Here is a 230,686-nt window from a genome sequence, read left to right on the forward strand (position 1 = left end):
GGAAGTGTACTGATGAAGATATTGAAGAGCTAAAGGAAAATTTAATGGTGAAGGTAAAAGGGTCAGTAATTGACTGGCAGGGAACTCTTCAACTTAGAATAGATAAAATAAGAAAGACTAACACAAGTGACAATGTTGATATTGGAGACTTTGTACCATCTGCACCTTATAAAAAGGAGGAGATGTATGAAGTTTTAATTCAGTACATAGGAAAAGTTAAAAATAAAGAGATTAAAGAACTTTTATCATATATGATTGATGAAAAAAAAGAAAAGCTTTTAGTTCATCCTGCAGCGATGAAAAATCATCACTCAATAAGATCAGGGCTTCTATACCATACAACCACTATGCTTAGAGCAGGAGAAAAAATTTGCGAGATCTATGATTTTTTAGACAGTGATTTAGTTTATGCAGGTGTTATTCTTCATGATCTTTTGAAAATAGATGAGATGGAAGCATCTTCTTTAGGAATAGTTTCAGATTATACTCTTGAAGGGCAACTTTTAGGGCATATTATTCAAGGAGTTAAAGCTATTGAAGTAGTTGGAGAAATGATGGGAGCCGATAAAGAAATAATCTCGGTTCTGCAACATTTGGTGCTTTGTCATCATTATGAGCCAGAGTATGGTAGTCCTAAAAAACCTATGTTACCAGAAGGGGAAGTATTACATTTCCTAGATGACTTAGATGCAAAACTTTTTGATATGAAAAAAGCATTAGCTTCAACAGAAAAGGGAACATTTAGTGAAAGTATTTGGTCCTTAGATAAACGAAGAGTATACAAAAAGAAATTCTAAAAAGCAGCCTACTAACAAAGATTAAAATTAATTAATGTTTTGTTAGTAGGTTTATTTATATATAAATTTCAAAAATGCTTCTACATTAAACCGATATATAGATAATAAAGTAACCTGTTGTGCTAGCAGATAAGTTTTCATTAAAAGGATATTTATACCATGATTTTAGGCAGTCCTATCCTATTGTCTCATATACTGTTTTTGGAAATTATTATCCGAATACTAATTCTTTAATCTTTGATATTTCTATACCTATATTAAAAAATTTATTTATAAAATAGCAAAGATTATGAGCTAATATTTTATTTGATATTCTTGTGGCAAATCCCCAAGTTGATTTTGTAAGAACCCTCTGCATATTTAATTGCTCGGAGAGCTGAGAAAAAGTAGTTTCTACTCTACGACGAGCCTTGAATATCAACTGCCTAAAAGGTTTTAAAAGTTTAGTTTTACTATTGTTACGATTTATTGTTAAAAGACGAATGTACCTTGTTTCTTTTAATTGCGAAGCAACTTTTTGACCTATATATCCTTTATCACCTATTAGTATATCAATCTCTGAATTAGCTGTGAGTTCCCAGACGACATCTCTGTCATCAATATTTGCTGCTGTTACAGTAAAATCTGTGATATAGCCATCGAGGGCTACTAAAGCATGTAATTTGAATCCATAATATGTTTCTTTTTTCGAAGCGCATCGCCCGTAGGCAGCCTCCGGCTTAAAAGCTTTATGGAAATGAGCTCTCCCAAACTTACACACAGGAATTGGCATACTATCTGCAATTCTCATTCGGTCATATTGATAGTTAAGAAATTTCGTTAACTCTTTACGAATTTCATCAATGACTCGAAATAATGACTTTCTAACTCTATGAAACCTCGGCCTACTACAAAAGTTGGGAAATAAGTCTCGTAGGTTTTTAGAGCAAAATCCAAACCATGCTTTTTCAGAGTCAATGGTTAAGAGTTCACCTACTAAAGAAATCGTAATTATTTCGCTATCAGTCATTACTGATTTAGCGATGTTACGACGATTTTTAATAAATGTTGGAGTTACTTTTTGGTAAAAGTCATCAATTATAACATAAGTGACAACAATAAAATCTTTTAAGTCATTTATTGTTATGGTAGAATCTTTATTAAACTCTGGCATATAGGTTAGCCTCCTATCATTAGATTAGTGGTGTTTTTTAATGATAGGTTAGCAAATATGCTGGAGTTTTTCTATTTGTAAGTATTGCCAGCGTATTTAACTAGCACAACGGGTTAAAGTAATTTAGATTTTTAATCAGAATATAGAGAGTATAAAAAATAATGTATATAAATAAAATAATTAGAGGATAATTATTATTAGTAAATAATTCTTCTGAATAAGTATTTACAATATGTAGTTAATGATGGTATAATTTATATACAAAGTATACATTCTTGGTGCTATTTATATAGTAAATTAAACCCTAAAACGTAAAAATGTCTTTATTTAGACATGCAGTTTGTGTTATAATAGTTTTGCCTAGTATGTTAATTATTTAACATATACTTTATTTAATAAAAAGTACCAAGGATTTAAAAGGAGGAAATTAAATTGTTTGAACAATGGAATGGATTTAAAGAAGGTTTATGGTGTGAAGAAATTAATGTAAGAAACTTCATACAAAAGAACTATGTAGCTTATGAAGGTAATGAAGATTTCTTAGCTCCAATAAGCCCAAAAACAAAAAGCGTATGGGAAAAAGCTGAAGCATTAATAATAGAAGAAATCAAAAAAGGAATTATCGATGTTGATACTGAAAAAGTCTCAGGAATAGACAGCTTTGGTGCTGGTTACATTGATAAAGACAATGAAGTAATAGTTGGATACCAAACAGATGCTCCATTAAAGAGAATGATGAATCCTTTTGGTGGATTAAGAATGGTTGAACAATCATTAGAAGCTTATGGATACGAAATGGATGCAAATGTAAACAAATACTTCCGTATGTTTAGAAAAACTCATAATGATGGAGTATTCGATGCTTACACAGACGAAATGAGAACTGCTAGAAGTGTTGGTTTAATGACTGGTCTTCCAGATGCTTATGGTAGAGGAAGAATCATAGGTGACTACAGAAGAATAGCTCTATATGGTATAGACTATTTAGTTGCACAAAAGAAGGCTGATCTTAAAGCATTAACAGGCCATGCTTCAGATGAAACAATCAGACACAGAGAAGAAGTAAGCATGCAAATCAGAGCTTTAGATGCTATTAAGAGAATGGCTGCTAGCTACGGATATGATATATCAAAACCAGCAACAAATGCTAAAGAAGCTGTACAATTCTTATACTTCGGATATTTAGCTGCTGTTAAAGAAAATAATGGTGCTGCAATGTCTCTAGGAAGAAACACTGCTTTCCTTGATATCTATATAGAAAGAGATTTAAACAACGGTGTTATCACTGAATTAGAAGCTCAAGAAATCATTGACCAATTCGTAATCAAATTAAGAATGGTTAGACATTTAAGAACTCCTGAATACAATGACTTATTTGGTGGAGATCCAAACTGGGTAACTGAATCAATTGGTGGTATGTCAATCAATGGTAAAACGTTAGTTACAAAGACTGCTTATAGATTCCTTCATACATTAACAAACTTAGGACCAGCTCCAGAACCAAATATGACAGTACTTTGGAGCCAAAGTTTACCAGAAGATTTCAAAAAATATTGTGCTAAAATGTCAATAGCTACGGACGCTATCCAATATGAAAATGATGACTTAATGAGAGACATTTATGGCGATGACTATGCTATAGCATGTTGTGTATCTGCTATGGAAGTTGGTAAGAGAATGCAATTCTTCGGAGCTAGAGTTAACATAGCTAAGTCTCTATTAATGGCATTAAACGGTGGTTTAGATGAAAAGAGAGGCGTTAAAGTTGTTGATGGCGTTCCAGCTATGACTGATGAAGTTTTAGACTACGCTAAAGTTAAAAAAGCATACTTTGATGTACTTGAAAAAGTTGCAGCATTATATGTTAACACAATGAACACTATCCACTACATGCACGATAAATATGCTTATGAAGCTGGACAACTTGCTCTTCATGATACAGATGTAAAATACTTCATGGCATTTGGTGTTGCGGGTGTGTCTGTTGTTGCTGACTCATTAAGCGCTATTAAATATGCTAAGGTTACTCCAATCAGAAATGAAGCTGGAATAACAGTTGACTTCAAAATCGAAGGAGACTTCCCTAAATACGGTAATGACGACGATAGAGTTGACGATTTAGCTGTAGAAGTTGTTACTAAGTTCTCTAATGAGCTTAAGAAACACCCAGCATACAAGAATGCTGAACACACTTTATCAGTATTAACTATAACTTCAAACGTTGTTTATGGTAAGAAAACAGGAGCTACTCCAGACGGAAGAGTTGCAGGAGAAGCATTTGCTCCAGGAGCTAACCCAATGCACGGAAGAGATGCTAACGGTGCTTTAGCTTCATTAAACTCAGTTGCTAAAATCCCTTACAGAAACGTTTGTCAAGACGGTGTATCAAACACATTCTCAATCATACCAAATGCCCTTGGTAAGGATGAAGAAAGCAAGAAAGCTAACTTAGCATCATTAATGGATGGATATTTTGCTCAAGGAGCATTCCACTTAAATGTTAATGTATTAAACAGAGATACATTAATAGATGCTATGGAAAATCCAGAAAAATACCCAACATTAACAATCAGAGTATCTGGTTACGCAGTTCACTTTAACAGACTTTCAAAAGAGCAACAATTAGAAGTTATCAAGAGAACATTCCACGAAAGCATGTAATATGACCGTAGGAAGAGTTCATTCCTTTGAAAGTATGGGACTTCTTGATGGACCTGGTATTAGGAACATTGTTTTTCTGCAAGGGTGTAATTTAAGATGTCTTTATTGTCACAACCCAGATACTTGGGCGTGCAATGGTGGTACAGAATATACACCAGAGCAGTTACTAAAGAAGATAGTAAGATTTAAACCATACTTTGAAAAATCAGGCGGAGGGGTTACCTTTTCAGGAGGGGAACCTCTCCTTCAATATAATTTCTTAATTGAAGCACTAAAGCTCTGTAAAGAAAATGGGATTCACACTGCGATAGATACAGCTGGTGTTGGTATGGGCAATTATGAAGAAGTTCTAAAATATACAGATTTAGTTCTTCTTGATATAAAACACTATGATGAGATAAAATACAAAGAGATTACTGGTAGAGATAATAGTGAATTTAAAAAGTTTTTAGAGGCATTAAAAAACTCAAACTCAAAAGTTTGGATTCGCCATGTAGTAGTACCAGGAATCAATGATACAAAAGAAGATGTTTTAGCACTTTGTGAGTATATCAAGGATATTCCTAGAATTGAGAAAGTAGATTTATTACCATATCATGTTCTTGGAGTGAATAAATATGACGTAATGGGTATAGAATATAGATTGAAAGATCTACAACCTATGAGCAAAGAAAAAGCAGAAGAACTTAAGGCTTTCCTTAAGGAAAACTGGAAGTCAGAGTAATTGATAAGAATTACAATAGCTTTTCAACTTTCTTTAAGTAGAGATTAAGAAATTTTAATTAATATGAATTAGAAATGCTAGATTTTTTATGAAGTTATCTTTGTATCAAAATCTAGTTTTTCAATATACTTTAATATATTATTGATTATTTATGGAGGTGTATTATGGAAAGGAATCAAGGATACGCTAAAAGTGATGTAAATACTTACCTAACTAAAGTCTATGGCTTTATGACTATAGCTCTTATAATAACTAGCTTAGTCGCTTATGCAGTTTCCACTAGTAACACTTTGATGTATGCTATATATGGCAATAGATTTAATATTATAATTTTATTTGTATGCCAAATTGCATTAGTTATTGCAATAAGTAGATTAGGAACAAGGATTAGTACTTTGGCTTCAACTTCAGCCTTTATACTATATTCTATTATCAATGGTCTAACAATTTCATATATTTTTATAGTATATGCTAGCACAACTATTTTTTCTGCCTTCTTCGTAACTGCAGGAACCTTTGCTGCAATGAGTCTATATGGATATGTAACGAAAAAAGATCTTACGACTATTGGTAGACTTGGTTTTATGGCGTTGATTGGGATAATATTAGCATCTTTAGTTAATGGATTTTTAATTAAAAGTTCAGGCTTTGATATTGTTATTTCAATAGTGTCAGTTATTGTGTTTATAGGGCTTATAGCCTATGATACACAAAAGCTTAAACAGTTGTATTACCAGGGTTATGGAACAACTAATATAGCGTTAATTGGAGCTTTGACTCTTTACTTAGACTTTATTAATTTATTTCTTAATATCCTTAGACTATTTGGTGGGTCATCACGAGACTAAAGCAATTAAAAAACATCTGACATTATTGTGTTGGATGTTTTTTAATAACTTGTTTTTAGACTTAAATTGATATAGGTTTATATTTGGAATATAATATTACTGTGTTTATTATGTAGATACCTACAGTAAGTTCTTAAGCTATAGAAAAATTCTAAGTATATTTCAATGTTATAAGACGATTAAATTTGTGAATGCCTTAATCTTTATATGTGAGATTTATAGATATATAAAAATTAAGATGTATATATGCTTCAACAATAATAATTGATTGTACAATGGTAAAAAATGAAGATTAGGAGAAGTGTTATGAAACCCTTAGCAGATAGATTACGACCACAAGTTATAGAGGAGGTCGTGGGACAAAGCCATTTAATAGGACAAAACAAAATTTTAACCAAAATAATTGAATCTCAGCATATTCCTAATATGATTTTTTATGGCCCACCTGGGTGCGGTAAAACTACTGTAGCGAATATTATTGCAAAAGCAACTAATAAGAGATTCTTTAAACTCAATGCTACTAATGCTTCTACTAAAGATATTAAAGAGATAATACTTGAACTTGATACTTTTATGGGGGCAAAGGGAGTCTTATTATATCTAGATGAAATTCAAAATTTTAATAAAAAGCAGCAACAGTCTCTTTTAGAATTTATCGAGAATGGTTCTATTACGTTAATAGCAAGTACTACGGAAAATCCTTATTTTTATGTGTATAATGCTATTTTAAGTAGAAGTAATGTCTTTGAGTTTAAAATGGTGAGTAGTGATGACATAGAAAAAGCATTAATGAGAGCAGTTGAAGTTCTCCAGAATGATTTTAAAAGCTCGAAGATTCTTTTAGAAGATGAAGCATTAAAATATATCTCAGCTATTGCTGGGGGTGATGTGAGAAAAGCTCTTAATGCATTAGAGCTTGCAGTATTTTCTTCAAAAGCTAAGGACAATATAATCAAGATTGATATAAATGCAGCTTATGATGCAACTCAAAGAAAAATAATGAATTTTGATAAAGATGGAGACGGTCATTATGATGTATTAAGTGCTTTCCAAAAATCTATAAGAGGAAGCGATGCAGATGCTGCTGTTCATTATTTGGCTAGACTTATAAGAGGGGGAGATCTTTTATCTATTTGTAGAAGGCTTATGGTAATAGCTTGCGAGGATATAGGACTTGCATTTCCATCGGCGATATCTATAGTGAAAAGTTGTGTTGATTCAGCACTTCAATTAGGTTTCCCAGAAGCAAGAATACCTTTAGCAGAAGCTACTATACTGCTAGCAACTTCCCCGAAATCTAATAGTGCAATTGTAGCTATCGATAGTGCTTTAGCGGATATTGATAACAAAGATATTGGAGATATTCCGTATCATTTAAAGGATTCACATTATAAAGGTGCTGATACGTTAGGACATGGAGTTGGATATTTATATCCTCATAGCTTTGAAAATAACTATGTCAAGCAACAGTATTTGCCGGACAACATAAAGAATGCTATTTATTATAAAGCAGGGAACAATAAATTTGAGAATAATATAAAAATGTATCTCAATAAGCTTATTAATGGATCTGATAAATAAAAGTTAATAGAGATCCTTAATATAAAGAATTCCAGCTTCAAGCTTTGATTTATCATCTATAATGATTTGGAAAGATGAATTTATAAAGTAATTAAAATATCGATATTATCAAAAATCTAAATCATTTTGAAGAAAGGCAATATTTCAGTTGGAAAACCTATATAGGTAACTTTACATATGAAAAAAAGGAAGAGGGTGCAAAAGATTGTTAAAAGAATTTAAAGAATTTGCTATGAAGGGTAATGTAGTAGATTTAGCAGTAGGTGTAATTATAGGAGGAGCTTTTGGAAAAATAGTATCATCCCTAGTGAATGATGTGATAATGCCTTTGTTTGGGATTATTCTTGGAGGGATAAATTTTACATCTCTCACTCTAAATATAAGAGGAACAGTTGTTAACTATGGAACCTTTATACAAAATATTGTGGACTTTATAATAATATCCTTTACAATATTTGTAGTGATAAAAGTTATAAATAAACTAAATAAGGATAGGCAAAAAAAAGAAGAGGTAAAAGAGGCAAAGAAATCAGAAGATATTGTTTTACTTGAGGAGATTAGAAACCTTTTAAAGGAAAATAGAAGAGTCTAGGATTTATTTTGGAAAAAGGAGTTACCCGTTAATCAATTAATGGGTAACTCCTTTTGTGCTTTATAAATTTAAAATGATGTCTATAAAATTTCGATTACTTCAACGTCATAACTTCCGTCTGGTGAAGTAACAGATACTTTTTTACCAACTTCTAATCTATGTAATGCCATACCTAATGGAGAATCTATGCTTATTTTCATATTCTTAGCATCAGCTTCTACAGAACTAACTAATGTAACAACTTCTATTTCATCGAAATCATAAAATTTTACTTTAGCGCTCTTATTTACATCAAAAACATTGGCATCAGTAGAAGCTTCGATTATCTCAGCATATTTAAGAATTGATTCTATTTCAGCAATTCTTGTTTCTGTTATACTTTGGTCATCCTTTGCTGCACTATAATCAGCATTTTCGCTTAAATCACCTTGAGCTCTAGCTACCTTAAGGGCCTCTTTTATTTCTACTCTTTTTACAGATTTAAGGTAATTTAATTCATCCTCTAATTTCTGTTTACCTGCTTCTGTAAGTTGTATTTTACTCATGTTACACCTCTCAAATTTCAATATGAATATAAACTAATTATAGTACTCTTTGAAGACTATAACAATCTATTTATTTTTAAATGTGTACTCAAACTTTATTTTTTGCAGTATAATAGACTAAGATGAAATGATGAGGTGATAATATGTGTAGAGTTTACCTTGGCACCGGTATGAAGAGAGAAGACTTTGAAAAATATTTTGAAGTCCATATTTTAAAAAATTTTTCATCAAAAGAAAAAGTAAGGATAATTTGGGATTATGATGCGACAACTTTAAACTTTAGAGGGTTTAAAGCAACAGTACTTAGAAGAAACTTTATGAACATAAGAAAATTAGAACTTGCTACCATAGATGTCAATGCAGATGTCGTTTTCATTAGTGAGTTTTATAAAATACCGTTTAAATCACAAGAAAAGATTTTAAAAAATATAAACGACAATAAATTTAAAAAGGTATTTATTATTTTAGACAAAAAAGAAAACGTTGACAAATATAATGAAGATTTTTTGGATGAATTCATTCATTATAATGTCAAGGCTGCGAATATATGAAATATATATAGTAATTAAAATTGTATATGAGTGAAAAAAGTAGTATAAGTTTATATATTACTTTTTTTATTTATGTATTTTAATTAAAATATGCATTGATTTTATCTTTTTAAAAGAAAATTTTAACGTGAATTTAAATATTTTATACGATAGTCACTTGGATAAACACCAACATTAGATTTGAACACGCGACTAAAATAAAAAGCATCCTTGTATCCAACTAATTCTCCGACTTTTTTTACTTCTAAATCAGGTTGATTTATTAAGAGATTTTTTGCCTCGTTAATACGAATTTTAGTAATATATTTAAGGGGAGTTTCACCAGTGTACTTTTTAAATATTTTACTTAAATATTCATTTGTAAATCCAAATTTATCAGCTATGCTATTTAGTGAAGTAATAGAAGCGTAGTTACTTAGAAAAAATTTTTCCATTAGTCCGCTTAAGCTTTCAGGTTTTAAGCTATGAGGATCAATTGAAAAATAGGCCCTATCTCTATTTTCAGAATCAAGTATTACAAGAATATTTTGCAAAGTACAATTAAGTTCTTCAAGCTTAATTGGTTTTAGTAGAAAATCCTTTGCTCCATATTTTAAAGCAGCTTGAGCATATTTAAAGTCATTATATCCACTAAGTATAATAGTTTTTATATGAGGATGATTTTGATTAACGTATTTTATTAGTTCTATACCATCAGATTGAGGCATTTTTATATCAGTAATAACTAGCGAGGGAGATAGCTCTTCAATAAGTGACTTAGCAACTTCTCCATTACTAGCTTCTCCAACTAATTCAAGAGGAATGGATAAAGAATTAATTTTTTTTATAATATTTTGCCTTATTAGGTGCTCATCTTCTACCACAATATATTTATATTTGTGTGTATTGCTCATAAAATTTCTCCTTGTCTAAATAAATTGGACCACCAATTATAAAAATAGTCTTACCTTGTTTAGAATTATCGATTTTAAAAATTAAATTATCATTATATAGAAGTTGTAATCTTAGATATATATTTTTTAGGCCCATTCCACCGATTTTGAGAGTTTTTAATTCTTCATTTTTATTTAAATTATTAAAACTGTATAAGAGATTCTCTTTTACTAAATCACTAAGACAACCACCATTATCTTCGATATGGATAAACCAGTTTCCATCTTTGGTACTAGAACAAATTTTTAAATTCCATGGAGGAGATGAACTAAATCCATGTTTAAAGGCATTTTCTACAATAGGCTGAAGTATTAATTTAGGTATTAAAATTTTCTTTGTTTCTTCTTCTATGTCAGATTCATATATAAAATCATTTCCATATCTCATCTTCATACATTCAATATACTTTTCTGTATAGAATATTTCTAAATCTAATGGAACTGCACTTTCATCAGAAACTGTAATATAACGAAAATAATCACATAAAGCATTACACATTTGAATTATTTCTATGTTCATATTTTCTTCAGCCATAATATTTATATTAGTTAAACTATTATAAAGAAAATGGGGATTAACTAAAGATTGAGTTGCTTGCAATTTTGCTCTAGTTTCGGCTGATTTTAATAATAAAATTTCATGTGAAGAGTCTTTTAATTTTTCGTACATTTCAGAAAAAGAATTATATAACTCGGAAATTTCAATAATATTACTATTAACTGGTGGTAATATTATGTCACTTCCATTCAGAACCCTATCAATAGTTACTTTTTTTGTTGCATTTGTAAGTTTGCTCAAAGGATAAGTTAAACGATATGATATAAAAAAACAAATTAATAATGTAAATATAATTGAAAAAGCGATGATCACCATAAATACTTGTTTAAAGGAATACAAAGATTTAAATACAACTTCTGTTGGTTCACTTGTAACGATTGTCCAATCATAGGAATCAATTTTTTGGTATGTCATTACAACATTTTCTTTATTGGCTATATTAACGAAATATCCAATAGAAGGATTTAAATCATTATTATTAATAAAATCCATATAGTTTATATTTTCATTGGAGTTATATGGATAAACCAATTCGTTATTTTGATTATATACGTAGAATGAAGTTGAAGGATTTTTAGACTTTAACTCTGATACTAATGAAAATACTACATTAGTATTTTGTAATACTTCAACAATACCTTCCGGTTCATTACTACCATTAAAAAAAAGCCTAGTTAATGATAGATATTTATCATTACTATTTTTATTCATTGCAGGATAATTGGGTAAATTTGAGATAGTTGTAATGACTTTAGATCCCTTTTTTTCAATAGTTGAGTTGTACCAAGGTAAAAGAGACAAGTTAACATTTGTAATACCTTGAAAATATCCTGAGCCAATGCATGTTCCATTTGAGGTATAAAGATTTACTTGAGTTGCAGATTGAAATGGTCCAATAATTGCTGTGATAATATCATATATAGCTAAAACGTTTTCTCTTGATTGAGAAAAATTTTTAAGTTCAATTTTATCAATATTATTTTTATCAATATTATTCTTTGCGAAGCTTGTAAAATTCTTTTTTATAGCATTTGAATATACTATGTTCATTGACAAAGTTGATATATTTTTTAGTTCCGTCGATATAGAATTATGAACAGATGCACAAAGAGTTTCTGACTTTACTTTTGCATCTGCATATATCTTTTTACTATAAAAAGTATAAAAAGATATAAAAAATAAAGATAACAGTATGATGACTAGAAGTCCATAAATCAAAAATAAATATATTTTCTGTGAGTAGTAAAATTTTCTGTTCATTATGATACTCCTTTCTCAAAGTATTATATATTAATGTTCAAAAAAGTGCAAAATAAAGTTCTCTTTTGTCTATGTATATTATTTTTTAACAATGCTAAGATGAAGATGTAGTCAATGTAAAGCATATCATTCAGTAGATAATATAAATAATACAATAAAATAGTGTAACACAAAGAATTAAGATTTTTATTATCTAGGGCAATGAGACTTATGCAATACTATAAAAGTGGGAGGTTTAATCTTATGAGAAAACGTTTAATTAAATTATTAACTGCTATCTGTGTTACAACAATAGCAATAGGGGGACTTGCAGGATGCGGAACAAAATCGGATAGTGATGCAAGTGGTTCAAAATCTTCTGGTAACGGTGAAAAGGTTACATTAACTTTTGGTTCACACCAATCTGGTCTTCCAACTTCTGGGGTGGTACAAGAGTTAGCAAAAACCTTTGAAGCAGAAACTGGAATAAAAGTTGATTTTCAAATTTCACCTGATGCACAATGGCGTGATTTATTGAAAGTGAAGTTAGATTCTGGTGAAGCACCAGACATTTTCTGTGCAGATGCAGATCCTTTAAATTTAGTAACAAGGGTTAATCCAGAAAAATATGTTGAGGATGTAACAAATGAGGAATGGGTTAAGAGAATGGACCCAAATGTTATTCCTTCAATTTCATATAATGATAAAGTTTACGGTATTACTTTTCCTGGTAAGAAAATGTATTTTTATATATACAATAAGGAAGTATTCCAAAACTTAGGCTTAAAAGTTCCTACAAATTATCAAGAATTTAAAAATGTATGTGAAAAGATAAAGGATTCTGGTGTTATTCCAATTTATGAAGGAACTCAAAATGGATGGCATCAAGTTCTACCATTATTTGAAACTGGAGCAATGTATCAACAAAAACATCCAGATTTATATAACAAACTTAATAAAAATGAAATCGATTTAGATTCAGTTTCTGAATTACAAACTATTATTGGGCAATTGAAAGAATTCGCTGAGTTAGGATTTTATGGAGAAAACTATTTGAGTAATTCTGTTGAAAATGCAAAAGAAGCAATAGCTAAGGGTAAAGCAGCAATGTTTATAGCTGAATCAGCATGGAGAAATGAAGTAAAAGCTGACTTCCCAGATTTTGATATCAATAAATTAGGTATCTTTGTAATGCCTTGGGGAGATAATCAAGCCATTGGTGTAAATCCGGCAAGTAATGCATACTTTATAAACAAAAAAGGAAAACATGTGGAAGAAGCAAAGAAATTCTTTGACTTTTTAGCCAAACCTGAAAATTTACAAAAACGTCTAGATGGACAACCAGGATTATCAGAATTATGTTGGCCTGAAATTAAATCTAAATATACAAAAGAAGACCAAGCTTATATAGATTCTTTAAAAAAGGGAATGGTTATGCAAGCAGGTGTTAAATATATCGACAGTCAATGGATGGATGTTGGTAAGGATTTGGAAGCTATGTATACTGGTTCTTTAACTCCAAAACAAGTTTTAGAAACAATTATGAATCGTCGTACAGAACAAGCTGAATTACAAAAAGATCCAGATTGGAACAAATAAGTAGTTGTAGTTATAGTAGTTGTAGCTATATAAATAAGGTTTCTCTTGGAAGAAACCTTATTTATCAAAATGGAGGGATTAGAATGGACAAGAAAAAGTTATATCCATGGTATTTCACAAGTGGAGCTTTAGTTATTTTCTTTTTACTTTGCTTTTTGCCTGGAATAATTGGTATATTATATTCTTTCACTGATTGGAACAATTTTACTGATGAAATAAATTTTATAGGGTTAAAGAATTATATAGAGATATTTAAAGGAAAACCAGAGTATCGTATGTATTTATGGAATACAGTGGTGTTTACAACAATCACAACAATAATGAAAACTGTAGTGGGATTAGCTCTAGCACTATTATTAACGCAAAAAATTATTAAATTCAAAAACTTTCACAGAATGGTAATTTTCTCTCCTCAAGTAATGTCTTACTTAGTAGTAGGACTTGTCTTTAAAAGTATACTACATCCAGATACAGGTTTTTTGAATAATTTTCTTAAATCTGCAGGATTAGATTTTTTAGCAATGAATTGGTTAACGGATTTAAAAGTAGTATTTGCAACTGTTATGTCAGTAGATACTTGGAAAGGCATGGGATACATAATGGTTGTTGTTATCGCAGGATTAATGTCTATTTCTCCTGATTATTATGAAGCTGCAAATATTGATGGTGCTAATTTTTGGCAAAAGTTTCGTTCAATAACATTGCCATTATTAAAACCAATTATTATAAATGTAACTATATTAAATGTAACATACGGATTTAGAGTATTCGACATGATTTATTCATTAACAAATGGTGGTCCAGGAAATGCGACAGGAGTAATTAATACAGCAGTATATAAGGAATTTTCGAAGGGCAATTATGCTATGGGAACTACCTTATCTAGTATATTGTTCTTTGCATTGATGTTCTTTGTATATTTCATTATAAAATCTATGGAGAAACAGGAGGTAGAAGTGTAATGGGTAGATTAAGGAAACTAATTGGAAGTATAATAGGAAATTCAATAACTATTTTTATCAGCTTATTAGTGTTAATTCCAATGATAGTTTTACTTCTTAATTCCTTTAAAACACAAGGAGAATCAAATAAAATGTCTCTTGCGTTACCTAAGGAGTGGGTATTTGCTAATTATAAAACAGTAATTGACCAAGGTAAACTAGTATCATCTTTTTTTAATAGTCTTCTATATGCTACCGGTAGTGTCTTAATTATTGTAATTGTAGTTGCCGCTGCAGCATTTGTCATAGCGAGAAATCGTAAAGGAATTAATAATTTTATATACTATTTTATTCTTTCTGGTATAGCTATACCAATAAATAACGTTGCGTTAATGAAAGTATTGCAAGCGTTAGATCTTGTAAATACAAGAATAGGTATCATACTTGTTTATGCTGCCATTAATATTCCACTTAGTTTATTTTTATCATATGGTTTTATTTCAACGATCCCTAGAGAAATAGATGAAGCGGCTGTTATTGATGGGTGTGGGCCGATAAAATTATTTGTAAAAATAATTTTACCATTATTAAAGCCTATTATTTCAACTTTATTTGTTTTAAACTTTATGGCTATTTGGAATGACTTTACAATGCCTCTTTATTATTTAAATAACTCTAAACAGTGGCCAATGACTTTAGCAGTATATAATTTTTTTGGAACATTTGAAAATTCATGGAACTTAGTTAGTGCAGATATTGTACTTACTTTACTGCCAGTATTAATTGTATTTATATTAGGACAAAAGTATATTGTTGGTGGGGTTTCAGCAGGAGCAGTAAAAGGGTAATAAATTTAAAATAAAAATACAAACTAGGAGTGTTTTTACTTCCTAGTTTGTATTTCGTTACAATAAACTTGAAGTTAATAAGACCTAAAAATTTTCAAATAAAATTTAATTAATAATATAAATTAGATATTAGTTTTAAAGTTCTATTGCACATAAAGAAAATTCTATTAATGACTCTTCTGTGTAGCTATTATTCCCCATAAGCTTAAATATTACTTCAGAAGTCTTATAGCCCTCTTTATATCGTTTCAAAGAGTTTAATATACGTTTCATATGGTTAGGATTTATATCTAGAAGTAAACTTAACTTATCCAGTGTATAAAATTCTAAAGGGAGTAATTCATAAAGCTTTTCTTGCATTTCTATTCTATAAATTAAATTGATTTTTTCATTTTTATGAGGACCTATTCTCCCACGATGGTGTTCGGGGCATAGATATTTAAAATTAAGAGGAAAGTCTTGTCCACCTTCGCTTTTAAAAATTATATGGTGTTTATCTGCAGGTTTTTTGCAAATTTCACAGTAATACAAATAGTTCCCTCCCATTTCAAGATAGATTTCAATAACCTCTAAATTTATTTCTTTTTTAATATAATTATAGAGTATGGTTTTTTCGTTTTCAATAAGATATTATAGGTAAAAGTCAAAAGCTAAGCTATAAGAGTTATAAAATTGGATATACTATTTTTGTGGAAAGGAGTGAAAGGATATGGGAACTAATATAAAAGGTAAGCATGAAAAAGCTATGGAACTTGCTAGAGATCTTTTAAATCAAAATGTTGGGATGACTGAAATTATTTCACGAACTGGTTTAACTCAAGATGATGTGCAAAAGGAACAAAGAAAAATGAGGAATCAAAAAAAATAATAATGAATTTCAGGCTGCTTTATGATGATTAGAAATCACTTAAGCAGTCATTTTTGTTATATATTTTCATGTAAAATGTGCAATAGAGAAACAGTTATAAAGATATTTATTTCATACAATTGCAAAAGAAAATGTATATTAAAAGTTGGAATTGCTAAGTTTTATATTTTGATAAAATAAGATGTATATCAATAAAAATTATCAAATTATTATATTTTATTTGGATTATTACATGAATCTTTTTAAAAGTATATGTAATATTATAATAATGTTAAGAAATATAGTTGACAACTTTACTCGGATTTGATATTATTGTAACAAATTCATAGTAAAACACTCAACATTAAGAGGTGATAAAATGAAGTTGTCTACTAAAGGACGCTATGGAGTCAAAGCTATGTTTGATTTAGCTGTTCATTATGGTAGTGAACCGATTTCTATAAAGAGTATTTCAGATAGACAAGGTATATCTGAAAATTATTTAGAACAGTTATTTTCTACACTTAGAAAGGCTGAACTTATAAAAAGTATTAGAGGCGCACAAGGCGGTTATATGTTAAATAAATTACCGGCGGAGATAACTGTTGCAGACATTTTCGATGTTCTTGAGGGACCTATAGAAGTGTCTGATTGTATAGATGAAAATTGCTGTTCCAAAATAGGTTCTTGTGGTACTAGAGGGTTGTGGATAAAGATTAAAAACAGCTTTGATGAAGTGACTCAATCAGTAACATTACAAGACATGGTTGATGATTATAATAAGAATAAGATAGAGGAGTGAGGAATATGAAGAAAGATATAATTTATATGGATTATGCAGCTACTACACCAACGAGATCAGAAGTTGTAGAAGCAATGCTTCCTTATTTTACTGAAGGTTTTGGAAATCCTTCCTCTTGGTATTCATTGGGTAGAGAGAGCAAAAGGGCTATTGATGAAGCAAGAGAAAAAGTTGCAAAGGCAATTAATGCAGATGCAAACGAAATATATTTTACTGCTGGTGGTTCAGAAGCGGATAACTGGGCAATTAAAGGAATAGCTTATGCTAATAAGAATAAAGGAAATCATATAATAACTTCAGCTATAGAGCATCATGCAGTGTTATATACTTGTAAGTACTTAGAAAAACAAGGATTTAGAGTTACATATCTCCCTGTAAATAGTGAAGGTATTGTTAATGTAGAGGATTTAAAAAAGGCTATAACTGATGAAACCATTTTAGTAACTATAATGTTTGCTAATAATGAAGTTGGTGCTATACAACCAATTAAGAAAATTGGTGAGATATGTAGAGAAAATAAAATTTATTTCCATACAGATGCGGTTCAAGCAGTAGGACATGTTCCTGTGGATGTAAAGGCTATGAATATAGATATGCTATCTTTAGCAGGACATAAATTTTACGGACCTAAAGGGATAGGAGCACTTTATATAAGGAAAGGTGTAAAAATAGATAACCTGATTCACGGAGGAGCTCAAGAGAGAAATAAAAGAGCTAGTACTGAAAATATACCTGGAATAATTGGTATTGGTGCTGCTGTTGAGCTTGCTGTTCAGGAATTAGAAGCAGAAAATGAGAGAATAATCGTCTTAAGAGATAAACTTCTAAAGGGACTTTTAGAAAAAATTCCTCATACAAAGATAAATGGACCAATTGGAGAGGATAGACTTCCTAATAATATAAATTTAAGTTTTATTGGGATTGAGGGAGAAGCAATGCTTTTATTGTTAGATGCCCAAAAGATTTGTGCATCAACAGGTAGTGCATGTGCTTCAGGTTCATTAGATCCATCGCACGTACTTCTTGCCATGGGACTTGAACATGGGGTAGCTCATGGATCTATAAGACTCACATTAGGAAAAAAATCAACAGAAGAAGATGTCGATTTTGTTATAGAAAAGCTAAGTGAAATAGTAAAAAGATTAAGAGATATGTCTCCTTATTGGGAAGACTATATGAAGAAGGGAGTATTATAGGATTATGGAATATAGCGAAAAGGTAATGGAACATTTTACAAACCCTAGAAATGTTGGAGAAATAGAAAGTGCTGATGGAATAGGCGAAGTTGGAAATCCAAAGTGTGGCGATATAATGAAAATTTATCTTAAGGTTGAAAATGACATAATAGTCGATGTTAAATTTAAAACCTTTGGATGTGGATCTGCAATAGCTTCTTCTAGTATGGCAACAGAACTTATTAAAGGTAAAACTTTAGATGAAGCATGGCAACTATCAAACAAAGCTGTAGCAGAAGCACTTGATGGTCTTCCACCAGTTAAAATGCATTGTTCAGTTTTAGCGGAAGAAGCAATACACAAGGCGATCAATGATTATAGAGTAAAAAATGGATTAGAACCAATTGCTACAGAACATCATTCAGATCATATTCATGAAGAAGTGCATGGTCACTAAAATTTAAAAGTTAGGTAAGTATGCAAAGAGTATAATTTTTTATATCTCTTTGCATTTTTTGTGTGGAAAAAGCACAAAATAGTAAAAGGTGATACTATGTACAGATTAAAAAGTGTTTTAGCTAAAAAAGTAAAAGATTTAGATGGAAAAAAACTTGGTGATGTAGCTGATATATTAGTTGATTTCGAGAAAAAAATTGTTGTTGGTTTTAAGTTGTCAAGATTATCCGTTTCTAAAAAAAAGAAATATATCTTAATTAGTGATGTTATAGCTTTCGGACAAGAAATAATAGCTAGGAATTCGATATGTGGTGAGTATTTGTCATTTAGTGAAATAAAGTACTTAGATATAATCGATGTAGAAGGTTCTATTTTAGGGGTCTTAGAGGATTTAATTATAGAAGAGGAAACAATGGAGATTAAGGGATTAATAGTATCATCAGGGTTCATTAATAGTTTATTATATGGGAAAAAAATATTATCTCCTCACAAGGTGATAATTGGAAATGAATACATACTGTTAACTGAAAGTATGGGATCAACTAAATTTATTTCTAAAGCTCATTTATTAAAGGGAGAAAATCAAAATGATAAACATAAAGGTTAATGATAAGCTTAAGAATAGTTTTAAGCCGATGATAACTATATTTACAATTATATTACTCTTCTACTTTAAGTTTACGAGAGATGTTATATTTGTATTCTTTATGGCTTTTATTCTTTCATATTTTTTGAAACCAATTCATTTGAGTATTTCCCGAAATGGCAAATATAAGCGTTTATGCGCTGGAGTTTTAGTTTTAACTTTTTTTTCAGCAATCATTTTTGTAATAATGTTTCTATTACCGCTAATTGTAAGAGAAAGTAATAATATTGTAGGAACCTTGGCTGTGATGGAAAAATATATACAACAAATAAATTCAAAGATGGAATCGATGAGAGGAAATAAGTTGGTTCAATCTGTAATTATAAATATATCTTCAAATTCCGAGAATTACATAAAAACTCAAGGAGAAAAAATAGTTAACTTACTGATTAAATTAGGGCATAGTTCATTGGAATATTCGATAGTTCCTATAGTAGTATATTATATTTTAGCGGATTCTGAATTGATATTTAAGAGATTAACAATGATGATATCACCTAATTATAGAAAGGTATATAAAGAGATATTTTCTGATATTGATAGGATATTAAGCAAGTACATAATTTGTCAGTTCATTTTATGCTCAATAATAGCAATTCTTACATTTATCGTTTTAGCTATTTTTCATATTAAATATCCTTTCTTATTAGCATTAATTAATGGCTTTTTTAATATAATTCCTTACTTTGGGCCAATAATTGGGGCTATACCAGCAATTCTTGTGGCAGCGCTTCAATCTCATAATAAAGTTATTTATGTAGCTATATTTTTATATTTAATTCAACAAATAGAGGGAGATTTGATCTCGCCTAAAATTACTGGAGAATTTGTGGATTTACATCCCATGGTAGTACTTCTTTTAATTATTATTGGAGGGAAGGTTGGAGGATTTATTGGAATGGTTTTAGCAGTTCCTGCAGGTGTGATTTTGAAGATTTTGTATGAAGACATAAATTATTATTTGTTCTAAAATATTGACATAATTAGTACATTCAAATATAATTTAGTCATCAAGTTATTCAAAATTTTTTAATATGTATTCGTTTAGCGAGATTTTGGATATCTTAATTATTGAAGACTAGAATATTTTTAAGTGTTCTAATTGTGTCGGATATTATAAATAAATTTTTATTTAGTGCAATAAATTTATATAGGGTGACATAGAAAAGGATGAGTAAATCTATCAAATCGTTTAGAGAAAAAGTGGTTGGTGAAAACTTTTCGATAAGAGGATTGAAGCTACCTTAGAGTCGTACATATTAATAAGAGACACTTTGTGTAATTAGGGTGGTACCACGGAAATGCTTTTCGTCCCTTTAGGGATCGGAGGCTTTTTTTGTTTTTAAAAAGACTTTATTATTTATTGCTTTAAGGCTCTAAATTAATGTTATATATGTTTTAAGTGAATATAATTTAATGAATTTAATTATTCATTGTTTATATTAACTTTGTAGTGATAGCACATAATTTAAGATGTAGCTTCCTCTTTGAAACTTATATTTTAGAAGATTATGAAGGAGCTTCAATGGGAAATATACGAATATTCAATGTACTTAAGGAGGAAATGAACAATGGAATTTATGGGATTAAATGAATTAAGGGAAGCGTATTTGAAATTTTTTGAAAGCAAAGAGCATTTAAGATTGCCAAGTTACTCCTTGGTTCCTAAGAATGACAAAAGTTTACTTTTGATAAATGCAGGGATGGCACCTCTTAAACCATATTTTACAGGACTTAGCAAACCAGAACGAAATAGAATAACAACATGCCAAAAATGTGTTAGAACTGGTGATATAGAGAATGTAGGAATAACATCTAGACATGCTACTTTTTTTGAAATGCTTGGTAATTTTTCTTTTGGAGATTATTTTAAAAATGAAGTAATTCCTTGGGCGTGGGAGTTTGTTACTGAAGTATTAAAAATGCCAAAAGACAAATTATTCGTGACTATTTATCTTGAGGATGATGAAGCTTATGAAATTTGGACGACTAAAACCGATGTTGATAAGTCTCATATTTTTAGATTAGGTAAAAAAGATAACTTCTGGGAGCATGGTGCAGGTCCTTGTGGTCCATGTACAGAAATACATTTTAACAGAGGAAATGCAGTGGTTACTACTGCAGAAGAATTTGAAGCTGCTGCTGATGAAGATAAGATAATTGAGTTTTGGAATTTAGTATTTACTCAATTTGATGGTGATGGTGAAGGAAATTATGAAAAACTAAAGAGTACTAATATAGATACTGGAGCAGGACTTGAAAGATTAGCTGCTATCATGCAAGGAAAAGAATCTATTTTTGAAGTAGATACAATGAATAATATTTTAACTGAGGTTACAAAGGTAGCTGGTATTAAATACGGTGATAATGCTAAAAATGATATTTCTATAAGAATAATCACAGACCATGTAAGAAGTGTAACTTTCTTAATTAGTGATGGGGTTATGCCTTCAAATGAAGGAAGAGGTTATGTACTTAGAAGGCTTTTAAGAAGAGCAGCTCGTCACGGAAAACAGTTAGGTATAAAAGAAGCTTTCTTATGTAATATTTGTGATGTTGTAATAAGAGATAGCAAAGAAGCTTACCCTGAACTAGACGAGAAAGCTGATTATATTAAAAAGGTTATACGTCTTGAGGAAGATAGATTTAGAGAAACTATAGATTCTGGCATGGAAATATTAATGAGCTATGTTGAAGAGATGAAACAAGAGAATTCTGATACTTTAGCTGGTGAAAAAGCATTTAAACTCTATGATACTTATGGGTTTCCAATTGAATTAACACAAGAAATTTTAGAAGAGATGAACTACAAAATCGATAAAGATGGCTTTACAAAAGAAATGAATGATCAAAGAGAAAGAGCAAGAAGTGCCAGAGAAACAAGCAACTATATGGGAACAGATATAAAGGTATTGGACACAATTTCTCAAGATATAAAAACCGAATTTGATGGTTATGGTAAGACTAAATTAACTTCTAAGGTTGTAATGATTATTGAAAATGACGAATTTGTCAATACTATTGAAGAGGGCCAAAAGGGGATAATCCTTGCTGAAGTGACACCTTTTTATGCAGAAATGGGTGGACAGATTGGCGATACTGGAGAAATATATAATGAAAATTTCAAAGCAATTGTTATAGATACAAAAAAGAATATATCTGGCAAAATTGCACATTATGTTGAAATAAAAGAAGGAAAATTGACATTAGATGAAGAAATAATATTACAGGTAGATGAGAAGAGAAGGGATGAAATCAGAAAAAATCACACAGCTACACATATGATTAATAAGGCATTAAGCTTAGTTTTAGGTAGTCATGTCCACCAAGCTGGTTCTTTAGTAACAGCAGAAAGATTAAGATTTGATTTTTCACATTTTACTGCAATGACTGAAGAAGAAATTTTTAAAGTTGAAAAGCTTGTAAATGATGAAATTGAGAAGCTTACTGAGGTAAATACAGAAGAGATGAGCCTTGCTGTGGCTAAAGAAAAGGGAGCTGTAGGAATATTTGATGACAAATACTCTGATGTAGTTAGAGTTGTTAATGTAGGTGATTTTAGCTCTGAACTTTGCGGTGGAATACACATCGACAATATAGGGAAAATTGGTTTAGTTAAAATAACGTCTGAAACAGGAATTGCGGCAGGTACAAGAAGAATTGAGGCAGTTGTTGGAGCAAATGCTATTCAATACATGGAAGAGAAGGCTCAGTTGTTAAAAGAAGCCTCAGCACTTCTAAAGACTATGCCTAATGAAATAGTTCAAAGGATACAACTTCTTCTTTCAGATGTTAAAGATAAAGAAAAAGAAATTGAAAAACTAAAGAGTAAACTTGCTAGTGGTGAAGAAGAAAATATTTTAGCTTCTGTAAAAGAAGTAAAAGGAATAAAAGTTGCAGCTTATGCACTTAAAGGTATAGATGCTAATGGTTTAAGAGAGCTTGCTGATAAAGTAAGGGATAAAGTGGGCGACGGATTAGTTGTACTTGGAAGTGTTATGGATGAGAAGGTTTCTTTAGTAGCAATGGCAACGAAAGAAGCAGTAAATAAAGGTATACATTGTGGCAAGATAATTAAAGAAATTTCTGCTATCGTCGGCGGCGGTGGCGGTGGAAGACCAGATATGGCACAAGCTGGAGGTAAGGACCCAGCAAAAGTAGAAAAAGCAATAGGTGAGGTTCTAAATATAGTAGATACATTAGTGAAATAGTATACATTTTTCTAATATTGATTTATAATTATATTAAGAAACTCGGCAAAAAAGTAAAGGGGTGAGCTATATGGCAAACACCAATAATGAATTCACTATTGAATTTGATGCAGTAAAAAATCAAAAGGATTTAACAAAAGCGGTATTAGATGAGGTTTATAAATCTTTAGAAGAAAAGGGCTACAATCCAATCGATCAATTAGTAGGATATCTTATATCAGGTGACCCGACATATATTACTAACTATAATGGAGCACGTTCATTAGTTAGAAAGTTAGAAAGATACGAAATACTTGAAGAGGTTCTAAAAGCTTATCTTGATTTAAAATAAAAGTGCCGTCAAGGCATTTTTATTTTTAATAATGGAATAATAAAGGAGAGAACAATGAGGGTTCTAGGACTTGATGTGGGCAACAAAACTATAGGCGTAGCAGTAAGTGATCCCTTAGGATTTACAGCGCAAGGTATTACAACCATAAATAGGAAAAATATCAAAACAGATATTGAAACTGTTGTTAATTACTGCAATGAATATACGGTGGATACGATAGTAGTAGGTTTACCGAAAAATATGAACGGAACTCTTGGACCTCAGAGTGAGAAGGTCATGGCTTTTGTCGAAAAGCTTAAGAAGAACACAGATATAAACATTAAAATGTGGGATGAACGTTTAACAACAGTAGCAGCTCATAAGGCAATGTTGGAAGCAGACTTATCTAGAGCAAAAAGAAATAAAATCGTAGATAAGGTAGCAGCTACATACATTTTACAAGGTTATTTAGATAGTATATAAGAAGAGGTGGAGTAGATGGAAGAAAAGACAGGAACTATAGTTTTAAGTGACGAAAATGGTATAGAAACTGAATTTGAAATTATAACTAGATTAGTTATAGAAGATACTAATAAAGAATATGTTGTGGTAATTCCAGTAGATGAAGATGAGGATGTAGACCCTATTGCTTTAAGAATAGAAGAAACTGAAGAAGGTGACTTTTTATTTTTACCAATAGAAGATGATGAAGAATTTGAAATGGTTTCTGAAGCTTTTGATCTAGCTAATATTGATGAAGAGTAAAGTGATATGAGTATGTTAAAAAGAAGGCAGGAAATGGAGAATATCCTCCAATACTTAAAAGAAAAAGGGTATAAGTTAACTCATCAAAGAAAAGTGGTACTTGAAGTTATAATTGATAACGTTGGCAATCACTTAACTGTTGAGGAATTATACGAACTTGTTAAAAAACAGTATCCAGATATAGGACTTGCAACAGTTTATAGAACTATTCAGTTGTTGGAAGAAATGGGATTAGTGTTAAGATTAGAACTTGACCATCATGGTATAGCAAGGTATGAACTTGTAAATGAAGCTGAGAATCATCAGCATCATCATTTAATATGCAATAGGTGCAAAAAAGTTACTGAAGTAGAAGAAGATCACCTAGAGATTCTGGAGAATGAAATAGAAAAAAAATATAATTTTAAAATAGAAAATCATAGTTTAAAGTTTTATGGTTTATGTGAAGAATGCAAAAGGAATTCTTAACAAAGGAGGGGAAACATGCGTAAAGAAAAATCAAGTGAAAAAAGTAAAATTAAAATAATACCTTTAGGTGGAATTAGTGAAATCGGCAAAAATATGACCTTGATAGAGTATAAGGATGAACTTATTATAGTAGATTGTGGGTTAAAGTTCCCAGAAGATGAGATGTTTGGTATTGACTTAGTTATACCAGATATAACTTATTTGCTTAAGAATAAGGATAGAATAAAAGGAATATTTTTAACACATGGACATGAGGATCATATAGGTGCACTTCCATATATTTTGAAACAAATTAATATACCAGTATATGGGACAAAACTCACCTTAGGTATAGTAGAAACAAAATTGAAAGAACATAATTTATTAAGTACTGTAGAACTTATTAAAGTTGCCTCAAAGGACATAGTTAAGTTAGATAAGATATCTGTAGAATTTATTGGAGTAAGTCATAGCATAGCAGATGCTTGCTCTATTGCGATTCATACGCCACTTGGAGTAATACTTCATACCGGAGACTTTAAGATTGATTTTACACCTACAAGAAAGGTATTTCCGGATTTAGCGAGGTTTGCAGAATTAGGAAGAAAAGGTGTTCTGTGTATGCTAGCAGATAGTACAAATGTTGAGAGACCGGGATATACTAAATCTGAAAGTGTTGTTGGTGAAACCTTTATGAATATTTTTTCAAAGGCAAAGGGAAGAATAATAGTTGCTACTTTTGCTTCAAATGTTCATAGGATTCAACAAATTATTAATTCGGCAGAAAGGTATGGAAAGAAAGTAGCTGTTTCAGGTAGAAGTCTTGAAAATGTTACAGGTGTAGCTTTAGAACTTGGGTATTTGACTGCAGAAGAAGACACTTTGGTAAGTGTAGATGCCATAAATAGATACAATGATGATAAGGTAGTTATTGTAACTACTGGTAGTCAAGGTGAACCAATGTCTGCCTTATCTAGAATGGCATATAATGAACATAGAAAGCTTAATATAAAGTCTGGAGATACTGTTATTTTATCTGCATCACCGATACCCGGAAATGAAAGACTTGTTTCAAGAGTAATAAACCAATTATTTAGAAAAGGTGCTGATGTTATTTACTCTGGTATTGCTGAGGTTCACGTTTCAGGGCATGCTTGCCAAGAAGAGTTGAAATTGATGCATACATTGGTTAAGCCTAAACATTTTGTACCTGCTCATGGAGAATATAGACATCTTAAGAAACATTGTGAACTTGCTGTGGAACTTGGTTTGGATCCAAATAGAACATTGATCCCAGAACTTGGTGATATAATAGAAGTTTCTAGAGATGGAATAAAACGTAATGGGACAGTGGTATGTGGTCAAGTGTTTGTAGATGGTCTTGGAGTTGGAGATGTAGGAAATATTGTTTTAAGAGATAGAAAACATCTTTCACAAGACGGTATACTAACAGTAGTAGTGACTATAGAAAAAAGTAGTGGTAGTGTTATAGCAGGACCAGATATAATATCTAGAGGTTTTGTATACGTAAGAGAATCAGAAGATTTAATGGATCGAGCAAGGGCTATTGTCAAGGAAGTTCTTCAAAAATGTGAAGAAGACAATATAACAGAATGGTCAACTATAAAAGGAAACATAAAAGAAGCTTTAAGAGTTTACTTATATGAAAAAACTAAGAGAAAACCGATGATTTTACCAATTATTATGGAAATATAGCTACTTAAATTGAAGAAAATGTTATGTGATTTAAAAAACATCACCGCTTTAATTGACATTTACATTCATTAGCATTAAAATGATATAGGAAAATATAATTGGATACTTTCAAGTATCCAATTTTTTTAAGTATATATATGTAGAAATGTGCTATAAATTGGAGGAAGATTGATGAGCCTATATACAAGAGAAGATATAAGAAACATAGCAATAATTGCACACGTTGACCATGGTAAAACTACGTTAGTAGATGCATTATTTAAGCAAAGCCACGTTTACAGAGAAAATGAAAAAATTCAAGAGAGGGTTATGGACTCAAATGATCTTGAAAAAGAAAGAGGAATAACTATTTTATCTAAGAATACAGCAGTAATGCATAATGGAGTTAAAATAAATATAGTAGACACTCCTGGTCATGCTGACTTTGGAGGAGAAGTTGAACGTGTTTTAAAAATGGTAGACAGCGTATTGCTTCTAGTAGACTCATACGAAGGACCAATGCCACAAACTAAATTCGTTCTAAAGAAAGCTTTAGAATTACATTTAAAACCAATTGTTGTTATAAATAAAATAGATAAACCTGACCAAAGGGCAGAAGAAGTTGTTGATGAAGTAATTGATTTATTTATAGAACTTGGTGCTGATGATGATCAATTAGAGTTCCCAGTTATATACGCTTCTGCAAGAGCTGGAATAGCTAAGGGTTCTATGGACGACGAAAGTGAAACTATGGAGCCATTATTCAATGCTATTTTAGAACATGTTGAACCACCAAAGGGAGAATTAGATGCTCCACTTCAAATGTTGGTAACAACTATTGATTCAAATGAATATGTTGGAAGAATTTCAGTTGGAAAAATTGAAAGAGGTTCAATTAAGAAAAATCAAAATGTTGCTCTAATAAGAAGAGACGGTTCAATTTCAAATAACAAAATCTCTGCACTTTTTGTTTATGATGGATTAAAAAGAGTAGAAACTGACCAAGCATCACTTGGTGATATAGTTGCAATTGCTGGATTAAGCGATACAAATATAGGAGAAACTATAGCTGATTCAGCAAATCCAGAAGCACTTCCATTTGTAGAAATTGATGAACCAACTATAACTATGAACTTTATGGTTAATAACTCACCTTTTGCTGGTAAAGAAGGAGATTTTGTTACATCAAGACACTTAAGAGATAGATTACTTAAAGAAACAGAAACAAATGTATCTTTGAGAGTTGAGGAAACAGATCAAGCGGAAGTTTTTAAAGTAAGTGGTAGAGGAGAATTACACTTATCAATACTTATTGAAACTATGAGAAGAGAAGGCTATGAATTCCAAGTTTCAAAACCAAGCGTTATAGTAAAAGAAGAAGATGGAGTAAAACTTGAGCCAATTGAACGTCTTACAATTGATGTTCCAGAAGAATTTATGGGTGCTGTTATAGAAAAACTAGGACCTAGAAAAGGCGAAATGGTCAATATGACTTCAGCAATCAATGGTTATACAAGAATAGAATTTGATATACCATCAAGGGGTTTACTTGGATATAGAAGTGAATTTATAACTGATACAAAGGGTAACGGAATAATGAACTCAGTACTTAAGGACTTTGAACCTTATAGAGGAGATATACCAGAAAGAAGCAGAGGGTCTCTTGTTGCTTTTGAAAACGGAACAGCAATAACTTATGGATTATTCAACGCACAAGAAAGAGGAAGATTATTCATAGGAGCTGGAGTCGATGTATATGGTGGTATGATAGTTGGTGAATGTTCAAGAGCTCAAGATATAGATGTAAATGTTTGTAAGAAAAAACACTTATCAAACACAAGATCATCAGGAGCTGATGATGCTTTAAAACTAGTACCTATTACTGAAATGACTTTAGAACAATGTATTGAATTCGTTCAATCCGATGAATTAGTTGAAATTACACCTAAAAATATTAGACTAAGAAAAAGATTATTAAATGCTGAAGAAAGAAAAAGAGCAAATAGAAGCTAATAATCTAAAAAGGCGTGAGTACTATGGGGAGAAAGTTAAAACTAATATTTTTTATATTAATAGTTTTAGTGGGATTAGTGACAGTGTCAGGTGTTGTTTACTATGAAAGAGTCAGCGAAAAACCTTTTAATGTATCTGAAGAAAAAAAGATAACTGTAGAAGAAAATTCAAATTTCAATAGCATCATAGATGAACTTACTTCAGCAAATCTTATAAAGAACAAATATATATTAAAAATATATCTAAAATTGAATGATATAAATAGCAAGGTAGTTCCGGGAACTTATGAAATAGGTGAGAATCTCTCCTTTAAGGATTTTATGACGAAAATAAATAACGGAGATATTGACGAGGAATTAATCAAAGTAACAATTCCTGAAGGTTATACTGTTGATGATATAAGCAGTTTATTAGAGAAGAGTGAAATAATTAATGCTAATGATTTTAAGGCTGCTGTTAAAGCGTATAATGTTCCAAGTTATATCAAAATATCAAAAGATAAACGATATAATCTTGAAGGTTATTTATTTCCTAACACATATCAATTTAAAAAAGGAGAAAGTGGAGAGAATATAATAAAGGAACTTCTTAAAACTTTTGAAGATACACTGAGTACTATAAAATCTCAAGCTGGTGGAAAAATAACAGATGAAAATTTAGATTCTGTAATGACTATGGCTTCAATGATAGAAAAAGAATCTAGACTAGATGAAGAAAGAGCAGTTGTTGCATCTGTTATTAATAATAGACTAAATAAGGATATGATGCTTCAAATAGACGCAACAGTACTTTATGCACTAGGGATTCATAAGGATGTTGTGACTTTTGAAGACCTAAAGGTAGGATCACCCTTTAATACGTATTTTATTAAGGGGTTACCAGTAGGTCCTATCTGTAGTCCGGGAGAAAAATCAATAATGGCAGCACTTAATCCATCACAAACTGATTATTTATATTATGTGCTTTCAGTAGATAAAACATCACATTATTTCACAAATAATTACGATGATTTTGAGAATAAATTAAAAGAATTAGGTTATTAATGGAGGTTATTAATGAACGGTATAACTTTTGACTATATGGAAGAGTATTTAAGAAATTTAATTCCTGAGAATCAGGGACTTTTAGGGGAATTAGAAGAGTATGCAAAAGAGAATAGAGTTCCTATAGCTCAAAAGGAAACAATTAACTTCTTAAGAACAATGATAGCTATTAAAAAACCCAAAAGAGTCTTAGAGTTAGGTACTGCCATTGGATACTCCGCTATTACCATTGCGCAGACCTTCCCTTGTGAAGTTACAACTGTTGAAAGAAATCCTGAGATGGTAGAACTTGCAAAAAAATATATAGAAGAAGCAAAACTTCAAGATAAGATAAAGGTTGAAGTTGGGGATTGTATGGATATTTTAGAAAAACTTCAAGAGCCTTTTGATCTGATATTTATGGATGCTGGAAAGGGTCATTACAATCACTTTCTTCCTCATTGTTTAAGACTATTAAATAGAGACGGTATTATAATTGCAGATAATGTTCTATTTAGAGGTATGGTAGCCAATGATCAACTTGTTAGTAAAAGAAAAATTACTATAGTGAAAAGAATGAGAAAGTATCTTGATATTGTTTCAAAGGATCCAAACCTTTATACATCTGTAATACCTATGGGAGATGGTATTGCAGTAACTACAAGGAGGGAATGACATGAAGAAACCAGAACTTTTAGCACCAGCTGGTAATTTAGATAAACTTAAAGCTGCTATAAACTTTGGAGCAGATGCAGTGTATTTAGGTGGAACTAGATTAAACTTAAGAGCTTTTGCTGATAATTTTACTACAGAAGAGTTAATTGAAGGTATTGAATTTGCTCATTCAAGAGGTAAAAAGCTTTATGTAACATTAAATGTAATTCCACATAATGAAGATTTGGTTGGAATTGAAGATTATTTAAAAGAATTATATGAATTAGGTGTAGATGCTATAATAGCAGCGGACCCAGGAATTATAATGATTGCTCAAGAAACTGTTCCAGGTTTGGAAATTCATTTAAGCACTCAAGCAAATAGTGTAAATCATAAGTCAGGAGTTTTCTGGCATAAAGCTGGTGTAAAGAGAATTGTTATAGCAAGAGAAATGAGTCTTAAGGATATAAAAGAACTTAGAGAAACCTTACCTGAAACTTGTGAGATTGAAGCCTTTATTCATGGCTCAATGTGCATGTCTTATTCAGGAAGATGCTTGTTATCAAATTATTTAACAGGAAGAGATTCAAATAGAGGTACATGTGCACAACCATGCAGGTTCAAGTATCATTTAGTTGAAGAAAAAAGACCTGGGGAATATTTTCAGATAACAGAAGATGAACACGGAACATACATTATGAACTCTAAAGATTTATGCATGATTGAACATATAGAGGAATTAATGGAATCAGGGATTGATTCCTTTAAAATTGAAGGAAGAATGAAGAGTGCATACTATGTTGCTTCAGTGGTTAAAGCTTATAGAGAGGCAATAGATAGTTATCTTGAAGATCCTTCAAATTATAAATTTAATCCAAAATGGAATGAATATCTTTTAAAACCTAGTCATAGACCATATACAACTGGTTTTTATTTTGGTGATGATGAAGTAAAACAGCATTATGAAAGTGCTTCTTATATTAGGGAGTTCGATATTGTAGGTGTTGTTAGAGATTTTGATAAGGATACTAAAATTGCTACAATTGAACAGAAGAACAAAGTATACAATGGTGATGTTGTAGAAGTGCTAGTTCCAAAGGGGGAAAACTTTACCATTACTTTAGCTGATATGAGAAACAAAAAAGGAGAAAGTATCGAGAGTGCTCCTTCTGCACAAATGATTTTTACAATTAAATGTGACAAGGAACTTCAAAAGGATGATATGCTTATAAAAAGTAAGGGTGATAACAAATGAAGAGACCAGTTTTAATTGGAATTACTGGTGGTACTGGTTCGGGGAAGAGTACTATTTCAAGAGAAATATGTAGTAAATTTCATGAAAATAATATAACTATGATTGAACAAGATTCTTATTATAAAGATCAAAGTTCTTTATCTTTTGAAGAAAGGATAAAGACTAATTACGATCATCCAGATGCTTTTGATACAGAATTATTCGTAGAGCATTTAAAGGATCTTATTCAAGGAAAAAGTATAGAAAAACCTCAATACGATTTTGAAAAACATAATAGAAAGCTAGAGACTGTCTTAGTTGAGCCAAAACAAATTATTATTGTTGAAGGGATTTTAGTGCTTCAAGAGAAAGCTGTTAGAGATCTTTTAGATATAAAAATATTTGTAGATACGGATTCAGATGTTAGAATAATAAGAAGACTAGTGAGAGACATAAATGAAAGAGGAAGAACATTAGATTCTGTCATAAATCAATATCTTAATTATGTAAGACCAATGCATCTGCAGTTTACAGAACCTTCCAAAAGATATGCAGACATAATAATTCCTGAAGGTGGTCAAAATCTTGTTGCCATAGAGTTATTAGTTGCAAATATAGAGCGTATAATTAATAGTATATAATATATATAAAGCGTTTGTGAAATTAACTTAAGTTTAATTCACAGATGCTTTTATATTTGAAGCAAGTTTTAGGTTGATTTTGCATATTATAACTATAAGCACTTTTAGGAGGATTGACATTGTTAACCTTCAGTTTAATGAACTTGATAGTAAATATGACCATGTTATCTGGCTATATTAGTAATGGGAATTCATTCCCTAAGCCTCTAGAAGAAGAAGAGGAGAAATATCATTTACAAAAGCTAAAGGAAGGTGACTTGCTATCTAAAAGTATTTTAGTTGAAAGGAATCTAAGATTAGTTGCACATATTGTGAAAAAATATTCAGGTGTAGGGAAAGATTCAGATGAATTAATATCAATAGGAACTGTTGGCTTAATTAAGGCTATAGACTCCTTTAATGTTGATAAAGGAACAAGACTTGCGACCTATGCAGCAAGATGTATAGAAAATGAACTCTTGATGCTTATAAGAAATAGCAAGAAAACAAAAGGAGAAGTATATTTGCAAGATCCTATAGGTGTTGATAAAGAAGGTAATGAAATTTCGTTAATGGACGTGCTTAGCAGCGAAGAAGATTCAGTTATTGAAATTGTTGAGAATAATATGCAGATAGCTAAACTATATGAAGAGATAGAAAAATGTCTAAAAGGACGAGAAAAAACAATAATCCAAATGAGATATGGACTTATCAATGGAAAGCCAAAGACACAAAGAGAAATAGCACTGCTTTTAGGAATTTCTAGGTCTTACGTTTCTAGAATAGAAAAAAGAGCTCTAAAAAAATTATACAAGTATTTATCAGTAAATGTTAATGGTTAAAAAGCATCCTATTTAAGAATTTTTTCTTAAATAGGATGCTTTTTTAAGAAAAAAGTTTATTATATTATAAATTCCCCTTGATTTAAGATAGATATATATATTATTATTATTAATATATAATAATAGATAAAATGTGACGGGGGATAAATACGCATGGACTTAAATGAAATGCTAAATAAAGTAGCGGAAAAAAGAGCATCGGATTTACACTTGACTGTTGGTGTACCACCAATGATAAGGGTAAATGGGGAATTGACTCCACTTGGTTCTGATATTCTTAAACCAGATGATACAAAAGCTTTTACTAAGCAAATATTAGGCGATGAAAGTTATGAGAAATATATAGAGAATGGGGAAATTGATATTTCATATTCTATGAGTGGTACTGGTAGATATAGAGTAAATATATATAAACAAAGAGGTAGTGATGCTCTAGCTTTAAGATCAGTAGGGCTTGCTATTCCATCTCTTAAATCTTTAGAAATGCCATCTATACTAACGGAACTTTCAAATAAAAAGAGAGGTCTTGTATTAATTACTGGGCCAACTGGTAGTGGTAAAACCACTACGTTAGCTGCGATGATTAATGAAATAAATGCTTCAAGAGCTCAGCATATTATAACTCTTGAAGATCCAATTGAATATATGCATAAACATAATAAATGTATTGTTAATCAAAGAGAAATAGGAAAAGACAGCAAGAGTTATGCAGATGCACTTAGAGCTGTTTTAAGAGAAGACCCGGACGTAATATTGATTGGAGAAATGAGAGATCTAGAAACCATTTCAATTGCTATTACAGCAGCTGAAACAGGACATTTAGTATTATCTACTCTTCATACAATTGGAGCAGCAAAAACAATAGATAGAATAATTGATGTATTTCCTCCACACCAGCAACAGCAAGTTAGAGTTCAGCTTTCAGCAGTACTACAAGGAGTAGTATCACAACAATTGGTTCCAACAGTTGATGGAAATGGTAGAGTAGCAGCGTTAGAAACTATGATTGTTACTCCTGGAATACAGAACCTAATTAGAGAAGGAAGATCACATCAAATTCAATCTTCTGTACAAACAGGAAGTAAATATGGAATGAAGACTATGGATATGTCTATTGTAGAATTATACAAGAAGAAAATCATTTCGTATGAAACAGCCATGTTATTTGCAGTAGAAAAGGATATGGTTGAGAGAATGATTACATTATAAAAAAAGAGCCTTAGGCTCTTTTTTTAAAATGAAAAATAATCTATGATTTTTGGACAATTAGATGGAAAACTACCTAAAATCTTTTTAGTCGTTGTTTCGTCCTTTATAATATTCTTACTGGTTTTAACAGATGAAGAATTAGTATTCATACGTATTTCCTCCTATTTGTATAAATTTATATGCTTTAGAAATAATACAAATAGGAACTTTACAAATAGGATTTATAATAAAAAACCTGGGAAAACATGATTATTACAACCTTTCATAAAATTCTCTTGCAATGTTGTTTTTCCTATTTCATTATATCATTAATCAAAAATTCAATCAATTTTAAAAAAAACGTATAAAACAGCTAAAAAATCAGTTAAATCTATTTTATTTCAAAGGAATATATGTTATATGTAGTTTTACTCATAAATCCTGTATTTTTATTCACTATTCATATATTTGAGAGAAAATGAGGTTGTTGTAAAAGAAGATATTTACTTGGAAATAAAAAAATAATTATTTGACTCAATGATAAATACTATAATTTTGTTATAGTATTTCTGATTACTTTGTGCTAAAATAGTTCTTGGATTAGGGGGGATAATCAGTGCAATTAATTACTGATATTTTATTAAGCATAGGATATTTCTCGTCAAAAGTAGTGTTTATAATTTCATTATACTATGTTGTAATGTCGATTTTTGGATTATATAAAGGCAAAAAGAAGGCAGATTCAGTGCCTACTAAAAGATTTGCATTAATAATCGCTGCACATAATGAAGAAATGGTTATAAAATATAGCATAGATAGTTTGAAAAAGTTAGATTATCCGGAAGAGCTATATGATATATTTTTAATCGCTGATAACTGTGATGATAAAACTGCTGAAATTGGTGAAAAATCAGGTGCGTTAGTTTTTGAAAGAAAAAGCATCGATAAAAGAGGAAAAGGATATGCTCTTGAATGGATGTTTGCAAAGTTATTTAAAATGGAAAAACAATATGATGCTGTTGCAATTTTTGATGCTGATAATTTAGTTTCAAGGAATTTCTTAAAGGAAATGAATAATAAACTTTGTGAAGGATATTCTGCTGTTCAGGGATATCTTGATAGTAAAAATCCTAACGATTCATGGATTACAGGTGGTTATTCTATAGGATTTTGGCAAGCAAACAGAATGATGCAACTAGCTAAATCGAATTTGAACTTTTCAAATCAGATTGGTGGTACTGGATTCTGTATAACTGTTGATACTCTTAAAAAGTTTGGATGGGGTGCTACTTGTTTAACAGAAGATTTAGAGTTTACATGTAAGCTCATCTTAAATGGTGAGAAGGTTGGTTGGGCTCATGATGCGCTTATTTATGATGAAAAACCAATAACATTAAAGCAATCTTGGAATCAAAGAAAACGATGGATGCAAGGATATGCAGATGTCGCAAGCAGATATTTCTTTGAGTTAGTTAAAAAGGGAATCAAGAAAAGAAGTTGGACGATGCTTGATTGTGCATTATATAGCATTCAGCCATACTTCACTATACTTATAGGAATATCTACTCTATTCATTTTTAGGAATTACATAAATGCTTTCATTTTTGATAACCTAAATAAGGTGTTTGATATTTCAAGTGTTCCGAGTATGATTTTTACAATTGCTTCTTTAATAGTAGCTATACTTTATACACCTTTTGTACTATGGCTTGATAAAAAACTTACCTTAAAGACTATGTTATGGTATGTGCTTTACCCAATATACACTTTAACTTGGGTACCTATCTCTATTCAAGGGATTATAGACAGGAATAAAAAGGAATGGTCTCATACTTCACATACTCGAAGTGTAGAGATTTCAGAGTTAGAAAAAATATAAAGGGTGGGATTCCACCCTTTTGTTTTTTTATGAACAAATATTAATATATTTAAAAAAAAGATTAACAATATTTTTATAAAATGACTTAAAAAAAAGAGGAATATTGATGAGCATGTTGAATAAATAGCAATGTGGGTTCTCTTATTAAGGAGGTTAACTTTAATGAGTGATTATATTGTGGGGTTAGATATTGGATCATCTAAGGTATGTATGGCTGTTGGAAGAACGCAGGTTAATGGCGAAATTCAGATAATAGGTCTTACCTCAGTTCAATGCGAAGGTATCAAGAAGGCTGTGGTGGTGGATATAGATAAAACTTCACAAGCTATTCTAGAATGCAAAAAACAAATAGAAAAGATTGTGGATATAGATATTAAGGAAGTTTTTTTATCTTTACCTAGCTCAATTTGTCAGTTAGTTTGGAATAAAGGGATTGTTGTTATATCTTCTGACGATAAAGAAGTCAAAGAAAGTGACATTGAAAGAGTATTAGAGTCAGCTAAAATGATCACAGTTCCTAATAATATGAAGATAATAGGTGTTGAACCTCTTCAGTATATAATCGATGGATACGAAAATATTAAGGAACCAATAGGAATGAGCGGTAATCGCTTGGAATTAGATTCTTTTGTAATCTTAGCAGAAGATACTGTTATAAATAATCTGTTTAAGAGCATAACAAAAGCAGGTATTATTATAAAATCCAATGTTTTTCAACCTACAGCTTTATCAAAAACTGTGCTCAAGAAGGGTGAGTTAGAAATTGGTGCAGTAATTGTTGATGTAGGTTCTGAGACAACTGATATTTCCATCTTTAAGGATGGAAAGCTGCTATTTAATGAATCGTTGACTGTTGGTGGGAATACAATAACTAGCGATATATCTTTATGTTTAAAGCTTATGATTAATGAAGCCGAAAAGTTAAAGATAATGCATGGAGATTTATCTATGCAAGAAGTGAATAACAAAATTAAGATATCTGGAGCCTATAATAACGAAGTGGAAATTGAACAATCATTATTAAATGAGATAATTTATGCAAGGGTAGAAGAGATTCTATTAATGATTAAAGAATCTATAATAAATAGTGGTTATTATGATGAATTGTCTGGTATAGTAATTGTAGGTGGAGGCCTTGGAGCTTTCAAAGGAAGTCTTGAACTTACGAGAAAGATATTAAATAAGCCATGTAGAATTGAAAATGGTAAGTTTATAGGTGTATCAAATCCTATATATGTTGGTGCTATCTCTGTCGTTAATGATGTTTATGAATATTATAGTCAACAGTTTAAAGAAATTGCTTGTGACGACGATAAAATAGATGAGACGATTAATGAGGAAATAGAAGATTCAGATAAAATGACAGGAATTATTTCTAAGTTTAAACGATTTATAGAAGAATTTTTTTAGAAACTTGAATTATAGGAGGTTGTCGTTGTGTTAGATTTTGATGTGGACTCTCAACAATTTGCCCAAATTAAGGTAATTGGTTGTGGTGGTGGTGGTAATAACGCCGTTAATAGAATGATAGAAAGTGGACTTAAAAATGTTGAATTCATTGCTGTAAATACAGATAAGCAAGCATTGACATTATCTCATGCAGCGCAAAAAATTCAAATAGGTGATAAATTAACCAAAGGTCTTGGCGCTGGAGCAAACCCTGAAATTGGGATGAAGGCGGCAGAAGAAAGTCACGAAGAAATTGCACAAGCACTTAAAGGAGCTGACATGGTTTTCATCACTGCGGGAATGGGTGGTGGAACAGGAACTGGTGCTGCACCAGTTGTTGCTGAGATAGCTAAGTCAATGGGAATACTTACTGTTGGTGTAGTTACAAAACCATTCCCTTTTGAAGGTAGAAAAAGAATGGTTCATGCAGATATGGGAATAAAGAATCTAAAGGAAAAGGTTGATACTCTTGTAACAATTCCCAATGAAAGATTACTTACAATGGTTGATAAAAAGACAACTTTACTTGAATCTTTCAAATTTGCAGATGAAATTTTAAGGCAAGGTGTTCAAGGTATATCTGACCTTATAACTGTGCCAGGTCTTGTAAATCTAGATTTTGCTGATGTAAAGACTGTTATGTCAGATAAGGGTCTTGCTCATATGGGTGTTGGCAGAGGAAAAGGTGATAATAGAGCTGAGGATGCATCAAGAGAAGCTATTTCCTCACCACTTTTAGAAACAACTATAGCTGGAGCTACAGGTGTCTTAATTAATGTAACTGGTGGAGCAGATTTAGGATTACTTGAAATAAGTGAAGCAGCTAATATTGTTCAAGAAGCAGCAGATCCAGATGCAAATATAATTTTTGGTGCTGTAATAGATGAAAGCTTAAAGGATGAGGTAATAATTACAGTTATAGCTACTGGTTTTGAGAGCGATAAAATAGAAAAACCTATTTTCAAACCAGCTCCTACTCCAGAAGTACCTCAAAGTGCTGTTGAGAATGAAGTAGCTACTACAACTACAACAGGCTATACATCTGATAATATAGAAATACCTGCTTTTTTAAGAAGAAGAAAAATGTAATTTAATAAAAAAAGATGCTTTGTAGCTTTATGCTTTCAAAGCATCTTTTTTTATTTAAAATTATAAAATAATTCTTAACTTGAATTGTTGACTAATGGTTAAATATCATCAGACAGTAAAATTATTTTATATAGAGGTATATTATTTTAAGGTTTATCTATATAAATTCCTGTGTAAAAAATATAATTTTATAGAAAAATATAGGGCATTAAAAATTTTAAAATTAGTAGGATATGACATTTTTCTAAGTTATATGTATGTATAATAAAACATAAAGGAGGGCTACGGGTGAAAGTATATATAGATGTGTTATTAATACAGAATCTTATAGTAAACTATTTTTTATTGTTTATTACAGGTAAAGTTGTAAGAACTAAGTTCTCCTTTTGGAGGTTACTTTTAGGGGCTTTTTTAGGCGCACTTTACATAATAACATTTTTCTTGAAAAATAAATATCTAACAACTATGCCCGTAAAACTAATAGTTCCTCTAATTATGATATTAATATCTTTTCCAAAAGAAAAAATTAAATTTTATTTTAGCACTACTATAACATATATAATTTTATCTATGTGTCTTGCAGGGATATGCATATTTTTAGAGGGAAATAATCCAAATGCGTTAACTTACAAGGGATATTTAATTAATTTCTCATCAAAAGGATTAGTTCTTTCTTTAATAATACTTTTTTTTATTGGAGAAAGAATATACACATTTATTAAAGGCCAAATACAAATAAAAGCATTAGTATATGAGCTAGATATATATATACAAGGAAAACTATATTCAATGAAAGCTTTTTTAGATACAGGTAATGAATTGAGAGAGCCCATCACAAATCTACCTGTGATAATAGCTGAAGAATGTGACTTTCAAGAGCTTATAAGTAATGAGAGGGATTTTTATGATATACCATATCAAGTTGTATCTGGGAATTCAGGAAAGCTTAAAGGTATAAAGGCTGATTATATTATAATTAAAAATTCAAAAGGTGAAAGACAGAAGAAAATAGCAATGATAGCTTTTACAAAGGGGAAGCTCAGTGATGATAATAGCTATAATAGTTTATTATCTAGAGGGATTATTTGATTTCTATAGTGAGGTGACACATGAATAAACTGTTGATACTATTAAATAAAATAATAACTAGGTTTAAGCTAACCTTCTCAAAAATTTATTATATAGGTGGAAATGATGCACTGCCTCCACCACTTACAAAAGAGGAAGAGGAAGAATTAGTAGGTAAGTTAAGCACTGGTAAAGAAGCTGTAAGATCTGTACTTATAGAAAGAAATTTAAGACTTGTAGTTTATATTGCAAGAAAATTTGAAAATACAGGAGTAGGAGTCGAGGATTTAATTTCAGTAGGTACAATTGGACTTATCAAGGCTGTAAATACCTTCGATCCAGAGAAAAAGATTAAGCTTGCGACCTATGCTTCACGTTGTATAGAAAACGAAATACTTATGTACCTTAGAAGGAATAGTAAGGTTAAGGCTGAAATATCTTTTTATGAGCCATTGAACATTGATTGGGATGGCAATGAGTTATTGTTATCAGATATTTTAGGTTCTGAAAACGATAATATATATAATCTTTTAGAAGATGAGGTTGATAGGCAATTGCTTTCCATAGCACTCAGAAAGCTTAATGAAAGAGAAAAACAAATAGTAGAATTAAGATATGGATTAAATGGATGCAATGAGAAAACTCAAAAAGAAGTTGCAGATATGCTAGGAATTTCTCAGTCTTATATATCGAGATTAGAAAAAAGAATAATTCGAAGATTAAAAAAAGAAATAAACAAAATGGTATAGTTTGTTTTTAGTATAATTTTTAATTCTGTAGGAGATACTTTAAGTGTTAGTATTCTGAAGGGATTGATACGATATGATAAACAAGGTTGAAATCTGTGGCGTGAATACCTCGAAACTACCGGTTTTAAAAGAACACGAGATGAGAGAATTATTAGACAAGATGAAAGCAGGAGATTATATTAGTAGAGAAAAGTTCATTAGAGGAAATTTGAGGCTTGTACTTAGTGTTATTCAAAGATTTAATAATAGGGGGGAGAATGCTGACGATTTATTTCAGGTTGGCTGTATCGGACTTATAAAGGCTCTAGATAATTTTGACTTAACTCAGAATGTAAAATTTTCAACTTATGCGGTGCCTATGATAATAGGAGAGATAAGAAGATATTTAAGAGATAATAATTCCATAAGGGTAAGTAGATCCTTAAGAGATATAGCCTATCGTGCATTGCAAGTAAGAGATAAACTTTTGACAGAAAATAACAAGGAGCCTACAGTATATCAAATTGCTAAGGAACTAGATGTAGCAAAAGAAGAAGTAATTTTTGCATTGGATGCAATACAAGAGCCGGTTTCACTTTTTGAACCTATATATCATGATGGTGGTGATGCTATTTATGTTATGGATCAAATCAGTGATAGTAAAAATTTGGACGAAAGTTGGTTAGAGAATATAGCTATAAAAGAAGCTATGAAAAGACTTAGCGATAGAGAAAAGCTAATATTAAATATGAGGTTTTTTGATGGAAGAACCCAAATGGAAGTTGCTGATGAAATTGGTATATCTCAAGCGCAAGTATCAAGGTTAGAAAAAAATGCACTAAGACATATGAGAAAGCATGTATAAAAAATAACTCCTTCATTTTTAATGAAGGGGTTATTTTTTTTTATTATCGTCATATTATTATAATGAAAAGAACATTAATTTTAGGGGATGGTATAATGAATAAAGCTATGTTTTCTATAAATAATGTAAGACAACTTGAGGTTATAGATATAAACTCAGGAACAAAACTTGGTTATATAAAAGATTTAAGAATAGACTGTGACAGATATAAAGTTGTATCAATAATTATTCCAGATAATAAGAAACAATCCACATGGTTTAGTAAAAGTGAAGATATAGAAATTTCATGGGAAAAAATACATAAGGTAGGACAAGATGTTATTCTTATAGATGGAGAAGAATATATTGATGAAGAGTAAGGTGTGTAGTCGTATTTACTAGGTATATAGACATATATACGGGGTATATAGAACTATATACCTTATTTACCTTGTATGTTAAACTTAAGTTAATAATTAAGAAAAAACAAGTTAATGTTTTATGATAGTGATATATTTATGTTGGAGGGGTAGTATGCAATATGACATAAGCAAAATTTTTATTGAAAGAAACTATGGAAAGGTAAAAATTGTTTGTACCAATGGAGAATCAAAGTTTGATATGTCTCTTAAGAGTGGTGAGTTTATAAAAAATATTGAGTATATAAAAAAAATATATAACGTAAAGTCCATAGGATACTTAAATCAAGTTCATAGTACAATAATTAAAGAGTTTGATGGAATACCTTCAGAAGGAGATGCTATTATAACAGATAAAAAGCAAGTTGCACTTGGGGTCTTTACAGCTGATTGTGTACCTGTTTTATTATTTGATGAAAAGAAAGATGTGATAGCAGCAATTCATAGTGGATGGAGAGGGACTTATGATGAGATTACATTAAAGACTCTTATAAAAATGAAAAAAGTATATGATGTTAATGGCGAAGATATTGTAGCTGTAATTGGACCACATATTCGAAGCTGCTGTTATGAGGTAAGTGATGATTTAATCAATAGTTTTAAAAGTAAAGAAATCTATAAAGATATTAATATAAATAATGGTAGAAACTTAGATTTATCGTCATGTATAAGCGCTCAATTAAAACAGTTTGGTGTAAAGGTGGAAAATATAATAGATATGGAGCTTTGCACAAGATGTGATGAAGATATTATCTTTCATTCTTACAGAAGAGATAAAGAAAAATCAGGTAGAAATTTTTCTTTTATATTTATAAGTTAGAGAGGATGTAAAATTGATGGCTAAAGAAAAGATACTTATTGTTGATGATGAAGAACATATTGTTGAATTAATAAAATATAACTTAGAAGCTGAGGAGTATAAAGTTTTAACTGCTCATGATGGAATTGAAGCTGGAAAAATAGCTAAAAAAGAAAAACCATCACTTATTCTCTTGGACTTAATGCTTCCAGGTATAAGTGGAATGGAAGTATGCAAAAAAATAAGAAGGGATGATGAAATTTCAGAAATTCCTATAATTATGCTTACAGCTAAGAGTGATGAACTTGATAAAATTCTAGGACTTGAGCTTGGAGCAGATGATTATATTACTAAGCCATTCTCAATTAGAGAACTGTTAGCAAGAGTTAAAGCTGTTCTAAGAAGAACTAATACAGTAGCAGTTTCAACTAATTCTAGATTTGGAGAGTTAACTATAGATTTTAGTAAATATGAAGTGAGAAAAAATGATATTAAAGTAGATTTAACCTTAAAAGAATTTGAACTACTAAATATTCTAGTTAAGAATAGAGGAAAAGTTTTGACTAGGGATGTATTACTAGATAAAATTTGGGGTTATGAGTATATTGGAGAAACTAGAACAGTGGATGTTCACATAAGGCACCTAAGGAAAAAAATTGAGGATGATGATAGTAGTCCAAAATATATAGAAACTATCAGGGGAATTGGATACAGGTTTAGTTACGATGAGGAAACTGTATGAAAAAGAAACTAATAACATATTTCATTTTATGTTTAACTATTATAACTTTAATTTCCGGAATCCTTTTTTATATTATAGGAAACATGCAAGAGAGAAATAGAACCAAGGATAATTTGCAAAAAGATAATGCTATGCTAATACAATTATACAAGCAAAAAAATCTTTCAATAGATGAGTTGATAGAATTATTGTCTAATGTATCAATTGATTTAGGAAGATATACATTGATTAGCCCTGAAGGAGTGGTTGCATATGACTCAGAATCTCTAGCTGCTGAAAAAGTAAATCATAACGATAGAATAGAGGTTATCGAAGCTAGAGAAGATGGCGAAGGGTATTCAACAAGATATAGTGAAACGTTGAAAGAAAATATGATGTATTATGCAACAAAATTAGATAATGGATATATTTTAAGAACTTCCATGCATATGGAAGGGGCATTTGAGATAGAGAAAAATTATCTTAAATATTATGTGATTGTATTATCACTTTTATCTGTTGTAACAATATATATATCAACTTCTTTAGCTAATAGATTAGTTATGCCAATAAAAGAACTTCAGATGACTGCGTCTAAGATATCCAGAGGAGATCTTGAAAGTAGGGTAAAAATTTATAGCCAAGATGAGGTTGGGGATTTAGGAAGAGTTTTTAATATTATGACTTCTAAGATGGAAGCAGCTATCAATAAGCTTACAGAAGAGCAAAATACACTACAAGCTATACTGGAAAGTATGGAGAGTGGGGTAATTGCAATAGATGACGAGGATAGAGTAATACTAACCAATCTTTATGTAGAAAAAATTTTTGGTATCAAAACTAATGTATTGGGAGAAAAAATAATAAATTTAGTAAGGGATATAGAAATTGAGAAAATTATCAAGGCTAATAATAATGTACCAAAAGAAATAGAAATAAGACATCCACAGCCTAGAAGTTTAAGGATAAAAACTGCTTATATACGAAAAGGTTATGAAATAATCGGAAGAGTTGCCGTGGTTCAAGATATAACAGATATTAAGAAATTAGAAAATTTAAGATATCAGTTTATGGCAAATGTTTCTCACGAGCTGAAAACACCATTAACTTCTATCAAAGGTTTTGCTGAAACTTTGAGATATGTAAAAGAGGATGATAAAAAGGAAAAATTTCTAAATATAATTAACGAAGAAGCAAATAGGTTGACATCCCTTATTAATGACATTCTAACTTTATCTGATATAGAAACACATAAAGACAAATTATATGAGGATATAGAAGTAAATGCAATAATAAAAGATGTATTTTTACTACTTAAGCCTATTGCTGATGAAAAAGAAATTCAATTAACTTATGATATATCAGATACAACTGTAATTGTATCTGGAGAACAAAATAAGTTTAAACAAATGCTTATAAACCTCATCGATAATGCAATAAAATACTCAGATAGAAATGGTTTTGTTAAAGTTCAATGCTTCTTAAAAGAGGACTATGTAGTTATTACCGTTGAGGATAATGGGATTGGAATTGAAAATATTTGTTTAAATAGGATTTTTGAGAGGTTTTATAGAGTGGACGAAGCTAGATCAAGAGCCAGAGGTGGGACAGGTCTTGGATTGGCTATTGTAAAGCACATAATACTTGAATTTAAGGGTACAATAGATGTAGAAAGTGAGATAGGAAAAGGAACAAAATTTATTGTGAAAGTTCCTAAAGCTTAAGTGTATTGTTAAATTTTCTTAACAATGGCGTAATATTAGCTTAACTGATGTTGAATATAATTATTATTGTAATCACAATAACTATGAATTTAATTGGAGGAATTACAATATGAAAAAGAAGACATTACTTATAACAACTGCATTAATGGCAATGACAATGTTTGCTGGAGTATTAAGTGGTTGTAGCGATGACAAGGCGTCTACTGATAATAAGGAAAGTAAGACAGAAGATACAAACAAGGACAATTCTAATTATTCAGGTTCAATTACTGCGGCTGGATCTACAGCGCTTCAACAATTAGTTGAAAATACTTCTAAAAAGTTTATGGATAAATATCCAGATTGCATTATCAATGTTCAAGGTGGTGGTTCAGGTACAGGTGTTAACCAAGTAGCTGAAGGTAATATTCAAATAGGAAATTCTGATGTTCCAGCAAAAGATAAAATAAAAGATGAAGCTAAGGCAGCGGAATTAGTTGATACTAAGATTTGTGCTCAAAGCTTTGCTATGGTAGTAAGCAAAGATAACAAAGTTGATAATTTAACAAAAGACCAAATAGCTAAAATTTTCTCTGGTGAAATCAAGAACTGGAAAGAAGTTGGTGGAGAAGATGTTGCAATTGAAATTATTAACAGACCAGCAACATCTGGTACAAGAGCTGTATTTACAAAAACAATTATGGGTAGTGTAGCTGTTAAAGAAGATCTTGGAACAGCACAAGATTCTTCAGGAACTGTCGTTACAGCTGTAGAAGGTTCAAAAGGTGCTATAAGCTATCTTTCATCTTCATACGTAACTGATAAAGTAAAAATAAAAGCTTTAAAAATTGACGGTGTTGAAAATACGGTTGCAAATATAGCAGCAAATAAATATCCATTCTGGTCATATGGATACATGGTTACAAAAGGCGAACCTAAAAATGAAGTAAAAGGATTCATAGATTTCTTAATGAATGATACAGAAACAATTAAAAGCATGGGATATATTCCTATGAGTGAACTAAAAAAATAACCAAAGCTATGGTTGGTTTGAAAAAACCAACCATATTTTACAAAGCCTTTATATGAGGAGTGTGACTATGGAGAAAAATCATACAGTTATTGCAGCTAATAGCAACAGTAAGAAAATGAGAATGCTTAAGAACATCAAAAATGAACAAATTGGAAGAACTTATGCAACATTATGTGGATTGTTAATTGTAGTATTAACTTTGTCCATAATGTTTTTTGTAATTTACAATGGTCTGCAAATATTTATAAAAGACAAATATACTATAGGACAAATACTATTTTCTAAAGAATGGAGTATGGAAAAAGGGGAATTTGGAGCTGTAATATTTATAGTAGGATCAGCTTTGGTTTCAATTGGAGCAGTTATTTTAAGTGCACCAATTGCTGTAGCTGTTGCTATATTTTTAAATCATATCTCTAAAGGATATGGGAAAAAGCTAATTCAAGCTTCTTTAGAACTTTTTGTTGGAATTCCATCGGTTGTCTATGGACTTTTAGGTATTTTATACCTTGTTCCCTTTATAAAAAATGTTACCAGTGGTACTGGGTTTAGCTTGCTTGCAGGAATTATAGTTTTAAGTATTATGATTTTGCCAACAATTGCTTCGCTTGCAGCAGATGCCATAAAAATTGTACCGCATGAATACATTGAGGCATCCTATGGACTTGGCGCAACTAGATGGCAAACAATTAAAAAGGTAGTTTTACCAGCAGCATCTAATGGAATATTTACAGGGATAGTTCTTGGTTTAGCAAGAGCTTTTGGAGAGGCTTTAGCTGTTCAGATGGTTATCGGAAATACAATTAAGATACCAGATAGCATATTATCTCCTACGACTACTTTAACTGGAATCCTAACTATGAATATGGCAAATGCAATAAAAGGAACGCCAGAATATCATGCACTTTGGACCTTAGCTGCATTACTTTTAATTGTATCGTTCATATTTATATTAATAATAAGAGCTATAGGTAGAAGAGGAGAAGTTAAATAATGAATGCTAAAACCTACGATAAAATATGGACTTGTATTTTATATATAATAGCTATTTCAGTAGTAACCCTACTGACAGTATTATTAGGAGCTATAATAATAAGGGGATGGGGATTTCTAGACTTTAAGTTTTTATTTGGGAAAGCTAATGCTTCAGAGGCTGGTAGTGGTATAGGACCACAATTATTCAACTCCTTCTATTTGCTTATATTATCTTTAGCAATAACTATACCATTAGGAATAGGTGCTGGTATTTATCTTTCAGAATACGCTAAAGAAGGAAGGTTACTAAACTTTATAAGATTATGTTTAGAAACAATGTCTTCTCTTCCATCAATCGTTGTTGGATTGTTTGGGTTATTAATCTTTGTAAATACTACTAAGTGGGGATTTACGTTAATTGGAGGAGCTTTAGCTATTGCAATTATTAATCTACCATCATTAACAAGGGTAAGTGAAAATGCTATAAAAGCAGCAGGAAAAAGTGTTAAAGAAGCTAGTCTTGGGCTTGGAGCTACAAGGTGGCAGACTATTAAAAAAGTGATATTACCTTCTGCAGTTCCTCAAATTCTAACAGGTGTAATTTTAGCGGCAGGAAGAATATTTGGTGAAGCAGCTGCACTTATATATACTGCTGGAATGAGTGCACCATCTACAAGGATAGCAGCATCAATGACTAGTAAAGCAAATCCCTTTAATATATTTAGACCAGCAGAAACTCTTGCAGTGCATATTTGGAAGCTTAATTCAGAAGCTTTAGCTCCAGATGCAAAGATTGTAGCTGCTAAGTCAGCAGCAGTGCTTATAACAATGGTTTTAATTTTTAATATAGCAGCTAGAATATTAGGTAAGAAAATTCATAGTAGCTACACAGGACAAAAGTAAGGAGGCAATAGCATGAGTATAATATCCACAAGAGATTTGAATTTACATTATGGTGCAGCCCATGCACTAAAAAGTATAAATATGGAAATAGATAAAAATGCAGTTACTGCCCTAATCGGACCATCCGGTTGTGGAAAGTCAACATTTTTAAGAACTCTTAATAGGATGAATGATTTAATTGATATAGTGAGAATTGATGGCGAAGTAATTTATGAAGATGAGAACATCTATAATAAAGATTATGACATAATTAATCTTAGAAAAAAGGTAGGAATGGTGTTTCAAAAAGCAAATCCTTTTCCTATGTCGATATATGACAATATAGCTTATGGACCAAGAATACATGGAATAAAAAATAAGGCACAATTAGATGAAATCGTTGAAAAAAGTCTTAAAGGGGCTGCACTTTGGGAAGAAGCAAAAGACAGATTAAAGAAAAGTGGACTTGGATTATCAGGGGGGCAACAACAAAGATTATGTATAGCAAGGACTTTAGCTGTTGAGCCAGAGATAATTCTAATGGATGAACCTACATCAGCATTAGACCCTATTTCAACTTTAAAAGTTGAAGAGTTGATGGATGAGCTAAAGAAAAAATATACGGTTATAATCGTTACACATAATATGCAACAAGCTGGTAGAGTTGCAGATAATACAGCTTTCTTCTTAAATGGAGAAGTTGTAGAGTATGGAAAAACTTCTGATATATTCTATAATCCAAGGGATAAGAGGACAGAGGATTATATAACCGGAAGATTTGGATAAGAATTAACACAGGGGGGAATTATCAAATGAGAAAATCTTTTGACATTAGTATTAAAGAATTACACAATGACCTATTAAGAATGGGTTGTGAAACTGAAAAACAAATTTATAATGCAGTAAAAGCATTGCAAACTCAGGATATAAGCTTAGCTAATAAGGTTATAGCTGAGGACGATATTATTGATGAAATGCAGAAAGAAATTGATGATAAAGCCATAAGGCTTGTAGCTATGCAGAATCCTTTAGCTACTGATTTAAGAGATATTTTCTCTGCTACTAAAGTTAGTTCGGATTTAGAAAGAATGGCAGATCATGCAGTGGATATTGCGAAAATCGCAAAAAAGCTTTCTAAAGAAAATTATATAAAAAAGCTTCTAGATATACCGGTTATGGCTGATTTAGTTGTAAAAATGATTACAGATGGTGTAGATGCCTATATCAATGGAAATATGAAAGATGCATATGATATCGGTAAAAGAGACGATGATATAGATAGCTTCTATAAGAAGATTTTTGATGAGTTTTTGAGTTTAATAAAGACAGATACTGATAAATCAAACCAGGTTGCACAATTTTTATTTGTAGTAAAGTATTTAGAAAGAATTGCAGACCATGTTACAAATATTTGTGAACAAACTATTTACGTATGTACTGGAAATTATAAAGACTTAAATGAATAATTATTTTAGTGTGTTTTAATGAAAATTAGGACACGCTTTTTTCTTTTTTGTACAAATTGTAGAGAATGGATTTGGATAAAAATGCAAGTGTTAAAAGTAAGTAATAGCTGTTAAAAGAAATTAACAATTATTACTTTTATGAGCCATATATGTAACAATTAAATTAATTACTATGGACCTTCAATGCAACATATAGCTACTATCAAAATAAAAAATATTTTCTTTAAGTATTGAATTATAATGTACAGCTATATAGCTGAGAAGATAAGTGAGGTTCTTTGGCAAATATCCTAAGTTACCGATAATCATAGTTTCAAACAAAAGATAAAAATTATTAAGTGCATGCATTTTATAACTAACATTATGGAGGCATATTTATGAAGAAAAAATCTAATGAAACAAAGAAGTCTAAGAGAAAAGGTAGAGTTAGATCTATAAAAGTTAGATTAACTGCTTATTTTGGACTTTTATCCGCAGTTGGATCCATTATTATCATAATAATATCTTTAGCTTTATTTAGTAATAGTATTGAAAACAACTCAAAGAAATTACTTACGGATTTAGCAATACAAACTACAGAAACTATTGAAGAGAAAATCAATGGTCAACTTAATTCATTAGAAGTATTAGCGAATAATCCAAGTTTTAAGGACATGGATGTTAGTAAAAATGAAAAATTAAGCATTTTACAGAAAGAGGTTGATAGAACTGGAGTTATTAAAATAGGGATTGCTGATTTGAACGGCAATATTACTTATAATGATAGAATAACTAAAAATATAAGTGATACAGAATATTTTAAAACAGCTGTTGTTGGAAAAGCTGTTGTTAGTGAACCTATAATTGATACAGCTGTAAGAAATTCAGAGATTAACTACGCTGTTCCAATAAGAAATAAGGACAATAAGGTTAGTGGTGTACTTGTTGCTATGCGGAACGGAAATGATTTAAGTAATATAACAGATAATCTTATAATAGCAAATGGAGGAAGTGCGTTTATTATAAATAAACAAGGAACTCTTATTGCTCATGAAAACAAAAATCTAGTTTTTGATAGGATAAATCTTTTAGAAGATAAGTCAATAAATAAAGTCGGTGATTTAGGAATTGTTGCAAAGGACATGTTAAATAATATTGCTGGTACAGATAAATATAAAAATAATGGTGTTCAATATATGATTGCATACTCTTCAATTAATAACACTGGTTGGTCTTTAGGAATAACTATGAGCAGAAATGAAGTTTTAAAAGAAGCACTTAATATCAGCTCATTGCTTATTGTTATAGCGATTATAATATTAGCGATATCCTCAATAGCTATATTATTGATATCAAGGAGATTTTCAAAAATAATATATAGTAATGTATCTTATGTCCAAGAAATTGAACAAGGTGATTTAACAATTGATATAAATAAGAAACTTTTATCTAGAGATGACGAGCTAGGCGATATGTGTAGATCACTTAGTAATATGCAAGGTTCTCTTTTAAATATAATAAATCTAATAAGAGAAAATTCCAATAAAATTGATGCTAGTTCAATTAATCTCTTTAAGTTATCTAATGAAGTATCTTTTGAATCCAGTACGGTTATTACTTCTATAGAAAGTGTATCAGAGATAGTAGATGATCAAAATAATCTTTTAAAAGATATAGTCTCTATATTAAACGTTTTTAATGAAGAATTCAAAAGAATGATTGAATCAATTGAGAAGATAGATACTAGTGCAAAGTATATAAAAGATCTTGCTGATGATAGTGGAAATGACATGGGCAACGTTGTAAGTTCACTTGATATAACTACAATTGAATTTAATAAGCTTGTTTCAAAAATTGTTGAAGTTAATGAAAATGTTGAAAGTATTTCTCAAATAGCAAAATTAATAGACGAGCTGTCTAAACAAATTAACTTATTATCATTAAATGCATCAATTGAGGCTGCTAGAGCTGGCGTACATGGACGTGGGTTTGATGTGGTTGCAAAGGAAATACGAAAGCTTGCAGATGTAAGCAATGACTCAGCAGGTAATATTAATAATATAATTAATAAGATCGTAAATGATACAAAAGCTATGGTAAGTACTACAAAAGAAGTAAGTGATGAGTTAGATGTGCAGAAGGATAATATCCATTTAGCTTTAAAATCCTTTGTTACAATAATCAAATCAGTAGATACAATACACCCACAAATAGAAAAGACTATAGAAGTATTAGAAGCTGTAGAATCAGAAAAAGAGCAGATATTAGAAAAAATCTTTAGGACTACGGATTTGTCTGAAGAAATACTTATGAAGACTATCAATATAAAAACTTCTTCCGATAATGTCAATATGGCAAGCAAAAAAGTAGATAGTTCTTCAAACGATTTAACTTCTCTTACTAATGAAATGAGAGAGATAGTTAATTATTTCGATGTAAAGTAGAAGTATATTTTATAAGTAATAACTAAATAATATATATATAATTACTATATTTAACTTTCTATAATTATTTATTACAAAAATAATGTGATATTTTCAAGTTATACATAATATAGTTACAAATCAAACGACTAAATGGAGTGATAAGCATATGCTAAAATCTTTTGATATAAGTGTAAAAAACCTTCATAAGGATTTATTAGAAATGTCTGATGCTACAAAAGAACAAATAAGTTTAGCTGTAACTGCATTAGTAAATCATGATTCAGCATTGGCGATTAAAGTTATGGACAGTGACGATGTTATTGATAATCTACAGAAGGAAATAGACGACAAAGCTATAAGATTAATCGCAATGCAAAATCCTATGGCAACAGACTTGAGAGGAGTTTTTTCTGCTACCAAAGTAGCCTCAGATCTAGAACGTATGGCTGATTATGCTGTTGATATAGCAAAGATTTCTGTTAGATATCAAGATGAAGGGTTTCATAAGATACTACAAAATATTCAGAAAATGACTGGGTTGGTTTGTGATATGATAGGTGAAGGTGTAAATGCTTATTTAAATACTAATGTAGATGATTCTTATACAATCTGCAAAAAGGATGACGAAGTTGATGATATCTTTAGAGATATCTTTGGAGAGGTATTAGGTATAATAGCGAGGGGAGATAACGCTACAGAACAGTTACCACAATTACTATTTGTATGCAAATATTTAGAGAGAGCTGCTGACCATGTTACTAATATATGTGAGAATACCATTTATCTTGTAACGGGAGTGTATCTAGATTTGAATAAATAGGAGTTGGGCATTAAGTTGCCTTACTTCTTTTTTAGTTTTATACAAGTTATTAGTAAATCATTTCTTGACTATCTTTAAGAAATAATGTTATAGTACATATTGACTTAATATACCTAAAAGTAGGTGAGAACGTGAGAAATATTATCAGTAAAGTCGATAAAGATAGTATCGGTGAAGAAGTCGGTATTGAAGCAGGGGATAAACTGCTATTGATTAACGACACAGAGGTAAAAGATATTATAGATTATAAGTATCTCATAGTGGATGAAGATGTTGTCATTACTATTGAAAAAGCTGATGGTGAGATATGGGATATAGAAATTGAGAAGGAATTTGGAGAGGATATAGGATTAGAATTTAAAGAGGGTATAATGGATAAGCCTATGAGCTGCCATAATAAATGTATATTCTGTTTTATAGATCAATTACCAAAGGGTATGAGAGAAACACTATATTTTAAAGATGATGATTCTAGATTATCATTTTTACAAGGGAATTTTATAACCTTAACTAATATGAAGGATGATGACATAGATAGAATAATACGTTACAGAATTAGTCCAATAAACGTTTCTGTACATACAACTAATCCAGAACTAAGAAGAGAAATGTTAAACAATAGATTTGCTGGGGAACTTATGGAAAAGCTTAAAAAGCTAGCAGATGCAGGGATAACTATTAATACTCAAATAGTACTTTGTCCAGAAATAAATAATGGAGAAGAGCTAGTTAGAACTATTAATGACTTATATAGTTTATATCCAGCTGTAAGAAATGTTGCAGCAGTTCCTATTGGTATTACAAAGTTTAGAGAAGGATTAAAGGAACTGAAAGTTTATGATAAGGAATCTGCAAATAGTGAGATAGAAACAGTTAACAAATTGCAAGAACAATTTTATAAAGAGATTGGAGAGCCTTTTATTAGGTTGTCTGATGAATTTTATATTTTAGCAGAAAAGACTATTCCGGAAAAAGAGTTTTATAGTGAATTCGAACAGTTAGAAGATGGAATTGGTGTTATAAGGATGTTCAGAGATAACATTGAAGATGCTGTTGATAGTTTAAAAGATAACATATGTGGGCATTTTACAATACCAACAGGAGTATCTGCGTATAAGGAGATACAGGAAGCTGCTTTAAAAATTATGAAGAAGAGTCCTAAGGTTAGAATAGACGTAGTTAAGATTATTAATAATTACTTTGGTGAAACTATTACTGTTACAGGACTTATAACAGGAACTGATTTAATAAATCAGCTTAAGGGTAAAGATGTGGGTACTCTTATTATGAGTAATGTGATGTTTAGAAAAGGTTATGAACTTGGTGATTATGAAGACAATATTATGTTAGATAACTATACCATAGGTGATATACAAAATACATTAGGTACAACAGTAAAAATTACTGATTATACCGGAGAAGATTTAATAGAAATAATTAACGAAAATAGTCAGGAGGAATAATAATGGGAAAACCGATTGTAGCTATAGTAGGAAGACCAAATGTCGGTAAATCTACTTTATTTAATAAATTAGCAGGGAAAAGAATTGCCATTGTAGAAGATAAGCCAGGAGTAACTCGTGATAGAATATATGCTAGCTCTGAGTGGGTTGGACAGGAGTTTACTATAATTGATACTGGTGGTATAGAGCCGAAATCTGATGATATAATTTTAGCTCAAATGAGAAGGCAGGCACTTATAGCTATAGAAACAGCTAATGTAATCATCTTTATTGTAGATGGAAAAAGCGGACTTACAGATACAGACAGAGAAGTTGCTCAAATGCTTAGAAAAAGTAAGAAATCAATTGTTCTTGCTGTTAATAAAGTTGATAGTATTAAAGAAGAAGAAAATAAATTTGAATTCTACAATTTAGGTCTTGGAGACCCTGTAGCAATCTCTGCTTCTCAAGGTCTTGGACTTGGAGATATGCTAGATATGGTTGTTGATAATTTTAAAGATATTAGTAATGATGAAGCGTCAGAAGAATACATAAAAATTGCAATGATTGGAAAACCAAATGTAGGGAAGTCTTCGCTGATAAATAAATTATTAGGAGAAGAAAGAAATATAGTAAGTAACATCCCAGGAACCACGAGAGATGCTATAGATAGTCCTCTTGAAACAGAAATAGGTAAGTTTATGCTTATCGACACTGCTGGTCTTAGACGTAAGAGTAAGGTTAAAGAGGAAATTGAAAGATATAGTGTTATAAGAACCTTAACAGCAATAGAAAGAGCTGATGTATGCATCCTTATGTTAGATGCAACTGAAGAATTATCAGAGCAAGATGAGAAGATAATTGGATATGCTCATGAACTTAATAAAGCAATAATGGTTATAGTGAACAAATGGGATCTTATTGAAAAAGATGATAAGACTATGAAGAAATTCACTGATGATCTTAGATTTAAATTATCATTTATGAATTATGCTCCATACTTATTTATTTCTGCATTAAGTGGCCAAAGAGTACATAAGGTATTAGAGTTAGCTAAAAAGTGCTATGACAATTATTCTAAGCGTATAGCAACAGGAGTTTTAAATGATGTTATTAGTGAAGCAGTATTAAGACAAGAGCCACCAGTAACACACGGAAAAAGGCTTAAGATATTTTACGCAACTCAAGTTGATGTTAAACCACCAACCTTTGTTTTCTTTGTAAATGATTCTAGTGCATTACATTACTCTTATGAAAGATATTTAAACAATCAATTAAGAGAAAATTTTGATTTTGAGGGGACTGGAATAAAAACTATTTTTAGAGAAAGAAAAGAATAATATTTAATGATAAAAATCATATAATTAAATATATTAGAGTATGGTTATGCATTAATTGTATAACCATACTTTTTTGCTATTTATATAAAAATATACTTATTTTTGTATCTTAGAAAAGGATTGATATGCGTGATATGCTTTGAACTTTTGGTTTTAAGAATTTTATAAAAGTAAAGAAGATATAAATCTATAACAATAATTAAAATAAATAAAAAAATCTTTAAGAAAAATTTCTCAATAAGTAATTAATGTTGTATAGGACTAATATATATATAATGTTAGTATTAGAAAATGGGAGGGAAGGTTTTTGGAAAACTTCGATATATATAAGGATATAGCCGACAGAACCCAAGGGGATATTTATGTAGGAGTTGTTGGACCTGTTAGAACAGGAAAATCTTCTTTTATCAAAAGATTTATGGATTTAATGGTTTTGCCTAATATTGAAAATGCCTATAAAAAAGAAAGGGCTAAGGATGAATTACCACAAAGTGGTTCAGGCAAAAGTATCCATACTATGGAACCTAAATTCGTACCAAATGAAGCTGTACCGATTTCTTTAGCAGATGGTTTAAATTTCAAGGTAAGAATGGTGGATTGTGTTGGCTATATTGTTAAAGGTGCTTATGGATATGAAGAGGATTCAAAACCTAAGATGGTAACAACCCCCTGGTCGGAAAAGGAGATGCCTTTTGAGTTAGCAGCAGAGATTGGAACAAAGAAAGTTATAAATGATCATTCAACTATAGGTATAGTAGTTACGACAGACGGTTCTATTGCAGGAATAACAAGAGAAGAATATGTAGATGCAGAAGAGCGTGTTGTAAGTGAACTAAAAAACATTAATAAACCATTTATCATTGTATTAAATACAACTAATGTTTTTAGTCCAGAAGCTGTTAACCTAAAAAAAGAGTTAGAAGAAAAGTATGATACTCCAGTTCAGCTTGTAGATGTAGTAAATATGCAACAAGAAGATATTACAAATATCTTTAATAAAATACTAAAGGAATTCCCAGTAAAAGAAATAAACATTGATATGCCTGAATGGATAGAAAAATTAGAAGTTTCACACTGGTTAAAATCAAATTTCTTGAACATAATAAAAGATTTGAGTAAGAGTATATCAAAAGTAAGAGATGTAAGAAATTCTCTAGAAGCTTTTGAGACACTTGATTTCTTAGATTCTTCAAAAGTTGAAGAAATGAATATGGGTGATGGAACTGCAAGAATTGTCTTTAAACCTAAAAAGAGCGTATTTTATAATGTACTAAGTGAAGCTTGTGGATTTGAGATAGCTAACGAAAGCCATTTATTATCAACAATTAAAGATTTTTATAAAGCAAAGGTGGAATATGACAAGATAGAAAAAGCTTTAAATGATGTAAAAGAAAGCGGTTATGGATTAGTTGCACCACAACTTACAGAAATGAAGCTTGAGGAGCCTGAGTTTGTAAAACAAGGTGGAAAATACGTAGTTAAGCTTAAAGCAAGTGCTCCTAGTTTGCACTTAATTAGAACTAATGTGCAAACAGAGATTTCTCCAATAATGGGCTCTGCAAAAGAAAGTGAAGAAATGTATCAATCCTTGCAGAAACAATTCGAAGATGATGCTTCTAAGATATGGGAAAGTAATATCTTTGGTAAATCATTAGAAGTATTAGTGAAGGAAGGACTTCAAAATAAGTTGTTTAAGATGCCAGAGGATGTGCAATTTAAGATTCAAAAGACCTTAGAGAAGATGATAAATGAAGGTAATGCAGGCCTAATTTGTATTATACTATGAAAATAATTTTGCTAAGGTAGGAATGGACAGAAAGTAAAGAGGTTTTATCAAGATGAAAGTGTTAATTTAAAGCTAAATTGTGCTTTAAGCTTAAGGACTTCATTTGATAAACCTCTTTATTTTTATTAATTTAACACTTCTTTGATGAAGGTAAGAGCATTCTTATAAAATATATTCTCTATCATATCGTAAGAATAACCATGGTTACTTAGCGCTTCTCTTAGTTTATACATTTCGCTGACGTCTTCGATTTCTAAGGCGTTGTCTATCCCGTCGAAATCACAACCTAATGAAATAACTTGTTTTCCGCCTGTTTTGTACATATGATCTATATGAAGAAGAATGTCATCTATTCTAGTTTTAGGACTATCACCTAAGAAACTGCTGGCAAGATTTATACCGATAACGCCTCCTTTATCAGCTATAGCTCTAATCATAGGATCTGTTAGATTCCTAGGATGATTTGTTATAGACCTACAGTTTGAATGTGAAGCGATAAAAGGTTTTTTACTTATTTCATTTACGTCAAAAAATCCCCCATCAGATAAATGGGATACATCTACAATAGTATTGTAATGGTTCATTGCTTCTACAAGCTCTTTCCCGAATTTAGTTAACCCCTGGTCTTTATATGTGAAGTTAGCATTAGGATAACCTATTTCATTAGGATAATTCCAGGTTAAGGTTATAAGTCGTACTCCAGCTTTATAAAATTCAAAAAAATTATCTAAGGAGCCTTCTAATATACCACCTTCTTCTAAGGTTAAAAAAGCGGTGATTTTATTTGTTTGTTCATTTTTTATAATAGATGCATAGTTTGTACCTAAGCTAATTAAAGTTTTGTTTTCATTTATTTGATCATTGAAAGAATTTAAGAGTTCCTTTCCGTATTCATAACAACTATTGTGAGTCTTTGCATTTACATAAAGAGCAAAAAATTGTGCTAATGAATTACTTTTTATTAATTTATCAATACTAACATGGTGTTCATTGTCTTTAAGGTTTCCTTTTGAAGGATTTTCATGAATTTTTGAAATTGTATCGCAGTGAAAATCTATAAGTTTCATAGTTAATCTCCTTATGAATAATATTTTGCTAATTTAATAGTATTAAATTTAAAAGGTTTTACAACAACTAGTAAGAGATTGTTAAAAAAAGATCTATATATAGTATAGGAATTACAAAAAAAATTCTGAAAGTCAAAATAGCTATGCTTTTATTATATGGTATTTTATAATATTATAGTAAGTAAAAAATAAATTGGATATAGTGAAGCGAAAAATAATGAGGTGATAGGTTTGAAGAAGGTTGCAGTAGTTTTTAATGGTGGTACTATTTCTATGGTTGTTGATCCTACGCTTAAAGCAGCAGTGCCTAATTTAACAGGGGAAGATATAATGTCAAAGGTAACGGGCATAGAGAAATATGCGGAAATTGAAGCACATAACTTTTCAAACAATCCTGGTCCTCATATGACTCCCGAAATAATGATGGAAATGTCAATATATATAAGGAAATTACTTGAAAGAGAAGATATCTGTGGTGTAGTTGTTACTCATGGAACGGATACTTTAGAAGAAACTGCATACTTTTTAGATCTTACTATTAAAAGTAAGAAACCAGTTATTATAACAGGTGCTATGAGAAATAGTTCGGAATTAGGGTATGACGGACCAGCTAATCTTTCAGCAGCCATATGTACTGCTATATCTGAAGAAGCTAAAGACAGAGGAGTTTTAGTTTGTCTAAATGATGAACTTAATTTAGCAGAAGAAGTTACAAAAACTCATTCTATGCATTTAGATGCATTCAAGTCTCCAAACTTTGGTCCTGTGGGTATAGTAGATAATAATATTGCATTGTTCTATAAAGATACTATAATAAAGCAAAATATCTTGACGGAGACTTATGAAGAAAAGGTTGCATTGATCAAATGTTGTGTGGGAATGAATAGCGATATTTTGGAGTTTTATATAGATAAAGGTTATAAGGGAATAGTTATAGAGGCTTTGGGCAGAGGGAATGTACCTCCTGACATGGTAGAGGGAGTAGCAAAAGCAATAAAGAATAATATTGTTGTTGTAATTGTATCAAGATGTTTTCAAGGAAGGGTACTGGACTCCTATGGATATCATGGAGGAGGTAGAGAGTTAAGAGATATTGGAGTAATATTTGGTGATAATCTCCCAGGACAAAAGGCTAGGATTAAGTTGATGTTAGCCTTAGGGGTAACAAAGGACATCCAAGAAATTAAGGGAATATTTGAACAAGGATATTATAAATAAAGATTATTTGACCTTAAGGTATTCTTGAGGTCTTTTTGCCGTTTAAAAATATACTTAGCAAAGTTATAAGTGCAAGATTAAAATACTAAATTCGTCGATTTTGCATAAGTGTATAAATTAGGTTTAATAGTAGAAAACTTATAATAATTAAGTTGCAAACATATATTAGAGATCTGTAAAGTAACCTGTATATACTTTAATACGAAATATTATAAAAATTAAAAGGCGAACATTCGCATATTCTCTTGACATAATGTACAGAGAATGATATTATTCAAAGGTACTATTTTTATGCGTTATTTATCTAAATTTATTGTAAACAAACTAAGGAGGAAATCTTATGAATAATTTTTTAGAACGTTATTTTAAGCTTAAAGACAGTGGAACGTCTGTAAGAACAGAAGTTTTAGCAGGACTCACAACATTTTTAACCATGGCTTATATCATTGCTGTTAATCCTGGAATGGTATCCCAAGCTACTGGAGAAGGGACTGTGGGTGCATTAGTTACAGCTACCTGTTTAGCCTCTGCTTTTGCATGCATATTAATGGGTCTTTATGCTAACTTACCTTTTGCTTTAGCACCTGGAATGGGCTTAAATGCTTATTTTACATATTCAGTTTGTTTAGGAATGGGTGTTTCTTGGAAGGTAGCTTTTGGAGCTATATTCGTAGAAGGAATTGTTTTTATTATTTTGTCACTTACAAATGTTAGAGAAGCAGTTGTAAAAGCAATACCATTAAGTTTAAAAATGGCTGTTACTGTTGGTATCGGTTTATTTATTGCCTTTATAGGTTTTTCAAATGCAAAGATTATAGAAAGTAATCCTTCAACCTATGTTCAGCTAGGTAGCTTCATTACTGCTCCTGTTTTGATAGCCGTTACAGGACTACTTATAATAGTAGTGTTATCTAAAAAGAATATAAAAGGTGCAATACTTTGGGGAATAGTTATAAGTACTGTTTTATCTTGGATCTATGCACTTATTAATCCTGGTGCTGCGAACTATTATGGTATACATCTACCACTTAAAGTGTTTGAATATGAATCATTATCCCCATTATTATTTCAAATAGATTTGTCTTACCTATTTGATTCAGAAAAAGTTTTAAATTTCATAATTATATTATTTACTTTTCTATTTGTTGATTTCTTTGATACAGTTGGAACACTCGTTGGAGTAGCTTCAAAAGCGAATATGCTTGATGAGAAAGGTAACGTTCCAAGAGCAGGAAAGGCATTGTTAACAGATGCCATTGGTACTACTGTAGGTTCATTAATTGGTGCTACAACAGTTACAACATATGTTGAGAGTTCAACTGGAGTTGCAGAAGGCGGAAGAACTGGTCTTACTGCTATTGTTACTGGAATTTTATTTTTTCTAGCTATGTTTTTCTCACCAATATTTATTGCAATTCCGTCTTGTGCTACTGCACCAGCACTTATCTATGTAGGATTTTTGATGATGCAAGAAGTTACTAAGATTGACTTTAAGGATATTACACAAGGATTTCCTGCTTTTATAACTATAGCAGCTATGCCATTAACATATAGCATTGGTGATGGTTTAACTTTAGGCGTATTGTCTTATGTATTCATAAACTTAATACATAATATGACTGTTAAAGACAAAAGGGATAAGCATCAAGTGTCAATTGTGATGATAATTTTAGCAATTATATTTGTCTTTAAGTTAGCATTGCCACTATTTGAATAATAATAAATATAAAGGTGCTTACAAGAGTTTGTAAGCACCTTTTAAAATATGATAAATTATATATTGTATTAATTTTATAACTTGGTTTAATTACAAAGCGTATAGGATTTAAGTGGAAAGGTATGATATAGTAGAATAATATTAATTTGATTTTAAAATAGAAATTGTATAACAGATATAAATTTCTATTGCATAGATATGATAAGTTAAATATAATACAATATGAAAGCAAAACAAAGAAATACTTAAATTAATAGAGAAAAATCAAAAAAACGTTATATATCCAGAGGATTTATGATATAATTTTTTATGTTATATTTCAGTACGACGTGTTTTTAGAAGGGTGAGTACTATGATGAAAAGCATGACCGGCTTTGGAAGAGCCAACGAGGGAAATGAGAACTTTGCATTCACAGTGGAAATGAAGGGTGTAAATCATAGATATTTAGATTTAAATATCAGGATGCCAAGAAGTATTCTTTCACTGGAGGATAAAGTTCGAAAGGTACTTCAAGAAAAGCTAAATAGAGGGAAGATAGATGTATTTATAACTGAGGATAATTACAATAGCAATGCTGGAATCCCAATGCTTAATGAGGCATTAGCTCGTAACTATATCACGTCTCTTAATAAATTAAGAGATGAGTTCTCACTTAAAGATGATATCTCTGTTTCTTTAGTTGCTAAGTTTCCAGAGGTGATTACACTTAAGCAAGAAGAAAAAGATATTGATGAGATTTGGTACATACTGAAAACCACTTTAGAATGTGCAGTTAATAATTTTCTTTCTATGAGGGAAAAAGAAGGTCAAAAATTGAAAGATGATATTTTAGTAAAGATTAAATCTATTGAAGGATCTTTAGCTAAGATAGAGCCTTTATCATCTTTAACTGTAGAAAATTATAAAATTAGGCTTCAGGATAGGGTTACAGAACTTTTAGGTGATGTAGAGTTAGAACCTTCAAGAATTGCTCAAGAGATTGCAATTTTTGCTGATAGAGCTTGCATTGATGAGGAAATAGTTAGGCTTAAATCTCATATACATCAGGTTAAAGACACTTTAGAGCTTAAAGAAGCTGTAGGTAGAAAATTGGACTTTATTATCCAAGAGATGAATAGGGAAACTAACACAATATCATCTAAAGCTAATAATATAGAAATAACCAATTTAACTATAGCAATAAAAAATGATATTGAAAAAATAAGAGAGCAAGTGCAGAATCTTGAATAGTTGAGGAGAGAAGAAGATGGGAATAAAATTAATTAATATAGGTTTTGGAAATATCGTATCAGCTAATAGATTAGTAGCAATAGTAAGTCCTGAATCTGCCCCAATAAAAAGAATAATAACAGAAGCTAGGGATAGAGGGATGCTAATTGATGCAACCTATGGAAGAAGAACTAGAGCAGTTATAATCACTGATAGTGATCACGTTATCTTATCAGCAGTTCAACCAGAAACAGTGGCTCATAGACTATCTACAAAAGACGAAGAAGCTGTAGATGAGGTTGATGAATAATGGTAAATGAAACAAAGGGTTTATTAGTTGTAATTTCTGGACCATCAGGTGCTGGAAAGGGCACCATATGCAAGAAGCTTATGGAAAAAAATAACTTTTGGCTTTCTGTTTCTGCTACTACTAGAAGTCCAAGAGCTGGGGAAGAAAACGCAAAGAGTTACTATTTTTTAACAAGGGACGAATTTGAAGAAAAGATAAAATGTAATGATTTTCTTGAATATGCTGAAGTATATGGTAATTTATACGGAACTCCTCGTTCAAGTGTTATGGAAATGATTGATAATGGCAAAAATGTTATATTAGAAATTGATATTCAAGGAGCGCTTAAGGTTAAAGAAGCATTTCCTGAGGGAGTATTTATATTTATTCTTCCTCCATCTATGGAAGAACTTAAGAATAGAATAATAGGCAGAGGTAGTGAAACACCTGAATCGCTAATGACAAGATTTAAATCAGCCTACAAGGAAATAAACTATGTTTCTAAATATAACTATGCTGTAGTAAATGATGAAGTTGCTCTTGCTGTTGAAAAAATTCAAGGGATTTTAGTAGCAGAAAAGTGCAGAGTTGATAGAATAAAAGAAGATATATTAGATAATAAGGAGGGAATTGTTCATGAGCAATTCTATGATTAATCCATCAATAGTTGAATTAACAGACAAATCTGGTGATAGATATTCACTAGTTGTAATAGCATCAAAGAGAGCAAGATTATTAATCGATGGTGATGAACCACTAGTAAAGGTTACTTCTAAAAAGCCTTTAACTGTTGCAATAAACGAAGTTAATGAAGGAAAAATTCAGTTTGAAGCTCCTCAAGTTGAAGGACTCAAATAAAGAGGCGATTAGATTATGAAGAAAAAGACTATTGTTCTCGGTGTTAGTGGAGGAATTGCAGTTTATAAAGCATTAGATGTTGTTTCAAAGCTTAAGAAAAAAGACTATGATGTCCATGTGATTATGACTAAGAATGCTATGGAATTTGTTACGCCATTATCATTTCAATCGATAAGTCAAAACATGGTTATTACAGATATGTTCGCTGAGCCAAAAGCTTGGGAAATTCAGCATATTTCTTTAGCTAAGAAAGCAGATTTAATGGTTATAGTTCCTGCAACGGCTAATATAATTGGAAAGGTAGCTAATGGAATAGCTGATGATATGCTTAGTACAACAATAATGGCTACCAAGGCACCAGTTATATTTGCTCCAGCTATGAACACTAATATGTATCAAAATCCAATAGTACAAGAAAATATGTCAAAGCTTAAAGGTTATGGCTATGAGTTTATCGATACAGTTAAAGGAAGGCTTGCTTGTGGAGATGTTGGAGAAGGGAAGCTAGCTGATACTGAAGATATTGTTCAATATATAGAAAGTAAGTTATATGATATAAAGGACTTGTCGGGTAAAAAAGTTATGATAACAGCTGGACCTACAATTGCTCCTATCGATCCAGTTCGCTATATAAGCAATTATTCATCAGGAAAGATGGGTTATGCTATAGCTGAAGAAGCAAGAGATAGAGGGGCTGAAGTTGTTTTGATTTCAGGAGATGTATCTATTCCTGATATTAAGGGTGTAAGGATTATAAAAGTAAAGACCAATCCAGATATGAAGGAAGCAGTATTAAAGGAATTTGATGATGCTGAAATTATAATAAAAACTGCTGCGGTTACAGACTTTAAGATTAAAAATTATTCTGATATAAAGATCAAGAAAAAGGACGAAGGTTTAACCTTAGAACTTGAGAAAGATACAGATATTTTAAAAACTTTAGGTTCTATGAAGAAAAATCAAATTCTTGTTGGTTTTGCAGCTGAAAGCAATGATGTTATAGAAAATGCTAAAGCAAAGCTTGATAAGAAAAACCTTGATTTTGTTGTTGCTAATGATATCAGCGTTAGTGATTCTGGATTTAACAGTGATGATAACAAGGTTACTATAATATCTAGAAACGGTGAAGAACTTCATCTTGAAAAGATGAATAAAAGAGCCGTTGCGAAAGAGATATTTAATAAGATACTAAAAAAGCGCTAACAGCGCTTTTTTTAATATATCGAGGTGTAATTATGGCAAGTTATGCACAAGTTATAATTAATAATGAGTCGTCCATGGTTGATAGACCATTCACTTATAAAATTCCTGAGAGATTGAAAGATAATCTAAAGATTGGCCACAGAATTAAAATTCCTTTTGGAAAAGGAAATAAAAAGATTGATGGATTCGTATTTTCCTTATTAGACCAATATATTAGTAATTATGAGATAAAAGAAATTGAATCAATAGAAGATGATTTTACTGCTTTTGAAGAAAGAGATATTCCTTTAATTGAGGAAATGAGAGAACGATATCTTTGTACCTATATTCAATGTATAAAGGTAATCGTACCTGCTGGAGTTTTTGAGGGTTTAAAACTAAAAAAATCAAAGACAGTATATATAAAAAAAACTTTAGAAGGAAAATATAAAAAAGAGCCTTATGATAGAATATATGGAATAGTTAAAGAATCACAAGGAATCTTTACAAAGAGTCAATTAAGTAAAACATATAATATCTCTTTATCATCGATTAATACTTTAATAAAAAACGGATTTATTCAGGAACTAGAAGAAGTGGTTGATAGGTTTGATCAAAGGAATTATGAATTCTATGAAAGAAAAAATTTAAATGATAATCAAAGAGAAGTAGTTGAAACAATACTTCATAGTGATGAGAAAAAATTCTTGATTCATGGGATTACAGGAAGCGGAAAAACAGAAATATACATGAATTTGGTAGAAAAGACCATGGAACTTGAGAAAGATAGTATTATTCTTGTTCCAGAAATCGCATTAACACCGCAAATGGTTGAGCGATTTAAAGGACGATTTGGTAATAAAATAGCTGTTTTTCATAGTAAGCTTTCTAATGGAGAAAGATTTGATGAATGGATGAGGGTGAAAAACAGAAAGGTCCAATTAGCTATTGGAGCCAGATCAGCAATATTTCTTCCATTTAATAATTTATCACTGATAGTAATTGATGAGGAGCATGAAAGTAGTTATAAATCAGATAGTGATCCTAAATATCATGCAAGGGAAATTGGTGAAATTCTTCAGAAAAATCAAGGAGTAAAACTAGTCTTAGGTTCTGCAACTCCTAGTGTAGAAACTTATTTTAAGGCAAACTCTAGAGAATACCATCTCTTAACTCTTACCAAAAGGGCAGATAAAGCTACGTTACCTGTAACAGAAATTGTAGATATGAGAGAAGAATTGGTTAGAAAAAACAAATCTATGTTTAGTGGAGCTCTTTTGAGAGCTATTGATGAAGCTTTATCAAAAAAAGAACAAATAATTCTATTTTTAAATAGAAGAGGATTTTCAACTTTTGTATCTTGTAGAAAATGTGGTTTCGTATTTAAATGTAGAAATTGTGATATTTCTTTGACTTATCATCACCATAATGATACTTTAAGCTGTCATTATTGTGGCTCAACAGAAAAAACTAAAAAAATATGTCCTAAATGTGGAAGTTCTTACGTAAAATATTTTGGTGCAGGTACAGAAAAAATAGAAGAGAATATAAAAAAATACTTTCCTAGTGCTAAAACTATAAGAATGGATTTTGATACCACGAGAAAAAAAGATGCTTATGAAGAGATATACAATAGTTTTAAAGCTGGAAATGCCGATATACTTATTGGAACTCAAATGATAGCTAAAGGATTAGATTTTAAGAATGTAACCTTAGTTGGAGTTGTAGCTGCAGATATTTCTCTTAACCTTCCGGATTTTAGGTCCGGAGAAAGAACCTTTCAATTACTTACGCAGGTTGGTGGTAGAGCTGGAAGAGGAGAAAAATCAGGGAAAGTTATTATTCAGACTTATACCCCTGAAAGCTATAGCATTATAGCTGCATCAAATCATGATTATGAAGGATTCTACCAAGAGGAAATTAACTTAAGAAAGACTATGAACTATCCACCTTTTTCAAAGGTGTTTTTAATAAATATATCATCAAAGGATGAAGCTCTTTTGATAAAAATCAGCCATAGTATAGGTCAAGAAGTAAAGGAAAAATTAAAGGATTATGAAAAAATAGAAATTCTTGGACCTTGCCCTTGTACCATTGGGAAAGTAAAAGAAAACTATAGATGGCAGATTATACTTAAGGGAGACATTGAAAACAAATTTGCAATATCAATAAAAAATTTATGCTATGAAAAAATAAAAAATCATAAAGGTGATATAAAGATAAGTACTGATTTAAACCCATTATCACTACTTTAAAGATGATTTTCTAAGACAGTAATGGTATAATTTAAGAAGTATAAAATTGAGCCTATAATAAAGAAAAATTATTAAATTTATATATTATTTACTTCAAGGAGGATAAGCGTAATGGCAATAAGAAATATAAGGACTGTTGGAGACGCAGTTTTAAGAAAAAACAGTAAAAATGTAGAGGTTATTGATGATAGAACAAAGGTATTAATCCAAGATATGATTGATACTATGTATGATGCTGATGGAGTTGGTCTTGCAGCGCCGCAAGTTGGGATATTAAAGAAAATATTTGTTATAGATATTGGAGAAGGTCCTATTGTTTTTATAAATCCAGAAATATTAGAAACAGAGGGAAGTTATGTTGATTCAGAAGGATGTTTAAGTATACCAGGAGAATCAGCAGAAGTTGAGAGACCTTATAAGGTTAAAGTTAAAGCTCTTAATGAAAATGGAGAAGAGTTTATATTAGAAGGAGAAGAATTACTAGCTAGAGCTATTTGTCATGAAAATGATCATCTTTATGGTACGTTATATATAGATAGAGCTTTAGAAAGTGGTGAATAATATGAATATTGTTTTTATGGGAACACCTGAATTCGCGGTTCCTTCATTAAAGGCGCTAATTGATAACTTTAATGTAATAGGAGTATTTACTCAACCAGATAGACCAAAGGGAAGAGGTAAAAAACTTGGAATATCGCCAGTAAAAGAGGTAGCCCTTGAACATGGAATTCCAGTGTATCAACCTGAAAAATTGAGAAAAGAGACTGACTTTGTAGACAAATTAAAAGAGATTAAACCAGACTATATAATTGTAGTAGCATATGGTCAAATACTTTCTAAAGAAGTTTTAGACATTCCTAAATATGCATGTATAAATCTTCATGGATCTTTACTTCCAAAGTTTAGAGGAGCAGCGCCTATTCAGTGGTCAGTTATTAAGGGTGAGAAAGTCACTGGTAATACTACAATGCTTATGGATGTAGGACTTGATACTGGTGATATGCTGCTTACTGATAAGGTAGAAATAACTGACTATATGACAGCAGGACAATTACATGACTTGATGATGGAGTCAGGTGCAGAATTGCTTGTAAAAACTATAAATGAATATACACTAGGGAATATTACAGGAATAAAACAAGATGATTCTCAAAGTTGCTATGCTTCAATGCTATCTAAGGAAATTGCTTTAATAAAATGGGATGACACTGCAGCAAATATCCATAACCTTATTAGAGGATTAAATCCATGGCCTATAGCTTTTACTAATTATCAAGGCGTAGTTATGAAGATATACGAATCAGAAGTATTGAAAAATGAAGCCTCAAGTAATGAATGTGGTAAGATTTTAAAGGTTTCAAAAGATGGGATAGACGTAGCTACAAAAGAAGGAATATTGAGATTAAAAACTGTTCAATTTCCAGGAAAGAAACCTTTAAAAGTAGAAGAATTCATAAAAGGGAATAAACTAGAGATTGGTGTAATATTAAATTAAAGAGATAAAGGAAAAAAATATGAGTAATCCAAGAGAAACAGCGGTTATTATATTGAATAAGGTCTTTAATGAGAGAGGTTATTCAAATATAATTATAAATAAAGAGCTAAACAAAAGTAATTTAGAAAACATTGATAAAGCATTAGTTACAGAAATTGTTTATGGTACAATACAGTATAAATATACAATAGATAAAATCATAGACCATTTTGTAGGGAGAGGCACTAGCTCTGTTGATAAGAAGGTAGTAAATATTTTAAGAAGTGCTATATATCAGATAAGGTATTTAGATAAAATTCCTTCTTTTGCTGTGGTAAATGAAGCCGTAGAACTTTCTAAAAAGTTAAGTACTGTAACATCAAGTAAGTTCATAAACGGGGTTTTAAGAAATTACATAAGAAAGACTAATGAAAACTTTTATAATAAGAATAACTTGGTCGATAGATTATCCTTTGAATATTCTTTTGAGCCTTGGATGGTAAAAAAGTTTATAAGTCAATATGGAAATAATATCGCTGAGAAAATTCTTAAAGGATTAAATGAAAGACCATCAATTACTGTTAGAGTAAATTCTTTAAAGACAACCTTCGATGAAGCTTATGAAGAACTTGAAGCGTTAGGTTATTCTGTTGAGGAAGGGGTTATTGCACCAGAAGCAATAAGGATATTAAAGGGAAAAAGCATAGAGAATAATCCTTTGTTTATAAAAGGAAGCATAACTGTTCAGGATGAGAGTGCAATGATTGTGGCATCAGCTTTAGAACCTAGTAAAGATGATGTTATATTTGATATGTGTAGCGCACCAGGCGGGAAAACAACTCATATAGCTGAACTTTCAGAGGATAAGTCAAAAATTAAAGCTTTTGATATCTTTGACCATAAGTTGAAGCTTATAGAGGAAAACATAAAAAGGCTTGGAATAACCTCTATAGAAACTGAAATTAAGGATGCATCTATTCATGACGTTCTTTTAGATGATTCTGCGGATAAGGTTTTAATAGATGTACCGTGCAGTGGTCTTGGAATAATGAGAAAAAAGCCAGAAATTAAATATACAAAGAATGAAAAAGACTTAAAAGAGCTGGTTAAAATCCAAAGAGATATTATGAGAAATGCAGCTAAATACGTAAGAAAAGGTGGAGTGCTAGTGTATTCTACTTGCACATTGAACCTAGAAGAAAATCAGGAAAATATAAGGTGGTTTCTTGATAGGCATGAAGATTTTATGGTTGAAAAAGTTGACTTTGGAAAAGGTGAAAATCTGATTTATGGTAAAGACAATACATTGACCATATTGCCTAATAAGTATATGGATGGTTTTTTTATTGCTAAACTAAAAAGAATACAATAGGTGATAAGATGAGAAATATTTTGGATTACTCCCTAAAAGAACTAAAACAATGGATGGAAGCTAATGGTGAAAATGCGTTTAGAGCTAAACAAGTATTTGACTGGATATATAAAGCGGTAGCTTCTTTTGATGAAATGAAAAATTTGCCTAAGAATACTAAAGAAAAGTTAAAAGAATACTTTTTTATAGGTATACCAGAGATAACTCATAAATATGATTCTATAAATAAGGATACAGCTAAATACCTTTTAAAGCTTAGTGATGGTAATGTAATTGAAGCTGTTTACATGAAATATAATTATGGTAATTCTGTATGTTTATCTACTCAAATTGGGTGCAGAATGGGGTGTAGCTTTTGTGCCTCAACTATAGGTGGAAGAATAAGAGATTTAACTTCAGGTGATATCTTAGGTGAAATCCTTGCTATGGAATTCAATGAAAAAGAAAGAGTATCAAACATTGTATTAATGGGTAGTGGAGAACCATTCGATAATTATGAAAATGTTACTAAGTTTTTAGAGTTAGTTAATTCAAAGGATGGACTAAATATTGGAGCAAGACATATAACTTTATCAACTTGTGGACTTGTACCAGGAATAATAAGATTTGCTGACCTTAAGAGTCAAGTAACACTAGCAATTTCTCTTCACGCACCTAATGATGAACTAAGAAAAACGATGATGCCTATTGCTAATAAATATTCAATAAAGGAAATATTGGAAGCTTGCAATTATTACATAGAAAAGACAAACAGGCGAATCACCTTTGAATATTCTTTAGTTAAGGATGTTAATGATACCGAAGATCACGCAAGAGAGCTGTCAGCTTTATTAAAAGGTATTCTATGTCATGTGAATCTGATACCAGTGAATGTTGTAAAAGAAAGTGGATTTTCTCGGCCTTCGGATAAAGCAGTTATGAAATTTAAGAAGATATTGGATAGTAATGGAATAGAAGCTACCATCCGAAAGGAAATGGGGGCTGATATAAATGCTGCTTGTGGTCAACTGAGAAGAAATTACCTAGAAAAAAGAGGGTCAAATGATGGTTTTTATGTTGAGTGATGTAGGGAATACAAGAGAAATTAATGAGGATTTTGTATGTCATTATGAAGATGATAGGATAAGAATATATGTTATTGCAGATGGAATGGGTGGACACAATGCTGGTGATGTGGCAGCAAAATTGGCATCAGAAGCCGTTGTAAGTTACGTGAAGGAAGCTGCAGACATAACTGATCCTATATATTTATTACAAAGTGCTTTTAAATTCGCAAATGATGAAGTCTTTAATGCTTCAGTTAGTTCAGAAAAGCTAAATGGAATGGGAACAACTTTGACTGTTGTGTTTATATATAGAGAGGTAATACACGTAGGACATGTTGGTGATAGTAGTTGTTTTGCGATAAAAGGAGAAAAAATAAAAAAGATTACAAAAGATCATTCTTTTGTGCAGTATTTGATAGATACTGGTTCTATCACAAAGGAACAAGCGAAATCACATCCTAGAAAAAATCTTATAACTCGAGCGATTGGGACTAAGGAAGAGTTAATTGTAGATACTTATCAGTTACCTATTTCTTTAGCAGAGTATATTGTCTTATCTACTGATGGATTAACAAACTATATAGATGAAGAGGAAATATGTGATTTGGTAGTTAATAATTCTATAGAAGATGCTTGTACTCAAATGATAAACATCAGTAAGGAACGTGGCGGAAAAGATAATATAACAGTTTTAATTGTAGGAGGTATGTCCTAATGATAGGTTCAATTTTAAATTCGAGATATGAAGTCCTTGAAAAAATTGGTGAAGGCGGAATGTCCTTCGTATATAAGGCAAAGGATTTAACACTTCAACGAATGGTAGCTGTTAAAGTATTAAAGAATGAATTTAATAATGATAAACAATTTGTAGAAAAATTCAAAGCTGAAGCTTTAGCTGCTGGGGGACTTCATGACAACAACATCGTAAGTATATATGATGCAGGAACACATGGATTCTATAACTATATTGTTATGGAATATATACATGGAAAAACCTTAAAGGATATTATAATTGAAAGAGGCCCTTTAGAAACAAAAGAAGTGATAGAAATAGCTATGGATATAACAAAAGCCCTTGATTGTGCTCATAGAAATAACATTGTCCATAGAGATATTAAACCACATAATATTATAATGACTGATTATGGGATGCCTAAAATCACAGATTTTGGAATAGCTAAAGCAAGTAGCAGTGCTACAATCGCGCACACAAGTAGAGTAATGGGATCTGTGCATTATATTTCACCAGAGCAAGCAAAAGGAGAAATTGTCGACGCTAGAAGTGATTTATATTCTTTGGGAATAGTAATCTACGAAATGGTAACAGGAAAAATGCCTTTTGATTCAGAAACAGCAATAACTATAGCTATAAAACATATACAGGATGAAGTTGTTGCCCCAAATATGATTAATCACATGGTTCCATATGCGTTAAACAAATTAATTATGAAACTTCTTGAGAAGGATCCAACTAATCGATATCAAAGTGCTAAGGAGCTTCTAGTAGACTTAAATAAGCTGAAAGATGGTACTATGATATTTCCTGTAGGAACAAATCAAGAAGAACGGGAATATACAAAAGTTCTTAAACCAATGTCTGGGATGAATAGTGGAGTCAATAAAGTATATACTGAAAATATATATGATGATGATGATGTAGAAGAAGAACGAGCTATTTCTAGGTCTTCAGATAAGGACACAAATAGTAGGAAAAATAATAACAAGGCTAATATTGATAAGAAGAAAAAAGGTATATTAATTGGTTCTATTACTGGGTTAATAGCACTAATCTTGATCGTTGCTATTGTTATAGGAACTCAGCTTGCAAAGACTAATGAAAAGGTCGTTGAGGAAGTAACTATTCCTGAAATATCAAATATCCAACAAAAAGATGGAATAAAAAAATTAGAAGAACTTGGGATAAAGTATGAAATAACAAAGGTTAACAGTGAGAATGCCGCAGGAATTATAATTTATACTAATCCAAAGTCAGGGACTACAATTAAAAAAGATAGAGTAATTGAATTAGGCGTTAGTCTAGGACCAGAAGAAGGAAAAGTTCCTTCAATTGTTAACCAAGATAAAGACACCGCTATAAAAACTATTAATGATAATAAGTTCCAACTTGGAAAAATTGATGAAAAATATAGTGAAAGTGTTGAACGAGGAAAAGTTATCGATCAAGACCCATCGCCAAATAGTAAGTTGGCAAAAGGAAGCCCTATAAATATCGTTATTAGTTTAGGTCCAGAATATACTAATTACGATTTGAAAGGAAAAACTGTTGAAGAAGCTAAGGCTCTACTTAACGGTTATGCTTCACTAAACGTAACAACCCAAGAGTCAAATAAAGAAGCTGATAAAGAAAATGATGACAAGATTATAGATCAAGACAAGACAAGAGTAAAACAAGGTGAAACAATTACAGTAAAAGTTATAAAATATGCTGAACTTACAAAAACTTTGGAAGACTATACAGAGGAAAATTTAAAGGATGTTATGGAAGATTTAAATAGCATGGGCCTTGGATTAAAGGTTACATTAGTAGCGTCTAGTTCAGCAGGTAGTACACCAACAAAAGAATCACAGTATGAACTATATAAAGTAATTAGTCAAGACCCAGCTTCAGGTAAGGATGTTAAAAAAGGTGATACTGTTAAATTGAAGGTTGAGTTGATTAAAACACAAGATAAAGAGGATACGCCTACTAATAACAAAACTACAAACGGAACTACAAAAACAAACTAATGCAAAGATTATAGGAGGTTATATGAAAGATAACACAGTTAGTGGTATAGTAACAAAGGGGATTGGTGGATTTTATTATGTACAGGTAGAGGATAAAATCATTGAATGTAAGGCTAGAGGTAAATTTAGAACTCATAATATTTCACCTTATGTAGGAGACGTGGTTGAGTTAAATATTGAAGAGGACAAAGGTTTTATTATCAAGATATCTGAGAGAAAAAATTTGCTTTTGAGGCCAGTTGTTGCTAATGTAACTCAAGCTTTCGTAGTTTTTGCACTAAAAAATCCTGATGTAAATTTAACGCTTTTAAATAAGTTTCTTATTCTTTGTGAATACAATGAAATAAAACCGATAATATGCTTTAATAAAGTTGATCTTGTTGACAATCCAGAAGAAGAATTGGCAGTTAAAATGATTAAGCAGACTGGTTATGATTATATATTTTTGAAGGCTAAAGAAAAGTATAATTTAGAACTAGTCATGGATCATTTAAATGAGAATATTTCTATATTTTGTGGTCCATCTGGAGCAGGGAAATCTACTCTGTTTAATGGAATGGTAGGAAAGCCATTAATGGAGATCGGAGAGGTAAGTGAAAAGCTTAAAAGAGGAAAACATACAACAAGACACAGTGAACTTATAGCTTTTCATCAGGGGTATATAGTTGATACCCCTGGATTCTCTTCCTTAGAATTTGATTTTATTGATGAAGTAGATTTAAAGAATTATTTACCTGAATTTAAGGAATATGAAGATCAGTGTAAGTTTTCTGGTTGCAACCATTATAAAGAGCCTAAATGTGCTGTTAAAACAGCTGTAGAGGAAGAAAAGATACATAAGAGCAGATATGACTTTTATATAAGCTTATATGAAGAACTAAAAGGTAGGAGGTACAAGAAATGATAAAGATTTCTCCGTCAATATTATCGGCGGATTTTTCAAAGCTTGGTGAAGATGTAATTAATTTAGAAAAGGCTGGTGCTGATATGATACACATAGATGTTATGGATGGAAATTTCGTCCCTAACATCTCTTTTGGGATGCCTGTAATTAACAGCATTCGTCCTTTGACAAAGGCAACCTTCGATGTTCATTTAATGATTGAGGAACCATCAAAGTATATAAAACAATTTGTAGATCTTGGTGGAGATATAATAACTATTCACTATGAAGCAGATAGACATATAGATAGTACTATTAACATGATAAAGTCTTATGGTGTTAAAGCTGGTGTTGCCCTTAATCCAGGTACTAGTACGAGTTTATTAAAGGATATTATTAGAGAAGTGGATATGGTACTTATTATGACTGTTAATCCTGGCTTTGGAGGGCAAAAGTTTATTGAATATACTTTAGAGAAGATACGAGAAGTAAGGGAAATGGCTGATAAACTAAATCCGGATTTGTTAATACAAGTAGATGGAGGCATTGGAAGAGAAAATATAAGAAAAGTTGTAGAAGCTGGTGCTAACGTAATTGTTGCGGGTTCTGCGGTATTTAAGGAAAACAGAATAAAAGAAAATATTGAAGCTTTGAGAACTGCATGTATATAGAGAAGGTTTTAGTTATATGTGGTGGAGATATGCCATCTCAGGAACTTTTAGAAGCTGAAATTATTAGCTCACAGTATGTAATTGCAGCTGATAAGGGTGGAGAGGTTTTATATAAATATAAAAGGTGTCCGGATTTGCTTGTAGGTGATTTTGATTCAATAGATAATAAAACTATAGATTATTTTAAGCAGCGAAATACTCCTATAGAAAAGTATCCTATGGAAAAAGATTTTACAGATGGAGAAATGGCAGTGGAGAAGGCTATTGCTATGAATCCGCAGGAAATCGTCCTTTTAGGTTGTAATGGTGCTAGACTTGATCATGTTTTTTCAAGTATAGGACTATTATATAAAGTTTTAAAAAGTAATATTAGAGCATACATAAAAAATGATAATAATACTATATTTCTAAGCGATAGAAGTACATGTATTAATCCTAAAAAAGAATATGCAGATAGGAAACTTTCAGTTTTACCTTATGGTGCGGAAGTTACGAATTTAACTATTAAGGGTGCTAAATACCCTTTAAATAATTTCCAACTTCGCATAGGTGATATGCTTACGGTATCAAATGAATTTATTGGGTGCCAAGTTGATATAACTTTTGATAGTGGAATATTAATAATTTTTCTTAGCAAAGACTAAATTTATTTAGTCTTTGCTTTTTTTATGTAACTATTTACGATCTTCAGCATATTATGGAAATGAGGTTATGTTAACAAAGGGCAAGATTGTAGAGGTATTTATGGTATTAAAGGGGGAAAATCTATGCGAATAATTGTTATAAAATTACCTAAACTCTTTTCAAAGTTCGTAAGAATTTTCTATAAAAGGTGAAAGGATTATAGAAAATAAAAAACACAGATATTAATAATATCTGTGTTTTTTATTATATAGCGCGTTCTACTTTACCAGATCTTAAGCATCTAGTGCATACATGAACAGATTTAGTAGCGCCCTTTACTACAGCTCTTACTTTTTTTATGTTTGGAGCCCAAGTTCTTTTACTTGCTCTATGTGAATGGCTGTATTGTGCACCTGAAATTACACCTTTTCCGCAGATTTCACATTTTCTTGACATAGAATACACCTCCTTAGTCAATAATGTATAAGTTTTTTCAACTCAAACAAAATTATTTTATCATAAATGTTTATGTTTAATCAATAGAAACTTTTAATTATTAGATAAATTTGCTAGAATAATATAGATATCTTATTGAATGTTTAGTAATATTAATATAAAATTAGTGTAAGGTAAAATTAAGGAGGGGTTTATATGATGAATATAACCAATAGTAATGGAGATATTACCTATACTGATGAAGTCTTAGCTCAAATCGTAGGCTTATCTACCATGGAGTGCTACGGCGTTGTTGGTATGGCAAAGAAAAATGCCACTGAAGGCTTTTGGGAATTAATCAAAGGAGAAAGCCTTTCAAGAGGAGTTAAGATAGCAAATAGAGAAGATGCCTTAACAATTGAATTGTTTATTATAGTTGAATATGGAACAAAAATTTCAGTTATAGCAAGCAATATAATTCAAAGGGTTAAATATAACATGGAAAATTTAACAGGTTTAAGAGTAGCTACTGTAACCGTAAACGTTCAAGGTGTCAGAGTATAAGGAGGCAATAAAGCAGGTGGAACATTTAAAGATAGATGGACGACAATTCTATAATATGATATTAAATGGATCGAATAAATTAGAGGAAGATAAGGAATATGTTAATGCACTTAACGTTTTTCCAGTGCCAGATGGTGATACAGGTACAAATATGTCTATGACATTTAGAGCAGCGGCTACTGAAATTATCGGAAAAGAAAATCTTCCATTAGGCGAAGTTGCAAAACAACTGTCAAGAGGTGCACTTATGGGTGCAAGAGGAAACTCAGGTGTTATTCTATCACAAATATTTAGAGGAATTGCCAAAGGCTTAGAAAAAAAGGAAACAGCTACTGCTAGAGAATTTGCTTTGGCCATAGTGGAAGGCGCTCGTTCAGCCTATAAAGCGGTTATGAGACCTACAGAAGGAACCATACTAACTATAATAAGGGCAGCTGGTGATGCTGCTGAAAAGAGTAAAGAAACTGATATTACTAAATTATTAGCTGAAGTTTGCAAGGCTTCAGAAGATATGTTAAATAAAACACCAGAAATGCTCCCGGCATTAAAAAAAGCTAATGTCGTGGATGCTGGTGGTATGGGATTGCTTAAAATACTTGTTGGTATGTATGAAGCTTTAAAAGATGATTTAAATGTATCTCTTATAGGCGAAGTTGCAGTTAAAAAGTCTCAAGAACCTACAGGTAATATAGAGGAAACTGAAATTACTTTTGGATATTGTACTGAATTCTTTATAGTTTCAGATACACTTAATCCAGAGAACTTTAGACGTGAGATTGAACCATATGGAGATTCTATAATCGTAGTTGGTACTGATGGGCTTATAAAGACTCATATTCATGCAGAAGATCCAGGAAAGGTTTTATCCTTAGCACGTGCTCACGGTCAATTGTCTAAAATAAAAGTTGAAAACATGAGAGAACAACATACACAGCTTCTTGAGTCAAAGGAAGAGGCTTCGAAGGAAGTTATAACAGACATAGAAACTAAAGAAAATAAACCATATGGATTTATTTCTGTTTCAACAGGTGAAGGAATTAAAAATTTATTTAGTGAAGAACTGGGTGTTGATGTTGTTATCGAAGGTGGGCAAACTATGAACCCTAGCACTCAGGATTTTTTAAGTAATATAGAAAAGCTTAATGCAGATGTAATTTATATTTTGCCTAATAATAAAAATATAATTATGGCTGCAAATCAAGCTGCTGAAATTACTGATAAAAAGGTCTATGTTATTCCAACTAAAACAATTCCCCAAGGTGTAACTGCTCTTACTACATTTAATCCTGAAGCTTCATTTGAAGACAATTGTTCAGCTATGGAAGAAGCTATTAAAAACGTTAATACAGGTTCCATTACTTTTGCTGTAAAAAATACAGAGATTGATGGTAAGGAAATTAAAGAAGGAAATATACTAGGTCTCGTTGAAGGAAGAATTGAAGAAGTTGGATATGATCCATATGAAACTTGTGAAGCTATTATTAAGAATATGGTAACTGAAGATAGTGAACTTATAAGTATATACTATGGAGAAGATACTGATGATGATAAGGTACAAGAATTAGTAGAAAAGCTTGAAGAAAAATATGCTGATCTTGACATCATTAGTTACGAAGGAAATCAACCACTTTATTATTTCTTAATTTCTGTTGAATAGTTATAAAATGTTTATTAAGTTAAAAATCTTATATTTTAATCTACAAGATGAAAAATTAATAGAGTTAAAAAAGCGACATTGTCGCTTTTTTTATTTAAGCATCTTAAAATAGTAGCTATCTATTGTAAAGCTAGAAGCTAGATATATGAATCTTAGATGCTTTAATAAACTCTTGTGTATTGGGGTGATAAGTTGGATATATATAGCGATATTAAGAATTTAAAAGGAGTTGGACCTAAAGCTCTGCAGTTATTAAATAAGTCAGGTATATACAATCTCCTTGATTTACTTTTATATTTCCCAAGAGAATACGAAAATATAACAAGTTCAGAAGATATAACAAATATAAATGGTAAAGAAAAGTTGAAAATAAAGTGTAAGGTGTTAAGAATATTCCCAGATAAAAGAACTAAAACTGGTAAAACCATTACTACTATAGCATTTAGTGATGGGGAAAATACCTTTTACGGAAAGTGGTTCAATCAGCCTTATGTAAAGAAGAAATATTTTATCGACAAGGAATATACCCTAATAGGTGAAGTTAAAAAAGTAGGAAAGGATTATGAAATAAGCAATCCTAAGGATTTTAAGGAAAAAGAGGATAAGGAAAAAAGTGATAAGAATATAATTCCTAAGTATCCGCTAAAAGCTGGATTAACAAATAACTTTTTTATAAAATTAATAACCAGTATTCTAGAGGCTATGTTTATAAGAGAAAACTTGCCAGAATGGATAATTGAAAAGTATAAGTTATGTTCCTTAGATTATGCTATAAGAAATATTCATTATCCGAAAGAAGAAAATGCCTTAAGAGCTGCTGAGAGAAGATTAAAGTTTCAAGAACTATTTACATATTCTTTGAAAATACTGATGCTTAAAGAGTATGTTAAGTCAAATAAAGAGGGGATTGCATTTAAAATAGCACCAGAACTTGTTGATTTAAAGAATTCACTTCCTTTCCAGTTAACAGATGCTCAAAGTAAAGCAGTAAGGGAAATACTTTCAGATATGAAGAAGCCTACACCGATGAACAGATTATTGCAAGGAGACGTAGGTAGTGGAAAGACTATCGTAGCGTTAATAGCATTGTTTAATGCTGCGAAGAATCAATATCAAGGGGTTTTAATGGCGCCTACAGAGATATTAGCAAATCAACATTATCATGAGTTTATCAGAATAATGGCTCCTTTTAATATAAAAATAGAACTTTTAACAGGAAGTACTACTAAAAAACAAAAAGAAAGAATAAAGGAAGAAATAAAAGGAGGGAAAATAGATATTTTAATAGGAACTCATGCCTTGATAGAGGATGATGTACAGTTTGAAAATTTAGGTATTATAGTTACTGATGAACAACATCGGTTTGGAGTTATGCAGAGAAATAAGCTTTTTAATAAAGGTAAAAATATTGATGTATTAGTAATGACAGCTACACCAATTCCAAGGACTTTGGCTTTATATTTATATGGTGATTTAGAGGTTAGTATAATTGATCAATTGCCACCTGGTCGAGAGAAAATTGAAACAAAGCATGGAACAAAAAAACAAAGAGATAATATTTATGAATTTTCTAAGAAATCTATAAAAGAAGGACGACAAGTTTACGTTGTTTGTCCATTAGTTGAGGATAATGAAGTTTTAGATTTAAAATCTGTAGAGGCTTTGTTTATTGAATTAAAGGAATCTTATTTTAAGGACTATAATGTAGGTTTCATCCATGGAAAGATGTCTCCAAAAGACAAGGATAAGGTGATGAATGAATTTAAAAATAAAGAAACTCAAATTTTAGTTGCTACAACAGTAATTGAGGTAGGTATAAATGTTCCTAATGCAAATATAATGATAATAGAAAATGCCGAAAGATTTGGATTAGCTCAATTGCATCAATTAAGAGGTAGAGTTGGAAGAGGTCAATATAAGTCTTATTGCTTCTTAATTGCTGACACAAAAAGCAAGGTTACAGAAAAAAGAATGAAGATAATGGAGCAAAGTAACGATGGATTCTTCATCGCAGAAGAAGATTTAAAGATTCGAGGAACTGGAGAAGTTTTTGGATTAAGGCAAAGTGGTGAAAATGGACTGTTGCTAAGTGACGTTATAGAAGATATAAATATTTTGAAATGTGCAAATAAAGAAGCAAAAGAACTTGTTGCTAGTGAAAAGCTAGAAGACATTCAGATGAAAGAAGAAGTAATGAAATCTTTAGAAAAGCATTCAAAATATATTTGCTTTAATTAGTATAATAAAACAGAGGCTATGTAGTGTTTCTACATAGCCTCTTTAAACGAGGAGAATTATAGGAAGAGCCATTTGGCATCTTTAATATTATTGACTTATGCAATAATTTTATACTTTATGCAGAAAATATTTTGAGAATATACATTACTTATGCTAAAATTATAATAAAATAAGACAAAAGAGAGGCTTTTACATGAGAATTATATCAGGTCTTGCTAAGGGCAGAAAAATCTTGTCACCGGATAGTATGGAAACTAGACCAACCTTAGACAGAGTTAAAGAAAGTATTTTTAGTATAATACAAAATAAAATATATGATGCGACAGTAACGGATATATTTTCTGGTACTGGAAGTTTAGGTTTAGAGGCGGCGAGTAGAGGTGCTAAACAATGCTATCTAGTAGATAGAAGTCCTTCTGCTTATGGCTATTTACAGAAAAATGTTGAGAATTTGAAGTTTCAGGATATTTGTACTACGTTAAATATGGATGCGTATGAATCTTTAAAGCATTGTCATAAAAAGGGGGTTACTTTTGATATTATTTTTATCGATCCTCCATATGCAAAAAATATGATTCCAAAGGCTGTGGAAATGGTTTTTGAAATGAAATTGCTAAAAGAAGATGGCATAATAGTAACAAAAATTGATTCCGGTGAAGAAATATATGAAGGTTATGAGACCTTAAACTTATATGATAAACGAAAATATGGAAACACTACCGTTTGCTTTTATAGATATCAGGAGGACTAAAATGAGAGTAGCAGTATATCCAGGCAGTTTTGATCCCATTACTAACGGACACTTAGATATTATCAAAAGATCCGTTAAGGTATTTGACGAAGTTATAGTTACAGTACTTATAAATCCTGAAAAGAAAGGACTTTTTACTCCTGAAGAAAGAGTTGAATTAATTAAAAAGGTAGTTAAAGATATTCCTAACGTAAGGGTTGAAAGTTTTTTTGGGCTACTAGTAGATTTTATGAGGGAAAAAAATTCTAATATAATAATTAAAGGGTTAAGGGCTGTGTCAGATTTTGAATATGAGTTCCAAATGGCTTTAATAAATAATACTTTGGATGCTAATGTTGAAACCTTATTTATGATGACTAGCGCTCAAAACTTATTTTTAAGTTCATCTTCTGTTAAACAAGTTGCCATGTTTAATGGGGATATAACAGGATTGGTTCCAGAGGTTGTAGCTGAAGAACTTAAAGCAAAGATAAAGGAAACACGAAAAAAGAAGGGGGATTAACATGGAGTTTATTGAACTTGTAGAGTTACTTAGAGAGATAGCAGATACGGCACCTAAGGTACCATTAGGTAGCAAGGTTATGATTGATAAAAAGGAATTAATAAAGACCTTAGATGAAATTGAAAACACTATGCCAGAAGAATTTAGAAGGGCTCAGTGGATAGTTGAAGAAAAACAAAGAATACTTGACGATGCAATTAAGCAAGCTGATAGTTATAAACGTGAAAATATGGAAGTGCTTAGAGAAAAAATTGAAAATCATGATATAGTTGTTGAAGCTAAAGAACGTGCTGAAGAGATTAGGGCAGCAGCAGAGGCTGATGCTCAAATTTTAAGAGCAGGAGCAAGAGATTATGCAGAAGAAGTATTGAAAAATATTGATGAAGAAATACAAAAGCGAAAAATGGAACTCTTAAATGGAATAAACGAGAGAGTTGCATCAACAATTGGTAGCATTGATGATCATTTTAACAATACTTCAACTACACTAAGAGAAAATCTTAAGGAATTAAAAAAAGTTGTTCCTCAAGAATAATTTTTTAATAAATTCAAGTAATATAGGAATTATTAAAAAGATAAACAAAAATATGTATAAGTAATGTACTTGTTCATTAAAATTAGCTGAGACAGTTGTATTTCTAAGATAAAAATTACTTAAAAAGAACATTACTATTGAGGCTATAAAACCCTGTGATAATTTTAAAAACATATATCGTATTATTGAAACATTGTATTTATATATAAAAGCATAAACTTGAGCTACTACAGAAAGACCGCTGAAATTAATAAAAAAGCTACAAAGAATTATTTTAGTTTTAAGGTTATCTGTAGTACTTGTTATTAAAGAGCAGCCTTGAGTCATCTCTATGATGCCAGTAAAGGTTGCTTTTATTGTGTTATTCTTTATAAATATTAGGATATTATCATTAACTATTGAAGTTAGAAGAAAGAAAAAAACGATGAAACCTCCCACCATTAGAGTTGTATTAATAGCGTTCTCAATACTTGTTCTTAAGGCCATTCCTATGTTAAATAACTCTGTTTTAGATTTATAGTTTTCTTTATATTTAAACCTTGAAGGTTTCATAAGTAAGCTCATAACGAAGCTAGCTATGTAATTAGATAATAACAATAAATAACCTAAGTTTGTATCTTTCAGCATAGTAGTTCCAAGAGTGCCGATGACAAAAACCGGACTAGGATTTGAAGCTATATTTAAAAGTCTATCAGCACAAGCTTTATCTATTTTACCTTCGTCAAATAAACTGTAGGTATATTTAGCTCCTAGTGGATAACCACATAAAATACTTACTATTATAGGAAATGCACAACTTTCAGGCAATCTTAATGGTTTGCAAAGTAGTTTGCCAAGCGTTTTGGAGTATATTTCTACACCATTAAAAGCAATAAGCAAGTTACAAAGAATTAAAAATACAAATAGTGAAGGAAATACCGAATAGAAAAATAAATTTATACCTTTTAGTGTCATTACTATACATTTCTTTGGATTCAATAAAATAAATAATATTATTATCGTTAAAATTGAAGTGAGAAAAAGCCTAAGGGATAAAGCTTTTTTCTGGTGTAGGAAGATTATAATAGCTATTGAAATTATGACTATTAAAAAAATATGTATATGCAATTTGATACTCCTTATGTTGATTATTTGAGGAAGCTAATATGCAGATGATAAGTAAAATATTTATATAAGTTCTAATAATGATACTTTATTAAATATATTAATTTGGTACTTAAAATTTAAAGTAAAATTTTGGAACTTATATAGTATAAAGATATTTCCTCATTTCTATATTCTATTTTTGTAATAATCAAAAAAGACATCTAAAACTATGTTGTTTAGATGTCTTTAAATTTCATTATCAATTATATTATTATAGGGGATTTTAAATAATCTTCATTAGGATTGATTTTGCTATTAATTATGCTATAGGCTTTGGTCGAAGCAATATCTAACCTTAACATAGGATTCTCTAAGTTTTGAGGAACTTTTGAAATAAGTTGGAGGTTAGAATTCTTTTTTATTATTTTAAGCATAGCTTTTCCAGTGTCGTTAAAACCTAATATTCTACCATATGCAGGTATTTCGCGCCTCATAGAATATGTATCAAACTTTTCAAAACCGATGAAATACTGGGTTAATATTCTGTTTATTCTCGTCAATGGGTAACGTTTGCTCATTGTATTAATGGAAAAATCATCAAAGGTTTTATATTCAATAAGATTTTTTAAAATTCTATTTTCCAAACCTTCCTTAGCATCTGGTATATTTTTTATCGAACTTTCATCAGTTAAGGTTTTAAACCTTAGATAAGGATATATATCTTCTAGATAGCATAAAGAATCGTTAAAAAGGGCATCAAATACATATGAAGGTATAGCTAGGTTTAATTCATTTAGTTTTGCACCTTTTTTCATTGTAGTTCTTATAGATGTTGCACTAGAAAATACTCTATCCATTTCTGTGCTGTTATAGCTGCCTCCAAGCCTTTTAACTGTTGTAGGACATATAGGACTATTTAATCGTTTTAACGCTTTTAGGTATTCTATAGAAAGAATATTATTTGATTGATTTATAATGGTACCTATTGTGTCGTCGTTATAATAGTTCATTAGGGCTTTAGCCCTAGCTGCTGGGAAAGAGATTCCCAGATCCAATAAAGCTTTTAATTGAGATTTATAGTCATCAGGTTCTAAAACTAGAGTAGCTGCAATTTTATGTAATAGGGATAAAGAACCTTCTTCACTTCCAAAAGATAAGCTTTTTACACAATTAAGCTGATTTAATAAAGAAACAGAACCAAAAGCAAAAAATTCAGCAGAATTTACTGCATATACTGTTGGGAGTTCTAACACAAGGTCAGCTCCAGCTAAAAGAGCTAATTCGGTTCTTCTCCACTTATCGATTATTGCAGGTTCACCTCTTTGGACGAAGTTTCCACTGATGATTATTATTAAACCGTCACACTTAGTATTTGATTTTGTTTTTTCTATGTGGTATAAATGTCCGTTGTGCAGAGGATTATATTCGGCTATTATTGAAGTTATGTTCATGATTATCACCTCTAACATTATTATAACAAAGGGATAAGAATAGTATATTTTATTTTAAAAAAATAACTTTATTAAATATTATACTATAATTTTTTACTAGGTGGCTTGAAAACTATCATATAAAAGAGGTATAGTAGTAAAATAGAGATATATTTTTTTATAGAGACTTATGGTAACCAATAATATAAAATTATATTATGAAGGGAGAATAAAAATGGAATTTATGCAGAAGATTTGGAAACAGGCTAGAAGTTCCAAAAGAAGAATTGTACTTGCGGAAGGTGAGGAAAGAAGAAACTTAATTGCTGCAGGTAAAATTATTGAAAATAACTTAGCTGATATAATTTTGGTTGGAGATACAAATGCCATAAAAGAAAACGCAGAAGCTCTTGGAGTTGATATAAGAGAAGCTACAATTGCGGACCAACATACATACCCACATAAGGAAGAAATGATAAAAGAACTTTATGAAATCAGAAAAAGTAAAGGTATGACTTTAGAGAAGGCAGCTGAATTAGTACTAGATCCATTATACTTTGGTACTATGATGGTGAAAATGGGTTATGGTGATGGAATGGTTTCTGGTGCCATTCATACAACCGGTGACTTATTAAGACCAGGGCTACAAATAATTAAAACGGCTCCAGGAGTATCTGCAGTTTCTGGATTTTTTGTAATGGTTATTCCTAACTGTAATTACGGAGAAAATGGAACTTTAATATTTGCCGATTGTGCTGTAAATCCTAAGCCTACTTCAGAACAATTAGCATCTATAGCTATAACTACAGCGGAAACAGCAGAGAAATTTGATCTTGATCCAAAGGTTGCGATGTTATCTTTCTCAACAATGGGTAGTGCTAGCCATGAAATGGTAGATAACGTTAGAAATGCAGTCGATATGGCGAAATCTTTAAGACCTGATTTAGCAATAGATGGAGAATTGCAACTAGATGCTGCTATAGTTCCGGATGTTGCGGAGCTAAAGGCACCAAATAGTCCAGTGGCAGGAAAAGCTAATGTTTTAATATTCCCAGATTTACAAACTGGTAATATTGGTTACAAGTTGGTTCAAAGATTTGCAAGAGCAGAAGCTATAGGACCTATATGTCAAGGATTTGCAAAACCAATTAATGACCTTTCTAGAGGTTGTAGTCCAGAAGATATAGTAAACGTCGTAGCAATGACAGCAGTTCAAGCACAAAAAGGAATTTAATAATATACAGCAGAAAGTGGGATGGAAAAATGAAAGTACTAGTAATTAATTGTGGAAGTTCGTCAATAAAGTATCAACTTTTTAATATGGATAATGAAGAAGTTTTAGCAAAGGGTTTAGTTGAGAGAATTGGTATTGAAGGTTCTATATTAATCCATAAGGTTAATGGAGAAAAATACGATATAAAGGAAGTTATAAAAGACCATAAAGATGGTGTTAGATTAGTAATAGAAGCATTGACTAACAAAGAATACGGTGTAATAGCTGATATGAGTGAAATATCAGCAGTTGGACATAGAGTTGTTCATGGAGGAGAAAAATATGCCTCTTCAGTAGTAATAAATGACGAGGTTATGAAATCAATCGAAGACTGCGTGAAGCTTGCTCCGTTACATAATCCTCCGAATATAATCGGAATAAACGCTTGTAAAGAAATGATGCCAGAAGTTCCTATGGTAGCTGTGTTTGATACTGCTTTTCATCAAACTATGCCAAAGGAAGCATACCTTTACCCAATTCCATACGAATTATACGAGAATGATGCTATAAGAAAATATGGTTTCCATGGAACATCACATAAATATGTTACTCAAAAGGCTGCTGAAATGATAGGAAAGAATGTTGATGATATAAATATTATTACTTGTCATTTAGGAAACGGAGCTAGTTTAGCTGCCGTTAAGAATGGAAAATCTGTAGATACTTCAATGGGCTTTACACCACTTGAAGGATTATGCATGGGAACAAGAAGTGGTAGCATTGACCCATCGATTGTAACTTTCTTAATGAAAGAAAAGGGCTATTCTTGTGATGAAGTTGATAATATATTAAATAAAAAATCAGGCTTACTTGGTATATCTGGATTAAGTAGTGATTTTAGAGATATAAGAAGTACTGCAGGAGAAGGTGTAGAAAGATCCATTCTTGCTAGAGATATATTCTTTAATAAAATTCGCCAATACATAGGTTCGTATGCAGTGACATTAGGAAAAGTTGACTGTATAGCTTTTGCTGGTGGTATAGGAGAAAATGCTGCACTGGTAAGATCAGAAGTTGCTAAGGGTTTGGAAATTATTGGAGCGGAAATAGATTCAAAGCTTAATGAGGCTGCAGCTGGTGTAGAAGCTTGTATATCAACAGAAAGTTCTAAAATTAAGATTCTTGTAATCCCAACAGATGAAGAACTTATGATTGCTAGAGATACAAAGGAACTATGCTGTAAATAAAAACTCCTTGACAAATTATTCAACGATTTATATAATAAAACTTGTTTGTGGCTTAATATTTATATAACATGAATTTTGGAGTGATATGATGAAATTTGATTTATCAACATTAAATCTACAACAATCTTCAACTAAGGACATTGTTTTTACAATCGACAGTAAGAATCTTAAAACGGGAACTTTTAAAATGAATGAGCCACTAAATTTTAAAGGAATCCTTAAGTGTTTAGATCAAATTATATATATCGATGGAGTTGTTAGCGGCCTTTTATATCTAAATTGTTCAAGATGTTTAGATGAGGTAGAATATCCGTTGGACCTAGAGATCCATGAAAAGCTAACTTATGATATAGATAATAGAGATGATGATTTCATCTTTATTGATACTGAGGTTATAGATTTACAAGAAATTATTGAAAACAATATTAATTTCTCTCTTCCTATGAAGATACTTTGTACTGAGAAGTGCAAAGGACTATGTCCTGTCTGTGGTATTAATAAAAACCATGATAGTTGTCATTGTGATGATGATGTCATAGATCCAAGATTAGAAAAACTTAAAGAATTGTTTTCAAATACTGAGGAGGTGTAGTCAATGGGAAATCCAGCTAGAAAATTCTCAAAAGCAAAAACTGCTTCAAGAAGAGCTCAAACTTTTAAAGCATCAATGCCAGGAATAGTAGAGTGTCCAAAGTGCCACGAAATGAAGCTTGCTCATAGAGTGTGCAAAAACTGTGGAAACTATAAAGATAAAGAAGTTATTGCTACTGAGGAATAATCACCAAAAGAAAGTCGTTTGACTTTCTTTTATTTTTATGTAAGTTGTGGATATGTTAAATTCATAAATCCTCAATTCTCGGTTTAAAATTAGGACAATATGTCAGAAGGTGTCTTATATAAAGTTACGTACAAAGATTAGTATACAAAGTGGGGTGTGACTAATGATAATTGCTGTAGATGCTATGGGTGGAGATAATGCACCTAGTGCTGTTGTAGAGGGATGTATTCAAGCATTAGAAGATGATAGTATTAAGCTTATTTTTTGTGGGAAGGAAAAGCTCATAAATGAAGAACTAAGTAAATATAAATACGACAGCAGTAGAGTTTCAATTGTTAATGCTGAAGATATAATTACAAATAACGAACATCCAGCTATGGCTATAAAAAAGAAGAAGGATTCAAGCCTTGTTAAAGCTTTAAACCTTGTTAAAGATGGTAGTGCAGATGGTATAATTTCAGCAGGAAGCACAGGTGCTCTTTTAACAGGTGCAACGGTTATCATAGGAAGAATTAAAGGGGTGAAAAGACCTGCTCTAGCACCTATAATGCCAGGGAAAAATAATTCCTTTATGGTTATAGATGTAGGAGCAAATGTTGATTGTAAGCCAGAATACCTTCCACAATTTGCACTTATGGGAAAGGTTTATTTTGAAGCTGTTATGAAGATAAACAATCCAACAGTTGGATTAGTGAATATCGGCTCTGAAGAAGAAAAAGGTAATGAACTTACTAAAGGAGCTTTCCCGCTATTAAAGGAAGCCCCTATAAACTTTGTAGGAAACGTTGAACCAAGAGAAATACCTTATGGCGATGTAAATATACTTGTATGTGATGGCTTTGTAGGAAATACTATTTTAAAGACCTATGAAGGTGTTGCAAGTAGCATCCTTGGAGTATTGAAAGAAGAAATAATGTCATCCACTAGAACAAAAATCGGTGGAATATTGTTAAAACCTGTTTTCAAAATATTTAAGCAGAAATTCGACTACAAGGAAGTTGGAGGTTCAGCTTTTTTAGGAACTAATGGTATTTGCATAAAAGCTCATGGTTCTTCAGATGCAAGAGCTTTTAAAAATGCTGTAAGGCAAGCGAACTTAGTATATGAAAATAAGGTTATAGATAAGATTACTGAGGGTATTTTAGAGATTGAACACAGCATGTAAAAGAAAAATCTATTATTTAATGTATTGACGATATATTATTCTTATAATATTATCATAATATAAGTTTTAAAGGGAGGTGTAAGTATGGTATTTGAAAAGGTTAAGGGTATAATTGCTGAGCAATTAGGTGTTGATGAAGACGAGGTAACAATGGATTCATCTTTCGTCGATGATTTAGGCGCAGATTCACTAGATATAGTTGAATTAATTATGGCTTTAGAAAGTGAATTTGATATAGAAATTCCAGATGAAGACGCTGAAAAAGCTTCGACAGTAGGAAATGTAGTTGAATACATAAGAGAACATATTGAAGGTTAATAAAAGCCCCGTATATTGCGGGGCTTAAACCTATAATTAAGTTTATTCCTCAGTCTATTAACAATGAGTAGGCTGAGGAATAAACTTCGTAAGGAGAGTTTAGTGTGAACCAAAGAATTAAAAGAATAAGAATCCTTGAAGAGCAATTAAATGTTTCTTTTGAAAATATAGATTTATTAAATACTGCTTTAACTCATAGTTCATTTGTAAATCAGAAAAAACATATAGATTATAACGAACGTTTAGAGTTTTTAGGAGATTCCGTTTTACAACTTACTATATCTGAGTATTTATTTAAAGAACTTCATGGAAAGAGTGAGGGAGAGCTTACAAGGCTTAGGTCACTTATTGTATGTGAAAATTCATTACATTCCGTTGGAAGGGATTGGAATATAGGTAATTTTCTTTTAATGAGTAAAGGTGAGGAATTAACTGGTGGAAGAAGTAGAACATCAATTTTAGCTGACGCAGTTGAGGCAGTTATAGCGGCAATATACTTAGATAAAGGCTACGATGCTGCGAGAGAATTTATTTTACTGCATTTTAAGGAAGTTATAAATCTTGCTTTAGATAATAAAATAGTTCTTGACTATAAAACACGTTTGCAAGAAGTATTACAAAAGGATGGAGAAATCTCTATTGCTTACAAATTAGAAAAATATGATGGACCTCCTCACAGAAGACGTTTTTTTGTTAACTTAGAAGTAGCTAATAAGGTTTTAGGAAGTGGAGAAGGATTTAGTAAAAAGGAAGCAGAACAAATGGCAGCAAAGGAAGTTTTACTTGCGATGGAGAATAAAAATGAAGAATAAACATGTTATTATACCGATTTTTGTTCCACATGAAGGTTGCCCTCATAATTGTGTATTTTGCAATCAAAACACTATAACAGGAAATAGTGAGGTTATAGATGATAAGTTTGTGAGGAATACTATAGAGGAATACATAGAAACCATAGATATTAACAATTCTACTATAGAGGTATCTTTCTTTGGAGGAACTTTTACAGCAATCGATATTGAAAAGCAAAGACAACTTTTAGCTGTAGCAAAGGAATATAAAGAGAAAAAACTTATAAAATACATAAGATTATCTACTAGACCAGATTATATAAATCATGATATATTAGAGCATCTAAGAAGTTACAAAGTTGATATAATTGAATTAGGAGTACAGTCTTTAGATGATGAAGTGTTAAAAAAATCTGGAAGAGGACATAATGAAAAAGACGTAGTTTTTGCTAGTAGACTAATCAAAGAATATGGTTTTACTTTAGGACTTCAAGTGATGGTTGGTCTTCCAGGAGATACAGAGGAAAAGGATATTAAAACCGCAGAGAAGATTATTGAAATGAAACCTACTTTGGTTAGAATATATCCGTCTCTTGTAATAACAAATACTCCAATGGAAACTATGTTTAAGCAAGGTATTTATGAGCCATATACTTTAGAAAAAGCAGTAGAGATATCAAAAGTTATATATAAAATGTTTTTAAAAAATAATATAAATGTTATACGGATAGGATTGCAACCAACAGAAGATATTAATGTTGATGGAGAAATCGTTGCAGGACCATTTCATCCAGCATTTAGGGAACTAGTGGAAGCATCGCTTTATAAGGATATTCTTATTTCAAAAATTCCTATTGGATATAGTGGAGAAATATATTGCAGTATAAATCCAAAGGATATTTCAAAGGTGTATGCTAATAAGAAAAAATATTTTAAAGAAGTTCTTCAGGTATTAGGACTAAAGAGGCTTGAGGTTAGACAGGATAAAAACATTCTAAGAAATCATTTAATGATATTTTTAAATGGTGAAAGTAGAGTATATAACTTAGACACTGAGTAAAACCGCGGAGGCAATAATTGCTTCTCCACGGTTTTTAATATTTGTTGATATTTATGGGAAATTCCTTTAAACTATGAATAGAAAATATCCAAAGAGGTGATAAAAGATGAAAAAATCTCAGAGAGATATAGCATTTAAAGTAATGATAGTTTTCGTTATCATATCAATGCTTATAAGCATTTTACCAGCATTTTTTATATAGATACTTAGGAGAGATGTAAATGTATTTGAAAGCTATTGAGCTTAGGGGCTTTAAATCCTTTGCGGACAAAACAGAAATAGAACTTAAAGACGGAATTACAGCCATCGTAGGCCCTAACGGTAGCGGAAAAAGTAATATCTCAGATGCTATAAGATGGGTACTTGGGGAGCAAAGTGTTAAAAATTTAAGAGGCGGTAAGATGGAGGATGTTATTTTTGCAGGAACTGCCTATAGAAAACCGGTAGGACTAGCACAAGTAGCCTTGATTTTAGATAACTCAGATCATGGGTTGCCTCTTGATTATTCACAGGTCACAATTTCTAGAAGGTTATTTAGATCTGGTGATAGTGAGTATTATATAAACAATACAAAGTGTAGATTAAAGGATATACATGAATTGTTTATGGATACGGGGATAGGTAAGGAAGGTTATTCAATAATTAGCCAAGGTAAGATAGAAGCATTGCTTAGTGGTAGTTCAGATGAAAGGCGAGAACTTCTTGAGGAAGCAGCAGGAATTGTAAAATATAAAAGTAGAAAAAATGAATCTGAAAAAAAGCTTAATTTAACAGAACAAAACATAGTGAGGCTTAATGATATATTATCTACCTATGAGGAGAGATTAGGACCTTTAGAAATTGAAAGTGAGAAAGCAAAGGAATTTTTAAAGCTTTCTGAAAGTCTTAAGAATAATGAAATATCCTTGATGATAGATTCAGTTGAAAAAATTCAAAGTAAATTAGAAGTAAATAAAGAAGCCTTAAAACAGCAAGAAGAAGCTTTAAAGGAAATTTATGAAGATAAGAGTAAGCTTAAAGATGAACAAAACAAGCTTATAGAACTTCAGGAAGAACTTGAGAAAGAGGTCTTTAAAGAAAGAGAAGAATTTCAAAAGCAAAACGAAAGCCGTGAAGAAGTAAGGGCAGAAAATATTCTTTTAGAAGAAAGAATTAGCAATAGCAATGTTATAGCTGAAAAAGAAGTAGTGGAAGTAGAAAACCTTAGAAAAAAAATAACTGATATGCAGGCTATAAGTACACAACATAGCTTAGATATAAAAGCAACAGATGAAAAGCTTAAAGAGTTAACATCTGCAATAGAAAATACTGAGCAAGAAGTGCAGTCTGTTAATGACAGTATAAGTATACAAGAAGTTAATATAGACAAAGCTAAAGTGGAAGCCAGTGATTTGGATGTTAAAATCTTTGATTTTACAAGTGAAATAGCTGTCATCAATAATGAGATAGAAAATGTAAAGTTAAAGAACCAAGGGATTTTAGCTTCAATGGAAAGTAATGAAAACACCATAGCTATTAATACTAATACAAAGCTTGCCTTATTAAAAGAAACCGAAGAGTTAAAGAAAAAATCTTTAGAATTAGAAGATCAAAGCTTTGAAAGTAAGAAAAATCTCAGCAGACTTTCAAGAAACTTGACTATAGAGGAAAAAGATCTAAAGGAACTTACAAATGAAAAAACTAAAGGTGAAACTAATCTAAGTTTTTTAAACAAGTTAGAAGAGCAATATGAAGGTTATACAAAATCTGTTAAAAATCTTATGAGCCATATAAAAGAAAATAGGATAGATAACCTTCAAGGAGAGGTCAATGTATTAGGAGAAGTTATTTCTGTAAATAGGAAGTATGAGACTGCTATAGAAATTGCTGTTGGATCAGGAATTTCAAATATTATTTCTTCAACTGAAAAAGATGCAAAAAAACTTATTATGCATTTAAAGAATAATAATTTAGGTCGTGCTACCTTCCTACCACTAGATACTATAAGAAGTAATGTTATTAGTGTTGATAAAAATATTGCCAATATGAAGGGATATTTAGGTATTGCTTCGGAGTTAATAGAATATGAGGCGAGATTTAAGAAAGCAATAGATTTTGTCTTTGGAAGAACCTTGATTGCTGAGGAGCTAGATGCTGCGACAGCTATTGCTAAGGCTAGTAATTATTCATATAGGATTGTAACTCTTCAAGGTGAAGTAGTGAGTCCAGGAGGTTCCTTAAGCGGTGGATCTCTGTATAGCAAATCCTTAAATATTATCGGTAGAAAAAGAGAAATTGAAGACATTAGTGATAAATTAAAGGAAATAAGTGATAAGTTAGAAGATAAAAAAATAAAAATAGAAAATTTAAGAAAAGAAATAGCTTTATCTGATGAAGAAATTCTAAACTTAACAGATAAGATACATTTTAATAATATTGAAAAAACTAAGGTTGAGGAAAGAGTATCTGCGTTAGAAAAAGAAATATTAAATGTTAAAAAGGTTGTAAGTACTAACAGAGAAATTGTATCAAAGTTAAAAACAGAATTAGAAGAGAAACAGTCATTACTTAATGACAAAAATGAGAGCGTTTTAAGGTTCAAAAATAGAAAAGAACAGTTAAAAGTTTTTATAGAAGAAGAGGAATCTAAAAAACAGCAAGTCAGCAAAAGTATAAGTGAAAGAAAGGATATGCTAACTAGCTATAAAATTGAGGAAGCAAAGACAATAGAAGCTCTTAGCAGTAAGAAAAGTTCTTTTGAAAGTCTAAAATATGAGATAGAAGAAATTTCTGAAAGAATTAAGACAAAGGAAAATGAAATTATACTGTCAAAGTCGGCTATAGAAGCGATGAAAGAAAAAATTAAAAATAATAATAATATCTTAGAGAGTATAAATTCATACATTATATCAAAAAATAAGTTCTTCGAAGAAATTGAAGGGAAAAAATTAGGTTTTAGGGAAAGACAGAAAAAAGTAAATGATCAATTAGAGATTATAAACGATACTATTAATTCTAGAGAAGAATTGAAGCACAGACAAGAAGTAGCTATAGCTAAAAGTGAAACGGAGTATGAGAATATTTTAAATAAGCTTAATGAGGAGTTTAATTTAACTTTAGCAGAAGCTTATGAATATAAGGTGGAGAATTTAGAAGTAGCTTCAGTAAAAGATATAATATATTCATTAAAGAGACAGATTTCTTCTTTAGGTGTAGTTAATGTTGGTGCTATTGAAGAGTATAAGGAAATTAAAGAAAAGTATACTTTTATGAATAATCAAAGAGAAGACCTTATAAATGCTAAAGATGAACTTATGAAGGTTATTGAAGAGATGACTGAGAAGATGAAAGAAGTATTTAATGAAAATTTTGAAAAACTCAAGGTTTTGTTTAATGAAACTTTCCAACAGCTATTTAAAGGTGGAAGTGGAGACTTGTTAATAAATGGAGATGATGTTTTGTTATCGCCAATTGAAATCAATGTTCAACCACCAGGTAAAAAGCTTCAAAATATTAACTTGATGTCCGGTGGAGAAAAAGGTTTATCTGCCATAGCTTTATTATTTGCTATTTTAAAGATGAAACCAACTCCATTCTGTATATTAGATGAGATAGAGGCCGCTCTTGATGATGTTAATGTATCAAGATATGCTGAATTCCTTAAAAAATTCTCTTCAAACACTCAATTTATAGTAATAACACATAGAAAAGGTACAATGGAAGCTAGTGATGTTCTTTATGGTGTAACCATGGAAGAAAAAGGGGTATCAAAGATTGTATCTGTAGATCTAACAAATAATAATATGGAGGCAGTATAATGTTTGGTGGTTTTTTTGATAAATTAAAAAATGGGCTTAACAAGACAAAAGAAAATCTTACTGAAAAAATCAATGTAATGTTAGGTAACTATATTTCAATTGATGAAGATTTGTTTGATGAACTTGAAGAAATTTTAATAACAGCAGATGTAGGTGTTGATACATCTATGTTTATAATTGATGAATTGAAAAAGAAGATTAAAGAAGAAAGAATTAATGAAGTATCTGAGGTTTATCCTGCATTAAAAAGAGTAATTGTTGAAATATTAGGTAGCACAAGAGAAGATTTTACAAAGCAAGATACTCCAAAGGTAATGCTTGTTATAGGCGTTAATGGCGCAGGAAAAACTACCTCAATAGGAAAGATGTCTGCAAAACTAAAAAAATCAGGATATAATGTTCTCATGATTGCGGCAGATACTTTTAGAGCTGCTGCAATAGACCAATTAGAGGTTTGGAGCAAAAGAGCAGAGGTAGAAATTATTAAACATCAAGAAGGTTCAGACCCCGCAGCAGTTGTTTTTGATGGAGTTCAAGCTGCAAAAGCTAGAAATGTTGATATTTTACTTTGTGATACAGCTGGGAGACTTCATAATAAGAAAAATTTAATGAATGAACTTGGTAAAATAAACAGAATAATTGAAAGAGAATATGGTCATGCAGAAAAGGAAACTTTATTAGTTTTAGATGCATCTACAGGACAAAATGCTGTAAGTCAAGCAAAGCAATTTAATGAAATCTGTAAAGTTGACGGAATTATTTTAACAAAGCTTGACGGAACGGCTAAAGGTGGAGTGGTTATTTCTATTAAACATGAATTGAACATTCCAGTTAAGCTTATTGGTGTTGGTGAATCCATTGATGATTTACAAGAATTTGATGCAAGTGAATTTGTAGAAGCATTATTCTAAAGAAATAGGTGTTAAGGAAAAAACCTTGACTGTTAAGGAAAAATACTTGACACCAATCGATTTATCTGTTAACATACTTATTGTGTCAGGAGATTATAATGGACGATAGATTTGAAATGTCATTATTATTAGATTTTTACGGAGTGTTGCTTACAGAAAAGCAATTTGATTTAATGAAGCTTTATTATGATGAGGATTTATCTTTAGGAGAAATTGCTGAAATTAATTCAACAAGCAGGCAAGCTACCTTTGATACTATAAAAAGATGTCACAAGCTTTTGTATAGTTATGAAGAAAAACTAATGCTCCTTAAAAAAAGTGAAGAAGAAAAAATTTTTAAAAAAGTTTTAATAGAAAAATTACAACTTATTAATACTTTAACTGATGACGATAGGATAAAGACAGAAATAGATAACCTTAAAGAATATGTTACTTCTACAACTATGTAGAAAGGAGAGCTATTATGGCTTTTGAAGGATTAGGCGAAAAGCTTCAAGAGACTCTTAAAAAGTTAAGAGGCAAAGGTAAGCTTACAGAGGCAGATATTAAAGAGGCTATGAAGGAAGTAAAGCGTGCTTTATTAGAAGCTGATGTTAATTTTAAATTAGTTAAAGAATTTGTAAATAAGGTAAGTGACAAGTGTTTAGGTTCAGAAGTTCTTGAGAGTTTAACACCTGGTCAACAGGTAATTAAAATTGTTAACGATGAATTAAAGGATCTAATGGGTAGTACAGAGAGTGAATTAAAACTTTCTTCTACAGGTTTTACCATAATCATGTTAGTTGGTCTTCAAGGTGCTGGTAAAACAACTATGGCAGGAAAACTTGCACTTAATTTAAGAAAGAAAAATAAGAAGCCTCTTTTAGTAGCCTGCGACGTTTATAGACCAGCAGCGATTAAACAATTAGAGGTATTAGGAAAACAGATAGATATACCTGTGTTTTCAATGGGTGATAAAATTTCTCCAGTTGAAATATCAAAGGCAGGAATTAAACATGCAAAGGATAACGGCAATAATGTTGTTATTATAGATACTGCTGGGCGTCTTCAAATTGATGAAGAGCTGATGGAAGAATTAAAAAATATAAAAGCAGATGTAACACCAGATGAAATATTATTAGTTGTAGATTCTATGACAGGTCAAGAAGCTGTTAATGTAGCTAAAACTTTTGATGAAACTCTTGATATAGATGGTGTTGTACTTACAAAACTCGATGGTGATACAAAGGGTGGAGCTGCTCTTTCTATAAAGGCGCTTACTGGAAAACCAATTAAATTTGTTGGTTTAGGTGAAAAGGTAAATGACCTTGAAGTATTCCATCCAGATAGAATGGCATCTAGGATTCTTGGAATGGGAGATGTATTGTCTCTTATTGAAAAGGCACAAGCGGCTATTGATGAAAAGGAAGCTAAAGAGCTTGGTGAGAGAATGTTAAATCAAGAGTTTACTCTTGAAGACTTGATAACATCTTTTAATCAGATGAAAAAATTAGGACCGCTTAACAAGCTTATCGAAATGATTCCTGGAGTTGATGCTAAAGCAATGCAAGGTGTTGATTTTGCTCAAGGTGAGAAAGAACTAAAAAGGAAAGAAGCTATAGTTCAGTCTATGACTGTAAAGGAAAGAAGAAATCCTTCTTTGGTTCAAAAATCTCCATCAAGAAAGAAAAGAATAGCTGATGGTTGCGGATTATCAATCCAAGAAGTTAATAAACTTCTTAAAGATTTCGAGATGATGAAAAAGACTATGAAGCAATTTAAAAACTTCAAGCCTGGAAAGGCTAACAAAAAAGGTTTATTTGGAAAACTTCCATTTGCATAAACATTTAGACACTTTAAAGGAGGTGAAAAAACAATGGCAGTAAAAATCAGATTAAGAAGAATGGGTTCAAAGAAAGCTCCTTTCTATAGAATAGTTGTTGCTGATTCAAGAGCACCAAGAGATGGTAAATTCATCGAAGAAATTGGTTACTACAATCCAACAACTGAACCAATGACTGTTAAGATTGATAGTGAAAAAGCTGAAACTTGGATGAAGAATGGTGCACAACCAACTGATATCGTTAAAAGATTATTCACTAACAGCGGAATTACAAAATAGTACTGGGGGTAGTTTTTTATGAAAGCTTTACTTGAGACTATAGTTAGATCTTTAGTTGATAACCCAGATGAAGTCCAAGTTAATGAAACACTTGGAGAACAGTCAATTGTTCTAGAAGTTAAGGTGAGCCCAGATGATATGGGTAAAGTAATCGGCAAACAGGGAAGAATAGCTAAAGCTATTAGAACTGTTGTCAAAGCGGCAGCTGTAAAAGAAAATAAAAAAGTTGTTGTTGAAATAGTATAAGAGTTAGGAGAATTCCTAACTCTTTATTTATATACGAAATTTGAGGAGATGATATTAATGGTAGAATTTTTAGCTGTGGGTATAATTACAAATGTTCACGGATTGAAAGGTGAATTTAAAGTTAAGCCTCTAACCGATGATATTAGACGCTTCAATAAGCTTAAAAAGGTTTTTATAAAAGGCAAGGAATATAATGTTTCATGGTGCAAACTTCAGCCACAAAAGGTTATAGTTAAAGTTGAAGGTATAGATACTGTTGAAGAAGCTATGAGATATAAAAATGAATACATGCAGGTAGACAGAGAGAATGCTATAAAATTGCCAGAAGGTAGATATTTTGTTGCAGATCTTATTGGATGTAATGTTGTTGATCATAATGGAAAAGATGAAGGTGTAATTAAGGATGTTATTTTTACAGGAAGCAATGACGTTTATTGGTCAATAAGAGAAGGTCGTGAAGATCTTTTAATACCTGTAATAGATCCTGTGGTTGATACTATAGATATTGAAAAAAGAGTTATTACTATACAACCGGTGGAGATGTGGATGTGAAGATAGATATATTAACCCTTTTTCCAGAGATGTTCGATATCTTTAACCACAGCATTCTTGGAAGAGCACATGAAAAACATATTATTGATGTAAAAGCCCATAATATTAGAGATTATACCTTAGATAAGCATAAGCGAGTAGACGATTATTCTTATGGCGGTGGTGCAGGTATGGTTATGGCAGCTCAACCTATTGTTGATTCCATAAAAGCTATAAAGGAAAATAATAAGGGAAAAGTCATATACCTAGGACCTAGAGGAATTATATTTAATCAAGCAATGGCCTCAGAGCTTGCTAAAGAAGAGGAATTAATATTTTTGTGTGGACATTATGAAGGAATAGATGAGAGAGCTTATGAAGCTATAGATATGGAAATATCTATAGGGGATTTTATATTAACAGGAGGAGAAATGGCTTGCATACCTATTGTTGATAGCATATGCAGACTATGTCCTGGCGTACTTAACAAAAATGAAAGTTTTGAGATAGAATCTTTTAGCGATGGAACCTTAGAATATCCCCAATATACAAGACCCGTGGAATTTAGGGGCAAAAAAGTTCCAGAGGTGCTTTTATCAGGTCATCATGAAAATATACGAAAATGGAGACGATTAAAGTCTCTTATAATCACGAAAGAAAAGCGTTATGATTTATTTCAAAAGTTAACCTTAAGCAAGGAAGATCTAAAACTTTTGAAACAATATGAAAACTATGCAGAAGAAGATAAATAATTGTTGATTTCCCTAAGTTTATATGGTAATATAAACTTTGTGCTAGTACGGGCGGTCCTCTGCCTTCCAAGTGGATGGGTAAGAACGTCAAAATAATTATCAAGGAGGAATGCACAATGTTAGATATAATAAAACAAATCGAAGCTGAATACTTAAGAGACGATATCGTTGAATTTAACGTAGGAGATACTATAAGAGTAGACGTTAAAATTAAAGAAGGCGAAAAAGAAAGAATTCAGGCTTTTGAAGGAACAGTAATCAAAAAGCAAAACGGTGGAACTAGAGAAACTTTCACAGTTAGAAGAGTTGCTTACAATGTTGGAGTAGAAAGAACATTCCCAATCAACTCCCCAATCATCTCTAAAATTACTGTTGTAAGAAGAGGTAAAGTAAGAAGAGCTAAATTATTCTACTTAAGAGATAGAGTAGGTAAGGCTGCAAAAGTTAAAGAAAGAATGTAAAAAAATCGGGGCTCTTATATGAGCTCCTTTTTGTTTATATAGACAAGTAAATTTGCTATTAATAGTTAAACCATAATTTGCAAATTATATAGATAAATTAACAGAGTACAATTTTTATAACAATTAGGAGGTATGCTTCTGTGATAGATAAAATTAATTGGTTTCCCGGACATATGTCAAAGACACGTAGGGAAATTAAAGAGAACTTAAAACTTGTAGATGTAGTTATTGAAATAAGAGATGCTAGAATTATTAAATCAAGTGCAAATCCTGATATAGATGAGATAACAAAGGGTAAGCCAAGAATTATTTTATTAAATAAGAGTGATTTAAGTGATGAAAGATGTACAAAAGAATGGATTGATAATTTAAGCAATGAAGAGACAAAGATACTAACTGTAAACTGCTTAAATGGTCAAGGAATAAGAAATATTAAACCTGCTATAGATCAATTACTAAAAGAAAAACATGATAGGATGAAAGCAAAAGGTCTTATAAATATAAAAACTAAAGCTATGGTAGTAGGAATTCCAAACGTAGGAAAATCCACCTTTATAAATAGAATGGCAGGAAGCTCTATAGCCAAAACTGGTGATAGGCCAGGTGTAACAAAAAGTAAACAATGGATAAGAACTAAAATCGGTATAGAATTACTTGATACTCCAGGGGTTCTGTGGCCAAAGTTTGAAGATAATAGAGTAGGCTTAAATTTAGCTTTTACTGGAGCAATAAAAGATGAGATTATGGATGTAGAAGAACTTGCTTTAAAACTTATCGAAGATTTAATGGTTATTGCTCCAAAGAGTTTAATGGAGAGATATAAGCTGGATTCTATAGCTGAAACAGCAATAGATAATATGGATAATATAGCGAGAAAAAGAGGTATGATATTATCTGGGAACAATATTGATTACAACAGAGTAGCAATAATGCTTTTAGATGAATTCCGAGGTGGTAAGCTTGGAAAGATATCTTTAGAGAGGTACGTTAGTGAATAATATAGAAACCATGAACTTTAAAGCTGTTAAAGAGTATTTGCAAAGTGTCGATTCCGTTGATGAAGATATTATTAATTTACTTAAAGCTGATAAAAGAAAAAACGTAAACGCTTTAGGAGATAAATTACAAAGAGATGCAATGAAAGCTATAGAGGAACTAGCAAGAATAAAATCTATGTATACGTTTGACAGAGATCAAGGGGTATATGCAATAACTGCTGGGGTTGATGAGGTAGGTAGAGGCCCTCTTGCAGGACCGATTGTTGCAGCTGCAGTTGTCTTGGATCTTTACGATTTAAAGGATGAGAACTTGATATTAGGCATAAAAGATTCGAAAAAGCTTTCTGCAAAAAAAAGAGAAGAACTTGATAAGTTAATAAAAGAAAGAGCCGTATCCTACGCAATCGGTATTGCAGATAATAATGAAATAGATGAAAAGGGAATAGCTTGGTGTAACAATGAAGTTTTCAAAAGAGCTATAAAAGGTTTAAAAGTTAGACCAGATTTAGTTATTTCAGATGGATTTCCGGTAAGTGGTATAGAGTGTGAAAACAAATACTATTATAAAGGTGATAATCTAAGTATAAGTATTGCTGCTGCATCAATAATTGCTAAAGTTTTTCGAGATGAGATAATGCAAGATTATCATAAGAAATATCCTAATTATAACTTTGAAGCTAATGTAGGCTATGGAACAGAAGAACATGTAAGAGCTATTAAAATGTTTGGTATAACGCCAATTCATAGAATGAGTTTTTTAAAGAATATACTTTATTAAATTCTCTATTTTTCCGAATTTATTAGTATAGGAGAAAGTCTCCATAAAGTAAAGAAATATTTTACTTTATTATGGAGACTTTTCATTTAAGTCTATTAGTTGGTTTTATTTATTTCAGGTTCTTTGGGAGTAACATATAGGGTTTTATTAGTATAATAAATGACCATACCTGCTTTTGCACCACTTGGTTTTTTTACATTTTTAACCTCAGTATAATCTACAGGAACCTGAGAAGATTTTTGCCCTTTGCTATAGAAAGCAGCTAGGTTTCCTGCTTCTAAAATAGTGGAATCAGGGACTTCATCTAAGGTCTCTCTTCTGATAATTACGTGAGAACCTGGTATGTTCTTGGTATGAAACCATAAATCATGTTTGTTAGCAAATTTTAAGGTTAAGTAGTCATTTTGTATATTATTTTTCCCAACATAAAGCTCATAACCATCTGAAGAAACATACTTTAGTGGCTTTGAAGCTTTTTTATTTTTCGAAGAATTATTCTTAGAAAACTTAATATAGCCTTCATTAACTAATTCATTTTTTATATCTTCTATTTCTTGATAAGTTTCTGCCATCTCTAAGTTGTTTAATGCAGAATATAAGTATTCAAGCTCTTCAGTATTGTTATCCATCTGAATTTTAGACATCTGCTCTGACATCTTTAGTTTATTATATTTTTTGAAGTATTTTTGAATATTTTCTGAGGGAGATTTCAAAGGATCTAAAGTTATGGTGATATATTCTTCTTCTTCTTTATAGTAGTCTAAAACAGTTATTTCTTTATCGTTAGGTTTAATAGCATAGATATTAGCAGTTAAAAGTTCACCGTATAATCTATACTGATCTTTAGTTTCAGTTTCTAGTAATGTTTTGGAAAGTATGTCTTTTTTCTTAATGCACCTATCTATATTAGTCATTAATAATCTATGTAAGTTAGCGCTTTTAGAGTTTAATCTCTCTTGTTTATCCTTTGCCGCATAAAAATATTCTATTAGTTCGCTAGCAGTACTGAAAACTTTTTTATTAAAGCTTTCATAGATTTTTAAGTTAATGCAATGAAATCCTTTTATAACATTACTCTTTTCGTAGCAAGCGAAGACATAGTTATGTTCCTTAAATACGACAAAGAAATCAGATAAAAATTTGTATAAACTAGATACATCTTTAGTTTCTATAAACTTTCCGCCATCATATAAAGGATGGAGTTCGTATGCAATTTTTAATTCCTTAGAGATTTCTTTAGATAATCCAGAAAATATGTTTGAGAAGAAGTTATCATTAAAGATAAGTTCTTGATTATTTATACTATTGCTTAATTCTTCCACAGAGAAGTTTAAAGGATTCAATTTACTATCTCTTGGAGGATATATGTATTCTATAGAAGGCATAAGCATTCTATAACGATTTATATCAGCGCTGAGACGTTTAATTGAATCCATTATAACGTTGTCTCTATCGCGGACTAAAGTTATATTACTGTGTCTTCCCATAATTTCGGTTATAAGCGAGTATTCGCTGTTAAATCCAAATTCATCAGTACTTTTAAATTTAATAATTGCTAACCTATCATTTTCTAGTTGAGATACGTCTAAAATTTTTGAACCACTTAAATATTTTCTTAAAATCATACAAAACATCGGTGGATTCATAGGATTTTCTTTGGTTATTTTGGTCACATGTATCTTGGGATATGTACTATTAGCACTTAGCAGTAGCTTAATATTCTCATTATCCTCAGTTCTAATTGTTAGTTGAATTTCATCTTCTTCAGGTTGGTTTATTTTTGTGACTCTTCCATTTATAATCTTATTTTGCAGTTCATATATTAAACTACTAAGAAATATTCCATCTAGTGCCATAATCAACGTCCTTTCAAGTTCTTAGGATTTCTAAATTAAAGTATAACATTGAATAATATTAAAATAAAGTCATTGATAAATAGAAGTTAACGTTGTAAACTATTATAGGGTTCTTTGGTAAGAACTTTATAGTATGTGATTGCAAGGGGAAGAGAAGCCATGGCAAGAAAGTTAATTAATATTCTTGTTATTTGTGTAATTACTGTTGGATTATCAGGTTGTCACATTAAGAATAAAGGTGCAGATCAAGATACAGTTACGAATATAGAAACAACTGAAGATGAAAATACTGTTAATTTTAATTTCCCCGATATTATTATAGCTGAAGCGAAAGACGATAAAATTGAAATAAATTCTTTAGAGCGGGACTCGCTTAATAAGATAAATACATTTAATAGTCTTTTAGATATAAAATATCAAAATAAAAATGATCTTTATATTTTTAGCAGATTTAAAAATGCAGGAACTTCTTTAAATAATAATTACTTAGAAATAATCTACAAGGATAACAGTATTAAATTAGATAAATACTTTAGTTATAACTTTAAAATTGATAGTCAAGGCAAATACATAGCGTATGCATCATATGAAGAGGATTCTATGTCAACGGCAAGGCCTTTAACTATATATAGTTTAGAAGATAATAAAGAGATTTCTTTAAAGGATAACTATAAAATATCAGGAGACTTATATAGTTTTGAAGAGAATAACCAGTTATTTTTTTATGCTTTAGATACAAATAGTCATACAGCATTATTTTCATATGATTTAAGAACAACAGATATTAAGGAGGTTGTTACCTTTGGGAATAGGTATTGCATCTTCTATAAGAACCTCGGTGATCAGTTGTTATATCTGTCTTTAGATAGTACAGAAGAAGTGCTACATATATACGACTATGAGAAAAAACAAGACAAAGTTATTTCTAATAATTTAAAAAAGATTAATTCTTTAATTGTTAACAATAATGAAATATATTTGATTGCAACTAATAAAAACAACAATACTGCACTATATAAGATTAATTCCGACAGAGATATTTCACAAATAACCTACGATTTTCCTAAAAAAATAGAATCAAATTCTCGTTTAGCACTATATGATAATAAGATTTATTTTACTGGTAAGAATGATGATGATCCGAAAGTCAACGAACTTTATTATTTAGAATGTGAAAGCGAAACAATAAGACAAGTACTTCTACATAAAAGTAAATACTATATTTTTTCAAGCCAATAAGAAAGATAGTCTATCTATCTTTCTTATTTTTTTTGAAAAATAAGAAAGATTCAAGGAAAATTAATTTAATGTCAATATATGAATAGATACTAAATATTTCAAATGAATTAAGCAAATGATAGAATGATATTGAGGGATAGTAAAAATATAAATTGGGGTGATGGTTAATATGAAGGATTATCAATTGGTTGGAACAGAAAAAAATGACGTATTGAATGGAAATATAGGAAATGATACTTTGGATGGTGGTTTAGGAAACGATCAATTAACAGGTGGAAAAGGAAATGATAAATATATATTTAACCGTGGATATGGAAAGGACATTATAATTGATAATGATAAGACTATTGGCAATATTGATACAATTGTTTTCGGCGAAGGAATAAGTGCTAGTGAACTTCAATTCTATAAAAGTGGAAACAATTTAAAGATTCTGATTAGAGATACTGAAGATTCGATTACAATCTCAAATTATTACTACCAAGATAGTTATAAAATAGAAGAAATTTGTTTTTCCGATGGCACTATTTGGGATCAAAAAACTATTAGTATACAACCAATACATATAAATGGTACAGGAGTGATATCTGGTTATGAAACTAATGATATTATAACAGGTAGTGATTTCGATGACCAATTGTATGGTTATGGTGGGGATGACATTTTAAATGGGCTTAAAGGTAACGATTATTTAAATGGTGGAATAGGTAATGATGTTTATTTATTCAACATTGGTTCTGGCAAAGAAGTAATAGATGATTATGATGAAACAGGAAGTGATATAGATACAATTTTATTTGGAGAGAAAATAAATCCTATTGATTTACAATTTTCTAGGAACGAAAATAATTTGAAAATTATAATTAGGGGTACTGAGGATTCAATTGAGATTTTAAACTATTATAATAATTTAAATAATAAAATAGAAAAAATCCAATTTTCAGACGGTACTATTTGGGACCAAAAGACTATTGATTCTCAACCAATATATATATATGGACAAGGAGTAGTAACAGGTTATGAAAGCAATGATATAATAACAGGCAGTGATTTAGATGACAAAATATATGGTAATGGTGGGAAAGATATTTTAAATGGTCTTAGGGGTAATGATTATTTAAATGGTGGAATTGGGAATGATACATATATATTGGGTTTAGATTCTGGTGAAAAAACTATAGAGGACTATGATGAAACAGAAGGAAATATAGACACTATAAAATTTGAACAAGGAATAAATCCAGAGGATATTAGTTTTAAACGTACTGAGAATAATCTTGAGATCAAAATTAAGAACTCTAATGAAAAGATAACTATTACAAATTATTTTATAGATGTGTCTACTGAAAATATAAAGAATAAAGTTGAAAAAATTGAATTTTTTAGTGGAGTTATATGGGATGATAAGACTATAGCTAAAGAAATCTTACGTGGTAATGAAATAGGAAAAATAATTAAAGGAAATGCAAAAGCAGATACTCTCTATGGTGGAGAGGGTGATGATGTTATCTATGGTGGAAAAGGCGATGATTTTATAGACGGTAAAGGTGGCAATGATTCCATCTTTGGTGAAGAAGGTGCGGATAAACTTTACGGTGGACTTGGAACTGATAAATTATATGGATATGATGGTAATGATTACATTGATGGCGGTGAAGGTGATGACAATATAGATGGAGGAGATGGTCAAGACACTTTAATTGGATGTGGTGGCAATGATTATCTTTATGGAGGAAAATCTAACGATATCATATATGGAAATATAGGAAATGACCATATAGAGTGTGGTGAAGGAGCTGATAAGTCGTATGGTGGTGTAGGAGACGATACACTGTATGGTGGAAGCGGTAATGATAGTTTATATGGCGAAGATGGTAGAAATTATATTGACGGTGGTGAAGGTGAAGATATTCTATATGGTGGCAGAGATATAGATATTCTATATGGTGGTAAAGGTAATGATATCATAGATGGTAAAGCTGGCAATGATTATATAAGCGGTGGAGATGGAGTAGATAAAATTACTGGTGATGTTGGAGACGATAAAGTATATGGGGAAAACGGAAATGATTATTTGTATGGAAAAACTGGAAATGACAGTTTGTACGGAGGTATAGGGGAAGACCAATTATATGGAGATGAAGGCAATGATATTATATATGGTGAAGTGGGCAATGATAAATTATATGGTGGTTTAGGTGATGATCTTCTATATGGAGGCGAAGGAACAGACGTAATAGTTGGTGGTGAAGGTAATGACATCTATGTATTTGCTAAAGGTAATGGTGCCGATACTATAATTAATAATACTAGTTCAAATATAGATGTAGATAAGCTATTATTTAGTGATGTAAGTTTATCAGAAACAAAGTTTTTAAAGTCAAACAAAGACTTAAAGATAAAAATTAATGGAACTTCTGAGGTTATAACTATTTCAGGATATTTTAATTATGGAAAGTATTCTTTATAAGAGATTCAGTTTAAAGATGGGCAAAGTTTAAATGTTGAAGATGTAAATAAAGTAGTAGCTGGAACCTATACTTTAAAACATATAACATGTTATGAATTATTTCTTGAAAAATTAATTGAGACTATAAGTGGGATTTCAGTATCTCCTATGGCAAATATTAAAAATTCTCTAAACTGTACCAATTCGATTTCAGATTTGTTAATAAACTTAAATGGTTATCAAGATAAATAATATTTTTATAGAAAACAGGTCAGAAAATAATCAATGACCTGTTTATTTTTTTTTCTTTATGTAAATAATCATATATAGATACTTAATATTGAATAAATTGAAGTTGGGAGGTAATTGATGTTAAATTCTAAGAATACAGTACATATACAAGAAAATGAAAATTATTTAGATAAAGCAAGAAAGCTCTTAGAAGAAGCTATAAAAGCTAAGGCTAGTGATATTCATCTTGAACCCTTTTATGATAAAGGAGTAATCAGATTTAGAATAAATGGTATGTTAAAGGAGATAAAAGCTATTTCAAGTGAAGAATTAAAGAAATTGGTTATAAAGCTCAAAGTTATTTCAAATTTAGATATCGATAAAAAACGAATTTGCCAGGACGGAAAGATATCAAGATTAGAATTTAAAATAGATAATGATGTAAGAGTGTCCACTGTGCCAACAGTTTTTGGAGAAAAAATGGTTTTAAGGCTATTGGATAATGAAATCAATAAAGTTCCTTTAGGAGACTTAGGAATAAGTGAAATAAAACTTGTTGAAAGAATCATTAAAAAGCCACATGGGATTATCTTAATAACTGGTCCTACAGGATCAGGTAAATCTACTACGGCTTTTGCGATGCTTGAAAAATTAAATGTTAAGCATAAAAATTTAGTTACAATAGAAGATCCTGTTGAGCATACTATTGAAGGTATAAACCAAATTAATGTTAATACTAAGGTGGAACTAGGCTTCTCTAATATTTTAAAAAACATATTAAGACAAGACCCAGATATAATCATGGTTGGAGAGATAAGAGATGCTGAGACTGCAACCTTAGCAATAAGAGCTGCAATAACAGGTCATTTAGTTATAAGCACATTACATACTAACGATGCTCACAGCACAATTGTAAGATTGATGGATATGAAAATTGATAAGTACCTTATAAGTGAAGCGTTGATTGGAGTAATATCACAAAGACTTGTGCAAAAACTTTGCCATAAATGTAAGATAGCTGTAGAAGAAAATGGAGAGGTCTTTACATCAAAGGTTTATAAAGCAGCAGGTTGTCCATTTTGCATGGAAAGTGGTTTTAACGGAAGACAATTAGTTAGTGAAGTGTTACCAATAGATGAAGAGTTCAAGCTAATGATTACTAAAGGGACATCAAAAAAAGAGTTGTTAAACTATAGTAAAACATTAGGTTTTAGAAATATAGAAGATGATTTAAAAGGATATATAGAAAAAGGAATTGTTGGTATAGAGCAATGGTACTTTAGAGAGGAAAGTATTTTAGATGAAGTATCTAACTAGCAAAGAACATGGATATTTTTTAAAGGAACTATCAATGTTATATTCCAATGGTATAAACATAATTCAAGCGTTGAATATGATAAGAAATCGGACAAAAATAAAAAAGTTAGGAAGGGCTATTGATAATATCATTTTAAATTTAAACGACGGATTAACTTTATATGAGAGTTTTAATAAAAATAACAAAATTTTTGATGGCTTAATGATATATATGTTATTAATTGCGGAAGAGAGTGGACAGTTAGATTATATATTAAAAGAACTCCAAGAATACTATTATTTTAAAAGTAAATTAAAAAGCAAAATAGTTTCTCAGATTGCTTATCCTATAACTCTTTTTATTACAATGATTATAGTAGTAAATATCTTATTTATATCCATAATACCTGGATTTGAAACCATGCTGAGCAATTATGAGTCCATATCAAAATCTTCTAATCTTATTTTTCAGATTTCACATATAGCAAGTAACCATTGGAGATTAATTGTAAATATGGAGCTAGTATTAGGCAGTTTAATTTTATATTTCTGCGTAAGCAAAAGATTTGAAAATTTCAAGAATAATATATTTCCGATAAATATATTTTATAAGTCCATATATAAAATATACTTTTATCAAACTTTAAGCATGCTTATTTCATCAGGAGTTAGTATAAACAAAAGTATTTGGATATTGACAGAAATAAGTAAAAATACTCCAATCGAGAAAAACGTATCTAAGATGAATGAGAATTTTCAATATAGCGCTAGTGTCAGCGACAGTATGAAAATATCGAAGCTCTGTTCAGATATTTGTTATCAGTTGATCTCTTCTGGGGAAGAAAGTGGCAACCTGGATAATATACTTATGAAGTGTTATAAGATAATGCAAGAAAGTTTTGAAGATAAGTTAAAAAAAATATTAGCATTGATTGCGCCTGCTTCAATAATTTTTTTAGCATCAATAATATTAAGTGTTTTAACTTCTGTACTAACACCGATGTTTGAAGTGATGAATAATATTTAAAATATAAAATACAGAACATTAAAAATGTGGAACTAGTGTTGAGATTATTAAGAGTGCATTTAGGTAAAAAAATCTTATATATAAGGAGCAATAATGAAAAAAGGATTCACGCTAATTGAGGTATTAATAACTTTAAGTATCCTAGCTATAATATCAGCCATCGCTATACCTAATTATAACTACATAAAGGAAAAAGTGCACAATCATACCTTAATTACTAAGTCAATGATGTTAACAGAAAGTATTCTTACAAACTATAAATTGAATAGGGATATGACAAAAACACAGTTGCAGAATACTGTAAATGAAGTTTCGAAGGATATTATTATAGAAAATGTAGACTACAATTCTATTAATAAAATAGCTGATGTTGATTATAAAGTAGATGGTGAAAATTACAATCTAAACTTTGAATTAAGAAAAAATACTATAGTTATAGAGGATGAAGATGGAAAAGAAGTATTTAAGAGCTAAAAGGGCATACACCTTAATAGAGGTGCTTTTAGCAATAACTATTATGTCAGTTATAACTTTAATGTCTTTCAATTTCTATAATCATCAAATAAAGATGATTAAAGAAATAGAGGATGAGTTTGGAAAGAAGGATTTAATTACTTATGTATATAGTTGTAAAAGTTACTGTTTAGAAAATCAAATTGGATGCACAATTATGATTAATCCTTGGGAATCTAGAAAGTTGATGTTTATAGATGGATATGAAATAGTTAGTAATTACGCTTTGCCCAAAGGACAAGAATTTATATGTACCGTTTTTGGCAATAATAGCTCGTTAATGATATCTAAGGAAGGGAAATTTTTAACTTCTGGTAGAATAGTCTATAAAAACTCAAGAAATAAACAAGAAAAGTTAATTATTAATGTTAATGAGAGGGATATATATTTTGAAGAATAAAGGAAATTTTATGATTGAAGCATTGATTGCAGTTGCTGCTTTTGCGATATATTCCTTGGTCATTTTTAATATGCTGGTAAAGAATATCTATTTGTCTGAGGAATTAGATTATATTAAAAACAATGTATGTATAATAGAGAATATTAAATGTATTTCCAATACATCAGGTTTAAAAAATACTATGAAGGCTAAAAATGAGGTTATTTACTATATAGATAAAAACACATTAAATATTTCTGGGCTTTTTTTGAACTTTGATACCTACATATTAAAAAGTAAGCCTAATACTGACGAATACATCAAGCTTTCTTTAATAGATTCAGAAGTTCAGATTGAGGTATATGGAGAAATATACGGGAAATCGGTGGTGATGAAAGCTGTTGCATAAATATACCAGAGGCATGAAATTATTAAAGGGCTATGTATTGGTTGAAATGTTAATTGCTATGTGTATTACAACTTTGATTATGATTTCAGTATCTTCAATTTTAATTAAGGTTACATTATCCTATTCAGAAGCCATTAAAAATATTTATGGTACTTTTATTTTTGAAAAAAGCTGTCAGGAAGTAGAGAACTACTGTATAAGTAAAAAAGACTGGGATTTTTCCATTGAAAACAATGAAATAACTATTAAAAGTTCTGAGACAAAAATAATTTCACTTAATAATTCATCAAGTATTTTAACTGTCTATAATTCATATGGAATTTACGGGAAGTTTTATGATAGATATTTGATTAGAAATATTCAGGAGTTTAAAACTATGAAAAAAGAAAACTTAATTTATATATTCATTAAGGATAAAGAGGGGCGTAAGTGGGAAAGAATAATAAGTGTAAAAAAGGTTACATAGTGCTTTATGTTTTTTTAGCTTTAAGTGTATGTGTCTTAATGGAAATGCAACTTATGAAATATTACATTCATGTAAAAGAAGTATATATATTAGACAATAAAAAAGTAACTTTTTCATATATTAAGTAGAATAGAACTTTTTTATTTGCAAATAGTAGCAACATTTGATAAAATAACATTGATTGTCAAGATAATAGTGGTTTCACTATAAGGAGCGAAGTTATGATGTATAATGAAAGATTAAATAATTTAAGAAAAAAAACAAAGGAAAAAAATCTTGACGCAGTACTCTTAGTTGGTGACTATAATCGTAATTATATTACTGGATTCACTGGAGATGAAAGTTATGCTTTGATTACAGGGGATAAGGCATATTTTATTACAGATAGCAGATATGCAGAACAAGGGAAACAGCAAGTTAAAGGTTTCGAAATATTGCAGTATTCTACCCCTTTAGCTAAATATCTAAGTAACTTGTTAGAAGAGTTGGCTGTAAAAAACTTAGGTTTCGAGGATAATGTATTGAGCTATAATCAATACGAAACTTTTAAAAATGCTTTTAATTGTGAACTTGTTCCATTAAAAGGAATGGTAGAAGAACTTAGGTTAATCAAAGATTCTGTAGAAATTCAGAATATAAGAGAGGCTGCAAAAATAGCAGATCTTGGTTTTTCTCACATGCTTAATTATATTAAGCTAGGAATGACAGAAAAACAAATCGCATTAGAATTAGAGTTTTTTATGAGAAAGCAAGGAGCTAGTTCTACATCATTTAATACTATTGTAGCCTCTGGTGTAAGGTCAGCGTTACCTCATGGAGTCGCTAGTGATAAAGTTATTGAAGCTAATGAAATTATTACTATGGATTTTGGATGTATATATAACGGATATTGTTCTGATATGACAAGAACAATTGCTATAGGAAAGCCAGATGGCAAAATTATAGATATATATAATGTAGTGCTAGAAGCTCAAACTCGTGCTTTAAAGGAAATAAAAGAAGGCGTTACGGGTCAGTATTTAGATAAAATTGCACGTGATTATATAATTGATAAAGGTTATGGAAAATATTTCGGTCATGGCTTAGGGCATGGTGTTGGTGTTGAGATTCATGAAGAACCAAGGTTGAATCCGACTTCTACTACAATTATGAAAGCTGGTATGATTATTACCGATGAACCAGGAATATATATTCCAGACTTAGGTGGAGTAAGAATAGAAGATTTAATACTTGTAACAGAAGATGGTTGTGAGGTATTATCAAAATCACCTAAGGAATTGATATGTCTATAACTAATGGTATTAACATACTATTTTAGGTTATAATATAAATGAAACAGAAGTTTTGGAGGGATATAATAACATGATTTCAGCAGGAGATATAAGAAAAGGAACTACTTTTGAACAGGATGGACAAGTTTTCACTGTTATAGAATTCTTACATGTTAAACCAGGTAAAGGTGCAGCATTCGTAAGAACTAAGCTTAGAAACGTAATTACTGGTGGAGTTACAGAAACAACTTTCAACCCAACAGCTAAATTACAAGAAGCTGTAATTGAAAGAAAGGAAATGCAATACTTGTATTCTGATGGAGAATTATACTACTTCATGGATCAAGAAACTTTCGAACAGATACCTTTAAATTTCGATCAAGTTGAAAATGCAATCAAATTCTTAAAAGAAAACATGTTTGCAGTAATCAAATTCTACAAAGGAGATGCTTTCTCTGTTGAAGCACCTAACTTCGTAGAATTACAAATAGTATCTACAGAACCAGGGGTAAAAGGAAACACAGCATCAAATGTTACTAAACCAGCAACATTAGAAACAGGTGCAGAAATTCAAATTCCTCTTTTTGTTAACGAAGGTGATGTAATCAGAGTTGATACAAGAACAGGCGACTACATGGAAAGAATATAACCTGATAGCTTTATTCTTTCGGAAGGAATGAGTTTTAATGCAATATCTTATTGAAAAAATAAATAAGATAGAAAGTCATATAAAAGAATCCTCAGCTAGCAGCGAAGAAATTACCTTAGAACTTATAGGCATTATAAAGGATATGGCAAGTGAAATAGATACACTTAAAAAGTCTAATGAAGAATTAGAGAACTATATAAATAGTATTGATGAAGACCTTGGTACAATGGAAGCATTATTCCTCGAAGAAGTTGAAGACACTGATTATGAAGAAATCTGTGATGACGACTTTATGGAAATAAACTGTGATTCTTGCAAGGAAACTATTTATGTAGATAAAGAAATCTATAATAACCGAAAAGAATTTAAATGTCCTAATTGTGGTAATGTAATTGAATTTGCTCATGAAATTTAAATAAAAAAACTTCTCGATATTTTATCGAGAAGTTTTTTTATTTTGGAATAAATCATTAAGATGATAAATAAATTTAACTATGAAAAGAGGTGAGAAAATTTGGATTATAAAGAGATTGACAAGGTTCTTCATGATCACATAAAAGTGTTCATAGAAAAGCATAAAAAAGATATTATTCATGAGATACGAATTGCGGTTAATAAACCAGTAATTGCTTATACAACTACTGGAGAAAAGATAGGAAAAGAAATAGTTACAAAAGATGAACTAGAAATCATTGTGAGAAAAATTAGTAAATTTTCAATATATGCCTTTGAAGATGAAATAAGGCAAGGTTTTTTAACATTGAAAGAAGGACATAGAGTTGGTATTTGTGGTGAATGTGTTATTGAAAATGGTGAGATAAAAATAATTAAGAATATAGCATCTTTAAATATAAGAATGGCAAGAGAAATCTATGGTTGTTCTAATTCAGTTATAGAGTACATATTAAGGGATCAAGGTATATATAACACTATAATAATCTCACCTCCAAAGTGTGGAAAAACCACGATGTTAAGAGATATAACTAGACAGTTATCTGATGGAATAGCGGATAATAATGTTAGTGGCAGAAGAGTCTGTGTCATTGATGAGAGAAGTGAAATTGCTGCATGTAAGCTAGGAGTTCCTGAGATGGATGTAGGGTTAAGGACAGACGTTTTAGATGGATGCCCAAAAGCTATAGGAATTATGATGGCAATAAGAACTTTAGCACCAGATATTATAGTTTGTGATGAAATTGGTACAGAGAAAGATTTAAATAGTATAATTAGTGCTTGTACTTGTGGTGTAAATATAATTTCAACTATTCATGGACAAAGTATAGAAGATTTATATTCAAAAGGTATTTCTAGAGATATAGAAAGAAATAAAGTATTTCAAAGGGCTATAATCTTATCAAATGACAAAGGTCCTGGACATATAAAAGCTATCTATGATTTGAACGATAACGTAAATTTATGGGGGGCTTATGATGATTAAAATTATAGGTTGTTTATTTATAATAGTGAGTACTTCTTGTGCAGGTTATATGTTAGGAGATAAGTTAAGAAAAAGGGTAGCTGATTTAAAAGAATTACAAAGGATATTAATCTCAATAAAAAATGAATTGAAATATTCAATTGAACCTATAGAATTAACCTTCAAAAAAATAGCAAGAGATTTTAAAAATCCATATGATGAGATTCTTAGGATTGCCGCAGCTAAGATTTATAATAATGAGATAACTTCTATTGACGAAGCAATTTCTGAAGCTTTAGCTGAAAAAGAGATGGATCTAGCATTAAAGGATGAGGATAAGTTGATTTTTACTGAGTTTGCTAGAAGTCTTGGAAAATGGAATATAGGGGCACAAGAAGATTTTTTCAATTTGAGCTTTGTAAAAATAGAAGAGCAACTAAATTCGGCAGAAGATTTTTGTGCAAAAAATCTTAAAATGTACAATGTTATGGGGCCATGTATAGGACTTATGCTTGTAATAGTTTTAATCTAGACCAGCTATAAAAATAGTGGCTTTATATAAAATACTACATTTTATCAGGAGGTGACGGATATTGTTAGATGTATCACTTATATTTAAAATAGCTGGGGTAGCAATATTATTGGTAGTAATAGATAGGGTTCTTGAAGTAAGCGGAAAACAACAATTTGCTACGCTTGCAAATCTAGTAGGGCTAATAATCATAATGATGATGGTAGTAAATTTAGTCAGTGAATTGTTTAACTCTGTTAAAGCTATGTTTCAACTATAGGAGGAGCTTATGGAGATAACAAAGATAGTTGCTATTGCACTTATTTCAACCTTTATAATCATCTTTTTAAAAGCTGTAAAAAGAGAGGACCTGGCTACTACAATAAGCATAATAGTAGGTGTTTCAATATTTTTTGTAGTCATTGCGAAGCTTTCTTCATTAATAAATTTTCTACATACCATCGCATTAAAGGCAAATATAGATTATACATATTTAACTACTGTGTTAAAAATCATGGGTATCGCATACCTTACCAGTTTCTGTAGTGATATTTGTAAAGAAGCTGGTGCAGGGAATATAGCTTCTAAGGTAGAATTGTCGGGAAAAGTTTTCATACTTATTTTGACGATACCAATTTTTATGGGGGTCCTTGACTCAATTCTAGAGATTTTAAGGAGCTAATAGGATGAAGAGAATAATAAGCTTTTTGATTGTTTTAATATTAGTATCTATTACGAGTTGTTTTAGTGTACGAGCTGATAATAAATTACAAAATAGAAATATTGAGATAGTTAAAGCAGATAATCAGAGTAATGCAAATAGTAAAAGTATAGATGCAGATAATAAGGAAGCCAATGACATAATAAATGATGAAACTAATAAATTTTATAAATATATAACTGAGGAAAAGCATAAATATGAATTGATTTCAGATATGGATATAAAACAATATGTTGAAGAAATAATGAAAAATGGACAAGGAAACTTAGATACAAAAGAAATAATAAGAGTTATTTTTATATATATGGCAAGAGAATCAACCTTTGTAATAAAGATGATGCTAACGTTATTTGTAATATCAATACTAGGATCATTAATCAGTAATATGCAAAGTACCTTTGAAAAAGAAATTGTGAATACGGCTGTGGATTTTGCTTTTAAAGGTATAGCTTTTGTTGTGTTATTAAATTGCATGCAAGTTAGTATAAGTATTACAAAAGAGGCTATTGGAGCAATGACTGGTTTTATGTACTCTATAGTGCCGCTGATGTTAATGCTTGTAGCATCAGTTGGTGGGATAACTCAAGCTTCAGTGATGAACCCAATAATGATAGGAATAATTAATCTAAGTTCTATAGTTGTTAAAGAATTTTTTGTACCAATTATATTAATGGTTTTTCTTCTAAAATTTATAGAAAGGCTCACAAAAGGGCATTCATTAAGTAGACTAGCAAAGTTATTAGATAAAACTGTTGATATTACTCAAAAGTACATATTAACTTTAGGGATATTTCTTATTACCATAAAGGGCATAGTTGGCGGAGCATTTGATGATTTTACAATACAGTCAGCAAAGTTAGCAGTGGATACCTTTGTTCCCATAGTAGGAAAATCTTTATCTGATGCAGTTACAACAGTAGCTAGTTATTCATTGCAATTGAAAGCAGCAATAGGATCTGTAGGGTTATTTATTGTAATAGCAATAGTTCTCATGCCATTAATAAAGGTTCTTTTAATAGCTCTTGGACTAAAAATTACTGCTGCATTAGTAGAACCATTTTCAATAAATGATTATGAACTTTGCAACATAATTGAAGACACTGGTAACTCTATAACAAAGCTTGTTGCTTGTCTTGTAATAGTAACTTTTATGTTTTTTATATTGATTACAATTCTTTTAGCGAGTGGAAGGATAATATAACATTAGAGGTGAGAAAATGGATTGGTTAAAAACATGGGTAACTACGATTATTACCTTATCAATTTTTACTGCTGTAGCAAATTCTATGCTTCCAAACGGTACCATCAAAAAATATGCAAAATATGCAATTAGTATTTTAATTATTCCTACCTTATTAGCACCTATTTTATTACTTATAGATGGAAATAATGTAGCTGCAAAGATTGAAAATTACTCATCAAAATTAAATCTAAATACTCAGGATATAGATCTGACTAAATTTAATAGTGCCGAAGAAAGTACCATATTAAAAGTATTTTTAAAAAATTTAAATAATCAATGTGAAGAGTTGCTAGAAAATAGGTATCCAACTAAAGAAATCAAGGTAGAAACCTTTGGAAATATAACTAAAGAAAAAAAGATATCAATAGAAAGTATAATAATTTATATAGAGGATAAGAACTTAGTTAAAGAGATAAAAGAGGTATCGGTTGATATAGATAAAGAGAGTTCAAAGAAAGAGAGTGATATTCAGGAGAAGGAGAATATAATAACCTTAATTTCACAGGAATTAAAGGTGTCTCCTTTAAAGATAACAATTAGATCAATGAAGGAGGGATAAGATGGACATTGGGGTTATAAAGAAATTAACTGATTTTATAGAGAAAAAAATAGGATATAAGAATTTTGTAGTAGCAGGACTTGTTATAGGGATATTAATGGTTTTTGGAAGTACATTACTGCCATCTAAAACTACAAATTTAAGTAAAAGTGAAGTAGAAGTTAGTGGATATTCCGAAAGTGAATATCAATACAAAACTCAATTAGAACAACAATTGAAGTCAACACTTAGTAAGATTAAAGGTATAGGTGATGTGGATGTTATGATATATGTAAGTAAAAGTGAAGAAAAAGTTCCAGTTTTTAATGAAAACAATCAAGATAGCAATACGAAGGAAAACGCTAGTAGCGGTGGAGAAAGGACTATAAACCAAAAAAATGATAATAAAACAGTAGTAACTACTAATAATGAACCATTTATTTCTTCTACTAAAATGCCAGAAATAACTGGTGTGGTAGTGGTGGCTCAAGGTGCTGATAATGAAGCAACTAGGCTTAGAATAACAAAAACAGTAGTTAATCTTTTTGGGTTAACCTATGATAAAGTAAATGTACATTCTATGAAAAATTAACATAATTTGGTGATAAGTAACATATAAAAATAGTAGAATAAATTTTTTAGGGGGTAGAACATGGATAAGAAACAAGCGGTCATAATTGTATCATTATTAGTTCTGATAGTATGTACAGGTGTATTGGCATCGCAAGCTCAAAGCAGATTTTATGTACATACAAATGAATTTACACCGACTCTTATAAATGATTCCAATAGTAGTGAGGATAGTTATTTCACAACAGCTAAGCTTACTAGAAGTGAAGAAAATGAAAGATATTGCCAAGCTTTAAAAGAAATAATTAATGACAAATCTCAGTCAGAGTCAGCTATGAAGACTGCTTCTGATCAATATGCTCAGCACACAATTGTAATTAATAATGAATTAAAAATTGAAGAACAATTGAAAGCAGATGGCTTTTCAGATTCTATATGCTATATTCAAGATGATACGGCTAAGGTTATAATCCAAAGCAAGGAAAAGCTTGATGATGAAGCAACGAAAAAAGTTCAACAGGTAGTTTTAAATATTGCTAAAATAAGAGATATAGTAATTACCAATAGAGAATAGAATAAAAAGCTACAGAAGTAGCTTTTTATTTTATAGGGAAATAGGGTATAATATCAATATATAAGGTTTTTATTTGTAAAATTATTATTGTGATGATATAATTAACAATAAGAAATTCTAGCTTTACACGTAAGGGGGTAAAGAAAATGCAAGATATAAATGATTTAAATGTAGATATAGGTGTTGTTAAAATATCTGATGAAGTTGTTGGAGTTATCGCAGGTATAGCTGCAAGTGAAGTTAAAGGAATAGCAAATACAGCATCTGGCTTTGTAAACGACTTAACACAAAAGATTAGTGGTAAGAAGAACAATGCTAGAGGCGTTAAAGTAACTTTAGATGAAGATAGTGCTATAATCGAGCTAAATGTTGTAGTTGAGTATGGCGTAAAGATACCTGAGGTTGCTGCTGAACTTCAGGAAAATGTAAAGAAAACAGTAGAGGCTCTAACAGGACTAAATGTAGAAAACGTTAATATAATCGTTCAAAATATCTATATACCAAAGGCAGAAAATGCCATTAGTTCAGAAAGCGAAGCATAAAAGACACCCTCTGTTTCACAGAGGGTGTTTTAAAGTAAAATCATATATTACTGGAGGATTCTATGAATAGAAGAAAAACAAGAGAAATAGCAATAAAATTAACATATTCTTTAATGATTCAGCAGATTGATTATAAGACTGTAATAGAGAACTTTAAAGAAGTAGAAGATAAAGAAGATGAGGACCTAAAGGATGTAGATTTTACATTTGTTGAAACTATTTTAAGTGGTATAAGCGAGAATAAATCAAACTATGAAGAACTCGTATCACAAAATTTAATTGGATGGAAACTTAACAGAATCTCTAAGTTAAATCTTGCGATTCTTTTAGTTGCAATTTATGAAATAAAAAATATTGATGATATACCAAAGGCTGTATCTATAAATGAAGCTGTGGAAATAGCAAAAAAATATTCTGATGATAAAGCACCTAATTTTATTAATAGTATTCTTGATAAAATAGATTAGAGGTGAGCTTTTTTATGGAAAAAATAATAAATGGTAAAGCATTAGCATTACAATACCAAGATGATATTATTAATTTTATAAAAGAAAGAGAAGCAACAAACTTAAGATTACCGGCGATTTCATTAATACAAGTTGGTAATGATGGTGGTTCTAATTATTACAGAGAAAGTGTAAAAAAGCTTTGTGAAAAACTAAAAATCACTGTAAAAGAATGTATATATGAAGAAAATATAGAAGAGAAAGTTTTTTTAGATAGTGTAAAAGCTGTTGATGAAGATATAAATGTCGATGGAATACTTATGCTTATGCCATTACCGAAGCATATAGATTCTAACAAAGCTATAGATCAAATATCACAAGGTAAAGATATTGATGGACTCACAGACAATAATATAGGTAAATTCTACAGTGGAAAAAAAGCATTCATTCCTTGTACTGCTAAGGCTGTTTTAGCAATTTTAGAAAGTTTACCTATAGAGCTTGAAGGTAAGAATGTAGTGGTTCTTGGAAGAAGTAACGTTGTAGGAAAACCTGTTTCAAATTTACTTATAGGAAAAAATGCTACAGTAACTACTTGTCATTCCAAAACTGAAAATCTAAAAGAAGTGTGTAAAAGAGCTGATATCCTTGTAGCTGCAATAGGAAAGCCTAAGTTTATAGGTAATGAATATGTAAAAGAAGGCGCAATTGTTATCGATGTAGGAACTACATATTATGAAGGTAAGCTTACTGGAGATGTAAACTTTGATGAAGTTAGTGAATTAGCTTCATTCATTACTCCAGTTCCAGGTGGTGTCGGAGCACTTACTACTACTATGCTTTTATCTAGCTTATGTGAAGCGTGCAAAAATAATGTTTAGTAAGGTGCTGACAGTCAGTGAGCTTAATTCTTATATAAAAAGAGTAGTAGATAATGACTATATCCTTAAAAATTCAAGAATTAAGGGTGAGATATCAAATCTTAAAATTCATAGTTCAGGCCATATATACTTTTCTTTAAAAGATGAGGATTCTAAAATATCTGCAGTAATGTTTAGGAGTTACGGAGAAAATATTTCTTTTCAGCCTCAAAATGGAATGAATGTTGAAGTTAAGGGAAGAGTATCCGTTTATATAAAGGATGGAGCATATCAGATATATATAGAGGAAATGAAAATTGATGGTTTAGGTGACCTTAATAAGGCATATGAAGAATTGAAGGCTAAACTGCTAAGAGAAGGCTTATTTGATGATACGTATAAAAAGCCACTTCCAATAAATCCGATATCTATTGCAGTAGTTACCTCGCCTACAGGAGCTGCTATAAGAGATATAATTAATGTTATATCTAGAAGGAATCCATATGTAGATATAAAGATATTTCCTACTTTAGTTCAAGGTATACATGCAGCAGCTAACATAGAGTCAGCAATAAAGGCGGCAAACAATGAATCTTCAACAGAACTAATAATACTAGCTAGAGGTGGAGGCTCAATTGAAGAATTATGGGCATTTAACGAAGAAGTAGTCGCATATGCTATACATAATTCTAAAAAACCTATTATTACAGGTATAGGACATGAAACTGATTTTACTATAGCTGATTTTGCCAGTGATAAGAGAGCATCAACACCTTCAGCAGCCGCTGAAATTGCAGTAACTTCTTTCGTAGAAATTGATGACAAACTAAATTATTATAAGCATAAATTGTATAGTGCTATAAAGCGAAATTTTGAAATGGAAAAAAGTAGAACTAACATTTTAGCTAGTAAGCTAAAGCAATATAATCCAGTTGCGTATATAGCAAATCAATATACTTTTATTGATGGGTACAAAGTTAGGCTAAATAAAGCTATAGAAAATAATTTGAAGTTTCAAAAGAATAGATTAGTATATCTAAATAGTATGTTAAATGCAAATAATCCTTTGGGTATAATCAGTAAAGGATACTCTATATTAAGAAATGAAGATGGAAAAGTTATAAGCACTAAAGTAGCTTTAGCTGAAGAAAAAAAAGTAGAAGTAATATTACAAGATGGTTCAACTTTTATTAATATAGGAGTAGGTGAAGAGCATGGCAAGTAAAAATTCTTATGAAATGAAAATTAAAGAGTTGGAAGCTCTAGTAGAAAAATTAGAAGAGGGGCAACTCTCATTAGAAGAAAATTTAAAGCTATATGAAAATGGCGTTAAATTAACAAATGAGCTTTATAAGATTTTAACTAAAGCAGAGGGGAAAATCACCATATTAACTGACGGCGAAGAAAAAGAGTTTAAAATAAACGAGGAGTAATTTATGAAGGCTTTAAAATATAAAGATTCCATAGATAAATGGTTGGAAAATTACTTTATTAGCAAAGATGGATATGAAAAAACTATTTATGATTCAATGAGCTATAGTTTAAATATTGGAGGAAAAAGAATAAGACCTCTACTTTTTTTATATACATATAGCTTGTTTAAAGATGAAATAGATGATGTACTCGATATTGCAGGGGCAATTGAAATGATTCATACTTATTCTTTAATTCATGATGATTTGCCAGCTATGGATGATGATGATCTAAGACGTGGTATGCCAACAAATCATATAAAGTATGGAGATGCAATTGCTATACTTGCTGGTGATGGGCTTTTAAATGAGGCTATGAACATAATGTTCCAATATTGTATAGAAAGTGAAAGCCAATTAGCAGTAAAAGCATGTAGTTATATCTCAAAAAGTGCAGGAGCAGCAGGGATGATTGCTGGTCAGATTGTTGATATAGAAAGTGAAGGAAAAAAAATATCAATTGAGAAATTGAAATATATGCATAGTAAAAAAACAGGAGCCCTTATAAATGCAGCTATAGTTTCTGCAGCTATTTTAGCTGGAGCAGATAGCACTGAAATAGAAAAGTTATCAGAGTATGGGACCAAACTAGGTTTAGCCTTTCAAATTAAAGATGACGTTTTAGATGTAATTGGAGATGAATCAAAACTTGGTAAAAAGACTCTCAGTGATGAAAATAAAAATAAGTCTAATTTCATAACGGAGTATGGGCTTGAAGAATGTGAAAAACAATGTATAAAACTTACAGAAGAATGTTTAGAACTGCTGAAATCCTTAGGAAAAGATACAGAAGCCTTGGAGGACATTACTAAATATCTCTTATATAGAGAGAGTTAAATTCTAAGTATAGTGTCAATACTTATTATTAAGGAATAGAACACTATACTTTTTCTATGGAGTATATATTGTAGTTATTTTTGAGATAAAAGGATGTTGAATGCCATGGGTAATATTTTGGATTCCTATAATAATATAGAACAAATATCAAAGATGTCATATAATGAGCTTGAACAGTTTTCAGAAGAGATCCGAAGATTCTTAATTGAAAAGGTATCTAAAACAGGAGGTCATCTTGCCTCAAATTTAGGTGTTGTTGAGCTAACATTGAGTTTATATAAAGTCTTTGATTTCAATATAGATAAATTAATTTGGGATGTGGGACATCAATCATATGTTCATAAAATTTTAACTGGGAGAAAAGATCAATTTGATACTTTAAGAATGTATGGAGGATTAAGCGGATTCCCAAAACGTAGTGAAAGCAAATATGATGTATTTGATACTGGACACAGTAGCACATCTATATCCGCAGGAATAGGGATTGCTAGAGCACGTGATATTTTAAAAGACAATTATCATGTGATTTCTATAATTGGTGATGGTGCTTTGACTGGTGGCATGGCATTAGAAGCATTAAATGACGTTGGATTTAGAAAAACAAAAATGATAGTTATATTGAATGATAACGCGATGTCTATTTCATCGAATGTAGGTGGATTATCAGTTTACTTAGGACAATTAAGAGCAGATCCTAATTATACAAGAATCAAAAAAACTGTCCATAATAAATTAGAGAAAAGTGATATAGGCAAAAATATAGCAAGTTCTATGCATAAAATAAAGGATGGAATAAAAAACTTTGTTATTCCAGGAATGCTTTTTGAAAATATGGGTCTAAAGTATTTTGGACCTGTAGATGGTCATAATCTAAAAGAATTAATAACTGTTATAGAAGCAGCAAAGAATATTGAAGGACCATCTATAATCCATGTTAAAACTATAAAGGGAAAAGGATTTAGGTTTGCTGAGGAAAATCCAAACAAGTTTCATGGGATTGACCCTTTTAATCGTCTTACAGGAGAAGTGAGTAATAAGAAATCTGAAACTTACTCTAATGTTTTTGGAGAGACAATTGTGAAGCTGGCAGAAAAGGATGACAAAATTGTAGCCGTAACAGCAGCTATGCCAGATGGGACATCTTTAACGAATTTTGCTAAAAGATTTCCTGAAAGATTTTTTGATGTAGGAATTGCAGAGGAACATGCAGTAACTATGTGTGCTGGAATTGCAACATGTGGATTGAAGCCAGTGTTTGCAGTGTATTCGACTTTTCTGCAAAGAGCGTATGACCAAGTGTTGCATGATGTATGTATTCAAGAATTACCAGTAGTTTTTGCAATTGATAGAGGGGGTATAGTTGGTAATGATGGGGAAACTCATCAAGGGATATTTGATATATCCTATTTGAATACTATTCCGAATATGACAATAATGAGTCCTAAGTGTACTAAGGAACTTTCATATATGTTAGCGTGGGCTATAGATAAAAATTATCCAATAGCAATAAGATATCCTCGTGGAGGAGATAATCCTAGCTTTTCTTTAGAGCCGTTAGATAAATTTGTTTTAGGGAAATGGGAGGAATTAAATTCTGAAGGGGAAATAGCCATAATTGCAGTAGGAAGGATGGTTCAGACAGCTCTAGAAGTTCAAGAAATATTAAAAGAGCTAGAAATAAAGACAAAAATCATAAGTACTACTTTTATAAAACCTATAGATACAGAATTGTTAGATTGTGTTATAGAATCTAATATGAAGATTATAACTATTGAAGATAATATACTAATTGGTGGGTTAGGGTCAACAGTAACCCAATACGTTAATTCTAAAAACAAAGCGATAGAGGTATTGTCTTTTGGATACAAAGATAAGTACATATGCCATGGAGATGTAGATACTTTATACAGAATAAATGGTTTGGACAGTAATAGTATAGCAAGGGTTATTAGTGAATCTATAAAAGAAAAATAAGAGTTTTGTTTTAGGATGTTTGGAGGTTAAAATGTCAAAAGAAAAAGAGAGATTAGATGTTCTATTAGTGGAGAAAGGTTTGTTTTCATCAAGAGAAAAAGCAAGAGCTGCGATAATGTCTAGAGATATACTAGTAAATGGACAGATACTAGATAAAGCTGGGGAAAAGATTGATGTGAATTCTGAAATTGAATATAAGGGACAGGAAATGCCTTATGTAAGTAGGGGTGGATACAAACTAGAAAAAGCTATGAAAAATTTTCCTATAAAATTAGAGGAAAAGATTTGCTTAGATATAGGTGCATCTACTGGAGGATTTACCGATTGCATGCTTCAAAATGGTGCTGTTAAGGTTTTTGCTATTGATGTAGGTTATGGACAACTAGCTTGGAAATTGCGTACAGATGAAAGAGTAGTTTGTATGGAGAGAACAAACGTAAGATACATTACTAATGAAAATCTAGGTTGCTATGGTGATTTTGCAAGTATAGATGTATCTTTTATATCTCTTAGATTGGTTTTACCAGTTGTTAAAGATTTATTGAATGAAGATGGGGAAATTGTTGCTTTAATTAAACCTCAATTTGAGGCTGGAAGAGAAAAGGTTGGAAAAAAAGGTGTAGTTAGAGAGGCATCTACGCATATAGAGGTAATAGAAAGTATAGTTGCTATGGCAAAAGAGAATCATTTAAAAGTTAAAGGCCTTAGCTTTTCACCGATAAAAGGACCGGAAGGAAATATAGAGTATTTATTATTTATGTCAAAGGGAAGTGACGAAGAAGATAAAGTATCACAAGAGGATATTCTCAAAACTGTAGAAGAAGCGCACAGCTCACTGTAATACAGGAGGGGTTATGAATAAAATTGCTTTAATTATAAACAGTAGCAAAGATTTAGAAAAAGAAATTGAAAAAAATTTAATAATGGACATAAGAGATATATTTCCAAAAACTTCAATAGTAGTATTTAATAAAATATCAGATAAGGAATTACAGGGAAATTTAGATATAGATATGGTGATTACCGTTGGCGGGGATGGCACAGTTTTAAGTTCTTCTAAAATTATATGTAAGTATGAAATACCTATTTTTGCAGTAAACTATGGAAATCTTGGTTTTTTAACGGCTATTGAAAAAGATGATTTTAAGAAAGCTTTAGCTAAAATAAAAAATAAAGAATATTATATTGAAAAAAGAATAATGATACAATGTGATGTAGAGGGTAAAAATACAAGCTATCATTGTTTAAATGATATAGTTATATCGAAGGGTACTTTATCAAGAATAGTGGAATATGAAATAACTATTGATGATAAACCATATATGAAGATAAAGGCTGATGGGATAATAGTTTCTACACCTACAGGTTCTACGGCATATGCTATGTCCGCAGGAGGCCCAATTTTGTACCCAACTCTCCAGGTATTATCTATTACACCTATTTGCCCTCATATTATGACTATGAAGACAATGATAATAGATAGCAAAAGTCAAGTGAAAATAATAGCTAAAAATGCAAGCGAACAAGTTTATTTAACTCTTGATGGACAACAGTATACTAAAATCGATAAAGAGGATATAATAACAATAAAAGAATATGAACATAGATGCAATTTAATTAGATTGCAGAACTATGATTACTTTGATACATTAAATAAAAAAATAATACCTTGTGGCTATAGGAGAGAGGCGAAAAAATGAAAGTTGCAAGACATAGTAAGATACTAGAACTTATTGATTCAAAAAAAATCGAAACTCAGGAGGAACTGGCAGAGGAACTTAAAAAAAGTGGTTTTGAAGTTACTCAAGCTACAGTTTCAAGGGATATAAAAGAGTTAAAACTTATAAAAGTAATGAATAATGATGGCAGATATACATATTCCTCAATTGCTCCTACTGAGAAAAACCTTACAAATAATCTTATTAATATTTTTACTCATACGGTTATTGGTACAGAACAAGTAGAAAATTTTGTAGTCATTAAAACAATTACTGGTTCTGCAAATGCTGCAGCAGAAGCACTTGATAGTTTGAATTTCCATGGTATAGCAGGTACAATAGCCGGTGATAACACAATATTTGTATTAACAAGAGATAAAAGTGATGCAACAGAAATAGTTCAAAGAATAAAGAAGATAATTAACAAATAGGAGGTATACATGCTACTCCAATTGAATATTAATAACTTTGCATTGATAGAGAATCTAACAATTAATTTTAGTGAAGGTTTTACTGTATTAACTGGAGAAACAGGGACAGGAAAATCTATACTTATCGATGCTATCAGCTTCGTTTTAGGTGCTAAAAACAATAGAGGTGTTATTAGGACTGGCACAGACAAAGCTTTTGTAGAAGGTATTTTTACTGTTGAAAATCCAAAAACTAAAGCTATACTTTCGTCTTTAGACATAGATGTTGATGAAGTTTTAATTATTAGCAGAGAAACTTTTTTAAATGGTAAATCCATAACAAAGGTTAATAATAAGACTGTCTTGGTTTCTAATTTGAGGAAGTTAGCAGATTCCTTAATGGATATACATGGACAGCATGAAAATCAGAATTTACTAGATAAAAATACTCATATAGATTACTTAGATAACTTTGGATATGAATTTTTAAAAGAAGATCTTGGAGCATATAAGATTGAGTATAAAAAGTTATTAGAAGTAAATAATTCCATAGAAACTATTTGTAATAAAAATGAAAATCGTGAAAAGTTAATGGATTATTTAAAATATCAAATTGATGAGATCAACAAGGGTAAACTAAAAATCGATGAAGATGTTGAACTTGAAAAGCAACATAAAATTTTATCAAATAGTGAGAACATAAAAAAATCTCTTTCAATAAGTTACAATGTACTTTATGAAGGAAGCGATGAAAAAACTTCAATTTTTGATAACCTTTCTTATGTAATTAAAGAACTGAGAAATGTTTCTATGCATCACGAGGATATAACAACCATATGCTCTGGTTTGGAGGATACTTATTATAACTTAGAACAGAGCATATCAGATATACGTAGCCTAAAGGATGAAATAAACTATGATCAGGGAGAATTAGATTTTATTAATAATAGATTATATATAATTGACGGATATAAAAGAAAATATGGCGAGACAATAAAAGATATTTTAGATTATAAAACTAAAATAGAAAATGAATATGCGGAAATGATTAATAGTGAGGAAATACTTGCAACATTAAGGAAGGATAAGGAAAAGATAATTATGAAATTAAAAGGAATATCTTTAATCCTTAATGATAAAAGAGTTGAAGTAGCTAGAAGACTTAAAGACGTTATACAAGAACAGTTAAATTATATAGGATTAGAAAAAAGTAATTTTTATATAGAGATAAATTATGATGAAAATTGCCTAGATGAATACGGAGCTAGTAAAGTTCAATTTCTTATATCTACAAATCCAGGCGAACCATTACTTCCTTTAGAAAGAGTAGTATCAGGCGGAGAACTTTCTAGGATTATGTTAGCGTTAAAAACGGCCTTTGTAGATAAAGATAAAATTCCAAGTGTTATTTTTGATGAAATCGATACAGGAATAAGTGGAAGAGTTGCACAGAGTGTTGCGGAAAAAATGTATATGGTTTCATTAAGCCACCAAGTTTTTTGTGTAACTCATCTTCCTCAAATTGCTGCATTATCAGACAACCATTATGTTGTTTTAAAAGAAGTTGTGGATAATAAGACATATACCAATATAAAAATTTTAACAGAGGATGAGAAACCAATAGAAATGGCTAGAATGCTTGGTGGAAGTGAATTCACAAAGCTGACATTAGAACATGGAAGAGAACTTATCTTTTTAGCACAAAATAAAAAAAAGCAAATATCTAGTACATAAAAAAGACTTGAGATAATCAAGTCTTTTTTTTATGTTAGAAATAACTAAATAACGTAACGATATTCTAGCATAATAAAAATTCTTTAGGGGCAAATTAAGTATAATGACGAGTGGAGGTGATAAATTGAAGATTAAAACATTAAAAGTTAAAATCTTAGTTATATTGATTGCTTCATTTCTAATAAATTACACTGTGATTTTATCAGAAAGCTATAGCAATATATTAGATCCTCCAGGAAAAGAAGTAACTGCAGTAAGTACTTTTAATCAAAAGCTGAAGAAAGATAAATATGTTTATTTAGGAGGTACTCCATTAGGAATAAAATTAAAGTCTCAAGGCCTTCTAGTAGTAGCTATATCTGATATCGAAGGAAAAGATGGTAAAATATATAGACCTGCGTTAGAGTGCGATATCCGTATAGGTGATATTATTACAGAAGTAAATAATGTAAAGTTGACTAAAAGCCAAGATATAACAGATATACTAAATTGCATTGTTAATGATAAAGTCACAATAAAAATAAGTAGAAATGATAAGGTAATAGATAAATTAGCTACCGTTGCTTATGCTAAGGATGGATGTTATAAATTAGGTGTATGGGTTCGTGAATCCATGGCAGGCGTAGGGACACTAACCTTTTATGAACCAGAAAGTGATTTATTTGCAGCTTTAGGTCATGCTGTTACAGATTCAGACACTAATGAGATTTTTAAGATAAGTACTGGAAGAATAGTTGAATCTTCTATATCATCAGTGAAAAAGGGTGAAAAAGGAAATCCAGGAGAACTAAGAGGAATATTTATTGACGAAGAATCTCCAGTGGGTGAAGTGAAAATAAATACTATTACTGGTGTCTATGGTTTTGGGGGAAAACCTCTTATAAGGCATGAAAATCAGAAATTAATAAAAATAGGGTCGTATAAAGATATTAAAGAGGGATCAGCAAAAATATTAACAACTATAGATGGGCAAGAACCTCAATTTTATGATATAAAAATAGAAAAACTTTTAGAACAAAAGAATCCTTCAACCAAAAGTATGATAATAACTATTACTGACAAAGAATTACTTGAAAGAACAGGCGGAATAGTTCAAGGAATGAGTGGAAGTCCTATTATTCAAAATAATAAATTGATAGGTGCCGTTACTCATGTGCTAGTAAATAGACCTGATACTGGATATGGAATATATATTGATTGGATGTTTGATGAAATGTCAAAAATAAGTTAAAATAATTTAAGCTCCCTTAATGGGAGGTTAAATTATTTTAGCTGAGATTTTGCAGTAAAATTTTGTATATATCTTTATTATTTCTGGTGTATACTGTATAATAATATAGGAGAACTTCAATATATAAAAAAAAATGGTTTAAATTAACAATTTAATATTTTTTTTAGAAGGATTATTCTTAGACTTGTCGAATATGTAATAATGTAAATAACTGTAAATAAAGGGGAGTTAGTATGGACAATTCAAAAATAAGTGTATTAATCGCAGATGACAATAAGGAATTTTGTAATATTCTAAATGACTATTTATTAAATCAAAGAGATATTGTTGTAACTGGTATAGCAAAGGATGGTTTAGAAACTATTGATTTAATAGAAGCTAAAAGACCGGACTTAGTGATTTTAGATATAATAATGCCACATTTAGATGGACTTGGAGTTTTAGAAAGATTAAAAACTATGGATTTAAATCCAAGACCTAGAATAATAGTGTTATCAGCTGTAGGACAAGATAAAATTACTCAAATGGCAATAACACTTGGTGCTGATTATTATGTAGTTAAACCGTTTGATATGGATGTTTTTACAAAGAGAATTAGAGAAATGTTTACTGATACTATATCAAGTTCATCAGATCAAAGAACTACAACATCAATTTCTACTAGGACTGAAACAAAAACATATGAATCTAAGCCAGTAGATCTAGAATCAGAAATTACAAATATAATTCATGAAATTGGTGTACCAGCACATATTAAAGGATATATGTATTTAAGAGAAGCTATTTCTATGGTGGTAAATAATGTTGAACTTTTATCAGCTGTAACAAAAGAACTTTATCCATCTATAGCTAAGAAATATAATACTACAGCTAGTAGAGTAGAAAGAGCTATAAGACATGCTATAGAAGTTGCTTGGAATAGAGGACAAGTTGATACAATTAACAAATTGTTTGGTTACACTGTACATACATCAAAAGGTAAACCAACAAACTCTGAATTTATTGCGATGATAGCAGACAAGCTAAGACTTAAAAACAAAGTAAGTTAATTAAGTTATACCAAGGGTTTGAGCGGTGTTTCATACCGACAAATTTTTGAAAGTATGCATAAAAAGCGATTAGTACACCTATGAATCAGTAGAAAAAACCTAATAAATTAAAATCTGCACTATTTTTGTAGTTATCTAAAGGTGGCTACTATCAATAGTGCATTTTTTTATATGTCTTTGGCAGATGTTTTAAGTTTTATACTTTTAAGAGGTATTGAAGTAAAATTGTAGAATATATAAAATATACAAAAAGAAAATCATTTTGTAAAAGATGATTATAGGAGGAATGTTTTATGGGATTACTAGATGGATTAATGGGAAATGCTTCGGAGGTTAATGTTCAAGAAGTACAAAAGGAATATGCAAATGTTTTAGCTTCTTCAGAAACCATAGAAAAAGCATATAAGTTATTAAGGGATATGTTTATTTTTACAAATAAGCGACTTATACTAGTAGATAAACAAGGTGTTACTGGTAAAAAAACAGAATATCATTCAATTCCATATAAAAGCATTACACATTTTAGTATAGAAACCGCAGGAAGCTTTGATTTAGATGCAGAACTGAAAATTTGGATTTCTGGTACTCAAATGCCAGTACAAAAGCAATTTAATAAGAGCTTAAATATATATGAGTTACAAAGTGTTTTAGCTGCATATGTTTTAAAGTAGGAACTTTTAACACTGTTTTTAATCAAACATTTTAGTTTGATCAGAAACAGTGTTTTTATTATATAGAAATTTAAACTTTTTTCAGTGGAAAAAGTTCTTGAGAAATTTTGAGACTACTAAGTTTTTCAATAATGCAATAACAGAAACCTATATAATGGATTCTTTTATTTTAAAGTGGTATACTAGCATTACGGCTTAAGTACATAGGATATGCATTAGCAAATATGTTAGTTGTATTGTCAAATTTATTCGGACGAAAGGAATGGACATGAAAAATTATATTGAAGAAGTTTATAATAAGGTTTCTATAGCGGAAGGGCAGTCTACTATAGAAAACTATTTATTTGAGGTTTATATAAAAGGACCTGTTTCTATGAAAGATTTATCAGTGAAATTAGGGATACCGATACCGTTAGTTACTGCAATAAAAAAAGAATTTATAAAAGAAGACATATTAGTACAAAAAGGCGGTGTTATAGTATCAGAAAAGGGAAAAGATTATGTAGAAAATCAATTAGGTTACAAGAACTTAGATATGAAACTATATAATAGAATATTAGAAGATGATTATGTAATGGAAGTTGATTTTTCAGATGAACTTAAACTAGTATCAGAATACTTAAATAATCGTCCAACAGTAGATGTTACTATTGATCAATCAAAATGTACTCCAGAAACTAGTTTTAAAAGAGCATTATTAGCACTAAAAAACAATAGCTTAATTGGAAAAAGGATATTGTGTATTGGTGATGATGACCTCATTACAGTTGCTATGGCATTGCTTTTGAAACGACTTTATAAAGATACAATATATAGTAAGGCAGATATACATGTTGCAGATATTGATAAAAGGATTTTAGACTATATTAGTTCTGTGGCTTCAAAAGAAGGATTAAGAATTACTCTCCATCATCACAATCTCAAAGAGCCTTTTTCTAATGATATGATTGATAGTTTTGACGCTTTCTTTACTGATCCTCCATATACGATTTCAGGGATGAATTTATTTTTATCTAGAGGTGTAAGTGCGTTAAAAAAACAACCTGGTAGGATGATATTTTTTTCTTTTGGAAATAAGTCGCCAAAGGATACTTGGGAAATGCAAAACCTAATTAATAGAATGGGTTTAAATATAATAAATATAATACCAAGATTTAACAAGTATGAAGGAGCACAAATTATTGGAGGAGTAGGACAAATGATTGTGCTTAGTACAACGGAAAAAGCAGAGCCAATAATAAAAGAAGCCTTTAATGATAAGATATATACTGGGGAGTTTAGGGTTACTGAAAGAAACTACCAGTGTAAGGAATGTGGAGAAGTAATTGTGGTTGGCTATAAAAAAGGTTTTTTAAATATAGAGCAATTAAAAGAAAAAGGTTGTCCAAAGTGTCTTTCTAAGTCTTTTGATTTAAAAGAGAAAAAAGTTGTCAAAGATAATTAATAGGTATGGTTAAATATTTTTTATGCAAATTTCTAATATTGATCTATATGGATGTATTTTCATTTGGCTTAGTTACAAACATATGTATTTTGTTAGAAAAGGAGATAATATATGAAGCTTATAATGACTAATTTTAATGTGGATTATTATGAAATCATTTATTTCTTTTTTATTTATGCATTTATGGGTTGGATAACAGAGGTGATTTATGCCTATTATAAGAATAGGTGTTTTATAAATAGAGGTTTTCTCTTTGGACCTCTTTGTCCTATTTATGGAACTGGAGCAATTATGATAATTGGATTTTTGTATCCAGTAAAAAATCTTTATTTTACATTTTTAATAGGGACTATTTTAGTATCTATTTTAGAATACATAGTAGGCTTTATATTAGAAACAATGTTTAATTCTAAGTGGTGGGATTATTCTGATAATAAATTCAATATTCATGGAAGAGTATGTTTAGGATTTTCTTTACTCTGGGGGTTAGCTATAGTTATATTAGTCACTGTAGTTCATCCAAGGATTGAAACAATTATAGATGGTATTCCTAAAAATATAGGAAATGTCTTTTTATTAGGTTTAGTAATATACTTTTTACTAGATTGCACCCTTACTATTATTTCTCTTGTAAACCTAAAAGCAAGGTTTGTAAAACTAACAAACCTGTATCAAGAGGCTAAAGAGAATTACAGTGAAATGTTAAGTGTTTCTAAAGAAAAATATTCCGAAAGATTTAATAGTTCAAAGGAATCTTTATTATCTAGATTGCCTAATGTAGATGGCGTTATAAGTAATTCAAAAGCTAAATATGTAGAGATTGTAAATAATTCAAAAGAAACTATTCTATCGAAACTTCCTCATGTACACGTAGAGGAAGTATTAAAGGAATTTAAAGAAAAATATGATAAAGTTGTTGGAGAATTTAACTTTAATCACAAAAGACTTCTTAGAGCATATCCAGCAATTAACCCTAAAAAGTTTGAGGAATTGATAAAAGAGTTAAAAGAAAAGCTAGATAAAAAGATTTAAGATAACAAAAAGACTACAGAAAACTTTGTAAAGTATCTGTAGTCTTTATAATTAAATGTATTTAGCAGGGAAGTAAGAATCTAAATCTTCAAGATTTATGACATGCGGATCATTAAAAAATTCGATGACTTTGTCTAATTCATTATAATCATTGTTTAGGAAGTTATTCCATGTCATAAACCAAAGCCAAGGAGTATTACTTTCTTTTATAAGATTTGGATTAGGGATGGAGCCATTTTCACCAAGTGCCATTGGCTTACTTGGTGTTGGTATTAAAGCTGTTTCATAAAAATCATAAGTTAATGGACCATAATTTTTCATAGGACCATAGATATCTCTACTGTTAATATCAACCACATCATCTCCAGGATAATATTCTTCAAATGTAGCATTCCAAACCCATATTAAATTGTTTAACTGATGTAGGTTTGTAAATCTATCATACATTAATCTATAGAGTTCTATATATGGCTTTGGTCCTTTAGCTCCCCACCAAAACCAACTTCCGTGAGCTTCATGTAGTGGCCTGAAAAGGATAGGCACGTTGGCAGCTTTAAATAATTTTAATTGATCTGCTATCATATCCATATCTTTTATCATAGACATATATTCTAAAGAATCAGGTGAAAGAGCTTTTTCGATGTCAAAGGTAGTGTTTTCTGTATAAAAACTTTTATCTCTGCCGTGAAGGGGAGAAAACCAATGCCAACAGAAAGTTATAATACAGTTTGTTTCTTTAGCATATTTCAAGGCAACTTCAACGGAACCTCTATTATTGGCAATTTCATCAATACAATCCCAGCTACTCTCTTTTGTATCAATTGCTGAGGAATAACTTAATAAATCAAAGCCTAATATTGCTGGAAACTTTCCAGTTTTCCTTTTTATAAATTCAAAATCAGGGCAAGTTGATTTGTTGCAATGCTGACCAGATAAAATTCTTTTGCCATGAATTTTTTTAAAGAAGTTCATAAGTTCTAAAGATTCTTTAGAAGCTTTAGGATTTGTTAAAGCAAAAGTTGGGTTAAAGGCTGCTGGCGCTTCAGTTTCATCAACCACTAAAGATCTTAAGTTTAAGTGGCCCCAAGACCTAAGCAAAGTGACTTTATTTTTTCCTTGCTCAAGCTTAATTGAGGTTATAGTATTTAATAGAATAAATTTTTCTGTTTGCTTAAAAGAAAGATCACCATAGAATTCATCGTTTATAAGACATCTATGAACTGCATTTTCAGTAGGAAGTGAATAGTCAAAACTTAACTTGTAAAATCCTGTCTTAGAAATGTCAAAAATAAATTCAACAGTATCGCCATCATTATTTAAGATATCAATAAATTTTTTCGAGCCTTTGTCTAATAAATTTGTTTTAATAGTGCCATTTGTATAAGTGCATTCTAAAGCAGATATGATAAATGTGTCTCTAGTCATTTGTTTGTCTCCATTCTTTTATTTGTTGTGACTTGCCTTTTTTAGAGTATGACGGTTGTTATATTTCTGGATAACGATTTTTACTACAGGATAAGGAATTCTAAACATCGAAGATGCTTAGGATTCTATTAATAAGTTTCAGATGAATTGGAAGACTCTATCCGAAACCAAGAATTCTGATTATATTTATTATAACATATGCAACAACAAAACACACCAATATATGTTGCAAATGAAACAAAGGTGCGTAAGAATCATAGCTTAAATCTCCATGGTAGATATTTTTAAGTTGTGATAAAATAAGTATATATATTTTATTAACAAACATTAAAGATAAATTTTATTGTATAGGGGCTGAGTGTATTGATATCAAACAAGATAGCGAAAAATTTAGAGAGGTCTTCATGGATTAGAGCTATGTTTGAAGAAGGAAGAAGACTTTCAAGTTTATATGGAGCAGAAAATGTTTATGATTTTAGTTTAGGTAATCCATTTTCTGAACCACCTAAAGAAGTAATTGAATCTATGAGACATCATATATCAGAGGGAGAAAAAGGAATTCATAAATATATGAGTAATTCTGGTTTCCCAGAAGTAAGAAAAAAGATAGCTGTAAAGATGCAAGGGGAGACTGGTATTAGTTTATCAGAAGAAAATGTGATTATGACTGTCGGAGCAGCAGGTGGACTTAATGTAGCTTTAAAGGCTATTTTAAATCCAGAGGAAGAGGTTATAGTTTTTTCACCATATTTTGTTGAGTATGGTTTTTATGCAGATAATCATCAAGGAAAAATAGTTGTTGTTGAACCAAATCCAGAAAACTTTGAACCGAATTTAAAGGAATTTGAAAAAGCAATAATAGAAAAGACAAAAGCTATAATAATTAATAACCCCAACAATCCTACAGGTGTTATATATAGAAAAGAAACTATGGAAGCAATGGCTAAAATAGTAGAAGATAAAGAAAAACAATTTAAGTCTAATATATATATACTTTCTGATGAACCATATGGCAAAATTGTATATGATTCTGCAGAGGTGCCAAGTGTATTTAAAATATTTAAAAATGCAATGATTATTAATTCCTATAGTAAATCTTTAGCTCTTGCTGGAGAAAGAATAGGATATATAGCAGTAAGTAACAAAACAGAAGAGGTGGAAACTCTTGTAAAAGCATTAGAGTTTTGTAATAGAACTTTAGGATTTGTTAATGCGCCAGGCCTTTTTCAAAAGGTTATTGCAGATTCTTTAGATTCTAAGGTTGATGTAGAAGATTATAAAATGAAGAGAGATTATTTATACGACAATCTTACTAGAATTGGTTTTGAATGTGTCAAACCTCAAGGTGCTTTTTATCTTTTCCCTAAGGCATTAATTGAAGATGATATTGAATTCGTAAAAACTGCTGTAAAATATAATCTTTTATTAGTTCCAGGTTCTGGTTTTGGGTATAAAGGACATTTCAGAATGTCTTATTGTGTTGAGTTTGATATGATAAAGAGGTCTATTGCTGCCTTTGAAAAACTTGCAAAAGAATATAATAGATAATAGTTATAATATATTTAGTTGAAAGAAGGGATAATATGGAGCAGTTTTATATGAGTACTAAAGTCGTTTATGGCGAGAATGTTATAAACAATAATGGGGAACTAATCGCATCTCTTGGAAAGAAAGCACTTTTAGTAACAGGAAAGAATTCAGCTAAAATTAGTGGTGCTTATAAAGATGTTACTGATATCCTTAATAAGCATAAAATTGAGTATTGTATTTTCGATCAAGTAGAAGAAAATCCATCAACAGAAACTATATTAATTGGAGAAGAGATTGGAAAACTTGAAAATATAGATTTTATAATAGCCATTGGAGGAGGCTCGCCTCTAGATGCTGCTAAAGCAATAAGTTTAATGGTTAAAAGTAAATGTAGCATTGATGATATTTTCACTAAAAAAAATCTACCATTTTATCCTGTTATAGCAATCCCAACTACGGCTGGTACTGGTTCAGAGGTTACACCTTATGCAATAATAATAGATGAAAGAGCAGGTACGAAAAAAGGAATAGCCACCCCGGTATTCCCTCAAATTGCTTTTTTAGATGTGAAATATACAATAAGTTTAAGCGAGAAAGTTACTATTGATACAGCAGTTGATGCTCTTTCTCATATCATTGAGGGATATTTGACTAGTAGAGCTAATATTTTTAGTGATGCCCTTGGTGAAAAGGCTTTAAGCTTATTTAAGGAATGCAAAGAGGAACTTAAGGTTGGAGCATTTACAAAGGAAGTAAGAGAAAAGTTACTTTTAGCATCAAATTTTGCTGGTATGCAAATTGCACAAAGTGGGACTTCTGTTCCTCACCTTTTAGGATATCAACTTACTGTACATAAAGGAATTGCCCATGGTAGAGCTAATGGGATTTTAATGACAGAGTATTTAAAGTTATATAAAAATAACTTTAAGGTTTTAAAGTTGCTAAAGATCTTAGATTTCAATAGTATAGAAGAGTTTAAAATATACCTTAATGAACTTTTAAGTGCTCATACAGAATCAATAGAAATTACTCTTGGGGATATCAAGCAGTTTACTGAAAGAGCCTATAAGGTAGTTGTTAATAGAAATGAATTAAAAGAACTTGTTACAAAAGATCAAATCTTTGATTTATATAAAAATAGCTTGAAAATATAATTAATGCACCACCAATGTTAGAGTGAACTAATGTTGGTGGTGTAGTTTTTAGAATAATCAAGAGATTTCTTTCTTAGAATATAATTTTATTTAGTTTTTTATACTTATAGAAGTTTTGAGATAGATACTTTAATTGGGAAGCTTTATAGAACATAGTGATTTTTGAATATGTTTATAGATTTTTATATGGATTTTAGCAATGAACCGTATATTTTTATTTTAGTTGATTAACTAATAAGTTATCTTATATATTTGTGAAATGAATAAGAAATACAAAATTACAAAAAAAGTAAATAATTATAAAGGAATAATTTCATTCATATAGAAATAATAATAGAGCGTTTAAATAAAATTACCAATAATTGAAAAAAATATAATTATTTATAAATAAACTGTGTTTTTAAAGAAGGAAAATTTAAAAAGTTAGAGAATAATATTAATTATAGAGAATAAAGAGTTTGGTTAAGAAATCGAGAAAATTAAATTTTAGAATTAACAAAGCTTATAATATCATGAAAAGTTTGAAACATATAAGAACTTTATATATTTTAAATTAGACTATATTTTTAATAGGGGTGAATACATGCTAGATGGAAATACAAAGATAGTTTTACTTGTTCAAAATCATAATACTGTTTTTACATATTTCAAAATATCTCCATTTACTATTAAGAGTTTTGAAGATATTTATGGAATTAATAGTTGGAAAAACTCTAAACCGGTTTTAAAGGTATTTTATATAGAGAGAAACGTTCCAAGAGAAGTACAAACTATTTATATGGATGCATCCAATGATAATTGGTATATAAATTTAGATAGAGATGCTTGCGATGTCTTTGTAAAATATGGCAGAGTTGCTGCTGATGATAAGTTTATTCCTGTGTCAGTTTCAAATACTGTAACAACAATGCGTAATCATCAAGCTGAGGATACAACAGTTAGGTATGTAGATTTTTCTAATATCGTTGATGAAAAAAACGTAAAATTAGCACTACAAGATTCACCAGAACATATTAATGCCACTGAATATAAACCAAATCCTATAGATGAGTTAAAAAAAAATTAGACGAAGTGGAGAATATTTGCATTAATAGAAAAAAATCTCAACTCAGATACTTTCAGCAAATGAATAAAATGATTGAAGAAGAAGTGAAGCGAGGACTTCCAACATCAGGTTTTAATTTTAAGGGGGAATAATTTTGACCAAAGGATACGTATCATTAATTTTACACAGTCACCTTCCATATGTAAGGCATCCAGAAATAAATGAAGCTATGGAAGAAAGATGGCTATTTGAAGCAATAAATGAATGTTATATTCCGATTATAGATGTTTACGATGGGCTCATAAATGATGGAATTGAATTTAAGGTTACAATGTCTATAACTCCACCACTGATGGCAATGCTTGAAGACCAATATTTAAATGAAAGATATATGAAATATTTAAACAAGTCAATAGAGCTTGCAAACAAAGAAGTGATAAGAACTGCTGAAGATAAAAATCTTAATGGTGTATCAAAATTTTATGTAGAAAGATTTGAGGGATTAAAGAAAACTTACGAAAAATATGATAGAAGGCTTATGAATGCTTTTAGAAAATTTGATAACCTAGGAGTACTTGAAGTAATTACTTGTTCTGCAACTCATGGACTGCTACCATTATTAGCTGTTAATCCAGAAACTGTTAAAGCTCAATTGGCTATTGGTGTTGAATACTATAAAGAAGTTATGGGACATGCGCCGAAGGGAATATGGCTTCCAGAATGTGCTTACACATACAGCTTAGATCCTATCTTAAAGGAACTTGGAATCCAATTCTTTATAGCAGAAAGTACTAGTGTTTCTAATGCTTCTCCCAGACCATTGTATAGTACTGCAGCACCTATTGCTACTCAAAATGGAGTGGCAGCCTTTGGGCGAGATGTTGAGGCAGGACATCAAGTTTGGAGTAGCTTCTTGGGGTACCCTGGAGATGCAAATTATCGAGAATTCTATAGAGATATTGGATATGAATTACCAATGGACTATATAAAAGATTACATAGTTCCTAGTGGAATAAGAATAGACACTGGAATAAAATACTATAAGATTACTGGCAATACAGAAAATAAAGAGTATTATGTTCGTGAAAATGCACTAGAACGAGTAAAGATTCATGCTGATCATTTCGCTTATTCAAGAAACGAGCAAATAAATAATCTATCATATTACATGGATAAGCCACCGATAATTACATGTCCTTATGATACAGAATTATATGGACATTGGTGGTTTGAAGGTCCAGATTTTTTAAATGAATTTATACGAAATGCAGCTGACAATTGGACAGAATTTGAACTAACAACTCCTAAAGAATATCTTGAAATGTATCCTGTAACTCAATGCTCAAGTCCATCACCAGCTAGTTGGGGTGAAAGTGGAAACTTTTCTGTTTGGTTAAACGGTGGTAATGATTGGATATATAGAGAACTTCATGAGGCAGCAGAGTCCATGATAAGGCTAGCAAATAGTTTTGACGAACCTACTGAATTAGAAAAAAGAGCACTAGCTCAAGCTGCGAGAGAGTTAGTTTTAGCTGAATCTTCAGACTGGCCTTTCATCATAAAGCATAATACCACTGTACAATACGCTGTAAAAAGGGTAAATACTCATTTAGAAAGGTTTAAGGAATTATATAATTGCTTAACAAAGAACAGATTAGAAGAAAAGTTTATTAAAGAGATGGAAGATATAGATAATATTTTCCCTAATATAGACTATACTTTATATAGAAATAACTAAAATGAGTTGCTTAGCAACTCTTTTTTATTGTTTAATACTCTGGTAATTGTTATAATTATAACTTGATACAATATTTGGCGAAGTGCAAAGGCTACGCAAGGAGCGATACGATGGTACATAACTTATTTGATACGAATACAGAAATTTTAAAAAATGGAATTAAGCTGATAACTATTAAGAAAGATAGCCAATTGATTTCTATAAATGCAGGAGTCAAGGTGGGAGCATTATATGAAGCTAAAAAAGAAAAAGGTATATGCCATTTTATAGAGCACATGCTTTTTAAAGGAACAAATAGTAGAAGTAATGAGGAATTAAATGAGGAATTAGAAGAACTAGGTGGAGAATATAATGCTTATACTGATTATACTTCAACAGTTTATACAATTACAGCATTAAAGGAAGAATTAGAAAAGTCTCTAGAGTTATTAAGTGATATGCTAACTAATTCAAATTTTCCAGATGAAGAGATTGATAAGGAGCGAGAAGTTATCCTATCAGAAATTAGAAGTATAAATGATGATTTAGAAGATTATTCATATAAAAAAATTCACGACATTGCCTTTAAAAATAGTTCATTGAAATATGATGTCACTGGAGAGGTGGCGACAGTTAAGGGATTTAGAAGAGAAAATCTTATGAAATTTTATGGAGAATATTACGTTCCTAATAATATAGAAATAGCAATTACTTCACCTTATGAGCATAATGAAATTTTAAATTTAATATATAAATATTTAGGTAATTGGGCTAGAAAAGAATTAAAAGCTATTGAAATAAAAACTGAGAACCACAGAGCTGTAAAGAAAACATCAAAGAAAAAGGAAATAGAGCAAGGAACTATAGTTTATTTATATACTTTCCATAATCTTACAAAAAAAGAAGAATTGGCTCTTAAAATTTTAGAACATAAATTAGGATCAAGCACAAATTCTATTTTATTTAGGGAATTAAGAGAAAATAAAGGATTATGCTATGAAGTTTTTTCTGAGATGAATAGCACAAATAATATAAAAACTTTATATATCTATGCATCAGTTTCGGAAGAGAATATAGAGGAAGCCTTAAAAATTATTGATACTTGTATTGATAGGATAAAAAATAGAGATATAATTTTTCATGACAAAATTATAAGTCTTATGAAAAAGGTTCTTAGAACAGCTATTGCATCAACTATAGAAGATTCAACAGAAGTGGGAAATTATATGCTACACCAAAGCTTGGATGGTGAGCCGTTATTAGAATTTATAGATCAAATGAAAAAACTTGATGAGATTAATGAAGAAGATATTTATAATGTAGCACTTAAGGTGTTTACAAAACCTGCAATACACATTTTAGTTCCAAAAGAAGGCGATGAGTATGAAGATAACTAAAATAGAGGTGCAAAAGAAAAACAATGATAGAGTGAATATATTCATTGATGATGATTTTGCTTTTTCATGCAGTACAGAACTTGTTTATTATCATAACCTTAAAAGTGGTAAGAGTGCTGAATTAAGTGAAATTCAAAAGATAGTTGATGAAGATAATTATATAAAGTGTAAAAATTCTGCTCTTAAATATATTGAGAAAGCTTATAAAACAGAAAAGCAAATAACAGAAAAGCTAATAGACAAAGAGTATCCTGAAAATGCCATTAAAAGAACCATTGAATTTTTGAAAGAATATAAGTTTATCGACGACTATAATTTTCTTAAGATATATATAAGAGAGAATTGCACTAAATTAGGGAAGAAAAAGATTAAATATAACTTACTGAGAAAGGGGATTGAAGAAGCTTTAATTGATGTTGAGTTAGATGGAGTTTCATCATCCTTTGAGGAAAAAAGTTGTGAAAAGCTTGCCCAAAAGAAATATGATTCTCTAAAGAATAGTGATACATCTTATATGAAAGTGTATAAGAAACTAGGGGATTTTTTACTTAGAAATGGCTACAGTAGTGATATTGTATCAGAAACTCTTAAAAGAGTAGTTGCTAAAGAGGATTTCAAAGCAGAAGGTAATGAGGAAAGAAAACATAATTCCTATGAAGAATTGTTTATTTTAGCACAAAAGAGATATAATCTATTAATAAGTAAAGAAAAAGATAAAATGAAATTATTAAAAAAGCTTTATGATTATCTTATTAGGCGAGGATACAGTTATGAGGAAGTTAAAACTGTAGTTAAGGAATTAATAAATACGGACTAAAGGGGCTGGAATTGATTAAATGATATATTCTTGTTAAAAGGCCCCAAAGAGAAAGGATAAAATATGAACCTTGAATATTTCTCCAATTTCTTAGATTATACTCCAATTTCTTTAATAATAATTGTGGCATTGCTCTTTCCAATAATAAAGGGATTGATTTTGGGATTTTCAGCATCCAGTATTAAGAAAGAAACTGAAGCCCTAGAAGTTGATATTACATTTATTGTAGCAGTTCTTTTAGGATTATATTATGGGAAATCTATGTTTAGTAAGTACGAGCAAGGTGTTTTTAATATTATTGATAAGTTGTTCCCAAAAAGTGTTTCGGAGTTTTTGGATGGTAAACCTAAAGTAACATATATAGTATTATTGATAATTTTTATTACTATAATTTATCAGGTTATTATGTTTATTTTGGAAATAATAAATAGAAATATATTATATCCTGTTTTAGATGTTATTGGTGAATCTATAAAAAATCGTTCGTTTTTTTTCAAAAGATTTTTGGGTGCAATTCTTAATATACCAAAGGGAATTTGTTATGCTGTTATCATTAGTGTTCTATTCAATATAATTTCTATCATAAATGTTAGTGATAAGTTTAATGAGTATGTAAATAAGTCAAAGGTATATAATATTATAAACGAGGAAGTGATATTTCCAGTTTCAAATTCTTCCTTTGCAAAGGAATTACCTAATATTTTAGACAACTCATTAAGCATAGATATTGTTAAAGATGGAAAACTTCTTCCTATACCTAGTTTTGATACAAATGAGATAATATATTTCAATGGAACAACTCTAGAAGAAGGAATTAAATCTAATGATGAAATGGATGATTTTTCTATTGAATTAGCATCTAAGTATACAAATTCATTGGAAAAATCTAAAGCCTTTTATAATTGGATAAGTAAAAATATTGAATATGATAAGGAAAAAGCAAATGCTTTATCAAAGGATAAGTATAAGGTAAAGTCTGGAGCTATAGAAGCATATGAAACTAGAACAGGTGTATGTTTTGATTATTCATGCCTTTTTACAGCCTTTTGTATTGAGAATAATATCATGGTGAGAATAGTTACTGGTGAAGGATATAGTGGTGTTAAGTGGGTAAATCATGCTTGGAATCAAGTTTATATTGAGGAAGAGAAGAGATGGATAAATGTAGATACTACCTTTGGCAAGGCTGGAAATTATTTTGATAGTGAAAGTTTTTCAATTGATCATAGAGGAGATAAAATAGTAGGGCAATGGTAGAAGTGATACACTTTAGAAGAAACTGAAATAGCATTTAAGATATATCAGTTTCTTCTATAAGGGGTCATTTTTTTATTCTTTCTATAATTAGGTTTATTGCTTTTTCGCAGTCTGCATCAAAAGGGTCAAGGGCCCAAGCAGTATTAAAATATAATAGTGCTTTTTTGTCGTCTTTTAATTGAGAATAGCAGTAAGCTAAATTGAAATAATATCTGCTATCTTTTTTTATTTTGAGAGCACATTTTAGAAGTGGAATTGCAGCCATAAAATTCATAAGTTTAATATGGCATACTGCTGAATTATAAAGAGAAGGAGCTTCATTCTCTTTATTTTCAATAGATTTTCTATATAAATTAATCGCTCGTGCATAATCATTTTTATTATAATATTCATTACCCATGTTAAAGTAATTCATTTTTATTCCTCCCTACTATAGGTACTATAGCTATAATTATTGACAGGATTTAGAAAAATAAACCTTTTAAAGGTATCAGTCTGTGTCTTTTGATTAAAAGCAAATTACTCTAATTTATAAGTAAACGTTTAGATATTGAAGCGACTTATCACAAATTTTTAGGATATAATACTCTATTTTATAAATATGAAACAGCTATTAAATTTGTCACTGTTTTATTTAAATTTTGTTTAGTTTTTATATTTAATTTTCAAAAGCAACTGTTATTTTTATTAGATAAGTATGATATAATCTAATATTAGAACAAGATTTACAATATAGATGGAGTAGTGATGTTGATGATTGAAAAGTATAAAGTAGGTATTGACGTAGGTTCTACTACAATAAAACTTGTTATATTAGATAATGATAATAAAATTATATATGATATATATAAGAGGCATTATTCTGATGTTAGAACCACTACCTTCGCTGTATTAAAAGATGCAGAAGAGAGATTTAAAGATCACCCAGTAAGTGTTACAATTACTGGTTCAGGGGGATTAGCTTTAGCTGAGCAATTAAAAATTCCATTCACTCAAGAAGTTATCGCATGTACTAAAACTGTTGAATTGTTAGCACCAGATACAGATGTTGCAATAGAACTTGGAGGCGAAGATGCAAAGATAACATATTTTGAAAACACCTTAGAGCAAAGAATGAATGGAACTTGTGCTGGTGGAACTGGTGCTTTTATTGATCAGATGGCAACATTACTAGAAACAGATGCTCTAGGATTAAATGAACTTGCAAGAAAACATAAGGTAATATATCCTATAGCTGCTCGTTGTGGTGTGTTTGCGAAAACAGATGTACAACCATTATTAAACGAGGGTGCAGCAAAAGAAGATATAGCAGCATCGATTTTTCAAGCAGTAGTAACACAAACAATAAGTGGACTTGCTTGCGGAAAGCCAATAAGAGGTAAGGTTGCTTTATTAGGTGGACCATTATTCTTTTTATCTGAACTAAGACAAAGATTTATAGAAACCTTAAATCTTACAGAGGATATGGTAATTTTCCCTGATAATTCTCAACTATTTGTTGCATATGGAGCAGCTGTTAGTTCAATTGATGGACAAACTACTTCTTTTACAAAGATAATAGATTCCATTAGTAAGATAAAAAAATCAGAATTAAAGTTATCTGATACACTTGAACCATTGTTTAAAGATAAAAAAGAGTTGGAAATTTTCAGAAAAAGACATTCAGATTATAAAGTAAAGGAAAAGACTTTAGAATCCTATAGTGGAAAAGCATTTTTAGGTATTGATGCTGGTTCCACAACTACTAAAGCAGCATTGATTGATGAGCAAGGTGCATTGTTATATTCCTATTATGGTGGGAATAAGGGAAAACCATTAGAGACAAGTATTGATATTATTAAAGATATATATAACAAACTGCCTAAAAATGTAGTTATTGCTAAGGCTACAGTGACAGGATATGGAGAGGCACTTATAAAAAATGCTTTAAACGTTGATATAGGAGAAGTTGAAACTATAGCTCATTATAAGGCTGCTGAGAAGTTTTTGCCTGGGGTAGATTTTATTTTAGATATCGGTGGACAGGATATGAAGGCCGTTAGGATAAAAGACGGAGTAATTAATTCTATCCAACTTAATGAAGCTTGTTCTTCCGGCTGTGGATCTTTCTTAGCAACCTTCGCTAATTCTTTAAATATGGAAATTCAGAATTTTGCACAGGAAGCTTTATTATCTCAAAGTCCTGTTGACTTAGGGTCAAGGTGTACTGTGTTTATGAATTCAAAGGTTAAGCAAGTGCAAAAGGAAGGGGCAGAGGTAAGTGATATTTCTGCGGGGCTTTCTTATTCAGTAATTAAAAATGCATTATTTAAGGTTATTAAAGTTAGAAGAATTGACGAACTAGGGAAAAAAATTGTTGTTCAAGGTGGAACCTTCTACAATGAGGCAGTACTTAGAGCACTTGAATTAACTCTAGGTAGGGAAGTAATAAGACCTAATATATCTGGTATTATGGGAGCGTATGGTGCAGCCTTAATAGCCTTAGATAAATATCAGGAAAATGAAATTTCTACGTTATTATCTAAAGAACAATTAGAAACTTTTTCTAGTGAAAAAGAACACAGACATTGTGGATTATGTAATAATAATTGTATGTTGACAGTAACAAAATTTTCTGATGGCAGAAGTTATATTACAGGAAATAGGTGTGAAAGGGGAGCAGGACTTCCTGTTTCAAAGAAATCCTCTTTAAATCTTTATGACTATAAATATAATAGAACCTTCAGATATAAATCTCTTAAAATAGAAGAAGCACCTAGAGGCGAAGTAGGAATTCCAAGAGTTCTAAATATGTATGAGAATTATCCATTCTGGCATACATTTTTAACAAAACTAGGCTTTAGAGTTGTTTTATCACCTACATCTACAAAAGAAGTATACGAGATGGGTATAGAAACAATCCCATCTGAGTCAGCTTGTTATCCAGCAAAGCTTACTCATGGGCATATAATGAGTCTAATCAAAAAAGGATTAAAATTTATATTCTATCCATCGGTGAGTTATGAGATTAAAGAATTTAAGGAAGCTAATAATCATTATAATTGCCCAATTGTTACCTCATATCCAGAGGTAATTAAAAATAATATTGATGAGATGAGATCTGGTGAGTTAATATATAAAAATCCTTTCCTTAATTTAAATCATAGAGAATCTGTAGCCAAAAATCTTTTTGAAGAATTCTCGATGTTTAATATAAGTAAAGAAGAAATCAATGAAGCATTAGATTTAGCTTATGCTGAGAATGAAGCATATAAGCAGGATATAAAGAATAAAGGCAAAGAGATTATTGATGAACTTGAGAAGACTGGCAAAAAGGGCGTTGTTCTTGCTGGTAGACCATATCACAGTGATCCAGAAATCAACCATGGAATTGCTAATATAATAATACAAGAAGGATTAGCAGTTCTAACAGAAGATAGTGTTTCAGATCTTGCAGAAATTGAAAGACCATTAAGGGTTGTAGACCAATGGAATTATCATACACGATTATATGCAGCAGCAACTTATGTAGCAAAAAATTCTAACCTTGAGCTTATTCAATTAAACTCTTTCGGCTGTGGTCTTGATGGTGTAACTACGGATCAAGTTCAAGAAATATTAGAACAAAGTGGTAAGATTTATACATTGATTAAAATTGACGAGGGAAGTAATCTTGGAGCTGTAAGAATAAGAATCCGATCACTAAAAGCAGCAATGAAAGAAAGAAGCACTATGGTTTTTAGACCGATTACTAAGCTTCAAACAAAAGAGAGAATAGTGTTCACAAAGGAAATGAAGAAAAATCATACGATATTATGTCCTCAAATGTCTCCAATTCACTTTGAATTAATTGAAGCAGCATTTAGATCTAGCGGATATAAACTTAAGCTTTTACCTGCTGTAGATAAGAGTGCTGTGGATGTAGGACTTAAGTATGTAAATAATGATGCTTGTTACCCAGCTATTATAGTTGTTGGACAACTGATAGAAGCTTTACAATCAGGAGAATATGATGTAAACAATACAACTGTAATTATGTCTCAAACTGGTGGTGGCTGTAGAGCAACAAATTATATAGCATTCCTTAGAAAAGCTCTAAAAGATGCTGGTTTTGAAAATGTTCCTGTACTTTCATTAAGTGCTCAAGGAATAGAAAAGAATCCAGGTTTCAAAATAACTTTACCGTTGCTAAATAAAGCGATGTTAGCTTTAATATATGGAGATTTATTCATGAGAGTGGTATATAGAGTGAGACCTTATGAAAAAGAAAAAGGCTCAGCTAATGCCCTTCATGAAAAGTGGCAGGAAATAGCCAAGAAAAATGTTATGAATGGAAGTAGAAAAGAATTCAAGAAGAATATCGTAGATATAATCAATGAATTTGATGAACTTCCTATAAATAATATTATAAAACCTAGAGTTGGTTTAGTAGGAGAAATCTTAGTAAAGTTCCATCCTACAGCTAATAACAACGTCATTGAGATAATAGAAAATGAAGGGGCAGAAGCAGTTGTGCCAGACTTAATGGGCTTTATGCTTTATTCCTTCTTTGATTCAACTTTTAAACATGAGAATTTAGGTTTCAGTTATATGTCAAAGTTAACATCAGATTTAGCAGTTAAAGTTATAGAATTTTATCAGAAGACGATGGATAAAGCTTTAAGAGAAAGTAAGAGATTCCATGGTGTTGAGAAAATTCATGAAGTGGCAGCCGGAGCTTCAGATATTATTTCCATAGGAAATCAAACTGGAGAAGGTTGGTTCTTAACTGGTGAAATGGTAGAACTTTTAGAGATGGGTGTAAATAATATAATTTGTATGCAGCCATTTGCTTGTTTACCAAACCATGTAACAGGAAAAGGAGTAATAAAAGAACTAAGAAGACGATATCCTTATTCTAATATAGCGCCTATAGATTATGACCCAGGTGCTAGTGAGGTAAATCAACTTAATAGAATTAAATTAATGTTGGCTACTGCCTTCAAAAACCTAGAGCTTAATAGTGATAAAAATGTCCATCACCATAAAGGTGTTGAACAAGAAATTGCTTCAGAATTAAAGTCAGAATAAGGTTTTTTAAAATATTTATTGACATATGGATAACTATTGCTATAATATTTATATAATTTAATACCAATGCGAGGAAAAAGAGGAGTAAAGATTAACCTTTTAAGAGAGGAAGATTCATCGGCTGAAAGATCTTCCAAAGTAGTGATTTTGAAGGTAGCTTTTGAGCATTTTTAGCGAAATTAGAGTAGTTAAAAACGGAAAAACCGTTAAAGATATAAGAGCTAAAGAGTGTAAACTTTTTGGAACTAAGGTGGTAACGCGCGATGTCGTCCTTTGGGATTGACATCGCTTTTTTTGTTCAAAGTAACCCTAAACTAAGAGTGTATTCTTTTGCTTTTACAAAAAGTATTGGTGATATATTTAATTTATTATTTCAATGAAAGTACATAACCCTATAGTGTAAGATAAAAGGAGGAAGAAAGAATGGATGAAAAAAAATTATTAAGTACGACATATGATCCGAAAGAGTTCGAAGATAGACTATATAAATGGTGGGAAGAAGAAAAATTCTTTACCCCAAAGGTAGATAAAAATAAAAAACCATTTACAATTATGATGCCACCACCAAATATAACTGGACATTTACATTTAGGTCATGCATTGGACAATACACTTCAAGACGTTCTAATCAGAACAAAGAGAATGCAAGGTTTTTCTACATTATGGCTTCCTGGTGAAGACCATGCAAGTATTGCTACAGAAGTTAGAGTTGAAACTGAACTTCTAAAGCAAGGTCTTAAGAAAAAAGAAATGGGTAGAGAAGCTTTCTTAGAAAAGGTTTGGGAATGGTCTGATACTTATAGAGAAAGAATTAAAACTCAGTTAAAAAAGGTTGGTGTATCTGCTGACTTCACAAGAGAAGCTTTCACAATGGATGAAAACTTAAACAAAGCAGTAAGAACTGTTTTCGTTAAGTTATATGAAGAAGGCTTAATATATCAAGGAAATAGAATAACTAACTGGTGTCCTAAGTGTCAAACTGCTATATCTGATGCGGAAATCATCTATGAAGAAAAAGAAGGTAACTTCTGGCATATAAAATATCCTGTAAAAGATTCTGATGAATTTGTAGAGATAGCTACAACAAGACCAGAAACTTTACTTGGAGATACTGCTGTTGCAGTTAATCCAAAGGACGAAAGATATTCGCATCTTGTTGGAAAAATACTGATATTACCATTAGTGGGTAGAGAAATTCCTGTAATAGCAGATGATTATGTTGAGAAGGACTTTGGAACTGGTTGTGTTAAAATAACTCCAGCTCACGACCCAAATGACTATCAAGTTGGATTAAGACACAAACTTCCAGAAATTATTGTAATGAATAAGAATGGTACTATTTCTGAAGGTTATGGTAAATATTCTGGATTAGATAGATATGAAGCTAGAAAAGCTATGGTAAAGGATTTAGAAGAGCAAAATTTACTTGTTAAGATAAAACCACATACTCATAATGTAAGTATTCACGATAGATGTAGTGACGTAATAGAGCCGATGATCTCAAAACAATGGTATGTTAAGATGGAATCTTTAGCAAAACCTGCTCTTGATGCTGTAAGAGGAGGAAAAACAAAATTTGTTCCTGAAAGATTCGATAAGATATACTATAATTGGATGGAAAATATCCAAGATTGGTGTATTTCAAGACAGCTTTGGTGGGGACACAGAATTCCAGTTTGGTACTGTCAAGATTGTGGGGAAATTACCTGCAGTGTTGAGGCACCAACTCATTGTACAAAATGCCAAAGCAGTAATTTAAGACAAGATGAAGATGTTTTAGATACTTGGTTCTCATCAGCTTTATGGCCTTTCTCAACTTTAGGATGGCCAGATAAAACAGAAGATTTAGAATATTACTATCCAACAGATGTATTAGTAACTGGTTACGATATAATTTTCTTCTGGGTTGCAAGAATGATATTCTCAGGTATTCATAATATGGATGAAACTCCATTCCATACTGTATTAATACACGGTCTAGTTCGTGCAGAAGATGGAAGAAAGATGTCAAAATCTTTAGGAAATGGTGTTGATCCATTAGAAGTTATAGACACTTACGGTGCTGATGCTTTAAGGTTTATGCTTATTACTGGAAACTCACCTGGAAATGACATTAGATTCAAGATGGATAAAGTTGAATCTGCAAGAAACTTTGCTAACAAGATTTGGAATGCTTCTAGATTCGTAATGATGAATTTAGATATGGATCTTGTAAACAAATACAAGGATAGCACAAAATATTCTGTAGCAGATAAATGGATACTTTCAAGATTTAACACATTAGTTAAGGAAGTAACTGAAAATATAGATAAATACGAACTTGGAATCGCTGGACAAAAGATTTATGACTTTATGTGGACAGAATTCTGTGATTGGTATATAGAACTTACAAAGCCAGTATTATGGAGTGAGGATGAAGAAGCTAAGGGCGTAGTTTACAACGTACTAAGAAAAGTGTTAATTGGAGGATTACAACTTCTACATCCAATAATGCCTTATATAACTGAAGAAATATATCTTCACTTAGAGCCAGAATATAAATCAATAACTATATCTAAATGGCCAGAATACGATGAAAGCTTATATTCAAAAGAAATTGAAACAAAGATGAATTATATAATAGAGGCAATAAAAGCTCTTAGAAACGTAAGAGCAGAGATGAATGTTGCTCCTTCAAGAAGAGCAAAGGTTGTAATTTTTGCAAGCGAAGGAAGAGATGCATTTGAGGAAGGTAGAATCTACTTTGAAAAACTTGCTTCAGCAAGTGAAGTTGAATTTATCGATTCAAAAGATGCTGCTCCAGAAAAAGCTGTTTCAGCAGTTACTAAAGGTGCAGAATTATACATGCCACTATTAGATCTTATAGATTTAGATAAAGAACTTGAAAGATTAAATAAAGAGCTTGTAAAACTTCAAGGTGAAATAGATAGAGTAGAAAAAAAGCTTACAAATGAAAGATTCATATCAAAAGCGCCTCAGGAAGTAGTTGAAGAAGAAAAAGCAAAGGGCGAAAAGTATAAAGAAATGCATAAAGCAGTTCTTGATAGAATTGCAGCTTTAAAATAGAAGCATAAATAATTAGACACATAGTTTATATGTGTCTAATTTGATATTTGAAAGCAATATAATATAAGAAGATGCAAAATTTTAAAGAGGAAAATATAAATTTCATAGTATATGTTCCGATTAAAAATCTACATTCTTTTATCAACTGTATATAGATTTGATGTAGAAATACTATTGGAACTTATATATGATATAAAAAAAGTGAAGGTGAAGAACCAATGAATTATCAAGAAACAATGGACTATATTCATAATACTGCTAAGTTTGTGGTTAATTTAGGACTTTCAAGAGTTGAAAGATTACTAGAATTGCTTGGAAATCCTCATAAAAATATTAAAGCAATTCATATTGCAGGAACAAATGGCAAAGGTTCTACTACTGCCATGATAACTAATATTTTAGTTGCGTCAGGCTACAAGGTAGGAATGTACACTTCGCCATTTTTAGAAGAATTTGAAGAAAGAATTCAAATTAATAATTGTAATATTCCAAAGGAAAGACTTTGTCAGGTTGTATCATTTGTAAAGGATGCCGCAAAGGTGATGTTAGAAGAAGGCTATGAACAACCAACTGAGTTTGAGATAATTACAGCTACTATGTTTAAATATTTCTATGAAGAAAAAGTTGATTTAGCTGTGATAGAAGTTGGACTTGGCGGAAGATTTGATGCTACTAATGTTATAAATCCTATTTTATCTATAATAGCGTCTATAAGCCTTGATCATATGCATGTACTAGGGGATACCATAGAGAAGATAGCTTTCGAAAAGGCTGGTATAATAAAAGAAAGTATTCCGCTGATAGTATACCCTCAAAAGGCTTCAGTTCTTCAAGTGATTAAAGCTGTTGCAGAAGAAAAGGAAGCTCCTATGACTATTGTTAAAGAAGACGCAGCTAAATTTAGAAAAGTAAATAAAATTAATGATACTCTAACTCAAGAAATAGAGATAAACACTTATAAAGACAATTATATAGTTGATTTAAAGCTTTTAGGAACCCATCAGCTTCTAAATACTTCAGTGGTGGTTACAGCCTGTGAAAAGCTAAAAGAACAAGGCTACAACCTTACTAAGGAAAGCATAAGTGCTGGTCTAAAAACTGTTGTCTGGAAGGGCAGAATGGAGATTATGAATAATAATCCTATAACAGTTATAGATGGAGCTCATAACATAGATGCTATAATTAGGCTTAAAGAAAGTGTAGAAAAATATTTCTCATATAAAAACATAATCTTGATTTTAGGAATCTTAGCAGATAAACAAGTTGATAATATGGTCAACGTTATTGCAAAGGATGCAAAGAAAATTATAACCGTTACTCCAAATAGTGAAAGAGCAGAACTTGGAGAAGATCTCTTGAAGATTGTAAAGAAGGTTAATGATAATTGCCAATATGAAGAAAACTATCAGGAAGCTTTAAGAAAAGCTAGAGAGTATGCAGAGGCTGAAGATATCATTTTAATAAGTGGGTCATTGTATATGATTGGAGATATGAGAAAACTTTTAAAATAACATAAACTACAGGTATTATTTCTATACTTAACTAAAGTATTTTGAAGTAATACCTGTTTTATTTTGAGATTAAACAGAATTATTATAATTAAAAATGCACACAATTAGGTTATAAAAAGACTATAATCTAGATAAAAAAGTGGAAAATAACTTAGAAAGGAAAAGGTATAATGATTTGTTAGAGATTTTCATTATACAGGGTGAAAAATGAAAGTAAAAATCGTTGCAGATCGAGATGGTGAAACAAAGGTAGTAGAATTGCCAATGGAAGAGAAAAAGCTATTAGAGATTCAAGGGAGTGTCCTTGATAGAAATACTATAGGCTATATAGCTGGGGCAGAGGTAAAATATTATGATGAAAATGGTACTGAGGTTGAAAATATATTTCTTTTAAATAGAAAACTGAAAGGATTTTAAGGGGTGAAATTTTATTAATTAGGGGGAGAAAAAGAAACGAAAGAAGAAGTAAGGTAGCTGTTTGAAAAGACTAATAGCTACCCTATTTGTGTTATTTAGTTATTAATAGTATATAATTTTATATTAATTTGTTGGTATAGATATAATAATAACTAGTTCAATTAAACTATTGTCATAATTGGAAATTATTAGTTTACAATTGTTGATTTCTTCAGTTTTTGAGCCATTTATTATATATATATTTTTTATAGTAGCTTCTATAGAAGCATTGTTACTAGGAAGTTCAAGCGCTGAATTTTTCAATGTTTCACCCCCAAATTATTTTAGAAGGGTATATTAAATTTATCGAAGAACCAATTATCATCATATAGACGACGTTTAAAGTAAGCTATACGTTGATTATAAGTATCACTTAAAGTTATTTTATCTAAAATAGCTTTAAAATTAGAGCAATTATGAAGGGAACTAACTATTTTATTGATTCTTTCCTTATTAAAATGACTAAATGCCATACGTAATTTATTGTAATGGAATTCCGTTAGGTCAACATCATAGGGTTGTATTTTTCTAAATTTGTGTCCAACTTTAACAGCAGGATGTACAAAAATTTTATATCCGAAAAGCCAGAGTTTTATAGAAAGTTCTACATCTTCAAAGCCCCAACTATGGAAACCTCGATCAAAGCCGTCTACTGCATCAAAGGTTTCTTTTTTTATAGCCATGCAACCACCAGGAACTAGTGGAACTTCTTTTATATTCAGTGGCTTTTTTAGCCAATATGTTTCAAAGCTCTCATTAAAGCTTTGACCATAGCCTGCAGGACTAGCAGGAGAAAAATGGCCGATACCTGGGCAAATTACACTTACATTTTTATCATTAAAGGCAGATAAAAGAATATTAAGCCAATTTTGGTTCATTGTAATATGAGCATCACAGAAAACTAATATTTCTGAGTTTTCTGCAAAGGTTGCCCCAAGATTTCTTGCTGCGGCTGCTCCTATGCCAGTAGTTTCTATCAATTTTACCTTTGAAAATTTGTTAAAAGGATTTTTCAAAAATTCACAACAATTATCGTTAGAGTTATCATTAATGACGATTATAGTTGATATATACTTAGCTTCAGTTCTATATAAAAACTCTATAGTCTGTTTAACATAAATTCCTTCATTTTTACAGGGGATAATAATCGATGTTTTAGTCAATTTTGAATTATTCATAGTTTAAATTATCATAGTCTTCATTGTAATCTTCTGGACAATGAGTACCTTTTATGGTTTGTATTGAAGCTTTATTTATAAAGCAATCTAGATAGAGTATTTTTAATATAATTTTATCTCCAGGATACACAGGACCTAAAAGAAATTGGCCATTTTCATCGGTTATTGCATGACCTAAAGGTTCTAAATTGGAGGAGGTTTCAGGGTCAGCCGTAGCACTCCTTAATTTAAAAAACTTAACTACAGAGCAAGGTGCGGGTTTTCCATCAGGAAAACGAACTGTTCCAAGTATTACTTTTCTATAGTCATGTTGTAAGAAAAAATCCATGTCTAATTGATCAGTACTTGATTTTTCATAGCCTTTAGGAACATCAATAATAAAACGGTTTATTTGATAATCCATACCTTACACTTCCTTTATACTTTTTATTACATAATCCACGTCTTCATCGGACATGCCGGGATAAAGAGGAATTGTGATAATGTCCTCATATATTTTTTCTGTAATTGGACAAATTCCTTTTGAATAGCCTAGTGATTGATAATATGGATGATAATAAACTGGAATATAGTGAACATTTACTCCAAGGTTTAAGTTTGAAAGTTTATTAAATATCTCATTTCTGTTTTTCCCTATAGATGAAGGCTTCAATTTTAAGATATATATATGATAGGAGGATTTTGAATTTTCTATTTGAAAAGGAATAGTAACTTTATCTCTAAAAGAATTTTCTGAAAAAGCTTTATTATAGATGGTTGCTATTTCACGCCTTCTTTTAATAAAAGTATCCAGTTTTTTTAGCTGTGAAATTCCTAAGGCAGCCTGAATATCACTTAAGCGGTAATTGTAACCTAAAAGTTGTTGTTCATAAAACCAAGTTCCATGAGTTTTATCCATAAGAAGCTTTGGGGAGCGGGTGATACCGTGACTTCTAAAGAGCAGGAGTTTTTCATAGAGTTTAGGATTATTTGTACAAATCATTCCTCCTTCGGCAGTTGTAATGTGTTTTACAGGATGGAAGGAGAAGGTGGTCATATCAGCTATACTTCCAACCTTGTGCCAAGTTTTTTTTGAATCCATTATTTCAGCACCAAGACTATGAGCTGCATCTTCAATAAAAATTAAATCGTGCTTTTCTGCTAGTGCTTTTATTTTAAATAATTCTGCTGGTTGACCTGCAAAATCTACTGCTATAAGTGCTTTTGTTTTGTTTGTAATTTTCTTTTCTATTTCTTGAGGATCTATATTATAAGTATCTGCGTTGATATCAGCAAATATAGGCTTTCCTCCAAGATAAAGGATGCTGTTGGAGGTAGCTGCAAATGTTAAGGGAGTAGTAATGACTTCATCACCTGTATTAATATCAGCAGCATAGCAGGCAGCATGAAGGGCGGCAGTTCCATTGGCTATGGCAACAGTATATTTACAGCCTACATAAGCTGCAACTTTTTCTTCGAATTCTTGGATCTTGGGCCCAGTGGTTAGATAATCACTTTTTAATACTTCAACTACTGCTTGAATATCTTCTTCATCGATACATTGACGTCCATAAGGTATATATGGATGCTTCAATATTTTCACCTTCTTTAATAGAACTTATAATACTCTGTTAGATACCTATAAGCTTCACCAGTTTTTATAATTGGTGGTGTAATAGCTTTTTTAAGAACAATATTTTCAAAAGCATATATAACGTCGTTAAAGCCAAAGGTCGCTCTCATAAAAGCTGTGCTAGAGTATCTTGGATTAATTTCAAAAATATAAGGCGGGGAATTTTTTTGTTTTCTTAATTGAATATTTATGGAGTTACTTATATTTAGCTTTAGTGCGACATTTTTGCATAAATCATCTATTTCTTTATCAAAAATCACCTTTACAGTATCACTTCTGCCATCTTTTAAGGTTCTTTCAAGGGTAATTACATGTATTTCATTTGTAAAAGAATCTCTATATACTCCGTTTGTATACTCAATCCCAGAAATATACTCTTGGATCATATAGCTATTGTCTAGATTGTTAATGTTATTTAATTCTTTTGGGTCTTGAATTATGTGAAGATTCTTCGAACCACAATCACAAATCTTTTTTAATACAAAAGGATATTTAAAATTCTTTAATAACTTATTTTGTGAAATGGTATTATCGTATACCACTGAATGTGGGGAAGGAAAGTTGTTATTTTTTAAAAATTCCATTGTCTTATATTTATCTCTGCAAAGATTGATTACTTCAAGTGAGGGTATAGCCATACGGCATTTAAGATTATCATCTAGTTCATGGTAATTGTCGCATATATAAAAAAGCTCTGGTTCACTACAAAGATAAATCAAATCAATTGATTCATAAAAAGCAAATTTATTTATCCATTCTGTAAATAATGTATTTTCAGCCTTAGGTATAACGTGAAAGCTATCACAAAATAGAGGGTGAAGTGGATAGTTATTGCAATCTGTTCCCCAGACTTTTATGTTATAGTTTGAGCCACGCAAGGCTTTGCATACAGCTTGACCTAAATCACCTCCAATAGAGGTAACTAAAACATTGTATTCAGTCATAATAAATCCTTCCTTTATAGGTGTAAAAGCCACAGAGTCAATTACACTGAAAAATTAGTTCTGGATAATACAACTGGAGTTATATTACTCACAATAATTAGTATATGTAACTGAATAAATTTAGTGTGCATAGACTAATTTTATAATTGAAACAGATATATTTAATTTGTTATTTTGGGAATCTAAGGGTAAGGGGGCAGTTGTAATGGAAAAGATTTTAGTAATAGCAGCTCATCCTGATGATGAAATTTTAGGTTGTGGTGGTACGATTAGAAGATTGATTAATGAGGGGAATGAAGTTTATTCATTGATTTTATCTGATGGTACTACTTCTAGGCACGATAATATCAACTGCCAGGTAGACAAAGAAATTGAGGAAAGACATCAAGATAGTTTATTAGCAAATAAACTTATAGGATATAAAGATACTTTCTTTTGTAAGTTTACCGATAACAGTTTCGACCAAGAGGGGCTACTTAACATAGTTAAATTAGTTGAAAAATATGTATCTCAAATTAAACCTTCTATTATTTTTACACATCATTATGGAGATTTAAATATTGACCATCAAATAACCTTTGAAGCAGTTGAAACAGCTACAAGACCAATGGAGGATTGTCCAGTTAGAGAAATATACTGCTTTGAAACTTTTTCCGCTACAGAATGGAATTTTCTAAATAAAGATAGGTTTAATCCTAATTATTTTGTTAATATCGAAAGAACAATAAAGGATAAAATGGAAGCTATGAAATGTTATAAATCAGAATTGCGTAGATATCCTCATCCTCGCTCTTTAGAGGGATTAGAGGTGGCTGCTAAAAGATGGGGTATAGTAGTTGGCTGCAGTTACGCGGAAGCTTTTGAATTAATAAGAAAGATAGTTATTTAATTTAAGATATTTTTAAACACGGAAGAAATTATTAATGTATATCTTCCGTGCTTTCTATATTTTCACTGTAGAACTTTAGGAGTGGACTGTTGTTTATCCCCAATAAGTTGAAAATCAAAACTTATATCAGAACTAGAAGGGCTTACTTGATGAATTTCTACAGCTATTACGTTATCTCCGTTTTTAAGATAGCTTGTGTCGATTATAGCTTTTTCAAGAGAAATTTCATCTATTCCATCTAAAGCGTTGAGGGCTAAAGTATTGTATTCAATTGTACCAGATGGCATGTTAGTTCTATACACCTCTTTACCATTTAGATATACAACAGCTCCATCATCCTTTCGGATTCGAAGTATCAAACTTTTATATATTGAGGTATTACCAATAGTAAAATGTTTTCTAAAATAGGTTGTTATATATTTTTTATAAACATTAGGGCCATAACTTATAACTGTAGACTCACCTCCATCTCCATAACCTAGTTCTGCAAGTCCAGAAGGCCATGAAGAATCGTGAAAATTAAGCTCTCTCCAGGAGGTCTTAAGGTCAGAACCCTTATCAAAATACTTCCATGATGCACCAAGAGGAATTAATATATCTGTCATAGTATCAGGAGCATGGTCTACAGTAGATGGATATATAGAACAACTATCAATAAGGTTGTTTTCCTTATCGTATACTTGCATAGAAACTCCACTATTCTTTATGTCTAAAACGCAATAATGGTATAGTCCAAGAGGACCAATTATGGCATTTTCTGCATTAGTAATGTGTGCATTTAGTGAAGAACCTGCTCCGCCAGTAGTTATTTGATAGATAGAATTTTTTATTGGGAAATCATTAGTAGAAAAAGTTTTATCTATAAGACGGCGGCAATAATTGTGTTCATGACCTACAAACACTGCTGTTACTTTATACTCATCAAGAATGGACCATAAAGCATTACGATCAGCTGGACTACCATCTAAGCTTTCACCATAATGATGTCCTGTAGGGAAAGCAGGAACATGGAAAAATACAAAGTGATATTTTTTATCACTGCCAGCAAGGAGGTTTCTTAACCACTCTCGTTGCTCTGCTCTAATGGTATAGCTGTAGTTTTTAGCTGTTCTATCTGAGTTTAAAATGATAAAGCGAGTATTATCATAATCAACGTAGTAAACACTTCTTTGATAGCTTTGTAATTGTTCATTAGGAAGGTAAGGAAATGCATTACTAAAAGCAGCTTCATTGTTTTCATGACTTCCTAATACAGGATAGAGCATACTAAGAGGATAATATTCTTGAAAAATCCTTTTCCATTCCTCTAATTGTTCATTTACTTTAGAACCACCGTATACCATGTCTCCAACAAAAAATATTAAATTTGGTTGAAGTGACATCCCCTTAATATTAGAAAGTAGAGTACGGAGCATTGGAATGTTTATTGCTACAGAAGGTCTGCTGCTATCAGCTAATACTACAATACGAAAACTTGACTCCATATACATCACCTCCAATTATAGTTGAGTTCTTAAGAACTCTTCAGTTTTTGATATACCTTCCACTAGAGATACTTTAGGACTCCAGCCTAGAATTTTCTTACTATAACGAGAATCACATAACAATTTTTGAATTTCACTTTGTGGGTGAATGTGAGTTACATATTTAATAGTTCCTGTTTCACCAGCTATAGTCTTTGCTAGTTCTGTTATTGAAATGTCAACGCCACTACCAGCGTTTACTATTTTGCCATTTGTCTTTTCAGAATAGCCGGCTTCGACTACGAAATCAGCACAATCTGTTACATATAAAAAGTCTCTTGTCTGCTTACCATCGCCATATATAGCTAGTGGCTTATTCATTAGTTTTTTATCAATAAAGATTGAAATTACCCCGCCTTCACTATTTTGTTTTTGATAAGGACCATAGGTATTAAAAGGCCTAAGAACTGTTGTTGGAAGACCATAAGCATAGTAATAGGACAAGGCTAAATTTTCTCCAGCTAATTTAGCTGCTGCATATGGAGATGCTGGACAAGTAGGGTGACTCTCAGAAATACCTTCTATATTTAATGCTTTACTGTATACCATGCAAGTACTCATATATACAAATTTTGTGTTATTTATTTTGCACTGCTGTAGAACATTAAAGGTTCCTATTACATCATTTTCAAAAGTTGTTTTTGGGTCATCTATACTATCTTGGACATTAATCGAAGCTGCAAGATGATAGCATATATCAAATTTATTTATAAAAAGAGTTTCAAGAAGATTGGTATCCATAATACTTCCTTCTATGAAGGTAATGTTAGGATAATTAAACTGCAAATCTTTTATATTATCTATTGAACTATTGGCAAGGTTATCTAGTATCCAGATATTATGGTTATCCTCAGTAAGACGTTTAACTACCCACCTTCCTATAAACCCTGCACCTCCAGTTACAAGTATATTCATATTATCCCACCTTTATATTAATTGGCTTTTAATAAGAAAAGCTAAAAGTTCATCTTTTGTAAGATGAACATCATTATCAGATGATATTTCTCCTAATACTGGTTTACCTTTTGATAAATTAAAAATATTTTGTCTATCTGAGATAATTGTAGGAAGTATAGAGTAATATTCATCAAATTCAAATGCTCTTTCTGCTTCGTGAGTTGTAACAAGTTCCTCAAAAAGTTTTTCAGAGGCTTGTTTTTTTGTGATTTTTATTCCAATATTTTTTGGATCTTTTGAGTATTTTGGAGCTAAGTACTCTATTAATACTTCAGCAAGATCAACTATTTTAATGCTTGGCATTTTTTTTATTATTATTTCTCCGCCTATAGCTATTTCACTGCTTTTTATTAAAAGTTCCACTGCATCATCAATTGTACATATAAATCTAGTCATAGCTGGATGGGTAACAGTTAGAAAATTTTGTTTTTGTATTTGTTTTTTAAATAAATCGAGGACACAGCCTCTAGAACCAAATACATTTCCAAAGCGAACCGTTGTAAAAATTGTTGAATTTCCCATAAGGTAATTAGCTTGAGATATAAGCCTCTCGCTGTAGAGTTTTCCAATACCCATTACGGTAGTAGGATTGGCAGCCTTATCACTGCTAGTAAATATGACTTTTTCCACATTATTTAAGGTGGCACTTTTTATTATATTTTCAGTGCCTATAACATTTGTTGTAAGGGACTCATAGGGATTATTTTCACAAATACCGACAATTTTCATAGCCGCAGTATGAAAAACTATATCTACTCCTCTTAGAGCTGAGTTTATGCTGTCATAATTTCTTATATCACCAATTATAAAAGAAACCTTTGGGTTTTGTTTAAAGTAATAAAGGTCTGATTCTTGTTTTTGTTCATCACGGCTAAATATATAAATATGATTAATATCATATAGCAATAGTCTGTTTAATAAAGCTTTTCCAATGGTGCCTGTACCACCAGTAATTAAAATTTTTTTATCACTAAGCCACATTTCTCATCCCTCGCTCATTAGTTAGTACTATATTATATGAAGGGATAACTAGTAATGCGAATATTTTAAATTGGCCTATAATTATACACCAATATACAAGGAAAACCATATAGTATCATTAGAAAGATAGGCTAATAAAACTAGGGGAGGAGGAAGCTGCAATTATGAAAATGTGCGATAGGAAGCCAGGAATTGTAAGCATTGTAATTGCTACTTATAATTATGGTCGTTTTCTAGTAGATGCTCTTCGGGGAATAGAAAAGCAAACATATCCCAATATAGAACTTATTATTATGGATGATGCTTCAGATGATAACACAGAAGAGCTTGTTAATTCGTGGTATAAAGAATGTAAATATAGATTTTCAAATTTTATTTATTTAAAACTTCCAAGAAATATTGGTGCAGGATGGGCTTACAATATTGGTTTCCAGATGTCCTTTGGAGAATTTGTTGTAATACATGATGCCGATGATGTTAGCTATCCAGAAAAAATTGAGAAGCAAGTAAAACTATTTAATGAACATCCTGATACTGCTATGGTGGGTACAGGTTTTAGGACCTTTAAAGATAATATTTTAGAGAGTAAGCCTGGAAGTGGGTGGCTAAGTTTTAATTCAGCTCACATAGAGAAAAATTATAAAAAATATCTAAGGCATTGTGTTGCTTATGGGACATTAATGTTTCGTGCTGCCATTTTAGAAGAGATTATCGGATGTTTTAAAGCTATACCTGTTGGTAATGATATGTTTTTCGTTAATAATATAGTAAATCATGATTTCATTGTTGAAAATATAAAAGAGGAGTTACACTATGTAAGAAAGCATACAGGATCTATGAGCAGCCAAATAAGGCATAAGCAAGATATTGATGTGCTTAAAAAGAGAAAAATTGTTGATGACCTTGTAAGTGTAGTAGTTCCAGTTAAAAACAGTGAGAAAACCATAAAGGATGCTTTAAAGAGCATAGGAGATCAAACTTATAAAAATATTGAAATTATCGTAGTGGACGACGGTTCTACTGATAGTACTGAGAAAGTAGTTAACGACTGGTATAAGCAATATAGAAGTTATTCTTTTGATAGTAAGATTAAAGATTTGTTATATTTTAAACCTCCAAAATCAGTAGATTTTCCTTGGATATATAATGCAGGAGCTTATTTATCAAGAGGTGAATATATAGCTTTTCATGATGATAAAGGTAGAAGTCATTTTGAGAGAATACAAAAGCAAGTGGACTTTTTAAAGAATAACTTTATGTACAGTGCTGTAGGTACAAACTGCAAACCAGGAGGAGCGATGATCCGGTATGATGATAAAATTGAGGATGCTTATATTACAGAGTATGTTAACTGCGTAAATATAAACACTTTGATGGTAAGATATGATCAGATTCATAAAACTGCTGGTTTCAATAATTTGATGCAAGGTGCATGGGATTTTGAATTTATATATAGACTTTTAAATAATGGATACAAGGTACAAAATCTTAGAGAGATTTTGTATTTCCAATAAGGGGGTGAGTTTATGAAACCATTGATTAGTGTAATAATGCCTGTTTATAATTGTGAAGAATTCGTGGAAGAAAGTATTAGAAGTATTATTAAACAGAATTATACAAATTGGGAATTGATAATTGTTGATGACGCTTCAGAGGATAGTACGCTAGAAAAAATATCTAAAATACAAGACAAAAGAATTCAAGTAATTGGTCTAAAAGAACATCATGGAATAGCCTCAGCTTTTGCAGAAGGCTACAAATTAGCTAAAGGACAGTATATCGTAAGGCATGATGCCGATGACATAAGTTTACCTACTCGTTTGTATATTCAGCAAAGTCATTTAAATGAAAATCCCAAACTTGGTATGGTGTCTTGCCTTATCTCCTGTTTTACAAGAGACCAGTCTTTAAGGAAAGAGTGTATTTTTATAGAGAGAATCCAAAATTATTATAAAAGCAATGATGATATAGAAAAATCAATTATTGTGGGCTTTTTACCAATAATATTCCCTACGTTAATGATTCGTAAAGAAATTTTGGACAAAGCTCTTCAAGAGAATAAAGCAGGTCCTTTTGATGATCAAATGGAGTTATTACTTGATTTAATCAAATTAAGTCCTGTGGAAAAGGTTAACACAATTCTGTATTCTTATAGAAGGCATAAAAATGCTTACCATATTGTAAATCAAAAAGAATATGATCAATATACAGCTAAATTACTTAAAGATAATTCTATTAGAAATTATTTTAAATACAAGGAGTTTTATAAGAATTTAAATTTAGAGGTAGAAAAAGAAAATCAGTTAAATGAAAACAGCAAATTAAGAGTTTTGATGATGGTAGACGCTTTAAATATTGGTGGAACAGAAACTCACATTCTTAATATTGCTAGAAAAATGATAGAAATGGGGATTTATGTAGTTATATCGACTTCGGGTGGCCCTATGGAAGTCATAATGAAGTCTTATGGAATAAAGGTTATTAAGATACCTATAGATAGTGATTATATATCGAATAAGAAAAAATTTGGAATGATAAAAGCAGCAAAGGATATTATAGATCAAGAAAAAATAAATATCATTCATTGTCATTTGTTTGCCAGTATGCAGCTTGCAAGTGAAATTTACAGAATGTACAAAATACCATATGTAGTTACCATTCATGGATTATTCTATCCTAATAATATCTTCTATCCTACTTGCGTTGAAGCCACTAGGATTATTGCTGTAAGTAAACCTGTTAAAGAAATGCTTCATAATAAACTTGGTGATAAGTGCGGAGATAAAGTTGTTGTAATTCCAAATGGAATTAGTAAGAACTATGTAAATACTTCTCCAGTGGAAGTAGATATACGTAAGGAACTTAATATACCCAAGAATGCAGGGGTATTGTGTTATTGTAGTAGACTAGACTGGAATAAGACTCATGCGGCACGCGTATTATTGTTTAGCTTTGTACAGGTTTTAGAGGAATTTGGTAATTTGCATTTGATTATTATTGGCGATGGTCCTGGAAGAGAAAACTTAGAAAAGGAAGCACAAGTCATTAATGAGATGGCGAAGAAAGAAGTTGTTCATATGATGGGGGCTAAGGTGGATGTAATACCATATTATCGTAACAGCAACATTATAATTGGAACAGGTAGAGTTGCGCTAGAAGGAATGATGTGTAAAAAGCCTGTAATTGCAGTAGGTAATCAGGGGTATATAGGAATTGTATCTGAAAGTAGAAAAAATATTCAATGGGATATGTACTTTGGAGACCATGATGCTCTTGAAAAACCAACTGTTACAAATTTAGTAAGAGATATTAGGTATCTTTTAATGGATATGGATAGACGTATATCAATAGGTAGATGGGGAAGAGTTTGGTGTGAAAAAATGTTTGATATAGATAAGTGCGTAAATGAAATTGTAGATATCTATATAAAAGCCTTGAATAAATAAGTTAATTTTGAAACATTTATTAGAAAGGTAGGAGGTCGCTTTAGTAATCTCCTACCATAAAAATAACTATTATAGAAAACTATTTACATAAGAAATTTCATATATTCAAGGATCTATTTAGGCAATTCTACATTTTGAGCTTGAGTTAATTTAATTGTCATCAATAATACTGCCTTTTCTTTTATATCATGAAAGGTCTGATTCAAAGGAAGTGTGCAATCTTTTTCTATTGGATTTTCAAGAATGTCAGATTCAATAAATTCAGCACTAATTAAATCACAGAATATTTTTTCATTAAAGAATTCAAGCAATCTAAAGTTTTTTTCTCTAAAATCTTTTCCTATAAGAGTTTTTTCACATAAGTCACAGCTAGTAATACAATTTTGTATGATTTCAACCTCTTCTTCAAAAGTATTTTCTTTAAGTTTTGGTAGGGTATTCAATTTTACTCTGGTAGTGCACTTAAATGGAATATCAATTGATGCATCTTTTATTCTCCCACATAATGAACCGTTATTTGTACATTCCTTAGTGGAGTATTCTATATTTTTTCTAATAAATCCACCTAAGAATAGTATTCCAGTGTTACGTTCTACAGCTTCAGAGTTTGGAATGAACTTGCATTGGTCTAAATAGACGTTTTTTCTTACCTGCTTGATTTCTGATACAGCATCCTGAAGCTTTATAATAGATTCTAGGGTTATAGTAATGGTACACTCTGTTAACACTACTGGGATTTTTACTGTTATAGGACCTTTGGTTACTTCAGAAGTATAAGGAAAGTTTGCTTGGAGAGGGAGTGCTTCTGAAGATACTTTGGTTTCGCAAAGTTCAATATTACTCTTATCTATGTGTTTTTTCTCAATATTATTGTAATGGTATCTTTTATAAGTCTTTTTTGGGGATTCGTATTTAGATTCTATATATTGATTTTGTTTATTAGTATCAATATTGGTAGTAATGTTAGTATTAATACTAGTAGCAGTATTATTAGTGCTAGTATTGGCATTTATAATATTAATGTTATTGGTATTGTTAGGTTCTTTAGGGATATGAACCTTATGAGATTTATCTTGGTTACTAGAAGAAATAGGTTCTTTTTTTAATACTGGTTTATAGTAATTTAAAAGCCTACTTTGTTTAGCAGATTCCATGAGAGCTTTTTTTCTTTTGATAAATTCTTCATATTTTTTTCTTCTAAGACGTTCCTCATATTCTTTTCTTTTAAGATATTCTTCATACTGTTTTTTTTGTAGGTTCTCTAAATACTGTTTTCTTTTAAGAAATTCATCTAGATATTGTTTTTTTAGTTGTTCATCATAATTTACTCTTGAGTAGTATGTTCTAACCATAATATTTATCCTCCTTTTAAGTGAAGAATCTCATTAAAAAATAATAAATTTATTGAAAAGATAAAAGCTCATATAAAGTAAAAAATCCGACTAAAAACAGACCCAAACCTGGATAAATAAGATTTAGGTCTGTAAAGTGGTGTTTAGTAATTAACTAAAAATTATAAGAACATAGTTAATTTCAAAATTATTAGCTCAAATTTTTATAGAGCTGTAACTCTTACCTGTTGTTTTTGTAATACTTTTAGTGTTAAATTGATTATAATTTTCTCTGTTAATTGTGTGAAAGATTGGTCAACAGGGTTTTTGCAGCTAGAAATTGGGTGTTTGTGAATATCAACTTCAGCAATGTCAGCTCTTACTAATTCAACAAAAGGTTTTTCGTTGAAGTATTCAGTAAATGCAAAGCTTTGGTCGCAAGGGTTACGTCCAATAACTGGATCTGCACAAGTATCACAAGATTTTAATTTATCTGTAAAGAATTCAACTTCATAAGGAGTAGTATTTGGCTCGAAAATAGGAACTCTGTTTGGTGCAAAGTAAACTCTAGTAGTAAAATCAAAAGGTACTTCAACTGTGCAGTGTCTTATATCTCCACAAATGTTTACAGTTCCAGGTGTATTGCAAGTTTCAGTTGCGTATTCAATGTTCTTTCTTACAAAACCTGATACACATAATATTCCACTATAAGGTCTTTCAGCAGTAGCTGAATTTGGAATTAGACGAGCTTGAGTTAAAAATACGTTTTTCTTTATTCTTTTAATTTCAATTACTTTCTTATCTAATGTTATAATAGCTTCAACAGGAATTGTTATATTTGTTTCTGCTAATACAACTGGAAGTTTTAGAACTACTGGTCCAGCAGGAATAACTGCAGGAGCTACAGTAAAATCTTCAGTTAATGGTACGAATTGAGAAGAAACTTTTGCACAACGATTAAGGTCACCACAAGAGGTGGCACATTCAGAAATGTTTGAATTTTCTATATTTATTGCGTTATTATCACTCATTAAATATTCCCTCCAATATAGGTAATGAAAATAATGTTCTTAAACTTTACCTAATGTTATGATATGCACGTATCTACAAATTGTACAAAAAAATTCATTAATTATAGCGAAATTTTATAAGTTTGTCCTTTCTTGGAAAGTTCCTTTTAAAACTTAATTTGTATTAGCATAGAAACAATAAAAAGAGCAAGGCATCTTTTTACACCTTACTCTTTTGGCAGTATGCTATTCCAAATTGTTAGCTTAATATTATTCATTGGAACACACGCTTTGATTTTATTGTTTTTAGGATTGTCCTCTTTAGAACTAATGCTTTTTAGCCTATAGCCTCTCTTAGAGCCTTTGAAAGTTGATCAGGGCATGAAGTTCCTCTTCTACCGCAATTAATTCCATGAAGACGGTTTATAGCTTCATTAACCTCCATGCCTTCCACTAAAGCTGATAAACCTTGCAAATTTCCTTCACAACCTCTTGTGAATGTAACGTTTTTCACCTTACCATCTTCTATATCAAAAGAAATATTTGTAGAACATACTCCCTTAGTCTTGTAATTATACATAGAAATTCTCCTCCTAAGTTTAAAATATTTAGTTCATTGATATGTAAGTAATCTCAAGTTTTTCTTATTCATTAATAAGATCATTACTGTTTAAGTAATACAAAAGAATAAATTATGAATAAGTCGAAGATTTATTGATCTATCTACACGAAATTAATGATACTTTAATAACTTCTTTATGTCAACGTACCTAAATACTAAGAGTTTCATATTATGGAGTAGGAGGTGAGTAAGGGATGAAAAAAGCAAATATGTATATAGCTAATACAAGTTCTGATACTATTCATGTTATAGACTATAATGAGCTACAGATAGTTGATGAGATTAGTTTATGTAATCAGAATAGAACTTATGGACCTTGTTCAATATGCGACTATAAGGAGAGCATAATAGCGTCAAATCTATATGATAATTCAATAACTATTATACAAAAGAGAAAACCTCACCTTATGGAAACTTATTACATTGGTTCTGCTTGCTGTGATGTAAAAGTCTTTGGTGATAAGGCATATATTATTTGTGCTGATTCAAATACATTAGTAGAATTTAATTTAATCGATAAGGAAATAGTAGAGATCATACCTTTAGGGAACTGTCCATCATATATAGAACTCTGCAAACAAAAAGGAATTCTTGCTATATGTAATGTTTTAAGTGATGAGGTTATTATTATGGATGTAAACGATAAGAAAAATTATTTAAAAATCATAGTTGGAGCTAATCCAATAAAGGTAAGGTTTTCTATGGTTGGAGATCTTCTTTATGTCTGCGAAAGTAATTTTACTGGTGACTCTCATGGTATAGTAAGTATTGTTTCTTTGAAGAGTAAGCAGATAATTGAGAGAATTCCTGTTGGACAACTACCATTAGATATTATGGTCTATAAAAATTACTTATTTGTATCATGCTATGGTGATGGCAGTGTAAGAATTATTGATATAAATACTAAAATAGAGGTTGGTAGAATAATGGTAGGTGGTATGCCTAAGGACATCTTTAAAATAAATGAACACATATATATAAATGAACATCTTTCAAAATCATTGTTAAAAGTTCAATTAAAAGAAGAAAATAAAAAGGCTATATTCCTTGGTGGAGAAGCCAATGGAATAATACTAGCCTAATGATCTTTTGTAAGAATATTTATAATGTTATTATACAATTGGGAAGAATTATTCTTCCAGTTGTTACATAAATCCTTTGCCTGCTTTTGAGTAGCAACAGAAATCTTGATATCTATCAAAGTAATCTTATTCTCTGTAGCTTTTAAAGATACAGTATAATTTGATGAATTCTCAATAGTGTAATCTGCAGTAACACTTATTTCTTCTTTAATCTTATCTATATTTTTCTGTATGAAGTCATCTATGAGCTTTTTCGTTTCAGGTGAAATTCTATTCTCAAAATAAGATAGAACTTTTCTTCCACTTTTATTAATAGCTAATTTGGCTTGGTTATCTTCCTTAGTGTTATCCACGAAGCCAGAAGCTTCAAGTTCAGAAATATACTGTTGAAGTATAAAATAATTTAGGTAACTACTTTGAAGAATTATTTCAGTAAGGATTTTTCTTGATACAGGTATTTTAAGTTCTCTAAGTGTATAGAGAAGTAATAATTTATTTTCAGCTAAGTCTATTTCATTATTAAACACGTTACTCCTCCTTAAAAAATAATTAAGTACTTATTTATAGAGGTAAGTTTATAGATTACTAAAGGCTATAAATCACCTAAATAATAATATAATGTTGATTATACCATAAAAAAAGCCTATAGTAGGAGAATTTTATCTAAAGATTGTCAAAAAAATATTCATATCTATGGATTGTTAAGAATATAAATTTATTAGAAATATGGGAGAGAGGAGGTAATGAATGAAGGTAATAATCATTAGGAAAAAGAGGGTTATCACAGTTTTTGCTATTATTACCGCACTTATTTTAATTATTTTTTCTACGATGTACATACTTAGTGGAAGTGTACTAAAGGTTTCAAACAGTAAAAAGAAGCTACCAATTTACTCAGTTGATAGAAATGATAAAAAGATTGCATTAACCTTCGATTCCACTTGGGGAGAGGAAAATACAAAGCAGATACTAGATATATTAGATAAATATGAAATAAAGGCAACTTTTTTTCTTATAGGAAAATGGATCGATGAATTTAATGATGATGCTAAGGAGATATACTTAAGAGGTCATGAAATAGGTAACCATTCAAATAAGCATAAGGATTTTGTAAACTTGACTAGAGAGACTTTAATAAGTGAGATAGCAGATTGTGATGCTAAAATTGCTTCGATTACAGGGGAAAAACCGAAGCTTCTTAGGGTGCCCAATGGTTCCTATAATGATTTTGCCCTCTCTGTTATTGAAGATACGCATCATTATTGTATTCAATGGGATGTGGATAGTTTGGATTGGAAAAATCTTGGCAGTGATAAAGCATTTAAAAAGGTGGTGAGTAAAACAAAGTCAGGGTCTATTATTTTATTTCATAATGGAGCTAAGGATACGCCTGTAGCTTTGGAGAATTCAATAATAGAAATGAAGAAAGAAGGTTACGAATTTGTAACTATTTCACAGCTAATTTATAAAAATAATTATAAAATTAGCGATGAAGGCAAACAAATTTCAATCAAATAGTTGTATAATAGGTAAAAAATGTATTATAATAAAAAAGGGGAATTTCTATTAAGTATTTCTTAGATTTAGTTTTGGGAGATATGAGATAAAAAAAAATATATAGAACTGAGAGAAGAGGGGTTAAGATGGACGAAATAATGCTCAACAACAAATTGTATTTAGAAGGGACCATAACTAGTGAATTGGTTTATAGTCACGTAATGTATGGGGAAGGGTTTTATACCTTTATGCTAGACGTGCCAAGGCTAAGTGATGCTAAGGATGCTTTAGCGGTTACAGTATCCGAAAGATTATTGACAGGTTTGGACTTATCAATAGGAAATGATATTACTGTAGAAGGACAATTACGATCTTATAACAAATTCATTGATGGATCAAACAGATTAGTATTAACAGTATTTGCTAGGAAGATTGAACCCTGCTTAGAAAAGAGTAAAAATCCAAACATAATTTATTTAGATGGATTTATATGTAAGAGACCAGTTTATAGAACAACTCCTTTTGGTAGGGAGATTGCTGATATGTTACTAGCTGTTAACAGGGCATATAATAAATCTGATTATATTCCTACAATCGCTTGGGGTAGAAATTCAAGATTCTGTCAAAGTCTAGAGGTAGGGGATAACATAAGAGTCTGGGGAAGAATTCAGAGTAGAGAGTATCAAAAAAAGGTTAGCGACGAGGAAGTTATAAAAAAGGTTGCATATGAAGTTTCTATTTCCAAAATGGAAAGAGTTACAGCGACAGGCACTGATCAAGAACAAATTGAAAAAAGTGACGACGATAACCTAATAATTATATAAGTAAAAAAGCATGAGCAAAATTTGCTCATGCTTTTTTTAGTTTTTTATCAGCAAAATTAATAGCTACGAATTTTGCATTAATAAATGTGCAAAATTATCATAGGAACTATTTTCTTAAATCTTCCATAAGTTTAGTTTTATCTTTAGTTTTATCATCTACAGATTTGATGATTTTTGCAGGGGAACCTGCAACAACTACTCCTTCAGGTACATCTTCTGTAACTACTGAACCGGCAGCTACAACGGAATTTTTACCAACTCTAACACCTTCAAGGATTACTGCATTAGCACCAACTAAAACGTCATCTTCAATTACTGAAGGGTCCTTGCTTGGTGGTTCTAATACTCCAGCAACAACAGCTCCTGCGCCAAGGTGAACTCTTTTACCAAGTTTTCCTCTTGCACCAACAACAGCATTCATATCAACCATTGTTCCTTCGCCTATTTCAGCACCGATGTTAATAACAGCGCCCATCATAATAACAGCGTTTTTCTCAATTTTAACTCTATCTCTTATAATTGCACCTGGTTCAATTCTAGCATCTATATCAACCATATCGATAAGAGGGATTGCTGAATTTCTTCTATCTTGTTCTACTTTAAATTTCTTGATTTTGCTTTGATGTTCCATTAAAAAGCTCATTATTTCAGCATTTTCTCCAAATAAAACATGGAATGGATCAGCACCAAAATTTTCGATGGTACCAAAATCAACACCATCTATATTTCCATCTACATATACCTTTACAGGTGTAGTCTTTTTAGCATCTTTTATGTAACGTGCTAGTTCATAAGGGTTAGTTAAATCGTAATTCATAAGAACCTCCATTGTGAAAAATATTTATTTATAACAAATTTTTTGTTATTATCTCATATTTATTAATTATAAAGTACAAATGTGGTAAAATCAATTAAGATGAAGAAAATAATATTTAGGAGGCTGCTCATGAGTAAATATATTAGTGATAATGCAAAGGATATGGAGTTTTCTGGAATAAGAAAGTTTTTTAATAAAGTAAGAGAAGTAGAGGGAGCTTTATCTTTGACAGTAGGGCAACCAGATTTTCCAGTACCACCATCAATAAAAGAAGGTGTGAAAAGAGCAATAGATGAAAATAAGACCGAATACACTGCAAATCCAGGAATTATTGAGTTAAGAGAAGATATTTCTCAGTACCTAAAAAAATTTAATATAAATTATTCTAAAGAAGAGATTTGCTTAACCGTAGGAGGTAGTGAAGCATTAACTTGTGTATTCACTACAATTTTAAATGCTGGAGATAAATTATTAATACCAGAAATCTCTTATCCTGCTTATGAGAATTGCGGTAAAATGAGAGGGGTGGAAGTAATTAGATATCCTTTAGATGATGAATTTCAATTAGATATAAAGGCACTAGAAGCTCTTATAAAGGAACATAAGCCTAAGGCTATGGTATTATGCTATCCAAGCAATCCAACAGGTGCTACCCTTGATATCAGTGTTATAGAGGAATTACATAAGATAATAAAAGCTAATGATATGGTTGTTATCACTGACGAAATATATAGTGATATTTTCTATAAAGAAGATTACTTTTCAATTGCTCAATATGAAGATATAAAAGAAAAAATTATATATGTAAGTGGTTTTTCTAAAGTCTTTTCTATGACTGGTTTTAGACTTGGTTATATTTGTACTACAAAAGAGCTTATGGACGCTATCGTAAAAGTACATATGTATATGGTATCTTGTGCAGTTTCAGTGGTTCAATATGGAACTCATTATGGTTTTAATGAAGGCCTTGTAGAAGCTAAGAAAATGAGGGAAGAGTTTAAGCGAAGAAGGGACTATGTCTATGAAAGGTTAATAAATATGAAGCTGGACGTAAACAAGCCAGAAGGAGCTTTTTATATATTACCTTCAATAGCAAGGTTTAACATGCCAAGTGAAGAATTTTGCGAAAGATTACTTATGGAAAAAAAGGTAGCCATGGTTCCAGGTATTGCTTTTGGTAAAAAGAGTGATAAGTACATAAGATTATCTTATGCAGCGGATATGGAAACCTTAAAAATTTCTTTAGATAGATTAGAAGAATTTATAAGTGAACTTGATAAAGCTAAATAAAAATAGCTAGTAGGGATGTCAGTTGTTTTAACGACATGCTTACTAGCTATTCTTTATATAATTATCTATTGTTAATTACATCATCCATGTTGAAAAGGCCAACAGTTTTAGTTTTCATATATGCAGCAGCTCTTATAGCTCCAGAAGCAAAAACTTCACGCGATAAAGCTGTATGCTTTAATTCGATTACTTCGTTGTTACCTGCAAAAATAACTTCATGTTCACCAATAATTGTACCACCACGAATAGCATGAACACCAATTTCTTTTTGCTCTCTCTTGTGATTTCCTTCTCTACCAAAGCAATATTCAGTTTCGCTTTTTATAGCTTCTCTTATAGTATCGCCAAGTAAAAGGGCAGTACCACTTGGTGCATCAACCTTTTGATTGTGATGTTTTTCTATTATTTCAATATCATAATCTCCATATAAGAAGCTAGATATATTCTTTAAAATATTATTAATAACATTTATTCCTACTGACATATTACCAGATCTAAAGATAGGAGCTACCTTACTAGCCTCTGAAATTAAATCCACTTGCTCTTTTGTATAGCCAGTAGTACATAAAATTACAGGTTTTAGATTTTCTTTTGAATAGCTAAGTAAGTCATCTAATGCGTCAGGTCTAGAAAAATCTATAATAACATCAAAAGGTACATTACAATCTTTTAGTGATTTAAATACAGGGAAAGAACCATCTGTACTTGGTAGCCTGTCTACACCTGCTACGATTTTTGCATAGTTACTTTGATTTGCAATTTCAGTAACCATTTTGCCCATTTTCCCAAGACAACCTATTAATAAAATATTAGTCATATTTATACCTCCTAAAGTTTAAAACCATAATCTACTAAAGCAGTTTTTAACAATTGAAGGTTTTTATCTTCCATGTCTGTTAAAGGTAGTCTTAAATTACCTACATTATAGCCTAGTAAATTCATAGCTGTTTTTATTGGGATTGGATTTGGTTCAACAAATAAAGCTTTAATTAATTGAATCATATCTAATTGAATCTTTACTGCTTCTTTGCAATTACCAGAAGTATATAAAGTGCAAAGATCATGCATTTCCTTTGGGAGAATATTTGCAATTACAGAAACGACACCTTTTCCACCTAAAGATAGTAAAGGAATTACTTGATTATCATTGCCAGAATAAATATCAAATCTATCACCGTACTGAGCAAAGATTTCTGCAATTTGATCAAATTTATCATTTGCTTCTTTTATAGCTACGATATTTGGTATATCTTTAAGTTCAGATAAATGACTTGTTGTAATAATCATGTTTGTTCTTGATGGAACATTATAAAGCATTATTGGAGTTTTAACACTTTGGGCAACTGCTTTAAAGTGAGCAACAAGTCCTTTGCTAGATGTTTTATTATAATAAGGGGTTATTACTAATAAAGCATCTGCACCTACAGATTCAGCGTATTGGCTCATCTCAATTGATGCTTGTGTGTTATTAGTACCTGTACCAGCGATAACTGGTATTCTTTTATTTACTTTATCTATAACAAACTTAATTGTAGATTTTCTTTCATTTGTCGTCATAGTTGAAGCTTCACCAGTTGTGCCACAAACAACTATAGCATCGGTATTATTAGTTATATGAAATTCTATAAGTTCTTCAAGCTTATTATAGTCAACACCGTTTTCGGTGAAAGGCGTAATAATAGCTACTGCAGAACCATTGAATATACTCATATACTCATCTCCTTTTTAATTTTGAGTTTCCTCTATCATCTTAAACAAGAAAAATTAATAACTAGGGAATAGTCTCTGGCAAATTTTAAGTTATTGATATATAGTTTGATATTCTGCCTATGCTAATGAGCTTATGCAGAATATCAAGTATAGTCAAGTATGCTAATTTTAAGATGATTAAAGATTTCCAAATTGGAAATCTTTAAATAAAATCAATTTTTAAATTATCCTATTAAAGTAGGTTAGTTCTACTTTGATTTAATAATAGTTTCAGCAATTTGGATTGCATTCGAAGCAGCACCTTTTCTAATGTTATCTGCTACAACCCATAGGTTAACCCCATTATCAACGCTGAAATCTCTTCTTATTCTACCAACGAAAACTTCGTCTTTGCCAGCAGCATCAAGTGCTGTAGGGAATACAGCATTTTCAATATCATCCATAAGAACAACATTTTCAGCAGTTTTATATAGATTGAAGATATCTTCAATTTCAAAAGCATTGTTAAGCTCAACGTTTATGCTTTCGCTATGTCCAAAGTATACAGGTACTCTTACTGTTGTAGCTGTAACCTTTAAATCATCATCATGAAGTATTTTTCTTGTTTCATTAACCATTTTGATTTCTTCTTTGGTGTATCCATTATCAAGAAATACATCAATATGAGGAATAACGTTGTTAGTGATGTTTCTTGGGAATTTTTCAGTTGTCCCATTTTGTAAATCAGCAACACCAGAAACACCAGCACCAGAAACCGCTTGATATGTGGAATAAATGATTCTTTTTATTCCATATTTCTCTTTAAGTGGCTTTAATGCAACTACAGCTTGAATTGTTGAACAGTTTGGATTTGCAATTATTCCTTTGTGCCATGAAATATCCTCAGGGTTAACTTCAGGAACTACAAGTGGAACGGTAGGGTCCATTCTCCATGCAGAAGAATTATCTATTACTGTCATATTATATTTTGCGAATATAGGTGCATATTCTTTACTTGTATCTCCACCAGCAGAAAAAAGAGCAAAATCAATCTTTTTATTTTTTATATTGTCTTCCTTTAATTCTTCTACTAATACATCTTTATCTTTAAATTTAAGTGTTTTTCCAGCGGAACGAGCTGAAGCAAAGAAATAAATCTCATCAACAGGAAAATTTCTTTCTTGTAATACTTCAATGAACTTGCTTCCGACTAATCCAGTGGCACCAACCACTGCTACATTGTATCCCATTTGTATTACCTCCTAAAATATACTACGTATATTATATAATTTTATTGATAAAAAAACATCTTAAAAACAATAAAATAAGTAGTTTTTTTCAGAGTTTTTCAAAAAAAATCTAAAAAACCACGCTTTTTAACACCAAAAAAAGGAAAATGCTTTCTGGTGAAATAACAATTGTTCTAAAAGTGATATGAAAATTCGTTTATATATGATAAATTCGCAAATAAACAATTAGAACAATGCGATAATGGTAAAAAAACTTTATTAATAGATATTATTATAATTATATTTCAATAAATAGTAAATAATTACTTATATATAAAAAAATACAAAATATTCTAAGGAAAATTTATTCAAAATTTATTGTATATAGATGAATAATAAAGCTTTTGCTGTAAAGAATATTAGTGAGAATAAAAATAGGGGGAGGTTTTTGTATGAGTAATACACCCTTAAAAAAGGTAATAAAAGCAAAGTTAAAAACTAACCGAGAGTTAAGCGAAATGGAGAAGATAAGAGAAAAAATAAAATATGAGATAGCTGAAGAATTAGGTCTTTCAGATAAAGTAGATGAGATGGGCTGGAGTGGTCTTACTGCTGAAGAAACAGGGCGTATAGGTGGGCTAATGACAAAAAAGAAAAAGGAAATGAATCTTCCTAAAAACTCAGAAATACTCAAAAGAGAAGATTAGAGTTGAAATCTTTCGAATTAAAGCTATAATAGTAATGAGATTAACGAGGATTTGGAGTGTTTTTAATGGAGTATTACAAGGAGTTAGCGAAAATATATGACGAGCTTATAAATGAAGATGTAGATTACTCTAAATGGGCAGAAATTATAATGAACATCTGTGAAGAGATGAATTTAAAAAGAAATTCTTATCTGGATTTAGCTTGTGGAACTGGTAATTTAACTTACGAATTATTTAAGAATTTTAAGGTAACATATGGAGTGGATTTATCTCAGGATATGCTGACATTGGCAAGAGACAAGATGTCATACGGTGGATATAAACCTAAGTTCATATGCCAAGATATAACTAGCCTTAGCTTGGATAAAAAGTTTGATTTGATAACTTGTTGTTTAGATGGAGTAAACTACATATTAGAAGAAGAAAATTTAAAGAATTTCTTCAAAGGTATAAATTCATATTTAGATGATAATGGTTTATTTATTTTTGATATAAATTCATATTATAAATTAAGTACAATCCTTGGAAATAATCTATTTAGTTTTGATAATGAAGAAGTTGTATATACTTGGGAAAATGTTTTTGAAGATGATATTGTGGACATGTACCTAACCTTTTTCATAAAAGAATATGATGAGAGATATGTGAGATTCGATGAGCAGCATAGAGAAAGAGCCTATAGCGAAGAATTTCTTGAAAAAATCATAGAGAATTCAGGACTTAAAATACATAAAAAATTAAACAGTTATACTGAAGCAGAAATAGATGAAACTTGCGAAAGAATAGTATATGTAATTGGAAAGTAGGAGGATTATATGAGTAACAAAATGATTAGAGCTACAGCTAAAGATGGCTCGGTAAAGATAATAGCAGCGACAACTACTGAAATGATAAATAAAATGATAAAAATTCACAATACATCAAGTGTTGCTAGTGCAACTTTAGGAAGATTAATAACTTCTGCTGCATTAATGAGCTCCAATTTAAAGAGTGAAAAAGAAGCATTAACTTTAAAAATCAACGGTGGAGGGCCAGCGGGAAATGTTGTAGCTGTGGCTTATCCAAATGGTGATGTAAAAGGATATATAGGTAATCCAACAGTTGAATTGCCACCAAATGCAGTTGGAAAATTAGATGTAGGTGGAGCTGTAGGGAAGAATGGAAGCTTAGTAATAATTAGAGATTTAGGCTTAAAAGAGCCTTATGTAGGTCAAGTGCCTATATATACAGGTGAGGTAGGAGACGATTTAGCTTATTATTTCACTACTTCTGAACAAACTCCTTCAGCAGTAGGCGTGGGTGTTTTAGTAGAACCAGATTTATCATGCTCAGCAGCAGGTGGCTTCATCATTCAAATGATGCCTGATGCTGATCCGCTTTTAGCAGACTTAATCACATATAGATTAGAAGATTTACCACCAATAACTACCTTAATAAAAGAAGGAAAAACTATCGAAGAAATTTTAGAAGAAATTTTTGAAGATATGGACCTTAAGATATTAGAAGAAACTACAGTGGACTATAATTGTAATTGTACAAGAGATAGAGTTAAACAAGCACTAGTAAGTATTGGATTAAAAGATCTTGAAGAAATCTATAATGAAAACAAAGTTGAGAATGTTCAATGTCATTATTGTAATACAAATTATAGTTTTACCCCAGAAGATATAAAAGAACTTATAGAAGAAGCAAAGTAGAATAGTTGAACATGTAATATATGAAAATTTTATAAGACTCTTAGAGAATTAAATTACTATTTCTCTAGGGGTTTTCTTTTAAAAATAAGTTGTCAAAGTAAGGTAATCTAATGGATATCAGCTTTATAGTTTAAGTTGATACTATAAGGTGGATTATTAGAAGTTATTGTAGTTATCGATAATATTACCAAGAAAGATCGTTAATTTTTTAGTAACAAATTCCTTAAAAACCGTTGACAATGATTTTTGGATATATTAAAATATATCTTGTATTATATGGGAGCATAGCTCAGCTGGGAGAGCATCTGCCTTACAAGCAGAGGGTCACAGGTTCGATCCCTGTTGTTCCCACCATATAAGTTTTAGAGAATTGTGATAAGTTCTTCAATATAAAGAAATCATCGTAATTAACTCTTAACTTAAAAAAGTTTTGGCTCGATAGCTCAGTCGGTAGAGCAGAGGACTGAAAATCCTCGTGTCCCTGGTTCGATTCCTGGTCGAGCCACCAAAAACTGCGGGAGTGGCTCAGTGGTAGAGCGTCACCTTGCCAAGGTGAACGTCGCGAGTTCGAATCTCGTCTTCCGCTCCATATGGCGCCATAGCCAAGTGGTAAGGCAGAGGTCTGCAAAACCTTTATTCTCCAGTTCAAATCTGGATGGCGCCTCCATTGCAAACCCTTGAAAACGCTAGTTTTCAAGGGTTTTGTTGTTTTACGAATACCACAGGTTTTACCTGTGGTTCTAAAAAGCTTCTAGCGATGAGTAGAAAAAAAGAATACCTCCAATGTAAAATGGTAGTAGGTTTGCCGACCACAACCAAAAGTACAAAGGAGGTATATCCGTAATGGATAATAGTAGTTTAGCACATAGTAAATGGAATTGTAAATATCACATAGTCTTCGCACCAAAGTATAGGAGACAAATCATATATGGAAAAATAAAAGCGGATATAGGGGTAATACTTAGAAAGTTATGTGAACATAAAGGAGTAGAAATTATTGAAGCAAATGCATGTAAGGATCATATACATATGCTTGTAAGTATACCTCCGAAGTTAAGTGTCTCTCAGTTTATGGGGTATTTGAAAGGTAAGAGTTCATTGATGATTTTTGACAGGCATGCAAATTTGAAATATAAATATGGGAATAGGCAATTTTGGTGTAAAGGCTATTACGTTGATACAGTTGGAAGAAACAAAAAGATAATAGAAGAATACATAAAGAATCAAATACAGGAAGATTTAGCATAAGTGACAACAATAAAATCTTTTAAGTCATTTATTGTTATGGTAGAATCTTTATTAAACTCTGGCATATAGGTTAGCCTCCTATCATTAGATTAGTGGTGTTTTTTAATGATAGGTTAGCAAATATGCTGGAGTTTTTCTATTTGTAAGTATTGCCAGCGTATTTAACTAGCACAACGGGTTAAATTAAATCATCTAAGCCATTAACTCTAGTTTGTTCATCTTCGTTAATAGGAATAACTAGGCATTTTTGGCCATCAATAATTTGAGATTTTATTTGTGGTACTTTTTCTGGTTTTACTTGAACTATAACATCATAATTAGGAGCATTTTCCTTATCTTCTGAATTTATATCTATAGTTTCGTGTAAAATAGTTTCTAAATCTTCCTTTGTTAAATCAGTTTCGGAAGTTTCCTCTAAAACTACGTTATCCTCAGTAACTTCTGTAGGCAGGTTGATTGCATTATCTAAAGCAGCTTCTTGTCTAACTTGTTGAAGTTTTGTTTCAAGTATTTCTACTTGTTTTAGAAGGTTTTCTTCTTTTCTTCTTTGCTCATTTACTTTAAGTGCCTTTGCATCAATTAAGTTTTCTGCTAAAGGAAGATCATCACCGAAGTTTTCTACATAAGACTTTTCAATTTTAGCAGTAATTTCTTCAGGAACTCCGCTTTCTGTTAAAAGATTTTGTATATCTTTCTTTGTTAAGGTTATAGGATCAGAATCTGTATCATCATATATAGCGTTATATTCTTCTATCATAGCACTTAAGTTTTCTTGTACTTCCATAAAGATTTTATCAGCTTTCTTTTCATCAGCACTAAAGGAATCTTTAATGATTGCTTGAAAAGTTTCTTTCTGTATAGTAACAGTTTGTCTCGAATAGCAACCTAAAGCACTTTCCATTAATTCAGGATGTGTATCCTTTGGATTCTTTGTGTAATACATGATGGCGTTAACATCCGAGCCACGATCAATAAAAGCAGGAAATATAAAGCCATTAGCTGGGGCATCAACTACCCAATCTCTGATACGTGCTTTTATCGTATTTTCTTCTTCAAAATATCTAAGACCAGGCTCTGAAAGTGAAACAGGACATATTGCACATAATAAATATTCATATACTTCTTCAGATTCATCTAGCTTTGCATTATCAGTGGTTTTAGTAATAACATCATAAGCATCGTGAAAGACAAGTATTAAAAAGTTACCGGTATAATCATAATTATCTATAATAGATTGATAAAAATCATCTAGGAGAGCATCGTCTTTCAATTTGCTGTTTTTAAGCTGCATAAGAGAAATTTGTATTTCATTTACATGATCTTCATTTGTTGGAAAGTTAAGCTCTAGAATATTATTTCCAATAGTTCCAGACATAACTTTTTTAGCAATCTCTAAGTATTTAAAGAATTCATCTTCTTCTAGGTTCAGAAAAGATTCTCTAAATTTTAAAATACTATGTTTCTCTCCATTAACATAGCAGCCACACATTTTGGTGAAGGTGCAATGATTTTTTTTCAAGCGTTTTTTTAATTCAAGTATATCTTTTTTTCTCATATATAAACCCCTCAATCTAGTAGTTTCTACTTTTAGGCATCAAATTAATATTTTATCATTATTAAGTATAGTGTTTTTTTTATATAAGTTCAATTTTGAAACTTATATAAAAATTACGTTATAATATATATGTTACAATAAAAAGCAGGGTATATTGATTTATCACTGGATTCTTAGAGTTGAAAGGTAGGTTCAATAATGTTTCTATATATACCTTTTGTGAAATCAACATGAATTTTTAATGGGAAGCTATATATATTGTAATAAAGTTGATTCACAATTTATTAAGCTTTGTGGCTATAGAATAGAACTTTAAATGTAGTTTCATTATTAAAACTTATATATTAAGAGAATAAGATTATCAAAAAATAGGTGGATAAAGTTGTATTGAAAAACAATAGAATAAAGATATATTAAGGAGAAATTATATGAAAATATCACGCCAATGCATTCAGTGTCTTGCTAGACAAGCAGTGGAGATATCAGAAGAAGCTACAAGCGATATAACGATGCAAGAGGAAATAATAAAAAGGTCTTTGAAAGAATTAGGAACTATGGATTTCAATGAAACAGCTCCTGAAATAGCTTATAGAATGCATCAACATGCCAAAAGTATTACTAATATTGATGATCCATACAAAAGATTGAAAGAAGAGTATAATGAAATTGCTAAAAGGATTTATGACAAAATTATAGATGAAAGATGGCTAGATAAGGCAGAAGATCCCTTTGATATGGCTTGTAGATTAGCTATTGCGGGGAATATTATAGATTTTTCAGTTGGACTAAATCTAGATCAAGCTGAGGTTGTTAAGTCTGTTGAGGAAAGTATCAAACATGAAATTTTTGGTGTTGGAGCAAATGCTCTAAAAGAAGCAGTAAAAAAGGCGAAGAATATTATGTATATAGCTGACAATGCCGGTGAAATAATATTTGATAAATTTCTTCTAGAGAATCTTCCATTGAGTAAAGTTACTTATGTGGTAAAGGGAGGCCCAATAGTCAATGATGCAACTATAGATGACGCAATAAGTACAGGTATCGTAGATTTAGTAAGAGTCATTGACAATGGTCATTCAGCCCAAGGAACCATACTAAAGGACTGCTCAAGTGAATTTATAAGGGAATTCGAAAAAGCAGATCTTATCATAAGTAAGGGACAAGCTAATTTTGAAACCTTAAGTTGGATCAAGGATAAGACTATATTTTATTTATTGAGAGCAAAGTGTAGTTCAGTTGCTTCTGTTATTGGGTGCAAACAGATGGATTATGTACTTAATAGGAACTAGCAAAGATTATTAATCTAATGGTACTAGATACAGTACATTTTTAATTAAGAATAATCTTTGAGGTTTTCCAAATTATATTCAGCTGTTATTATTTTTGAAATTAATCAGTTATGATACAATTTTCTTTAGATCAATTAGTAATAGTGATAAGTTTTAGTTGATATTAGTTATTAAAAAATTCATCTAATGGATATAATAGTATCAAAGAAATCCAAGGATTTTAAATAAAGAAAAATAAGATACAAAACATATGATTCTGGGGAAGGAATAACAAACTTTGATAAAAGATAATTTGAATTTGAGTAAGCTTATAGATTTAGAAAAATGGATCAACTTACAAGATTCTCTTTCAGTAGTTACAAAGGTTGCGATAATCGTTGTTGATTATAAAGGAAATCCTGTTACAAAACATAGTGGATGTAATATGTTTTGTAGGGCAGTGAGAGATAATCTAGAGCTTGCGAATTATTGTCAAAAGTGTGATTCAAGAGGTGGACTTGAGGCAGTGCGTTTAAATGAGCCATATATATATTTGTGTCATTTTAATATTATAGATATAGCTATTCCGATAATCATTGATGGTAAATATATTGGAGCTGTTATGGCAGGTCAAGTGAAATTATCTGACGCTAATATTGCAGAGGGATTAGAGCAAATAGTAATGCCATCACAAAATCTAGCGGCAAAAAAATCTATAGATGCTTTAAAAAAGTATTATGATGAATTACCAGTTTTATCTTATGAGGAAGTAAAAAACATTGCAAATATGTTATTTTCCTTGTGCAACTATTTAGTAGAAGAAGCCTTAGAGAAGAATTTAATTTCAGATATGTATAAAAGCACTGTAAAAAATCACTCAGAGCTAGATTCAACTATTTTAGCGGGTTACACTGCAAAAAATATTGAACATGCCAAAAGGGAAATGTCAAATGCTATATTGAACGCTTATATTGAAGAAAAAGATTTAACTAATGAAGACGCTATTGTAGTAAATAAAACTTTGAAACCAGCCATAGAATATATTTATAAGCATAAAAGTGAAAATGTTAAACTTGAAGAAATGTCTAAGCTTTGTCATATTAGCCCAAGCTATTTTAGTAGGTTATTTACAAAGGAGACTGGAGAAAACTTTTCAGCATATGTATCTAAATTAAAAATTCAATGGGCAAAGCATTTATTAGAGGAAACTGATATGCATATTAATGAAATCAGTGATGAACTTGGTTTTAGCGAAGCAGGATATTTTATAAAGATATTTAAAAAGTATGAAGGGGTAACGCCATTCCTTTATAGGAAATATTGTAAACAGTAATAATGTGTAAGAGGTTGTTTAAAGATGAGATAGACATTTTTAAATAACCTCTTTTTTAGTTGTTTAAGAGTACTTAGTTAACATTTAGCAAAGAATAAAAGTACAATAATTGATTCTAATGACAAGAAAATACGATTTTAAATCGTAATTTTGTGTCATATTTCTTCAATGCATTTCTATGTAAACGTTGTTACAATGAATCTATGTTAATAATTAATAAGATTAATCATGGAGGCTAGATTATTATGAGAAAAGCATTTATTTGCCCATCTAAATATGTACAAGGTGAAGATGAAATTTTAAATTTAGGTTATTTTGTTAAAAGTTTTGGAGAATCAGCTCTATTAATAGCACATAAAGATGACGTCGCACGTGTTAAGGATAAATTAGATAAAACTAGTGAAAAGTTTGGAATTACTTTTGTGGAAAGTTCTTTCCAAGGAGAATGTTCTAGACAAGAGGTAGCAAGATTAAAGCAAGTTGCAAAGGAAAACAAATGTGCTTGCACAATTGGTCTTGGTGGTGGTAAGGCAATTGATACAGCTAAATGTGTTGCAGAAGGGGAAGCGTTGATTATAGTTCCAACTATAGCTGCTACAGATGCACCTACAAGTCATTCAGCAGTAATGTACACACCAGAGGGAGCTTTTGATGACTATGCTTACTTTAAACAAAATCCAAGTGTGGTTTTAATAGATACTACAGTAATTGCAAAGGCACCAACTCGCTTTTTAGTTTCAGGAATGGGAGATGCATTGTCAACATATTTTGAAGCAAGAGCAACTTCAAATTCATATTCCAATGTAAATGCAGGTCTACCTTGTGGATATAGAGAAGGAGTATGTGGTGAGGCAAAAGGAACTAATACAGCTTTAGTTCTTGCAAAGTTATGTTATGAAACACTTCTTAGAGATGGATCAAAAGCAAAAGCTGCTTCAGACTGCAATTTAGTTACACAATCTTTAGAAAATATTATTGAAGCAAACATCCTTTTATCAGGTCTTGGCTTTGAAAGTGGTGGTTTGGCTGGAGCTCATGCAGTTCACGATGGATTAACTATATTAGAGGGAACTCACAAATACTTCCATGGTGAAAAGGTTGCCTTTGGTACTATTGCCCAATTAGTATTAGAAAATTCACCTACTGAGGAATTAAAGCAAGTATTAGATTTTTGCTTAGAAGTTGGTCTACCAGTTTGTTTATCAGATATTGGAGTTGACAGCATAACAGAGACTGAACTTATGGAAGTTGCTAAAAAAGCATGTATCAAAGAAGAATCAATCCATTCTATGCCATTCCCAATAACTATAGAAGCTGTAGCAGCCGCGATTATAACAGCAGATAGAATAGGTAAGGAATACAAGGCAAAAAGAGGAGTGTAACTAATGAAAAAGATAATAAATAGACCAGAAACTTTAGTAATGGAGATGTGCAATGGAATAGCTATGGCTCATCCAGAATTAGAGTTTGTAAAAAAATATAAAGTAATGAAAAAGAAAAAAATAAATCCTAAGAAAGTTAGCTTGATAAGTGGTGGTGGAAGTGGTCACGAACCAGCTCATGCAGGATTTATTGGAAAAGGAATGTTAGATGCAGCAGTATGTGGAGATGTATTTGCATCACCATCACAAATCCAAGTGTATCAAGCTATAAAAGCAACAGCTAGTGAAAAAGGAACGCTACTAATTATAAAAAATTATAGTGGTGATATGATGAACTTTAAAAATGCAGCTTATTTAGCAAGCGAAGATGGAATTAAAGTTGATTATGTTAAAGTAGATGATGATATTGCAGTTGAAGATAGTTTATATACTGTAGGACGTCGTGGAGTTGCTGGAACTGTCTTAGTTCATAAGATAGCAGGAGCTGCAGCGGAATTAGGTTTATCTTTAGAAGAGGTTAAGACTGTTGCTGAAAAAGCTATTTTAAATGTTAGAAGTTTAGGTTTTGCTTTTTCATCATGTACGGTACCAGCTAAAGGGACTCCAACTTTCCAATTAGCAGAGGATGAAATGGAATTTGGTATTGGCATCCATGGAGAGCCTGGAATTAAGAGAGAAAAAATAGCTACAGCAGATCAATTGGCTAAAAGAATTGTAGAAGCTATTTTAAAGGATATGAAAATTGATAGTAATAGCAATGAGGAGATTGCATTATTAATCAATGGATTTGGAGGAACTCCATTACAAGAGTTATACTTATTCAATAACTCTGTTACTGCAGAGTTAGCAAAAAGAAATATCAAGATATGTAGAATCTTTGTAGGAAATTATATGACAAGTATAGATATGGAAGGTGCTTCTGTATCGATAATGAAGTTAGATAGTCAGCTTAAGGAATTATTATCAGCAGAAAGTGATGCCCCAGCATTTAAAGTGTCAGGTCCAGTTGAAGTTGTGGAATTTGTAAGCTTAGATACTTTAGATGATGTAGAAAAGTCGATATCCTTTAAGGTAGAAACTTCCGAAAGTTTTGCTAGTATCGATAATGAAAAATTAACCTTAGATAATATGATTTATATTGTGGATAAGATGAGTGAAGTTATTATCGAAAATGAAGTACCATTTTGTGAATTAGATTCTCATGCTGGAGACGGAGATTTTGGTATGAGTGTAGCCAAAGGATTTAAGCAATTAAAGAGAGAATGGAAGCAGATTCTTACAGAAAACTCTAAGAGTATAGGAGAGTTTTTAAATGCATGTTCATTAGTAATAATGGAACACTGTGGAGGTGCATCTGGACCAATATGGGGATCAGCTTTTAGAACAGCAGGAAAGCAAGTAGAAACAAAGCCTGAGTTAACACTTTTAGAATTTGCTGAAATGATGCAAGCAGCAGTAAGAGGAATCCAAGCTACAGGAGAAAGATCTTTTGGAAGGGGCGCTGTAGTTGGAGATAAAACATTAATAGATGCTTTAGTACCTTGTGCTGATACTTTATCAACTTGCGCAAAAGAAAATCTTAACTTTAAAGAAGCTTTTGCAAAGGGAGCTAAGGCTGCTGTTGAAGGAGCTAAGAAAACCGAAGAAATCGTAGCTCGTATGGGACGTGCAGGAACTGTTGGAGATAGAAGTCTTGGATACCCAGATGCAGGCGCCTATGGATTAGGTGTGATTTTTACAGAAATTTTAAATGCGATAAAGTAGCTTTTAATTGAGTATATAGTGTTTTAAGAAGCTTATGCGGTAACTTACAGTATTGTTACGGATAAGCTTCTTTCGTTTTTATTTGTGTATGTATTCAATTATAGAGTATATTTTTTAGAATCGTTGCTTTCAAATGATTTTACAACACCGTAGACTAAATTATCTTCTTCAATTCCCTCTAGATGAAGTATATCTATCACTTCTACAATCATACGATTGCTAGCACCATCAACCAATATAGCAGAATCATTTAGTGTATATTTAACATTTGTAAATTTATCATCATCATCTGAATGAATAAAGCCTAATGCATCAATAACATTCTGTTGACTTTCATTCAATGCACTGACTCCAATAATATCACCTTTACAAATATTCTTTCCTGTTATACTTTGTGCACCTAATAACATTAAAATTTTGTCATAATCTGCTTGCATTGACCATGCACATATCATGCCGTACTTTTTTTCATTTTTAATGAAGCTCACGGCATTAGCTCCATAGTTAAAAGCACTAAGTTTCATTTTGTAACTCCTTAAAATTTTATTATGTTAAGCTATATTAATATCATATTAGATAAGAGGCTTTAGTAGTTATTTGCATAATTTCAAAGTAAGTATTTTCTTGATTTTATTATATCAGATTATATTAAAGAATAAACACCGATTCAATATATATTATGAAAGGTTTAAAAATAATCAGTTAGACCTTAGGACTTAGTGTTTCATATTCATTTCATAAGTGATTTTATTGTTCAAAAATGAAGTTTGCTTTTATAAAATAGAGGATTATATATGAATTTGTAGAATTATATAATTAAATGGGGGTGGAAATTATGGAAAATAAGGTTAAAGTAACTGTAAAGGATATGGAAGAAAAAGCTTTAGAAACATTAAAATGTCCTTTATGCGAAAGCAAAGAATTTTCATGTAATGAAAATATTACTGCTAGATTTCCTATTAACGCAATGTACCAAAGTGTACCAGGGAAAATTTTTGGTGTGCTAGAATTTATATGTACTGAATGTGGAAATGTTATATCATTAAGTGCAGATTTCTTAGCAGCAAAAGTAGTGGAAAGTAACAACGAAAACTTAAAAAGTGAGTAGTCTAATGAATATTTATTAAGTTAACAGAATCAAGCGTAATAAAAGAACTCTAAAGATAGGGTTCTTTTTATATTAATTAAAGCAAACCAGTGATTTCACAATATAACTGATAAATATTTTCAGTATCTAATATATATACCTTCGAAATAGATTATTGTTGTAATAGCTTCAATCATTTATTTAGTAGGGTGTCCAATTAGGAAGAAAGTTACTTAGATCTCGATATATTTAAAAATAACTTAGAAGTCTGTAAAAAACAATATTTACTAAAAAGTATTAAGAGTACCTAAGATTTGTGCAAATCAAATCTATAGGTACTCTATATTTTTTAGATAACCAATATTAATTCTGGATTTAAGTATTATATAATAAACCTTAACGTAAGTAACAGAAATAGGGAACGGTTCTTAATAAATCCAGTATTATTTTATGTATCTAAATATATTAACGCTTAAACTTTATTATGTATTATGTTATGTGGAAGGTAACTTTTAAAATAATTTAGTTGTTAGCGTTAGTTTTAATTTAATACTTTTTTGCTTATTAACTTTATGATCTTAGATCATTATAAAGTTTTATGCAACCGGCTCCATATAAAAGTAAGGATAAACAAACTTTTAATGGAGAAGATTACATTAATTGGGGAGAAAAAGTATTATATTTTAGGTATTTATTATAACAAATAGTTTGAGTAAATGAATTAATAACTCAAAAACTATCAATTATACAATGTATTCATGTCTTAATAATAACATATGTCTTATACTAAGACTATGGGAAAAAAGGAACCATATATGGAAAAATGCCATATCATTATTATAGAAATGCTATGATGAATTATTAGTCTATTAGAGAATTTCTAGTAGTATAAATGGATTTTTACAATCTTAAATTGAACTAAAGTAATCAGTGTAAATTTCTACATGAAATTACTCTACTTGCATTCTGGCAACGGTGTACAGATGAGGCGAAAAAAGTTTGTTTGATATACATATTATGGTATAATTACATAATCATAACAAATAGACATGGATGGGGAGAGCATTATGATTACGAGATGGAACCGAAAAGAAATATATATTGGATATTCTTCGGAAAAACTTAAAGAAGTTATTGATAAACTTAGTGAAAGTGAAATTAAGTATAAATATAAAATTATTGAGTATAGTAGTGCATATCTTTTTTCATCGAGATCAGTTAGAACAGGAATTTTCGGTGAAAACTTGGATTATTTAAACACTTACTATGTATTTGTAAATAGGAAGGATTATGATAAAGCTTGTGAAGCATTAAGCAGAGAATAAGATTTACATTATATCATTGATTGTTTTCAGATAAAAAACGTAAAATTGAAATTTTATATTTTTAAAGTTTATAATTTTATTATAAAGATAGAATTTATAGTATTATTATCTTACTGCTATTTAGATTAATAATCATGGCAGTAGTTTTTTTATAAGTAATTGGAGTGTTTTCAAAAAATATGTACAAATATTAAGTTCTTGTTGATATGAGGTTAAACCTTAAGCACTTTTATAGCAAGGTTTGGTCCTATGTCAAGATTTAGTACAAGTTAAAATGAGAAGTTTATCCTCATCTTAACTCGCCAATAGCATTCCTTCCTTTTTTGCTTTTTCATACAGCTTTTCAAAATCATCTGGCGACATATAGTCGCAATGACTGTGAATACGTTGTGTATTATAGAAGGCTTCAATATATTCGAATACTAGACGATATGATTGTCTGTAATTACAGATTTTGAATCTATTCAACCATTCTCTTTTGATTAAGGAATGAAAGGATTCGATGCAAGCATTATCCCATGGAAAGGCTTTCTTAGAATAGCTTAGTTGCATTGTTTCAGTAGCTTTTCGGTATTCATTTGAAACGTATTGACTTCCTCGATCACTATGCAAGATAAGTGGTTGCTCAGTATTTCGTCTTGCTTTGGCTTTGTTTATTGTTTCTATTACACATGCTGCTTCCAGAGTTTTTGAAAGCGTCCATGCGATGATTTTCCTTGAATATAAATCCATAATGCTGGTTAGATAAACAAACCCGTCTGTTGTCCAAATATAAGTGATATCACTACACCACACGGCATTTGGGCGTTCAGGGTTAAATTGTTCATCAAGAATATTTTGAAGTTCATTACTGAAATCAGAATCTTTGGTTGTTACTGTCCAAGGTTTGATCCATTGAGCCTTGATTCCTAGTTCTTCCATATACTTGCCAACAGTACGCTGAGAAATGATTTCTCCATCTTGTTGTAGCTTTTTTGCAATTTTGGGTGCACCATAGTTTTGTTTGGAATCATCGTAAATATCCTTAATTTTTACTTTAACAGCCTCCTTACGTTTTTGCGTATCAGAAGGCATATGTTTCTGCCATGCACGATAACCAGACCGTGAAACACCCAATATTTTCAGCATTCCAGAGACGGAAACCTGGCGGTTTTCTTTCATGGCAGCTTCCGTCTTTTCAGAAACTTCTAGGTAAAGAGCTTCTGTTATTTTCCCAGAATGCTGATGGCTTTTTTTAATACATCAAGAGCATCCTGAGTATCACGTAATTCACGTTTTAAACGAGCAATTTCTTTTGCCTCATCGGAAGAATAATTGCCAGATCCACGACTTTCTATATCGCCAGTTTCTCGCAGTTCTTTCTGCCATCTGGAAAGAGTTTGCTGACTAATGCCAAGATTCTTAGCACACCCCACTAGTCCTAATTCTTTGTGATCTTGATAATATTGAATTGCATCAATCTTAAACTGTTTGTCTAAATGTTTTGCCATAATGAGATCCTCCTTGGATACAATACCAGTATTGTATCATATTTTTTCTATATAGGATTTTCTCATTTTAATTTGTACTATTTAGATTCTAGCACCAGTTAATAACTTTATGGGAATATAAATGTAAAAAAATAAATAAGTTCCAAGTGAGGTTATTAAAAGGAGTATAAGTTTTATGAGTAGTTTTTTTAAAAGTAGAAAAATATTGTCGACAATTTCAGCTGGAGTTTTCTTATCCTCAGTGATTTATATTAATGTATTAGCTACTACATTAACAACAGAAACTAATTTAGAAGTGAAAAGGTTTGATTTTAAAAATGAAAAATTCATTGCACCTATGAAGACGAACTTTTTAAGTTGGATCAACCAATGTATAATAAGCACTCATACTCCACATCATAATGGTTATGATATGGTATATAAGATTGGTGAAATCCAAGTTATCGAGGGTAAATTCCAATATGGTGATTTTAGAAAAGACTTAGAAAATGAAGGGGTTTCTATATATGAATATTCCCTTGATAATAGTAATGCAACTTGGAAAAAGCTTGGAAGGTCCATTACTGATTCTGATGGACGAATTAAATATGATATTCCAAGTAATATGATGCTAAGTGCAGGATTACATTTGATTAAATTATATGTTGAAGGCGATGGTACAGAAACAAATATGTACATACAGGTTTTAGATTCTAAAAAGAAATATGTGGTTTTTGATTTAGATGGAACACTTACTACTAGTGACTTTGAGAATATTGCCCAATATGCAAGTGAGTTTTTTAATGCTAACTACATAGCTAAAATGTATACTAATGCTAATAATGTAGTAGATTATTATGCTAGCAAAGGATATGGTATTCTTTATTTATCAGCACGACCTTATTGGTTATCAGAGGAAAGCCAAAGTTGGTGTATTAATAAAAATATGCCTATGGGATTGCTTCATGTTAGCGCTGGTAGTGAAATATTAACTGGACAGCCTGCTGCAATTTTTAAAACAGAGTATTTGAATCAATTAAAAGCTAAGGGTATCGAATTCTGTTATGGATATGGAAATACTTCTACAGATGTTCAAGCCTATGAAAATGTAGGGGTTGATAAAAAGAATATATTTACAATTGGGGAAGAAGCAGGGGTTGCGGCTTCAACACCTATAGATACTTACACTAATCATTTAGCTAGATTATCTTTAAGATAAATAGAACATTAGCGTGCCTTTAAGCACGCTTTTTGTATAGAGTTTTAAACTTATTTTCCTATCAAAGGAATATATTTTTAAAGGAATTAATATATTCCACTAGAAGTATTTATAGTATAATATTCAATAGTATATTATTCAGAATAACTAAAAGTATTAATATAAATATTATAGATTTCTCAGTTGAAACCTTTATATAATCCAGAGAAAAAAGTTTATATATAAAATACATAGTGAAGTTAAATGAGAAAGAGGATAGTGTCATGAAAAAATCAAAATTTGTAGTATCATTAGCAGTATTATTAAGTAGTTTTACTACAACAGCTTTTGCTAAAAAAACTAGTGGTGGAAAATCGTCTAGTAGTAAATCTAGTTCTTCAAAATCGAGCAGTAGTAAAAATAAATCTACTAGTAAGGATTCTAAAAGTTCAACTAAGGATAGTAGCGCAACAACAAATAAAGATACAAGTAATTCTAATACTTCAAAAACCACTGATAGTACTATAAAGGATACTAAGTCAACAACCTCAAATGGTACAAGTAGTAATAAGTCAACTACAAATACAGGTAATAACAGATCAAATACAGTGATAAATAATTACGTTACAGTTAAAAAGACTTATAAGTATGAGAAGAATTATATATATTCAACGCCAAGCGGAAGGACATTCCAAAGCAGCTTTTGGGATAATTATTGGATGTATAGAGCTCTTACTCACCATAATACTGTGGTCGTTGTTGATGGAGATACAGAGAGGACTATCAATTATGGCTATAGTGGAATATGGAAGGATATTCTATCATTGGCCTTCATTATAGCTATAATAGTTGTGTTGTTTAAGTTTATTAAAAAGAAAAAACGGGCTTTAAAAAGGTTTTAACAGCAGAGATAATAAATTTTCTAAGGAAACACTTACTTTATGTAGGTGTTTTATTTTTGGGAATGCTAGTTAACGAGAGTACGTGAAATTTTATGTATCTTATACCTAGCGTCTGTTTAAAACAAGAACTAGGAAAACTATAAAAGCATAAGGCTAGGATGATAAATTATACAATATTTGTTTTTGAAATATAAAATGAAAAGAAGAAATTATAGGTGATAAAATGCAAATTCCAATTTTCAAAACTATGAAAAAAGTACCAGGTGGGTTAATGGTAATTCCTTTGTTTATTGGAATTGCTATCAATACGTGTTTTCCTTATGTATTGGATATAGGTGGGTTTACCACGGAATTATTTAAAAAAGGTGCCCAACCATTAATTGGTTTGCTTTTATGTTGTATGGGTTCACAAATATGTATTAAAAGTTCAAAACTTTCAGTAGCAAAGGGAGGAGTTTATGTTATTAGTAAATTTGTGGTGGGTTTTATTATAGCTATAGCAGTGGGTAAGATATGGGGGAGAGAAGGTGTTTTTGGGATAACCCCTATGGTTTTGATGTCTGCATTTTCAAGTATTAATATAGGGTTATATGCATCACTTACTGATCAATTTGGAGATAAAGATGATGTTGCAGCAGGAGCATTAATAGCATTAACTGGAGGAGCATTCTTTACAATGGTAGCTCTTGGAACAAGTGGGCTCGCAGATATCCCTATATTGTCAATGATAGCTGTAATTGTTCCAGTTATAGTCGGGTTTATTCTCGGAAATCTGGATAATGATATGAGAAAATTTCTAGGTTCTGGACAAAATCTATTGATTCCATTCTATGCTTTTTCATTAGGTGCTAATATGAAATTCAGTGATATAATAAAAGCGGGTTTTTCAGGCGTAGTGATAAGTATTGCTGTAGTTATAATTACAGGTTTTATAGGCTATTTCTTAAGTGGTATTTTCGGACCCAAAAAAGCTGTTGGAGCTAGTATAGGAAATACTGCAGGAAATCAACTAGCTACTCCTCTTGCAATAGTGGCTGCTGATTCAACTTTAGAACCTTATTTAGTTCTTGCTACTGCTCAAATAGGGACAGCAATAATAATAACATCGATATTATGTCCTCTATTGGTTAGATATTTAGATAAGAATAATAGAAAAATTGAAAAGGTTTTTTAAGTGAAACTTAAATTATAAAAAATAGTCTTAGGAAACTAAGGCTTTTTCTTATAAGTGAGATGCATTATAAAAAAATATTGATTAATTTTGTAATGTCTTAATTTGAATATTATTATATCAATTTTACAATAATTATAAAAAATTTCCTATTGCGCTAGGGGTTTTATAAAAATACAAGAAATAATAGATAAAATGTAGGAAAATTATTGAAATAACATCTTAGGAACATATTTATAACTATGTAAAAATATTATAAAATATAAAAGAAATTATTATTAATATCAGGTCAACCATGGAGGATATAGTGTGAAATACGTTTTGAAGAGGGTTATAGAAAAGCCATTTATATATTGTGAAAATAACTTAATTATCAATGTTAATAATGAGTTTGTTAAATTGACTGGATATTCAAAAGAGGAACTTATTGGAAAATCATTAATTGAATTAAGTGATTTATTGAAAATTTATTCGAAAATTTGTTTTGAAAATATAAAAAATGAATATTATATATTCACAAAGGAATATTTAGCAAGAGAAGTTATCATATCCTGCATTAATTCAAAAGACGAGAATGAAAAAATATATTATTTTAAAGAGATACGGAATTCTAGGATTGAAAAAAGACTGCCATATATATTACAATTCACAAATGATAATGTAGCTGGAGTAGCAATTTTCTCAATGCCAGAAGGCATTCTTTTAAGAGCAAATGAAAAATACATTAAATTTTGGTGTGATAAAAAAACAGAATATGAAAATATATTAGGGAAACCATTAGAAAAAATACTTTCTGGTTTCAATGGAAGTAATTTGGAGAAGGTAATTAAGGAGATTTTTAGAACTGGAAAGTCTTTTTACTCAGCTGGTGGCAATAATGAATACTTGAAAAAAGATGATTCCTGCTACGATATATCATTACTCCCTGTAAGGATTTCGGGGAAAGATAAGTACTTAGTTCATACTACTTGTGATATAACTGAAAATGTTTTACATAGTGAGCTTATAGAGGAACAAGAAGAAGAACTTAAGGCTATTATAGAAAATATGTCGGATGGTCTACATATTATTGATAAAGACTATAATTTATCTTTAATAAATAGTAGTGCAAAGAACTCTTTTTATAAACATGGCTCTATCAAAACTTTGGAAGATGTTCTAGAACATACAAAATATTTTGATTCAGATGGTATCCCATTAACTCTTGACAATTTTCCAGAAGTTAATGTGTTAATGGGGGAAAGATTAAAAGAATATAGGATTACATCAAATAGACCAGATGGAGTATTTCACTTTAATGTTAGTGGAAGCCCTGTATATGATAAAAATGGTAATGTAGTAAAGGCGATTATGTGTACTCGTGATGTGACAGAGAGAGTTAAAAAAGATGAATTAATTAGAATGAATAAAGAACAATTAGAATCAATCATAGAAAATATGTCTGATGCTCTTGTTCTTTTTGACAAGGATGGGAATATAACTAAAGTTAACAAGTCTGCAAGAAAATCTGTTTTTAGATTTGCAGAGGGTAAGAAAATGAATGACCATTTCAATCATGCTAAAATATATGACATGAATTTTAAGGAAATCCTAAAGGAAAATTCAGCTATCTCAAGGATATTGAAAGGTGAGAAATTGTCAAGGTATCAAACCATTGTACAAGTTGGAGATAATTTAACTTATACTGAGGCTAATGGTAATCCAATATATGATAAGAAAAGTAATTTTGTTGGTGGGGTACTAGTAGTATATGATATCACTGATAGGATAAAAAGTGAACAAACGTTACTGTTAAAGACTCAATATAATTTGTTAAGTAGAATTATTGAAGATTTAGATGTTGGATTCGCGAGATTTTCTTATCCAGATTTTAGAATAATAGATTTTAATCAAAAGTATTTTAATCAGTTAAAACTTATTAATCCCAAGTTAGATTCCCCAGCATCTATGAAAGGCAAAGATCCTTTTGGCATTTTTATTTTTGATGAAAAATCAGAAGTGTTGCAAAATATCCAAAACTTGATAGAAAAACGTGGCGATTCTTATGTGACTAATAGGAAATTTATTATGGATGGAGAAGAACGGTTTTTTAGAATTATTAGACAGCCTTTATTTGGACTAAATAATCAAGTAATTGAAGTAATTCAAATAGCTATAGATATTACAGAAGAAGTCACTGCTAAAAATAAGATGGAAGAAACCCTTAGAATGCAAGAAGAGATTTTTTCGAATATATCTCATGAACTCAAAACTCCTCTTAATGTGATTTTTAGTACAAACCAATTAATGGAGCTATATTTTAAAAATAATTGCATTGAGGGAAATAAGGAGAAAGTTTCAAAAAGTATTAATATTATTAAGCAGAATTGCTATAGATTTACGAAACTTATTAATAATATAGTAGATGTTTCAAAAATAGATTCAGGCTTTTTTGAATTAAATTTATCTAATGAAAATATCGTTAATATAACTGAAGATATTGTTCAATCAATATCAGAATATATAGAAGGAAAAGGCTTAAGCATTATCTTTGATACAAATGTTGAGGAAAAAACTATTGCATGTGACCCTGATAAAATTGAAAGAATTATTTTAAATCTTGTCTCAAATGCTATTAAGTTTTCCAATCCTGAAGGACAGATACTTGTAAATGTCTTTGACAAAGGGGAATTTGTAGAGATTATTGTAGAAGATACTGGAATAGGGATTGAGAGTAAACACCTAAATAATATTTTTGAAAGATTTCATCAAGTTGATAAATCACTTTCAAGAAATGCTGAGGGAAGCGGTATAGGATTATCATTGGTAAAGTCAATTGTTGAAATGCACGGTGGAAGTATCAGTGTTAAAAGTCAAGTGAATAAAGGGAGTACTTTTAAGGTCGTACTTCCAGGAGTAATAGTAGAAGAGACAAAAAAATTAGAAAAAAGTACTGGTATGAACAATAAAATTGAGATGATAAATATAGAGTTTTCTGATATTTATTTAAGATAACCCGTTGTGCTAGTTAAATACGCTGGCAATACTTACAAATAGAAAAACTCCAGCATATTTGCTAACCTATCATTAAAAAAACACCACTAATCTAATGATAGGAGGCTAACCTATATGCCAGAGTTTAATAAAGATTCTACCATAACAATAAATGACTTAAAAGATTTTATTGTTGTCACTTATGTTATAATTGATGACTTTTACCAAAAAGTAACTCCAACATTTATTAAAAATCGTCGTAACATCGCTAAATCAGTAATGACTGATAGCGAAATAATTACGATTTCTTTAGTAGGTGAACTCTTAACCATTGACTCTGAAAAAGCATGGTTTGGATTTTGCTCTAAAAAACCTACGAGACTTATTTCCCAACTTTTTGTAGTAGGCCGAGGTTTCATAGAGTTAGAAAGTCATTATTTCGAGTCATTGATGAAATTCGTAAAGAGTTAACGAAATTTCTTAACTATCAATATGACCGAATAAGAATTGCAGATAGTATGCCAATTCCTGTGTGTAAGTTTGGGAGAGCTCATTTCCATAAAGCTTTTAAGCCGGAGGCTGCCTACGGGCGATGCGCTTCGAAAAAAGAAACATATTATGGATTCAAATTACATGCTTTAGTAGCCCTCGATGGCTATATCACAGATTTTACTGTAACAGCAGCAAATATTGATGACAGAGATGTCGTCTGGGAACTCACAGCTAATTCAGAGATTGATATACTAATAGGTGATAAAGGATATATAGGTCAAAAAGTTGCTTCGCAATTAAAAGAAACAAGGTACATTCGTCTTTTAACAATAAATCGTAACAATAGTAAAACTAAACTTTTAAAACCTTTTAGGCAGTTGATATTCAAGGCTCGTCGTAGAGTAGAAACTACTTTTTCTCAGCTCTCCGAGCAATTAAATATGCAGAGGGTTCTTACAAAATCAACTTGGGGATTTGCCACAAGAATATCAAATAAAATATTAGCTCATAATCTTTGCTATTTTATAAATAAATTTTTTAATATAGGTATAGAAATATCAAAGATTAAAGAATTAGTATTCGGATAATAATTTCCAAAAACAGTATATGAGACAATAGGATAGGACTGCCTAAAATCATGGTATAAATATCCTTTTAATGAAAACTTATCTGCTAGCACAACAGGTTAAGATAGAGAAAATATATTGAGAATAGTACTAATTTTATTAGTACTATTTTTTCATATAGGTAATCCCATAAAAGGAAAATAGCATCTGATGTCGTAACATATCTTTATAAAGGTTAAAAAGGAGGAATAAGCAAATTGTGTAATAGTAATATTGTAAAAATTAGTGAGTTAAAAAAAGGAGATGTTTTATTATTTTCCCATACTGATGAATGGCATTCAAAATTGATTTCGTTACTGACAAATTCACCTATAAGTCATGCGTCAATGTCTTATTATAATTGTACAGAAATAGTTGAGGAAGTGCCGCCATGTGCATCTGTTAATTCTTTAATAGAAAGTGCTAAGGGACGCCAAGTCACTGTTATGAGATTTGATAGAAACGATTTGGACATGGTCCCAGTTTTAAAGATTGCAGAAAAATATTACAATAATAAAGAACCTTATGTTCCAAAAGATTCATTGTACATGATGATTGTATATATATTAATCACAAAAATTCCGCTTCCAGTGATTCTTCAAAAACTATTAATACCTATAATTAGGTGTGTAGTTGCTAGTATTATCAAGTATATTGATGAGAAGAATTTTGAAGGTAAACATCCTATGATTTGTTCTCAATTTGTCTATAGATGTTATGAAGAAGCTGGTGATGAATATAAACTTATCATAGATGGTTTTGGAAAAGAAGAAACCATATTATCACAAGTTCAAGAGTATATTAATAAGAATACATCGAGTCTAGAAAATAAATTGGCAACTAATATTAATGCTATTGATGTTAAAGAAGAAGATTTGTTAATAGAAGAGGAAGTTATTCTTAAAAAAATATATGAAGCATTAGAGAAACAAGTGGATTCTAATTCAATTGGTTTGACGCAAGAATTAGATGAAGAGTTTGTGGTTGCAATTCATGAATTTTGTGCTGTTATGCTACATTTACATAATCCTAAGAGCAATGAAATATTGTTAAATAAAACAGAGAAGGCATTAAACTCAGTAGCTATTGATTCAATAATGGATGTGGAAGAATATTTTGTGTTTCCATGTGATTTTCTTAACAAATGTACAAATTTAATTAATATTGGTATCCTAGAGAATCAATAGAAATAATATTTTAGTATTATGATAGTTAGTTCTAGTAGAGTACATATGAAAATTTAAACGTATTAAAGACTAAGTAGTCATTTTTCTACTTAGTCTCAATTTTTTATTATAGTAAAAATACTGCCACGATCGATCAGTTTTCCAGATGAAAGATAATAAGGCTCTACCTTATGCTTAGTTAAAAATTTCTTTACTGTTTCTCCATATTTATAATTATCTAGAGATCCATAAAACGCCAAAATATTATCATCAATTTTTCCACAAGTACCTCCGATAAAACCATAATCTAGTCCTTTTAATATTATATCTCCTGGTGGTACAAGAAGGACATCTAGGCCTTCTTTGGTAAGTTCGTTAAATATTTTTTTATCACTAGTTATTAAAGCTTCATCATTTACAACTGCCACAGAACATTTAGTGTAACCTTGCTTAATATTTATTAAGGTTTTTTTCTTAATTTCTTGTAAAAGTATAGGATCTGTATAAGTTATGTTATGAATGAAATGTTTTTTTAAATTTAACCCATTAAGATGGATATTATGAGGATAGTGCTCTTCTAAAGGATTTTTGCTATAAGAAACTGAGATTCCATAATTCATTAAGTCTTCAATAAAACTCTTTTCTATATCTTTATGTACTATAATGCGATTATTGTCGATAATATGTAGCTGGATGTCAACGTGTCCATCTATAGCATTATACAACTTTTCGTATCTTGGACATAAAATAATATTATCACTAAATAATTTTAAGTTTAAATACTCTTCCATAGAAATTCTATAATCTACAATAAAAATTTTAGTCAAAGGTAAGCCTCCGTAAAAAAAAGTGTATGTATGATTTAATAACTATAATATGATTTAACAACTATAAATTGTAATTAAAGATATTGATGAGGTTATCACTAATGTTTAAAGTAATAAATTTGATAGTTAAGTTGAAAAATAGGTTTGAATATTTATGCATAAAGATCCTTATGCTGAGATTTTTATTTATATCATAATTAGACTTAAAGTCTTTTATCAAATTTATTACTTTTCATCATTTAAGATTCTAATAAGTTTTTCTTTTAATAAATCAGTTTGGGCTTAAATGTTTCTTATTCCCTAATATTAATTCCTATACAATAAATATTGACAGTTTTCATATATAGTATAAAGCTTTAGTTCCATTATTGTCGATAATTATATAATTATTTCTCGTATATATGCTTAAATTTAAACGCATACTAGAACTGACTTAAAATAGTTTTAGCTTTACTATACCTTTCCATAAAGGAGGGATAAAGATTAATGATACTAAAGACTATTATATATGATGTTAAGAAATTTGATATATCTAAAGAAATCACAAATATCAAAAATTCATTAAAAGAAGATTCTATAGTAATTGGAATATCTGAGAGTAAAATAAGTAACAACCATATGATTAAGATTTTTTCAAATGATGAATGTGTCGATGATAGAGTTGTGCGAATAATTAATTCTTACTTATCAGAAATATTATATAAAAAAATTGTCAATATTTATTGTGAAAACGGACTTGAAGATTATATAAATGAAAGTTACTTTTTTCTTACCTTTGATGAAATTAATGAAGTCAAACATCGATCAGTTGAAGCGATGGATTGCAGAAGTAAAGTTGTTGATGAAGATTCTATTTTCTTTTTAAATATTAAAAATACTATACTGGGAAAAATATTTCAATGTGTAATCGAGACTCCTGAACTTAATATTGATGGATTTACAACTTTTAGGTGCAAAGAACTATCAAAAAAATTTACTCCTATAGTCGACAAGGTAATAGGGGCATTTTTGGTAGAAAAAGAATATAACGAGTTTATAAAGTTATTAAAATATTTTGTTGAAATCCAAGAAAGTAAAATTGATGTATTAAATATTATTATAAAGGACAATGGTGAGTACCTTCTTTTAGATAAAGAAGGAAATAGCTTAATGCAAGAAATATTTAAGGATATTTATAGCAATGATATTTCTGGAATAGTAAATATGGAGGATATAATCATAAGTAGTTTGATTACTAATGCTCCTGGTAAGATTATCCTCCATAATTCAAGTAATTGTAAAAATAAAGAATTCATAGATACTATAAAAAAAGTTTTTGATAATAGAGTGGAAGTTTGTATGGGTTGTGATTTTTGCATAGAAAAACTTCCATCAAAACCAGAAAATATACCTATTGAATTATTATGAATTGAGTTGACAGAATATAACCAGAAAGAATATAATATATATAAAATTAATAAATTGACTGTGATAAGGAAAAGTAAGTATATTACTGTATTAAAGAGAAAGAAATCCATTGGCTGAAAGGTTTCTGAGTATAAGTGATACTGAAAACCACCTTGGAGTTGAGTACGAATTATACTAAGTACGTCCGCATAAGAGCGTTATCTTATAAATGAGTGAGTAATAGGAGACTATTGCTAATTTGGGTGGAATCGCGATGTCCTCGTCCCATGTTTGGGGCGAGTTTTTTATTTTTTGATTTTAGATTTTGATAGGAGAGGATGTAAATGTTAAAGGTTTCTTTGAAAGATGGAAGTATCGTTGAAGTAGAAGAAGGAAAAAAAATAATTGAAGTTGCAAAGCAATTAAGTTCAAGCTTAGCTAAAGCTGCTTTAGCTGGAAGAATTGATGGAGAAGTTAAAGATCTTATGACTGAGATCAATAAAGATTGTTCCCTTGAGATATTAACTTTTGATGATGAGGAAGGAAGAAGCACATTAAGACATACAGCTTCACATATTCTTGCACAAGCTGTGAAAAGATTATATCCAAATGTAAAACTTGCTATAGGGCCTTCTATAGAGAATGGTTTTTATTATGATTTTGATGCGGATTTTCCTATAACTCCAGAACTTCTTGAAAAAATAGAAAAAGAAATGAATAAAATCATAAAAGAAAACCTAAAGTTAGAAAAATTTGAGCTTCCAAGAGAAGAAGCTATAAAGTATATGGAAGAAAAGCAAGAACTATACAAGGTGAAACTTATTGAAGATCTTCCACTTGATGCAGTAATTTCTTTCTATACTCAAGGAGAATTTACTGATCTATGTGCTGGTCCTCACGTAATAGGAACAGGTATGGTTAAAGCTGTTAAGCTTACATCAGTTGCAGGAGCTTATTGGAGAGGTGATGTTAACAATAAGAGTCTTCAAAGAATATATGGTACAGCTTTTACTAAGAAACAAGATTTAGATGATTATTTAAATATGCTTGAAGAAGCTAAAAAAAGAGATCATAGAAAACTTGGAAAAGAACTAGAATTATTTACTTTACTTGAGGAAGGTCCAGGATTTCCATTCTTCCTTCCAAAGGGAATGATAGTAAGGAATTCTTTAGAGGATTACTGGAGAGTAATTCATAAGAAAGCTGGATATCAAGAAATTAAAACTCCAATTATCTTAAGTGAAGAGTTATGGCATCAATCTGGACATTGGGATCATTATAAAGAAAATATGTATTTTACATCAATAGATGAAAAGCCTTTTGCTGTAAAACCTATGAACTGCCCAGGATCAATTTTAGCATACAAAAATGCATTACATTCATATAGAGAACTTCCTTTAAGATTAGCAGAACTAGGACTTGTTCATAGACATGAATTATCAGGTGCTCTTCATGGTTTAATGAGAGTAAGATGCTTTACTCAAGATGATGCTCATATATTTATGACTAAGGATCAAATAACTGATGAATTATTGGATCTTATAAAATTAATTGATGATTTCTATAAGAATTTTGGTTTTGAATATTTTGTTGAACTTTCTACAAGACCAGAAAACTCAATGGGAAGTGATGAAGATTGGGAATTAGCTACAAATGGTTTAAGAACAGCTTTAGATAAGGCAGGACTTTCATATAAAATAAATGAAGGTGATGGAGCGTTCTATGGACCTAAAATAGACTTCCACTTAAGAGATAGTATCGGAAGAACATGGCAATGTGGAACAATACAATTAGACTTCCAATTACCAGAAAGATTTGATATAGATTATATCGGACCTGATGGAGAAAAACATAGACCTGTAATGGTACATAGAGTTGTTTTTGGAAGTATCGAAAGATTTATTGGTATACTAATAGAACATTTTGCTGGAGCTTTCCCAGCTTGGCTTGCACCAGTTCAGGTTAAGGTAATGAATATAACTGATTCAAGTAAAGGTTACGTAGAAGAAATTGCAAGGGTTCTAGAAGAAAAAGGAATCAGGGTTGAAAGTGATTTAAGAAATGAAAAGATAGGATATAAGATAAGAGAAGCTCAACTTCAAAAGATTCCATATATGATCGTTATTGGTGAAAAAGAAATGAACGAGAAAACTATAGCTGTAAGAAGTAGAAAAGATGGAGATATAGGAACTATGTCCATTGAAGAATTCAGCAATAAATTATTAGAAGAGATAAAATCAAAAGCAATCTAGAAAAAAGTATTTGACAAACTATATTTATAGTACTATAATAATACTTGTGTTAAGAAGAAACATGCCGTTTCTCACCTTACAAGGAGGCTTAGTAAGGTATAAAAATCAAAATGCACAAATTTTATGCGAAATTTTTGATGATTTAGAACGGCAGTGATGTCGTTCTTTTTTAATGCATAAAAGGTTTTAATCACGGAGGTGGCTATTATAAAAAATAATAAGTATATTGCAAATGAGCAAATCAAAGCCAAAGAGTTAAGAGTTATGACTGATGATGGTGAACAACTTGGAATAATAAGCTTTAATGAAGCTTTAGAAAAAGCTGAAGAAAAGGAATTAGACTTAGTGTTGATTGCTCCTACAGCAAATCCACCGGTTGCTAAGATTATGAATTTGAATAAATTCATATATGAGCAATCAAAAAAAGAAAAATTAGCTAAAAAGAATCAGAAAGTCATAGAGATCAAAGAGATTAGACTTAGTGCTACTATAGAAGATCATGACATTGAAATTAAGGCCAATAGAGCATCAAAGTTTCTTGCTGATGGAGACAAAGTAAAAGTTACAGTGAGATTCAGAGGAAGAGAAGCGGATTATGCTTTCAAAGGCAATGATGTATTAGATATCTTTGTTTCTAAAATAGATTCTGAAGTATATATAGTAGAAAAGAAAGCAAAATTGGAAGGAAGGAACATGACAATGGTTCTTGCTCCTAAGAAAGCTTAATCGAGAGGAGGATTTTTATTATGCCAAAAATGAAAACTCATAGAGGTGCAGCTAAAAGATTTAAGAAAACAGGTACAGGAAAACTTAAGAGAGCTAAAGCTTTCAAGAGCCATATATTAACTAAAAAGAGCTCAAAAAGAAAGAGAAACTTAAGAAAAGCTGGATATGTTTCAGTAGCTCAAGAAAAAGCAATGAAAAAATTATTACCATACCTATAATATATGGTTGTTGAAGGAGGTACAATAAATGGCTAGAGTTAAGAGAGCAATGAATTCTCGTAAAAAACATAAAAAAGTATTAAAACTTGCTAAAGGATACTATGGTGCTAAGAGCAAGTTATTTAGAACTGCTAATGAAACAGTTATCAGAGCATTAAGAAATGCTTATGTTGGTAGAAGATTAAAGAAGAGAGATTTCAGAAAATTATGGATTGCTAGAATAAATGCAGCAGCAAGAATGAACGGTCTTTCTTATTCAAGATTTATGAATGGATTAAAAGTTGCTGGTATCGATATGAACAGAAAAATGTTATCAGAAATCGCTATCCACGATCCAAAAGCATTCACAGAATTAGTAGCAGTTGCTAAAGCTAACATAAAATAATATAATATTGATATAATAAAGATTGTAGCTATTTTTTTAGGCTACAATCTTTTGTTCATATTCTGAAAAACTAAATAAAGGGGATGATATAGAGTGGACTTACTTAAACGTAAAAAAGTAGTTATGACTCCTGTTCAAATACTATCTTTAGGTTTTGCATTAACAATATTAACAGGAGCTGTAATACTGACATTACCTATATCAAGTGTAAACGGCACAGCTACAAATTTTATAGATAGTTTATTTACAGCAACTTCTGCTGTATGTGTTACAGGACTTACTACCTTAGATACTGCTAGTCATTGGAGTTATTTCGGAAAAACTATAATTATGTTTCTTATTGAAACGGGTGGATTAGGATTTATGTCTTTTACTACCTTATATGCTTTGATTATAGGCAGAAGAATATCTATGAGAGAACGAATGATAATGAAGGAAGCTTTAAACGCGGAAAGCATGGCTGGGATTGTTAGGCTAGTTAAATACGTAATAATCTTTACGGTTTCTGTTCAGATCATTGGAGCACTACTTTTAATGACACAGTTCATACCGGACTATGGTGTGGGTGAAGGTATTTATTTTGGAATTTTTCATTCTGTTTCTGCTTTTTGCAATGCTGGATTTGATTTAACTGGAGCGAGTTTAATCCCTTATAACAATAATCCCGTTGTTATATTAACTATAAGTGCACTTATAATAATAGGGGGACTTGGTTTTGCAATTTGGATGGAAATATATAACTTTAAGACTATGAAAAAATTATCACTACATGCGAAATTTGCAATTGCTGTAACCTTAATACTTTTAATCCTTGGTATGATTATGATGTACATATTTGATTTTGCAATAAATCAAGCTTATAAGGATATGAGTTTACCTACAAAAATTTTAAATGCTTTTTTTGCATCTGTAACACCGAGAACTGCAGGATTTTTCTCAGTACCAACTGTTACTATGTCTCATGCTGCCATAGCAATAACTATTATATTAATGTTTATCGGAGGATCACCTGGTTCTACTGCTGGTGGTTTAAAAACTACAACCATAGGACTTTTGGTGATGACTGTTATTTCTATGCTTAGAGGTAGAGAAGACACGGAAATATTTAAAAAGAGAATAAATAAGATGCAGGTGTATAAAGCCTTTACTATATTATTTATAGCCTTTGGAGTGATATTTATAGGTACCTTATTACTTTCTATAGCAGAGGGGGAAAAAGTGGTAGGCGGTATAACTATGAATCTTGAACATTATTTATATGAAATTGTATCAGCTTATGGAACTGTAGGATTGACTCTTAATTTAACACCAACACTTACAGCGCCAGGAAAGATTATAGTAATGTTTGCTATGTATATAGGAAGAGTAGGGATACTAACGTTTATTTTTTCTATGCTTAGAAGAAATAAAAAAGATGACTATGGATTAAAGTATCCTGAAGACAAAATTGTAATTGGATAGAGGTGGAATTTATGGGTAAAAAACAATTTGTTGTAGTTGGGCTTGGAATATTTGGTTTTTCTGTTGCTACGAATTTATATGAATTAGGGCATGAAGTGTTAGCAATAGATAAAGATGAAGAAATTGTGCATTTGATTCAGGATCAAGTTACACAGTCAGTAATCTGTGATACACAGGATGAAGAAAATTTAAAAGCTCTTGGGGTTAGAAATTTTGATGTAGCAGTTGTGGCTATAGGTAGTAATATTCAATCTAGTATTATGACTACATTACTTTTAAAAGAAATGGGAGTTAAATATATAGTAGCTAAGGCAAATGATGATACTCATGCTAGGGTTTTGAAAAAGATTGGAGCAGATAAAGTCATTTCACCAGAAAAGGATATGGGGAAACGTGTGGCACATAATCTTATATCATCAAATGTATTAGACTATGTGGAATTATCTGCAGATTATAGCATAGTAGAAATTGCAGCTCGAAAAAGTTGGATAGGCAAGACTTTAGCCCAATTAAATCTTAGAGCTCAATACGGGATTAATGTAATGGCGATAAAAAAGGGAACAGACCTTAATATAACTCCTTCGCCTAATGAAGTAATAGAAGCTGAGGATATTTTCGTTGCTATTGGAAGTAATGAAGTGACAGAGGTAGATTTTTTAAAAGAGTAATACGAGGAATTGAATTATGGAAAAAATACTAAGCAAAGATAACAATTTGATTAAGGAAACAAGAAAGCTTAAGGAGAAAAAATATAGAATTGAAAAAGGGCTATTCTTAGTTGAAGGATTTAGATTTGTAGAAGAAGCTGTAAAATCTTCTTTTATAATAAAAAGTATATTCATTGATGAGAAGGCTTTAGAAAAATTAAGTGATTATAATATAGAAACCGAGAGAATACACGCTAATATATATATTATTCCATCACAAATCTTTAAGACAATTTCTACAACAGAAACTCCTCAAGGAATTATAGCAGTGGTAGAAAATAAAGAATTTGCTGTGAAGAATGAAAAAGGTTTTTATATATACGCAGATAAGGTTCAAGACCCTGGAAATATGGGTACAATTATTAGGACTGCCCATGCTAGTGGTGCTTTAGGAGTAATTTATAGTCAGGGTACAGTAGATATATATAATGAAAAAACTTTAAGGTCTACCATGGGTTCTATATTTAGGATTCCAGTAATTTTAGATAAAGATATGAATAAGCTTAAAGAATTGAAAGCCCAAGGTTTTAAACTAATTGTAAGTTCTTTAGATACGAACAAAAACTTTTTTGATGTAGATTTATCTCAAATGTCTATTATCGCAGTAGGCAACGAAGGTAATGGTGTCTCAGATGAATTATATAATTTATCTGATGAGAAGGTGAAAATACCTATGCCAGGCGGTGCAGAATCATTAAATGTTGCTGTAGCAGCATCAATCATGGCTTTTGAAGCAGTGAGACAAACTTTTAAATAGAATGAAAAAAAGCTTAAACACGATATATGTTGCATATAGTGTTTAAGCTTTAATTTTAACTAATTACATCTTTCTTTTAACTTTTGATCCATAAGTTCTTTAGCAGCTTTTGGATTAGCTTTTCCACCAGATAATTTCATTACTTGGCCCATTAAGAAACCAGCAACTTTAGTATTTCCGCTAGCGTAGCTTTCAACGGAATCTGTGTTTGAATCAAGAACTTCTATTATTATTTTTTCAAGAGCTGAATTATCACTGATTTGAGAAAGTCCCTTTGCTTCTACTATTTCATTTGGTGATTTATTAGTAGTAAACATTTCTTCAAAAACTTCTTTAGCAACAGTATTGCTTATTTTTCCACCTTCTATTAATTTTATTAAGTCTACAAGTCCTTGTGGAGCTACAGGTATAGAAGATATACCTTCTTCGTCATCTACACCTTTAAGTAATCTTAATAAGTCACCTAATACCCAATTTGCAGTGGTTTTTGGATTTGCTCCAAGATTAACTGTTTCTTCATAGAAAGAAGATAGATTCTTATCATCAATGATAATAGCAATTTCTTTTTCCGTAATTCCATAATCTTTAAGGAATCTAGCTTTTTTAGCACTTGGCATTTCTGGTAGAGTACTTTCAATAGCAGATATTTCTTCTTCCTTTATTATTATAGGAGCAAGATCAGGTTCAGGGAAGTATCTGTAATCGTGAGCATCTTCTTTGCTTCTCATAGGAATAGTCTTACCTTTACCAGCATCCCATCTTCTTGTTTCTTGCTTTATTTTATACTCTTCGTGATATGTATAAAGCTCTAGTTGACGTTTTTGTTCTTTTTCTAATGCCTTTTGGAGTTCTTTAAAGGAGTTGATGTTTTTAAGCTCAACTTTTGTATTAAGAACATTAGAACCTACTTCTCTTATTGAGATGTTGGCGTCACATCTTATAGAACCTTGTTCCATTCTACAGTCGGAAACCTCAGCATATTGAAGTATTGATCTAACTGTTCTAAGGAATTCTACAGCTTCTTCTGGAGAACGCATATCTGGTTCACTAACCATTTCTATTAGAGGTACTCCAACACGGTTGTAGTCGATGAAAGAAACGCCGTTAACATCATCGTGCACAAGCTTTCCTGCGTCCTCTTCGATGTGGATTCTATTTAAGTTAACTTTTTTCTCCGTACCGTTTACGTTTATTATTACATGACCTCCAGAACATATAGGTATATCAAATTGGGAAGTTTGATAGTTCTTTGATAGGTCAGGGTAGAAATAGTTTTTTCTATCCATTTTGTTTAATTTATTTATAGTACAATTTAATGCAGTACCAGCTTTAATTGCTAAATTAACAACTTCTTCATTAACAACAGGTAATGTTCCAGGTATACCTAAACATATTGGGCAAGTATTCGTATTAGGAGCAGTACCAAATTCTGTAGAACAAGAACAGAAAATCTTAGTGTTAGTTTTAAGTTCTGCATGTATTTCAAGACCTATGACAGTTTCAAAAGCCATAATATATTTCTCCTTCCTATAATCCTTTTGCAGTTGTTTCGATTTTTAATTCTTGCTCAAGGGCATAAGCAGCCTTGAAAATAGTTTCTTCTGCAAAATGTGCTCCAATCAACTGAATACCTATTGGAAGACCAGATTTGCTCATAGCACAAGGTAATGACATTGCTGGAAGACCTGCAAGGTTTAGGTTAATTGTATATATATCTTCAAGATACATTTTTAATGGGTCACCACTATTTTCACCTATTTTAAAGGCTGGGGTAGGGGTAACAGGGCTGATAATCAAATCATATTTCTTAAAGGTTTCGATAAACTCATCCTTAATTTTCTTTTTAAGTTTGTGTGCTCTGTTATAATAAGCATCATAATATCCAGAGGATAGGGCATAAGTTCCAAGCATAATTCTTCTTTTAACTTCTCTTCCGAAGGCTTCAGTTCTAGATTTAAGCATTAATTCATCCACATCCGCAAATTCATTTGGTCTGTAACCATATCTTACTCCGTCAAATCTAGCAAGGTTTGAGCTTGCTTCAGCAGAAGAAATAATATAATAAGCAGAAAGACCTTCTGAAGTTATGGGAAGAGAGATTTCTTCAACTATTGCTCCAAGAGATTTTAATTTATCTATAGCATTATTAATAGCTTCATTGATTTCAGGGTCTAAGCCACTTTGGAAAAATTCCTTAGGTACGCCGACTTTCATTCCAGCTACGCCATCTTTTAAAGTGCTGAAATAATCTTTTTTCACGTAATCTTTATATGTTGTACTATCTAAATCGTCATCTCCTTCAATTACTTCAAGAGCTAAAACGGAATCGCTAACAGTTTTTGAAAGAGGTCCTATTTGATCAAGAGATGATCCAAAAGCTATTAATCCAAATCTTGATACAAGACCATAAGTTGGTTTTAATCCTACAACACCACAGAAAGCAGCTGGTTGTCTTATAGATCCACCAGTATCAGAACCTAAAGATATAGGTGCTATACCTGCAGCTACTGCAGCTGCTGAACCACCTGACGATCCGCCAGGAACTCTAGTTAAATCCCATGGATTGCAAGTGTTTTTGAAAGCAGAATTTTCTGTTGAGGATCCCATAGCGAACTCATCCATGTTTAATTTACCGATGATTATGGCATCTTCTTTTAAAAGTTTATTTATAACAGTTGCATTGTATGGAGGCACAAAATCTTCAAGCATTTTTGAAGCACAAGTAGTTTTTATGCCGTCAGTACATATATTATCCTTTATTGCAATTGGAACTCCAGCAAGTTTTCCTAGTGGCTCACCAGTTTTAACTTTTTCATCAATTTCTTCAGCTCTTTTTAAAGCAGCTTCTTCACAAATGGTAATATAAGCATTAACCTTTGGTTCGACAGCCTTTATTCTATCAAATAATAGGGTAACTATTTCTTTAGCTGTAAAAAGCTTGTCGATTATACCTCTTCTTATTTCTTCTGCACTCATAGTTTCTATATTCATGTAATTCACCGCCTACTCGATAATTTTTGGAACCATGATAGCACTATCTTTCATGGACTTAGCATTAGAGAATAATTTCTTTTTGTCTTCAAAATAAGAAACTTCATCTTTTCTTAAAATAGGTTTTAAATCATCTGAAAAAATATCAACTTTGATATCACTTAAATCAAACTTATCTATTGATTCAAAGTGAGTAAGAATTCCTTCAAACTCCTTTGCAAGCTTTAAAGCTTCTTCTTCTGTAAATTCTAATTTAGCAAGGTTTGCAATGTATCTTACAGTATCAACATTTATATCCATAAATTATTCCTCCTTATATTGGTAAAGTTAAATTAAATTTTTATGGCTCAAGTCTCTTCATATCTCTAGTTATTAAAGTTGCTTCTCTAATATTGTCAAGGTTTAATATCTTAAGGGTTATTCTTTCAAGACCTATTGCAAAACCACCGTGAGGAGGCATTCCATATTTAAAGTTATCAAGATAGAAAGCAAAATCATCAGGATTCAATTTGAATTTCTTGATGTTTTCTTTAAGCATTTCATAATCGTTGATTCTTTGACCACCAGTTGTAATTTCTAGTCCTTTAAAGATTAAATCAAAGCTTTTTGTAAGCTCAGGGTTTTCAGGATCAGGCATTGCATACATTGGTCTCTTTGACACAGGATAATGTGTTAAGAAAACAAAATCGCTACCGTAAGTTTTTTTAATATAATCAGAAAGAACTACTTCGCCTTCAGCGCTGATGTTTCCAACAGGGGATCTTAAGTTAAATTTATCAAGAAGTATTTCTTGAGCTTCTGGTAGAGGCATTCTTGGGATTTCAACTTTTTCAGGTAATTCAACTTTGAATATTTCAAGTTCTCTTGCACAAGTTTTTCTTAAGTGGTCATAAATATGGTTAATTAAAGCTTCTTCAAGATCCATTAATTCATTTTCATCTTCAATAAAGCCCATTTCCACGTCTAAACTTACATATTCATTTAAATGTCTCCAAGTGTTGTGAAGTTCTGCTCTGTATGCAAAACCAATTTCAAAAACTCTTTCAAAGCCTGCACCAACCATCATTTGTTTGTAGAATTGAGGGCTTTGAGTTAAAAAAGCACGTCTACCGAAATAATCAACGGTGAACATTTCTGAACCACCTTCTGTACTTGAAGAAATTATTTTTGGTGTACGAACCTCAGAAAATCTTTGAGCAGTTAAAAAGTTTCTAAAAGCATTAGCAATTTCTTCTTGGACTTTAAAAATAGCTCTAGTTTTAGGGGCTTTAAGGCTTAAACATCTATTATCTAATTGTTTTTCAAGAGATGCTTTTTGCTTATAAGCATTAACTTCTATAGGAAGTGTTTCGTAGAAAGTTTTCCCTACAACTTTTATGTCATCTGGTAATACTTCTATTCCACCAGGTGCTTTTTCATTAAGAACTGTTTTACCACAAACTTCTATAGCCATTTCAAGCTTTAAATCTTTTGAAGTTTCTTTATCTAAAATCAATTGAACTATGCCAGTTTTATCTCTAAGATGCACAAAACTTATTTGACCAAGATCGTGGATTTTGTGTACCCATCCCTTAACAAGAATATTAACTTCAGCTTTTTTTTCTATGTCGCATACATATGTTCTTTGCATTTTATTTTCTCCTTTAATAAGTTTTTTATTTTCAATAATGTAAATTTTATAAATAAAAAAATCGTTCCCATACAAATACAGTATAGGGACGAAGAAACCTCCGTGGTGCCACCCAGGTTAGCGATGTGATCTAGGATTCAGCAAGGCAATAAAAAAAGTTCCTATACATATGTATAGGAACGTATATTCTACGCGGTGCCACCCTAATTAGCTTTCGCTCTCTTATATTGGTACTGAAAAATCAATACCTAGTCATTTTAACGGTTGACTACCGGCTAAGTCTACTTTAAACAATTTCGGTTAGCATCTCAAAGATGTTCTTCAATACACGCTTCATATTAGGTTTCCACCATCCCTAACTCTCTTTAAATCAATCATTGTATTTACTCTTCTTATCATAGATGATTTTTTTCAATTACAATATATATTATATAATCAATTATTCAAATATGTAAAGAGTTTTTTATGAAAAATGTAATAATTATTTTTAATTTGTATTAATCAATCAGATATCAGTATTAGAAAATGATAAAATTCATAATTATGCATGGGGAGTCTTATTAAATAAATTTATTTAGAAAGTACATAACTATTTTTGTTTTACGGAAGCAAGATATAAAAGTATTGAAAACTCTATACTAAGTCATTAAATCTTATAAGAATTTCGTATTAAAAGACAGAAAATTTTTGTATAAGCATAGAAGTTGTAAAAGAAAAAATGTATTTTATATCTAAAAAGACAAATAAATATACATCAATAAGTAACTAAGGACTTTTAATTATTGTAATAGATGAAATAATTAAAATCTGAGTATTCTTATTAATAAAGAGGGGAATAATATAGTTTAGTTAAGTTTCTTGTAATAAATGGGAGGTAAGCTATGAGAATACCAAGACATATAGGAATTATACCAGATGGCAATAGAAGATATGCAGTAGCTAAAGGGATGAGCAAAGAAAAAGGATATGATTTAGGAATAGACCCAGGTCTTACGGTTTTTAAGCTTTGTAAACAATATGGTGTAGAGGAAATTACATTTTATGGATTTACCACAGACAATACAAAAAGGCCAAGAGAACAAAGATTAGCATATACAAAAGCATGTATAGATGCAGTTAGGTTACTCACAAATGAGGATGCAGATTTATTAGTAGTAGGAAATACCGAATCGCCAATGTTTCCTGAGGAATTACTTGCTTTTACTAAAAGAAATGCTTTTGGAAGTGGAAGAATAAAGGTCAATTTTCTTGTGAATTATGGTTGGGAATGGGACTTGAATAATTTAAAAACTCTAAATGATGGCAGAAAAAATATAACAAAGAACATTAAATCTAATGATATTTCTAGGGTTGATTTAATTATTAGATGGGGTGGTCGAAGAAGATTAAGTGGATTTTTGCCAGTGCAATCAATTTATTCAGACTTTTATGTGGTAGATGATTATTGGCCAGATTTTAAAGCTGAGCATTTTACTGAAGCAATAGAGTGGTATCAAAGTCAAGATGTGACACTTGGAGGCTGAATGATACTTAGATGGTTACTTATAAAAATAATACATAAGAATTCTAAATAATAAAATAACATATAGAAAAATTTATCATATGTAAATGTTTTATTAATTTTAAATATTGATAATCAGTTAAAATATAAGCCGAAAAATATCAAAATATTAAATATTCTAAAATATGATTGACAAAACGGGTGTTTAAATATTATATTAATAAAAAACACATATTTGTCGAAGAAGAGAATAGTAATTTCATCAAGAGTTTAAAGAGAGTCAGTGTTTGCTGGAAACTGATACCTTGTTGATTTGAATCCGCCTCAGAGACTTATTACGATGAGTAATACGGGTAAAGACCGTTAAGATGAAAGAGTGGGTTAAATTTATTTTAACCAATAAGGGTGGCAACGCGAGACATTCGTCCCTAGTTTAACTAGGTGATGTATGTCTTTTTTTATTGAAAATAAAGGGGGAGAGGCATTCTTAAAGTTATATAATGCTTATTTATATAGCACTTATTCACAACCTTTTATTATGTCTGATGGGATATTATAAATGGTAAGTTAATCCTAATGTATTTTTAGCTAGTGTTATTGAGTGCGAAGTAAACACAGTATAGGGTTATTAAAAATATAAATAAGTAAATTTTAGGAGGAATAAAAATGGCAATATTGAAGCCATTCAAGGCATACAGACCGAAGTTAGAATTAACAGATAAAGTAGCAGCATTACCATATGATGTAATGAGTAGTGAAGAAGCAAAGGTGATGGCAGAAGGCAATCCTTACTCATTTTTACATGTGGATAAAGCAGAAATTGATTTAGCTGATGATATAGATGTGCATGATGCTGTAGTATATGAAAAAGCTAGCGAAAATTTAAGTAAATTAATTGAAGATGAAATACTTGTACAAGATGAAAAAAAATGCCTTTATATCTATAGATTAATTATGGATGGAAGAGCTCAAACTGGATTAGTAGGATGTTTATCTGTTGACGACTATGAATCAGGAGTTATAAAGATACATGAAAAAACTAGAGCAGACAAAGAAAAAGATAGAATTGATCATGTCAGAAGTTGTAATGCTCACACAGGTCCAATCTTTATGACATATAGAGATCAAGATGTAGTTAATTCTATTATAACTGAAGTAACAAACAGTGATCCAAGCTGTAATTTTACCTCAGAAGATGGTGTGACACATATTGTTTGGACAATTTCTGATGATAATAAAATCAATGCATTAATAGATGCTTTTGATAAAATAGAAGGTATTTACATAGCAGATGGTCATCATAGAGCAGCAGCGGCTGTTGCAGTGGCTAGAGAAAAAAGAAAGGCTAGCTATACCGGGGATGAAGAATTTAATTATTTTCTTTCTGTAATGTTCCCAAGTTCTCAGCTTAAAATAATGGACTACAACAGAGTTGTCAAAGATATGAATGGACATGATATAGCTAGTTTATTGAACAAGCTTGATGAAACCTTCGATGTAGAAGAAGTATCAAGCCTTGTAAAGCCTGAAAAGAAATATTCTATTGGTATGTATTGCGAAGGAAAGTGGTATAAGCTTACTGCAAAGGAACAATATATAGATAAAAATGACCCGATAAAATCATTGGATGTATCAATACTTCAAGAAATGGTATTAGATAAGATTTTTGATATAAAGGATCCAAGAACTAGTGATAGAATTGAGTTTGTAGGTGGAATAAGAGGGATAGAGTATATTGAAAAGTTAGCAAAATCTTATAATGGGATTGCTTTCTCTATGTATCCTACAACAATGAATGAACTTATGAAGGTTGCAGATAACAAAGAAACTATGCCACCAAAATCCACATGGTTTGAACCAAAGTTAAAAAGTGGATTATTTATACATGAACTATAAAAGAAAAAATTATTAATTATGAAGAGGTGCAGATATGTTTAAAATTAATTGTTTAAATCCTATAGCAGCAGTTGGAATGGACTTATTTACAGAAGAATTTACTAAAGTTGATAACTTTGAAGAAGCTACTGGAGCACTAGTTAGAAGTGCTAGCGTTCATGAATTAGAACTTCCAGAAAACCTTCAAGCAATAGCAAGAGCAGGTGCAGGAGTTAATAATATTCCTTTAGATAAATGTGCTGAAAAAGGTATTGTAGTATTTAATACTCCAGGCGCAAATGCTAATGGTGTTAAAGAATTAGTAATAGCAAGTCTTCTTCTTGCTTCTCGTGATATCGTAGGCGGAGTAAATTGGGTTCAAACAGTAAAAGATGATGCTGATGTAGCTAAGCTTGTTGAAAAAGGTAAATCAAAATTTGCTGGTTGTGAAATAGCAGGAAAAAAACTTGGTATTATCGGTCTTGGGGCTATTGGTGTATTAGTAGCAAATGCAGCCAATAGATTGGGTATGGAGGTATATGGTTATGATCCGTATATATCTGTTGAAGCAGCTTGGAATTTATCAAGAGATATTAAACACATCAAGAGCTTAGAAGGTATTTACAAGGAATGTGACTATATAACTGTTCATGTACCATTACTTGATAATACAAAGAAAATGTTTAATAAAGAAACTTTTGCTATGATGAAAGATGGCGTTAAAATCTTAAACTTCTCAAGAGACTTATTAGTAGACGATGAGGCTATGGAAGAAGCATTGAAGTCTGGAAAGGTTGGAACGTATATAACAGATTTCCCAAATGCAAAGACTGCTGGTATGGAAGGTGTTATAGCAATTCCTCATCTTGGTGCATCAACTAATGAATCAGAAGATAATTGTGCTATTATGGCAGTTAGACAAATGATGGACTACCTTAAAAATGGTAATATAACAAATTCAGTTAACTATCCAAATTGCGATATGGGCGTATGCACTAAAGCAGCACGTATAACTATAAATCATAAAAATATACCTAACATGTTAGGACAATTCACAACAGTTCTTGCAGAAGAAAATATAAATATTTCTGATATGACTAACAAGAGCAAAGGAAATTGGGCATATACAATGATCGATATCGAGTCTTTAGCTACAGATAACATTGTTGAAAGAATCTCTTCTATAGATGGTGTTGTTAATGTTAGAATAATAAAATAAAATTATTTAAAACTCCTCAGTCTTTAGGCTGGGGAGTTTTTGTGAAGTGCTTATACACAGATAAAAGTTTATTATCATAGAATAGTAATGAATTGACTAATCCTAGGGGGATTGCGTTGTGTATATAACACCATATCAAAACAATCAGGTTGTTAAGGACATATTATTCAAAGATGCACTTGAGGCACTTTCAGCATCTGCTGAAATAGAAAGAGAAGATGAATTATTTTTTGATTATCTTATAACTGTAGCTCCGACTCAAGAAGCTAAGGATATAATAGCGTCTATAAGAGATGATGAACGAAGACATAACAGCTTTATTAGGCAAATATATAGAGAGATTACAGGAAATACACTTGAAGTGAATAAAGATATTAGCTTTGAAACCCCAACCTCATATGAGGAAGGATTGAAAAAAGCCTTATTTTCAGAATTAGAAGCTGTAGAACGTTATAAAAAAATAAGAAGTGGTATTTCTGGAAAGGTTTATCAAGAAGTATTATTTGATATATTAACAGATGAACTTATACATGCTGCAAAGCATAACTATTTAATGTATATAAGTAATAATGGAACAGGTGGAACAACCACAGGTGTAGGAATGACCAGTGGAACAGGAACTGGAGGAACGATTACAGGTGTAGGAATGACTGGAGGAACAGGAACTGGAGGTACGATTACAGGTGTAGGAATGACCGGAGGAACAGGAACTGGAGGCACAAGTACAAGTGTAGAAATGACTGGAGGAACAGGAACTGGAGGTACAAGTACAGGTGTAGGAATGACCGGAGGAACAGGAACTGGAGGCACAAGTACAGGTGTAGGAATGACTGGAGGAACAGGAACTGGAGGAACAAGCACAGGTGTAGGAATAACTGGAGGAACAGGAACTGGAAGTACAAGTACAGGCGTAGGAATGACCGGAGGAACAGGAACTGGAGGAACGAGCACAGGTGTAGGAATAACTGGAGGAACAGGGACTGGAGGTACAAGTACAGGTGGAGGAATAACTGGTGGAAGTGCCATCGGAGGAATAGGAATAGGTAGTAAAACAAAAGGTAGTAGTTTAGCCATTGGAAGTAATATGGGGAGAAATAATCCAGAATATATAAGAGACCTTTCTGTTGATCATTGGCTAGCTGCTATAGAACCATTAGTAATTCGTGCTCAAGCAGAAGCGAAATCAGAAGAAGATTTAGAAAACTTATTTCAATTTTATATTTTAGCTGGTGTTTTAGTTGGCTTGGGAAAAAATATCAATGAAGCTATTGAACAGGTGGAACAATGGCAAGCAGAAGATGATTCTAAACTACTATTTAAAAATAAAACTGTAAGAGGGTATATTTATTAGTGAAAAACCAATAATATAATTAGACTTAAAGACTTACGTTATTTGGTTAATCTGAGTTAGAAGAAATTTGTATAAAAGTAGTTTTAAAGTAATTTACGAGGGTTTTCAAATTTTTATAAGAAAATCCTCTTTTTCTATTGAATAATTGAAAGTAATTAGGCATAATGTATTTATAAACATATAAATTAATTTAAAGGAATATAAAGTGATACATAATAATATATGATGAAGGGGAATAAGTATGAACAAGTTAACTATTAATGCACAAAATAAAAAGGGTCAAATAGACAAAAACATATATGGTAATTTTGCTGAACATTTAGGCAGATGTATTTATGGAGGATTTTGGGTTGGGAAAGATTCAAGTATCCCAAATGTAAACGGTATCCGAACTGATGTAGTGGAAGCGCTAAAAGAAATTAAGCTTCCAGTATTAAGATGGCCAGGCGGTTGTTTTGCTGATGAATACCATTGGAAGGATGGTATAGGAGATCCTGAAATGCGTCCTAGAATGGTAAATGCTCATTGGGGTGGAACTGTTGAAAATAACCATTTTGGGACTCATGAATTTTTAGAATTATGTGATATGTTAGGTGCTGAGCCTTATATAAATGGAAATGTCGGAAGTGGAACTGTTCAAGAAATGAGAGAATGGATTGAATACATGACTTTTGATGGAGAGTCACCGATGGCAAATTTAAGAGCTGCTAATGGAAGAAAGAACCCATGGGAAATTAAATATTTTGGTGTAGGAAATGAAAGCTGGGGTTGCGGCGGAAATATGAGACCAGAATATTATGCAGATTTATTTAGAAGATATGGAAGCTATGTAAGAAATTTTAGTGGAAATCAAGTATATAAAATTGCTTGTGGACCTAATTCAGTTGATTATAATTGGACAGAAGTACTTATGAGAGAAGCAGGACAATTCATGGACGCTTTAACACTTCATTATTATACAACAGGTACTGGAGTGTGGGAAAACAAGGGTTCAGCTACAGAATTTGAAGAAGATCTATGGTTTAGAACTATGAAAAATACTTTGGTAATGGAAGAATTAGTAACAAAACATGATGAAATTATGACAAAGTATGATCCAGAAAAAAGAGTTGCACTTATAGTTGATGAATGGGGAACTTGGTTTGAAGTTGAAAAGGGAACAAATCCAGGTTTCTTATATCAGCAAAATACAATAAGAGATGCTCTTGTTGCTGGAATTAACTTAAATATATTTAATGAGCATTGTGATAGAGTAAAAATGGCAAATATAGCCCAAACAATCAATGTTCTTCAAGCTGTAATATTGACAGAAGGTCCTAAAATGTTGCTAACTCCTACATACCATGTATTTAATATGTATAAAGTGCATCAAGATGCAGAATTATTAGAGGTAGGAAAAATTGCTCAAGATTATATATTTGGTGAAGAAAAGGTTCCTCAAATCCACTCGTCTGCATCAGTAGATAAGGATGGGAAAATTCATATATCTATTTGTAATCTTGACCCAAAAGCTTCAGCATCAATTGAATGTGATGTAGAAGGTAGGGATATTAAAACTGTTAACGGTAGTGTTTTAGCTTCAGAAAAAATTAATGATCATAATACCTTTGAGTGTCCAGATAAAGTTAAGCCTAGTGAATTCTCAGATTATTCATTAGATAATAATAAGATTACTTTAACAGTACCTGCCATGTCTGTGTTAGTGTTAGAATTGCAGTAAAAGGAATCATGGAGAAGAAGGAAAATTGTAAGGGCTGTAGGGCAAATGTTAATGTTGATATTAATTCAATAGAAGCCTTGGTAGAGGAGATAAGAAATAATAGTGAATTTGATGTAGTTAGTTCAGAGGTTTACGATAATAGACTTAATATATGTAAGGAATGTAAGGACTTTGTATATGGGACTACCTGCAATCAATGTGGATGCTTTGTGAAGGTAAGAGCGTTGCTTAAAAGCAGTGTGTGTCCTAGTTATAAGGGTGATCTTTGGGGTCACTAACTGGTTAAAAACCACAACTCCTTAAATTAAGCCTATAAATTATTCTTAATATGAGCTAATTATCTCGTATAAGCAAGAGCGATTAATGTAATTTCTATAAAATAATATGCATTTTGTATAAAGCACTCTACCTCTTAGAAACTAGTATGTTATAATAACTTTTGTGAAATCTTTTACACTACAGAAAGGTACAATAAAAATAGAAAGTGTAATAGATAAGGAGGATTAAAATGAGGATAGGTGTTGATTATTATCCAGAACATTGGGATAGACAATTGTGGGAAAAAGATGCTCAGCTAATGAAAGAAATAGGGGTAAAGGTAGTGAGACTAGCAGAGTTTGCTTGGTGTAAGCTAGAACCTATAGAAGGTCAATATGATTTTAAATGGTTAGATGATGTTATTGAAATCTTTTCAGTTAGAAATATTGAGATTGTACTAGGAACACCAACCAATACCCCTCCACTTTGGTTATATGAAAAATATCCAGATGCTATCCAAGTTAATGAAAGTGGAGAGAGACAATTTATTGGAATACGAGGTCATAGATGTTACAATAGCTCATCGATGAGAAAATATACAAAAGCTATTGTTGAAGCTATGACCGAAAGATATGCAAATAATAAAGCTGTAATTGGGTGGCAAATAGATAATGAACTAGATGCAACACATTGTTGTTGTGACAATTGCACAGAAAAATTTAGAGGATGGCTGAAAAATAAATATTCAACTCTTGAGAATATAAATAAAGAGTATGGAAACGTAGTTTGGAGTGGTGAATATTCTGCTTGGTCGCAAGTAACAGCGCCTCTTGGAGGTTCACCTTTTCTTAATCCATCATACTTATTGGATTACAATAGGTTTGCTTCAGATTCAATGGTTGAATATATTGATTTTCAAAGGGAAATTATAAGAAAAAACTGTCCTTCACAATTTATTACTACAAATACTTGGTTCACTGGTAATTTACCTAATTTTTATGACGCTTTCGAGAATCTAGATTTTGTTTCTTATGATAATTATCCTACAACAAATGAAATAACTGATGAAGAAGAACTACATTCCCATGCTTTTCATTGTGACCTAATGAGAGGAATAAAGAAGAAAAACTTTTGGATAATGGAACAGCTCAGTGGAACTCCAGGATGTTGGATGCCTATGCAAAGGACACCAAAACCTGGAATGATTAAAGGGTATTCATTCCAAGCAATAGGAAGAGGGGCAGAAACAGTAGTTCATTTTAGATGGAGAAATGCAATTATTGGAGCTGAGATGTTTTGGCACGGGATCTTAGACCATAGCAATGTAAAAGGAAGAAGATTTTATGAGTTCGCAGAGTTATGTAGAGAAGTGAATAAAATAAATGAAGAAATACCTGACTACAAAATAAATAATGAAGTAGCAATCTTGTATTCTTCTGATCAAGACTTTGCATTTAAAATTCAGCCGCAAGTAGAAGGACTGTATTATCTACAACAGCTAAAAGCTTTTCATAACGCACTTATAAGACTGGGAGTAGGTACTGATATAATAAATTGGAGTGAAAGTTTAAATAAATATAAGGTAGTTATAGCTCCAACGCTATATTTAACTGATGATAATGTAACAACTGAATTATATAGATTTGTTGAGGCTGGTGGTACATTAATTCTTACAAATAGAACTGGCGTAAAAAATATGAATAATGTATGTTTAATGGAACAAATGCCAAGCAATCTAAAGGAATGTGCTGGTGTAGTAGTCAAAGAATATGATCCTATAGGACACAGTATTCATACAATTAAAGATGAAGCTGGAAAAGTATATCAGTGCAAACAATGGTGTGATATTTTAGAGCCAACTACTGCAAAGGTTATTGCTACATATAACGATGATTTTTATATTGATGAGGCAGCAGTAACAGTAAATAAATATAAAAAAGGGAATGTTTATTACTTAGGTACAGTATTCAATAGTGATTATTATATAGAACTTTTATCAAAGATATTAGATGAGAAAGAATTGCCATATTACAAGAAACTTCCTTATGGTCTAGAACTTTCGGTGTTAGAAAATGAAAATGGGAAGTATCTAATGGTATTTAACAATAGTAATGAAATAAAATGCTTTGAAGGAAAACATGAAGGTAAAAGTATTATTAGGAACGAGTTAGATGGAAAAAGTTTTACTCTAGAACCCTATGGGATAGAAGTTTTACAATTAGTTGAATAATGAGGAAAAACCTTGATAAATCAAGGTTTTTTTTGTTTGCTTAATAATATAAGGATATTTCTAAGTTGACAAAATAGTAAAAATATTATAGTGTAAAATTAAGAATAAAGTAATAAAAAGGAGAAAATATGAGAAAAAGAGTAAGTGCATTATTAGTATTAGCTTTCTTATTAAGTGGTTGTGGTGAAAACGATTTGAAAAAAGACACTACAGACAAGTCGGTAGAAACTACACAATCGGTTGAGTCTACAGATACAACTGAGACAAAGGATTCAGATGCTACTAAAACAGAAGAAGAAGTAATGGATGAGGCAAATAAAGAAACGGCAGAAACTATGGAAGCTGGTAAAGATGAGCCATTAAGAGTAACTCAGGTTACGATAATGGGTCAAAATAATATCATTGCGAAGCTTATAAGTGCAGATGGTAAAACACTTGATCCTAGTATTGATACATCTATTGATAAATTGAAAGGGATTCAAGAAAAAGTAAAAAGTGCATTAGATTATTTAAATAATACACAAGACAATTTAAGTGATAAGAATGTTGCAATTGATAAACTGAAATTAGCATCTGAAAAATTAGGAGAACTTATAACTTCTTGTGAAAAAAATGGATCTCCAGAAGAAAAATTAGAAAAAGCAAAAGCACTTAAAGATGCCTATGGAAATGCAGTAAAAGCTATTATGAAAGTTTCAAAGGTTTAAAATTTATGTTAAACTTCAAATTCTATTAATACATAATGTAATAATTCCATTTTAGAAGGAAAAATAAATCTAGTTTTAGATTATAAATATATATGGGAATCAAAGCTTTGTGTAAGTAGTATCATAATTTGAAAGTACTTTTAAGGATTAGTATTATTGTATATTGTAATACTAATCCTTATTTTGCATATATTTTTAGACGTAAAATAATGTAGCATATATATCTGCAATTTTTTGTATTGTATCCCTCCATGAATAATTTTTTCTTACAAAATCTTTTAGCTTATCATTTTTAGGCGTATTAAATGCTTGATAAATAGTATCTTTAATTTCATTTTTGTCAAAAGGCGAGGTATAAAAAGCTAGGTCTTTAAAGTATTCTTTTGAACTTCCCTCAGTAGTACAAACTACATTACAACCATAAGCAGCTGCAGCTAAGGAGGATAAGCCTGGAATTTCACCAAAGGAAGGCATTGCGTGAACTTTTGCAAATTTATATGCGTTATAAGTGAAATACGAATTCATATCGCCTAAATATAAAACGTTTTCATTCTCGGTACACATTTTTAAATAATTTTTATCTCCAGATCCAATGAGTACCAGTTGAATCCCAAGTTCTTTAGTGGCTTTAGCTAAAGCTAATTGGTTTTTTCGTTTTGAAATATTCCCTACAGCAAGAACATAGTCATCAATTTTATATCTTTCCTTGAAGTTTAATAGAGGTATTTCATCACTTTCATTAAAAAAACCTGTGTATACTATTTCACATTTTATATTTTTACCATATTCCTCTTGTATAAGCTTTTTTTCAGATTCGGAACTACAGATAACTTTGTTGCTGCGCCTTAGTATTTCCCGCCTATAGCAGTTTATTTGTCTCCAAAGTTTTAATTTTTCCTCATCACCAATAGAAGAATAATAATTTTCTAAATTCCAATACATAGGACTTATAACTATTTTTTTATTAATTTTTTTGGCTATTTTGAAATACCTATAAGTTTCTCCTATTGATGTCAAGTTAAAGAGATGTATAATGTCAAAAGATGAAAAGTCTTCTATAGTTCCGTCATTTATAACAATTTCGATAGGCGTCGTTTCTAAAAACTTTTTTATCATAGATACATACATAGAATCCCCAGCATTAAATCTTTTATAATCTTTCCTAACACATAATAAAACTCTCATAATCCTTCCTTCTTTTTAATCTTGTTTCTATCTTTAGGATATTATTATGCTTAGAAATGTGTGATTATCCTTAATTGCACTTAAAAAGGTAAAACCATAAAAGAAATATTATGGTTTTACCTTTTTAATAATTGGTGCTTTGGAATTATCTTTTTTTAATTTTGTTATCATGACTTGACTATCGATAATTTTATTTTCATATTCAATTATTCTATATTTGGCACTTTGAAGATTGAATTTTAACTCTTTATTATTGGCAATTAAAGCTTTATTTTCTTCTTTTATCTTTTTGGCTTCCTCTTTAAGAACCTCAAATTGCTCTTTAAGGGAAAGATAATCTTGCTGAAGATTATCGGATGAATACTTTTCAAGTTTACTTTCTAATTCTTTATTATATTTATCTAAGTGAGTAACTTGAAGTTTAAGGGACTCTGTTGTTTCCTTTAAGCCTTTTTGCGTGCTCTCAAGGATTGCAGTTTTATTTTCTAATTCTTCTATATAATCTCCCCATTTAAAAAGCTCATCTGCAGAATTCATTGCAGCTAAAATAGAGGCTTCAGTTGTACTTAATTTAGGGTTGTTTTCCATCATAGATCTTATTGTCTTATCTACATGTCCAGCAACCTTATGTAAATATTCTTCTTTTTCTTCACCTTTGAGATTATATTCTATACCATTAACTTTTACTGTAACTATATTCATTGATAACACCTCTAAGATACTATTAGTAATTTAATCTTATCATAAAATTATGTAAATTTGAACTGTATACTGTGAAATCTTAAGAAAGTAGTATAAAAATCTTTAATTGTGAATAGATATGATGAAATAAATTTATTAGCAAATAAATATGAATTCAGTAAAAAATAAAATTATATCATTTTTATGAAAAATATTGAATTAATATAAAATACAAACAAGATAAATTTTTGTAATAAAAAGGGAAAAAAATACATAAATGTGATATAATATAAAAGAAGTTATTAACTTTATTATATTAATTGAAATAGAGGCATACACATATAATTGCCAAGATAATTATAAAATTATAAAAATATAGTTATTTTTATTCATGGGATTTTTAAAATTAAGGAGATGAAATTATGAATACTCTAAGGGATATGTTTGATTCACTAAAAAATAATGATAGGGGAATATACTTTATAAAAGGAGATAAAGAAGAATCATATCTTTCTTATAAGAAGTTATATGATAATTCTTCAAGTATTTTAGCCAAACTACAAGAACATGGGTTGAAAAGCAATCAAGAGCTTGTATTTCAAATTGATGATGAAGAAGAGTTCATATCTACTTTTTGGGCCTGTGTTTTGGGCGGGATTATTGCGGTTCCTATACCAGTATGTAAAAACAGTCAAGATATAAATAGACTTAAAAATGTTGTGACTAAACTAAATAATCCAGTTATTTATGTAGGAGAAAATCAAAAAGAATATTTAATAGATTTAATTAAGCAAGAGTCTCAAGAAGTGCTTCATCTAATAGAGGAGAGAATGTTTCTTCTCAAAAACTATGATAAAGTAAAAAAGTTTGATTTGCCTAAAATAACTCCAGAGGATACAGTTATGATTCAATTTTCATCTGGTTCTACAGGTGAGCCAAAGGGGGTTGAATTATCAAGTTCAAATATCCTCTCGTACACTAGTGCTACTTATGTTGCTATAAATGGACCTAGTGTGAAGCGTTCTCTTAGCTGGATGCCATTAACTCATAATTTTGGTCTAATTGGACTTCATATTACTTCACTAATATTCGGCATTGATCAGTATATAATGCCAACAAAGCTATTTCTGGTAAATCCATTGCTTTGGATGATAAAAGCCAGTGAGAAAAAAATATCATTGACCGCATCACCAAATTTTGGTTATATGCATTTTTTAAGAGCCTTTGGTAAGACCAATGGATTAGAATTAGATTTATCATCTATTGACGTGATATTAAATGGTGCTGAACCAGTAAATCATGATATTTGTAAAAAGTTTATTGAAGTATTATCTAATTATGGACTAAGTGAAAATTCTATAATTCCTGCATATGGCATGGCAGAAGCTACTTTAGGTATAACTATTTCTACAATGAAAGAAAAATATAATAATTATGATTTAGATAGGAACTTTCTTACAATAGGAAAGAAAATTAAAGAGGTTACTGATATAAATGATAATAATAAAATTTCCTTAGTAGAAGCAGGTAAAGTTCTTGATAACTGTACATTAAGGATATGTGATGATTTAGGAAAAAAGCTTCCCGAAGATACAGTAGGACATATTCAAATAAAAGGTCCTAGTGTTATGAAAGGTTACTATAACGATAAAGTAAGGACAGAAAAAGCTTTTACTAAAGACAGTTGGTTAATAACTGGAGATGTTGGATTTTTAAGAGATAATAAGTTAGTTATTACAGGGAGAGCAAAAGAAATAATATTTATCAACGGAAAAAATTATTATCCAAGTGATTTTGAAAGAGTACTTGAAAATTTGAAAGAACCTCTAATAACTACTGTTTCAGTAGTTGGTAAATTCAATGATGAAATCCAGACAGAAGAAGTGTTGGTTTTTATTGAAACAAAAGAAGAAATTAAGAAATATGGAGATGTTATTAGTAAAATAAAGAAACAAATAAACTTATATATGGGTATAGATGTTAAGAATATAATTTTCTTAGATGAGATGCCACGTACAAGTGGGGGGAAAATTCAAAGATTTAAATTGTTAGAAATGTTTAATACCGGCAGCATTAAACCATATATTCTTAAAGATATTTCTAAAGAAAATATAGACATAATTGATATTATAGTTCCGAAGGAAATAGAAGATGAAGTTGAATGTATTGTCATGGACGTTTTGTATGAAATTTTAAGTATAAAGTACATAAGTCAAAATGACAATTTAATAGAAATCGGAATGGATTCATTAAGAGCTGGAATGATCATTTCAGAACTTAATAAGAGGCTACAGGTGAATCTTGAGATAAAAACCCTTTTCAAACATAAGACAATTAAAGGCGTTATTAATGAGATAAGACGAATGGATAAAACTAAATATAAAAGTATTGAAAAAACTAAAAAATTGCAGTATTATCCACTATCTTCACAACAAAAACGCTTATATACGTTAAATAGAATTGACCCAAACGGTACAAGTTATAATATCTCTGCTGGTATCCATTTATATGGTGAAATTGATATAGAGAAATTTATAGATGTTTTTAATATAATTGTTTCAAGACACGAAGCACTTAGAACTTCCTTTAAGTTGATTGATGGAACTCCATCACAAATAATCAATGATAAGGTTAAATTCAATGTTAATTATCAGAAATTAAGCAGAGAAGATGCTGAAAATTATAAGAAAAATTTTATTTCCCCTTTTAATTTAGAAAAAGCTCCATTAATGAAGATTACATTGGTAAAGATTGAAGATGTAAAGGAATATTTATTATTACTTGATATGCACCATATTATTTCTGATGGTACATCAATGGGATTAATAGTAAAGGAATTTTGTTCTTTA

The 230,686-nt window shown here is 30.7% G+C and carries 216 protein-coding genes, 4 tRNA genes, 1 pseudogene and 5 other annotated features (2 of these 226 cut by a window edge); of the genes and pseudogenes, 181 read left to right on the top strand and 40 right to left on the bottom strand.

The annotated features are described in order from the left end of the window. On the top strand, positions 1-797 hold the 3' portion of the coding sequence (locus CLOCEL_RS09080) for a 3'-5' exoribonuclease YhaM family protein (protein WP_010077233.1). Its footprint begins 148 nt before the window's first position; only the last 797 of its 945 coding nucleotides appear in the window; its start codon lies off the left edge, out of view; its stop codon occupies positions 795-797. A 211-nt stretch (positions 798-1,008) separates the two neighbouring features. Here the strand turns inward: CLOCEL_RS09080 and CLOCEL_RS09085 are convergent, their stop codons facing one another. Further along, on the bottom strand, positions 1,009-1,950 hold the full coding sequence (locus CLOCEL_RS09085; protein ID WP_010077629.1) for an IS982 family transposase: 942 nt from the start codon (positions 1,948-1,950) through the stop codon (positions 1,009-1,011). Positions 1,951-2,382: 432 nt separating this feature from the next. Between CLOCEL_RS09085 and pflB the strand changes: the two genes are divergently transcribed. The 5 genes from pflB (at position 2,383) to mscL (ending at position 8,356) form a co-directional block, all read left to right on the top strand. Next, complete coding sequence (pflB, locus tag CLOCEL_RS09090) at positions 2,383-4,611, top strand: formate C-acetyltransferase (protein ID WP_010077232.1); 2,229 nt, start codon at positions 2,383-2,385, stop codon at positions 4,609-4,611. Position 4,612: 1 nt separating this feature from the next. Beyond that, positions 4,613-5,335 (top strand): pyruvate formate-lyase-activating protein, encoded by a 723-nt coding sequence (gene pflA, locus CLOCEL_RS09095; protein ID WP_013291696.1) that lies wholly within the window; start codon positions 4,613-4,615, stop codon positions 5,333-5,335. A 164-nt stretch (positions 5,336-5,499) separates the two neighbouring features. Further along, positions 5,500-6,183: a Bax inhibitor-1/YccA family protein gene (locus CLOCEL_RS09100; RefSeq protein ID WP_010077230.1), complete on the top strand. Its 684-nt coding sequence runs from the start codon at positions 5,500-5,502 to the stop codon at positions 6,181-6,183. Between the two features lie 306 nt (positions 6,184-6,489). Next, positions 6,490-7,764: a replication-associated recombination protein A gene (locus tag CLOCEL_RS09105; RefSeq protein WP_010077229.1), complete on the top strand. Its 1,275-nt coding sequence runs from the start codon at positions 6,490-6,492 to the stop codon at positions 7,762-7,764. Positions 7,765-7,969: 205 nt separating this feature from the next. Beyond that, the gene (gene mscL / locus CLOCEL_RS09110; RefSeq protein ID WP_010077228.1) at positions 7,970-8,356 is read left to right on the top strand and encodes a large-conductance mechanosensitive channel protein MscL; all 387 of its coding nucleotides are present in this window, start codon (positions 7,970-7,972) and stop codon (positions 8,354-8,356) included. Between the two features lie 80 nt (positions 8,357-8,436). Here the strand turns inward: mscL and greA are convergent, their stop codons facing one another. Next, positions 8,437-8,901, bottom strand: a complete 465-nt coding sequence (gene greA / locus CLOCEL_RS09115; protein WP_010077227.1) for a transcription elongation factor GreA — start codon at positions 8,899-8,901, stop codon at positions 8,437-8,439. A gap of 143 nt (positions 8,902-9,044) precedes the next feature. Between greA and CLOCEL_RS09120 the strand changes: the two genes are divergently transcribed. Then, positions 9,045-9,452: a hypothetical protein gene (locus CLOCEL_RS09120; protein ID WP_010077226.1), complete on the top strand. Its 408-nt coding sequence runs from the start codon at positions 9,045-9,047 to the stop codon at positions 9,450-9,452. A 122-nt stretch (positions 9,453-9,574) separates the two neighbouring features. Here CLOCEL_RS09120 and CLOCEL_RS09125 read toward each other — a convergent pair whose 3' ends face one another. Both CLOCEL_RS09125 and CLOCEL_RS09130 read right to left on the bottom strand, forming a co-directional pair. After that, a complete protein-coding gene (locus CLOCEL_RS09125) occupies positions 9,575-10,345 on the bottom strand; it encodes a response regulator transcription factor (RefSeq protein ID WP_010077225.1) in 771 nt (256 codons plus the stop codon). Next, positions 10,323-12,203 carry a cache domain-containing sensor histidine kinase gene (locus tag CLOCEL_RS09130; RefSeq protein ID WP_010077224.1) on the bottom strand — a complete coding sequence of 627 codons (1,881 nt, stop codon included), beginning with the start codon at positions 12,201-12,203 and terminating at the stop codon, positions 10,323-10,325. The genes CLOCEL_RS09125 and CLOCEL_RS09130 overlap by 23 nt, the downstream gene beginning before the upstream one ends. 243 nt (positions 12,204-12,446) lie before the next feature. Between CLOCEL_RS09130 and CLOCEL_RS09135 the strand changes: the two genes are divergently transcribed. The 3 genes from CLOCEL_RS09135 (at position 12,447) to CLOCEL_RS09145 (ending at position 15,570) form a co-directional block, all read left to right on the top strand. Beyond that, positions 12,447-13,781, top strand: a complete 1,335-nt coding sequence (locus CLOCEL_RS09135; protein ID WP_010077223.1) for an ABC transporter substrate-binding protein — start codon at positions 12,447-12,449, stop codon at positions 13,779-13,781. A gap of 83 nt (positions 13,782-13,864) precedes the next feature. Further along, positions 13,865-14,743, top strand: a complete 879-nt coding sequence (locus tag CLOCEL_RS09140) for a carbohydrate ABC transporter permease (protein ID WP_013291697.1) — start codon at positions 13,865-13,867, stop codon at positions 14,741-14,743. Next, the gene (locus tag CLOCEL_RS09145; RefSeq protein WP_010077220.1) at positions 14,743-15,570 is read left to right on the top strand and encodes a carbohydrate ABC transporter permease; all 828 of its coding nucleotides are present in this window, start codon (positions 14,743-14,745) and stop codon (positions 15,568-15,570) included. Before CLOCEL_RS09140 ends, CLOCEL_RS09145 begins: the two co-directional genes overlap by 1 nt. A gap of 135 nt (positions 15,571-15,705) precedes the next feature. Here the strand turns inward: CLOCEL_RS09145 and CLOCEL_RS09150 are convergent, their stop codons facing one another. Next, positions 15,706-16,101, bottom strand: coding sequence for an HNH endonuclease (locus CLOCEL_RS09150; RefSeq protein WP_010077219.1), 396 nt, complete (start codon positions 16,099-16,101; stop codon positions 15,706-15,708). 178 nt (positions 16,102-16,279) lie between these two features. Between CLOCEL_RS09150 and CLOCEL_RS23095 the strand changes: the two genes are divergently transcribed. The 19 genes from CLOCEL_RS23095 to CLOCEL_RS09240 all read left to right on the top strand — a co-directional run bounded on the left by CLOCEL_RS23095 (position 16,280) and on the right by CLOCEL_RS09240 (position 34,518). Then, the gene (locus tag CLOCEL_RS23095; RefSeq protein WP_010077218.1) at positions 16,280-16,438 is read left to right on the top strand and encodes a hypothetical protein; all 159 of its coding nucleotides are present in this window, start codon (positions 16,280-16,282) and stop codon (positions 16,436-16,438) included. Between the two features lie 358 nt (positions 16,439-16,796). Then, entirely contained in the window at positions 16,797-17,219 is a 423-nt protein-coding gene (locus CLOCEL_RS09155; protein WP_010077217.1) for an RrF2 family transcriptional regulator, read from the top strand. 5 nt (positions 17,220-17,224) lie between these two features. After that, the gene (gene nifS / locus CLOCEL_RS09160) at positions 17,225-18,415 is read left to right on the top strand and encodes a cysteine desulfurase NifS (RefSeq protein WP_010077216.1); all 1,191 of its coding nucleotides are present in this window, start codon (positions 17,225-17,227) and stop codon (positions 18,413-18,415) included. Between the two features lie 4 nt (positions 18,416-18,419). Next, positions 18,420-18,851, top strand: coding sequence for a Fe-S cluster assembly scaffold protein NifU (gene nifU / locus CLOCEL_RS09165; RefSeq protein WP_010077215.1), 432 nt, complete (start codon positions 18,420-18,422; stop codon positions 18,849-18,851). A gap of 96 nt (positions 18,852-18,947) precedes the next feature. Beyond that, positions 18,948-19,457 carry a PRC-barrel domain-containing protein gene (locus tag CLOCEL_RS09170; protein ID WP_010077214.1) on the top strand — a complete coding sequence of 170 codons (510 nt, stop codon included), beginning with the start codon at positions 18,948-18,950 and terminating at the stop codon, positions 19,455-19,457. Beyond that, the gene (locus CLOCEL_RS09175) at positions 19,438-20,466 is read left to right on the top strand and encodes an AI-2E family transporter (protein WP_010077213.1); all 1,029 of its coding nucleotides are present in this window, start codon (positions 19,438-19,440) and stop codon (positions 20,464-20,466) included. The genes CLOCEL_RS09170 and CLOCEL_RS09175 overlap by 20 nt, the downstream gene beginning before the upstream one ends. Before the next feature lie 182 nt (positions 20,467-20,648). Beyond that, positions 20,649-20,815 (top strand) — a binding site (T-box leader). A 252-nt stretch (positions 20,816-21,067) separates the two neighbouring features. After that, the gene (gene alaS, locus CLOCEL_RS09180) at positions 21,068-23,707 is read left to right on the top strand and encodes an alanine--tRNA ligase (protein ID WP_010077212.1); all 2,640 of its coding nucleotides are present in this window, start codon (positions 21,068-21,070) and stop codon (positions 23,705-23,707) included. Between the two features lie 70 nt (positions 23,708-23,777). Continuing rightward, positions 23,778-24,038 carry an IreB family regulatory phosphoprotein gene (locus tag CLOCEL_RS09185; protein ID WP_010077211.1) on the top strand — a complete coding sequence of 87 codons (261 nt, stop codon included), beginning with the start codon at positions 23,778-23,780 and terminating at the stop codon, positions 24,036-24,038. 54 nt (positions 24,039-24,092) lie between these two features. Further along, complete coding sequence (gene ruvX, locus CLOCEL_RS09190; protein WP_010077210.1) at positions 24,093-24,500, top strand: Holliday junction resolvase RuvX; 408 nt, start codon at positions 24,093-24,095, stop codon at positions 24,498-24,500. Between the two features lie 15 nt (positions 24,501-24,515). Beyond that, a complete protein-coding gene (locus tag CLOCEL_RS09195; protein WP_010077209.1) occupies positions 24,516-24,782 on the top strand; it encodes a DUF1292 domain-containing protein in 267 nt (88 codons plus the stop codon). A 6-nt stretch (positions 24,783-24,788) separates the two neighbouring features. After that, positions 24,789-25,250, top strand: coding sequence for a Fur family transcriptional regulator (locus CLOCEL_RS09200; protein WP_010077208.1), 462 nt, complete (start codon positions 24,789-24,791; stop codon positions 25,248-25,250). Positions 25,251-25,265: 15 nt separating this feature from the next. Continuing rightward, positions 25,266-26,945: a ribonuclease J gene (locus CLOCEL_RS09205; protein ID WP_010077207.1), complete on the top strand. Its 1,680-nt coding sequence runs from the start codon at positions 25,266-25,268 to the stop codon at positions 26,943-26,945. Between the two features lie 171 nt (positions 26,946-27,116). Then, complete coding sequence (typA, locus tag CLOCEL_RS09210) at positions 27,117-28,937, top strand: translational GTPase TypA (RefSeq protein WP_010077206.1); 1,821 nt, start codon at positions 27,117-27,119, stop codon at positions 28,935-28,937. Positions 28,938-28,960: 23 nt separating this feature from the next. After that, positions 28,961-29,980 carry an endolytic transglycosylase MltG gene (gene mltG / locus CLOCEL_RS09215; RefSeq protein ID WP_010077205.1) on the top strand — a complete coding sequence of 340 codons (1,020 nt, stop codon included), beginning with the start codon at positions 28,961-28,963 and terminating at the stop codon, positions 29,978-29,980. A 12-nt stretch (positions 29,981-29,992) separates the two neighbouring features. Continuing rightward, positions 29,993-30,634 carry an O-methyltransferase gene (locus CLOCEL_RS09220; RefSeq protein WP_010077204.1) on the top strand — a complete coding sequence of 214 codons (642 nt, stop codon included), beginning with the start codon at positions 29,993-29,995 and terminating at the stop codon, positions 30,632-30,634. Between the two features lies 1 nt (position 30,635). Continuing rightward, positions 30,636-31,868 carry a peptidase U32 family protein gene (locus CLOCEL_RS09225; protein ID WP_010077203.1) on the top strand — a complete coding sequence of 411 codons (1,233 nt, stop codon included), beginning with the start codon at positions 30,636-30,638 and terminating at the stop codon, positions 31,866-31,868. Continuing rightward, entirely contained in the window at positions 31,865-32,488 is a 624-nt protein-coding gene (udk, locus tag CLOCEL_RS09230) for a uridine kinase (protein ID WP_010077202.1), read from the top strand. Before CLOCEL_RS09225 ends, udk begins: the two co-directional genes overlap by 4 nt. 119 nt (positions 32,489-32,607) lie before the next feature. Then, positions 32,608-33,309, top strand: a complete 702-nt coding sequence (sigK, locus tag CLOCEL_RS09235) for an RNA polymerase sporulation sigma factor SigK (RefSeq protein ID WP_010077201.1) — start codon at positions 32,608-32,610, stop codon at positions 33,307-33,309. 153 nt (positions 33,310-33,462) lie between these two features. Beyond that, entirely contained in the window at positions 33,463-34,518 is a 1,056-nt protein-coding gene (locus tag CLOCEL_RS09240; protein ID WP_010077200.1) for a type IV pilus twitching motility protein PilT, read from the top strand. Positions 34,519-34,541: 23 nt separating this feature from the next. Here CLOCEL_RS09240 and CLOCEL_RS23670 read toward each other — a convergent pair whose 3' ends face one another. Beyond that, complete coding sequence (locus CLOCEL_RS23670; protein ID WP_010077199.1) at positions 34,542-34,667, bottom strand: hypothetical protein; 126 nt, start codon at positions 34,665-34,667, stop codon at positions 34,542-34,544. 446 nt (positions 34,668-35,113) lie between these two features. Between CLOCEL_RS23670 and CLOCEL_RS09245 the strand changes: the two genes are divergently transcribed. The 20 genes from CLOCEL_RS09245 (at position 35,114) to spoIVA (ending at position 57,345) form a co-directional block, all read left to right on the top strand. After that, complete coding sequence (locus CLOCEL_RS09245; RefSeq protein WP_010077198.1) at positions 35,114-36,376, top strand: glycosyltransferase family 2 protein; 1,263 nt, start codon at positions 35,114-35,116, stop codon at positions 36,374-36,376. 162 nt (positions 36,377-36,538) lie between these two features. Further along, positions 36,539-37,786 carry a cell division protein FtsA gene (gene ftsA / locus CLOCEL_RS09250; RefSeq protein ID WP_010077197.1) on the top strand — a complete coding sequence of 416 codons (1,248 nt, stop codon included), beginning with the start codon at positions 36,539-36,541 and terminating at the stop codon, positions 37,784-37,786. 27 nt (positions 37,787-37,813) lie between these two features. Continuing rightward, positions 37,814-38,914, top strand: a complete 1,101-nt coding sequence (ftsZ, locus tag CLOCEL_RS09255; RefSeq protein ID WP_010077196.1) for a cell division protein FtsZ — start codon at positions 37,814-37,816, stop codon at positions 38,912-38,914. Between the two features lie 288 nt (positions 38,915-39,202). Next, the gene (locus tag CLOCEL_RS09260; protein WP_010077195.1) at positions 39,203-40,003 is read left to right on the top strand and encodes a sigma-E processing peptidase SpoIIGA; all 801 of its coding nucleotides are present in this window, start codon (positions 39,203-39,205) and stop codon (positions 40,001-40,003) included. Positions 40,004-40,023: 20 nt separating this feature from the next. Further along, positions 40,024-40,731 (top strand): RNA polymerase sporulation sigma factor SigE, encoded by a 708-nt coding sequence (gene sigE, locus CLOCEL_RS09265; RefSeq protein ID WP_010077194.1) that lies wholly within the window; start codon positions 40,024-40,026, stop codon positions 40,729-40,731. Positions 40,732-40,804: 73 nt separating this feature from the next. Next, positions 40,805-41,575, top strand: a complete 771-nt coding sequence (gene sigG, locus CLOCEL_RS09270) for an RNA polymerase sporulation sigma factor SigG (RefSeq protein ID WP_013291699.1) — start codon at positions 40,805-40,807, stop codon at positions 41,573-41,575. A gap of 95 nt (positions 41,576-41,670) precedes the next feature. Next, complete coding sequence (locus CLOCEL_RS09275; RefSeq protein ID WP_010077191.1) at positions 41,671-41,934, top strand: YlmC/YmxH family sporulation protein; 264 nt, start codon at positions 41,671-41,673, stop codon at positions 41,932-41,934. Between the two features lie 154 nt (positions 41,935-42,088). Further along, the gene (pgeF, locus tag CLOCEL_RS09280; protein ID WP_010077190.1) at positions 42,089-42,793 is read left to right on the top strand and encodes a peptidoglycan editing factor PgeF; all 705 of its coding nucleotides are present in this window, start codon (positions 42,089-42,091) and stop codon (positions 42,791-42,793) included. Positions 42,794-42,809: 16 nt separating this feature from the next. Continuing rightward, the gene (locus CLOCEL_RS09285) at positions 42,810-43,514 is read left to right on the top strand and encodes a response regulator transcription factor (protein WP_010077189.1); all 705 of its coding nucleotides are present in this window, start codon (positions 42,810-42,812) and stop codon (positions 43,512-43,514) included. Continuing rightward, positions 43,511-45,217, top strand: a complete 1,707-nt coding sequence (locus CLOCEL_RS09290; protein WP_010077188.1) for a HAMP domain-containing sensor histidine kinase — start codon at positions 43,511-43,513, stop codon at positions 45,215-45,217. The genes CLOCEL_RS09285 and CLOCEL_RS09290 overlap by 4 nt, the downstream gene beginning before the upstream one ends. Before the next feature lie 109 nt (positions 45,218-45,326). Then, positions 45,327-46,229 carry a phosphate ABC transporter substrate-binding protein gene (locus CLOCEL_RS09295; protein ID WP_010077187.1) on the top strand — a complete coding sequence of 301 codons (903 nt, stop codon included), beginning with the start codon at positions 45,327-45,329 and terminating at the stop codon, positions 46,227-46,229. Between the two features lie 67 nt (positions 46,230-46,296). Next, positions 46,297-47,223 carry a phosphate ABC transporter permease subunit PstC gene (gene pstC, locus CLOCEL_RS09300; RefSeq protein WP_010077186.1) on the top strand — a complete coding sequence of 309 codons (927 nt, stop codon included), beginning with the start codon at positions 46,297-46,299 and terminating at the stop codon, positions 47,221-47,223. Then, positions 47,223-48,107 carry a phosphate ABC transporter permease PstA gene (gene pstA, locus CLOCEL_RS09305; RefSeq protein ID WP_010077185.1) on the top strand — a complete coding sequence of 295 codons (885 nt, stop codon included), beginning with the start codon at positions 47,223-47,225 and terminating at the stop codon, positions 48,105-48,107. The genes pstC and pstA overlap by 1 nt, the downstream gene beginning before the upstream one ends. 12 nt (positions 48,108-48,119) lie before the next feature. After that, positions 48,120-48,872, top strand: a complete 753-nt coding sequence (gene pstB / locus CLOCEL_RS09310) for a phosphate ABC transporter ATP-binding protein PstB (protein ID WP_010077184.1) — start codon at positions 48,120-48,122, stop codon at positions 48,870-48,872. Positions 48,873-48,898: 26 nt separating this feature from the next. Further along, positions 48,899-49,552, top strand: a complete 654-nt coding sequence (phoU, locus tag CLOCEL_RS09315) for a phosphate signaling complex protein PhoU (RefSeq protein ID WP_010077183.1) — start codon at positions 48,899-48,901, stop codon at positions 49,550-49,552. 377 nt (positions 49,553-49,929) lie between these two features. Beyond that, the gene (locus CLOCEL_RS09320) at positions 49,930-51,975 is read left to right on the top strand and encodes a methyl-accepting chemotaxis protein (protein ID WP_013291700.1); all 2,046 of its coding nucleotides are present in this window, start codon (positions 49,930-49,932) and stop codon (positions 51,973-51,975) included. A 148-nt stretch (positions 51,976-52,123) separates the two neighbouring features. Continuing rightward, positions 52,124-52,777 carry a phosphate signaling complex protein PhoU gene (phoU, locus tag CLOCEL_RS09325; protein WP_010077180.1) on the top strand — a complete coding sequence of 218 codons (654 nt, stop codon included), beginning with the start codon at positions 52,124-52,126 and terminating at the stop codon, positions 52,775-52,777. A gap of 131 nt (positions 52,778-52,908) precedes the next feature. Next, positions 52,909-54,240 (top strand): DUF512 domain-containing protein, encoded by a 1,332-nt coding sequence (locus tag CLOCEL_RS09330; protein ID WP_010077179.1) that lies wholly within the window; start codon positions 52,909-52,911, stop codon positions 54,238-54,240. 2 nt (positions 54,241-54,242) lie between these two features. Beyond that, the gene (der, locus tag CLOCEL_RS09335) at positions 54,243-55,559 is read left to right on the top strand and encodes a ribosome biogenesis GTPase Der (RefSeq protein ID WP_010077178.1); all 1,317 of its coding nucleotides are present in this window, start codon (positions 54,243-54,245) and stop codon (positions 55,557-55,559) included. Between the two features lie 307 nt (positions 55,560-55,866). Continuing rightward, positions 55,867-57,345: a stage IV sporulation protein A gene (gene spoIVA / locus CLOCEL_RS09340; RefSeq protein ID WP_010077177.1), complete on the top strand. Its 1,479-nt coding sequence runs from the start codon at positions 55,867-55,869 to the stop codon at positions 57,343-57,345. Positions 57,346-57,470: 125 nt separating this feature from the next. On the opposite strand, the gene CLOCEL_RS09345 is transcribed toward spoIVA, so the two are convergent. Beyond that, on the bottom strand, positions 57,471-58,412 hold the full coding sequence (locus CLOCEL_RS09345; RefSeq protein WP_010077176.1) for a dipeptidase: 942 nt from the start codon (positions 58,410-58,412) through the stop codon (positions 57,471-57,473). A 231-nt stretch (positions 58,413-58,643) separates the two neighbouring features. On the opposite strand from CLOCEL_RS09345, the gene CLOCEL_RS09350 reads away from it, so the two are divergent. The 17 genes from CLOCEL_RS09350 to CLOCEL_RS09430 all read left to right on the top strand — a co-directional run bounded on the left by CLOCEL_RS09350 (position 58,644) and on the right by CLOCEL_RS09430 (position 75,979). Further along, positions 58,644-59,630 (top strand): asparaginase, encoded by a 987-nt coding sequence (locus CLOCEL_RS09350; RefSeq protein WP_010077175.1) that lies wholly within the window; start codon positions 58,644-58,646, stop codon positions 59,628-59,630. 340 nt (positions 59,631-59,970) lie between these two features. Next, on the top strand, positions 59,971-61,347 hold the full coding sequence (locus CLOCEL_RS09355) for an NCS2 family permease (protein WP_010077174.1): 1,377 nt from the start codon (positions 59,971-59,973) through the stop codon (positions 61,345-61,347). Between the two features lie 352 nt (positions 61,348-61,699). Beyond that, positions 61,700-62,578, top strand: a complete 879-nt coding sequence (locus CLOCEL_RS09360) for a YicC/YloC family endoribonuclease (RefSeq protein WP_010077173.1) — start codon at positions 61,700-61,702, stop codon at positions 62,576-62,578. 16 nt (positions 62,579-62,594) lie between these two features. Beyond that, on the top strand, positions 62,595-62,867 hold the full coding sequence (gene remA, locus CLOCEL_RS09365) for an extracellular matrix/biofilm regulator RemA (RefSeq protein ID WP_010077172.1): 273 nt from the start codon (positions 62,595-62,597) through the stop codon (positions 62,865-62,867). After that, on the top strand, positions 62,867-63,502 hold the full coding sequence (gmk, locus tag CLOCEL_RS09370; protein ID WP_010077171.1) for a guanylate kinase: 636 nt from the start codon (positions 62,867-62,869) through the stop codon (positions 63,500-63,502). The genes remA and gmk overlap by 1 nt, the downstream gene beginning before the upstream one ends. Further along, positions 63,483-63,704, top strand: a complete 222-nt coding sequence (rpoZ, locus tag CLOCEL_RS09375; protein WP_010077170.1) for a DNA-directed RNA polymerase subunit omega — start codon at positions 63,483-63,485, stop codon at positions 63,702-63,704. The genes gmk and rpoZ overlap by 20 nt, the downstream gene beginning before the upstream one ends. Positions 63,705-63,719: 15 nt before the next feature. Beyond that, positions 63,720-64,907: a bifunctional phosphopantothenoylcysteine decarboxylase/phosphopantothenate--cysteine ligase CoaBC gene (gene coaBC, locus CLOCEL_RS09380; protein WP_010077169.1), complete on the top strand. Its 1,188-nt coding sequence runs from the start codon at positions 63,720-63,722 to the stop codon at positions 64,905-64,907. 32 nt (positions 64,908-64,939) lie between these two features. Further along, a complete protein-coding gene (gene priA, locus CLOCEL_RS09385) occupies positions 64,940-67,141 on the top strand; it encodes a primosomal protein N' (protein ID WP_010077168.1) in 2,202 nt (733 codons plus the stop codon). Positions 67,142-67,252: 111 nt separating this feature from the next. Next, the gene (gene def, locus CLOCEL_RS09390) at positions 67,253-67,702 is read left to right on the top strand and encodes a peptide deformylase (RefSeq protein ID WP_010077167.1); all 450 of its coding nucleotides are present in this window, start codon (positions 67,253-67,255) and stop codon (positions 67,700-67,702) included. A 1-nt stretch (position 67,703) separates the two neighbouring features. Then, positions 67,704-68,636, top strand: coding sequence for a methionyl-tRNA formyltransferase (fmt, locus tag CLOCEL_RS09395; protein ID WP_010077166.1), 933 nt, complete (start codon positions 67,704-67,706; stop codon positions 68,634-68,636). Between the two features lie 19 nt (positions 68,637-68,655). After that, positions 68,656-69,987 (top strand): 16S rRNA (cytosine(967)-C(5))-methyltransferase RsmB, encoded by a 1,332-nt coding sequence (rsmB, locus tag CLOCEL_RS09400; RefSeq protein ID WP_010077165.1) that lies wholly within the window; start codon positions 68,656-68,658, stop codon positions 69,985-69,987. 8 nt (positions 69,988-69,995) lie between these two features. Next, complete coding sequence (gene rlmN / locus CLOCEL_RS09405; protein WP_010077164.1) at positions 69,996-71,051, top strand: dual-specificity RNA methyltransferase RlmN; 1,056 nt, start codon at positions 69,996-69,998, stop codon at positions 71,049-71,051. After that, positions 71,029-71,748 (top strand): Stp1/IreP family PP2C-type Ser/Thr phosphatase, encoded by a 720-nt coding sequence (locus CLOCEL_RS09410; protein WP_013291702.1) that lies wholly within the window; start codon positions 71,029-71,031, stop codon positions 71,746-71,748. Before rlmN ends, CLOCEL_RS09410 begins: the two co-directional genes overlap by 23 nt. Further along, positions 71,748-73,781 (top strand): Stk1 family PASTA domain-containing Ser/Thr kinase, encoded by a 2,034-nt coding sequence (gene pknB, locus CLOCEL_RS09415; protein WP_010077162.1) that lies wholly within the window; start codon positions 71,748-71,750, stop codon positions 73,779-73,781. The genes CLOCEL_RS09410 and pknB overlap by 1 nt, the downstream gene beginning before the upstream one ends. 22 nt (positions 73,782-73,803) lie before the next feature. Then, entirely contained in the window at positions 73,804-74,685 is an 882-nt protein-coding gene (rsgA, locus tag CLOCEL_RS09420) for a ribosome small subunit-dependent GTPase A (protein ID WP_010077161.1), read from the top strand. Then, positions 74,682-75,335, top strand: a complete 654-nt coding sequence (gene rpe / locus CLOCEL_RS09425; protein WP_010077160.1) for a ribulose-phosphate 3-epimerase — start codon at positions 74,682-74,684, stop codon at positions 75,333-75,335. The genes rsgA and rpe overlap by 4 nt, the downstream gene beginning before the upstream one ends. Then, positions 75,326-75,979, top strand: a complete 654-nt coding sequence (locus tag CLOCEL_RS09430) for a thiamine diphosphokinase (RefSeq protein WP_010077159.1) — start codon at positions 75,326-75,328, stop codon at positions 75,977-75,979. Before rpe ends, CLOCEL_RS09430 begins: the two co-directional genes overlap by 10 nt. A 244-nt stretch (positions 75,980-76,223) precedes the next feature. Here CLOCEL_RS09430 and rpmB read toward each other — a convergent pair whose 3' ends face one another. Then, positions 76,224-76,415 carry a 50S ribosomal protein L28 gene (gene rpmB, locus CLOCEL_RS09435; protein WP_010077158.1) on the bottom strand — a complete coding sequence of 64 codons (192 nt, stop codon included), beginning with the start codon at positions 76,413-76,415 and terminating at the stop codon, positions 76,224-76,226. Between the two features lie 195 nt (positions 76,416-76,610). Here rpmB and CLOCEL_RS09440 point away from each other — a divergent pair, with 195 nt between their 5' ends. The 6 genes from CLOCEL_RS09440 to CLOCEL_RS09465 all read left to right on the top strand — a co-directional run bounded on the left by CLOCEL_RS09440 (position 76,611) and on the right by CLOCEL_RS09465 (position 82,641). Continuing rightward, complete coding sequence (locus tag CLOCEL_RS09440) at positions 76,611-76,958, top strand: Asp23/Gls24 family envelope stress response protein (RefSeq protein WP_010077157.1); 348 nt, start codon at positions 76,611-76,613, stop codon at positions 76,956-76,958. Between the two features lie 16 nt (positions 76,959-76,974). Further along, positions 76,975-78,615, top strand: a complete 1,641-nt coding sequence (locus CLOCEL_RS09445; protein WP_010077156.1) for a DAK2 domain-containing protein — start codon at positions 76,975-76,977, stop codon at positions 78,613-78,615. Positions 78,616-78,807: 192 nt separating this feature from the next. Then, positions 78,808-80,853, top strand: coding sequence for an ATP-dependent DNA helicase RecG (gene recG, locus CLOCEL_RS09450; protein WP_010077155.1), 2,046 nt, complete (start codon positions 78,808-78,810; stop codon positions 80,851-80,853). Between the two features lie 193 nt (positions 80,854-81,046). Further along, complete coding sequence (rsmD, locus tag CLOCEL_RS09455; RefSeq protein ID WP_010077154.1) at positions 81,047-81,604, top strand: 16S rRNA (guanine(966)-N(2))-methyltransferase RsmD; 558 nt, start codon at positions 81,047-81,049, stop codon at positions 81,602-81,604. A 1-nt stretch (position 81,605) separates the two neighbouring features. Beyond that, a complete protein-coding gene (coaD, locus tag CLOCEL_RS09460) occupies positions 81,606-82,106 on the top strand; it encodes a pantetheine-phosphate adenylyltransferase (RefSeq protein ID WP_010077153.1) in 501 nt (166 codons plus the stop codon). Position 82,107: 1 nt separating this feature from the next. Continuing rightward, positions 82,108-82,641, top strand: coding sequence for a hypothetical protein (locus CLOCEL_RS09465; RefSeq protein ID WP_010077152.1), 534 nt, complete (start codon positions 82,108-82,110; stop codon positions 82,639-82,641). Here CLOCEL_RS09465 and ylbJ read toward each other — a convergent pair. Then, the gene (ylbJ, locus tag CLOCEL_RS09470) at positions 82,615-83,748 is read right to left on the bottom strand and encodes a sporulation integral membrane protein YlbJ (RefSeq protein WP_010077151.1); all 1,134 of its coding nucleotides are present in this window, start codon (positions 83,746-83,748) and stop codon (positions 82,615-82,617) included. The two genes, CLOCEL_RS09465 and ylbJ, sit on opposite strands and share 27 nt — an antisense overlap. Positions 83,749-83,990: 242 nt before the next feature. Beyond that, on the bottom strand, positions 83,991-85,178 hold the full coding sequence (locus CLOCEL_RS09475) for a nucleotidyltransferase (protein WP_010077150.1): 1,188 nt from the start codon (positions 85,176-85,178) through the stop codon (positions 83,991-83,993). Positions 85,179-85,392: 214 nt separating this feature from the next. On the opposite strand from CLOCEL_RS09475, the gene pta reads away from it, so the two are divergent. The 19 genes from pta (at position 85,393) to CLOCEL_RS09570 (ending at position 102,304) form a co-directional block, all read left to right on the top strand. Beyond that, complete coding sequence (pta, locus tag CLOCEL_RS09480; protein ID WP_010077149.1) at positions 85,393-86,391, top strand: phosphate acetyltransferase; 999 nt, start codon at positions 85,393-85,395, stop codon at positions 86,389-86,391. A 29-nt stretch (positions 86,392-86,420) separates the two neighbouring features. Beyond that, on the top strand, positions 86,421-87,617 hold the full coding sequence (locus tag CLOCEL_RS09485) for an acetate kinase (RefSeq protein ID WP_010077148.1): 1,197 nt from the start codon (positions 86,421-86,423) through the stop codon (positions 87,615-87,617). Between the two features lie 88 nt (positions 87,618-87,705). Beyond that, complete coding sequence (locus tag CLOCEL_RS09490) at positions 87,706-88,209, top strand: YceD family protein (protein WP_010077147.1); 504 nt, start codon at positions 87,706-87,708, stop codon at positions 88,207-88,209. A 3-nt stretch (positions 88,210-88,212) separates the two neighbouring features. Continuing rightward, positions 88,213-88,395 carry a 50S ribosomal protein L32 gene (rpmF, locus tag CLOCEL_RS09495; RefSeq protein ID WP_010077146.1) on the top strand — a complete coding sequence of 61 codons (183 nt, stop codon included), beginning with the start codon at positions 88,213-88,215 and terminating at the stop codon, positions 88,393-88,395. A gap of 163 nt (positions 88,396-88,558) precedes the next feature. After that, the gene (gene plsX / locus CLOCEL_RS09500; RefSeq protein WP_010077145.1) at positions 88,559-89,560 is read left to right on the top strand and encodes a phosphate acyltransferase PlsX; all 1,002 of its coding nucleotides are present in this window, start codon (positions 88,559-88,561) and stop codon (positions 89,558-89,560) included. Positions 89,561-89,644: 84 nt separating this feature from the next. Next, complete coding sequence (gene acpP, locus CLOCEL_RS09505; protein WP_010077144.1) at positions 89,645-89,878, top strand: acyl carrier protein; 234 nt, start codon at positions 89,645-89,647, stop codon at positions 89,876-89,878. 104 nt (positions 89,879-89,982) lie between these two features. Continuing rightward, complete coding sequence (rnc, locus tag CLOCEL_RS09510; RefSeq protein WP_010077143.1) at positions 89,983-90,690, top strand: ribonuclease III; 708 nt, start codon at positions 89,983-89,985, stop codon at positions 90,688-90,690. Beyond that, positions 90,680-91,729, top strand: a complete 1,050-nt coding sequence (locus CLOCEL_RS09515) for an elongator complex protein 3 (protein ID WP_010077142.1) — start codon at positions 90,680-90,682, stop codon at positions 91,727-91,729. The genes rnc and CLOCEL_RS09515 overlap by 11 nt, the downstream gene beginning before the upstream one ends. A gap of 221 nt (positions 91,730-91,950) precedes the next feature. Next, entirely contained in the window at positions 91,951-95,526 is a 3,576-nt protein-coding gene (gene smc, locus CLOCEL_RS09520; RefSeq protein ID WP_010077140.1) for a chromosome segregation protein SMC, read from the top strand. Further along, positions 95,526-96,437: a signal recognition particle-docking protein FtsY gene (gene ftsY, locus CLOCEL_RS09525; RefSeq protein WP_010077139.1), complete on the top strand. Its 912-nt coding sequence runs from the start codon at positions 95,526-95,528 to the stop codon at positions 96,435-96,437. The genes smc and ftsY overlap by 1 nt, the downstream gene beginning before the upstream one ends. Before the next feature lie 116 nt (positions 96,438-96,553). Further along, on the top strand, positions 96,554-96,886 hold the full coding sequence (locus tag CLOCEL_RS09530; RefSeq protein WP_423200079.1) for a putative DNA-binding protein: 333 nt from the start codon (positions 96,554-96,556) through the stop codon (positions 96,884-96,886). Between the two features lie 14 nt (positions 96,887-96,900). Beyond that, positions 96,901-98,259, top strand: a complete 1,359-nt coding sequence (ffh, locus tag CLOCEL_RS09535; RefSeq protein ID WP_010077137.1) for a signal recognition particle protein — start codon at positions 96,901-96,903, stop codon at positions 98,257-98,259. A gap of 33 nt (positions 98,260-98,292) precedes the next feature. Then, a complete protein-coding gene (rpsP, locus tag CLOCEL_RS09540) occupies positions 98,293-98,538 on the top strand; it encodes a 30S ribosomal protein S16 (protein ID WP_010077136.1) in 246 nt (81 codons plus the stop codon). A gap of 18 nt (positions 98,539-98,556) precedes the next feature. Beyond that, a complete protein-coding gene (locus tag CLOCEL_RS09545) occupies positions 98,557-98,784 on the top strand; it encodes a KH domain-containing protein (RefSeq protein WP_010077135.1) in 228 nt (75 codons plus the stop codon). Positions 98,785-98,841: 57 nt separating this feature from the next. After that, entirely contained in the window at positions 98,842-99,336 is a 495-nt protein-coding gene (gene rimM / locus CLOCEL_RS09550) for a ribosome maturation factor RimM (RefSeq protein ID WP_010077134.1), read from the top strand. Further along, positions 99,333-100,067 carry a tRNA (guanosine(37)-N1)-methyltransferase TrmD gene (gene trmD, locus CLOCEL_RS09555; protein ID WP_010077133.1) on the top strand — a complete coding sequence of 245 codons (735 nt, stop codon included), beginning with the start codon at positions 99,333-99,335 and terminating at the stop codon, positions 100,065-100,067. The genes rimM and trmD overlap by 4 nt, the downstream gene beginning before the upstream one ends. A 116-nt stretch (positions 100,068-100,183) precedes the next feature. After that, positions 100,184-100,528 (top strand): 50S ribosomal protein L19, encoded by a 345-nt coding sequence (rplS, locus tag CLOCEL_RS09560; RefSeq protein WP_010077132.1) that lies wholly within the window; start codon positions 100,184-100,186, stop codon positions 100,526-100,528. A 140-nt stretch (positions 100,529-100,668) separates the two neighbouring features. Further along, complete coding sequence (gene ylqF / locus CLOCEL_RS09565; protein ID WP_010077131.1) at positions 100,669-101,526, top strand: ribosome biogenesis GTPase YlqF; 858 nt, start codon at positions 100,669-100,671, stop codon at positions 101,524-101,526. 10 nt (positions 101,527-101,536) lie between these two features. Then, positions 101,537-102,304, top strand: a complete 768-nt coding sequence (locus CLOCEL_RS09570) for a ribonuclease HII (protein ID WP_049785867.1) — start codon at positions 101,537-101,539, stop codon at positions 102,302-102,304. Positions 102,305-102,399: 95 nt separating this feature from the next. On the opposite strand, the gene CLOCEL_RS09575 is transcribed toward CLOCEL_RS09570, so the two are convergent. Then, positions 102,400-104,160: an Rqc2 family fibronectin-binding protein gene (locus CLOCEL_RS09575; protein WP_013291704.1), complete on the bottom strand. Its 1,761-nt coding sequence runs from the start codon at positions 104,158-104,160 to the stop codon at positions 102,400-102,402. 159 nt (positions 104,161-104,319) lie between these two features. On the opposite strand from CLOCEL_RS09575, the gene CLOCEL_RS09580 reads away from it, so the two are divergent. The 35 genes from CLOCEL_RS09580 to CLOCEL_RS09750 all read left to right on the top strand — a co-directional run bounded on the left by CLOCEL_RS09580 (position 104,320) and on the right by CLOCEL_RS09750 (position 135,083). Next, the gene (locus tag CLOCEL_RS09580; RefSeq protein WP_010077127.1) at positions 104,320-105,399 is read left to right on the top strand and encodes a hypothetical protein; all 1,080 of its coding nucleotides are present in this window, start codon (positions 104,320-104,322) and stop codon (positions 105,397-105,399) included. 169 nt (positions 105,400-105,568) lie between these two features. Continuing rightward, the gene (locus tag CLOCEL_RS09585; RefSeq protein WP_010077126.1) at positions 105,569-107,869 is read left to right on the top strand and encodes a calcium-binding protein; all 2,301 of its coding nucleotides are present in this window, start codon (positions 105,569-105,571) and stop codon (positions 107,867-107,869) included. Positions 107,870-108,217: 348 nt separating this feature from the next. Then, positions 108,218-109,396: a GspE/PulE family protein gene (locus CLOCEL_RS09590; RefSeq protein ID WP_013291706.1), complete on the top strand. Its 1,179-nt coding sequence runs from the start codon at positions 108,218-108,220 to the stop codon at positions 109,394-109,396. Next, positions 109,380-110,402, top strand: coding sequence for a type II secretion system F family protein (locus tag CLOCEL_RS09595; protein ID WP_013291707.1), 1,023 nt, complete (start codon positions 109,380-109,382; stop codon positions 110,400-110,402). The genes CLOCEL_RS09590 and CLOCEL_RS09595 overlap by 17 nt, the downstream gene beginning before the upstream one ends. Positions 110,403-110,495: 93 nt before the next feature. Then, the gene (locus CLOCEL_RS09600) at positions 110,496-110,876 is read left to right on the top strand and encodes a prepilin-type N-terminal cleavage/methylation domain-containing protein (protein ID WP_010077123.1); all 381 of its coding nucleotides are present in this window, start codon (positions 110,496-110,498) and stop codon (positions 110,874-110,876) included. Then, a complete protein-coding gene (locus CLOCEL_RS09605) occupies positions 110,851-111,315 on the top strand; it encodes a prepilin-type N-terminal cleavage/methylation domain-containing protein (RefSeq protein ID WP_010077122.1) in 465 nt (154 codons plus the stop codon). Before CLOCEL_RS09600 ends, CLOCEL_RS09605 begins: the two co-directional genes overlap by 26 nt. Next, the gene (locus CLOCEL_RS09610; protein WP_010077121.1) at positions 111,305-111,703 is read left to right on the top strand and encodes a hypothetical protein; all 399 of its coding nucleotides are present in this window, start codon (positions 111,305-111,307) and stop codon (positions 111,701-111,703) included. Before CLOCEL_RS09605 ends, CLOCEL_RS09610 begins: the two co-directional genes overlap by 11 nt. 13 nt (positions 111,704-111,716) lie before the next feature. After that, positions 111,717-112,169: a hypothetical protein gene (locus CLOCEL_RS09615; protein ID WP_242655242.1), complete on the top strand. Its 453-nt coding sequence runs from the start codon at positions 111,717-111,719 to the stop codon at positions 112,167-112,169. Positions 112,170-112,393: 224 nt separating this feature from the next. Next, entirely contained in the window at positions 112,394-113,461 is a 1,068-nt protein-coding gene (locus CLOCEL_RS09620; protein ID WP_010077118.1) for a M24 family metallopeptidase, read from the top strand. 70 nt (positions 113,462-113,531) lie between these two features. After that, positions 113,532-114,089: an elongation factor P gene (gene efp / locus CLOCEL_RS09625; protein ID WP_010077117.1), complete on the top strand. Its 558-nt coding sequence runs from the start codon at positions 113,532-113,534 to the stop codon at positions 114,087-114,089. A 37-nt stretch (positions 114,090-114,126) separates the two neighbouring features. After that, the gene (locus CLOCEL_RS09630; RefSeq protein WP_010077116.1) at positions 114,127-114,504 is read left to right on the top strand and encodes a CD1247 N-terminal domain-containing protein; all 378 of its coding nucleotides are present in this window, start codon (positions 114,127-114,129) and stop codon (positions 114,502-114,504) included. A gap of 99 nt (positions 114,505-114,603) precedes the next feature. Next, positions 114,604-115,527: a stage III sporulation protein AA gene (spoIIIAA, locus tag CLOCEL_RS09635; protein ID WP_010077115.1), complete on the top strand. Its 924-nt coding sequence runs from the start codon at positions 114,604-114,606 to the stop codon at positions 115,525-115,527. Next, the gene (locus tag CLOCEL_RS09640; protein ID WP_010077114.1) at positions 115,520-116,038 is read left to right on the top strand and encodes a stage III sporulation protein AB; all 519 of its coding nucleotides are present in this window, start codon (positions 115,520-115,522) and stop codon (positions 116,036-116,038) included. Before spoIIIAA ends, CLOCEL_RS09640 begins: the two co-directional genes overlap by 8 nt. Before the next feature lie 61 nt (positions 116,039-116,099). After that, positions 116,100-116,297: a stage III sporulation protein AC gene (gene spoIIIAC / locus CLOCEL_RS09645; RefSeq protein ID WP_010077113.1), complete on the top strand. Its 198-nt coding sequence runs from the start codon at positions 116,100-116,102 to the stop codon at positions 116,295-116,297. A 9-nt stretch (positions 116,298-116,306) separates the two neighbouring features. Beyond that, on the top strand, positions 116,307-116,699 hold the full coding sequence (gene spoIIIAD, locus CLOCEL_RS09650; RefSeq protein ID WP_010077112.1) for a stage III sporulation protein AD: 393 nt from the start codon (positions 116,307-116,309) through the stop codon (positions 116,697-116,699). A 4-nt stretch (positions 116,700-116,703) separates the two neighbouring features. Then, on the top strand, positions 116,704-117,939 hold the full coding sequence (gene spoIIIAE / locus CLOCEL_RS09655) for a stage III sporulation protein AE (RefSeq protein ID WP_010077111.1): 1,236 nt from the start codon (positions 116,704-116,706) through the stop codon (positions 117,937-117,939). Positions 117,940-117,955: 16 nt separating this feature from the next. Continuing rightward, a complete protein-coding gene (spoIIIAF, locus tag CLOCEL_RS09660) occupies positions 117,956-118,540 on the top strand; it encodes a stage III sporulation protein AF (protein WP_010077110.1) in 585 nt (194 codons plus the stop codon). A 1-nt stretch (position 118,541) separates the two neighbouring features. Then, positions 118,542-119,111, top strand: coding sequence for a stage III sporulation protein AG (locus CLOCEL_RS09665; RefSeq protein ID WP_010077109.1), 570 nt, complete (start codon positions 118,542-118,544; stop codon positions 119,109-119,111). A 60-nt stretch (positions 119,112-119,171) separates the two neighbouring features. Further along, complete coding sequence (locus CLOCEL_RS09670; protein WP_010077108.1) at positions 119,172-119,663, top strand: SpoIIIAH-like family protein; 492 nt, start codon at positions 119,172-119,174, stop codon at positions 119,661-119,663. 146 nt (positions 119,664-119,809) lie between these two features. Continuing rightward, positions 119,810-120,205 carry an Asp23/Gls24 family envelope stress response protein gene (locus CLOCEL_RS09675; RefSeq protein ID WP_010077107.1) on the top strand — a complete coding sequence of 132 codons (396 nt, stop codon included), beginning with the start codon at positions 119,810-119,812 and terminating at the stop codon, positions 120,203-120,205. Positions 120,206-120,267: 62 nt separating this feature from the next. Then, positions 120,268-120,672: a transcription antitermination factor NusB gene (nusB, locus tag CLOCEL_RS09680; RefSeq protein ID WP_010077106.1), complete on the top strand. Its 405-nt coding sequence runs from the start codon at positions 120,268-120,270 to the stop codon at positions 120,670-120,672. 14 nt (positions 120,673-120,686) lie between these two features. Beyond that, positions 120,687-121,532, top strand: coding sequence for a bifunctional 5,10-methylenetetrahydrofolate dehydrogenase/5,10-methenyltetrahydrofolate cyclohydrolase (locus CLOCEL_RS09685; protein WP_010077105.1), 846 nt, complete (start codon positions 120,687-120,689; stop codon positions 121,530-121,532). Next, positions 121,525-122,736 carry an exodeoxyribonuclease VII large subunit gene (gene xseA / locus CLOCEL_RS09690; RefSeq protein ID WP_010077104.1) on the top strand — a complete coding sequence of 404 codons (1,212 nt, stop codon included), beginning with the start codon at positions 121,525-121,527 and terminating at the stop codon, positions 122,734-122,736. Before CLOCEL_RS09685 ends, xseA begins: the two co-directional genes overlap by 8 nt. Then, positions 122,726-122,944, top strand: coding sequence for an exodeoxyribonuclease VII small subunit (locus CLOCEL_RS09695; RefSeq protein ID WP_010077103.1), 219 nt, complete (start codon positions 122,726-122,728; stop codon positions 122,942-122,944). Before xseA ends, CLOCEL_RS09695 begins: the two co-directional genes overlap by 11 nt. A 3-nt stretch (positions 122,945-122,947) precedes the next feature. Further along, on the top strand, positions 122,948-123,820 hold the full coding sequence (locus CLOCEL_RS09700; RefSeq protein ID WP_010077102.1) for a polyprenyl synthetase family protein: 873 nt from the start codon (positions 122,948-122,950) through the stop codon (positions 123,818-123,820). A 105-nt stretch (positions 123,821-123,925) separates the two neighbouring features. Continuing rightward, positions 123,926-125,794 (top strand): 1-deoxy-D-xylulose-5-phosphate synthase, encoded by a 1,869-nt coding sequence (gene dxs, locus CLOCEL_RS09705; protein ID WP_010077101.1) that lies wholly within the window; start codon positions 123,926-123,928, stop codon positions 125,792-125,794. Positions 125,795-125,825: 31 nt separating this feature from the next. Beyond that, complete coding sequence (locus CLOCEL_RS09710; protein WP_013291708.1) at positions 125,826-126,635, top strand: TlyA family RNA methyltransferase; 810 nt, start codon at positions 125,826-125,828, stop codon at positions 126,633-126,635. A 13-nt stretch (positions 126,636-126,648) separates the two neighbouring features. After that, the gene (locus CLOCEL_RS09715; protein ID WP_010077098.1) at positions 126,649-127,494 is read left to right on the top strand and encodes an NAD(+)/NADH kinase; all 846 of its coding nucleotides are present in this window, start codon (positions 126,649-126,651) and stop codon (positions 127,492-127,494) included. Next, on the top strand, positions 127,491-127,943 hold the full coding sequence (locus CLOCEL_RS09720; RefSeq protein WP_010077097.1) for an arginine repressor: 453 nt from the start codon (positions 127,491-127,493) through the stop codon (positions 127,941-127,943). Before CLOCEL_RS09715 ends, CLOCEL_RS09720 begins: the two co-directional genes overlap by 4 nt. Before the next feature lie 9 nt (positions 127,944-127,952). Continuing rightward, on the top strand, positions 127,953-129,656 hold the full coding sequence (gene recN / locus CLOCEL_RS09725) for a DNA repair protein RecN (RefSeq protein ID WP_010077096.1): 1,704 nt from the start codon (positions 127,953-127,955) through the stop codon (positions 129,654-129,656). Between the two features lie 124 nt (positions 129,657-129,780). After that, positions 129,781-130,887: a SpoIVB peptidase gene (gene spoIVB, locus CLOCEL_RS09730; RefSeq protein ID WP_013291709.1), complete on the top strand. Its 1,107-nt coding sequence runs from the start codon at positions 129,781-129,783 to the stop codon at positions 130,885-130,887. Positions 130,888-131,120: 233 nt separating this feature from the next. Next, positions 131,121-131,936, top strand: a complete 816-nt coding sequence (gene spo0A, locus CLOCEL_RS09735; RefSeq protein ID WP_010077094.1) for a sporulation transcription factor Spo0A — start codon at positions 131,121-131,123, stop codon at positions 131,934-131,936. Positions 131,937-132,229: 293 nt separating this feature from the next. Further along, a complete protein-coding gene (locus CLOCEL_RS09740) occupies positions 132,230-132,607 on the top strand; it encodes a PH domain-containing protein (RefSeq protein ID WP_010077093.1) in 378 nt (125 codons plus the stop codon). Between the two features lie 268 nt (positions 132,608-132,875). After that, the gene (locus tag CLOCEL_RS09745) at positions 132,876-134,051 is read left to right on the top strand and encodes a bis-aminopropyl spermidine synthase family protein (RefSeq protein ID WP_010077092.1); all 1,176 of its coding nucleotides are present in this window, start codon (positions 132,876-132,878) and stop codon (positions 134,049-134,051) included. A gap of 111 nt (positions 134,052-134,162) precedes the next feature. After that, positions 134,163-135,083 (top strand): putative ABC transporter permease, encoded by a 921-nt coding sequence (locus CLOCEL_RS09750; protein WP_010077091.1) that lies wholly within the window; start codon positions 134,163-134,165, stop codon positions 135,081-135,083. A 51-nt stretch (positions 135,084-135,134) separates the two neighbouring features. On the opposite strand, the gene CLOCEL_RS09755 is transcribed toward CLOCEL_RS09750, so the two are convergent. Beyond that, entirely contained in the window at positions 135,135-136,508 is a 1,374-nt protein-coding gene (locus CLOCEL_RS09755) for a glycosyl hydrolase (RefSeq protein WP_010077090.1), read from the bottom strand. 363 nt (positions 136,509-136,871) lie between these two features. On the opposite strand from CLOCEL_RS09755, the gene CLOCEL_RS09760 reads away from it, so the two are divergent. The 7 genes from CLOCEL_RS09760 to CLOCEL_RS09790 all read left to right on the top strand — a co-directional run bounded on the left by CLOCEL_RS09760 (position 136,872) and on the right by CLOCEL_RS09790 (position 145,425). Beyond that, positions 136,872-138,056: a pyridoxal phosphate-dependent aminotransferase gene (locus CLOCEL_RS09760; RefSeq protein ID WP_010077089.1), complete on the top strand. Its 1,185-nt coding sequence runs from the start codon at positions 136,872-136,874 to the stop codon at positions 138,054-138,056. Between the two features lie 50 nt (positions 138,057-138,106). After that, the gene (locus CLOCEL_RS09765; RefSeq protein WP_242655243.1) at positions 138,107-139,192 is read left to right on the top strand and encodes an iron-containing alcohol dehydrogenase family protein; all 1,086 of its coding nucleotides are present in this window, start codon (positions 138,107-138,109) and stop codon (positions 139,190-139,192) included. Positions 139,193-139,775: 583 nt separating this feature from the next. Beyond that, positions 139,776-140,258, top strand: a complete 483-nt coding sequence (locus CLOCEL_RS09770; protein ID WP_010077087.1) for a DUF4912 domain-containing protein — start codon at positions 139,776-139,778, stop codon at positions 140,256-140,258. Between the two features lie 133 nt (positions 140,259-140,391). Continuing rightward, positions 140,392-141,975, top strand: a complete 1,584-nt coding sequence (locus tag CLOCEL_RS09775; RefSeq protein WP_010077086.1) for a glycoside hydrolase family 57 protein — start codon at positions 140,392-140,394, stop codon at positions 141,973-141,975. Positions 141,976-142,085: 110 nt separating this feature from the next. Beyond that, complete coding sequence (locus CLOCEL_RS09780) at positions 142,086-143,351, top strand: M16 family metallopeptidase (RefSeq protein ID WP_010077085.1); 1,266 nt, start codon at positions 142,086-142,088, stop codon at positions 143,349-143,351. After that, the gene (gene recX, locus CLOCEL_RS09785) at positions 143,338-144,168 is read left to right on the top strand and encodes a recombination regulator RecX (RefSeq protein WP_010077084.1); all 831 of its coding nucleotides are present in this window, start codon (positions 143,338-143,340) and stop codon (positions 144,166-144,168) included. The genes CLOCEL_RS09780 and recX overlap by 14 nt, the downstream gene beginning before the upstream one ends. A gap of 63 nt (positions 144,169-144,231) precedes the next feature. Further along, the gene (locus CLOCEL_RS09790) at positions 144,232-145,425 is read left to right on the top strand and encodes a transglutaminase domain-containing protein (RefSeq protein WP_010077083.1); all 1,194 of its coding nucleotides are present in this window, start codon (positions 144,232-144,234) and stop codon (positions 145,423-145,425) included. Positions 145,426-145,489: 64 nt separating this feature from the next. Here CLOCEL_RS09790 and CLOCEL_RS09795 read toward each other — a convergent pair whose 3' ends face one another. After that, positions 145,490-145,840, bottom strand: a complete 351-nt coding sequence (locus CLOCEL_RS09795) for a tetratricopeptide repeat protein (protein ID WP_010077082.1) — start codon at positions 145,838-145,840, stop codon at positions 145,490-145,492. A gap of 338 nt (positions 145,841-146,178) precedes the next feature. Between CLOCEL_RS09795 and CLOCEL_RS09800 the strand changes: the two genes are divergently transcribed. From CLOCEL_RS09800 to CLOCEL_RS09815, 4 genes are all read left to right on the top strand, one after another. Then, positions 146,179-150,474, top strand: coding sequence for a 2-hydroxyacyl-CoA dehydratase (locus CLOCEL_RS09800; protein WP_049785858.1), 4,296 nt, complete (start codon positions 146,179-146,181; stop codon positions 150,472-150,474). Positions 150,475-150,536: 62 nt separating this feature from the next. After that, positions 150,537-150,751, top strand: a binding site (T-box leader). A 146-nt stretch (positions 150,752-150,897) separates the two neighbouring features. Further along, entirely contained in the window at positions 150,898-153,540 is a 2,643-nt protein-coding gene (locus tag CLOCEL_RS09805; RefSeq protein WP_010077078.1) for a valine--tRNA ligase, read from the top strand. Between the two features lie 218 nt (positions 153,541-153,758). After that, positions 153,759-155,051, top strand: a complete 1,293-nt coding sequence (locus CLOCEL_RS09810) for a bifunctional folylpolyglutamate synthase/dihydrofolate synthase (RefSeq protein WP_010077077.1) — start codon at positions 153,759-153,761, stop codon at positions 155,049-155,051. 207 nt (positions 155,052-155,258) lie between these two features. Then, positions 155,259-155,468, top strand: a complete 210-nt coding sequence (locus tag CLOCEL_RS09815; RefSeq protein WP_010077076.1) for a hypothetical protein — start codon at positions 155,259-155,261, stop codon at positions 155,466-155,468. Positions 155,469-155,591: 123 nt separating this feature from the next. Here CLOCEL_RS09815 and CLOCEL_RS09820 read toward each other — a convergent pair whose 3' ends face one another. Genes CLOCEL_RS09820 through CLOCEL_RS09840 form a run of 5 tightly spaced genes read right to left on the bottom strand, consistent with a single transcriptional unit; the run spans position 155,592 to position 159,241 of the window. Next, positions 155,592-155,771, bottom strand: coding sequence for a hypothetical protein (locus CLOCEL_RS09820; protein WP_010077075.1), 180 nt, complete (start codon positions 155,769-155,771; stop codon positions 155,592-155,594). Positions 155,772-155,791: 20 nt separating this feature from the next. After that, positions 155,792-156,685: a glycosyltransferase gene (locus CLOCEL_RS09825; RefSeq protein ID WP_010077074.1), complete on the bottom strand. Its 894-nt coding sequence runs from the start codon at positions 156,683-156,685 to the stop codon at positions 155,792-155,794. Next, positions 156,678-157,088, bottom strand: a complete 411-nt coding sequence (locus CLOCEL_RS09830; protein WP_010077073.1) for a hypothetical protein — start codon at positions 157,086-157,088, stop codon at positions 156,678-156,680. Before CLOCEL_RS09830 ends, CLOCEL_RS09825 begins: the two co-directional genes overlap by 8 nt. A 3-nt stretch (positions 157,089-157,091) precedes the next feature. Continuing rightward, the gene (gene pseC / locus CLOCEL_RS09835; protein WP_010077072.1) at positions 157,092-158,258 is read right to left on the bottom strand and encodes a UDP-4-amino-4,6-dideoxy-N-acetyl-beta-L-altrosamine transaminase; all 1,167 of its coding nucleotides are present in this window, start codon (positions 158,256-158,258) and stop codon (positions 157,092-157,094) included. A 14-nt stretch (positions 158,259-158,272) separates the two neighbouring features. Continuing rightward, positions 158,273-159,241: an ATP-grasp domain-containing protein gene (locus CLOCEL_RS09840; RefSeq protein ID WP_010077071.1), complete on the bottom strand. Its 969-nt coding sequence runs from the start codon at positions 159,239-159,241 to the stop codon at positions 158,273-158,275. Positions 159,242-159,446: 205 nt separating this feature from the next. Between CLOCEL_RS09840 and CLOCEL_RS09845 the strand changes: the two genes are divergently transcribed. After that, positions 159,447-160,130, top strand: coding sequence for a PIG-L deacetylase family protein (locus tag CLOCEL_RS09845; protein ID WP_010077070.1), 684 nt, complete (start codon positions 159,447-159,449; stop codon positions 160,128-160,130). A gap of 62 nt (positions 160,131-160,192) precedes the next feature. On the opposite strand, the gene CLOCEL_RS09850 is transcribed toward CLOCEL_RS09845, so the two are convergent. The 3 genes from CLOCEL_RS09850 to CLOCEL_RS09860 are packed head-to-tail and all read right to left on the bottom strand — an operon-like array spanning position 160,193 to position 163,591. Continuing rightward, positions 160,193-161,614 carry a metallophosphoesterase family protein gene (locus CLOCEL_RS09850; RefSeq protein ID WP_010077069.1) on the bottom strand — a complete coding sequence of 474 codons (1,422 nt, stop codon included), beginning with the start codon at positions 161,612-161,614 and terminating at the stop codon, positions 160,193-160,195. Between the two features lie 15 nt (positions 161,615-161,629). Continuing rightward, positions 161,630-162,568, bottom strand: a complete 939-nt coding sequence (locus tag CLOCEL_RS09855; RefSeq protein ID WP_010077068.1) for a GDP-mannose 4,6-dehydratase — start codon at positions 162,566-162,568, stop codon at positions 161,630-161,632. A 12-nt stretch (positions 162,569-162,580) separates the two neighbouring features. After that, positions 162,581-163,591, bottom strand: a complete 1,011-nt coding sequence (locus CLOCEL_RS09860; RefSeq protein WP_010077067.1) for a polysaccharide biosynthesis protein — start codon at positions 163,589-163,591, stop codon at positions 162,581-162,583. 164 nt (positions 163,592-163,755) lie between these two features. On the opposite strand from CLOCEL_RS09860, the gene CLOCEL_RS09865 reads away from it, so the two are divergent. Both CLOCEL_RS09865 and CLOCEL_RS09870 read left to right on the top strand, forming a co-directional pair. Beyond that, on the top strand, positions 163,756-165,105 hold the full coding sequence (locus CLOCEL_RS09865) for a glycosyltransferase family 2 protein (protein ID WP_010077066.1): 1,350 nt from the start codon (positions 163,756-163,758) through the stop codon (positions 165,103-165,105). Between the two features lie 12 nt (positions 165,106-165,117). Continuing rightward, positions 165,118-167,037 (top strand): glycosyltransferase, encoded by a 1,920-nt coding sequence (locus CLOCEL_RS09870; RefSeq protein WP_010077065.1) that lies wholly within the window; start codon positions 165,118-165,120, stop codon positions 167,035-167,037. Between the two features lie 113 nt (positions 167,038-167,150). Here the strand turns inward: CLOCEL_RS09870 and CLOCEL_RS09875 are convergent, their stop codons facing one another. The 3 genes from CLOCEL_RS09875 to CLOCEL_RS09885 all read right to left on the bottom strand — a co-directional run bounded on the left by CLOCEL_RS09875 (position 167,151) and on the right by CLOCEL_RS09885 (position 169,958). Then, positions 167,151-168,389 (bottom strand): CsxC family protein, encoded by a 1,239-nt coding sequence (locus CLOCEL_RS09875; RefSeq protein WP_010077064.1) that lies wholly within the window; start codon positions 168,387-168,389, stop codon positions 167,151-167,153. A 203-nt stretch (positions 168,390-168,592) separates the two neighbouring features. Then, complete coding sequence (locus CLOCEL_RS09880) at positions 168,593-169,399, bottom strand: CsxC family protein (protein ID WP_010077063.1); 807 nt, start codon at positions 169,397-169,399, stop codon at positions 168,593-168,595. A 316-nt stretch (positions 169,400-169,715) separates the two neighbouring features. Then, entirely contained in the window at positions 169,716-169,958 is a 243-nt protein-coding gene (locus CLOCEL_RS09885; protein ID WP_010077062.1) for a TIGR03905 family TSCPD domain-containing protein, read from the bottom strand. 236 nt (positions 169,959-170,194) lie between these two features. Here CLOCEL_RS09885 and CLOCEL_RS09890 point away from each other — a divergent pair, with 236 nt between their 5' ends. After that, positions 170,195-171,082 carry a YncE family protein gene (locus CLOCEL_RS09890; RefSeq protein WP_010077061.1) on the top strand — a complete coding sequence of 296 codons (888 nt, stop codon included), beginning with the start codon at positions 170,195-170,197 and terminating at the stop codon, positions 171,080-171,082. Here the strand turns inward: CLOCEL_RS09890 and CLOCEL_RS09895 are convergent. Continuing rightward, entirely contained in the window at positions 171,079-171,609 is a 531-nt protein-coding gene (locus tag CLOCEL_RS09895) for a DUF4364 family protein (RefSeq protein WP_010077060.1), read from the bottom strand. The two genes, CLOCEL_RS09890 and CLOCEL_RS09895, sit on opposite strands and share 4 nt — an antisense overlap. Positions 171,610-171,829: 220 nt before the next feature. Here CLOCEL_RS09895 and CLOCEL_RS09900 point away from each other — a divergent pair, with 220 nt between their 5' ends. Then, the gene (locus tag CLOCEL_RS09900; RefSeq protein ID WP_010077059.1) at positions 171,830-172,600 is read left to right on the top strand and encodes a polysaccharide deacetylase family protein; all 771 of its coding nucleotides are present in this window, start codon (positions 171,830-171,832) and stop codon (positions 172,598-172,600) included. Positions 172,601-172,725: 125 nt separating this feature from the next. Then, positions 172,726-173,403 (top strand): single-stranded DNA-binding protein, encoded by a 678-nt coding sequence (locus tag CLOCEL_RS09905; RefSeq protein ID WP_010077058.1) that lies wholly within the window; start codon positions 172,726-172,728, stop codon positions 173,401-173,403. A 106-nt stretch (positions 173,404-173,509) separates the two neighbouring features. Here CLOCEL_RS09905 and dapD read toward each other — a convergent pair whose 3' ends face one another. Continuing rightward, positions 173,510-174,220, bottom strand: coding sequence for a 2,3,4,5-tetrahydropyridine-2,6-dicarboxylate N-acetyltransferase (dapD, locus tag CLOCEL_RS09910; protein WP_010077057.1), 711 nt, complete (start codon positions 174,218-174,220; stop codon positions 173,510-173,512). Positions 174,221-174,349: 129 nt separating this feature from the next. On the opposite strand from dapD, the gene CLOCEL_RS09915 reads away from it, so the two are divergent. Next, a complete protein-coding gene (locus CLOCEL_RS09915; protein WP_010077056.1) occupies positions 174,350-175,510 on the top strand; it encodes a pyridoxal phosphate-dependent aminotransferase in 1,161 nt (386 codons plus the stop codon). A 61-nt stretch (positions 175,511-175,571) separates the two neighbouring features. Here CLOCEL_RS09915 and dapB read toward each other — a convergent pair whose 3' ends face one another. From dapB to CLOCEL_RS09930, 3 genes are all read right to left on the bottom strand, one after another. Continuing rightward, entirely contained in the window at positions 175,572-176,327 is a 756-nt protein-coding gene (dapB, locus tag CLOCEL_RS09920; RefSeq protein WP_010077055.1) for a 4-hydroxy-tetrahydrodipicolinate reductase, read from the bottom strand. 11 nt (positions 176,328-176,338) lie between these two features. After that, complete coding sequence (dapA, locus tag CLOCEL_RS09925; protein ID WP_010077054.1) at positions 176,339-177,220, bottom strand: 4-hydroxy-tetrahydrodipicolinate synthase; 882 nt, start codon at positions 177,218-177,220, stop codon at positions 176,339-176,341. 248 nt (positions 177,221-177,468) lie between these two features. Further along, positions 177,469-178,449: an aspartate-semialdehyde dehydrogenase gene (locus CLOCEL_RS09930; protein WP_010077053.1), complete on the bottom strand. Its 981-nt coding sequence runs from the start codon at positions 178,447-178,449 to the stop codon at positions 177,469-177,471. A gap of 431 nt (positions 178,450-178,880) precedes the next feature. Between CLOCEL_RS09930 and CLOCEL_RS09935 the strand changes: the two genes are divergently transcribed. The 8 genes from CLOCEL_RS09935 (at position 178,881) to tnpA (ending at position 182,080) form a co-directional block, all read left to right on the top strand. Next, the gene (locus CLOCEL_RS09935; RefSeq protein WP_010077052.1) at positions 178,881-179,135 is read left to right on the top strand and encodes an alpha/beta-type small acid-soluble spore protein; all 255 of its coding nucleotides are present in this window, start codon (positions 178,881-178,883) and stop codon (positions 179,133-179,135) included. 65 nt (positions 179,136-179,200) lie between these two features. Next, positions 179,201-179,941: a class I SAM-dependent DNA methyltransferase gene (locus tag CLOCEL_RS09940; RefSeq protein ID WP_010077051.1), complete on the top strand. Its 741-nt coding sequence runs from the start codon at positions 179,201-179,203 to the stop codon at positions 179,939-179,941. A gap of 9 nt (positions 179,942-179,950) precedes the next feature. Beyond that, on the top strand, positions 179,951-180,832 hold the full coding sequence (hslO, locus tag CLOCEL_RS09945; RefSeq protein ID WP_010077050.1) for an Hsp33 family molecular chaperone HslO: 882 nt from the start codon (positions 179,951-179,953) through the stop codon (positions 180,830-180,832). Between the two features lie 278 nt (positions 180,833-181,110). Beyond that, a tRNA-Val gene (locus CLOCEL_RS09950) sits at positions 181,111-181,186 on the top strand. A gap of 78 nt (positions 181,187-181,264) precedes the next feature. Next, positions 181,265-181,340 (top strand) — tRNA-Phe (locus tag CLOCEL_RS09955). Positions 181,341-181,346: 6 nt separating this feature from the next. Then, positions 181,347-181,421, top strand: a tRNA-Gly gene (locus tag CLOCEL_RS09960). A gap of 3 nt (positions 181,422-181,424) precedes the next feature. Beyond that, a tRNA-Cys gene (locus tag CLOCEL_RS09965) sits at positions 181,425-181,499 on the top strand. A 176-nt stretch (positions 181,500-181,675) separates the two neighbouring features. Further along, positions 181,676-182,080: an IS200/IS605 family transposase gene (tnpA, locus tag CLOCEL_RS09970; RefSeq protein ID WP_013291711.1), complete on the top strand. Its 405-nt coding sequence runs from the start codon at positions 181,676-181,678 to the stop codon at positions 182,078-182,080. A 178-nt stretch (positions 182,081-182,258) separates the two neighbouring features. On the opposite strand, the gene CLOCEL_RS09975 is transcribed toward tnpA, so the two are convergent. Next, the gene (locus tag CLOCEL_RS09975; RefSeq protein ID WP_010077049.1) at positions 182,259-183,635 is read right to left on the bottom strand and encodes a DUF4317 domain-containing protein; all 1,377 of its coding nucleotides are present in this window, start codon (positions 183,633-183,635) and stop codon (positions 182,259-182,261) included. Positions 183,636-184,063: 428 nt separating this feature from the next. Here CLOCEL_RS09975 and CLOCEL_RS09980 point away from each other — a divergent pair, with 428 nt between their 5' ends. The 4 genes from CLOCEL_RS09980 (at position 184,064) to dhaK (ending at position 189,382) form a co-directional block, all read left to right on the top strand. Next, a complete protein-coding gene (locus tag CLOCEL_RS09980; RefSeq protein WP_010077048.1) occupies positions 184,064-184,924 on the top strand; it encodes a damage-control phosphatase ARMT1 family protein in 861 nt (286 codons plus the stop codon). A gap of 277 nt (positions 184,925-185,201) precedes the next feature. Beyond that, positions 185,202-186,236, top strand: a complete 1,035-nt coding sequence (locus CLOCEL_RS09985; protein WP_010077047.1) for a PocR ligand-binding domain-containing protein — start codon at positions 185,202-185,204, stop codon at positions 186,234-186,236. A 245-nt stretch (positions 186,237-186,481) separates the two neighbouring features. Next, positions 186,482-187,618: a glycerol dehydrogenase gene (locus CLOCEL_RS09990; RefSeq protein ID WP_010077046.1), complete on the top strand. Its 1,137-nt coding sequence runs from the start codon at positions 186,482-186,484 to the stop codon at positions 187,616-187,618. 3 nt (positions 187,619-187,621) lie between these two features. Next, a complete protein-coding gene (gene dhaK / locus CLOCEL_RS22275; RefSeq protein ID WP_010077045.1) occupies positions 187,622-189,382 on the top strand; it encodes a dihydroxyacetone kinase subunit DhaK in 1,761 nt (586 codons plus the stop codon). A 98-nt stretch (positions 189,383-189,480) separates the two neighbouring features. Here the strand turns inward: dhaK and CLOCEL_RS10000 are convergent, their stop codons facing one another. Then, positions 189,481-189,906: a PNPOx family protein gene (locus tag CLOCEL_RS10000; protein ID WP_010077044.1), complete on the bottom strand. Its 426-nt coding sequence runs from the start codon at positions 189,904-189,906 to the stop codon at positions 189,481-189,483. Positions 189,907-190,217: 311 nt separating this feature from the next. On the opposite strand from CLOCEL_RS10000, the gene CLOCEL_RS10005 reads away from it, so the two are divergent. Further along, positions 190,218-190,490 (top strand): hypothetical protein, encoded by a 273-nt coding sequence (locus CLOCEL_RS10005; protein ID WP_010077043.1) that lies wholly within the window; start codon positions 190,218-190,220, stop codon positions 190,488-190,490. Between the two features lie 1,046 nt (positions 190,491-191,536). Further along, complete coding sequence (locus CLOCEL_RS10010) at positions 191,537-191,794, top strand: hypothetical protein (RefSeq protein ID WP_010077042.1); 258 nt, start codon at positions 191,537-191,539, stop codon at positions 191,792-191,794. 294 nt (positions 191,795-192,088) lie between these two features. On the opposite strand, the gene CLOCEL_RS10015 is transcribed toward CLOCEL_RS10010, so the two are convergent. After that, positions 192,089-193,033 carry an IS3 family transposase gene (locus CLOCEL_RS10015; RefSeq protein ID WP_341271459.1) on the bottom strand — a complete coding sequence of 315 codons (945 nt, stop codon included), beginning with the start codon at positions 193,031-193,033 and terminating at the stop codon, positions 192,089-192,091. Beyond that, complete coding sequence (locus CLOCEL_RS10020) at positions 193,000-193,284, bottom strand: transposase (protein ID WP_013291592.1); 285 nt, start codon at positions 193,282-193,284, stop codon at positions 193,000-193,002. The genes CLOCEL_RS10015 and CLOCEL_RS10020 overlap by 34 nt, the downstream gene beginning before the upstream one ends. Before the next feature lie 175 nt (positions 193,285-193,459). Between CLOCEL_RS10020 and CLOCEL_RS10025 the strand changes: the two genes are divergently transcribed. From CLOCEL_RS10025 to CLOCEL_RS10050, 6 genes and pseudogenes are all read left to right on the top strand, one after another. Further along, positions 193,460-194,482, top strand: a complete 1,023-nt coding sequence (locus tag CLOCEL_RS10025) for an LNS2 domain-containing protein (RefSeq protein ID WP_010077041.1) — start codon at positions 193,460-193,462, stop codon at positions 194,480-194,482. Between the two features lie 263 nt (positions 194,483-194,745). Then, positions 194,746-195,363 (top strand): hypothetical protein, encoded by a 618-nt coding sequence (locus CLOCEL_RS10030; RefSeq protein WP_010077040.1) that lies wholly within the window; start codon positions 194,746-194,748, stop codon positions 195,361-195,363. Positions 195,364-195,610: 247 nt separating this feature from the next. Beyond that, positions 195,611-196,537 carry a 2-keto-3-deoxygluconate permease gene (locus tag CLOCEL_RS10035; protein WP_242655244.1) on the top strand — a complete coding sequence of 309 codons (927 nt, stop codon included), beginning with the start codon at positions 195,611-195,613 and terminating at the stop codon, positions 196,535-196,537. A gap of 306 nt (positions 196,538-196,843) precedes the next feature. Beyond that, a complete protein-coding gene (locus tag CLOCEL_RS10040; RefSeq protein ID WP_010077038.1) occupies positions 196,844-199,528 on the top strand; it encodes a PAS domain-containing sensor histidine kinase in 2,685 nt (894 codons plus the stop codon). A gap of 114 nt (positions 199,529-199,642) precedes the next feature. Continuing rightward, positions 199,643-200,586 (top strand): annotated as a pseudogene (locus tag CLOCEL_RS10045) (IS982 family transposase). A 236-nt stretch (positions 200,587-200,822) separates the two neighbouring features. Continuing rightward, positions 200,823-201,791, top strand: a complete 969-nt coding sequence (locus CLOCEL_RS10050) for a hypothetical protein (RefSeq protein WP_010077037.1) — start codon at positions 200,823-200,825, stop codon at positions 201,789-201,791. Positions 201,792-201,886: 95 nt separating this feature from the next. Here CLOCEL_RS10050 and CLOCEL_RS10055 read toward each other — a convergent pair whose 3' ends face one another. Then, on the bottom strand, positions 201,887-202,597 hold the full coding sequence (locus tag CLOCEL_RS10055; RefSeq protein ID WP_010077036.1) for a DUF6873 family GME fold protein: 711 nt from the start codon (positions 202,595-202,597) through the stop codon (positions 201,887-201,889). Positions 202,598-203,083: 486 nt separating this feature from the next. On the opposite strand from CLOCEL_RS10055, the gene ytxC reads away from it, so the two are divergent. The 8 genes from ytxC (at position 203,084) to CLOCEL_RS10095 (ending at position 210,489) form a co-directional block, all read left to right on the top strand. Further along, positions 203,084-204,004 carry a putative sporulation protein YtxC gene (gene ytxC, locus CLOCEL_RS10060; RefSeq protein ID WP_010077035.1) on the top strand — a complete coding sequence of 307 codons (921 nt, stop codon included), beginning with the start codon at positions 203,084-203,086 and terminating at the stop codon, positions 204,002-204,004. Positions 204,005-204,055: 51 nt separating this feature from the next. Continuing rightward, positions 204,056-204,274 (top strand) — a binding site (T-box leader). Positions 204,275-204,327: 53 nt separating this feature from the next. Continuing rightward, positions 204,328-206,235 carry a threonine--tRNA ligase gene (gene thrS / locus CLOCEL_RS10065; RefSeq protein ID WP_010077034.1) on the top strand — a complete coding sequence of 636 codons (1,908 nt, stop codon included), beginning with the start codon at positions 204,328-204,330 and terminating at the stop codon, positions 206,233-206,235. Between the two features lie 198 nt (positions 206,236-206,433). Beyond that, positions 206,434-206,961: a translation initiation factor IF-3 gene (infC, locus tag CLOCEL_RS10070; protein ID WP_010077033.1), complete on the top strand. Its 528-nt coding sequence runs from the start codon at positions 206,434-206,436 to the stop codon at positions 206,959-206,961. Positions 206,962-206,981: 20 nt separating this feature from the next. Beyond that, a complete protein-coding gene (gene rpmI / locus CLOCEL_RS10075) occupies positions 206,982-207,179 on the top strand; it encodes a 50S ribosomal protein L35 (protein WP_010077032.1) in 198 nt (65 codons plus the stop codon). Positions 207,180-207,207: 28 nt separating this feature from the next. Then, positions 207,208-207,564, top strand: a complete 357-nt coding sequence (gene rplT / locus CLOCEL_RS10080) for a 50S ribosomal protein L20 (RefSeq protein WP_010077031.1) — start codon at positions 207,208-207,210, stop codon at positions 207,562-207,564. 93 nt (positions 207,565-207,657) lie between these two features. Continuing rightward, entirely contained in the window at positions 207,658-209,025 is a 1,368-nt protein-coding gene (locus CLOCEL_RS10085; protein ID WP_010077030.1) for a TrkH family potassium uptake protein, read from the top strand. Between the two features lie 11 nt (positions 209,026-209,036). Next, a complete protein-coding gene (locus tag CLOCEL_RS10090; RefSeq protein ID WP_010077029.1) occupies positions 209,037-209,693 on the top strand; it encodes a potassium channel family protein in 657 nt (218 codons plus the stop codon). Between the two features lie 16 nt (positions 209,694-209,709). Then, complete coding sequence (locus CLOCEL_RS10095; RefSeq protein ID WP_010077028.1) at positions 209,710-210,489, top strand: TrmH family RNA methyltransferase; 780 nt, start codon at positions 209,710-209,712, stop codon at positions 210,487-210,489. A gap of 59 nt (positions 210,490-210,548) precedes the next feature. Here the strand turns inward: CLOCEL_RS10095 and gatB are convergent, their stop codons facing one another. The 4 genes from gatB to aspS are packed head-to-tail and all read right to left on the bottom strand — an operon-like array spanning position 210,549 to position 215,110. Further along, positions 210,549-212,000: an Asp-tRNA(Asn)/Glu-tRNA(Gln) amidotransferase subunit GatB gene (gene gatB, locus CLOCEL_RS10100; protein WP_010077027.1), complete on the bottom strand. Its 1,452-nt coding sequence runs from the start codon at positions 211,998-212,000 to the stop codon at positions 210,549-210,551. Between the two features lie 16 nt (positions 212,001-212,016). After that, positions 212,017-213,480: an Asp-tRNA(Asn)/Glu-tRNA(Gln) amidotransferase subunit GatA gene (gatA, locus tag CLOCEL_RS10105; RefSeq protein ID WP_010077026.1), complete on the bottom strand. Its 1,464-nt coding sequence runs from the start codon at positions 213,478-213,480 to the stop codon at positions 212,017-212,019. Positions 213,481-213,492: 12 nt separating this feature from the next. Beyond that, on the bottom strand, positions 213,493-213,780 hold the full coding sequence (gene gatC / locus CLOCEL_RS10110) for an Asp-tRNA(Asn)/Glu-tRNA(Gln) amidotransferase subunit GatC (RefSeq protein WP_010077025.1): 288 nt from the start codon (positions 213,778-213,780) through the stop codon (positions 213,493-213,495). 40 nt (positions 213,781-213,820) lie between these two features. After that, positions 213,821-215,110: an aspartate--tRNA(Asn) ligase gene (gene aspS / locus CLOCEL_RS10115; RefSeq protein WP_010077024.1), complete on the bottom strand. Its 1,290-nt coding sequence runs from the start codon at positions 215,108-215,110 to the stop codon at positions 213,821-213,823. Between the two features lie 172 nt (positions 215,111-215,282). After that, positions 215,283-215,518: a binding site (T-box leader), on the bottom strand. Positions 215,519-215,991: 473 nt separating this feature from the next. Between aspS and CLOCEL_RS10120 the strand changes: the two genes are divergently transcribed. From CLOCEL_RS10120 to CLOCEL_RS10160, 8 genes are all read left to right on the top strand, one after another. Continuing rightward, complete coding sequence (locus tag CLOCEL_RS10120; RefSeq protein ID WP_010077023.1) at positions 215,992-216,633, top strand: undecaprenyl diphosphate synthase family protein; 642 nt, start codon at positions 215,992-215,994, stop codon at positions 216,631-216,633. Positions 216,634-216,843: 210 nt separating this feature from the next. Then, positions 216,844-217,044 (top strand) — a binding site (T-box leader). A gap of 233 nt (positions 217,045-217,277) precedes the next feature. Continuing rightward, a complete protein-coding gene (locus tag CLOCEL_RS10125) occupies positions 217,278-218,507 on the top strand; it encodes a DUF1015 domain-containing protein (protein WP_010077022.1) in 1,230 nt (409 codons plus the stop codon). A gap of 34 nt (positions 218,508-218,541) precedes the next feature. Then, complete coding sequence (locus tag CLOCEL_RS10130; protein WP_010077021.1) at positions 218,542-219,705, top strand: phosphoglycerate dehydrogenase; 1,164 nt, start codon at positions 218,542-218,544, stop codon at positions 219,703-219,705. Positions 219,706-219,823: 118 nt separating this feature from the next. Continuing rightward, complete coding sequence (locus CLOCEL_RS21990) at positions 219,824-221,056, top strand: ferritin-like domain-containing protein (protein ID WP_013291712.1); 1,233 nt, start codon at positions 219,824-219,826, stop codon at positions 221,054-221,056. Between the two features lie 241 nt (positions 221,057-221,297). Continuing rightward, entirely contained in the window at positions 221,298-222,776 is a 1,479-nt protein-coding gene (locus tag CLOCEL_RS10145) for an alpha-N-arabinofuranosidase (RefSeq protein ID WP_010077018.1), read from the top strand. A gap of 8 nt (positions 222,777-222,784) precedes the next feature. Next, positions 222,785-223,054, top strand: a complete 270-nt coding sequence (locus CLOCEL_RS10150) for a DUF6171 family protein (protein WP_010077017.1) — start codon at positions 222,785-222,787, stop codon at positions 223,052-223,054. Positions 223,055-223,284: 230 nt separating this feature from the next. Beyond that, positions 223,285-225,264, top strand: a complete 1,980-nt coding sequence (locus CLOCEL_RS10155) for a beta-galactosidase (protein WP_010077016.1) — start codon at positions 223,285-223,287, stop codon at positions 225,262-225,264. 128 nt (positions 225,265-225,392) lie between these two features. Beyond that, positions 225,393-225,971: a hypothetical protein gene (locus CLOCEL_RS10160; RefSeq protein ID WP_010077015.1), complete on the top strand. Its 579-nt coding sequence runs from the start codon at positions 225,393-225,395 to the stop codon at positions 225,969-225,971. 195 nt (positions 225,972-226,166) lie between these two features. Here the strand turns inward: CLOCEL_RS10160 and CLOCEL_RS10165 are convergent, their stop codons facing one another. Together CLOCEL_RS10165 and CLOCEL_RS10170 are read right to left on the bottom strand one after the other, a co-directional pair. Beyond that, positions 226,167-227,156: a glycosyltransferase gene (locus CLOCEL_RS10165; protein WP_010077014.1), complete on the bottom strand. Its 990-nt coding sequence runs from the start codon at positions 227,154-227,156 to the stop codon at positions 226,167-226,169. A gap of 108 nt (positions 227,157-227,264) precedes the next feature. Further along, positions 227,265-227,858, bottom strand: coding sequence for a cell division protein ZapA (locus tag CLOCEL_RS10170; RefSeq protein WP_010077013.1), 594 nt, complete (start codon positions 227,856-227,858; stop codon positions 227,265-227,267). A gap of 401 nt (positions 227,859-228,259) precedes the next feature. Here CLOCEL_RS10170 and CLOCEL_RS10175 point away from each other — a divergent pair, with 401 nt between their 5' ends. Then, positions 228,260-230,686 carry the 5' portion of a condensation domain-containing protein gene (locus CLOCEL_RS10175; RefSeq protein ID WP_010077012.1) on the top strand. 912 nt of this gene lie beyond the right edge of the window, so the window shows 2,427 of its 3,339 coding nt (coding positions 1-2,427); it begins with the start codon at positions 228,260-228,262; its stop codon lies off the right edge, out of view.

The organism is Clostridium cellulovorans 743B, assembly GCF_000145275.1.
GTDB lineage: Bacteria > Bacillota > Clostridia > Clostridiales > Clostridiaceae > Clostridium_K > Clostridium_K cellulovorans.

What these genes read in the sequence shown, in the direction of transcription:
- der (WP_010077178.1), top strand. Translation starts at nt 54,243, where the DNA reads ATGGGAAAACCGATTGTAGCTATAGTAGGAAGACCAAATGTCGGTAAA.
- CLOCEL_RS10020 (WP_013291592.1), bottom strand. Translation starts at nt 193,284, where the DNA reads ATGGCAAAACATTTAGACAAACAGTTTAAGATTGATGCAATTCAATAT.
- rsgA (WP_010077161.1), top strand. Translation starts at nt 73,804, where the DNA reads ATGAAAGATAACACAGTTAGTGGTATAGTAACAAAGGGGATTGGTGGA.
- CLOCEL_RS09815 (WP_010077076.1), top strand. Translation starts at nt 155,259, where the DNA reads ATGAAAGTAAAAATCGTTGCAGATCGAGATGGTGAAACAAAGGTAGTA.
- CLOCEL_RS09530 (WP_423200079.1), top strand. Translation starts at nt 96,554, where the DNA reads ATGTCATTATTATTAGATTTTTACGGAGTGTTGCTTACAGAAAAGCAA.
- CLOCEL_RS09810 (WP_010077077.1), top strand. Translation starts at nt 153,759, where the DNA reads ATGAATTATCAAGAAACAATGGACTATATTCATAATACTGCTAAGTTT.
- CLOCEL_RS09665 (WP_010077109.1), top strand. Translation starts at nt 118,542, where the DNA reads ATGGACATTGGGGTTATAAAGAAATTAACTGATTTTATAGAGAAAAAA.
- CLOCEL_RS09930 (WP_010077053.1), bottom strand. Translation starts at nt 178,449, where the DNA reads ATGGGATACAATGTAGCAGTGGTTGGTGCCACTGGATTAGTCGGAAGC.
- CLOCEL_RS10165 (WP_010077014.1), bottom strand. Translation starts at nt 227,156, where the DNA reads ATGAGAGTTTTATTATGTGTTAGGAAAGATTATAAAAGATTTAATGCT.
- CLOCEL_RS09175 (WP_010077213.1), top strand. Translation starts at nt 19,438, where the DNA reads ATGATAAACATAAAGGTTAATGATAAGCTTAAGAATAGTTTTAAGCCG.
- CLOCEL_RS09630 (WP_010077116.1), top strand. Translation starts at nt 114,127, where the DNA reads ATGCAATATCTTATTGAAAAAATAAATAAGATAGAAAGTCATATAAAA.
- CLOCEL_RS09980 (WP_010077048.1), top strand. Translation starts at nt 184,064, where the DNA reads ATGAAAATATCACGCCAATGCATTCAGTGTCTTGCTAGACAAGCAGTG.
- CLOCEL_RS09915 (WP_010077056.1), top strand. Translation starts at nt 174,350, where the DNA reads ATGAGTAAATATATTAGTGATAATGCAAAGGATATGGAGTTTTCTGGA.
- CLOCEL_RS09205 (WP_010077207.1), top strand. Translation starts at nt 25,266, where the DNA reads ATGCGTAAAGAAAAATCAAGTGAAAAAAGTAAAATTAAAATAATACCT.
- nifU (WP_010077215.1), top strand. Translation starts at nt 18,420, where the DNA reads ATGGAATATAGCGAAAAGGTAATGGAACATTTTACAAACCCTAGAAAT.
- sigG (WP_013291699.1), top strand. Translation starts at nt 40,805, where the DNA reads ATGATAAACAAGGTTGAAATCTGTGGCGTGAATACCTCGAAACTACCG.
- gatB (WP_010077027.1), bottom strand. Translation starts at nt 212,000, where the DNA reads ATGGCTTTTGAAACTGTCATAGGTCTTGAAATACATGCAGAACTTAAA.
- CLOCEL_RS09700 (WP_010077102.1), top strand. Translation starts at nt 122,948, where the DNA reads ATGAAGGCTTTAAAATATAAAGATTCCATAGATAAATGGTTGGAAAAT.
- smc (WP_010077140.1), top strand. Translation starts at nt 91,951, where the DNA reads ATGTATTTGAAAGCTATTGAGCTTAGGGGCTTTAAATCCTTTGCGGAC.
- CLOCEL_RS09615 (WP_242655242.1), top strand. Translation starts at nt 111,717, where the DNA reads ATGAAATTATTAAAGGGCTATGTATTGGTTGAAATGTTAATTGCTATG.
- CLOCEL_RS10000 (WP_010077044.1), bottom strand. Translation starts at nt 189,906, where the DNA reads ATGAAACTTAGTGCTTTTAACTATGGAGCTAATGCCGTGAGCTTCATT.
- dapA (WP_010077054.1), bottom strand. Translation starts at nt 177,220, where the DNA reads ATGAGTATATTCAATGGTTCTGCAGTAGCTATTATTACGCCTTTCACC.
- nifS (WP_010077216.1), top strand. Translation starts at nt 17,225, where the DNA reads ATGAAGAAAGATATAATTTATATGGATTATGCAGCTACTACACCAACG.
- CLOCEL_RS09770 (WP_010077087.1), top strand. Translation starts at nt 139,776, where the DNA reads ATGCTAGATGGAAATACAAAGATAGTTTTACTTGTTCAAAATCATAAT.
- CLOCEL_RS09125 (WP_010077225.1), bottom strand. Translation starts at nt 10,345, where the DNA reads ATGAGCAATACACACAAATATAAATATATTGTGGTAGAAGATGAGCAC.
- recN (WP_010077096.1), top strand. Translation starts at nt 127,953, where the DNA reads ATGCTACTCCAATTGAATATTAATAACTTTGCATTGATAGAGAATCTA.
- CLOCEL_RS09485 (WP_010077148.1), top strand. Translation starts at nt 86,421, where the DNA reads ATGAAAGTACTAGTAATTAATTGTGGAAGTTCGTCAATAAAGTATCAA.
- CLOCEL_RS09515 (WP_010077142.1), top strand. Translation starts at nt 90,680, where the DNA reads ATGAAGAATAAACATGTTATTATACCGATTTTTGTTCCACATGAAGGT.
- CLOCEL_RS09575 (WP_013291704.1), bottom strand. Translation starts at nt 104,160, where the DNA reads ATGGCACTAGATGGAATATTTCTTAGTAGTTTAATATATGAACTGCAA.
- dhaK (WP_010077045.1), top strand. Translation starts at nt 187,622, where the DNA reads ATGAAAAAGATAATAAATAGACCAGAAACTTTAGTAATGGAGATGTGC.
- def (WP_010077167.1), top strand. Translation starts at nt 67,253, where the DNA reads ATGGCAATAAGAAATATAAGGACTGTTGGAGACGCAGTTTTAAGAAAA.
- CLOCEL_RS10145 (WP_010077018.1), top strand. Translation starts at nt 221,298, where the DNA reads ATGAACAAGTTAACTATTAATGCACAAAATAAAAAGGGTCAAATAGAC.
- rplT (WP_010077031.1), top strand. Translation starts at nt 207,208, where the DNA reads ATGGCTAGAGTTAAGAGAGCAATGAATTCTCGTAAAAAACATAAAAAA.
- coaD (WP_010077153.1), top strand. Translation starts at nt 81,606, where the DNA reads ATGAGAGTAGCAGTATATCCAGGCAGTTTTGATCCCATTACTAACGGA.
- rimM (WP_010077134.1), top strand. Translation starts at nt 98,842, where the DNA reads ATGGTAGAATTTTTAGCTGTGGGTATAATTACAAATGTTCACGGATTG.
- greA (WP_010077227.1), bottom strand. Translation starts at nt 8,901, where the DNA reads ATGAGTAAAATACAACTTACAGAAGCAGGTAAACAGAAATTAGAGGAT.
- spoIIIAF (WP_010077110.1), top strand. Translation starts at nt 117,956, where the DNA reads ATGGATTGGTTAAAAACATGGGTAACTACGATTATTACCTTATCAATT.
- CLOCEL_RS09295 (WP_010077187.1), top strand. Translation starts at nt 45,327, where the DNA reads ATGAAAAAGAAGACATTACTTATAACAACTGCATTAATGGCAATGACA.
- mltG (WP_010077205.1), top strand. Translation starts at nt 28,961, where the DNA reads ATGGGGAGAAAGTTAAAACTAATATTTTTTATATTAATAGTTTTAGTG.
- ytxC (WP_010077035.1), top strand. Translation starts at nt 203,084, where the DNA reads ATGATACTAAAGACTATTATATATGATGTTAAGAAATTTGATATATCT.
- phoU (WP_010077183.1), top strand. Translation starts at nt 48,899, where the DNA reads ATGAGAAAATCTTTTGACATTAGTATTAAAGAATTACACAATGACCTA.
- CLOCEL_RS09320 (WP_013291700.1), top strand. Translation starts at nt 49,930, where the DNA reads ATGAAGAAAAAATCTAATGAAACAAAGAAGTCTAAGAGAAAAGGTAGA.
- CLOCEL_RS09600 (WP_010077123.1), top strand. Translation starts at nt 110,496, where the DNA reads ATGAAAAAAGGATTCACGCTAATTGAGGTATTAATAACTTTAAGTATC.
- CLOCEL_RS09490 (WP_010077147.1), top strand. Translation starts at nt 87,706, where the DNA reads ATGAAATTTGATTTATCAACATTAAATCTACAACAATCTTCAACTAAG.
- dapD (WP_010077057.1), bottom strand. Translation starts at nt 174,220, where the DNA reads ATGAATTACGATTTAACTAACCCTTATGAACTAGCACGTTACATAAAA.
- CLOCEL_RS09120 (WP_010077226.1), top strand. Translation starts at nt 9,045, where the DNA reads ATGTGTAGAGTTTACCTTGGCACCGGTATGAAGAGAGAAGACTTTGAA.
- CLOCEL_RS09940 (WP_010077051.1), top strand. Translation starts at nt 179,201, where the DNA reads ATGGAGTATTACAAGGAGTTAGCGAAAATATATGACGAGCTTATAAAT.
- gmk (WP_010077171.1), top strand. Translation starts at nt 62,867, where the DNA reads ATGGTAAATGAAACAAAGGGTTTATTAGTTGTAATTTCTGGACCATCA.
- CLOCEL_RS09360 (WP_010077173.1), top strand. Translation starts at nt 61,700, where the DNA reads ATGATGAAAAGCATGACCGGCTTTGGAAGAGCCAACGAGGGAAATGAG.
- CLOCEL_RS09935 (WP_010077052.1), top strand. Translation starts at nt 178,881, where the DNA reads ATGAGTAATACACCCTTAAAAAAGGTAATAAAAGCAAAGTTAAAAACT.
- thrS (WP_010077034.1), top strand. Translation starts at nt 204,328, where the DNA reads ATGTTAAAGGTTTCTTTGAAAGATGGAAGTATCGTTGAAGTAGAAGAA.
- CLOCEL_RS09605 (WP_010077122.1), top strand. Translation starts at nt 110,851, where the DNA reads ATGGAAAAGAAGTATTTAAGAGCTAAAAGGGCATACACCTTAATAGAG.
- CLOCEL_RS09225 (WP_010077203.1), top strand. Translation starts at nt 30,636, where the DNA reads ATGAAGAAACCAGAACTTTTAGCACCAGCTGGTAATTTAGATAAACTT.
- hslO (WP_010077050.1), top strand. Translation starts at nt 179,951, where the DNA reads ATGAGTAACAAAATGATTAGAGCTACAGCTAAAGATGGCTCGGTAAAG.
- spoIIIAE (WP_010077111.1), top strand. Translation starts at nt 116,704, where the DNA reads ATGAAGAGAATAATAAGCTTTTTGATTGTTTTAATATTAGTATCTATT.
- CLOCEL_RS09710 (WP_013291708.1), top strand. Translation starts at nt 125,826, where the DNA reads ATGTCAAAAGAAAAAGAGAGATTAGATGTTCTATTAGTGGAGAAAGGT.
- pflA (WP_013291696.1), top strand. Translation starts at nt 4,613, where the DNA reads ATGACCGTAGGAAGAGTTCATTCCTTTGAAAGTATGGGACTTCTTGAT.
- acpP (WP_010077144.1), top strand. Translation starts at nt 89,645, where the DNA reads ATGGTATTTGAAAAGGTTAAGGGTATAATTGCTGAGCAATTAGGTGTT.
- CLOCEL_RS09285 (WP_010077189.1), top strand. Translation starts at nt 42,810, where the DNA reads ATGGCTAAAGAAAAGATACTTATTGTTGATGATGAAGAACATATTGTT.
- CLOCEL_RS09675 (WP_010077107.1), top strand. Translation starts at nt 119,810, where the DNA reads ATGCAAGATATAAATGATTTAAATGTAGATATAGGTGTTGTTAAAATA.
- rlmN (WP_010077164.1), top strand. Translation starts at nt 69,996, where the DNA reads ATGAGAAATATTTTGGATTACTCCCTAAAAGAACTAAAACAATGGATG.
- CLOCEL_RS10035 (WP_242655244.1), top strand. Translation starts at nt 195,611, where the DNA reads ATGAAAAAAGTACCAGGTGGGTTAATGGTAATTCCTTTGTTTATTGGA.
- CLOCEL_RS09905 (WP_010077058.1), top strand. Translation starts at nt 172,726, where the DNA reads ATGGACGAAATAATGCTCAACAACAAATTGTATTTAGAAGGGACCATA.
- CLOCEL_RS23670 (WP_010077199.1), bottom strand. Translation starts at nt 34,667, where the DNA reads ATGAATACTAATTCTTCATCTGTTAAAACCAGTAAGAATATTATAAAG.
- udk (WP_010077202.1), top strand. Translation starts at nt 31,865, where the DNA reads ATGAAGAGACCAGTTTTAATTGGAATTACTGGTGGTACTGGTTCGGGG.
- pstB (WP_010077184.1), top strand. Translation starts at nt 48,120, where the DNA reads ATGAGTATAATATCCACAAGAGATTTGAATTTACATTATGGTGCAGCC.
- rpmB (WP_010077158.1), bottom strand. Translation starts at nt 76,415, where the DNA reads ATGTCAAGAAAATGTGAAATCTGCGGAAAAGGTGTAATTTCAGGTGCA.
- CLOCEL_RS09240 (WP_010077200.1), top strand. Translation starts at nt 33,463, where the DNA reads ATGGACTTAAATGAAATGCTAAATAAAGTAGCGGAAAAAAGAGCATCG.
- CLOCEL_RS09220 (WP_010077204.1), top strand. Translation starts at nt 29,993, where the DNA reads ATGAACGGTATAACTTTTGACTATATGGAAGAGTATTTAAGAAATTTA.
- CLOCEL_RS09755 (WP_010077090.1), bottom strand. Translation starts at nt 136,508, where the DNA reads ATGACTAGAGACACATTTATCATATCTGCTTTAGAATGCACTTATACA.
- CLOCEL_RS10125 (WP_010077022.1), top strand. Translation starts at nt 217,278, where the DNA reads ATGGCAATATTGAAGCCATTCAAGGCATACAGACCGAAGTTAGAATTA.
- CLOCEL_RS09085 (WP_010077629.1), bottom strand. Translation starts at nt 1,950, where the DNA reads ATGCCAGAGTTTAATAAAGATTCTACCATAACAATAAATGACTTAAAA.
- CLOCEL_RS09670 (WP_010077108.1), top strand. Translation starts at nt 119,172, where the DNA reads ATGGATAAGAAACAAGCGGTCATAATTGTATCATTATTAGTTCTGATA.
- rplS (WP_010077132.1), top strand. Translation starts at nt 100,184, where the DNA reads ATGTTAGATATAATAAAACAAATCGAAGCTGAATACTTAAGAGACGAT.
- sigE (WP_010077194.1), top strand. Translation starts at nt 40,024, where the DNA reads ATGAATAAACTGTTGATACTATTAAATAAAATAATAACTAGGTTTAAG.
- CLOCEL_RS09750 (WP_010077091.1), top strand. Translation starts at nt 134,163, where the DNA reads ATGAAGCTTATAATGACTAATTTTAATGTGGATTATTATGAAATCATT.
- CLOCEL_RS09685 (WP_010077105.1), top strand. Translation starts at nt 120,687, where the DNA reads ATGGAAAAAATAATAAATGGTAAAGCATTAGCATTACAATACCAAGAT.
- CLOCEL_RS10170 (WP_010077013.1), bottom strand. Translation starts at nt 227,858, where the DNA reads ATGAATATAGTTACAGTAAAAGTTAATGGTATAGAATATAATCTCAAA.
- CLOCEL_RS09195 (WP_010077209.1), top strand. Translation starts at nt 24,516, where the DNA reads ATGGAAGAAAAGACAGGAACTATAGTTTTAAGTGACGAAAATGGTATA.
- dapB (WP_010077055.1), bottom strand. Translation starts at nt 176,327, where the DNA reads ATGACTAATATTTTATTAATAGGTTGTCTTGGGAAAATGGGCAAAATG.
- CLOCEL_RS09620 (WP_010077118.1), top strand. Translation starts at nt 112,394, where the DNA reads ATGTATAATGAAAGATTAAATAATTTAAGAAAAAAAACAAAGGAAAAA.
- CLOCEL_RS09170 (WP_010077214.1), top strand. Translation starts at nt 18,948, where the DNA reads ATGTACAGATTAAAAAGTGTTTTAGCTAAAAAAGTAAAAGATTTAGAT.
- CLOCEL_RS10095 (WP_010077028.1), top strand. Translation starts at nt 209,710, where the DNA reads ATGGAAAAAATACTAAGCAAAGATAACAATTTGATTAAGGAAACAAGA.
- CLOCEL_RS09595 (WP_013291707.1), top strand. Translation starts at nt 109,380, where the DNA reads ATGAAGTATCTAACTAGCAAAGAACATGGATATTTTTTAAAGGAACTA.
- rpoZ (WP_010077170.1), top strand. Translation starts at nt 63,483, where the DNA reads ATGAGCAATTCTATGATTAATCCATCAATAGTTGAATTAACAGACAAA.
- CLOCEL_RS09275 (WP_010077191.1), top strand. Translation starts at nt 41,671, where the DNA reads ATGAATAAAGCTATGTTTTCTATAAATAATGTAAGACAACTTGAGGTT.
- priA (WP_010077168.1), top strand. Translation starts at nt 64,940, where the DNA reads ATGGCAAGTTATGCACAAGTTATAATTAATAATGAGTCGTCCATGGTT.
- CLOCEL_RS09100 (WP_010077230.1), top strand. Translation starts at nt 5,500, where the DNA reads ATGGAAAGGAATCAAGGATACGCTAAAAGTGATGTAAATACTTACCTA.
- CLOCEL_RS09410 (WP_013291702.1), top strand. Translation starts at nt 71,029, where the DNA reads ATGATGGTTTTTATGTTGAGTGATGTAGGGAATACAAGAGAAATTAAT.
- CLOCEL_RS09975 (WP_010077049.1), bottom strand. Translation starts at nt 183,635, where the DNA reads ATGAGAAAAAAAGATATACTTGAATTAAAAAAACGCTTGAAAAAAAAT.
- CLOCEL_RS10005 (WP_010077043.1), top strand. Translation starts at nt 190,218, where the DNA reads ATGGAAAATAAGGTTAAAGTAACTGTAAAGGATATGGAAGAAAAAGCT.
- efp (WP_010077117.1), top strand. Translation starts at nt 113,532, where the DNA reads ATGATTTCAGCAGGAGATATAAGAAAAGGAACTACTTTTGAACAGGAT.
- CLOCEL_RS09640 (WP_010077114.1), top strand. Translation starts at nt 115,520, where the DNA reads ATGATTAAAATTATAGGTTGTTTATTTATAATAGTGAGTACTTCTTGT.
- CLOCEL_RS10120 (WP_010077023.1), top strand. Translation starts at nt 215,992, where the DNA reads ATGAGAATACCAAGACATATAGGAATTATACCAGATGGCAATAGAAGA.
- CLOCEL_RS09870 (WP_010077065.1), top strand. Translation starts at nt 165,118, where the DNA reads ATGAAACCATTGATTAGTGTAATAATGCCTGTTTATAATTGTGAAGAA.
- pgeF (WP_010077190.1), top strand. Translation starts at nt 42,089, where the DNA reads ATGCAATATGACATAAGCAAAATTTTTATTGAAAGAAACTATGGAAAG.
- CLOCEL_RS10030 (WP_010077040.1), top strand. Translation starts at nt 194,746, where the DNA reads ATGAAAAAATCAAAATTTGTAGTATCATTAGCAGTATTATTAAGTAGT.
- CLOCEL_RS09850 (WP_010077069.1), bottom strand. Translation starts at nt 161,614, where the DNA reads ATGGAGTCAAGTTTTCGTATTGTAGTATTAGCTGATAGCAGCAGACCT.
- CLOCEL_RS09845 (WP_010077070.1), top strand. Translation starts at nt 159,447, where the DNA reads ATGGAAAAGATTTTAGTAATAGCAGCTCATCCTGATGATGAAATTTTA.
- CLOCEL_RS09105 (WP_010077229.1), top strand. Translation starts at nt 6,490, where the DNA reads ATGAAACCCTTAGCAGATAGATTACGACCACAAGTTATAGAGGAGGTC.
- pstC (WP_010077186.1), top strand. Translation starts at nt 46,297, where the DNA reads ATGGAGAAAAATCATACAGTTATTGCAGCTAATAGCAACAGTAAGAAA.
- CLOCEL_RS09585 (WP_010077126.1), top strand. Translation starts at nt 105,569, where the DNA reads ATGAAGGATTATCAATTGGTTGGAACAGAAAAAAATGACGTATTGAAT.
- CLOCEL_RS09875 (WP_010077064.1), bottom strand. Translation starts at nt 168,389, where the DNA reads ATGGTTAGAACATACTACTCAAGAGTAAATTATGATGAACAACTAAAA.
- rpmF (WP_010077146.1), top strand. Translation starts at nt 88,213, where the DNA reads ATGGGAAATCCAGCTAGAAAATTCTCAAAAGCAAAAACTGCTTCAAGA.
- CLOCEL_RS09695 (WP_010077103.1), top strand. Translation starts at nt 122,726, where the DNA reads ATGGCAAGTAAAAATTCTTATGAAATGAAAATTAAAGAGTTGGAAGCT.
- CLOCEL_RS09990 (WP_010077046.1), top strand. Translation starts at nt 186,482, where the DNA reads ATGAGAAAAGCATTTATTTGCCCATCTAAATATGTACAAGGTGAAGAT.
- CLOCEL_RS09890 (WP_010077061.1), top strand. Translation starts at nt 170,195, where the DNA reads ATGAAAAAAGCAAATATGTATATAGCTAATACAAGTTCTGATACTATT.
- CLOCEL_RS09865 (WP_010077066.1), top strand. Translation starts at nt 163,756, where the DNA reads ATGAAAATGTGCGATAGGAAGCCAGGAATTGTAAGCATTGTAATTGCT.
- recX (WP_010077084.1), top strand. Translation starts at nt 143,338, where the DNA reads ATGAAGATAACTAAAATAGAGGTGCAAAAGAAAAACAATGATAGAGTG.
- CLOCEL_RS09475 (WP_010077150.1), bottom strand. Translation starts at nt 85,178, where the DNA reads ATGAACATAACTTCAATAATAGCCGAATATAATCCTCTGCACAACGGA.
- alaS (WP_010077212.1), top strand. Translation starts at nt 21,068, where the DNA reads ATGGAATTTATGGGATTAAATGAATTAAGGGAAGCGTATTTGAAATTT.
- pknB (WP_010077162.1), top strand. Translation starts at nt 71,748, where the DNA reads ATGATAGGTTCAATTTTAAATTCGAGATATGAAGTCCTTGAAAAAATT.
- CLOCEL_RS09355 (WP_010077174.1), top strand. Translation starts at nt 59,971, where the DNA reads ATGAATAATTTTTTAGAACGTTATTTTAAGCTTAAAGACAGTGGAACG.
- spo0A (WP_010077094.1), top strand. Translation starts at nt 131,121, where the DNA reads ATGGACAATTCAAAAATAAGTGTATTAATCGCAGATGACAATAAGGAA.
- CLOCEL_RS09790 (WP_010077083.1), top strand. Translation starts at nt 144,232, where the DNA reads ATGAACCTTGAATATTTCTCCAATTTCTTAGATTATACTCCAATTTCT.
- rpsP (WP_010077136.1), top strand. Translation starts at nt 98,293, where the DNA reads ATGGCAGTAAAAATCAGATTAAGAAGAATGGGTTCAAAGAAAGCTCCT.
- tnpA (WP_013291711.1), top strand. Translation starts at nt 181,676, where the DNA reads ATGGATAATAGTAGTTTAGCACATAGTAAATGGAATTGTAAATATCAC.
- CLOCEL_RS09900 (WP_010077059.1), top strand. Translation starts at nt 171,830, where the DNA reads ATGAAGGTAATAATCATTAGGAAAAAGAGGGTTATCACAGTTTTTGCT.
- dxs (WP_010077101.1), top strand. Translation starts at nt 123,926, where the DNA reads ATGGGTAATATTTTGGATTCCTATAATAATATAGAACAAATATCAAAG.
- gatA (WP_010077026.1), bottom strand. Translation starts at nt 213,480, where the DNA reads ATGAATATAGAAACTATGAGTGCAGAAGAAATAAGAAGAGGTATAATC.
- CLOCEL_RS09780 (WP_010077085.1), top strand. Translation starts at nt 142,086, where the DNA reads ATGGTACATAACTTATTTGATACGAATACAGAAATTTTAAAAAATGGA.
- CLOCEL_RS09185 (WP_010077211.1), top strand. Translation starts at nt 23,778, where the DNA reads ATGGCAAACACCAATAATGAATTCACTATTGAATTTGATGCAGTAAAA.
- typA (WP_010077206.1), top strand. Translation starts at nt 27,117, where the DNA reads ATGAGCCTATATACAAGAGAAGATATAAGAAACATAGCAATAATTGCA.
- gatC (WP_010077025.1), bottom strand. Translation starts at nt 213,780, where the DNA reads ATGGATATAAATGTTGATACTGTAAGATACATTGCAAACCTTGCTAAA.
- CLOCEL_RS09570 (WP_049785867.1), top strand. Translation starts at nt 101,537, where the DNA reads ATGAACTTTAAAGCTGTTAAAGAGTATTTGCAAAGTGTCGATTCCGTT.
- CLOCEL_RS10025 (WP_010077041.1), top strand. Translation starts at nt 193,460, where the DNA reads ATGAGTAGTTTTTTTAAAAGTAGAAAAATATTGTCGACAATTTCAGCT.
- CLOCEL_RS09590 (WP_013291706.1), top strand. Translation starts at nt 108,218, where the DNA reads ATGTTAAATTCTAAGAATACAGTACATATACAAGAAAATGAAAATTAT.
- CLOCEL_RS09545 (WP_010077135.1), top strand. Translation starts at nt 98,557, where the DNA reads ATGAAAGCTTTACTTGAGACTATAGTTAGATCTTTAGTTGATAACCCA.
- CLOCEL_RS23095 (WP_010077218.1), top strand. Translation starts at nt 16,280, where the DNA reads ATGGGAACTAATATAAAAGGTAAGCATGAAAAAGCTATGGAACTTGCT.
- xseA (WP_010077104.1), top strand. Translation starts at nt 121,525, where the DNA reads ATGTTTAGTAAGGTGCTGACAGTCAGTGAGCTTAATTCTTATATAAAA.
- pstA (WP_010077185.1), top strand. Translation starts at nt 47,223, where the DNA reads ATGAATGCTAAAACCTACGATAAAATATGGACTTGTATTTTATATATA.
- ftsY (WP_010077139.1), top strand. Translation starts at nt 95,526, where the DNA reads ATGTTTGGTGGTTTTTTTGATAAATTAAAAAATGGGCTTAACAAGACA.
- fmt (WP_010077166.1), top strand. Translation starts at nt 67,704, where the DNA reads ATGAATATTGTTTTTATGGGAACACCTGAATTCGCGGTTCCTTCATTA.
- phoU (WP_010077180.1), top strand. Translation starts at nt 52,124, where the DNA reads ATGCTAAAATCTTTTGATATAAGTGTAAAAAACCTTCATAAGGATTTA.
- CLOCEL_RS09200 (WP_010077208.1), top strand. Translation starts at nt 24,789, where the DNA reads ATGAGTATGTTAAAAAGAAGGCAGGAAATGGAGAATATCCTCCAATAC.
- CLOCEL_RS09715 (WP_010077098.1), top strand. Translation starts at nt 126,649, where the DNA reads ATGAATAAAATTGCTTTAATTATAAACAGTAGCAAAGATTTAGAAAAA.
- nusB (WP_010077106.1), top strand. Translation starts at nt 120,268, where the DNA reads ATGAATAGAAGAAAAACAAGAGAAATAGCAATAAAATTAACATATTCT.
- CLOCEL_RS09345 (WP_010077176.1), bottom strand. Translation starts at nt 58,412, where the DNA reads ATGAAACTTATAGATTTTCACTGCGATACAATTTCAAAAATTCATGAA.
- CLOCEL_RS10010 (WP_010077042.1), top strand. Translation starts at nt 191,537, where the DNA reads ATGATTACGAGATGGAACCGAAAAGAAATATATATTGGATATTCTTCG.
- CLOCEL_RS09145 (WP_010077220.1), top strand. Translation starts at nt 14,743, where the DNA reads ATGGGTAGATTAAGGAAACTAATTGGAAGTATAATAGGAAATTCAATA.
- ruvX (WP_010077210.1), top strand. Translation starts at nt 24,093, where the DNA reads ATGAGGGTTCTAGGACTTGATGTGGGCAACAAAACTATAGGCGTAGCA.
- CLOCEL_RS09860 (WP_010077067.1), bottom strand. Translation starts at nt 163,591, where the DNA reads ATGTGGCTTAGTGATAAAAAAATTTTAATTACTGGTGGTACAGGCACC.
- ftsA (WP_010077197.1), top strand. Translation starts at nt 36,539, where the DNA reads ATGAGTGATTATATTGTGGGGTTAGATATTGGATCATCTAAGGTATGT.
- pta (WP_010077149.1), top strand. Translation starts at nt 85,393, where the DNA reads ATGGAATTTATGCAGAAGATTTGGAAACAGGCTAGAAGTTCCAAAAGA.
- aspS (WP_010077024.1), bottom strand. Translation starts at nt 215,110, where the DNA reads ATGCAAAGAACATATGTATGCGACATAGAAAAAAAAGCTGAAGTTAAT.
- rsmD (WP_010077154.1), top strand. Translation starts at nt 81,047, where the DNA reads ATGAGAATTATATCAGGTCTTGCTAAGGGCAGAAAAATCTTGTCACCG.
- CLOCEL_RS09805 (WP_010077078.1), top strand. Translation starts at nt 150,898, where the DNA reads ATGGATGAAAAAAAATTATTAAGTACGACATATGATCCGAAAGAGTTC.
- CLOCEL_RS10155 (WP_010077016.1), top strand. Translation starts at nt 223,285, where the DNA reads ATGAGGATAGGTGTTGATTATTATCCAGAACATTGGGATAGACAATTG.
- CLOCEL_RS09465 (WP_010077152.1), top strand. Translation starts at nt 82,108, where the DNA reads ATGGAGTTTATTGAACTTGTAGAGTTACTTAGAGAGATAGCAGATACG.
- CLOCEL_RS10160 (WP_010077015.1), top strand. Translation starts at nt 225,393, where the DNA reads ATGAGAAAAAGAGTAAGTGCATTATTAGTATTAGCTTTCTTATTAAGT.
- coaBC (WP_010077169.1), top strand. Translation starts at nt 63,720, where the DNA reads ATGAAGAAAAAGACTATTGTTCTCGGTGTTAGTGGAGGAATTGCAGTT.
- plsX (WP_010077145.1), top strand. Translation starts at nt 88,559, where the DNA reads ATGATAATTGCTGTAGATGCTATGGGTGGAGATAATGCACCTAGTGCT.
- CLOCEL_RS09155 (WP_010077217.1), top strand. Translation starts at nt 16,797, where the DNA reads ATGAAGTTGTCTACTAAAGGACGCTATGGAGTCAAAGCTATGTTTGAT.
- remA (WP_010077172.1), top strand. Translation starts at nt 62,595, where the DNA reads ATGGGAATAAAATTAATTAATATAGGTTTTGGAAATATCGTATCAGCT.
- CLOCEL_RS09440 (WP_010077157.1), top strand. Translation starts at nt 76,611, where the DNA reads ATGATGAATATAACCAATAGTAATGGAGATATTACCTATACTGATGAA.
- CLOCEL_RS09140 (WP_013291697.1), top strand. Translation starts at nt 13,865, where the DNA reads ATGGACAAGAAAAAGTTATATCCATGGTATTTCACAAGTGGAGCTTTA.
- CLOCEL_RS09825 (WP_010077074.1), bottom strand. Translation starts at nt 156,685, where the DNA reads ATGAATAATTCAAAATTGACTAAAACATCGATTATTATCCCCTGTAAA.
- ffh (WP_010077137.1), top strand. Translation starts at nt 96,901, where the DNA reads ATGGCTTTTGAAGGATTAGGCGAAAAGCTTCAAGAGACTCTTAAAAAG.
- CLOCEL_RS09740 (WP_010077093.1), top strand. Translation starts at nt 132,230, where the DNA reads ATGGGATTACTAGATGGATTAATGGGAAATGCTTCGGAGGTTAATGTT.
- CLOCEL_RS10130 (WP_010077021.1), top strand. Translation starts at nt 218,542, where the DNA reads ATGTTTAAAATTAATTGTTTAAATCCTATAGCAGCAGTTGGAATGGAC.
- CLOCEL_RS09855 (WP_010077068.1), bottom strand. Translation starts at nt 162,568, where the DNA reads ATGAATATACTTGTAACTGGAGGTGCAGGGTTTATAGGAAGGTGGGTA.
- CLOCEL_RS09745 (WP_010077092.1), top strand. Translation starts at nt 132,876, where the DNA reads ATGAAAAATTATATTGAAGAAGTTTATAATAAGGTTTCTATAGCGGAA.
- CLOCEL_RS09885 (WP_010077062.1), bottom strand. Translation starts at nt 169,958, where the DNA reads ATGTATAATTACAAGACTAAGGGAGTATGTTCTACAAATATTTCTTTT.
- spoIIIAD (WP_010077112.1), top strand. Translation starts at nt 116,307, where the DNA reads ATGGAGATAACAAAGATAGTTGCTATTGCACTTATTTCAACCTTTATA.
- CLOCEL_RS09880 (WP_010077063.1), bottom strand. Translation starts at nt 169,399, where the DNA reads ATGAGTGATAATAACGCAATAAATATAGAAAATTCAAACATTTCTGAA.
- CLOCEL_RS09800 (WP_049785858.1), top strand. Translation starts at nt 146,179, where the DNA reads ATGATTGAAAAGTATAAAGTAGGTATTGACGTAGGTTCTACTACAATA.
- CLOCEL_RS10090 (WP_010077029.1), top strand. Translation starts at nt 209,037, where the DNA reads ATGGGTAAAAAACAATTTGTTGTAGTTGGGCTTGGAATATTTGGTTTT.
- rpmI (WP_010077032.1), top strand. Translation starts at nt 206,982, where the DNA reads ATGCCAAAAATGAAAACTCATAGAGGTGCAGCTAAAAGATTTAAGAAA.
- CLOCEL_RS10150 (WP_010077017.1), top strand. Translation starts at nt 222,785, where the DNA reads ATGGAGAAGAAGGAAAATTGTAAGGGCTGTAGGGCAAATGTTAATGTT.
- CLOCEL_RS09130 (WP_010077224.1), bottom strand. Translation starts at nt 12,203, where the DNA reads ATGAACAGAAAATTTTACTACTCACAGAAAATATATTTATTTTTGATT.
- CLOCEL_RS09430 (WP_010077159.1), top strand. Translation starts at nt 75,326, where the DNA reads ATGTATATAGAGAAGGTTTTAGTTATATGTGGTGGAGATATGCCATCT.
- CLOCEL_RS09720 (WP_010077097.1), top strand. Translation starts at nt 127,491, where the DNA reads ATGAAAGTTGCAAGACATAGTAAGATACTAGAACTTATTGATTCAAAA.
- rpe (WP_010077160.1), top strand. Translation starts at nt 74,682, where the DNA reads ATGATAAAGATTTCTCCGTCAATATTATCGGCGGATTTTTCAAAGCTT.
- CLOCEL_RS09135 (WP_010077223.1), top strand. Translation starts at nt 12,447, where the DNA reads ATGAGAAAACGTTTAATTAAATTATTAACTGCTATCTGTGTTACAACA.
- CLOCEL_RS09580 (WP_010077127.1), top strand. Translation starts at nt 104,320, where the DNA reads ATGGCAAGAAAGTTAATTAATATTCTTGTTATTTGTGTAATTACTGTT.
- CLOCEL_RS09830 (WP_010077073.1), bottom strand. Translation starts at nt 157,088, where the DNA reads ATGGATTATCAAATAAACCGTTTTATTATTGATGTTCCTAAAGGCTAT.
- CLOCEL_RS09795 (WP_010077082.1), bottom strand. Translation starts at nt 145,840, where the DNA reads ATGAATTACTTTAACATGGGTAATGAATATTATAATAAAAATGATTAT.
- CLOCEL_RS09290 (WP_010077188.1), top strand. Translation starts at nt 43,511, where the DNA reads ATGAAAAAGAAACTAATAACATATTTCATTTTATGTTTAACTATTATA.
- CLOCEL_RS09765 (WP_242655243.1), top strand. Translation starts at nt 138,107, where the DNA reads ATGAGTACTAAAGTCGTTTATGGCGAGAATGTTATAAACAATAATGGG.
- rsmB (WP_010077165.1), top strand. Translation starts at nt 68,656, where the DNA reads ATGAGTAATCCAAGAGAAACAGCGGTTATTATATTGAATAAGGTCTTT.
- CLOCEL_RS09840 (WP_010077071.1), bottom strand. Translation starts at nt 159,241, where the DNA reads ATGACTGAATACAATGTTTTAGTTACCTCTATTGGAGGTGATTTAGGT.